This is a genomic window from Bradyrhizobium sp. 195 (assembly GCF_023101665.1).
GTDB lineage: Bacteria > Pseudomonadota > Alphaproteobacteria > Rhizobiales > Xanthobacteraceae > Bradyrhizobium.
In genome coordinates this window covers 6,820,934-7,049,570 of sequence record NZ_CP082161.1, presented here as the reverse complement: position 1 = coordinate 7,049,570, position 228,637 = coordinate 6,820,934, and the positions used below count along the sequence as shown (strand labels likewise).

Below are 228,637 nucleotides of genomic sequence, written 5' to 3'. Positions count from 1 at the left end.
GGCTTGCAATCCCGCTCGCATTTTGAGCGCATTTGCGACCGCCCTTTAACCATCCGCGCGAGCAGCCGCCTCAGGCGAGCCAGACCCGAAACAGCAGCACCGGCATCAGGCCGAGCATCACCGCCCAGAACCCGAACGACGATACGACGATAATTCCCTGCAGGAGATCGGTCGGCGCGAACTGGCTCGCGGCCGTAGGCCGGGTACGATGCCTCATGGTCATTCCCCCTATGAGAAGGCTTCGGAGCACAACGATAGGCACCAGAGCGTAAACGAGCCGTGGATGTGCCATGCGGCGGTAGCGAAGGGCGTTGGGGTCCGGTTAACCAAGGGCGGCGCTCTTACCCTCCCCTGGAGGGCAGGGCAATCGCATATGGTGTGCAGGATGCGGCGGCATTGGCAGTCGGCTCCCTCTCCCGCTTGCGGGGGAGGGCTGGGGTGGGGGCTGTCTCCGCATTGGGATTGTTGAGAATTGCGGAGGATGTCCCCCGAGTGGTGAGAACCCTCACCCGCCGCGCTCTGCGAGCGCGTCGGCCTCTCCCGCAAGCGGGAGAGGCGGAGCAAGCCCGCGGTCCTCGTGAAATCCATATGCGATAGCCCTGCCCTGGAGGGGGAGGGTCGATCGCGCGCAGCGCTACGCCGCCACCTTCGTCCGTCGCTCGATCTCGCGATCGATCGTGGCCGCGAGCTCGCTGCTGACCTCCACCATCGGCAGGCGCACTTCGGGGCTGTCGATGAGGCCGCATCGCCACAGCCAGTACTTCGCCGGCGCCGGGCTCGGCTCCGTGAACAACAGCCGCGTCAGATCAGCGACGTCGTGCCAGCGCGCCAGCGCCGCGTCGCAATTGCCGCGCCTGTGCTCGGCGTAGACGGCCGCAAACGCCGCGGTCTCGACATGGGCCGACAGCACGATGCCGCCGTCGGCGCCGTCACTGAGCGCCTCGAAATAGTTCGCGTCCTCGCCGGTGAGCACGCGGAATTGCTTCGGCCTGTCGCGCAGCAGCGCGATCGATTGCTCACGGCTCGCGCCGCAATCCTTCAAGCCCACGATGTTCCGATGCTCGGCGAGCCGCAGCATGGTCTGGTTGGTAATGTTCACCGCGGTGCGATAGGGAATGTTGTAGAGCGCGAGCGGCCAGGCGGCGTGATCGGCAAGCGTCTCGAAATGCGCCAGCAGCCCGCGCTGCGAGGGCCGCACATAAGAAGGGCTCGCGATCAGATAACCGTCGATCGGCCAGTCCGCGGTCTCGTCGAGACGTTCCTTCAGTCGCGAAGTGTCGGCGCCGGACAGCCCGAGGCAGACCGGAACGTTGCGGCGGCCCGCCGCCATCTCGTCGCGCACGACGGCGACGAGACGTTCGAGCTCGGCCTCACGCAGCGTCATGCCTTCGCCGGAGGTCGCCCCCAGGATGAAGCCGTCGATGCCTTGCGCGCTGTAGTGCCGCGTCAGCCGCCGCAGCGACCGCTCGTCGAGCGCACCGCCCTGAAACGGCGTCACCAGCGGCAGCCACAGCCCGTGCAGTTGTTCCTGTAGACCAGTCATGTTTCCATCTCCTTCTCGGGAAAAAAACCTGAGACGGAGGGCACATGAAAAAACCCCGTCCAGGCGGCGGGGTTTTCGGGATTTGCAGCGATGACGAAGCTAGCTAGTACGCGCAAAAATCCGAGGCCCCGGGATGGGGGCCTTTTTTCGAGATTGCTGCGCACGACTTCGTGATCATTTGCAAATGATGCGGGGTATGCCTGGAACTGTCAATACACGCGGAAGGCGAAGGCTGATTTGAGCGAAAAAAAGCCGGGCTCGAACGAGCCCGGCTTAAGGTATTGGCCACGTGAGGCCGACACAATCACCTTCCAAGAGGGATTACTGAACTCCCGCGCCACTGGAGGAGGGGGACAAATGCGCAACGCGAAGGCTCAGCGTGCAAACAGTATGAGCTTGACGAGCGTCCTGCAGCAACAGCCGAGGCCGCATGTCAGTCATGCGGAAATCAGGACGGCCAGCGCTGCGCCTTGCTGACCACGAAGTCGCGGAACACCTGCACGCGCGCGACCGTCTTCAACTCCTCGGGATAGACAAAATACGTGTCGAGCTGGATCGAATCCGACTCGCCGAACAGCTGCACGAGTTTGCTCTGTTCCTCGACCAGGTAGTCGGGCAGCGCGGCGATGCCGAGGCCCTGCTGACAGGCGCGCACGAGACCGAGGATGTTGTTCACCCTGAAATAGGCCTCGCGCGGACCCGAGCCGTTGCGCCCGGCTTCGACCAGCCAGTTGCGGTTCTGCAAGTGAGGCGCGAAGTTGCCGTCGGCGAGCGTGATGATGCGGTGGGAGTCGAGCTCCTCCAGCGTGCGCGGCGTGCCGAAGCGCTTGATGTATTCCGGCGAGCAATAGGCGTGGAATCCCATCGCGAACAGCTTGCGCTGGATGAGATCCGGCTGCGTCGGCTTGCGGGTGCGGATCGCGACATCAGCCTCGCGCATCGACAAATCGAGCTCCTCGTCGGTGACGATGAGCGAGATGCGGATCTCCGGATAGAGCGCGGTGAACTCGCCGAGCCGCGGGATCAGCCAGTTGATGCCGACGCCGGGCGTGGTGGTGATCTTGAGGTCGCCGCTCGGCCGCTCGCGGCTGTCGGTGAGTTTCGCGCGCGCCGCCTGGAGCTGCATGAACACGTCATGCGCGGTGCGGAACAACAGGTCGCCCTGCTCGGTGAGGATCAGGCCGCGGGCATGGCGGTGGAACAGCGAGACCGAAAGCTCCTGCTCCAGCGCCGAGACCTGGCGCGATACCGCCGATTGCGACAGGCCGAGCTGCTCGCCCGCATGCGTGAAGCTGCCCGCTTCCGCCGCTGCGTGAAACACCTTCAGCTTGTCCCAGTCCATATCCGTAAATCCGTCGCGTGTTCGAGGCATGATCTTTATTCCGCTGCCGCGCGCTCGCTGGCGCGCAGGGCCAAGAAACGTTCGGCCTCGAGCGCTGCCATGCAGCCGAGGCCTGCGGCCGTCACGGCCTGGCGATAGGTCTCGTCGGCGACGTCGCCGGCGGCGAACAGGCCCGGCACCGAGGTCGCGGTCGAGTTCGGGGCGACCTCGACATAGCCCGAGGGTTTCAGCTTGATCTGGTCTTTGATGAGCTCGGTCGCCGGCGCATGGCCGATGGCGATGAAGATGCCGTCGGTCTTCACGTCCGTGAGCGCGCCGGACTTGACGTTCTTCAGGCGGACATGGGTGACCTTGTTCGGGTTCTCGGTGCCGCAGATCTCGTCGACCGCGGAGTCCCAGATCACCTTGATCTTCGGGTGCTTGAACAGCCGTTCCTGCAGGATGCGCTCGGCGCGGAAGTGATCGCGGCGATGCACGATGGTGACCTGCGAGGCGTGGTTGGTGAGGTACAGGGCTTCCTCGACCGCGGTATTGCCGCCGCCGACCACCATGACCTCCTTGTTGCGGTAAAAGAAGCCGTCGCAGGTGGCGCAGGCCGACACGCCGCCGCCCTGGAATTTGACTTCGGACGGCAGCCCGAGCCAGCGCGCTTGCGCGCCTGTGGCGAGAATCACGGTGTCGGCGAGATAGACGTCGCCGCTGTCGCAGGTGAGGCGGAACGGCCGATGCGCAGTCTCCAGCTTGGTAACGAGGTCGGAGACGATCCTGGTGCCGACATGGACCGCCTGCTTCTCCATCTGCTCCATCAGCCAGGGGCCCTGGATCACGTCGGCGAAGCCCGGATAGTTCTCGACGTCGGTGGTGATGGTGAGCTGGCCGCCGGCCTGGATGCCCTGGATCAGGATCGGCTCCAGCATGGCCCGCGCGGCGTAGATCGCCGCAGTGTAACCGGCCGGACCGGAGCCAATAATGACGACCTTTGCATGAACAGGAGCGGACATTTCGATGGACGCCTTTCACGGGGGATTTGCAGCGCGGGCGCGGAACGTGCCGGGAGGCCTCGCGGAGGCGCTGAAATATCAGAGCTAATCTAAGCCTTCTGGTGAGCTATGCAAGAATTGCATTCCCTCTCGGCGGATTTTTCCAACAGGGAACAAAAGTCGATTGCGCTGCACGCGCAATAAAATTGCGCTGACGCCGTCGACTGGGCTATGAGGATTGCGATAACTCACTCAATACCGCCGCAAAGGCCAGGAGTTCCAATCACGTGTCGCGGAACCTAGACGAGATCGACCTGAAAATTCTCACCGAGATTCAGGCCGACGGTCGAATCACGAATGTCGAGTTGGCCAAGCGCGTCGGCATCTCGCCGCCGCCCTGCCTGCGTCGCGTCCGCTCGCTGGAGGAGGAGGGCTATATCCACGGCTATCGGGGCCTGCTGGACGCCCGCAAGCTCGGCTTCGACGTCACCGTGTTCGCCGCCGTGCACCTGTCCAGCCAGGCCGAGGCGGATTTGCGCGCCTTCGAGGAGTTCGTTCGCGCCGAGCCTCTGGTGCGGGAATGCTGGATGCTGTCGGGCGAGGTCGATTTCATCCTCAAATGCGTCGCGCCTGATATGGCGACCTTCCAGGATTTCGTCACCCACCTGACCGCTGCCCCCCACGTGCGCAACGTGCGGACTTCGCTGGTGCTGCACAATTCGAAATACGAGGCGGCTGTGCCGCTGGATGTGAAGGGGCGGAGGTAGGGTCGCCAAGCGGTGCTCTCAGTCCCGTCATCCTGAGGTGCGAGCGCAGCGAGCCTTGAAGGATGAACGGCCGAGATGCAGCCGGGCCGTCGCCCTTCGAGGCTCGCCGAAGAGGCGAGCACCTCAGGGTGACGGTGATGAATGGATGCTCGCTGCATCAACGCCGTCATTGCGAGCGCAGCGAAGCAATCCAGAATCTTTCCGCAGAGGCAGTCTGGATTGCTTCGCTGCGCTCGCAATGACGCGTGGAGAGAGCGTGCGGCACTCATGCCCCGCAAGGCGCCGAAACAAAAAAGGCCGCGCAGTGCGCGGCCTTTTCGAAATCTTATCACGTGCAGCGGCAAATCCTTACCGCCACTCCACCTTGGTAATCTCATACGCCTTGGCGCCGCCGGGTGCATTGACCTCGACGGTCGAGCCCTTCTTCTTGCCGATCAGCGCGCGGGCGAGCGGTGAAGTGATGGAAATGCGGCCCTTCTTGGCGTCGGCCTCGACCTCGCCGACGATTTGCCACACCGTCTTCTTCTCGGTGTCCTCGTCGACCAAGGTCACGGTGGCGCCGAACTTGATGGTGTCGCCGGACAGTTTCGAGATGTCGATGATATCGGCGCGCGCGAGCTTGTCCTCGAGCTCGGCGATGCGGCCTTCATTGTGGGACTGCTCTTCCTTCGCGGCATGATATTCCGCGTTCTCCGACAGGTCTCCGTGCGAGCGCGCCTCGGCGATATGCTCGATGATCCGCGGACGATCTTCCGACTGGCGCTTCTTCAATTCTTCCCCGAGCGCGACAAAGCCGGCCTGGGTCATCGGAACCTTTTCCATCTCTTCTCTCGTCCTTCAGCTGCGCGCCCCCACAAAGACCGAGGGCGCGGCAACCTTGATTCGTCGGTATTCCCGGGCCTGAACACGCGCCCACCGGGAGTTATGTGGGTCTGGCGCCGGAACAGAACCACCACCTGGCCGGATCAGTTCCTCCGGCCATTGTGGCTTCATTGCCAATCACTTAGCGGAAGCGTCGCTGCCGCTAGCGATCAGGTTTCCGAAAAGTAGCTCTGCAGGGTACGAACCTCAAGGTCCCCGCCCAAATAGGCGCGGATGCCCTGCGCGGCCGCCACGGCCCCGGAAAGAGTGGTGTAATACGGCACTTTATGCAAGAGGGCCGCGCGCCGCAGCGAACGGCTGTCGGCCAGCGCCTGCGGGCCTTCGGTGGTGTTGAAGACGAGCTGGACGTCGCCATTGGTGATGGCGTCGACGATGTGTGGCCGTCCCTCCAGCACCTTGTTCACCTTCTCGGTCGGGATGCCCTGATCGGTCAGGAAGCGCGCCGTGCCCGAGGTCGCCAGCACCTTGAAGCCGAGTGAATGCAATTCGCGAACCGCTTCGGCGATACGCGTCTTGTCGCTCTCACGCACGGAGACGAACACCGTGCCCTTGCGCGGCACCCGCGTGCCGCCGCCGAGCTGGCTCTTGGCGAACGCCACCGCAAACGAGCGGTCGATGCCCATGACCTCGCCGGTCGAGCGCATTTCGGGGCCGAGCACCGTGTCGACGCCGGGGAAGCGCGCGAACGGAAACACCGATTCCTTGACGCCGACATGCTTGAGCTGCGCCTTCTTCAGCTTGAAATCGGCGAGCTTCTCGCCGGCCATGACGCGCGCGGCGATCTTCGCGACCGGCGTGCCGACCACCTTGGCGACGAAGGGCACGGTGCGCGAGGCGCGCGGATTGACCTCGAGCACGTAGATCTCGCCGTCCTTGATGGCGTATTGCACGTTCATCAGGCCGACGACGTCGAGGCCGAGCGCAAGCTCGCGGGTCTGCCGCTCCAGCTCCTCGATCATCTTCCCATCGAGCGAGTGCGGCGGCAGCGAGCAGGCGCTGTCGCCGGAATGGATGCCGGCTTCCTCGATGTGCTCCATGATGCCGACGATGAAGGTGTCCTTGCCGTCGCAGAGGCAGTCGACGTCGATCTCGGTGGCATCAGACAGATAACGGTCGAACAGCAGCGGGTTCTTGCCGAGCACGGTGTTGATCTGCCCGGTCTTGTCGTTCGGATAGCGCGCCTTGACGTCGGCCGGCACCAACTCCGGCAGCGTGCCGAGCAGGTAATCGCTGAGTTGGTTCTCCTCGCGGATGATCTGCATCGCGCGGCCGCCGAGCACGTAGGAGGGGCGCACCACCAGCGGCAGGCCGAGATCGGTTGCGACCAGGCGCGCCTGCTCGACCGAATAGGCGATGCCGTTCTTCGGCTGCTTGAGGCGGAGCTTATCGAGCACCCGCTTGAAGCGGTCACGGTCCTCGGCAAGGTCGATGGCATCAGGCGAGGTGCCGAGGATCGGCACTTCGGCGGCTTCCAGGGCGCGCGCGAGCTTGAGCGGGGTCTGGCCGCCGAACTGCACGATCACGCCGTGCAGCGTGCCCTTGCTGCGTTCCTTGGCGATGATCTCCAGCACGTCCTCGGCGGTGAGCGGCTCGAAATAGAGCCGGTCGGCGGTGTCGTAGTCTGTCGACACCGTCTCCGGATTACAGTTGACCATGATGGATTCGTAGCCGGCGTCGTGCAGCGCGAAGCAGGCGTGACAGCAGCAATAGTCGAACTCGATGCCCTGGCCGATGCGGTTCGGCCCGCCGCCGAGAATGATGACCTTCTTCTTGTCGGACGGGGTGCTCTCGTCCGCGGGCGCGCCCGCAAACGGCGCCTCATAGGTCGAGTACATATAGGCGGTGGGCGAGGCGAACTCGGCCGCACAGGTATCGATGCGCTTATAGACGGGGCGAACGCCGAGCGCGTGGCGCTTTGCGGTCACCTCGGCCTCCGTCGTCTCGGCGAGCACTGCGAGCCGCGCGTCGGAGAAGCCCATGGCCTTGAGCGTGCGCATGCCGAAGGCGTTGCCGGGCAGACCGTTCTTCCGGACCTTCTCCTCCATGTCGACGATGCCGCGCATCTCGCCGAGGAACCACGGGTCGATCTTGCAGGAGTTGAAGATGTCCTCGTTCGACCAGCCGAGCCGCATGGCCTGGGCGACCTGGAGCAGCCGGTTCGGCGTCGGCGTGCCGAGTGCGGCCCGGATCGCGTTCTTGTCGTCATCGCGCCCCAAACCCTCGATCTCGATCTCGTCGAGGCCGGTCAATCCGGTCTCGAGACCACGCAGTGCCTTCTGCAGGCTCTCCTGGAAGGTGCGGCCGATCGCCATGACTTCGCCGACCGACTTCATCGACGTGGTCAGCGTGGTCGAGGCGCCCGGGAATTTCTCGAAGGCGAAGCGCGGCACCTTGGTGACGACGTAGTCGATGGTCGGCTCGAACGAGGCCGGCGTAGCGCCGCCGGTGATGTCGTTGGCGATTTCGTCGAGCGTGTAGCCGACCGCGAGCTTGGCGGCGACCTTGGCGATCGGAAAGCCGGTGGCCTTGGAAGCCAGCGCGGAGGAGCGCGACACGCGCGGATTCATCTCGATCACGACCATGCGGCCGTCCTCGGGATTGACACCGAACTGCACGTTGGAGCCGCCGGTCTCGACGCCGATCTCGCGCAGCACCGCCAGCGAGGCGTCGCGCATGATCTGATATTCCTTGTCGGTCAGCGTCAGCGCCGGCGCCACCGTGATGGAATCGCCGGTGTGCACGCCCATCGGATCGAGGTTCTCGATCGAGCAGACGATGATGCAATTGTCTTTCTTGTCGCGCACCACCTCCATCTCGTACTCTTTCCAGCCGAGTACGGATTCTTCGATCAGCACTTCGTTGGTCGGAGACGCATCGAGGCCACGCTCGATGATGTCGAGGAACTCTTCCTTATTGTAGGCGATGCCGCCGCCGGTGCCGCCCATGGTGAAGGAGGGGCGGATGATCGCGGGCAGGCCGATCTCGGACAGCGCCATCAGCGCCTGGCCGAGCGCGTATTCCTGATAGCGCTTGCGGCGGTCGCTCTCGCCAAGTGTCCACTGCCGATCGTGTTCTTCGAGGGCCGCACCCGAGAGCTTCTCGCGTTCGGCCTGGCGTTTGTCGCGGAAGGACTTCTTCAGGGCGGAGGCGTTGGCGAGCCGCGACTTCGGCGTCTCGAGCCCGATCTTGGTCATGGCCTCGCGGAACAGCTGGCGGTCCTCGGCCTTGTCGATCGCGTCCGCGGTGGCGCCGATCATCTCGACGTCAAACTTGTCGAGCGTGCCTTGCAGGCGCAGCGACAGCGCGCAGTTCAGCGCGGTCTGTCCGCCCATGGTCGGCAGCAGCGCGAAGCCGCCGGGAATGACGTGACGTTCCTTCTCGATGATCTTGGCGACGATCTCGGGCGTGATCGGCTCGATATAGGTCGCATCGGCCAATTCCGGGTCGGTCATGATGGTGGCCGGGTTGGAATTGACGAGGACGATGCGGTAGCCCTCTTCCTTCAGCGTCTTCACCGCCTGGGTGCCCGAATAGTCGAACTCGCAGGCCTGGCCGATCACGATGGGACCGGCGCCGATGATCAGGATGGTGGTGATGTCTGTACGTTTGGGCATCAACTCTCGCCGGACTGGAATTTGGGCACAAAAAAAGGGCGCGCAGCTGCGCGTCCCTGTGGCCGAGAGCGCGGTGGTCTCCCTCGCGCGCGGGTGGATCTTAGACCAGTTTTTGGGGCGGCGAAACCCCGAAAAACGCCCATCAACCGGCAATTTTGACCGGTTAGGGGAGGGGTGGGCTGCTCGGGGGCGGTCCGTCCGTCTTCGCTTGCGCTCCGCTCCAGCGACGCCGGACACGCCCGGCTTCGCCCTTCGGGCTTCGCCGCGGCAGCCTTCGCCACGATACGGCTTGCCGAGCCGAAGCTGGCGGAGCCAGCGAAGGCTGGAGACCCGGCCTGGATTTGAACCAGGATGTAGAGCGTTGCACCGCCCTCGCGTAGACGCTTCCGCCACCGGGCCGCGGCGATCATGACCGATTGCAGTGCGGCAAGCTACAACGGCTAATTGTTATGCTTAACGAACCAGAGGCGGCCGCGCGACGAAGGTCATGCGCCAGCGATTGTGGCCGATATTGGTGTGGGCGCGCTGGACCGCGAACCCGGCCGCCCTCAGCTTGGCGGTGATCTCGTCCTCGCTGTAACGCTGCAGTCCGATGCGCGTGCGCAGGTGACGGTAATCCGACAGCGCGGTGCTGATCAGCCCGATCAGCGCGTCCTTCAGGAAGCCGTGGCGCAGGCCGAAGCCGAGCAGCGCCATGACGTCCCTGAACATGCCGACATTGGGCTGGAGGATGTCTCCCAGCACCAACTTGCCGGAGGGCTTCAGGATGCGGTGGATGTTGAGGAGCGCGGCATCGAGCTCGTCCGGCGCCATGTATTGCGCGACCGAGTTCATCACCACGAGGTCGATCGACTGGTCCTGCATGTTGCGGACGTCGTCGAGCGAGCGGACGCGGATCTTGGTGTTCGGAGCAAACCGCGCGATCAGCCGGCCGCGCACGCCGGGTGCAGGCTCGGCAAGGATCAGCTTGCCGCAACTAGCGGCCACCTGGCTCGCCGATAGCGCCTCGCCGCAGGCATAGTCCAGCACCGTTGCGTCCGGCGAGGAGATGTAGCCGACGATGTCCCGCGCGATGATCTGGAAGTGCAAGTCGCGATGCAGCTTGCTGACATAGATCGTATGCGTGGAGTCGTAATAATCGATCCAATCGTCCATGGTATTCGAGGGTCCCGGCCAAACGGTTCCGCTAAAGGAACCAGCGCTGTCCGCCTTGCGTTAGGGGTGCGACGGAGCGCCGTCAATGTCCGCGTCCTAACAGGAAGGTCTCCCGTGAGCAAAACCAACAACAAGGTCTCCCCCGATCTCGATACCCCCACCGATCTGTCTCCCGACGGGGTCAAGAAGGTCTCGGAGGCGCTCAACGTGCTTCTGGCCGACGCCTTCGCGCTGTATCTGAAGACCAAGAATTTCCACTGGCACATCAGCGGGCGGCACTTCCGGGACTACCATCTGCTGCTCGACGAGCAGTCGGACCAGATCTTCGCCACCACCGACCAGCTTGCCGAGCGCGTCCGCAAGATCGGCGGCACCACGCTGAAGTCGATCGGCCAGGTCGCAAAGCTCCAGACCATCAAGGATAACAACGAGGACTACGTCCCGCCGCGCGAGATGTTGCGCGAGCTGATGCAGGACAACAAGCACGTCGCCGCTGCGATGCGCAAGGCGCACGAGGTCTGTGACGACGCCGGCGATGTCGCCAGCGCCAGCATCCTCGAAGTCTTCATCGACGAGACCGAGCGCCGCACCTGGTTCCTGTTCGAAGCCACCCGCCAGGAAGGCGGCAACGAGGCGTAAGAGGCGCAACTGCGTAGGGTGGTTTAGCGCAGCGTAACCCACCAATTCTGCATCCGCGGAAAACAAAGAGGTGGGTTACGCCTTCGGCTAACCCACCCTACGGCACCGCTCTTGTCTACCGCCAGAGCCTCATCATCGCCCCGTCCTTCCCCGTCACCGGATCGGCGGGCGGCAGCGCCACTTGCGGAATCGTCTTCAGCGCCTTGGCGTGGTTGTCCGGCGTCGCCCTTGTGATCTCCATCTTCGCGCCGGGCGGATAGGCCCCGATCACGCAGAAATCGTCGCTCGCCTGGATGCATTGATGCCCGGTGCCGGCGGGCAGGATCGCGACGTCGCCGGCCTTGATCTGGAGCTCCTGGCCGTGATCGCCGCCGAAGCGAACCCGTGCGCTCCCGCGCGCGACGCCAAGCACCTCATGCACCGTCGCGTGATAGTGCAGATAGTCGAACACGCCGTTGCGCCACGTGCCGCCCCAGCCGTTCGCTTCGAACAGATTTTCGATGGTCGCTTCCGGCTGCTTCGGATCGAGTGTCACTGCGCCCTGGTAGACCAGGAACGGACGGATGTTGTTCGGTACCAGCCCGTCATCCTCGAACACGATGGCGAGCGGCTCGGCATGGTCGCGGACGACGGACATGATGGGGCTCCGGCTGCACAAGGGCATCGGGACAACATCCTATCCGGTGGAGGTGTTCCTCGACAGGTCTCGTGTCCCGGACGCGCTGCAGCGTGCAACGCTGCCGCGCAGAGCCGGGGCCCGGAGAGCCGCAAGCGTAGGCCCGTCAGCAGCGCATCACGCACGCCGCGAAGCGCGCGCGCTGCATCCCGGGCACGAGAGCCCGTGTCTTACGCGCTCTTCTTCTGCCGCATCAGATCGGCGAAGCGCTGGAACAGATAGTGCGAGTCGCGCGGGCCAGGTGAGGCCTCGGGGTGGTACTGCACCGAGAACACCGGCTTGCCGTCGAGCTGGATGCCGCAATTGGAGCCGTCGAACAGCGAGATGTGGGTCTGCGTCGCGCCCTTCGGCAACGTGGTCTCGTCCACCGCAAAGCCGTGATTCATCGAGGTGATCTCGACCTTGCCGGTGGTCTCGTCCTTGACGGGATGATTGGCGCCGTGATGGCCCTGATGCATCTTCTTGGTCCTGGCGCCGACGGCAAGGCCAAGCATCTGGTGGCCGAGACAGATGCCGAAGGTCGGCGTGCCCGACTTGATCACGTCCCGGATCACAGGCACGGCATATTTTCCGGTCGCAGCCGGATCACCCGGACCGTTCGACAGGAACACGCCGTCCGGCTTCATCGCCAAAATGTCTTCGGACGAGGTCGTCGCCGGTACCACCGTCACCTTGCAGCCGACGCCGGCGAGCAGGCGCAAAATGTTGCGCTTGATGCCGTAGTCGATGGCGACGACGTTGAATTCCGGCTTGTCCTGACGGCCAAAGCCCTTGTCCCACAGCCAGGGCGTCTCGTCCCAGGTGAAGCGCTGGCCCGAGGTGACCATCGGCACGAGGTCCATGCCCTCGAGGCCCGGCCATTCGCGCGCTTCTTCCTTCAGGCCGTGAAGGTCGAACTCGCCGGTCTTGGAATGCGCGATCACGGCATTGGGCATGCCCTTGCTGCGGATCAACGCGGTCAGGGCACGGGTGTCGATGCCGGAGAGGCCGATGATGCCGCGCGCCTTCAGCCACTGGTCGAGATGCTTGGTGGCGCGGTAGTTCGAGGGATCGGTGATCGCGGTGCGCAGGATCACGCCGCGCGCACCCGGCGTCGCGGCCATGTTCACCGTCTCGATGTCGTCCTCGTTGGTGCCGACATTGCCGATATGCGGGAAGGTGAAGGTGATGAGCTGGCCGGCATAGGAGGGATCGGTGAGGATCTCCTCATAGCCGGTCATCGCGGTGTTGAAGCAGACCTCGCCGACGGCGTGGCCTTCGGCGCCGAGACCAAAGCCTTCGAGCACCGTGCCGTCGGCAAGCACGAGGAGCGCGGTCGGTTTGTGGTCCGGCCAAGCAGGATCGTTGTCATGTTGTGTCATGAGCGCGTTTCATAGTCTCCGCGAGCGCCGCCGTCAAAGCGGGAGAGGCTCGATTCACATGCGTTTTTGCATATTTGACAGCCCGTCTTCGGCACTTAAGCTCGGCCGCACAATTTCCGGCAATTTCCTGGGCTTGCGAGGCAATAATGGACCAGACCACCCCGCTGCTGCTGGTTCCGGGGCTGGCCTCCTCGGCCCGGATCTATGTCCCTGTGATCCCGGAGCTATGGCGGTTCGCCCCGGTGATGATTGCCAACCATATCCGCGACGACAGCATGGCGGCGATCGCCGCCCGGGTGCTGGCCGAGGCGCCGCCGCGCTTCGCGCTCGCCGGCCATTCCATGGGCGGCTACATCGCGCTCGAGATCATGCGCCAGGCACCCGAGCGGGTGGCCAGGCTCGCGCTGATCAACACCCAGGCCCGGCCCGATACGCCGGAGGCGACCGCGCGCCGCCGCGGCCTGATGGAGCGCGCGAAGCGCGGCAAGCTTCGCGCCGTCCGCGAGGAGAGTTTTCCGGAGCTCGTGCATCCGTCGCGGCGCGATGATGCCGAAATTCTCAAGCTCGTGCATGCGCAGGATGAGGATGTCGGCATCGAGGGCTATCTGCGGCAGCAGACCGCAATCATCGCACGGGTGGATTCTCGGCCGACGCTTTCGGCCATCAGGTGCCCGACATTGGTGCTGACGGGCGATGCCGACAACACCATTCCGAATGCGTTCTCGAAGGAGATGGCCGAGGCCATCGCCGGCGCACGGTTCGTGATCCTCGAGCGCTGCGGCCACCTGCCGCAAGCCGAGCAGCCGGAAGCGACGACACGGGCGCTGTCGGAATGGCTCGGAACCGAGGTTGTCTCGGGGGCGCGAACGGCCTAGATCAGGCGTCGGATATTCGAAGGGATCACGGTCATGCTGCGCGACGACATCAACAATGCGGTCAAGGAGGCCATGAAGGCCAAGGACGAGCGCAAGCTGTCCACGCTGCGCATGGTCAACTCGACCATCAAGAACGCCGACATCGACGCCCGCGGCAACGGCAAGCCGCCGCTGTCGGACGCCGATCTGCTCGGCGTCTTTCAAAAGATGATCAAGCAGCGCCAGGAGTCGGTCGAGCTCTACGAAAAAGGCGGCCGCGCCGAGCTCGCGGCCCAGGAGCGCGAGGAGATCGCGGTGATCTCGGCTTATCTGCCGAAGCAGATGGCCGACGACGAGGTCAAGAAGGCGATCGCGGACGCGATCGGCGAGACCGGCGCGGCCGGCATGAAGGACATGGGCAAGGTGATCGCGGTGCTGCGCGCGAAGTACGCGGGCCAGATGGATTTCGGTAAGGCCAGCGGTCTCGTGAAGGCCGCACTGTCGGGCTAGCGCACTCTTCCCCTCTCCCCCTGTGGGAGAGGGTGCCTCGCGAAGCGAGGCGGGTGAGGGGTCTCTCTCCACGTGCGCCGCTCTCACCATACGAGTTCGCGGAAACAACCCCTCATCCGGCGCTTCGCGCCACCTTCTCCCACAAGGGGAGAAGGTGCACCTTTGTCGCGTCTACGATCCGGTCTACTCTTTCCCGACAGAAACGATCGGGAGCCAACCGATGACCGCCATCAAACCGTTCCGCATCGCCATCAGCGACGACATCCTCGCCGACCTCAAATCGCGCCTGGCGCGCACGCGCTGGCCGGAGGCGGAGCTGGTCGACGACTGGAGCCAGGGCGCGCCGCTCAAGTGGATCCAGGAGATCTGCAGCTACTGGGCCGATGGCTACGACTGGCGTGCGCGCGAAGCAAAACTCAACCGCTTCGAGCAGTTCACCACCGAGATCGACGGGCTCGACATCCACTTCATTCACGCCCGTTCGAAAGAGCCGTCCGCGCTGCCGCTGATCATCACCCATGGCTGGCCCGGCTCGATCGTCGAATTCCAGAAGGTGATCGCGCCGCTGGTCGATCCCGCCGCGCATGGCGGCAATGCCGCGGATGCGTTTCACGTCGTCTGTCCCTCGCTGCCGGGCTTCGGCTTCTCCGCCAAGCCGAAGGCCACCGGCTGGGGCGTCGACCGCATCGCCGCGACCTGGACCAAGCTGATGGACCGGCTCGGCTATATCAGTTACGGCGCGCAAGGCGGCGACTGGGGCTCGGCGGTGACGACCTCGCTCGGCGCGCAGGACCCGGAGCACTGTGTCGGCATCCACATCACGCTCGCCTTCAACGCCGCACCGAAAGTCGAGGGCGAGCCGACGGCGGAAGAGAAGCGCGCGCTGGCCGGCCTCAAGCACTATGTCGATCTCGACTCCGGCTACTCCAAGCAGCAATCGACACGGCCGCAGACGCTCGGCTATGGCCTGACGGATTCGCCGAGCGGGCAGGCGGCCTGGGTCCTGGAAAAATTCTGGGCCTGGACCGATTGCAACGGTCATCCCGAAAATATCTTCACCCGCGACGAGCTGCTCGACAACGTCATGCTCTACTGGGCGACGGAGACGGCGACCTCCTCGGCGCGGCTCTACTGGGAGAGCTTTGGCAAGCGCCGCACCACGCCGGTGGTCAAGGTGCCGACGGGCGTTGCCGCCTTCCCCAAGGAGATCATCACGCCGGTGCGGCGCTGGATGGAGCCGAACTTCCACAACATCACGCATTGGAGCGAGATGGAGAAGGGCGGCCATTTCGCCGCGTTCGAGCAGCCGGAGCTGTTCGTGCGCGATGTCAGGAAGTTCTTTGCGACGGTGCGGTGAGTTTCACGCCGTCATTCCGGGGCGATGCGCAGCATCGAACCCGGAATCTCGAGATTCCGGGTTCGCCCTTTGGGCGCCCCGGAATGACATCCATTGGGTTGTCATGCCCGGGCTTGTCCCGGGCATCCACGAGCTTAAACTGACTGACCAAGCAAGAAGAACGTGGATGGCCGGAACAAGTCCGGCCACGACGTCGAGAGTACGGAAACGATCCAAGCCATGCTCACCGAAGCCGCCACCTACGACGAGCTCTATCGCAATTTCCGCTGGGACATCCCGGCACGCTTCAACATGGCGGAGGCGTGCTGCGACCGCCATGCCGACGGTACCGGCCGGCTCGCGCTGATCTATGTCGACGAGAACGGTGCAACGAGCCGCACCTCCTTCGACGAGATCGCCGAGATGTCGCGCCGCTTCGCCAATGTGCTGACGACGGATGGGCTTTCGCGCGGCGACCGCGTCGCGGTGTTCCTGTCGCAGTCGCTGGAATTGCCGATCGCCCATATGGCCGCGTTCCGCGCAGGCCTGATCTCGATCCCGCTGTTCGCGCTGTTTGGCGAGGACGCGCTGGAATTCCGCCTGTCGAATTCGCAGGCAAGGGCCATCATCACGGACGAGGTGGGCTGGGAGAAGCTCACGAATATCCGCGATCGGCTGCCCTATTTGCAGGACATCTATGTCACGAGCGGCGCCGTCCACGCCGGCGCAAAACCTTTCTGGTCGGCGATCGAAACCGCGTCCGAGGACTTCGCGACCGTCGACACGTCCGCCGACGATCCCGCGCTGATCATCTACACCTCGGGCACGACGGGCAACCCGAAGGGCGCACTTCACGCGCACCGCGTCGTGCTCGGCCATCTCCCGAACGTGGAGATGTGCCACAACTTCCTGCCGCGCCCCGGCGATCTCATGTGGACGCCGGCGGATTGGGCCTGGATCGGCGGCCTCGTCAACGGGCTGCTCGCGTTCTGGTACCACGGCATCCCGCTGGTCGGTCACCGCGCGCGAAAATTCGAGCCGCAGGCGGCGATGCAGATGATGGCCGATCTCGGCGTCCGCAACGTCTTCCTGCCGCCGACGGCGCTGAAGCTGATGCGGCAGGCCAGCGTGAAGCATCCGGGCGTCAAGCTCCGCAGTATCTTTACCGGCGGCGAATCTCTCGGCGGTGAATTGCTGGGCTGGGTGCGCGAGACCTTCGGCATCGACGCGCACGAGGTGTTCGGCCAGACCGAGTGCAATCTCGTGATCGGCAGCAACTCCAACCTGTTTCCGATCCGCCCCGGCGCGATGGGCAAGGCGACGCCCGGTTTCGACGTCCGCGTCGTCAACGACAAGGGCGAAGAGCAGAAGCGCGGGCAACGCGGCATCATCGGCGTACGCCAGCCATGCCCCGTCACCATGCTCGAATATTGGCGCAATCCGGAGGCGACGGCGAAGAAATATGCCGGCGAGTTTCTGCTCACCGGGGATCTCGGCGTGCAGGACGAGGACGGCTATTTCTGGTATGTCAGCCGCGAGGACGACGTCATCACCACCGCCGGCTATCGCGTCGGCCCGTCCGAGATCGAGCATACGCTGATGAAGCATCCCTCGGTGGCCATGGCCGCGGTGGTCGGCATTCCCGATCCGATCCGCACCGAATCGATCAAGGCCTGGATCGTACTGCGCCCCGGCTTTACCGGCACCGACGCACTGGCGCGCGAGATCCAGGAATTCGTCAAGGTGCAGCTCGCGGCGCACGAATATCCACGCTTCGTCGAGTTCGCCGAAACGCTGCCGATGACGGCGACGGGCAAGGTGCTGCGGCGCGAGCTGCGGGCGAAGGGCTGACGTCCGACGATGGCAAAGACGTCTCAAGCCGCCGGGCTTCATCGCGCCTCGCTCGACAAGCTGCACGATCTGGATGCGGCGCTCGAGCTCATGTATTACGGCTGGCGCGGCATGACGCTGGAGGCCGACGCATATCTTGCCAAGCAGGGTCTGTCGCGTCCGCACCACCGCATCCTCTACGTGGTGGCGCGCCGGCCCGATATCGCGATCGGCTCGCTGCTCGAGGTTCTCGGCATTTCCAAGCAAGCCCTCAGCCGGCCGCTCAACCTGCTGCTGGAGCGCAAGCTGCTGACGTCGAAGCGCTCGCCCGAGCAGCATCGCTCCAAGCTGCTGCGCCTGACGGAAGCCGGGCGACGCATCGAGCAGCGGGCCTCGGATCACGAGCGTAAGGTCCTGCGCGAGGCGTTCGACCGCGCCGGGACGTCGGGGGCGGCGGCGTGGACGGCGGTCATGGAGGCAATCGCCGACCACAATTGACGAAATCTCAAGTCAACGTAGTTGACATGAGGCGCGGGCTTTGCCACTTTCCTCGCCGACGAGCGAGGGGAGGGCAGTGTCATGAGCCACAGACAATGAATCGCGCAGCCGCAGAGCGGTTCGTCGCGGCATGGTGCGCGAGCTGGTGCAAGGTCGATATCGACGCGGTCGTGGCGCATTTTGCCGAGAATGCGCAGATGCGCAGCCCCCTGGCGCTGACGCTGACCGGCTCTCCTGTCGTGGCCGGCATCGAGAATATCCGCGCCTATTGGCGCAAAGCCTATGGCCACATCGAAAGCGCCGACCTGAAGATCCTGAGCTGGAGCTGGGACGAGGCGATCGCGCGCCTGACGGTGTGGTGGCAGCTGGGCGACACGCGGGCCAGCGAGTTCATGGATTTCGACGATGCCGGCCGCGTCGTCCGCAGCGAAGCCTTCTACGGAAAATAATCATGCGCCTTTCGGATATCGTTCTGCTCCTCAACACGCTCTGGTTTGTCGGCGCATTCGTCCAGTTCAGCATTGCCCAGCGCAACACGCTGAAGATATTGCTGCCGCGGGAAGAGCGCGGCAATCCGATCGCGCCGACCCTGGCGGCCAGCGTTGCGTTTCTGGGCGGAATCAATCTGCCCATCGGGCTGTTGTCGTTCTATCTTCTTGCCGTGCGTCCGTCTTTCTTCCAGCCGGTCGAGGCGCAGCTCGCGCTGTTCCTGTTCTTCTCCGCCTGCCATTTCAGCCAATTCATCTACAACGTACCCGTGCTCATGCGTGGCGGACGGGTCGGGGTCGCCTACTGGCCGGTGCTGAAAGGTCCGATGCTCCGGATCTTCGTCATCGACGCGGGACTGTTCGCGGCCAATCTCGCAGTGGCGCTCCAGCTCGCGATCTAGCGCGACGGCTCCGACAGGGCGGAGCGCAGCATCGCGGCAAGATCCTTTCGCCGGAACGGCTTGGTCAGAATGCGGGCCTCGCCGATCCCGTCGGGTGTCTTGACGGGATTTTGGCTGTAGCCGGAGGTGAAGAGCACCTTGAGCCCGGGCCGCAGCTCGCTTGCCTGCCTCGCAAGCTCCGGCCCGAACATGCCGCCGGGCATCACGACGTCGGTGAACAGCAAATGGATGTCGCCGGGCTGGCGCAGCACATTCAGCGCTGCGGGTCCGTTCGACGTCGCGATGACCCGGTAGCCGAGCGTCCTGAGCTCGTTCTCGACATAGGCTCGCACCATGTCGTCGTCTTCGACGAGAAGAATGGTCTCGTGTCCGGCTTGTGTGGCGGTCTGCTCCGCAGGTGGCGGATCCTCGCTCGGCGGTGTTGCGAGACGCGGAAAAAAGAGCCTGACGACACTGCCCTGTCCCGGTTCGGACTGCATCTGCACAAGCCCGCCGGACTGTTGTGCAAATCCGTAGACCATGCTCAGGCCGAGGCCGGTCCCCTTGCCGACCTCCTTGGTCGTGAAGAACGGCTCGAAGGCGCGGCTCGCCACTTCGGAGCTCATGCCGCTGCCGGTATCCGTGACGGCGACCATGACGTAGTCGCCGGGCCGCGGCTCGCCGTTGACGTCGAGGTCGGATTCACCGAGCGAGCTGTTACGGACCTCGACCGTCAGCTTGCCGCCTTCCGGCATCGCGTCGCGCGCGTTGAGCACGAGGTTGAGCACGGCCGTCGTCAATTGGCCGGGATCGACGCTGGCCGGCCACAGATCCGGTTCGAACGCGAAGCGGCACTCGATGTGCTCGCCCAAGGTCCGGCGCAAGAGCTGCTCCATGCCGAGAACTTTCTCGGCGATGTCGATCTCGCGCGGCCTGAGCGGCTGCTTGCGCGCAAAGGCGAGCAGGCTCTTGGTCAGGTCGGAACCGCGCTCGGCGGCGGTCGCGATGTCGCCGGCGATCCGGTGCAATTCCTTGTTTCCCGCCAGCCTGTCGGCAAGATGCTCCGAGTTGCCGAGAATGACGGTCAACAGATTGTTGAAATCATGCGCCACGCCGCCGGTGAGCTGGCCCATGGCTTCCATCTTCTGGGATTGGCTGAGCTTGTGGCTGAGATCCGCGATCGCGTTGCGCTGCTGCTCGAGCGATTCGGCAGTGATATTGAGCAGCGTCATCAATCCGCCGAGCTCGCCGCCCGGATGGGGCTCTGGAATGCGCGCGCTGAGATCGCCGCGTCCGAGTCTCTTTGCCATGGCGGCGAGCCGCTTGACCTGACGCCCGATGCTCACGGTCGCGAGGCTCAATAAGCCGGCCAGAAGCAGCAGCAAGGCCACAACGAGAATTGCCATGTCCTCGTAGAGCCGGCGGTTGGCCGCCGCGACCAGTCCGTCCTTGGATCGTCCGACCAGGATGGTGAGGCCGGCCTTGCGGATCGAGGGCGAGCGGGCGACGCCCCAGATCTGGGTGCGGCCCCCGCTGTCGGTGATTTCCCGGAATGGCTCGCCATCGGGCGCTGCCGCAAAGCGGAACAGATCGGAGCCCGCAATGGATCCGCCGACGGGCTCACTCCAGCCGCCGCTGTTGGGGGCGACCAGGACCGTACCCTTGGCGTCGAGGAGCAGGATGTCCTTCTCGGCGAGCAGCCGCTTGTCGTGAAATTCCGCGAATTTGTTCAGGTTGAATGACGCGAGCAGCACGAATTTCAGCGCGCCCGCCTCCGATCGCACGGGATAGGCGATCTGCAGCACTGACAGCCCGGTCAGGCGGCCGAATACCGGCTCCACCGCGACGACGCCTCGAAGATTCTTGACCTCTTTGAAATAGGCGCGGTCGTTCAGGTCGAGCGTGCGGTTGGTCCGCAGCGAGTCGCAGAACAGTCTGCCGTCAGGATCGATGGTCAGGATACCCGTGAACTGCGGGTGTTCTTCGCGCACCTCCGACAGAAACGCCGAGCACGCCGCCTTGTCGCGCGTGTCGAGGTCGCGGGCACGGGCGAGACCATAGTGAAGCTGGGCGGTGCCCTGGATCTTCTCGTCCAGATCGCTCGCGATGTCGTCGGCGCTCGCCGCCAAATTGGCCAAGGCCGCGTTGATTTCGCTGGACCTGTTCTGCGCGAAGCGCAGCCCGACGAGGCTCGCCGGCACCAGCATGGCCGCGATGACGAGGATCAGTAACCGGGTACGCAGGCTCATCGGTGGGGCGGTCCGCTCTGGTCATCGCGGGTGTTTGTTCGAAGGTAAAACTTGCGGATTATCGTCTGCGCAGTCCATAGGAATTGCTCGAAAATCGCACAGAAGATTAAAGAATTCGAGCCGCCTCGCGATTCCGAAGGGCGGGCGTCGTCGCTCCCTTCCCATCATCCGGCATCAAGTTGCGCCTGCGCGCGGCAGCGCTAAGATCGTGGCCGACCCGTGCGCGACGAAAAGATCGCGCCGATGTGTGGAGGATGCTGATGTCCATCTCGGGCAAGGTCGATCCGGTGGTGCGTCCCGTCGCGGCGACCGACATCGCCGAAGCGCTGGTCGAGGGCCTGCGTGATTTCCAGGCCCTGCCGCTCTACGGTCTCGGCTTCGGCGCGCTCTACGCCGCCGGCGGAATCGTCATCATGCTGTGTCTCACCGCCTACGGCATGGTCTATCTGGTCTATCCCCTGGCGGCGGGCTTCGCCCTGATCGGACCGTTCGTGGCGATCGGCCTCTACGAGGTCAGCCGCCGCCGTGAGCGCGGCGAGCCGGTCTCCTTCGGCGCGATCTGGTCCGCCGTGCGCTCGCGCAGCGAGATCGGCTGGATGGCGTTCGTCACGCTGTTCGTGTTCGTGGTCTGGATGTACCAGGTGCGGCTCCTGATCGCGCTGCTGCTCGGCCTCAACGCCTCTTTCTCCAGCCTTCAGGAATTCATGACCGTGGTTCTGACCACGAATGAAGGCCTGCTGTTCCTCGGCATCGGCAACGCCGTCGGTGCCGTGCTGTCGCTGCTCCTGTTCTCGCTGACCGTGGTGTCGTTTCCGCTGCTGCTCGACCGTGAGGTCGATTTCGTCACGGCGATGGTGACGAGCGTGCGCGCGGTGGTGGCGAGCCCGCTGCCGATGATCTCGTGGGCCGCCGTGATCGTGATGCTGCTGATCGTCTCGGCGCTGCCGTATTTTCTGGGGCTGATCGTGACGCTGCCGGTGCTCGGGCATGCGACCTGGCATCTTTATCGGCGGCTCGTGGTGCCGGTTTAGCGCGTCCCCTTCGCCCCTTGGGCAGTGCCGTAGGGTGGGCAAAGCGAAGCGTGCCCACGGTTCTGTTGCGATGTTGGGTTGGTCGTGGGCACGGCGCAAGTGCGCCCTTGCCCATCCTACGAGACCGAACTCGCGGCGCCCCTACGGCGTCTTGATCCCCATCGCCTTCAGCGCGTCCAGCATCCGCTGCGGCGGGCCCAGCTTCACGACCAGCGGCTTGCCGGTCTCGAGCACGCTCTTGAGGCTGGACAGGATCGCTGGCCAGCCAGAGCGGCCACCGGCGAGGATGTCGTCGCTGAGCGGGCGATCGTGGCCCTCGCTCATCGTCAGCCGTACCGCATCGCCGACCTGTTCGATCTCGTAAGTCACGAGCGTTGGGCCGAGCTTCTCGATCAGCTCCGGCCAGTTGACGTTGAACGTGACCGCGAGCTTTCGCGGCGGATCGTAGGCGAGAACCTCGCCGCTGATGTGCAGCGCGCCGTCGGGCGTGCGCACGATGAACGCGCCGCCAAGGCGCGGCTCGACCTCCACTTTATTGCCGAAGAAGTACAGTTTGCTGAACTCCGCCGAGGTCAGCGCTTCCCACACCTTCTCCGGCGTGGAGGCGATGTAGATGGTGTAGACCGTCAGCGGCTTGAATTGATCGAGGTTCATTTTGCGTCGAATCCCTTGTTGAGGGCTGTGCGCGGGATGCCGAGCAGCTTGCCGGTCTCGAGCAGGCTCTTGAGCTGGGACAGGATCGCCGGCCAGCCGTTGGAGACGGCGCCGAGATATTTGCCGCCCTCGACGAAGCCGTCATGCAGCACGGTCAAACGCACGAGCGAGCCGAACGGTTCGATGGTGAAGACGACGCGCGAGATCGGCTCGCCCCGGAGCTCTTCGAACTTGTGGTGCTTGAAGCTGTAGGACAGGCGCCGCGGCGGATCGGCTTCCAGGATCTCGCCGGCATCCGTGACCTCGCCGTCCAGCAGGAGCGCGAAGGGCGAGCCGACCTTCCAGTCCGACCTGACCTCGGCGCCGAACCAATATTGCCTGGTGAACTCGCTCGACGTCAGCGCCTCCCACAGTTTTTCCGGAGTGGTCTCGATATAGCTCACATAGACGAATTGCGGCTTACTCATCGCGCTTCTCCAACTGACGTTTCAACTCGCCGAGCGCGGCGAGCTTGCCGCGCTCGAACTTCTTGATCCAGCGTTCTCCGATCTGATGGATCGGCACCGGATTGAGGTAGTGCAGCTTCTCGCGGCCATGCCTGATGGCGGTGACCAGATTGGCCTCCTCCAGAATCGCAAGGTGCTTGGTCACGGCCTGTCGCGTCATCGCAAGGCCCTCGCAGAGCTCGTTCAGCGTCTGGCCGTTCCTGGCGTGAAGCCGGTCCAACAGCGAGCGTCGTGACGCATCGGCGAGCGCCTTGAACACCTCATCCATGGCAATGATAATAGGCAACCAAATGGTTGCATGTCAAGATGGTGTCTTTGGCGCGCGCAATCGACCGTGCTAGCTTTTCATCTCAGCCAACGCAGATTGGTTCCGGGAGGACTTTCATGTTCCGTCGCGTTTTTCTTGCTGCCGCCCTTGTTCTCTTCGTTTGCAGCACCGCGGCTGACGCGCAGAAGCAAACCGCCGGCGCGCCGCCCGAAGCGTCCAACATGAAGCTCGTCGGCATGAGCGACCTCCAGGCCCGCAGCGCCTATCAGCCAACCATCCATCACCAGGGTAACCGCTGGATCGCCTATATCGGCCATCACGGCGGCACGGACGATGTGCCTGCACCCGTCAACCCGATGACGGGCAAGGCCGAGCCGAACGGAACGTCGATCGTCGACGTCACCGATCCCGCGCGCCCGAAATATCTGCGGCACCTGCCGGGGCAGGAGGGCAATTACGAATCCGGCGGCGCGCAGATGGTGCGGGTATGCGACGGCAAGGCGTTGCCGAAGGGGGATCCCAACGCGGTCTACATGCTCAGGACCTTCGGCAGCGAGGCGCATGAGATCTGGAACGTCACCGACCCCGCCAGTCCGGTGCTCATCACGCGCATCGGCGGCCTGAAGGACACGCACAAGAGCTGGTGGGAATGCGACACCGGCATTGCCTATCTCGTCTCGGGCGCGCCGGACTGGCGCACGCGGCGCATGACGCAGATCTATGATCTCTCCGATCCCGCGCATCCGCAGAAGATCCGCGACTTTGGCCTGCCGGGTCAGGAGCCCGGTTCGACCGGGGCGGTGCCGACCGAGTTGCACGGGCCGATCTCGACCGGACCCGATGGCAACCGCGTCTATTTCGGCTATGGCACCAACAAAGGCGGCATTTTGCAGATCGTCGATCGCGACAAGCTCTTGAACGGGCCGAAGGAGCCGACGCCGGACAATCTGCGCTATCCCGAGATTTCGCGCCTGCCGATGTCCGCCTTCAACGGCGCTCATACCACGTTCCCGATGCTCGACATGCCCATCGCCGAGTTCGCCGAGGACAAGGACGGCAAGACCCGCGACATCGTCATGATCGTGAATGAAGCCATCCTCAACGAATGCGGCGAGGCGCGGCAGATGGTGTGGTTCGCCGACGTCACCACTGAGACGCGGCCGATGATGATCTCGAGCTACACCGTGCCGGAAGCGAGCGGGCAGTTCTGCCAGCGCGGCGGCCGCTTCGGCGCGCATTCCTCGAGCGAGAGCATGGCGCCGGTCTATTACAAGAAGATGGCCTTCATCGCCTTCTTCAATGCCGGGGTGCGCGCGCTCGACATCCGCGATCCCTATCATCCCAGGGAGGTCGGCTACTTCATTCCGTCGATCACTGCTGCCACCGACAAGCGCTGCATCCCGATCGAGGGCGGCGAGCGCTGCAAGGTTGCGATCCAGACCAACAATGTCGAGACCGACGATCGCGGCTACATCTATATCGTCGACCGCGCCAATACCGGCCTGCATATCCTCGAGCTGTCGGGACCGGCGCGCACTGTGGCCGGCCTGCCGAAGAACTGACGATGTGGCGCGCGGCGATGAGGTGCGGGGCCCACGATCTCCCCCATTCTCCGCTGTCATCACCCGCGAAAGCGGGTGATCCAGTACTCCGCGGCGGTTGTGAAATACGGAAGGGCCGCGGCGTACTGGATACCCCGCCTGCGCGGGGTATGACACCGGTGGTGGGGCGTAGACCTTGCGCTCATCCGCCTTCCGTTCCCGCCCGTCCCATGCATTAATACCTCCGAACCGCTTTCAGCCGAGTCTCCCATCATGTCCATGCAAGCCTACCTTGCCTTCCTCGCCGCCTGCATCGCGCTGGCGCTGCTGCCGGGGCCGATCGTCACCCTCGTCATCGCCAACGGCCTGCGCCACGGCACGCGTGCCGCGCTCACCAACGTTGCCGGTGCGCAAGCCGGGCTTGCCATCGTCATTGGCATCGTCGCGGTCGGCCTGACCTCGCTGATGGCGACCATGGGCTACTGGTTCGACTGGGTGCGCTTTGCCGGCGCCGCTTATCTGGTCTGGCTCGGCATCAAGCTGATCTGGGCGCCGGTCGAGGGCGTCGATGTCGACGCACCGCCTCCGCCGCCGCGCGGCGGCTTCTTCCTGCAGGGGTTTTTGGTGCTGCTGTCGAACCCGAAAGTGCTGGTGTTCTTCGGCGCCTTCATCCCGCAATTCATGGACATGAACCAGCCGCACTTTCCGCAAGTCGCGCTGCTGGGCGCGACCTTCATGGTCACCGCAGTGATGACGGACGCGCTCTACGCCATCGCCGCCGGGCGCGCGCGGAAATTCTTCTCGGCGCGCCGCACGCGCCTGATGTCGCGCATCTCCGGCGGCTTCATGATCGGCGGCGGCGTCTGGCTGGCGCTGACGCGGGCGAAATAACCTTGCTCCCAGCCGGCCTGGCTTGAACCCTTCGCTGCGGCAAAGCGTCCAATCGGGCATTGCCGCTGACGAAGGATTTTGGCCGTGCCCGATCTGCCCTGGTTCGTCTATGCGATGCTGCTCGCGCCGCTCGGGCTGCTATTGGTCGCCGCAATCGTCAAGACTTGGCAGGTGCGCGAGGCGCGCAACTGGCCGCAAGCGCCGGGCAAGGTCGTCACCTCGGTTGCAGAGGTGCGCGAGGTCAGGGTCTCCGACAGCGACCGCGAGGACGGCTATCGCCTCGAGAAACGCAATTTTGCGAACGTGACTTACGAATATGCGGTCGGCGGCCGCAAGCTGCGCTCTAACCGCATCTCGATCGGCGAGGATCTCGGCAATTTCGAGGTCGCCGAGAAGCTCGCAAAGTATCCCGCCGGCAGCATCGTCACCGTCTATTACAATCCGCGCCATCCCGATCAGGCCGTGCTGGAGCGCGATCTGCCCAAGGGACTGTGGGGCTGCCTCGGCATCGGCACGGCGATCGTGCTTGGCATCGTGTTCGGCTCGGCGTTCGGTCTCAACCAGACTTATGCATACCTCGCGCACCACATCGCCCGGCCCGATCTCGCGGGCCTCGTCGTCGGACTCGGCGCGTTCGGCCTCGTCATCGCGCTGCTGGGGTACGGGGTGCGACGTCAGGCGTCGATGGCGGCACGCTGGCCGGTGGTGCGGGGCACGATCAAGCTGTCGGCACTCGAGCATTACTACGAGGCCAGCGAGCCGGGCGAGCGCCGCGGTACCGAGATGTTCGGCAAGCGCGTGACCTACACCTATCGCTATCAGAACGTCAGCTACACCAATGAATGCGCGCGCGTCGCGGCCGGGACGCCGTCGGGGTCCGAGAAGATGTTGAAGAAGCTCATGGCGCGCTACCAGGACGGCGCGACCGTCGAGGTCCGCGTCAATCCCGACAACCCGGCCGAGGCAACGCTCGATGCAAACGGCGCGGGCCGCATCGCCTGGCTGCTGTGGGGCATCGCCGCGATCTTCGCCGCACTGGCGCTGTTCGTCGCGACGCGGGGCTAATCGACCAACAGCTCGGCCCTCAGTTCCGTCTCGATCTCCGCAAAAATCCTTGCCAGTCGCTCGGCCCATTGCTGCTGGCCGGACTGGTCGGCGATGAGATCCTGCCGGATCTCGATGCCGGTGTTGACGAGGCCGCGCGCCTCGCCGTGCACGGGAATGGTGTAGTCGGTGAGGTCATTCACCGCATAGGGCTCGTTGTCGCCGACGACGAGATCGCTCTCGATGCGAAGATGCTTCAACAGCAGCTGCGGCAGCACGGTGTCCCGGTTATACAGCGCGCCGATGTGCCAGGGGCGCGCGACGCCGGCATAAACAGGCGTGAAGCTGTGCAGCGACACCAGCACCGTCGGCTGCCCGGCGTGCAGGCGGCGGCTGATCGCGGCTTCGATGCGATCATGATAGGGCTCGAAGATCTCGCGCCGCCGCGCCTCGCGTTCCCATTCCGAAATCCCTTCGTTGCCCGGGATCGCGGTGGCTTCGGAGATGACCGGGATCGAGCTTACTGCTTCGGGCGGGCGGTTGCAGTCGATCACCAGCCGCGAATAGCGCTGCGCGATCAGATGCGCATCCAGCAGCTTGGCGAGCCGCTCGGCGACACCGGCGATGCCGATGTCCCAGGCGATGTGCCGCGTCATCTCGCTTGCCGTGACGCCGAGGTCGCCGAGCGCGCGCGGCAGCACCCGCCCGTAATGATCCGCGGTGAGCAGGAAGGGCGATGTCGCTTGCGCATTCATCTCATGCACGGGCGGAATGTCGCCCGCGCCGAGCAGTTGATCGGTCGTCTCGGCGGTGTGCTGGTCCATCCTGATTGCCTATGAAACGATAATTTGTGTAAGGGAGTAACGATATTGCACCGACGTCGCAACGTTAGAACAGCATGACCTCCGATCGCCTCTTCGTCTACGGCACCCTGATGCGCGGCTTCGACCATCCGATGGCGCGGCTGCTGGCGGGGCATGCTGATTTTCTGGGCGAGGCGACCTGCCGCGGCCGGCTCGTTCTGGTGAAGCATTATCCGGGATTGCTGCTGTCGGAGGCGGCCTCCGACATCGTCCATGGCGAACTCTTTCAGATGCGCGTGCCTGACGAGCTCCTGGGCGAGCTCGACATGTACGAGGCCTGCGGCGAAGGCTTTCCCGAGCCGACCGAATATCTGCGCCGGCTGATCGACGTGACGCGCGCCGACGGCGCCGTCGAGAAGGCTTGGACCTATATCTATAACTGGCCCGTCACCGACCTGCCGCACATCGAGTCCGGGCGCTTCCTGGAGCACTAAGCCGACAGCACTTCCTTCACCACGCGCACGTCGACTTCGTGCTCGACGTAACTCCACTCCTCGGTCTGCCTGAGCATCGCGACCAGCTCCTCGAACAGCGAGGCGTCCGCGGGGGCGAATTCGAACCAGGTCAGGAAGTCGAAGGGGCCGCCGAGGTCGCGGCAATGATAGAGCTGGCGCGCGATCGCGGGCAGGAAACGAAGACTGCTCGCGATGTGGTGCGACTTGTCCTCGAAAATCTTGCGCCGCTCTTCCTGCGTCAGCTCCCACCAGGCCTGCGACTTGCGGATCGGGATCAGCGCCGCGCTGGTGGCCTCGATCCGGCCGAGCCCGGCCTGCACGGCCACGAGCTGCTGCTTCTCAGCCCGTTCGGTGTAGCGCAGGCTGCTGGCGACGCCGACCAGCCGCCACGCATTGCGCGAGGGCACCAGCGGCAACGAGACGGCCTCGCTGTCGGTGACCGACAGCGCCGGCACGAAGGGCAGGGGCTCGCCCGTCACCGCTGTAATCGAAGTGACGCGCCAACCCCCGCTATGGCCGCCTCGAAAGGTCCTGAACATGACGCTATGGAAGCGTGGAACCGGGCGCGGTTCAAGAGTTTCGTCATTCCGGGGCGCGCGAAGCGCGAACCCGGAATCCATTTCTCCCAGCATTCCGGCGGCCCAATGGATTCCGGGCTCGCCCCTTCGGGGCGCCCCGGAATGACGGGACCCAAGCCCTGTGCATAGGTCGAATAACCCGGATAACCCGGACAAACCTGACTTCTGGTGAGGCCGCACCTATATCCCTGATCCCCAGCCCGACTCACCCCGGTTCGCGCTACATAGGCCCCATGCGCTTCACGCCCCAATTCCTCGACGAGCTTCGTGCCCGGCTTTCGGTTTCCGAAGTCGTGGGCAAGCGCGTCAAATTGAAGAAGGCGGGGCGGGAGTGGAAGGGGCTGTCGCCGTTCCAGCAGGAAAAGACGCCGTCCTTCTACGTCAACGACCAGAAGGGTTTTTACCACGACTTCTCCTCCGGCAAGCACGGTGACATCATCAGCTTTGTGATGGAGACCGACGGCCTGCCGTTCGCCGAGGCCGTCGAGCGGCTCGCCAGCATGGCCGGCCTGGCACTGCCGGCGGTGACGCCCGATGCGGCGCGCCAGGAGCAGCGGCGCCGCACGCTGCATGACGTCATGGATCTCGCCGCGACCTATTTCGCGGAGACGCTGGCCTCGCGCGTCGGCGCGAAAGCGCGCGGCTATCTCGCCGACCGCGCCATCTCGCCGGCGACGCAATTGCAGTTCCGCCTCGGCTATGCCTCGCCCGATCGCTTCGCGCTGAAGGAGCATCTCGGCAAGCTAGGAATCTCCGTCGAGGACATGGTCGAGACCGGGCTCTTGGTGGCCGGCGACGACATTCCCGTTCCCTACGATCGCTTCCGCGATCGCGTGATGTTTCCGATCACGGATCTGCGCGGCCGCGTCATCGCCTTCGGCGGCCGCGCGCTGGAGAAGGACGTTCCGGCCAAATATTTGAACTCGCCGGAGACGCCGCTCTTCCACAAGGGCGACAATCTCTACAACCACCAGACCGCGCGCAAAGCCACCCATGACGGCAGCGCGCTGGTCGTGGTCGAGGGCTATGTCGATGTCATCGCCATGGTGACCGCGGGTTTTGCCGGCAGCGTCGCGCCGCTCGGCACCGCGCTCACCGAAAGCCAGCTCGCGCTGCTCTGGAAGATGGCGGACGAGCCGATCCTCTGCTTCGACGGTGACCGCGCCGGCCAGAAGGCGGCCTATCGCGCCGCCGATCTCGCGCTGCCCTTCCTCGCACCCGGCAAGAGCCTGCGCTTTGCGCTGCTGCCGGAAGGGCAGGACCCCGACGATCTCGTCCGCTCCGGTGGCCGCGGCGCGATCGAGGAGGTGATCGGAGGCGCCCGTCCGCTCGCCGACATGATCTGGTCGCGCGAGCTCGAAGGCGGCAATTTCGCCACCCCCGAACGCCGCGCCGCACTGGAGGCGCGCATCAAGGAGCTCACCAACGGCATCCGCGACGAGGTGGTGCGGCGCTATTACCGCGACGAATTCGTCGAGCGGCTGCAGCGCGCCTTCGCCCCGGAAGGCGGGCGCGGCGGCTTCGGCGGCCGGGGCAATTTCCGCCAGGGTGGCGGCGGCCGCCAATTCCAGCCCCGGGGCGGGGCAGGCGCGAATCGATTCGGCGGCCAGGGCTTCGGTGGCCAAGGATTCGGAGGCCAAGCATTCGGAGGGCGCCGCGGTGCGCCCGGCCCCACCCTGTTACCTTCAGGCCCCTACCAAGCGGCGAGCCCCCAGCTGGCGGCCAGCCCGATCATGAAGGGCCAGCGCAGCGCCATCTCGCGTCGGGAGGCCCTGATCCTGCAAAGCCTGATCAACCACCCCTGGCTGCTGCACGACCATCTCGAGGAGGTCGCGGCCCTGGAGCTGGCCCACCCCGAGGCCCATAAGCTCAGGGCCGGCATCATCGCCGCCTTTGCCAACGACCATCATCATTCTCCGGACCCCGGCGAGCTCGCCGAGAAGATGCGCAGCGATCTCGACAAGGGTGGATTTTCGCAAGTTCTTCAAAGGGTTGAGAGCGGTATCACGACCGCGGCGGTGTGGGGCGCCCGCGAGGGCGCGGCCAGGGACGACGTTCTCGCCACTTGGCATCAGCTGGTTGCCTTGCATCGGCAATGGCATTCACTACTTAGAGAGCTGAAAGACGCCGAGCTGGCCTTGGGGGAGGACCCCAGCGAGGCCAATTTGGCGTGGCTGCGTGACGTCAAGGCCCGGATGGCCGAGGTCGACGGCACCGAAGCCCTGATCGAGGGTTTTGGCGAGCTGTCGGGCCGGTTCCAGAAGAGCGTGTGATGAAAGAATCATGCGGACGGCCGGGGCCGGAACCGCTAAAAGACTCGCCAAATCTTGGGTTTGGCGGCAAAAACAGGGTTAATCGAGGCTTAACGGTCTTGTAGCACTTTGGCCCAGAGGCGGCCGCAGGCAGAACAGACGCGTCAGGAATGAATCCGCGCAATCGCTGTTGGCACTACACCTGCATCCGCTGCGACAAAGAAGCTGACGAAGCGTTAGGCAATTCCGGCGAGAGAGAGTTGGGGGTGGCGAGAGACATGCGCGCCGCCCTTTCCGTGTCGAGAGCTGCCGAAGCGAGAGCGTCGGGCAACAGGTTCATGTGAATTCACGCGGACGCGGCGCAGCGTCTCGCATGAAGCGCGTTTAGGAGCAATGGATGGCCACCAAGGCAAAGACGCTGCAGGCGAAGGACAAGGAAAAGGACGACAAGGCAGCGGATGCGCCGGAGAAGGACTCCCAGGACGCGCCCTCGCCGTTGCTCGATCTGTCCGACGCGGCCGTGAAGAAGATGATCAAGCAGGCCAAGAAGCGCGGCTTCGTGACCTTCGATCAGCTCAACGAAGTCCTGCCGTCCGATCAGACTTCGCCCGAACAGATCGAGGACATCATGTCGATGCTCTCGGACATGGGCATCAACGTCACCGAAGCCGACGACAGCGAAGGCGAGGAGGAGAAGGACGAGGGCGGCGAGGACGAGACCGACAACGAGCTCGTCGAAGTCACCCAGAAGGCCGTCACCGAGGTCAAGAAGAGCGAGCCGGGCGAGCGCACCGACGATCCCGTGCGCATGTATCTGCGCGAGATGGGCACGGTCGAGCTGCTCTCCCGCGAAGGCGAAATCGCGATCGCCAAGCGCATCGAGGCCGGCCGCGAGGCGATGATCGCAGGCCTGTGCGAAAGCCCGCTGACCTTCCAGGCCATCATCATCTGGCGCGACGAGCTCAACGAAGGCAAGATCTTCCTTCGCGACATCATCGATCTCGAAGCCACCTATGCCGGTCCCGACGCCAAGGCCGGCATGAACAATGCGATGATCGCCGGTCCCACCGGCGAGAACGGTGAAGCGCCCGCCGAGGGTGGCCAGGCCGCAGCGGCCGGCGCCCCCGCGCATGTCGCCCCGCCCGCCGCTCCGCCGTCGCCGACCCCGTTCCGCGCCGCGCAGCCTGCCGCTGGCGGGCAAGGCGGAGAAGAGAAGGATCCGGGCGAATCCGCCGCCGAAGCCGACATGGACGAGGACGACGAGTTCGAGAACCAGATGTCGCTGGCGGCGATCGAGGCCGAGCTCAAGCCGAAGGTCGTCGAGATCTTCGACAAGATCGCCGAGAGCTACAAGAAGCTGCGCAAGCTGCAAGAGCAGGACATCCAGAACCAGCTCGAGAGCACCTCGCATGGTCCCTCGCTGTCGCCGCACCAGGAGCGCAAGTACCGCAAGCTCAAGGACGAGATCATCGTCGAGGTGAAGTCGCTGCGCCTCAACCAGGCGCGTATCGACTCACTCGTCGAGCAGCTCTACGACATCAACAAGCGCCTCGTCTCGCATGAGGGCCGCCTGATGCGCCTCGCCGACAGCCACGGCGTCGCGCGCGAAGACTTTTTGCGCAACTACACGGGGTCTGAACTGGACCCGCGCTGGCTCAACCGGGTGTCGAAACTCTCGGCCAAGGGCTGGAAGAACTTCGTCCATCACGAGAAGGACCGCATCAAGGACCTGCGCCACGAGGTGCATCAGCTCGCCGCGCTGACCGGTCTTGAGATCGTCGAGTTCCGCAAGATCGTGCACTCCGTGCAGAAGGGCGAGCGCGAAGCGCGCCAGGCCAAGAAGGAGATGGTGGAAGCCAACCTCCGTCTCGTGATCTCGATTGCGAAAAAGTACACCAATCGCGGCCTGCAGTTCCTCGACCTGATCCAGGAAGGCAACATCGGCCTGATGAAGGCGGTCGACAAGTTCGAGTATCGCCGCGGCTACAAGTTCTCGACCTACGCCACGTGGTGGATCCGGCAGGCGATCACCCGCTCGATCGCGGACCAGGCCCGCACCATCCGTATCCCCGTGCACATGATCGAGACGATCAACAAGATCGTGCGCACGAGCCGCCAGATGCTCAACGAGATCGGCCGCGAGCCGACCCCGGAAGAGCTCGCCGAAAAGCTCGGCATGCCGCTCGAGAAGGTCCGCAAGGTCCTCAAGATCGCCAAGGAGCCGCTCTCGCTGGAAACCCCGGTCGGTGACGAAGAGGATTCGCACCTCGGCGATTTCATCGAGGACAAGAACGCGATCCTGCCGATCGACGCCGCGATCCAGTCCAACCTGCGCGAGACCACCACGCGCGTGCTGGCGTCACTGACGCCGCGCGAAGAACGCGTCCTGCGCATGCGCTTCGGCATCGGCATGAACACCGACCACACGCTGGAAGAAGTGGGACAGCAGTTCAGCGTGACGAGAGAGCGTATCCGCCAGATCGAGGCGAAGGCGCTAAGGAAGCTGAAGCATCCGTCGCGGTCGCGGAAGCTGCGGTCATTCCTGGATAACTAATTCGGATCGTCATGCCCGGGCCTGACCCGGGCATTCATCCAAACGAAAACGGCGGGCCATGAGGTCCGCCGTTTTTTTGTGCCTACCGGCGCGATTCATTTTCAACGAGAAAAGGTGCGCTAATCTTCTCGAAATCCAGGTCGATGGCTCCAGCCTCGACGTCGCGGGGATCGACATCTATGCTTCGATGATGCCGGTTCACCTCACCGTCTGGTACAACACCCGCTGCCCCGTCTGCGATGCCGGCATCGACTGGCAGCGCAACAAGCTGCTGGCGCTGGTGCGTGAGGGCACCGTTGAGTTCAAGGACATCAACGAACAGCCTGATGCGCTGGCGCACTTTGGCGCTTCGCTCGACGACATCAGGCATCGCCTGCATGCGACCGATGAGGCTGGACGGCTTATCGTCGGCGCGGATGTCGCGATTGCGCTGTGGCGGCTAACGCCCGGGGAGGGGTGGCTTGCGCCGCTGTTCGGCAATCGCATGGCGCTGCCGTTCACGCGGTTCTTTTACGACCGTTTTGCCGATCTGCTATTTGCCTGGAACAGATGGTGCGGGCGCTGGTGAGCGCCTGCCTTTGTCGGGCTACTTCTTCTTCACCCCGACCCGCTCGATCCGCTTGATCTCCAGCGCCGGTCGGCCGCTCTTCTCCGCGATCTCGCGATCCTGCTCCATGATGAAGGCGCGGGCGGGTTCATCGCCATCGAGGCCGCCGAGCAGTTCTGAGGGCACGCGGCGGTTGGAGCGTTGGGAATCGTCTTCATAAAAGACATTAAAGAAGGCGAATTCGCCTTTGGGATTGGTTCCGGGTTTTTTGGCCATGGCGGCTTGTCGTCGATAAGTACGCCGCAGTCAAATGACTTTAGGGCCCGCCATAGGACGGCTCGGCTCCTCGGGAAGAGGCGCTAGGGTTTGCTTACCGTCAGCGGATTGAACCCGGCGCGACGTGCTTGACCTGAGGTTGATCTTGGAGGAGCATGAAGCTTTCAATTGCTCCGCTGTATTTGGGGGCGCACGCCTCCGCGACGCCGATCGCGCCAATTGCCCTGACACCGTGTGTTCAACGAAAGCATTTTGGGGGGACGACGATGACCATCTTGGAATCCGTTGCGGATAGTCAGGCCAAATGGTCGACCACTGCGAACGCGATGAAGTCGACGATCGACCGCGCGCGGTGGTGCGTCTTTGCACTATCTTCGCTGGGCGCGGTGTTGGCGGCAGTGGCGAGCCAGCTGCCGGAAGGAAATGCCAACCCCCGCACCTTTGTCGCGATCACGGCGGCGATATGCCTCGCATTCGCGACCTTCTTCACGCACCGCTTGCTCGGTCCCGAGCGCATCGCCGCCTGGGTTCGCGCCCGCGCCATCTCGGAACGCTTGAAACGTGAGGCCTATCGATACGCGACGAAAGCTGCGCCCTATGACGGTCCGGCCAGGGCGGACGCCGTTCTCGGTGCTGAGCTTCTGAAGATCGATGAAGACGCCAGGGAATTGCTCGAGCAGCAAATCCCGGCCAAGGACCAGGGATCATCGCCGCGCGTTTCTCTTGGGATCGATGAGTATCTGGCGAAGCGGGCTGGCAAGCAGATCGCATATTATGAGGCCCGGGCCAGGGAGTACCAGTCGAGGGCTCGGCGGCTCAGGTCCCTGGAGCTGGTTTTGGCGGCAGCCGCGACGCTACTCACGGCTCTTGCCAGCGTGGTTGCCAAGCCCATCATTCTGGGCATCCACTTTGATCTCGCCGCGTTGACGGCCGTGCTTACGACCCTCGGCGGCGCCGTCATCGCCCATATCGAGGCGGAGCGTTATAGCTTTCTCGTGGTGACGTATCGGGCAACTGCATTGCAGCTGCAGCGACGCGTGGACGGCGCGAAACAACCGTTGTCGGACCTCGTCAACGACTGCGAAAACATTTTGGCGGCGGAGAACGCATCCTGGATCGCGAAACAGACCAAGTGAGTTCGATGTCCAAGTGAGTTCGATGCCCAGCTGCGCAACTCGCGCGGGCCCTCAATAAACGGCGGGCCGAAGCCCGCCGTTTATTTTTGGTCTTCAGCGTCACCCGGGGCTGGCGGGGTGACAACCTAGAATAGAAGACTATAGAAGACGCCCTGCGATGGCAAGGCTAATCGGGGCGGTGTTGATGTCGCAGCGAGCGCATCTGATTGCGTCGGTTGCGATGTGCGATGTGGAACCACATCAAAGCAATTGTTTGGATCGTCAAACCACTTCGTTCATCTTCGCGGCCTCGCAACGCAGCGTGCGTGGTGCGCGCTGTGTCTGAAGCTGCGCGAGCCTGCACGTCTTCCCGCCTGCGTGCAGGTGCTGTGATCCGATGCGCGCCAAGCGGGTTCCATCGTCGCCGCGCGTATCTCAATGCGCGCGCGTACGCTGCGCCACCTCCTGCGCGGCAAGCCGTGATCGGTGTCCGCCGCCTTTGCCGCTGTCCTCCTTGCGTCCCTGCGCCATGATCGCGCTGCCCATCGCGGCCGAGCCGAAGGTGATGAGGAAGGAGGCAAGTAATAAGACGAGGGCAATGCCGGGTGCGCGGTCGACGAAGATCAGCTCGCGCAGATGTCCGGGGTTGAGCCAGAGCAGTCCTCCGACGAGCAGCGTCGCGGCACAGGCGCCGATCGCAAGGTTGATGGCAAGCGGGCGGAACAGGGGAATGCGGAGCAGGGCGGGGCGGCTAGGCTTGTTCTCATGGTCGGGCACGGCCGGTTGCCTCGGACATTGTCGCGCCGGGAACGACGAGGGAAAGGATGTCTGCGACCATCCCATCTCACGCCGATCGTGCCGCGATATTGACCCGCATCAAACTCCGGTGCGACGTTTCACGGCGCCACCAGCTCCACCCGCCGGTTGAGCGCGCGGCCGGCATCCGTCGCGTTCGGGCCGACCGGTGCCAGCAGGCCGACGCCGGCGGTGCGCAGGCGTGTCGGCACGATCCGAAAGCTCTTGACCAGCTCGGCGGCGACTGCCTCCGCGCGTCGCTTCGACAGATCGAGATTGTATTCATAGGCGCCCTGGCTGTCAGTGTGGCCGACGATGAAGACGCTCAACTGCGGCTGGCTCGCGAGCAGCTTTGCGATCTGCTCCAGCGTCGGACGGCTTTCCGGTTTCAGCACGGCCTTGTCGGTGTCGAAATAGATGCCGTAGAGCGCGATGTGGCCGGTCTCGCCAAATCCCTTCGCCATCGCGGCGGCGTCGACCATCTTGTTCGCGATGGCCCCGACCTCGGCGATGGTGAGCTGCGCGGTGATATCCTGGTTGTTCTGGCTGACGATGACGCTGGCATAGATCTCGCGTCCGCTCTCCGCCTTGCGGCCGGCAAAATAGCGGTAGTTGAAGCCGTCGATCCACATCTGTGGCACCGGCAGCGTGTCGATGCTCTCGGTGAAGGGGATGGCGCCGCAGGCGTCCGTGTCGCAGGCCAGCAAGGTCTCGAAGCCGGCCTTGGCAAGCTGCGTCTCGAAATTGCGCGACACCTCCAGGATCGAGGGACCGGGATTGGTGCGATAGGCGATGCGGACGATGCGGCCTTCGAGCTGCCGGGCATCGGTCGGCTGGCCGTCCCTGAAGCTTGCTGCCTGCATCCGCGCCGCGTCAAAATCCTTCGCCACATAGCCGGTGATGACGCTGCCGGCGAACCGGCCGATGCCGGGATAGTCGCGCGCGCCCGCGACGTCGCGTGTCTGCGCGAAGGCGGCATTGTTGCTGAAGGAGAGCAAGGCGAGGACAGCGAGCATCCGGGGCGGAAGGAGCATGGTCACCTCGATCGGCTGGGACGGGGCTAGCAGTTCATTTGTCGCGCCCAAGCTGCGATTGGTTCTGGCGGGGATTTGCCGCTTTGACGCGAATCCGGTTCCCGGGCATGATCGCGCGCTTTCCGCGCTCATTCCTCAGAGGAAATTCCCGCATGTTGAGACACGCCCTGGCCACGGCCTTCATCCTCTGTTGGGCCGGTGGATCGGCGCAGGCCGCGCGCTGCGGCGGCGACTTCAACAGCTTCGTCGCCACCATGGCGCAGGAAGCGCAAGCGGCCGGCGTCTCGGCGAGCGTGACCAACGCGGCGCTCAGCGGCGTCACTCCCGACGGCGCGGTGCTCGCCTTCGACCGGCGCCAGCGCCACACCTTCAACAAGAGCTTCGAGCAATACGTCTCGACCCGCGTCGGCCCGGGCCGCATCAATGGTGGCCGCGCGCTCTTGCAGCGCCACGGCGCGCTGCTCTCGCGCATCGAGCAGCAGTTCGGCGTGCCCCGTTATATCCTGGTCGCGATCTGGGGGCTGGAGAGCGATTTCGGCAAGGGCGACATCGGCAAGATGCCGGTGGTCCGCACGCTGGCAACGCTCGCGCATGATTGCCGCCGCACCGACCTTTTCCAGGGCGAGTTGCTTGCCGCCCTCAAGATCGTGCAGCGCGGCGACCTGCCGCTGCGCGACCTCATCGGCGCCTTTGCCGGCGAGATCGGCCAGACCCAATTCCTGCCGTCGTCCTACATCAAATACGGCGTCGATTTCGACGGCGATGGTCATGTCGATCTCCGCCACAGCGTCCCCGACGTGCTCGCCTCGACCGCGAACCTGTTGCACACCAGCGGGTTCAAGATGGGCCAGCCCTACGGCGAAGGCACGCCGAATTTCGAGGCGATGCGCGAGTGGAACAGGGCGGTGATCTACCGCAAGACAATCGGCTATTTCGCGGACCGGCTGGCGGGGCAGTGACTACATAGTCGGTGTCATCGCCCGGCTTTCTGTTTAGCCCGGACAGATCACTGACGGGTGTTCGGAGACATAGCTGACACATCAACATTGGCTGGATTGGTCCGATTCGGGAGGCCGTCCATGCCCTGGAGTGAGGTGTCAGCAATGGATCAGCGTCACGAGTTCGTGCGGCTGGCTTTGCAGGAGGGCGCCAATCGGCGCGAGTTGTGCCGACGGTTCAACATCAGCCCTGACGTGGGCTACAAATGGCTGCGGCGCTGGCAGGCTGGCGATCGAGAGCTGGCCGACCGCTGCCGTTGCCCGCATGCGATGCCCAAGCGCAGTGAGGCTGCGGTCGAGGCACAGGTTCTGGCCGTGCGGGACAAGCATCCGGCTTGGGGAGCGCGGAAGATCGCTCACTGCCTGAAGCGGCGCGGGCAGACGGTGCCCGTGCCGTCAACGGTGCACCAGATCCTGTGTCGGCACGGTCGGGTCAAGCCAAGCGAGAATGCACCGCCCAATCCGGGGCATCGCTTCGAGAAGGAAGCTCCTAACCTGCTGTGGCAGATGGACTTCAAGGGACACCTGCCGCTCGCCAACGGGACGCGATGTCATCCGCTGACAATTGTCGACGATCACTCGCGCTATGTCCTGTGCCTGAAGGCCTGCGCCGACGAGCAGCGTCTTACCGTGCAGGATCATCTGACGACGACGTTCCGCTGCTACGGCCTGCCGGAGGCTTTCTACACCGACAACGGCTCACCGTGGGGCGATACGTCAGGTGTTCGTTGGACCGGGCTGAAGGTGTGGCTGCTCAAGCTCGGTGTCAGGGTGGTGCATGCCAGGCCCTGTCACCCGCAGGCGCGCGGCAAGAACGAACGCTTCCATCGCACCCTGAAGGCCGAGGTTCTTGCCATGCGTCGCTTCCGCACTCTGCCGGAGGTCCAGCGCGCCTTCGACGCCTGGCGGCCAGTCTACAATCTGGAACGTCCCCACCAGGGCCTCGATATGCACGTCCCCGCCGATCGCTTCCGGCCGAGCACCCGTGCCATGCCGGCTCGCGTTCCGATCGTCGAATACGACAGCGGTGAGATCGTGCGCAGAGTCTCATCGACAAGACCCTACATCTCCTTCAAGGGGCGCTTCTGGAAGGTTCCCCAGGCCTTCGCCCGCGAGCGCCTCGCCATCCGGCCGCTGGACCGCGATGGCCATTACGGCATCTTCTTCGCCAGCTGGCAGGTCGCATCGATCGACTTGACCAATGGCCAACCTGTCAGTGATGTGTCCGAACAGGTGTCAGCCATGTCTCCGGACTAAACACTTGTCCGGGCGATCCAGTATTCCAGAGACAGTAGTGATTGAACCGAGAGGCAGCGGCGTACTGGATTCCCCGCCTACGCGGGGAATGACAGAACTCGTAGGGTGGGCAAAGGCGCGAAGCGCCGTGCCCACCATCTCTCTCGATCGCGAAAAATGCGTGGGCACGCTTCGCTTTGCCCACCCTACGACAGCGGCAGCTTGTAGGATGGGTAGAGCGAAGCGAAACCCATCGCGCCCCCTTCTCGCGGCAACATGATGGGTTTCGCTGCGCTCTACCCATCCTACGAATTCACTTCCCCTTCGCCATCCGCTCCAGCTTCCTTTGCAGCGGCGCCCAATAACTCCCTGGGCGGAAGCGCTGGAGCAGGTCCATGAAGCGGGCGTCGTTGCCGATCAGGATGCGCGGCTCGTTCTTCTCGATACCCCTGATGATGCGCAGCGCGGCATCCTTCGGCGTGGTCTTCGCCGCGTTCTCGAACCGCTCGATCGACTGCGCGCGGCGGGCATTGTCGGTGACGCCAGCGCCGGTGCGGGAGTTGCGCGCGATCGCGGTGGCGACGCCGCCGGGATGCACGACCGACAGTCTGATGGGGCTGCCCGCCACCGCGAGCTCGTGCCGCACGCTCTCGGAAAAGCCGCGCACCGCGAATTTCGCCGCCGCATAGGCCGATTGGCCCGGCGGCGCGATGATGCCGAAGATCGAGGAGAGATTGACAATGTGCGCCTCCGGTCTCGTCTTCAGATGCGGCAGGAAGGCGCGCGTGCCGTGCACCACGCCCCAGAAATTGATGTCGAACAGCCAGTCCATCTGCGCCTGGTCGATCTCCTCGAACGAGCCCATCAGCGCCACGCCGGCATTGTTGACGACGATGCCGAGCGCGGGATGCGCCGCTATCGCCTCGGCCGCGAACTGCGCGATGTCGTCCGCCTCGCCGACGTCGACGCGGTGCAGGCTAATCTTGCGTGTTGCTCCGATCTCCGCAGCGAGCGTCTTCAGCCCGGCTTCGTCGCGATCGGCCAGCGCGAGATCGCAGCCGCGCTGCGCAAGCTCGATGGCCAGCGCGCGGCCGATGCCGCTGGCCGCCCCCGTGATGGCGGCGGCGCCGCGAATCGCAGTCATGATGTCCCCCGTCAAGCCCTCGTCGATGGAACTATGATTTACATTTTTTCAGAATGGAACCGAACCGAGAGCGAATTGGCTCCTTAACATACGTTACGCAAGCAAGCATTGGGAGACGCTGATGGGACAAGCACAGCCATTTCGTGCGACAGCGCTGATCGTTGAGGATGACGTCATGCAGCGGGAGATGCTGAGTCTTCTGCTGGAAGAGAGCGGTTACCAGGTCATCCAGTGCGAGAGCGCCGAGGCCGCCGAGCGCGTCCTCGACAAGAGCGCCGGCGCGCTCTGCCTGATGCTGACCGACGTCCAGCTCGCCGGCCGCATGAACGGCGTCGAGCTCGCTCACGTCGCCAAGGACCGCAATCCCAGGCTCGACATCGTCGTCACTTCCGGCCGCCCCCTGATGCAGGCCTTGCCCGCAGGCGCCAAGTTCTGGGCCAAACCCTGGGCGCCGCTCGACGTTCTGCGCGAGGCCGAGATCGCGCAGCTGTCCTGAGGGGAGCCCTTCAGTTTGCAACCACGCAATTCCGATCTCCGCCCGTCATCCTGAGGTGCGAGTGATGGGGCGCGTAGCGCCCCATCGGGAGCCTCGAAGGATGAGCGTCCGGGATGCGGCTACAGCCGGGCCGTCGCCCTTCGAGGCTCGCCGAAGAGGCGAGCACCTCAGGGTGACGGATAACCGCCGCTTTGCGGTGGTAGGCGGTTCTTCCCCGTCATCCCGTGGACCCGGCCCGGCTTCCTCGTCGCGAGGAGGGCTGATAAGGTCCGCCGATGTCCTGGTCCTTCCTGCTCACCTCGCTCATCGTCGTCGCTTCGCCCGGCACCGGCGTGCTCTACACGCTGGCCGCGGCGCTCACCCGTGGCTCGCGCGCCAGCGTCGCCGCGGCGTTCGGCTGCACGCTCGGGATCGTGCCGCACATGTGTGCTGCGATGCTCGGCCTTGCCGCGGTGCTCCACACCAGCGCACTCGCCTTCGCCGCGTTGAAATGGTGCGGTGTCGCCTATCTGCTCTACATGTCCTGGCAGGCGCTGCGCGAGACTGGGACGCTGGCGGTTGGCGGCGAGATCAAGGAGCGGTCGGCCCACCGCGTCATCGTCACCGGCTTCCTCATCAACATCCTCAATCCAAAGCTGTCGATCTTCTTTCTCGCCTTCCTGCCGCAGTTCATCGCCGCGGACGAGGCCCATGTGCTGGCGCGCATGCTGGAATTGAGCGGCGCCTTCATGGCGATGACGTTTGCGGTGTTCGTCGTCTACGGCCTCTGCGCCGCCTCCGTGCGCGAGCGCGTCATCTCCCGTCCCGGCGTCATGGCCTGGCTGCGCCGCAGCTTCGCCGCCGGCTTTGCGGCGCTCGGCGCCAAGCTGGCGTTCGCGGAAAGGTAATTTCCCTTCACCTCTCGAAATCGTCATGCCCGGGTCAAGCCCGGTCATGACGCTGCAAGAGTGTCCACGTCTTCAACGCCACCCAATAAAAAAGCGGGCCTTGCGCCCGCCGTCTTCAAACTCGTTCGATCCTTCCCGACGCCCGGGCGGAGCGAGGCTCCACCCGGGCAAAGAAAAAGAAGCCTCGTTACTTCTTCTTCGCCTTCTTGGCCTTCTTCGCCTTCTTCTTCGCCGCCTTCTTCGCTTTCTTAGCCATAGGATCCTCTTAAGGGTTAATGGTGGAACGCGACACGAGGGATGCTCGGCGGAGGGCCAGCCTCGCAACATCCTCGACGACAAACTCAGCAGATTCGCAGGTCTCTGCCCCGCGCTGTCACATCGGTGTCATCGCGTTATCCACAGCTCAGATGCATTTTCGGGTGATTTTGGTGCGCGAATCCGCATCGCGGCATCGAAGCGCCGTCGCCGCCGACATCCCTAACGATCCGACAATCGCCCTTCGCCGTTCATGAATCCAAAACCAAAGGCGCGTTTTGGCAGATCGCGGTGAGACTCCGTTAAGCGCACCGGCGGCATCTTCTCCGCAAGAAAACGGGGATGGGTCATGGACGGACGGCTGGCAGGGACGGGGAGCGCAACGCTGCGCGTGCCGCACGCGCCATGCTGAACGTACCGACATTGTGGACCGTCTTCGTCGTCAACTTCCTGGCGCTCGGCGTGATTTGGGCCTACGTGACGCGGTCCTATCCGAAATTCGCCGCCGCGCGCTTCTGGATGGCGTCGTCGTTTGTCGGCGCGATCGGGGCGATGACGGCGCTGGTCCGCCTGTTCGTCGCGTCTCCCTTGCCGCTTCTGCTCGGCGCAGCCGGTGTGATCGCCGCGAGCTGCCTCGCCGCCATGGGCATTCAGCGCTTCTATGACCGGCCGGTCTCATGGCGCCTGATGACGGCGACGGGAGGCTTGAGCCTTGCCGGCGTCGTGGTCTTCATGGTCGGCTTCGATCACATGCAGATGCGCATGCTCAGCTACACGCTCGGTCAGGCCTTGCCGCTGGCGCTGGCGCTGCATCTGCTGCTGTCGCCGCCGGAGGGCCGCGTCAGCCCGGGCGCACGACTGTCCAGCATCGTCATTCTCACCATCCTCGCGATCCTTGTTGCCCGCACGGTGGGCAATCTGCTCGGCCACGATCTCTCGGCACGGGCCGGCGGCCAGGCCCATGCCGTCATGGTGCTGGGGCTGCTGTTTCTGTCGATGACGCTCAATTTCGGCTTTCTGCTGATGGCGATGGACCGCCTGCGGGGCGAGGTTGCCGACCTCGCTCTGCTCGACGATCTCACCGGCGTCGCCAACCGGCGGCATCTGCTGCAGCGCCTGACCGAGGAATGCGCCCGCTCCGAGCGCAATGGTGCGCCGTTCTCGCTGCTGGTGATCGATCTCGACGGCTTCAAGACCATCAACGACACCCACGGCCATGCCGCCGGCGATACCTGCCTGAAGCACTTCACCCTGATGGCGCAGACGCGCCTGCGGCCCGGCGACATGCTCGCCCGCACCGGCGGCGACGAGTTCTGCGTCGTGCTGCCGTCCTCGTCCTTGCGCGAGGCCGCCGCGATCGCCCGCCGTGTGCTCGAGGTCTGCCGTCAGGATGCCGAGGCCTGCACCGGCGACGAGATCCCGATCGCGATCTCGATCGGCGTCGCGCAATGGGATCGCGGCATTGGCTCATTCCCGGACCGCCTGATGGCCAACGCCGACCACGCGCTCTACGCCGCCAAGAAGAACGGCAAGAACGACTTTGCCGTCTACGATCCGGCGCCGCCGCTCTCGCCCGAGCCGGTCGATTCTCACGAGGGCGCGCGCAAAATTCGCCTAGAGCCGTGCTAGACCAGCGTCCGTGATCGGATCCGGATGATGATATCTCGCCTGCTCGTAGCCGTTCTCGCCGCTCTCTGTCTGATCGTCCCCGCCATTGCCGAGGATGCCGAACTGGCAAAGCTCGCGCGCGCCACCGGCACGCCCGACATCCCCGGCCTGAAGATGGTCTGGTTGGCGCCATGGGGCGACGTCCGCGACGCAAAACCCTGGCGCAACATCATCGTGCACCAGACCGAAGGGCCGGCGGGCTCGGCGCGCGGCGGCGCGCAAGCGCAAGCGAAGGCCCCGACGCGGCGCGGCGTCACGGTGTGGGTCGAGACCGACGGCACGGTCTATTGGGCGGTCGCGGAAAACCTGGTGCCGACCCATGGCGACGGCGCCAACCGCAACGACAACAAGTACATCGACAACAGCTCGACCTACCGCCAGGTCGTGCGCGACAACTCGATCGGCGTCGAGTTCGCAGGCAACTATCCCGATGTCGCGGCAGGCCCCACGGAGGCGCAGGTCGCGACGTGGAAGATCCTCGTCAAGCTGCTGCGCGCGCGCTACGGCATCCCGCTCGAGCGCGTCTATGCCCACAATTGGATCGACTACAAGGACGCGCGCTACTGCGAAGGCTGCTGGCTCGCGACCCTGGCGCGGGTGTGGGGGGAATAGAGTTAGCGGTGACGGTGCACTTCCTTTTCCCCTTGCGGAAGAAGGTGGCATAGGCGGCCTTCGGCCGCCGTTATTGAGAACGCCGAAGCGAAGCTTCGGCTATGGCGCCGGATGAGGGGTATCCTTCGGGGGTAACGCAAGCCGTAGAGTGGGCAAAGCGAAGCGTGCCCACCATTTGCATGTAACTGGAGAGAATTCGTGGGCACGGCGCCAGCGCGCCTTTGCCCACCCTACGAATTCGGACACGCGGAGAGAACCGTCACCCGTCTCCCACAACGGGCGAGGGGAAGATCACACCGCCTGCGCCATCCAGCCGAACAGCTGCCGGATCAATCCCGGCCGGCGCGGCAGCTCGGGCGGTTCGTCCACGGCCAGCACGCGTTTGAAGAAGTAATCCAGGAACACCATGTCGTTCGGCTCGGTGACGGTGAATTGCTCATCGCCGAAGAACACGCTGTAGCTATAGAAGAAGGGACCCATCAGCGGGATCGTCGCCGTGCCCGCATAGTCCTTGGAGATCACGAACTCCGACGGCTCCAGTCCGTGCTCGCGCATCGCCTGCTCGACCAGCGGCAGCTTGCGCATGAACTGGGCTTCGAAGCCGCCGACGGTGGATTGCAGGATGATCGACACGGTGGGTGTCCTATCGATGCTGTCGGCCTGATCATGTTGGGTCGGGTGACCGGACGCGGGGGTTCAAGGCGAGCTTGGTTCTATGTCGGCCGGGACGAGGAGAGTGTGATTCTCGCACGACAACCACAACCACTGCTGTCATCGCCCGGTTCAACCGGGCGATCCAGTATTCCAGAGGCGCGCATTGGAGATCCCGCGGCGACCACAACCGCTGCGGCGTACTGGATGCCCCGTTCGAGCCGGGGCATGACACCGCGTGTGGAGCGGCGCTTCTCATCAGCCAACAAAAAAGCCGGCGTTGCCGCCGGCTTTCTGTCTTTTTCGATCCGCCAATCTCTTGCCGCGGAAACGCTCCGCTTAATGCGCGGCTTCCAGCGCGGCCTGTTCGGCCCTTGCGATCGTGCCCTTGACCGCGGACTGCACCTTCTCGAAGGCGCGGACCTCGATCTGGCGGACGCGCTCGCGCGACACGCCGAACTCGGCGGCGAGGTCTTCCAGCGTCATCGGCTCATCGGCGAGGCGGCGGGCCTCGAAGATGCGGCGTTCGCGCGGGTTGAGCACGCCCATGGCGCCGTTCAGCGCGTCACGGCGTTCGTCATATTCCTCGTGCTCGGCCAGCATGGCTTCCTGGTTGGGCGTATTGTCGACCAGCCAGTCCTGCCATTCGCCGGCTTCGCCGTCGTCGCGGATCGGCGCGTTCAGCGAGGCATCGCCGCCGAGGCGGCGGTTCATGTCGATCACGTCCTGATCGGTGACGCCGAGGCGCTTGGCAATGATCTTCACCTGGTCGGGGCGCAGATCGCCTTCGTCCAGCGCGTTGATCTTGCTCTTCGCCTTGCGCAGGTTGAAGAACAGCTTCTTCTGGTTCGCGGTGGTGCCCATCTTCACGAGCGACCAGGAACGCAGGATGTACTCTTGAATCGACGCCTTGATCCACCACATCGCGTAGGTGGCGAGACGAAAGCCCTTCTCGGGCTCGAAGCGCTTGACCGCCTGCATCAGGCCGACATTGCCTTCCGAGACGACCTCGGAAATCGGCAAGCCGTAGCCGCGATAGCCCATGGCGATCTTGGCCACGAGCCGGAGATGGCTGGTGACGAGTTGGTGCGCCGCGTCGCGATCGTCATGTTCGCGCCAACGCTTGGCGAGCATGTATTCCTGCTGAGGTTCCAGCATCGGGAACTTGCGGATCTCGGCGAGGTAACGGGAAAGGCCGGATTCTCCATTGAGGACCGGCAAAGCAGCGGTACGGGCCATACTGAAGCCCTCCAAAGGTTCAGGCCCCCGATAGCGGCGGGCCAGGCAGACGACCGCTGTGTTAAAGCCGGCCGTAGCTGCGATGTTCCGCGTTGGTCATTTCCAACGCAGGCGCAATATACCCCATGGGGGGTCAAAAAGGGAAGGATTGCTGACGTCACGTCCCCGTGTGGCAGCTATAATCTTTTGTAATGTAACGCTTTTCTTAAAGCTCCTGCGTCATTGCGCCGCTTTCAGCGCGCCCTGAAGGAGAAGCAAATCCTCCGGCAAAGGCGCCTCCCAGTGGAGTAATTCTCCGGTCCTCGGGTGCTCCAATACCAGCAAATACGAATGCAGGGCCTGCCGCCCCAGCGCTGCCAAAGCAGCTTGCGATTCCGGGCCAAGCTGGTTCGCCTTGGTCTTGAAATGCGGGCCATAGACCGCATCGCCCATTAGGGGATGGCCGATATGGGCGAGGTGGACGCGGATCTGGTGGGTGCGCCCGGTCTCGAGCTCGCAGGCGAGCAGCGTCGCAATCGGCTTGCCGTCGCGCCCGGCAAAGCTCTCCACGACGTCCCAATGCGTCACCGCCTCGCGGCCGCCCTGGCGCACCGCCATCTTCTCGCGCGCATGCGGATGGCGGTCGATCGGCGCATCGACGGTGCCGCGATGCCGGCCCGGCAGGCCCCAGGCGAAGGCCATGTAGCCGCGGCGCATCTCGCCGGTGCGGCCGTGGTCGGCGAATTGCGCGGTCAGCGAGGCGTGGGCGAGGTCGTTCTTGGCGACCACCATCAGCCCGGTCGTGTCCTTGTCGAGCCGGTGCACGATGCCGGGCCGGCGCACCCCGCCGATGCCCGAGAGTGAGGTGCCGCAATGGGCGATCAGCGCATTTACCAGCGTGCCGGTCTCGTGGCCGGCGGCGGGATGCACCACCAGCCCCTTCGGCTTGTTGAGAACGACGATGTCGTCGTCCTCGAACACGATATCGAGGGCGATATCCTCCCCCTTCGGCTCCGGCGGAGCCGCCTCCGGCACGTCGATTATGATCGTATCGCCGGATGCGACGTGATAAGCGGGGTCGCGGACCGCGGAGGCCTTCAGGTGTACCGCGCCCGCCAGGATCAGGGCTTTCAGCCTCGATCGCGACAGCTCCGGCAGACGCGCCGCCAGCACGCGGTCGAGCCGGACCGAACCCTCGTCGCCGGCAACGACAACCTCCAACCTTTGCGCAGAGCCTGAGCTTTCCATGACGACGTCTGATACCGCTGTTCCCGAACCGACCCCCGAGCAGGCCGCGCTGTTCGCGCGGGTGCGGCGGATGATGCTGATCGCGGGGTTGACCACGGCGCTGGGGATCTGCGCCGTGCTGATCGCGGTGGGCTACCGCCTTTTCAAGTCGGAGGGAAGGGCGACTGAGGCGGCCAGCGACGTCACCGCCACGCTGCCCAAGGGCGCCAAAATCGTCGCGACCGGGGTCGCCGGCGACCGCCTCGTGGTCACGCTGGATCTCGGCGGGGTCGTCGAGATCCGCACCTTCGACGCCCATACCCTGAAGCCGGCCGGAAGGCTGAAATTCGCCAATGAGCCCTAAAAGGCCCGTCGGGGTCCTTGCGGCGGACAAATTTCGAGGCTATTGGCTAGCCCTCACGCTCCCTTCGTCTAGCGGTTAGGACGCGGCCCTCTCAAGGCTGAAACAGGGGTTCGATTCCCCTAGGGAGCGCCATCTGAATTTTTAGACGTTGATTTTGCTCCATTTATTGGGATTTTTGTCCCACCTCCCATTTCGGTGGGACAGCGATAGTTTCTGGTTTGGACCAAGCCACTTGATGGGGCATCTTGTTGTCAATGCATCCTTAGCGTTGATTTCGGTGGTAGCGATGGGTTGCGTGGAGCAGGGCTACGTCCAATTTTCCGGAGCCGGCGGAACGCTGGCTATCTTCGTTCCTACTCGCGGCGGCTTGGTGATCGCTGCGGACATGCGCCAATCGCCCGGCGGCATCTTCTGTGACGGGATAAACAAAATCCTGCTACCCCGCAGGCCGCGTACGGCTGTTGTCGTGACGGGCAATATCACCCTCCAAAACACTTCAAACATCCCCAAAACCGATCTGTGCGACTACCTCGCGAAAAATCGAGCGCCGATCGATTTCGGCCGATCGGCACTCGAATTCCTGGACAGCACCAGCGCTCCGTTTGCGGAGTTGGATTGGGCGGCGCTAACCGACCACATCTACGAATCTATTGTGCCGTACATTAAAGCTGGAAATCTCAACCCCTTTTTCGGCACTGAGATTGCGCAGATCATATTTGCAGAGTTCGAGCCCGACACTCAAACCAGCAAACTTCTAAGCCTCGCGGTCAAGCTAGACCCTGTTGGCAACTTCGGCTTGCAACCTTTGCCCGTAACGGCCGCAACAACGATCCGGGGAGATAGCTTTCACCTTCATAGTGATCGCCAGATATTGCCGTTCGGCGAAGTCCCCTATTATCAGCAACATGTTATTGCGGGCGTAGGACAGCAGTTTCTCACCCAGGACTATTTTGATCTCGTCGGGAAATCGAAGGTAGCCGACGTTGACCCCGGCTTGGCTTCAGCGGCGGCTTTGAATCTGATAAGCGCCGCTTCAAAGGCAACTGACATCGTGGCAGCGCCATCGGGAATCGGCGGAGGCGAAAGCGCAGTTTTGCTCGCTACCGAAACGCGAAGATTATGATGATCTAGCCGCGTTGAAGCTTCTGCATGGCGGTGTCAGCTGTTTTCTTTCGACTCACAGCCTTGGTGTAGCGCTCGACCTCCTCAAGGGAACGATGTCCGCCAACCGCCATGATCTCGTGCGGCGTTGCCCCCGCCTCGGCAAGCGCCGTCAACGTCGCCTTTCGGATACCGTGCGCCGAACAATGCGGGAGACCAGCTTGGCGGCACCAATCCTTGAATTTATTCCCGAACCCGTTGGCCGTGAACGGTTTGCCAAACTCGGTGATTAGGAACGTCATGTTGCTCACAGCCTTCGCCGCCGCGATGCTCTCGGCGAGCGCGGGATGCAACGGGATGTCGATGTCCACCGGATTGCGATGCTCATTCTTGGCTTGGCGGAAGCGCACACGACCATCCCGCGTGTGTTGCCGCCCGAGGCGAGGCGCATCCTCGCGGCGGCCGGTCGTAAACCGCAACAAGTCGAGCGCAAGCCGCGCCTGCGACCCGAGCGGGTGCCGCTCGTAATACTTCTGAATCTCGTCATTGGTCCAAGTGTGATGTCCATCCGACCGATACTTGAGTTTCTTAACGCCGAGTGTCGGATTGACCGTTGTTTCTTCGGCCTCAGTCGCCCACGAAAACAATGCGCGCAGCGCTTTCAGGCGCTGGTTCGCTGCCGCCGGCGTCTCTGCCTTTGCGTCGCGAAGCCTGCGCACGTGACGCGCCTGCATTGTTGCGACCTGCTTAGACCCGTGGTCTTGCGCAATCTCGTCGAGCGCGCGGCGCTGCCAGTTGCGGGTACTGATATCCAGCGCTTTGTAAGTCGCGCTCGAATAATAGCGAATACAGAGATAGCGGAACGATCCGCGCTTCGCCTCGGCGGCCTGCCGCAGCGGCGCCTCAGCAGCCGTCGCAATCGCAGCCTGATATTCTTCCATGAACTCGGGGGTGCCGGGCAGTGCGCGGATGCGCACCTTGCGCTTGCCGGGGGCGCGAACGTAGCAGCGGACGTTGCCATGTCGGTCAACATCCTCGCAGATGTACTTAAGCGCCACGCGCATGCTCAGCGAAGGTCCCTGTCCCATTCGTTTTCCCCGTCATCGTCGAGTGCCGTGAAAGCGCAGTCAAGTTGTTTCAGGTCCCAAATCACGCGTCCCCCGATCCTTTTAGGGCGAGGCATTTGTCGGTCGGCGACCATTTTGTCGAACGTTGAGGGGCTAACCCCCACCCATTCTGCGGCTTGAACGCGCGATAAGCCTCGCGGCGGCAACGATGGCGGCAATGTGCTGCCACGGCGCGCTGATTTCTCGTCGAGCATGATACAGCCTGAAAAAAATGAAGTGCGGCCACAACGATCCTTGGCCCGCTAGACTCTGTGCGCGTGAGCCGGGAGGATCGCTTTCGGCGAGGACGTGACCGCTCGCCCTATGGGAAATTGCCCACGCGCAATATCTAAGGGCCGCCCCCATAGGGTGCGGCCCAGAAGTTTTTTAGTTGCCGGGGTTCAGATACGTCCCGCGGAAATCATTCACGCCACAACCGAAGTCGAGCACCGCGCGCACTTCAACGCCGAGTACATCCCAGCCGAGGCGAGTCTCAACGATCGGGCCGTCGGCACCGTTCAGATACGCGACCAGGATCGTTGCCACCTCGGTTGGATCGGCGAACAGCCGCCACGCGTTTCCGGAAAGCCGGGGATCGACGCTCAGCGTGAGCTTCCCGGCAAACGGGTTCACGCCGCTCGGCTGGTTCGGGTAGAGCGTTGTCGCAAGAAACTGCTCGGCCTCGGTTTCCTTCGCAGGTCCGACCACAAGGTGCTTCGGAGTGACATTGATCGCGGTTTTCCCGTCGATGTCCTTCATCCCGCGCAGCGCCTGCCGCGCCGCATCCAAGGTCGAGGCGGAAATTGCTCCGCCAGCCGCCGCCTTGTTTCCGCGAGATGCACCGGTGCCGTAAAGTGGGCTGCCGTCATCGAGATTGACGCCGTTGCCAGAATTGGCAGTCAGTAAGCTAACAAGGACATCTGCCTCCGTCTGAGCTGCCGCACGGCCAAAGGCCGCATTGGAGTCGGCGAACGCGCCCAGGTCGTCGTTGATGATCGCTTGTCGGCTGAGCGCGAAGATTTTGGCGTAGGTTTTCAGCTTGAAACTCTCTTTTGCTTCCGAGCGGGCGCCATGAGTCACCTCGCCGCCTTCTTTCACCTCCGAGAGACGCGGCGCCTCGCTCAGCTTGATTGTCGTGAGCGCACGGAAATCAACCGCTTCGCGACGCTTGGCGATGTTGATAAGGGGCGTCTGCGCCACCCGATACGCGTCATTGAGAACACGATTGCCCGCCGAGGTCAGCAAGATTGGGAGATCACTCGTCGATTGCATCCCGCCCGAGCGCTGCATCACCTGCGTCAACAGCCGATCCCGATTGTTCCAGATGGGCCGCTCGCCACGAGCCTGCACGAGCATCGCCCCCATGTCGAGCACGGTGCGGCCCATCAATTCCATCGCCGCGCCCTCGGGACGCTTGCCGCTCATACGAGCGACGATGGCATCCTCGATCGAGCGCGCAAGGAAGTCGGGGTTGTCGAGAGTCGCGCTAGCTCCGTCGCCGCTGCGGCTCGAAATGTTTGCACGAGACCCCGCTGCCGCCATCTCATCGAGAATGGCAAGCCGGAATGCCTTCATTGTTGAGCCCGCCCCGATGTGCTTGCGGGCGAATTCTGCCGGAAGGCCCCGCTGTGCCGCCATCTCATAGAACTCGAGGGCGCGGCGATCGCCCTGATGATTGTTCTCATCAGAGCGCGACGCCACAACAGCGTCGTCGTCATTCTGGTTTGCTTCGTGAATGTCCATTGAAGTGCTTCCTTTCATGTTGCGCACTGTGTGTTGAGTCGCCCGGCTGATAACCACCGGGAAGGTCTCCTCCGCGCCGCGCACTTGTGCTCCGGCGTCAGCGGGGATGGTGACGAAGGACACCTCAAAAGGAGTCCAACGCGTAATGATGCGTTTCTCGACCTCGCCTTTCTTCTGCGGTTCGACGACGCGCACCTCGTCGATTGCATAGCCGACGGACACGTTGCGGATGATGCCGTCTGACACCAGTGCGAACATGCGATCAGCGTTTGCGTCCAAGCCTTCCCGGGGAAAGCGGATCAAGGCGCGACCTTCGCCACCCTCGATCCAAGCCCGCTCGACGACGCCAACTTGCGCCGACGTGGAATAGGCCGAATGGCTGTCGAGGGCCGGCGCGCCGGCATTGAGCCGATCGAGGTTGATCGCCGAGCGCGAGACCTCAAGAATTTCCTCAAAGGGAACAGCCGTGTCCCATCCGGCCCAGCGACGGCGCTTGACGGCCGCGCCGGTTGTGAAGACCACTTTAACGGTGCGTTTTTGAGTGTCGACCGAACCGACCGGAAGCTCTCGCGTCTGCATCGGTAATGCCGGGGGATCCTTTTGAATGTCACGGACGTGCAAGTCCGTTCGTGCCGGCGAGCGCCGGCCCGTTAAGTCGGTCATGATATTCCTCTAGCTTGTGCGGCCTAGTGGAGTGGCCGAGGGAGTGAAAGGTCGACCGTGGCCAGCAAGCCGCGTAGCGCGGCATATCCTGCATGGGCGCTGTCGAAAAATTCGTAGGGAAGGCCGGCAGATCGGTTATTCGATCGTCGTCGGTTCGCCCGCCCTTGTTGCATCGGCTTTCGAAATCGTGCGGCGAGTAGAAAGGGGGCATCTGACGTAGGCGGCGACCCACGCAGCCGCGACTAGGATGCCGACGCGTCAGCGTCCCACTTGTCGAAAGCATCGAGCCGTTCGAGTGAAGATCGGATAAGCTTTGATACGTTCACCTGCAACACGCCAATCGGTGCGATTGTGAACTCGATGTTTGCGATCGGCGCGCCGGTGATCGCCGCCGGAAAGGTCGCATCAAGATCGATGGTGAATGTCAAAAATTGATCGGCCGAGCCGGGTGAAGTCCGTTCGTGGGCAACGATGGCGTCGATCAATTTGCCTCGTTGTCCAACGATCTCGAAAGCCGCTCGAAGACTCGCACCGTTTCGCGCGATGAACGCAGCAACTGCGACGCGAGCGACATCTGACAATGTGTATCGATGGCCCTTGCCTTTCCTTTCGCCGACACCGTTGAAAAAGCCAAGGCGACGCCAGTCGCGCAATGTGTCGGGTTTGCAGCGCGCCGCGTGAGCAGCCGCGTTCGGTGAATAGTCCTTCAGCATGTTTACTTTCTCCATCTCTCATGTGTGATTGATCCGCGCGCGCGGCCAAAAAAAAGCCCCGACGCAACGGTGTTGCGCGGAGCGATTCGAAGGATTGATCAAGGTTTCCGCGCTAGTGCGCGGGCCCCCGTTGTCTCGACCTCTTAGTGCGTCCGGAGTTATGTCAATACTTCCCCATGAAATCAAATCACCCGGACATGGGTCCGCTGCAAACTCCGTAAATCGCAGCGGATTTCGACGTTTTTTCGCGGATGATCTCCCGGGTGCCGAAAGGGTAAGATGCGCGGTCCCAGAAGTGCGAAGCCCGCCGAGCGGGTGCGGGCGGGCCTTTCTCTTTCACCTTTTGGTGCGTCCGGGGTTATGTCAAGAGTTACGTTCCGCGTCAAAGCACCCGGACACGAGATTGCGCCAAACCGCTTAAATAACAGCGTTTCGACGCTTTTTCCGGGTGCGGGGGGACCGCAGGTATGATTGCGGATTGTCCTAGATAGCGAACCCCCGCCGCGCGGGAGCGGGCGGGCTTTATCCTGCGGCCACGGGCACTCGATTCAGGCAACGCCAGTGGCTTGCGCCTTTTCCTTCCGGGACTTGTTCTTCCTAGCTGATTTCTTCGGCCCAGGACCTTTCTGCTCCGATGTTTGCTTTTTCTCTTTCGCGGCGCCTAGCGGCAAGAGTGTCCTTTCGTAAAGCTGGAACAAGTATTCAACGCGCTCTCGTTCGTACGCAAATGGTGACTTTCGGTATAGCTTATCGACTGCTCCATCCAGAGCTTCATGCGCCCGCCGCAGTGCAGGAGGCATGCTGTCGGCGCCATAAAGATCGTCAAGTGAGCTATCCGAAAACCTCTCGCGAGCAGAGATAATTGCTTTCGTTAGAGTTTCGATTCTTTGCTTGTCTGTGTCCGTCAATTCCGGCCAAGGAAATGAATTGTAGACGGCGGGCGCGTAGCTGTAATCGCTCTTCAAGCGACCAGCCACTGTTCTCATCCAGGCCATATGCATCGCTGAAGTAAGTATCCCGAGATAATAGAGCGGTGCGCCGGGAATGATCTGCAGCTTGTTTGACGCGATGACATTGGGCTTGAGCATTGCCATTGGTATGTATTCCCGGGTTTCGGAGGAGACCTCGGGTATGGCGAGATAAGGAACGCTCGGCTGTCGGTCTTGTGTGAACAGTGTTGGATACTTTGCGTAGTCCCTAACACTCTTCGTCGGACTTTGGAGCCGTCCCAAGCGGACGCGCTCTAGCCGCTCCGCCAACGGCTTGCACGCTTTAATTTCTGATGGCTTCGCATCTTTCAGCCAAAGACACCACCGCCATTTTCCGGAGATCAACTCGTCACCTCCGACAAAAGGCCGTAGCCAAGATTTCGCTGCTGGAGCAGATTTCAGGAAGGCCTTTTTATCGTCGTCATCCAGAATCAAATTGCTCGTAGTGATGTACCCGCCGCCGGGTTTTTTTAGACGTGCGCCATCCGTGGGCTGGCTGCCCTTATGCATTCGCAAATATCCCGGAGGTGGTGACGTTCGAGCTGGCACTCCGTATTGCGGGCCATCGATCAGATATCCGTTTATTGACTTCACATTGGCAACGTGGGGGTCTCCTCGCAGATGCGCGTAATCGAAGATTTGGCGCTGTTTGGATGAATCTCGCGTCAAGCCGATCACGACACAGTGCACCGCTGCGGCGCCACGAGCCTCACTATTCCATTGAAATGTCCGGTGTGCGAAATAGATGGCTACCCCACTGCCGAAAAGGCGGGGCCACAAAATACCGGATTGCTCACCTTGAGTGATGGAATTGGTCGAAACAAATCCAATTAGGATGTGTTTATTCGGTGCAGAATAGTCGACTGCCTTTCGAAACCAGCACGTTACGTAATCGAGCCGATTGAGCTGACCGGCATTGCCCCAGACGCGTGCCATATCTGCCTGTTGCTCCGGAGTCCGCCATTGATGTCCGCGGAATGGAGGATTCCCGACGATATAAGAGCATTTCGACGGAGCTAGGACTTCAGCCCAATCCAAGTCTAGAGCATTAGCCTTAGTTATATGCGCTGCCTTCTTTAGCGGGATGCGCAGGTAGGGCTGACCGAAGGCCACACTGAGGCGATTGTTCATAATGTGATCCATCATCCACATCGCAGTTTCTGCGATGCGAACAGGAAACTCATCGATTTCGATACCGTAAAACTGGTCGACATCGACGGTCGATAGGGTGCCCGGGTCAAACAGCTGACCACCGCCGGCCGTCTCCCTTCTGATTTCGATCAACGTTTCAGTTTCTAACTGTCGCAATTCTCGATACGCGATGATGAGAAAATTTCCGCAGCCGCATGCGGGATCGAAAACGGTTATCTTGCTCAATCGGGTGTGAAATTGCTTCAGCGCCTCGGTACGACGCGTGTCTCGGCGAGCCTTCAGCCCGTCAAACTCTCTATGCAGATCGTCCAAGAAGAGGGACGACAAGACCTTCATGATGTTCTTTTCGGTGGTATAGTGCGCGCCGAGTTGGCGCCGCTCCTCCTTTTTCATTACAGACTGAAAGAGCGAACCAAAAATCGCCGGGGACACATTCTCCCATTTGAATTCTGACGCGTTGATAAGTTCCTGGCGTATCGCTGAGTTGAACGACGGGATTCTCAGCGCCTCCGTAAAGAGTTCGCCATTCACATAGGGAAAATCGGCGAGGTCATCGTCCAGGGTCTTGGGGCGTTTCTCGATTGGTGTGTCGAGAACCTGGAACAGCTCTATCAGTTGCGCCCCTAAGGTTGAGCCATCCTCTGCCGTGCGCTCGTGTAGCCAGGTCTGAAATATTCCTCGCGGTTCGAAAATGCCGGTGCTGTCAGCAAAAAGGCAAAACAGAAGGCGAACTAGAAAACGCTCCAGGTCGTGACCAACGTAGCCCGACTCCTCCAATGCGTCGTGCACGGCTCCCATTAGCTCGGCAGCCTCAATATTTACGGCCGGCTGGTCTGAATATACGCGGATTTCGCGACCCAGGATGAAGCCGAAAAGCTCAACGTTTTGGCTTAGCTCGGAAAGTGCGAACGAAGATTCTTTTCGATCCTGCAAGTCGTAAAATTCAAAATGTTGAAAGTCGCTAACCAGAATATAGCGTGGATGCTCGTTCGGTTTGAGAGAGGAACAATAATCAAGCGCTTGCTGATTTGCCTTTTTGAGGTCCTTCCCCGCGCTCTTTTGTTCTACAACCAGCTGCCCCGGCCAAAAGAGATCGATAAATCCGCTTGAATTGTCGAGCTTTCGTACCTGCTTCTCGAAGACCGCGACTCTCTTTCGATCGACGCCGAAGATCTGAAAGAATTCGTTGTAAAAAGTTTGTGCTTCGCCCTTCTCGTAATGGGCGTTCTTCCATTCATTGGCAAAACTCGAAGCTCTCGTCCGTACCTCATTCCAACTGATTGGCATTGTTCCCCAGCCCTTTTCGTGCAGCCTATCCGTCAAGCGAGAACGGCTAGTCTCTGTTATATCTGTGCTCATCGAGCCGCAACTGAGCAGAAAGTCGTCCTTTGCTTCATGTCGGCGGACTAGTCTAAGTTGAGAAGCTGTCAATCTGTCAACTCAGAAAAACGCTGCACTGACTGGCAGATTCGGGGGCGCTCATGGGCCAGCTGGGGTGAGATCATGGGAAAGGGCCCCGCCCCATCCCTGATAGGCCCTCCCTCGCCTGACGTTCAGCAATGCTTTTGCAAAGACGTGCGATACGCCAGGCAAGCCAAGTGCCAGAATGGCTCATGGCGCTCAACCGGGCGGTGCTCAATAAGGTCGACTTCTGGGTCACACCGCACTTGTTCGCGCTCATAAATCATCCCTCCAGAGAGATGGACCGCGCCGACAAAACACGACTTGTTTGATAGTCATTGCCGTCGCCAAGCCGGTTTGGTCTCGCTGTTTGGTCGCTCTTTGGGTGAGTCCAAGCACTCCCCATCGGTGAGCGCGACCTCGAAGAAGTGGCTGGAATCTTGGTTTCCAAGGAATCCGCCTCATGTTCGACGTGTTCGGTTTGTTCGGACACGATTCAGAAACTGCGTCTGGGGATATTTCGGGGCGCGCTTGGGCCGTAGGGGGCGGGGTGCCGGGAGGGACCCATCCCCCTAGACGGCTCCCGTCGCCTGCCGTTCCGCAATCCGTTTTCCAAACTCGGTAACTCCCCACGACGGGAGGCCACCACCTGGGCACACGTGATGGCACTGGACGAGCCGATGCTTGAACAGCTCATACAATTCCGGGTCGGCCCGCTCGCTCGCGCTCATGAACCATCCGTTCGGATAGATCGCGAGTGCTCGCAGAACGTGCCGCTGCTTGATGGTCATCGACTTGGAGAATTCGATTTGGTCTTTGGTCAACTTGCTCATTTGATGCTCTGTAGACATGTCCAAGCAGTCCAAGCACTGGTGATGTGCTTGGACTGCGAGAAACGGCTGTAATTCTAGGGTTGGTCTAGGGTGTCCAAGGAGTCCAAGGACTCCAAGGGGGTTGAGGTAAAACAAAAGCCGGCCTCAACATTGAGACCGGCTTGCTTCGCCTACGCGCGCGCGACCTGGACACCCTGGACACCTTGGACGCACGCCGTATATTGTAGGTTAGATTGAGATTTGAGGCGCTTAGACGCCCTTGGACACCTTGGACGCGCTGCTAGGCCGGAATGGCTTCATCCGGCCCGGATGACCGCTGCGCTCGCTCGCCCTCTCCCGGGGGCAGCGCCGGCCAAGGTACTGGCTGACCGACCAGATCATCAAATGCCGCACGGCACTCGTCAAGAGACGGCAACTCATAACACCATACTCGTTTCATTGTACCTGGCTCATCGGCTTCCATTGCGGGCCGTACCTTGCGGATGGACGCAAGCTTCAAGAGCCGCTTGCCAAATTCGGCGGGACCGCGTTTACGGCCTACGCCGGGAGCCTTGAAATACTCGGTGTAAAGATCGTCGCACCGAGTCCGCTCTGGCCAATCGCCGCCCTCGTGAAGGCGATTGAACCACCAGTCGTCGATCGTATCGAGCGACCGAATCTTCTGCTCAAGAAGGGCCGGCGTCTGCGGGAGATGCCTTAGATTTACCTGAGATAGGTCGAACGTCTGCAAGTCGTGAAGCAGCCGCTCACGCCCGCCATTGTTCAGTTCCTCATCCATCTCGGCAAAGTAGCTGTGATTCTGAGCGCACCGTGGGTTCACGTCGAGAACAACAAATCGGCGCTCGTCCATGCCGGCGGGTACGACCCAACTCTCGTTCGATGTCATGATTACCCGAACGAAGTTGCGCATGCGGATCGCGTTGACGCCTTTTGATTCGATCATCTGCATTTCGCTGGTGATCAAACCCTTAAGTCGGCCTTCAGCCGCTTTGTCACCCGCCCAGATCGCTTCCTCAGCCTGCAACAGCAAGCAACTAGCCATATGCTCGTTAAACTGGCCGGTGATGTAACGAGCATCGTCTACTTGATAGTAGTGCGCCGGGAATAACGATCCCAACACTTCGCCCACCTTGCTTTTACCCGTGCCGCGCCGCCCGATCAGAACAAGGGCCGTGCCGGGCCGCTCTCGCGGCCGCTGAACGATGTGCGCCATCCATGCGAAAACGTACTTGAATAGCTCGGGATCGCCGTCGCACACATTATTGAGCAGGTGGTCGCGAAAGACGTCGTACTTTCCGGCCGGTGAGGGCTTTACGTCAAAACCCCGCCAGAAATTGAGATAGTTGGGGGTGCCCTTGGCGCCGTCGGGATTGGGGAAGAATTCAATCCCCTCATACTGCCGCCGGTCGGGGTGCCTCTGCCACGCCTGCGCCCAGGTGACGGGCCGAACCTTTCCGTCCGACCCCTTGATTTCGGTGTACCGGTTCGCGAACCAGGCGTTTTGAGACTCGAACGACATCACCCGCACGCGGTCATTGACCGGGCCGGCAGCCTGTTCGTTCACCACCACCGTTTTGCCGCCCCAAATGGCTACAGCGTAGCTACGGTTGATTTCCTCAACATCGAAGCCCCAGGAACGGGGGGACGCGTCTGGCGCATCTACGCCGCTCCTATCGCCTCGCTCCCCCTCGGGGGTAGGGCCGGAACCGCCATCGTCGGATTCGATCCAGTCGGCAATCCGCTCGTGCGGAGGGATGCCGTCAACGGGTTTTGCGGCGGCCTCGGGGAGGCCACCGTGCACAATCTCGGTCATATCGAATTTCACCTCTCGCGGCTGCCCGATGGGCTCCGCTGGTGAGACAGTCGCGCTATAAACGATAACGATTCCGTAGAACCGTTTTCTGTCCCACCATCCCGTAAGTGTTTGTTTTTCCTAGGTGCCTAAAGTCCCCTAGGGAGCGCCAATCCGCGATATTCCCCGTCCGGCCGCGCGACGTCGCTCGTTCACAGGTTGCGCGCCGCAGCGTCGCCGCCGATGAAGTGATTGAGTGAGCCCGCCTTGCATCTACTCCGGCGCAAAATAGGCCACTTCGCGCCGGCGCTTCCGCGCCGCGCGACAATTGGATGAGGAGCGCATGCCTCGGGCTCTCCTCAACGCCTGTTCGAGCGGCGATCGCGAGAGGAGTCCTGGCCGCAAGTCCTGACCGCAAGTCCTGGCCGCAAGTTCAGTGATGCGCCGAAATGCTCCTGACGGTCTCGGTGAGCATATCACCGGACGCGGTATGGCCGACGTCGCCGAGGCTAATGATGCCGACCATCCGCTTGCTCTTGTTGATCACCGGCAGCCTGCGGACCTGCAGCTTCTCCATGTGATGCATCGCCTTGGCGAGGTCGTCGTCCTCGCGGCAACAATGGATGCCCTCGGTCATCACGTCGCGCGCCGTCGCGCGGTCGGCATCGAAGCTGTGGCTCGCGAGCCCTTTGCAGACGATATCGCGGTCGGTCACCATTCCAACCAGCTTGTCATCCTCGCCAATCGGAATGCAGCCGATGTCATGCGCCCGCATCAGTTTGGCAAGCTCGGTGATTGGGGTGTTGGGGCTGACCCAGTCGACACCCTTGTGCATCACGTCTTTGACTTTCATGGCGAGCCTCCGTTCGTGGGTTTCAAGTGTTGATGCAATGCGGCCCCAATCTTCCGATCTCCGACCAGACAAGCGCAGACACTCTCGCCGCCACCCTGCGAACAGTATGACGGCGACCTCGCGGCCAGAGTTCACGCCCAAGATTGCAACGGCAATGGGCGGTCTACAAAACCCTCAGTCATGCGCGCTGAAGCGCCCGTGCGGTGTGTTGGCCGTCAGGCGCGCAAACTGCGCGTGACCCATATGGAGCAGTGTTTCATGATCGCCGGCTTCCATATAGACGTCTGGCTGTGCCTCGATGCTGTCGTCGACGATCATTTCCAACCCGTAGCATTTGCCGACGGCGGGAACCGCACCGTGTGCACAGTCGCTGAACAGCCGATTGACCTCGGTTTCATTGGCCATGTGGACATTGTCGCCGAGGCTTGCTCTCAGGTCCGACAGGCGGAGGTGATGCGATGCGGGCAAGATGGCCAGCATGTATCCGCCGTCGCGTCGCAACACGATGCCCTTGGCGAGGCGGTCGCCCGAGATATGGCATGCCTCGGCCGTTCGAGCGGACGTCATGCTGAGTTCGTGCGGGATCACCTCGTACTGGATGTTCTCAGCGGCGAGGTATTTCTGGAGCGTGGGAGCAACGGCCATGGCATTACCTCCGATGCGGAATGCAAACCATCCACCGCGAGGTCGACCCCTGCAGACTCTCGCCATACGATGGGCGGCTGCCTGACTAGAGACCCAACATAGGTCTTCCATCCGCAAGCTGCAATTCAGCGTTCGCGACTTTATTCTGCGCGGAGGCGCCATTTCGGTCGAGAGTGGCAGTCAAAGCCGGCCGTTTTGCCCTCGGAGCCGTAGCGAGCGTGCGCAGGAGCAAGCTTCGCGCATGGCTCGGCGCGACCGCTCTCTCACGCGATCGTCCCGTCGATGGAGCGGCGGATCACCCGCTGCACTTCCGCATTCGACAGAAACAGATCGTGGTTGATGATGCCCCAGCCTTCCTGGGAGGCGTCGACCACGCGGACGCCGAGCTGCGCGATAACGGCCTTCTCGGCGGCGCCGACCCTGGTCATTCCACCCGCGATTTGTCCGGACAGCGCGAGTGCGCGATCGTTGGTCGCGGCGATCACGGTGATCTTGCCGGCAAGTGGACCGATGCGGTGGATCGCGGACGTAAACACGTCCATGTCGATGTCGGGCGCGGCAAACACGACGCTGCCGATCTTGCTCGTCACGGTGTCGCCGTAGCGCGCATAGAGCTGACGCAGGCTCTCTAACGTCAGCATGGTTCCCATGCTGTGCGCCACGATGTGCACGCGCCCGCCACTTGGCGCCGACACCAGCGCGGAGAGCACGCGTTCGAAATCGTCGCGCGACCACATCGCGCTGTCGCGGTCATAGGCATAGTCGAACAGTCCTGCCTTGGAAGGCCAGGAGAAGGCCATGGTCCGGCCGCGGAACTTGATCCCGTCGGAGAGATGGGCGGCATCCAGCACCGCCGTCTCGAATGTCTGCTTGAAGCCGTGCACATAGATCAGCACGTCTCCCCCGCCGGCCTGCGCAGCGAGATCGCCTCCGTCGGCCGACACCGGCTCGACCCGATCGAGGCGCCAATCGCCAAGCCCAACCGAGGCGAGAGACAGACGGCTCTCGTCCGGCGCCGCCAGCTTCGCCCGCGCGACCGTCATGCTGGTCGCGCGCTCCGGCCCGAACCAGGGCTTGGTGCGGGCGCCGTTCACGGGCTTGCGCGTGGTGACGACGAGCAATGTGGGGTCGACCGAGAGCGACGAGGCGTCGAAGCGCGCGCCGGTCGCACCCAGGCCGGCGCATCCGCCGAGCGCGAGGGCACTGCCTGCCGACGCAAGTCCGCCGAGGAAAGCGCGGCGCGAAACAGAATGACGGGAAGCACGTGGTGGAAGATGTCGGACGATCACACGGAACCCCAGGGAACTTGCCCACCGTAACGCCGCCCCGCCTATCCTCTGAATGACAATGGGGGCGAGAAGACGGCGGAGCTGCGTCACCGTTGGTCCAAGTCACGGCGTCCGAACGCGCGCCTGATCAATCGATGATTTCGATCGCATGGAGCGTGCACCAATCGCGCAAGGCCCGCTTTCTCGCCTCATTCTCGTAAGCATGCCAGCGATCGATCGCTCCTCGTCGGGCGAGCAGGGACTTGAATTTCGGATATGCGCCCCGCTTGCTGAAGAAATAGCGGACGTCGTCAAGATCGTCCCGCAGGAACTCGCGGACAAAAGCGAGCACCAGCGGCTTGCCGAGGTCGAGTTCGCGCTTGTCGGGAAGCGGGATATATTTGTCTTCGTCCTCGATGTCGTCAGGCAGTTCGTCGTTGAACTCTGCTGCGTCGATAAAATCGGTCTGATAGTAGATCTTTCCGGTCTGCTTGCAGACGAAGGCGCGAAATTCCCCCATGTCGCCATTGGTGTTGGCGAACTCGAACGCTGTGGCGATGTCTTGGAATTTCACGGGCATCGAGGTTGGCGCCATATCAGCACACTCAAACCGCTTCGTAAGACGCGATCTTCTCGATCTGAGGTGCGAGCACGTCTTCCGCCGTTTCGAGGTCGAAGCGGGTCTGAATGTTCATCCAGAACGCCGCGCCTGTCTTGAAGAATCTTCCGAGCCGCAGCGCGGTGTCGGCCGTGACGGGCTTTTCTTCGCGCGCAATGCGCTCGATCCGCGTGCGCGGCACCTTCAGGGCGGCCGCGACCGCGTAGGGCGTTAGCTTGAGCGGAATGAGAAATTCTTCGCGCAGGATTTCGCCGGGATGAATCGGCGGGAGTTTTCTTGCCATCTGCGAACTCCTTTCGGTTGGCCACACTCGGCCTGTCGGACTAATGATAGTCCATGATCTCGACGTCTTCCGGGCCCGCGTTCGTCATGGTTATACGTCCTCATTGAGATACGTAGTTCAAAGCCTTCGTATCTCGCCGAGATACCAGCGCCGGTCATCGCGTGGGCCGATCGAAGGCACTCGTCGGCCAAAACACCCAATTCGCTGTCAATCCCTTCCATCAAAAATATTCTACTTTACCGAAGTTCGGATTTATCGTATGTGTCGGCCATCCCAACCCACCAAAGGGGCGGTCGTACGTCGTTTCGAGCGCGGGCTGGGAGTTGCGGTGGACGCGGGCGGCGTTAAGGCGGAGCTTGCGCGTGCAGGGCGAGATGAACCTCGTGAGCATGCGTGACCCGCGAAGACGAACGGCGCCCCTGCGTACGGCGAAACCGTGTGGTCCTGGCCGTCGTTGCTACGGTCAAGCCTTTCGCGGAGATGCAAGCGAGTCCAGCCGGGCAGACTGCATCATCCAATTCGCGGGGCGAGGGAGGCCAGAGGAAAGTTCGGCTCCCGGGAGAGCGCGGCATAGGCCGTCAAACCATCGCGCAGGGAAGGCCGGGTTTCGGCTGCCCTGTGTCTCCCCTGTGCATTGGTGTGCACCTGTTCAGCACGGGGGTCTTTACGGGTGCCAGCCGGCGCCCGGCCTTCCCTGCGCCCTTTCTTTCCGAGAGGGCGAGGAAAAAGCAAAACTCGGGCAAACGATGCCGCGAGGCCGCGAACGCGTGTCGATCTGCCCGCAAGAATTTCGGAGAACATCATATCTGCTCACAGCGTCTCGAGCACCTGGCGCGACGGGGTCATCGGCAGCCAGAACGGGATGCGCCGCTTGGCGAGCCAGTAGGGGCGCCACAGCGACATCCAGCTTCCGCGGTTGAGCGGCGCCGTACCCCAGTCAAATTGCCCGATGTCGATCTGCGACAGATCGTGCTTGTGCAGCCATTGGCGAGCGACCCACCACAATTCGCGCGAGACCTCGACGTTGTCGGGACCTTTGAGCTCGACGAGGTTCGGCAGCGGATCGCGATAGCGGCGGGCTATCCGCAACGTCGCGAGTCGCTCGCCGTCTTTCCGGATGCTCCAGAGCCGGGCCTGATTGTGTGCGAGGCTGTTGCCAAAGGTTCTGAGGCAATTCCGCATCGCTTTCGCCTCTTCGATGATGGCAGCAATCGAATCCAGCGGCATGAACTCGTAGCCCGCCATCCGGCCCGGCCGCAGCCACATGTCGGCGATCGCTTTGCGGCCGAGATTGGCATGCAAGGCGACAATCGTCAGCCAATCGCTTGCGGCCGCACGTGCGGCATCGATGCGCATGTCCGGTGTCCACGGCCTTTCGATCAGGTCATGCCCCAGCGTCGCGGGCTGAGAGGAAAACCAGGCCCAGAGGCAGATCGAACGCAGCCGCGCAGTCTTCACCCGCTCCGGCTCGCGGATGAACTCGCGTGCGATCCATACGGCCACCGGCTCATGCGCGAGTTCGGCGGCGTCGGCCACGAGCTGAAGCCATGTCGGCGTCAGCTTGGGAGAGCGAGGAAGGTGGTTCGCGATCTGCCGGCGAAACAGTTCACCATCGGGCAATCGGGGGATCGGACCTGCAAAGGCTTCCGGCGGCAGCTTGCGCAGCCACAGTGGAACGCCGGCGGCAGCCGCCGCCTCCGCGAGCGGGCGGCCATCGATCACGCCGGCAATCGCGCGCGCGGGATCGAGCCGCGCGCGCGGAAAGGCCAGCGCGAAGAGCAGCGCGGGAAAGCTTGCGGCAAGGTCCGCAAGGCGCGAGTGCCGCAAGGCCAAGGCGCGCACCGCGCCCTGGAAGCGCGGATGATAGCGCCGAAGCCTGCGTTCGAGCAGGTCGGAACGCCCGGCCACCTGACGGGGGGCCAGCAGAAGATTGGATGTCATGACAATAGAGTCTCGATCGCGGGCCAACGGGCCGCGGCAGATTCGATTTGATATGGGTCTTGAGATTTCACCCGGGAATCGATCCCGGGGGGACGCATCAAATATCGTGCGTCGAACCCGGGAAGCGTGCTGTCGTAGACATGGTCGCCTCCAAAACGAATTGCGCACATCCAATAACTCGGCATCGGCCGGATTGCAACCCGAGACTGCATTGCTTTGCGGCGGCCTCGCACCAGCGGCGCAGCAATATGCATGATGCGTCGGCATCGGTGGAGGTGGTCGTTGCTGCCGGAATCTGCCTCAATGCGAATTCAGCGCGGAGGAGTTTTGGCATGAGCGGCTTGGTGATCTCTGGCGGCCGGGTGGTGGATCCCGCGAGCGGGATGGACGCTATCGGCGACGTCGCGGTGGTGGATGGCAGGATCGCCGCGGTCGGCGCCTCGCTCGGCGGTGCCGAGCGGGTGATCGACGCGACCGGGCTCGTGGTCGCGCCCGGCTTCATCGATCTGCACGCACACGGCCAGTCGCTTCCAGCCGACCGCATGCAGGCCTTCGACGGCGTGACGACGACGCTCGATCTCGAGGCCGGCGTGCTGCCGGTCGGCTCCTGGTATGAACGCCAGGCCAGGCGAGGCCGCGTGCTGAACTACGGCGCCGCCACCAACTGGGCCTTTGCGCGCATCGGCGCGATGACGGGCTCGAATGCCGAGAGCTCGCTGGAGGCGTTCGGCAATGCCATGCGCGACCGCCGCTGGATGGACAACGTCGCGACCGATGCGGAAGTCGCGGGCATTCTGGAGCGGCTTTCGCGCGGCCTCGACGAAGGCGGCATCGGCATCGGCATTTTGAACGCCTACGCGCCGGGCGCCGGCGTGCAGGAGCTGACCGCGGTCTGCCAGCTCGCCGCGGTCAAGGACGTGCCGACCTTCACCCACGTCGCCTTCATGTCGCGCATCGACCCCGAAAGCGCGGTGGAAGCCTATATCCGCCTGATCGGCTATGCCGGCGCCACCGGCGCGCACATGCACATCTGCCATTTCAACTCGTCGAGCAAGACCGACGTCGAGCGTTGCCGCGTGCTGATCGCGAAGGCGCAGGCGCAGGGCCTGCCGATTACCGTCGAGGCCTATCCTTACGGCACCGGCTCCACCGTGCTCGCCGCCGCCTTCTTCAGCGATCCCGAATTCGTCGAGCGCAACGGCACTGCTTACGATTCCGTGCAGCGCGTGACCGACGGCTATCGCTTCCACGACCGCGAGGAGCTGTTGAAGGCACAGGCCGAAGAGCCGTCCTCGCTGGTGCTCTGGCACATCCTCGACACCGAGAACAATGCGCATCACCGCGACCTGCTCGACATGTCGGTGCTCTATCCCGGCGGCGCCATCGCCTCCGACGCGATGCCGTGGACGACGTCGGACGGCAAGACCTACACCGGCGATGCCTGGCCGCTGCCTGACGATGCGACCTCGCATCCGCGCTCGGCTGGTTGCTTCACGAAATTCATCCGCGAATGGGTGCGCGAGCGCAAGGCGGTGTCGCTGCTGGAAGGCGTGCGCAAATGCGCGCTGATCCCGGCGGAAATCCTGTCGCAGAGCACGCCCGCGATGCGCGCCAAGGGCAGGCTCACCAAGGACGCCGATGCCGATATCGTCGTGTTCGACTACGAAAAACTCTCGGACCGCGCCACCTTCACCGCGATGAACCGTCCGTCGGAAGGCGTGCGGCACCTCGTTGTCAGCGGCCAGGTGCTGATCAGCGACGGCATTCTCGATGTCGCGGCGCGCCCGGGCAAGCCGGTGCGCCGTCCCGTCGTCGAGAGCTGATCCATGCCGGTCCCCATCCTCCTGGTCACGGGCTTTCTGGGGGCGGGCAAGACCACGGTCGTCAACCATCTGCTGGCGCATGCGGAGGGACGGCGCATTGCTGCCGTCGTCAACGATTTCGGCGCCATCAACATCGATGCGGAGCTGATTGCGGGCGCGAGCGACGGCGTTGTCAGCCTTGCCAATGGCTGCATCTGCTGCTCGCTGGAAGGCGATCTGCTCCGCACGCTCTCGAGCCTGCTGCGGCGCGATCCGAAGCCGGAATACATCGTCATCGAGACCAGCGGCGTCGCCGACCCCGCCGACATCGTTCGCAATCTGATGGACCCGGTGATCCTGCGCGAGGCGCCGCTGGAGACGGTGCTCTGCGTGATGGACGTTGGCACGCCGCCGTCCGCGCTCGATGACGCGCTCCAGCGCTCGCAGCTCCGCGTTGCCGACATCGTGGCGCTGAGCAAGCTGGATCTGGCGGACGAAAGCGCGGGAGATCGAATGCGCGCGGCCATTCGCGCCCAGTGCGTTCCCGCCGTGGTGGTCGATGCGCCATACGGCGAGATTCCGTCAGCGCTGCTGTTTCCCGCGCATGTCGATCGCAACCCCGCGCCGCGCACCCCAAGCCCGAAACGGCCGGCAGAGGATCGTTTCGAGACGCTGAGCTGGACCTCCGATCATCCGCTCTCGCTGCCGCGCCTGCAGCAGGCGATCGGTAAGCTGGCGCCGAAGCTGGCTCGCGCGAAAGGCCTGTTCGAGACCGTCGAGCAGCCCGGGCGCCAAATGGTGTTTCAGTTCGCCGCCGGCCGCGCCACGCTCGCCCCTGGCGATGATGCGCCGGCGGCAGGCGTGCCGCGATCGCGGATCGTCTTCATCGCCGAGCTCGGTGTGCTCTCGAAGGCCGAGCTCGATAGCATCCTGGAGGCGTGCGTTGCGGATTGAAGCTGCAGCCGCCTCACGCAAACTGCGCGATGCCGTTTCCGACCGACCAGTTCTCCTTGGGCGCATCGAGCACGTTCACGAACACGTCCTCGGGCCGGATGCCCGGATTTTCGCCGAGACGATCCGCGATCCGGCGATACAGCGCCTTCTTCTGCTCGGTGGTGCGCGAGGCGAATACGGTAATCTGGATCATCACCGCGTCGTCGCTGCGCGCGACGCCGTAACCGGTGCCGCAGCGGAAGTTCGCCGGCTCATGCTCGGTGATGGACATGAACGCGTCGTCATCGGGCACATTGAGCGCCTCGCGCATGGCGTCGTAAAGGCCGTCGAGAATCGCCTGCCGGTAGGCTTCGGACTTGCCGGCGCGCATCGCGATGTGGATGAGAGGCATGAACTGGTCCTTTGCAAGCGGGCTCGATCCGACAGCGCGTGTTGCGGCGTCGGCTCGCCCCATTGACGGAACGACTATCAATCCCATCTGGTTTTTGACACAATGTCGATAATGCATGTTTTTGACAGCGTGTCAAATATCGAGGAGCAAAGTTTTGAGGCCGCGCGAATTCGATCACGACGAGGTGCTGCGCATCGCGTTCGACCAGTTCTGGCGCAACGGCGTGCGCGGCACGTCGCTGTCCGACATCGCGCGCGACGCCGGGGTCCAGCGCGGCAGCCTCTACAACGCCTTCGGCAGCAAGGAGGCGCTGTTTCTCCAGGCCTATGAACGCTATGCGGGGGATTATCTCGCAGCGCTGCAGAAAGCACTCGGGACCGGCTCCTTGCGCAAGCGCCTCACCGCGTTCTTCGATCTCACAATCACCAATTTCCGCGCCGGTTCGCCGCCGCGCGGCTGTCCGACGACACGTGGGCTGATGGAGCTTGGCGCCGCCGAAGGCGAGGGGCTGGATGACGACGCGCGCGAGGCCTTTGCAAGCCTCATCGCGCGCATCACCGCACTGGTTCAGGAGACGTTGTCGGCAGGCGCGGAGCGGGGCGAATTCAACGGCAATCCCGCGGCCGCGGCGTTGCACGTCGTTACGGTCACGCGCGGCCTCGCCGTGCTCGAACGTGCCTTTGGCGACGAGCCGCAGTTGCGAAAGATCGCCGCGCACACCATCGATCTCGTGCTCGGCAAGAAGGGCGGCTAGGTGTCAGCACAGCGCGAGCGCGTTGACCGCCCGCGTTGCCGCAGCTTCCTTGCCGGCGCCGACGAGCTGGCAGACGATGGATTCGATCTCGCCCGGCTGCTTGCGGCGCGCGACCGCCAGCACTCGCATCAATTCCGCCTCGTCATTCGACAGGCGGCGGCAGGATGGCGGCATGAAGCACAGCTCGCATGGCCGGCCGCTGCGCAGGATTCTGACGAGCGCGGCCGCCCGTGCCACCAGCAACGGACTGTCGGAAATCCCCGGCGCCTCGTCGGCATAGCGATAGGCCGCTTCCCAGCAATCGGACGCGCCGGTCGTATAGGCCGCGCCGATAAACCGGAACAGCGACAGCGCGACGCGGCAGAAATCATCGTAGCTGTCGACGCAGGGGCGCCGCAAGCGCGGCCTGCAGCGGACAGTGCCGCATCTGGCCGGCGTCGGGCATCGCCGCAGAAGCGCAATTATCCGGGTTCATGAACGATCTCGTCAATGCAATGTCGGGCTTCCGACCAGCCAGCTCTTCATCGCCATGGTCCGGTCGTGGTCCAAAGTGCGCACGTGCCGGTCGGGCAGGATGAGACCTGCCATGCGGAAGATCGTCGCCAGGCCCCGCACGGGCGCGAGCGCCCAATCGGCGCCGACCGGCGGCAGCCAGCTCTCGAATTGTTCGCGCGCGACGTCGACGCGATCCTGCTGTGCCGCGGCAATGGCGTGCAAGATTCCGTGCTCGCTGTCCGACATGCGCGGACAAGTCGGGCAGTGCACCTCGATGGCCGTATGGGCCGTGCAGGCGAAGATCTCGATGATGGATTCCAGCGAGAGCACGGCGTCGCCCACGCGAAAATGGTCGTACACCTCTTGGATGTCGGCGGCGGTCGGAACGGCGCCGCTGCTGCGCGCCTTGGCCCTGAAACCCCAAATGAAGAGCCGTTCCGCCGCGCTGAGTGCGGGAAGGTCGAGAGACCCCGATGATGTCGATGAATGCATGAAGCCTCTGGCCCTTGGCTGCGCTCACGCCACAGCTGGCGCTGATTGTCTGCATCGATCGTTCTGCCAGAGCCCTCTTCAAGTCAACGCGCGGAAGGGCGATATCGAGGTGTTCTAGATTTGAAGAGCTTTACATTCGCAGGGCGCAGCCGTGTCGTCGGAATACGAAAGCGGTGCGCGGCCGCAGGCCTTCGGCGGGCGCGTTGCGGAACCCGAATGCTTAAGGCTTTGCTAAGAGGATCGGGATAATCTGGCATATCTGTACCGCCAATTTTGCGAGCCCCGATGATTTTCTCCCGCATCAGTTTCAAGCTGGTTCTGATTGTCGGCATCAGCCTCCTCGGCATGATCGCGCTGGCGCCGATCGCGCTGTCGACCCTGCGCGCGCAGATGGTGGCCGATCGCCAGGCCAAGACGCAGCACATGGTCGATGTCGGTTACGGCATCCTCGCGCACTATCAGAAGCTCGAGAGCGAGGGGAAACTCCCGCGCGAGCAGGCCCAGGCCGCCGCAATGGCTGAAATCAAGAGCCTGCGCTACGACAAGGTCGAGTATTTCTGGATCAACGACATGACCCCCAAGATGGTCATGCACCCGATCAAGCCCGAGCTCGACGGCAAGGATCTCTCCGGCATGAAGGACCCCGCCGGCAACGCGCTGTTCGTGGGCTTCGTTGACGTCGTCAAGAAGCAGGGTGCGGGCTTCTACGGCTACCTCTGGCCGAAGCCCGGCTTCGACCAGCCGGTCGGGAAGATCTCCTATGTGAAGGGCTTTGCGCCCTGGGGCTGGATCATCGGCACCGGCATCTATCTCGACGACGTCGACGCCGTCTTCCGCCAGGCCGCGACGACGTTCGGCTACGTCTGCCTGGCCGTGCTGGTCCTGGTCCTCGGCGCCTCCTTCATGATCGGTCGCAGCGTGACCCGGCCGCTTGCAAAAATCACCGCGCTGACCGAGCGACTTGCCGCCGGCGACAGTGCCTTCGAGGTGCCCTACACCGACCGCAGCAACGAGGTCGGCGGGCTCGCCAAGGCGCTGGCCGTGTTCAAGGACAACGCGTCGGCGGTCGGCAGGATGCATACCGAGCAGCAGGAACTGAAGCAGCGGGCCGACGAGGAGAAGCGCAAGGCCATGGCCGATCTCGCCGGCAAGTTCGAGGCGAGTGTCCAGGCCGTCGTTCGCGACGTCTTCAACGAGGCGCGCGCGATGCAGCAGGCCGCGCAAGGCATGTCGGAGACCGCGAACCGGGCGAGCGACCGCGCCAGCTTCGTCGCATCCGCCTGCCAGCAGGCTTCGGACAACGTGCAGACGGTGGCCTCCGCCGCCAGCGAATTGTCGTCCTCGATATCGGAGATAAGCCAGCGCGTCGCGCAGGCCGCGACCGTGGCCGACAAGGCCGCCGCCGACGGTCAGCGCACCAACGACACCGTGCAGGGGCTGGCTGCGGCCGCCCACAAGATCGGCGAGGTCATCGACCTCATCAACCAGATCGCCTCGCAGACCAATCTGCTCGCGCTCAACGCCACCATCGAGGCGGCGCGGGCCGGCGAAGCCGGCAAGGGTTTTGCCGTGGTCGCGAGCGAAGTGAAGTCGCTGGCGAGCCAGACCGCAAAGGCGACCGACGAGATCGGCGCGCAGATCACCGCGATCCAGGCCGAGACCAATCAGGTCGTCGGCAACATCGAGAGCATCCGTGCCACCATCATGGAGGTCAACGAGATCTCCTCCTCGATCGCCGCCGCCGTCGAGGAGCAAGGCGCCGCCACGCAGGCGATCGCCCACAGCGTGCAGGAGGCGGCCTCCGGCACGGACCAGGTCTCGCAAAACATCTCCGGCGTGACCGATGCGACCGCGGAGACCGGCCAGGCCGCCGGCCTCGTGCTGCAGTCGAGCGGCCGGCTGACGCAGAAGCTGCAATCGCTCGAAAACGAAGTCAGCACCTTCGTCGCGGGCGTGCGGGCTGCGTAACTGAAAAGCGCTGCGAGACGACTGCTTTTTCCGCGTCGCGGCATCGGTCGTGACGCGGACGCTGTTTTTCTTGACATGACCTCTGGCGTGCTCGACGTGTAGCGATGTCGATCGACGGCACGTGCGTGCCTCATGACAAGAAAAGCAACACGGGAGGACGTCATGAGCGCGCCCCTCAACGAGACCGATTATCTCGCCACCCTGCACGGCCTGTGGGACAAGGCTTGGCCGAAGAGCATGCCGCGTTCGCCGAACTATCTGCACGGCGAAGTTCCCTTGACGGAATATCTGCGCGCGTGGGCGAGGCGCAGTCCGGAACGACCCGCGGTGATCTTCTACGGTCACGTCACGACCTACGCGGATCTCGACCGGCAGAGCGACCGCTTTGCCGCGCTGTTGCAGGCCAAGGGCGTCGGCAAGGGCGACCGCGTCGCCGTGTTCCTGCCGAACTGCCCGCAATTCCACATCGTGTTCTTCGGCATTTTGAAGCTCGGCGCGGTCCACGTCCCCGTCAGCCCATTGTCGCGCGCGTTCGAGCTGGCCTACGAGCTCAACGACACCCAGGCCGAGGTGATCGTCGCGCTCGATCAACTCACCCCCGTCGTCGACCAGGTGAGGGGCGAGGTGCGCCTGCGCGAGATCATCGTCACCAGCTTCGCCGACGTCGTGCCGGCAACGCCCACGTTCCCCGCGCCGGACTCGATCCGTGCGCCGCGCGTCGCGGTTGCGGGCGCGACCGATCTGTTGCCCGCACTCGCCGCGATGCCCGCACCATCGCCGCTGCCGGCGCCCGGGCTCGATGATGTCGCGGCACTCAACTACACCGGCGGCACCACCGGCATGCCAAAGGGCTGCGTCCATACCCACCGCGACATGGTCTACACGGCAGCGGCCAATTACGGCATCTCGGTGCTGTCGGACGAGAGCAGCGTGTTCCTGTCGTTCTTTCCGGAGTTCTGGATTGCAGGCGAGAATTTCGGCCTGATCTTCCCGCTGTTCTCCGGCGCCACGCTGGTGCTGCTCGCGCGCTGGGACGCCGTCGGTGCGATGGCGGCGATCGACAAATACAAGGTCACGATCACCGCGATGCCGGTCGACGGCGCGGTCGAATTGATGGACCATCCGCGCTGGAGCGAGTTCGATCTGTCCTCGCTGAGCCAGGTGCGCGTCGTCTCCTTCGTCAAGAAGCTCAATGCCGACTACCGAAAGCGCTGGAAGGATCTCACCGGGACGGTGCTGATGGAAGCGGCCTGGGGCATGACGGAGACCCACACTTCCAACACCTTCACGGCGGGTTTCCAGCACGACGATTTGGACCTCAACAATCAGCCGATCTTCGTCGGCCTGCCGGTCCCCGGCGCCGAGTTCAAGATCACCGATTTCGAAACCGGCGCGCTGTTGCCGCTCGGTGCGGAAGGCGAGATCCGCGTGCGCACGCCGTCGCTGCTCAAGAGCTATTGGAACAAGCCGGAGGCGACCGCCGAGTCGCTCGTCGACGGCTGGCTGCGCACCGGCGACATCGGCAACATCGACAAGGACGGCTTCCTGCACTTCCTCGGCCGCCGCAAGGAGATGCTGAAGGTCAAGGGCATGAGCGTGTTTCCGCCGGAGATCGAGGCGCTGCTGGGGCAGCATCCGAAGGTGCTAGGCTCGGGCGTGGTCGGGCGCGACGACCCTGACAAGGGCCAGGTGCCGGTGGCTTACATCCAGCTCAAGCCGGAGGCGGTCGGCACCATCTCTGCGGAAGACCTGCGCGCATGGTGCGCCGAGCGCATGGCCGTCTACAAGGTCCCGGAGATACGCATCATTGAAGCCCTGCCGCTGACGGCAACAGGCAAGGTAAAGAAGCAGGACCTCGATCCCAATCGTCCTGCTGCCGTCTGAGTGAGAGATACGATGTCGTTCAAGAAACTCCTGATTGCCAATCGCGGCGAGATCGCCATTCGCATCGCGCGTGCGGCGGCCGATGCCGGCATCGCGACCGTTGCGATCCATCCGGCCGACGATGCGCTGTCGCTGCACGTGCGTGTTGCCGACGAAGCGGTCGAAATTCCCGGCCGCGGCGCCCGGGCCTATCTCGACATCGATGCGGTGGTGAAAGCGGCGAAGAGCGTCGGCTGCGATGCCGTGCATCCAGGTTACGGTTTTCTCAGCGAGAACGCGGCGTTTGCCAGGGCCTGCGGCGATGCGGGCATCGTTTTCGTCGGGCCGAAGGCTGCGGCGCTCGAGCTGTTCGGCGACAAGGTTGCGGCACGGCAACTGGCAAAACGCTGCGGCGTGCCGATCATTGCCGGGACCAGCGGGCCGTCCTCGCTCGACGAGATCTCGGCGTTCTTCACGTCGCTCGGTGGCAATGCGGCGATCGTGATCAAGGCGATGGCCGGCGGTGGCGGCCGCGGCATGCGCGTGGTGGAGAACGCGTCCGATCTCGCGGAAGCCTATGCGCGCTGCCAGTCGGAGGCCAAGGCCGCGTTCGGCTTCGACGGCGTCTATGCCGAGCGGCTGATCCGGCAGGCGCGCCATATCGAGGTGCAGATCATCGGCGACCATCACGGCGCGATCTCTCATCTCTGGGAGCGCGAATGCACCATCCAGCGCCGCCACCAGAAGCTGATCGAGGTGGCGCCGAGCCCCTCGCTGAGCGATCCCTTGCGCGGCCGCATCATCGAGGCGGCGAGGCAGCTCGCGACGGCAGCGGCATACGACAATCTCGGCACCTTCGAGTTCCTGGTCGACGGCACCGCCGAGGACAGCTTTGCTTTCATCGAGGCCAATCCGCGGCTTCAGGTCGAACATACCGTCACCGAAGAGGTGCTCGGGCTCGACCTCGTCCGCGCCCAGCTCGCGGTTGCTGCGGGCAGCACGCTGGCCTCGCTCGACCTTGCGCAAGGCTCGATCCCGAAGCCGCGCGGCCATGCCATGCAGCTTCGCGTCAACATGGAAACGCTGGACGAGACGGGCGCGACGCATCCGACCGGCGGCGTGCTCGCATTGTTCGAGCCGCCATCGGGGCCCGGTGTCCGCGTCGATAGTTTTGGTTACGCCGGCTACAAGACCAGCGCGGCCTTCGATTCGCTGCTGGCGAAGGTCATCGTGCATACGCCGGGCGAAGCCTGGCATGACGTCGTCGCCAAGGCCTCGCGCGCCTTGCGGGAGTTCCGGATCGACGGCGTCGTCACCAACATCGCCTTTCTTCAGGCCGTGCTCGCACACCCCGATTTCAGGACCAACCGCATTGCGACCGATTTCATCGATCGCAATATCGCCAAGCTCGTGGACGCGGCCGACGGCGCGGCCAGGCCGCTCTACTTCGCCGCGACCGAGCGAGGCGGCGGCCACAGCGCGGAGGCGCAAACTGCGCAAATCGTGCCGGAAGGCACGGTGATGGTCGCGGCGCCCTTGCAGGGAACCATCGTCACCATCCAGGTGAAGGAAGGCGAGATCGTGCGCCCCGGCCAGCAGCTTGCCGTGATCGAGTCCATGAAGATGGAGCATCTCGTGATGGCCGAGCAGGGCGGCCGGGTCATGAAGCTCGCCGCCGGCGACGGCGCCACGCTGCTGCATGGCGAGGCCATCATGTATCTCGAGCCGCTCGACGTTGCGGCCGATAGCACGGCCGCGGAAGCCGATATCGATCTCGATCACATCCGTCCCGATCTCGCCGAGCTGATCGCGCGTCAGGCCAACACGCTGGATGCGAACCGCCCGTCATCGGTCGAGCGCCGCCGCAACACCAACCAGCGCACCGCGCGCGAGAACGTTGCCCAGCTCGTCGACGACGGCTCTTTCATGGAGTACGGCAGCCTTGCGATCGCGGCACAGCGGCGCCGGCGCAAGCTCGACGATCTCATCAGGAACACGCCCGCGGACGGCCTCGTCATGGGCGTTGCCACGGTGAACGGCGAGAAGTTCGGACCCGAAGGGGCGCGCTGCATCGTCGTGGCCTACGACTACACCGTGCTCGCGGGCACGCAGGGCCACATGAACCACAAGAAGATCGACCGCATGCTGACGCTTGCGGAAGACTGGCGCGTGCCGCTGGTGTTTTACGCCGAAGGCGGCGGCGGCCGGCCCGGCGATACCGACCGACTCGGCATGACCGGGCTCGACGGCCCGTCCTTCGTGCAGTTCGCAAGGCTCTCCGGCCTCGTCCCGGTCGTGGGCGTCGTTTCCGGTTATTGCTTTGCCGGCAACGCCGCGATGCTCGGCTGCTGCGACGTCATCATCGCGACCAAGAACGCCTCGATCGGCATGGGCGGTCCCGCCATGATCGAGGGCGGCGGCCTCGGCGTCTATCATCCGGCCGAGGTCGGCCCTGTTGCGTTCCAGTCGCCGAACGGCGTCATCGACATCCTCGTCGAGGACGAGGAGGAGGCAACCCGCGTCGCGCAGAAATACCTCTCCTACTTCCAGGGCGCGGTGACGGAGTGGCAGGCCGCCGACCAGCGCCTGCTCCGCCGCGCCATTCCGGAGAACCGCCTGCGCGTCTACGACATTCGCAGCGTGATCGATCTCGTCGCCGACGAGGATTCCGTGCTGGAGCTGCGCCGCGACTACGGCGTCGGCATGATCACCGCACTGATCCGCATCGAGGGCAAGCCGTTCGGCCTGATCGCCAACAACCCGCGCCATCTCGGCGGCGCCATTGATGCCGATGCCGGCGACAAGGCCGCGCGCTTCCTGCAGCTCTGCGATGCCTTCGATCTTCCGATCATCTCGCTCTGCGACACGCCCGGCTTCATGGTCGGCCCCGAAGCCGAGAAGACCGCGATCGTGCGCCACGTCTCGCGGATGTTCGTGACAGGTGCGAGCCTCACCGTGCCGCTGTTCGGCATCGTGCTGCGCAAGGGCTATGGGTTAGGTGCGCAGTCGATGATCGGCGGCGGCTTCCATGCCTCCTTCTTCACCGCGGCCTGGCCGACCGGCGAGTTCGGCGGCATGGGCCTGGAGGGCTATGTCCGCCTCGGCTTCCGCAAGGAGATGGAGGCGATCGCCGACCCCGAGGAGCGCGAGACCTATTACCGCAACAAGGTCGCCGAGCTCTATGCCAACGGCAAGGCGGTCTCGATCGCCTCGGTGTTCGAGATCGACAACGTCATCGACCCCGCCGAGACGCGGCGCTGGATCATGGCCGGCTTGCGGTCGGCGCCGAAGCCGCCCGCCAGAACGGGAAAGAAGCGGCCGTGTATCGATACGTGGTGAGGGCAGTGCAGCAATTTTGATGATGCCGCGGCTGTTACTTCAGCTGTCATTCCGGGGCGGCTCGAAGAGCCGAATCCGGAATCTCGAGATCCCGGGTTCGATGCTTCGCATCGCCCCGGGATGACGAGGAGGCAGTGTCCCTTCCATCCAGTTCCCGGTTCCCGATTGACATCCCCGCCCGTGCTGCCAGACTTTGCACAATAATACAGGGTGGAGACGTCCGCGATGGCCAGCCTGTCGGCCTCGAACCATGTCGCCCGGGTCTTGTCCGTCGCCAATCATGTGGCCGACGTCGATGCCTCTGCGCGCATTGCCGATTCCTGGCGGCGCTCCCTAATCAGCCACAAGCTCGATCCCGCCCGTCGGGGACCGCCGCAGACGCTGACCGCAGCCGAGATCCGCCACGTCGCCCAGCCCATGGAGGAGACGATCCGGCTCGCCACGTCCGAGCTCGAGGATCTCGCCCGCGTGCTGCGGGAGGCCGGCTATTGCGTCAACCTCGCTGATGCCAACGCGACCATGCTGTTCAGCCGCCTGCCGGGCGAGGCCGACACCGAGATTTTCCTGCGCTGGAAGGTCTATACCGGCTCGAATTTCTCGGAGGCCCATGAAGGCACCAACGGGCTCGGCACCTGCCTTGCGGAGCAAAAGCCGATCCTGGTTCATCGCGACGAGCATTTTCGCGAGCAATGGGGCATCTTCTCCTGTGCGGTGACGCCGCTGTTCGACCAGGCCGGCCGTATCGCAGGCGCCGTCAACATCACGTCCTGTCGTGATGACCTCAGCCGCGCCGCGCACCAGCTTGCGCTCGCGGTCACGATGCAGGCGACGCGCCGCATCGAGGGCGCGATCTTCCGCGACCATTTCCGTAACGCCTGGATCGCGACCGTGCCCGGCGATGACGGCAGCGGCCTGCTCGCCTATGACGACGATCGCCGCGTCGTCGGCGCCTGCCGGTCCGCGCGCGCACTGCTGGGCCTTACCGACGGCTTGATCGCTTCCGGCATCGACCTGTCGCGCTACATCAAGTTCGATCATCACGCTGCGCGCGACGAGGGCGACATCGTCCAGCTGCGCCGCGCCGATGGCAGTCCGTTGGGGCAGGGTCAGATCGCGCCGCCGCAGCGCGCGCGGCCGCTCACCAAGCGCCGCGATCCGCCCGTCGATCGCTTCGATGCGCTGCACCGGCTTGCCGGCGGCGATCCCGGCCTGGTCAGAAGCGTGAAACGGCTGAAGCGCATCGGCGACCACAATCTGCCGGTGCTGCTGCAGGGCGAGACCGGCGTCGGCAAGGACGTGTTCGCGCGCGCCATTCACGCGGCGAGCAACCGGGCGCGCAACAATTATGTCGCGCTGAATTGCGCCGCGATGCCCGAGAGCCTGATCGACGCCGAACTGTTCGGCTACGAGGCCGGCGCCTTTACCGGTGCGCGCCGCGACGGCTCAAAGGGCCTGATCGTGCAGGCCGATGGCGGCACGCTGTTTCTCGACGAGATCGGCGACATGCCGATCGCGCTGCAGACGCGCCTGTTGCGCGTGCTGGAAAACCGCGAAGTCTGGCCGCTCGGCGCGCTCAAGCCTGTCGCAGTCGACATCCGCCTGATCAGCGCCACGCATCGGGACCTGGGCCGCATGGCGGAGGAGGGCGCCTTCCGCGCCGATCTCTATTTCCGTCTGCGCGGCCTTGCGGTGCGGCTGCCGGCCCTGCGCGAACGCGCCGACCGGGACGATATCATCCGTCAGATTGCGCGCGAGGAAGCACCAAGCTGCAGGCTTTCGGACCAAGCTTGGTCGCAGCTTGCGGCCTATCCGTATCCCGGCAACATGCGCCAGCTCCGCCACGTGCTGCGGCTCGCCGGCTGCACCGCGGAGAACGGCGTCATCACCGATGCCGATCTCGATCTGCCGCCGTTTGGCGGGCGGGTTGAGCCCGACCTCGAAGCAGCCGAGCGCGCCACGATCATCGAGGCGCTCCTTAAGCACGGCGGTCGCGTGACGGAGGCAGCACGCGCATTGAAGCTGAGCCGCGCGACGCTTTATCGGAAGATCAAGGCGATGAAGATCGAGACTGCCCAGTAGCGTTCTTCCTTCCCCTCTCCCCTTGTGGGAGAGGTGGCTCGCCGCACAGCGGCGAGACGGGTGAGGGGTATCTCTCCGCGAATCCAATTCCCGCTCGAACTCGCCGAGAGATACCCTCATCCGGCGCTTCGCGCCACCTTCTCCCGCAAGGGGAGAAGGAAAGGGCAGCGAGCCTGGAGCGCAAGGCCTACGAAAAATCCGTCCAGCTCAAATGCCGTGAATCGAGGTCGCCGACCGTCACCGTCTCGCGCATTTCATGCGGTGTGTGGAAACTGCTGCGCAGGTACACCAGCGGCCTCGCTCCATCCGCATGCGACACCCCCCGCACCTCGCCGACGAAGATCGAATGCGTCCTGGTCTCGAACTCCTGCGCCAGAACGCAATCGAATGCGGCGACCGCATCCGTCAGCACCGGGGCACCGGTCGCGCCGCGCGTCCACTGCCCGAAGGCAAAACGGTCGTCGCCGTTGACGCCCTTCTGGCCGCTGAAGGTGAGCGCGAGCAGCGCGTGATCCTCGTGCAGGAAATTGATCGCGAACGCGCCTTCCTCGCGGATGCGCCCATGCGCGCTGGCGTTGCGGTTGACGCAGACGATCAGCGAGGGCGGTGAGTCCGACAGCGAGCATGCCGACGTCACCGTCAACCCGGTGCGCTTGCCATGCTCTGCGCCGACCGTGACCAGCGCGACGGCACCGGCGCATTGGCGCATCGCCTGCTTGAAATCCTTGGCGTCGAGAGGTTTGGCGTCCACGGAAATCTCCGAAAATCGCTGCGGGTGCGGCACGATCGCGCCGCACCCGCGTCGGGTCAAGCCGCCTTCTTCGCGGAGCCGAGATGCGCAACGCGCGGCATCACCTCGTTCTTCAGCAGCGAGAGCGAGTGATGCCAGGCTTCGGCCTTGTGCTTGTAGTCGAAGCCGAACACCAGCAGCACGCCGAAGCCGCCGACCTCGTCGTAGATCTTCTCGATCTTCTCGGCGACGGTCGCGGGCGAGCCGACGATCCAGTTCCGCTTGGCGCAATATTCGACGGTGACGTCGCTGTCGGGCACGTCGGGCGCGTGCTTCAGATAATCCTTGAAGCCGAAATGGCCGAGCAGCGGCAGGAAGTACTCGCTCATCATCCGGCCCATCATGTCGCCGGTCGAGAGCTTCCAGGCCTCTTCATCCGTGTCGGCAACGAACACCTCGCGCACCAGACGCCAGTCCGCGCGGTTCGGCTTGCGTCCGGTCTTGGCGGCGCCGATCTCGACGGAGTCCCAATGGCTGGAGACATAGGCGGGGTTGAGGTTGAGGCTCATCGGGATGAAGCCGCGCTCGCCCGCGAGCTTCAGCGTGTCCGAGTTCTTCGACAGACCAGCGACGCCGATCGGCGGATGCGGCGCCTGCAACGGCTTGATGTGCGGCTTGAGGAAGTCGAACATCGTGTCCGGCTTGGTCACCGTCCAGAACTTGCCTTTGTGGGTGAACGGCGCAGGCTCGGTCCAGAGTTTCAAGATGATCTCGAGCGCCTCGCGGGTCATGTCGCGGTTCTGTCCGCTCATGCCGTCAACGTTGAACATCGCCCAGTCGCTCGGCAGGCCCGACGCTGCGACGCCGAAATTGAGCCGGCCCTCGGAGAGATGGTCGAGCATCGCGACACGGTTGGCGAGCTCGGCCGGGTGGTGATAGGGCAGGAGGAAGCCGCCCGGCCCGATGCGAAGCTTCTTGGTCTGCATCAGCGCCTGTGCGATCAACAGGTCCGGCGTGGGGTTGGGTTCCCAGGGCGCGGTGTGGTGCTCGCCGACCCAGGCCTCCTGATAGCCGAGCTCGTCGAGCCAGCGCATGACCTGCAGGTCCCAGTCGTTCCCTTCCTTCAGGCCGCACTCCGGCGGATGCGAAGGCATCGTGAAATAGCCGATCTCCATGGGTTTCCTCATCTGGTGTTGACGCGTCTTGTCGCGCGTTGACGGATGTGAGTGCGTAGCCATGAGCAAGCGGTGTGCCAGCGCGGCAACGTCTCGGGCCCCGCGAGAAAAGGCTGGTTTGCGGCGGCAATAGCCGATATCCCGGGGCGGATTTGCTAAGCGTCGTCTCATTGTCGCGAGACGGTGTCTTGGCGTTGAGACGAGGATACGCGTTGAGATGACCGAACCCGCTTATGTCGCGGTGGACTGGGGCACCAGCAGTTTTCGCCTGTGGCTGGTCGATCGTGCCGGCGAGGTGCTGGCCGAGCGCCGCAGCGACGAGGGTATGCTGGCGGCGGCGAAGACCGGCTTTCCCGCCGTGCTGCAAGCGCATCTTGCGGCGGCCGAAGCGCCGGATCATCTGCCGGTTCTCGTCTGCGGCATGGCCGGCGCCAAGACCGGCTGGGTCGAAGCCGGCTATGTCGATACGCCGGCGCCGCTCTCGGCCGTGCTGAAACAGGCCGTGCGCGTTCCCGGCCAGGCGCGCGACATCCGGATCCTGCCCGGCATTGCACAGCGCGACGCAGCCGCGCCGGACGTCATGCGCGGCGAGGAGACGCAGCTGCTCGGCGCGCTCGGCCTCGATGCCGCCGGCGAGGCGCTGGTCTGCATGCCCGGCACGCATTCGAAATGGGTGCGCGTCAAAGGGGGCATCGTCGAACGTTTCTCCACCTTCATGACCGGCGAGCTCTTCAGCGTGGTCTCGCGCGAGACGATCCTGTCGTTCGCGGTCGCGGGCGCTGATGAAGCCGAGGATGTCGCGAGCTTCAAGGCGGCGGTCAAGGCCGCGTACGCGGCGCCGGCCTTCGCCGCCAACCTGTTGTTCGGTGCGCGGTCGCGCCAGCTTCTGTTCGGCGGCACGCCGGCCGCGGCGCGCGAGACGCTGTCGGGCACGTTGATCGGCATCGAGCTGGCGGCCGGGCTCTCCGGCACCGTGCCGCGAGCGGGTGTCGCGTTGATTGCCTCGGGGCGGCTTGCGATGCTGTATCGCCACGCCTTCGACGCCTTGTCAGTGACCGCCGGGCCGGTCGATGCGGATGAAGCCGTTCGCCGCGGCCTGTCGATGGCGGCTGCCGCGATCTGGAGGAAGTAGAAGGAACTTGAGATGACCGTTGCCTTTCCGCCGATGAAGCGGCCGCTGGTCGCGATCCTGCGCGGCGTCAAGCCCGAGGAGACCGAGGCCATCGTCAGCGTGCTGATCGAAGCCGGCATGACCGCGATCGAGATCCCCCTGAACTCGCCTGATCCATTCCGCTCCATCGCAACGGCGGTGAAGCAGGCGCCGTCAGGCGTGCTGATCGGCGCCGGCACGGTGCTGACCACCGCGGATGTCGATCGCCTCAACGACGTCGGCGGCAAGCTGATGGTCTCGCCGAACGTCGACACGCAGGTGCTCGTGCGTGCACATCAGTACGCCATGGTGACGCTGCCCGGCGTGTTTTCTCCGACCGAGGCGCTGCTTGCCGCACGCTCCGGCGCATCGGGATTGAAATTCTTTCCGGCAAGCGTGCTAGGCGCCGCCGGCATTGCCGCGATCAAGGCGGTGCTGCCATCAGGCGTGATGATCGCCGCCGTCGGCGGCGTCTCCGACCAGAACTTTGCCGAATATATCAAGGGCGGCGTGACCGCCTTCGGGCTCGGCTCGAGCCTCTACAAGCCCGGCATGAGCGCAACGGATGTGGCCGCTCGCGCAAAGGTGACGATCGCGGCTTACGATCGGGCGATTGCGAAAGACTGAGCCGCCAATAAACAAGCCGTGATGCCGTCACCGTCGCGCGTTATCCTATCTTGCGTGATCAGCGAGATCAGGAGACCGACATGGCGATCAACAACGTGGCCGATCTGTTCGTGGCAACGCTCGAACAGGCCGGCGTCAAGCGCATCTACGGCATTGTCGGCGACAGCCTGAACGCCCTGACCGAGGCGCTGCGCCGCCGCGGCCACGAGGAGGTCGCAGCGTTCGCCGCCGCCGGCGAAGCGGAGATGACCGGGAGCCTTGCGGTCTGCGCGGGCTCCTGCGGTCCCGGCAATCTGCATCTGATCAATGGGCTGTTCGATGCGCATCGCAGCCGCGTTCCCGTGCTGGCGATCGCCGCGCAGATCCCGACGGCCGAGATCGGCGGCGGCTATTTCCAGGAGACGCATCCGCAAAACCTGTTCCGCGAATGCAGCCATTATTGCGAGCTGGTCTCCGACCCGAGCCAGCTTCCCTTCGTGCTGGAGAACGCCATCCGCGCGGCGGTGGGCCTGCGCGGCGTCGCGGTCGTCGCCATGCCCGGCGACGTCGCGTTCCGCAGCCCGCCCAAGCGCGCGCTGTCGACGGCGCGCGGCCTCAACGTGCCGGCGCCGAAGGTGATGCCGCAGGCGGACGAGCTGCAGGCGCTGGCCGACCTCCTCAACGGCGCCGAGCGCATCACCTTGTTCTGTGGCCGCGGCTGCGCCGGCGCGCATGCGCCCTTGATGCAGCTTGCGGAGGCGCTGAAGAGCCCGATCGTGCATGCGCTCGGCGGCAAGGAGCATGTCGAATACGACAACCCCTACGACGTCGGCATGACCGGTTTCATCGGCTTCTCCTCGGGCTACGCGGCCATGCACGCCTGCGACGCGCTGGTGATGCTCGGCACCGATTTTCCCTACAAGCAGTTCTTCCCGACCGATGCGAAGGTCGCGCAGATCGACATCCGCCCGGAAAATCTGGGACGGCGGTGCAGGATCGATCTCGGCCTCGTCGGCGACGTCAAGCTCACCATCGCGGCGCTGCTGCCGCTGCTCAAAGCCAAGACCCCGCGCAAGCATCTCGACGATGCCATTGCGCATTACAAGAAGGCGCGCGAAGGGCTCGATTCGCTCGCCAAGGGCACGCCGGGCAGCAAGCCGATCCACCCGCAATATCTCGCAAAGATCATCAGCGACCACGCCTCAAATGACGCCATCTTCACCGCCGATGTCGGGACGCCGACGGTGTGGGCCGCGCGCTATCTCGACATGAACGGCCGCCGCCGGCTGATCGGCTCCTTCGTGCACGGCTCGATGGCCAACGCGATGCCGCAGGCGATCGGCGCGCAGGCTTCGCAACCCGGCCGACAAGTGATCTCGCTCTCCGGCGACGGCGGCTTCACCATGCTGATGGGCGATCTGATCACGCTGACGCAAGAGAAGCTGCCGGTGAAGGTCGTGATATTCAATAACGGCGTGCTCGGCTTCGTCGCGCTGGAGATGAAGGCGGCCGGCTTCGTCGACACTAATGTCGACCTGGAGAACCCTGACTTCGCGGCGATGGCGCGCGCGATGGGCATCTTTGCCAAACGCGTCGAGGATCCCGGCGAGCTCCCCGGTGCGGTGAAGGAGATGCTCGCCCATAACGGGCCGGCGTTGCTCGACGTCGTCACCGCCAAGCAGGAATTGTCGATGCCGCCGACCATCACCACCGAGCAGATCAAGGGCTTCAGCCTCTGGGTGCTGCGCGCGGTGATGAACGGCCGCGGCGACGAGGTGTTGGATCTCGCGAAGACGAACTTGCTGCCACGCTAGCGCGTGATGGCTACAGCGGCGGTGCGCGCCCTCTCCCGCTTGCGGGAGAGGGTTGGGGAGAAGTGGACGAGCCCTTCATGCGCGGCTAACCCCGCTTCACCGAAGGTGCCGGCAGCCGCTGCTCACGGCGCTGGAGGCGTTGCCAATGCAGCGCGGTGCCGATCAGCAGGGCTGGGAGGAAGCCGAGCACGATCAGGAAATGCGGCAGCTGCGTCGGTGAGACGAAGGCGATGGCGATGTCCGAGATCAGCCAGAGCGCTGCGAAGATCACCGCAAAGTCGGTTCGCGGGCAGCGGAGGTAGTAGAACACGGCGGTGATGAGAACCGCGGGACCGATCGCAACGCCGATCATGATTGCGGTCAGCTCCTTCGGCGTCAGCGCGTCGAGCATCATCGAGGCCAGCAGCCAGAGTGCGGCGAACATGGCGACGATGTCGAGCGGATGCCGCAATCCAATACCTCTCGCAGTGACGCGCTATCGTTGTGGCCGGAACTGCGGCCGTCAAGTCAAAAGGCGCTTATTCCTCGTCACTTCCCGGCGTCGGGCGCAGCATGAAATGACCAAAAGCGGTGGCGATCGGCTTTTCCGCATCGTCCTGCCAGGCGCGCGCCTCGAAGGCGACGATGCGCCGTCCCTGCTTCACGATCGAAACATCGGCGAACGTGTCGAGGGCGCGGCCGGAACGCAAATAGTTGACGGTAAGGCCGATCGGCTTGGGCAGCGCGGCGGTGCCGAGCTCGCGCGCCACGCCGACGATCGCGGTGGTCTCGAGGAAGGCGCCTGTCATGCCGCCATGGATCGCAGGCAGGATCGGATTGCCGATGATCACAGGCGAAAACGGCATCGTCAGCGTGCTGTCGCCGTTGACGCGGATGCCGAGGCAGCGCGCAAACGGGCTGTGCGCGAACGGACCGTCAGGGTCCGCCGGTGCCTCCAGCGTCGGGATGCTCCGTGCGTCCATCCTGCGGTCCGCGAGCATGTTGGTGCGGTTGGCGCCGATCATGAAGCAGGCGGTCGCGGTCGCCACCGGATCGTCCTCGGATTCCTGATAGGCGGTGGAGCGCACGAAAGCGATCGAGCGTGTGGTGCGGTAGCAGACCGAATGCGCCTTGATGTCGAGGCCGGGTGTCGCCGGCTTCTGGTAGTCGATGCGCAGATCGAGCGTGGCAATCGCGCGCGTGCCGTCGAGCGCAAGCTGCACCGCCATGCCGCAGCTCTCGTCCAGCATTGCGGTGACGACGCCGCCGTGCAGCACACCGGTCTCGATGTCGCCGACGAAGACGGGCCGGTAGGGCAGGCTGGACCAGGCCTCAGCCGGCGCGAAACGGTCGAGCTGGAGCCCGCTGATATGGCCGTAATCGGAACGGCGGCCCTTGATCGCCTCGGCAAGTTCCTCGAACGGGAGCGTGGTCGGTATGGTGCTCATGGTGACGTTCTAGACCAGTGTCGGGCGCCGCGCAAAACCCCTGAAGGGCCTCGACAGAGCGGGCCAAAGCACCGATGGTGGGCGCTTCGTTCGTCGTTTAGCTGCAAGGAGCGCCCATGGCCGACCCCGAAACGCCTGCCGCCAATCAGGGGCCCGTCACTATCTCGACCTCCAGCTCGGAGCGGGCGCCGATCATCTATTTCGACGGCGCGTCCTGCTTCGGCCATCACAACGGCGCGATCCAGATCGAGCTCGCCGCGAACCTCTTGATGCCGATCGGCGCCGCCGTCAGGGTCGACGTGGTCCAGACCGCGCACTTACGTTGCAGCGTGGCCGCCGCGCTGGCGCTGCGCGAAGCGCTCGAAAAGGCGCTGGCGATGTACCAGCAGGGCCAGAAGCAACCGGTGGCGGAGGAGATCCCGGCGGTGAAGAACTGAGGCTGCTTGTGCGATCGCATGACACTGCGATCGCAGCTTCTCAGCCCACATGCACCTTCGGCTTCCTGCCGCCGTTCCACTTGCCGTCGAGCGCGCGCTCGATCTGGGCGGCGAGCTGCAGCAGGAGGCCGTCATTGGCCTGCTTGGCGATGGCCTGGATGCCGAGCGGCAGGCCGTGCTCCTGGCTCGCCATCGGCATCGAGATCGCCGGCATGCCGCAGAGATTGGCGAGCGGCGTGAAGGCGAAGAAGCGCCAGAGATTGCCGAACCAGTCCAGCACATCGCGATTGTCGGAGATGGTGAGATATTCCCTGGTACCGACCTTCGGCGTCGGCAGCGCCGTGATCGGCGTCAGGATCACGTCCCACTGCTCGAAGAAGGCGCCGAAGCCGCGCGATGTCGTGTTGAATACGCCCTGCATCTTCGCCCGCTCGGCAAAGGTGGTATGGCGGCCGGCTTCCCAGATCCGGATGTTCATGGGCTCGATCAGGTCTTCCGGCGGCTTGTCCAGCCCGCGCGCGGCGAGCATGTTGGAGATCACCACCGCAAAGTTCGAGATGTAGCAGGTGGTCTGCGCGGCGAAGGCGGCTCGGAAATCGAGCTCGGGCAGCGCGTAGTCGACGTGATGGCCGAGGCCTTCGAGGAAGCGGCCGGTCTTCTCCAACTCGGCTGCGATCTCAGGCGTAGCCTTGTAGTCGCCCCATGTGTGCGACAGCGCGATGCGCAGCTTTGAGGGATCGCGCTTGATCATCTCGGAATAGGGCTGCGCCGTGGTCCAGAACGGCATGAACTCGCCAGGCGCAGGTCCCCTCGCATGATCGACGAAGGCGGCGGTGTCGCGCACCGAGCGCGACTGGCAGCCCTGGATCGAGACGAGGCCGGTGAGGTCGGACATGTGCGGTGCGAGCGAAAACACGCCGCGCGAAACCTTCAGCCCGATATTGCCGTTGACGCCGGCGGGAATGCGGATCGAGCCGCCGCCGTCGGTTGCATGCGCGATCGGCACCACGCCGGCTGCGACCATCGCGGCGCTGCCCGCGGACGAGCCGCAGGTGGTGTAGTCAGTATTCCAGGGATTGCGGGTGACGTAGACGGCGGGATTGTCGGCCGAAGAGCACACGCCGAATTCCGGCGTGGTGGTGCGTCCGATCAGGTTGAGCCCAGCCTGGCGGAATTTTCCGGTGAGGAACGTGTCGGCCGCGGCGCGATTGCCGCGCATCAACAGCGAGCCCATTTCCTGCAGCCGGCCCTTCATGGTCGGCCCGAGGTCCTTCATCAGGAACGGCAGGCCGGCGAACGGACCTGCGAGATTGGCGCCGTCCTTGGCGGGATCGGCGATCACGTCCTCGAACAGCTCGACTACGCCCGACAGCGCCGGATTGACCTTGGCGATCCCCGCGGCAGCCTGGCGCGCCAGCTCCTTCGCCGTCAGCTCGCCCTTGCGGACGCGCCCCGCCAGCGCGACGCCGTCGTGCTGCGCCCATTCAGTCCAGCTCATCGGCAAGGTCATGACGTCCAAATCCCCTTGAATAGTGGGGCCACCTTTTTCGCAAGGGGCCGCCTGAATCAACTGAGCCGGCGCGAGGGGCAGGGTTGCGTGGGGCGGAGAGGTGACGGGCCGTCTCGATCCGACAGTCGTGCGGTCGCTGCAACCCGGGCTACGCGATCGTCCCTGTGTCGGCCTATGTCAATCCACACGTGCAAAAATATTCCGCTTTACCGAAATTCGGTTTCGGCGTATGTGTCGGCCATCCTGATCCGGCGAAAGGGGCGGTCGTACGTCGTTTCGAACCGCGGATCGGGGAGCGGTGGACGCGGCAGCGTCGTGCACGAGAGGCGGGAACAGGGCGGGAGAACCCCGTGAGGTCCCGGCGGCGTGCGGACGAGCGGCGCTGATGCGTACGGCCAAATCGCGTGGTCCTGGCTGTCGTTGCTACAGCCAAGCCTTGCGGAGGTGCGGGCCGCCCGACCGGGCGAAGCGCACCGCCAATTCGCGAGGAGACGGAGGCAAGCAGGAACTCGTCTCCGGGGAGAGCGCGCCATACGCCGTCAAACATCGCGCAGGGAAGGCCGGACGTTTCCGGCTTCACCTGTTATCCGTTGTGCATTGCGTGTGCATTCTCATCGCACGACGGACAAGCGGGTGCCAGCCGGCGCCCGGCCTTCCCTGCGCCCTCTCGCTATGAGGGCGTGAAGAGGACAGCAAAACTCGGGCGGAACAAGCCGCGAGGAGGTGAAGGCATATCTGCGCCTACACACTCGCTGTCATCGCCCGGCTTGACCGGGCGATCCAGTACGCCGAGACGGCGGTTGTTGAATCGAGAAGCCGCGGCGTACTGGATTCCCCGCATTCGCGGGGAATGACAGCGGAAGTTGGAGAAGCAAGCTGCCACGCCACACTCCGTCATTGCGAGCGCAGCGAAGCAATCCAGAATACCTCCGCGGAAAGACTCTGGATTGCTTCGTCGCAAGGGCTCCTCGCAATGACGGGGAGAGAGCGGGCCGCCATACTCTCCGCTCATGCCCCGGACGCAGCGCAGCGCCGCCGGCGACGCGAAGCATCGTCGGGGGTGGTGCGCTGCAGAGCCGGGGCCATCTCGCCGCGCGCCGTGCCGTTCCTGGGTCCCGGCTCTGCGCCGCATCGCTTGCGCGCTGCAGCGCCGTCCGGGACGCGCAAAGGTGCTGTGTGCGGCATCCCCACGAATGTGGCGAGATCGCATCGGTTCAACAAAAAAATCCCCTGTCGACGGTCGCCCGCGGTACCTTGATGAATCAACCCCGGTTGGTCCATAAGCGGCGTCCCGTGGTCGGTGGTTCGCCCCCGTATTGCGTGCTTGGATAGAGGAATTCTCGCGTGGCAAATATCAACCAGAAAATTGCGCAAGAGCTTGGGGTTCGGGCCGAGCAGGTCGAAGCGACGGTGACGCTGCTCGACGGCGGCGCCACGGTTCCCTTCATCGCCCGCTACCGCAAGGAAGCGACCGGTGCGCTCGACGACGCGCAATTGCGTACTCTGGAAGAGCGCCTGGGTTACCTGCGCGAGCTTGAAGACCGCCGCAAGGCCATCCTCGAATCAGTTCGGGAGCAGGGCAAGCTCGATGCCGCGCTCGAGGCCTCCATTCTCGCCGCCGACAGCAAGGCCCGCCTCGAAGACATCTACCTGCCGTTCAAGCCGAAGCGCCGCACCAAGGCGGAGATTGCCAAGGAAGCCGGCCTCGAGCCGCTCGCCAATCAGCTGATGGCGGAACCCACCAACGATCCGAAGGTCGTCGCGGAAAGCTTCGTCAACGCCGAGAAGGGCGTTGCGGATGCCACAGCTGCGCTGGACGGCGCCCGCGCCATCCTGGTCGAGCGGTTCGACGAGGACGCCGATTTGATCGGCGCGCTTCGCGAGGAGATGTGGACCAACGCGCGCATGGCGTCCAAGGTGCGCGACGGCAAGAAGACCGAGGGCGAAAAATTCGCCGACTATTTCGAGTTCTCCGAGCCGCTGACCAAATTGCCGTCGCACCGCATCCTCGCGATGTTCCGCGGCGAGAAGGAAGAGATCCTCGACCTGCAAATCCAGGCCGAGGCCGAGGCGCCGCCGCCGGGCGTGCCGAGCGCCTATGAATTGAAGATCATGAAGCGGTTCGGCATCGCCGACCTCAAACGCGCCGGTGATCGCTGGCTGATCGACACCGTGCGCTGGGCCTGGCGCACCAAGATCCAGGTGCATCTCAACATCGACTTGCGCATGCGGCTGTGGAACGCCGCCGAGACCGAGGCCGTGCGCGTGTTCGCGTCCAATCTGCGCGATCTCCTGCTGGCCGCGCCTGCCGGCACCCGCGTCACCATGGGTCTCGATCCCGGCTACCGCACCGGCGTCAAGGTCGCCGTCACCGATGCGACCGGCAAGGTGGTCGATACCGCGGTGATCTATCCGCACGAGCCGCAGCGGCAATGGAACGAGTCGCTCGCGATCCTCGGCAAGCTCGCGTTGAAGCATCGCGTCGAGCTGATCGCGATCGGCAACGGCACCGCCTCGCGCGAGACCGACAAGCTCGCGGGCGATCTCGTCAAGGGTCTGGCCGAGCTGAAGATGACCAAGATCGTGGTGTCGGAGGCCGGTGCGTCGGTCTATTCGGCTTCGGCTTTCGCCTCTGAGGAACTGCCGGGCCTCGACGTCACCCTGCGCGGCGCCGTCTCGATCGCGCGCCGTCTGCAGGATCCGCTCGCCGAGCTGGTCAAGATCGAGCCCAAGGCGATCGGCGTCGGCCAGTATCAGCACGATCTCGGCCAGGCCAAGCTCGCCAAATCGCTCGACGCCGTGGTCGAGGATTGTGTGAACGCGGTCGGCGTCGACGTCAACACCGCCTCGGCGCCGCTGCTCGCCCGCGTGTCCGGCGTCGGCTCAGGCCTGGCGCAGAGCATCGTGGCCCACCGCGACGCCAACGGCCCGTTCAAGTCGCGCAAGGCGCTCAAGGACGTGCCGCGGCTCGGGCCGAAGGCGTTCGAGCAGTGCGCCGGCTTCCTGCGCATTCTCGGTGGCGAGGACCCGCTCGATGCGTCCGGTGTTCATCCGGAAGCCTATCCGGTGGTGCGCCGGATTCTCAGCGCCACCAAGAGCGACATCAAGGCGCTGATCGGCAGCAGCGAGATCGTGCGCACGCTGAAGCCGAAGGACTTCGTCGACGAGACCTTCGGTCTGCCGACCGTCACCGACATCCTGCGTGAATTGGAAAAGCCCGGCCGCGACCCGCGTCCGGCGTTCAAGGCCGCGGTGTTCATGGAGGGCGTCGAGGAGATCAAGCATCTCAAGAAGGGCATGATCCTCGAGGGCACCGTGACCAACGTCGCCGCGTTCGGCGCCTTCGTCGACATCGGCGTTCACCAGGACGGTCTCGTGCACATCTCGGCGATGTCCAAGACCTACATCAAGGATCCGCGCGAGGTGGTAAAGCCCGGCGACATCGTCAAGGTGAAGGTGCTGGACTTCGAGGTCGCGCGCAAGCGCATCTCGCTGACGCTGCGCCTCGACGACGAGGTCGGCTCCAAGAAGGACGCCCCCGGAATGCAGCGCGACAACAGCTCGCGCAACCCGTCGCGCATGACCTCCTCCGCACCCCGCAAGCAGGAATCCTCCGGCGGCGGTGGGGCGCTCGCCGAAGCACTGCGCCGCGCTGCGGAGAAGAACAACGGCAAGCGGGCGTAGCAGCTGAGCAGCCTGAATAGGGCAAGCTCCATCCACGCCGTCATTGCGAGCGCAGCGAAGCAATCCAGGGTCCCGCCGCGGAAACAGTCTGGATTGCTTCGTCGCATCAGCGCAAAATTGCTGCGCAATTTTGTCGCGAGCTCCTCGCAATGACGGGGAGAGAGCGCCCGCTCCCTAACACCCGCGTCAGAATCTGGCGTCTTTGTAAGTTGAAGCTGCCTGTTCCTTGCTTTCATCTGATCGTCCTCGTGCGGCGCAGAGACCGCCGCACTGCAAGGAGGACCTTTCGATGAACAGCAGGCTTCTCAAAGGCCTCACCGCGGCGACGCTCGCCGCGATGATGGCGGTCGCCTCACCCGTGCTCGCGCGTGGCGGAGGTCACGGCGGCTTTGGCGGTGGCGGCCATTTCGGCGGCGGCGGGCATTTCGGTGGCGGCATGCACGCAGGCGGTTTTGGCGGCATGCGTGCCGGCGGGATGGGCGGCGCGCGCTTCGCCCATGTCGGCGGTCCCGGCTTCGGCGGGGCACGCTTCGCGCACGCGGCGATCGGGCCGCGCTTCGCCGGCGCCGGCTGGCACGGCCGCCACGCCTTCCATCATCATCACTTCCGCCGTTTCGCCGTCTTCGGCGCGCCCTTTGTCTACGCCGGCTATAGTGGTGGCTGCTGGCGCAGGAGCTGGACGCCCTATGGATGGCAATGGGTCAATGTGTGCGGAGACTATTGGTAGTCACATCGCCGTACCGCACCATTGTCGCGGTCGCCACCGGGCGGTTCCGTCCAGCCCCGGAACGGGATAGTCTGGTGGCGATCGTCGCGCGGAGTTTTGCATGACCGGAGGTCATCGTCGCATCCTGGTCGTCGAGGACGATCCGGAAACCGCAGGCCAGCTCGTCGAGGAATTGACGATCTCGGGATACGAGGTCGATCTCGCTGCGAGCGGCCGCGAAGCGCTGAGCCACGGCGCCGCGCGCGACTATGCCGTGATCACGATCGACCGGATGCTGCCTGATGTCGACGGCATCAGCGTGATGCGGCAATTGCGCGACGACGGCGTTGCCGCGCCGTTCCTGATCATTTCCGCGCTCGGCGAGGTCGATGACCGCGTGCGCGGCTTGCGCGCCGGTGGCGACGATTATCTGGTCAAGCCGTTCTCGTTCACCGAATTGCTGGCGCGGCTCGAGGCCCTCGGCCGCCGCAGCGAGACCATCGCCAAGGAGACGCTGCTGCGGGTCGGCGATCTCGCCATCGACCTGATCGCGCGCAACGCCAGCCGCCGCGGCCGCAAGATCCCGCTGCTGCCGCGCGAGTTTCAACTGCTCGAATATCTCGTCCGCAACGAGGGCCGCGTCGTCTCCCGCGCGATGCTGCTCCAGCATGTCTGGGACCTGCATTTCGATCCCTCCACCAACATCATCGACGTCTATGTCGGGCGCGTCCGCCGCAAGGTCGATGACGCCCAGGCCTATCCGCTGATCCACACCATCCGCGGCATCGGATATTGCCTCCGTGCTCCTGGCTAAGACGCTCCGCTCCTCGACCTTCCGTCTGGCGCTGATCGCGATCGCCGCGTTCGGACTGATCGTCGCGGCGATCATGGCCTATGTCTATTTCGGCACGCTGGCCTATGTGGAGAGCCGGCTCGGCCACGCCGTCGACCATGACGGCTTCACCGGCATGATCGAGCTCGCGATGGCTGCGGTTGCCGTGCTGCTGCTGGTGCTCGCCGGCCTCGCCGCCGTGCTGGTGACGCGGCGCACGGTGGGGCGGATCGAACAGATCAATGCCACCAGCCGCGCCATCATGCTCGCAGGCCTCGATCAGCGCATCCCCTTGCGCGGCAGCAACGACGAATGGGACCGCGTCGCCGAAAGCCTCAATCAGATGCTCGACCGCATCGAGACGCTGATGGGCGAGGTCAAGCAGGTCAGCGACAACGTCGCCCACGATCTGCGCACGCCGCTGACGCGGATGCGCGGCCGGCTGGAAAAGGCCTATCATCACGAGCGCAACGGCGAGGCGGACGCGGCGCTGATCGGCGACACCATCGCCGATCTCGACGCCGTGCTTGGCATGTTCGCCTCCATCACCCGGATCTCGGAGATCGAGACCCGCGCCCGCACCGGCGCCTTCCGCGCGCTTGACCTTGCCGAGATCGCCGGGGAGGTCGTCGAGCTCTACGATGCCGCCGCCGAGCAGGTTGCTACAAAGCTCAGCCTTGCCGGAGACCGCCAGGTGCCGATCACGGGCGATCGCGACCTGCTGTTCGATGCCATCGCCAATCTCGTCGACAACGCGATCAAGCACGGCCGGCCAGGCGGGCAGGTGACGGTAACCTGCCGCAGCGCCGACGGTGGCGCGGTGATCGCCGTTGCGGACGATGGTCCGGGCATTCCCACTGAGGAGCGCGATCACGTCTTCAAGCGCTTCTATCGGCTCGAACAGAGCCGCTACACGCCGGGCAATGGGCTTGGCCTCAGTCTGGTGGCAGCCGTCGCGCGCCTTCACGGCGCCGAGATCGCGCTGCGTGACAAGGCGCCGGGGCTGATGGTGCAGCTCAGCTTCCCCGCGACATCGGCGAAGTGAGACCCGGTGGCATCACAATTCGATCACACCGCGGCGCGCCGCATGCGCCACCGCGTCGGTGCGGCCGGTCGCGTCCAGCTTGTCGAGCAGCGAGCCGACATGGAATTTGACGGTGTGCACGGAGATGCCGAGCCGGCGCGCGATCATCTTGTTGGAGGCGCCCTCGGCCATCAGCGCCAGCACGTCGAGCTCGCGCTGGGTCAGCGCGATGTCCTCGGGCATGACGCGCGCATCGCGGGCGACGATCGCCGCGGCGGCCTGCTCGCCGGGCCCGGCAAGACGAAGCCCGGCGACGTTGCCGAGCAAGGCCGCCAGGCGATCGGCGAGCGCGGGGTCGTCGATCTCCAGAGCGAGCACGATCTCCGGCGTCTTGTCCTCGCTCACGCCTCTGGCCTCTCGCCGACCGTGACCTTGAAGCTGACCGGCTCGCCGCCGCGGCGCGCCGCAAGATCGACCACCGCGCCGACGCTCGCAGGACCCAGCGTTCGCGACAGAGCGCGCACGCCCGACAGCTTCTGGTCGTTGACCGCCACGATCACGTCGCCCTGGCGGATGCCGGCCGCGGCCGAAGGTCCGGCCTTGTCGACATTCATCACCATCGCGCCGATGCCGTCCTCGAGCCGCACCGGCTGCAGCCCGAGGCCGAGGTATCCGCGCGCGATGCGGCCACGGGTCTCGAGTTGCGGCGCGACGCGCTCGATCGTCGCCGTCGGGATCACCAGCACGCGCCGCGGGCCGAGCACGGCCATGCCGAACGCGCCGCCCGATGCATCGAGCGCAAGGCCGCCCTGCTGGGCGGGACGCAGGCGGACGTCGAGCTCGATCCGGGCATCGATGTCGCCGCCGCGCAATGAGCGCCAGCTGTTGCCGGACGCCGATACCATCCCGAGCGCCGCGCTCGGCGTATCGCGATGGGTCGCGACCACCACCGACAAGGCCCCCAGCGGCGGGACGGTCGCGACGAGCTTGACCGGGGCCGCCGCAATGTCGGCGCGGAGCAGCGCGATATCGGTCGTGTGGTCGCGGCCGGCGATCGTGGCGGCCACGCGGCTGCCGTCGGGGAGGCCGATCTCGACCTCACCCTCGTCGGCCAGCGCCTCGTCGGCGGTGACGATCAGGCCTGCTTTCCAGACGAAGCCGGTGGCACGGGAGCGATGCGAGTGCACGGAGACGATCGAGGGCGCGGTGCGCGCCACGACGTCCGCGAGGGCGGATGACAGTGAGGACAGGGCGGTCAGGTCGGTCATGGTAAGCTCCTGTAAGTTGTCCTCAATTTGGGATGTCGCGAGCGATTGCGAAACTGGCCGGGTGGCCAGGACCGGGGCGGCTCTCCGTAGGACCACGGCCGACGAATATGTGATTGGGAGCGCCTCACGGGAACGTGTAGCAATCCGAAAATTGCGCCATTTCGCCTCAAGCATTTCAGCGAGTCCTGACCAATGACCATCGACCTCACCCGCCGTACCCTGCTGCAACTCGCCGGCGCGACCTCGCTTGCGATGGCGGCCGCGGCCGCGGCCCGCGCCGAGGGCGCTCCGCAGGGCGGCGGGCCGACCTATGCCAGCCGCACGCCGATGCGGGTCGGCATGGTGACGCTCCGGGTGAAGAATCTCGACAAGGTTGCGGATTACTACCGCGACGTGATCGGGCTCACCGTGATGGAGCGCTCGGCAGCCGCCGCCAGGCTCGGCACATCAGGCATCACGCTGCTGGTGCTGGAAGCCCGTCCCGATGCGGCAATCGAGCCGCGCAACGCCGCCGGCCTCTATCATACCGCCTTCCTGATGCCGACCCGCAAGGACCTGGCGCGCTGGCTGGTTCACGCCGCCTCGCACCGCGTGAAGCTGTCGGGCTTTGCCGACCATCTCGTCAGCGAGTCCGTTTATCTCGACGACCCCGAGGGCAACGGCATCGAGGTCTATGCCGACCGCGATCCCTCGCAATGGCAGTGGAGCGAGGGCAGCGTGAAGATGGCGAGCGACGAGCTCAACATCCCCGATTTGCTGTCGCTGACCAATACGCGCGTGCCGGATTATGCCAAGGCGCCGGATGGAGTGCGCATCGGCCACATGCATCTGCGTGTCGGCGATCTTGCGCAGGCCGGAAACTTCTATCATGGCAACATCGGCCTCGATCCGACCCGCAGCCGCAGCGGCGCAGCGTTCCTGTCGTCGGGCCGCTATCATCATCACCTCGGCATGAACGTCTGGCAGAGCCAGGGCGCGGGCCAGCGCGACGATCAGATGACCGGCCTTGCCTGGTTCTCGCTGGTGACGGAGAAGCCGGACATTCTCGCCGCGCAGGAGGAGCGCCTGCGCAAGGGCGGCGTGCGGCTGACAACGCTCGCAAGCGGCGTGGAGGCCGCCGATCCCTGGGGCACGCGCGTGCGGCTGCTCAGGGTTTGATCGCGAGCGCAGGCGTTGGTAAGACCCATCAGTCGCAAACCAGCGCTCCGGGGTCATCACCGACATGTCCGAATTCCACGGCGTCTTTCCCTATCTCGTCTCGCCCCTCGATACCGACGGCATCGTGCGCACCGAAGTCCTCGGCAAACTCTGTGACGATCTGATCGGCGCCGGCGTGCACGGCTTGACGCCGCTCGGCTCGACCGGTGAATTCGCCTATCTCAATGCCGCGCAACGCAGCTCCGTCGTGCAGACCACCATCGAGGCCGCGAAGGGCCGGGTGCCTGTTATCGCGGGTGTCGCCTCGACTTCGACCGCGGATGCGGTGGCGCAGGCGAAGGCGTACCAGAAGCTCGGCGCCGACGGCATCCTGGCAATCCTGGAAGCCTATTTCCCGCTCACTGACGCCCAGGTCGAATCCTATTTCCGCGCCATTGCGGATGCGGTGGACATCCCCGTCGTCATCTACACCAATCCGCAATTCCAACGCTCCGATCTCACCCTCGACATCATCGCGCGTCTCGCCGAGCATCCGCGCATCGGCTACATCAAGGACGCCTCGACCAATACGGGCCGGCTGCTCTCGATCATGAACCGCTGCGGCGATTCCTTGCGCGTGTTCTCGGCCTCCGCCCATATTCCGGCTGCGGTGATGCTGATCGGCGGCCTCGGCTGGATGGCGGGCCCGGCCTGTATCATCCCGCGCCAGAGCGTCGCGCTCTACGACCTCTGCAAGGCCGGCCGCTGGGACGAGGCCATGGCGCTGCAGCGCCGGCTGTGGCGCATCAACGAGGCCTTCGCCGGCTTCAACCTCGCCGCCTGCATCAAGGCGGGGCTCGCGATCCAGGGCTATGAGGTCGGCGATCCCGTCCCGCCGCAGGCTCCATTGACGGCCGAGGCGTGCAAGGCCGTAGAAGCGGCGTTGCGCGAGGTCGCGTAGCCGAGTGTCACGCGGCAATATGTCCCTGAACGCCCTGCGGAAAGCCAAACGGAACCCTATCTGTCTCGATCAGGAAACTTCCAGGGGTCTGCGACGTTGCTGCGTGAGCGAGGTCCGACATCTCATGCATGTGCATTCAGAACTCTGCTTTCAGCACGCATCGCGGTGATCACCGATGAATCGTCGCTACGTCATCGGCGCGGCAGCCTTTGCGGCCCTGCTGCTCGCCGTCACTGCCGCGAAGATTCTGCATGTCCCGATCCTGCATGTCCCATGGGCGGCATCCTCCGCACGTGCGGTCGAGCAGCGCGGGCCGCTGTCCGATGGCGAAAAGGCGACCATCGACATCTTCGAACGCGTGTCGCCTTCGGTTGTCCAGGTGGCGGTGAAATCGACGGCCAGTCCTCTCATGGGCGAGGAGGGGCAGGGCGGCGCGTCCGGCACGGGATTCGTCTGGGACCGCGACGGGCACCTCGTGACGAACAATCACGTCGTGGCCAATGGCGGCGAGATCGCCGTGCGCTTTGCATCGGGCGAGGTGGCTGAGGTCGACCTTGTCGGCACCGCCCCCAATTACGATCTCGCAGTGCTGCGGATCCGCAGCGTGCGCGAGCTTCCGCCGCCGGTGGCTCTCGGCAGTTCGAACGACCTGAAGGTCGGGCAGTCTGCGTTTGCGATCGGCAATCCCTTCGGGCTGGATCAATCGATGACGAGCGGCATCATCAGCGCGCTCAAGCGCAGGCTTCCGACCCATGGCGGCCGGGAGATTGCCAACGTCATCCAGACGGATGCCGCGATCAACCCGGGCAATTCGGGCGGACCGTTGCTGGATTCCGCCGGCCGGCTGATCGGCGTCACGACGGCGATCATATCGCCGTCGGGTTCGAACGCCGGCATCGGTTTTGCGGTGCCGGTCGATGTCGTGAACCGGATTGTCCCCGAACTCATCCGCAACGGCCGGGTGCCGACACCCGGCATCGGCATCGTGGCCGCCGGCGAGGATGTCTCGACGCGGCTTGGTGTCGAAGGGGTGATCGTCGTGCGGACGGGTCCCGGCAGCCCTGCCGAGCGGGCCGGGATTCGCGGTGTCAACATGACGACCGGCGCGGTCGGAGACATCATCACTGGGGTCGAAGGCAAGCCGGTGCGGCGCCTCTCCGACCTGACCGATGCCCTGGAGCAGGCCGGTGCAGGGAAGACCGTTCGGCTCACGGTCAAGCGCGGCTCGGACAGCCGCGACGTGAACGTGGCCATCATCGACATCGAGCGTTCCTGACCCCGGTAATCTGCCCGGCCAAGAGGCATGGCACGCAATGCAGATGTGCCGCGGCTCGGTTGTCTGGCCCGTAAAATCGGCTAAAACCCCCGCGGTCGTTTTCCGGATTTCAAGGATAGAGCGGAATGAACATTCTTCCCGGCAATTTGCGTTTCGGAGCGGGGCAGCCCGTCAAGCGTTTGGAAGACCAGCGGCTGCTCACCGGGAAGGGACAGTTCATCGACGACAAGCCGCAGGACGGCGCGCTGTGGTTGCACGTGCTGCGTTCGCCGCACGCCCACGCGAAGATCTCCTCGATCGACACCAGCGCGGCCGCCGCGATGCCCGGTGTTGCCGCGATCTACACCGGCGCCGACCTCGTCAAGGACGACATTGGCAGCATCCCGACGCTGAGCATCTTCAAGCGCCCCGACGGCAAGCCGATGACCGTGCCGCCGCGCCGGCTGCTGGCCCACGAGATCGTGCGCTATGCCGGTGAAGCCGTGGCTGCCGTGGTGGCGTCATCGCGCGTGGAGGCGCAGAGCGCGGCCGAGGCGATCGTGATCGAATACGACGTGCAGCCCGCGGTGGTCGACCCGGTCGAGGCCGTCAAGCCCGGTGCGCCGGTGGTATGGCCCGAGGCGCCCGACAACATCGTCGGCGCCATGGCTTACGGCGATGCCGCCAAGGTGGACGAGGCTTTTGCCAAGGCGGCGCACACCGTCGAGCTCGATCTCGTCAGCCAGCGCCTCGTACCGTCCGCGATGGAGCCGCGCTCGACCATTGCCGAGATCGACAAGAAGAGCGGACGTCTCCTGTTGCATGTGCAATCGCAGACCCCGGCTTCGACCCGCGACGTGCTCGCCGAGGCCGTGCTGAAGCGTCCCACGGACAGCATCCGCGTGCTGGTCGGCGACATCGGCGGCGGCTTCGGCCAGAAGACCAATCTCTACCCGGAAGACGGCATTGTCGCTTACGCGGCAATCAAGCTGAACAAGAAAATCCGCTGGCGCGGCGACCGCACCGACGAGTTCGTTGGCGGCACCCATGGCCGCGATCTCACCTCGACGGCGTCCTTCGCGCTGGATGAAAAGGGCAAGGTGCTGGCCTATCGCGTCAGGTCGATCGGCTGCACCGGCGCCTATTCCTCGGGTGCGGCGAACATCATCCCGCTGGTGCTCGGGCCGTTCGTGCAGACCGGCGTCTACGACCTGCCGCTGGTGCATTTCGAAGTAAAGTCGGTGATGACCCACACCGCGCCTGTCGGCGCCTATCGCGGCGCGGGCCGTCCCGAAGCCCTCTTCATCGTCGAACGCCTGTTCGACGCTGCTGCGCGAAAGATCGGCATGGACCCGCGCGCGATCCGCAAGGCCAATTACATCAAGCCGGCGCAGCTGCCCTACACCAACGCGGCCGGGCAGGTTTACGATTCCGGCGCGTTCACGCATATGCTCGACCGCGCCGTGAAGCTCGCCGACTGGGACGGCTTTGCCGCGCGCAAGAAGGCGGCGAAAAAGAAGGGCCTGCTCTACGGCCGCGGTCTCACCTCCTACATCGAATGGACCGGCGGCCGCGCCCACACCGAGAAGGTCACGCTGCAGGCGACCTCGCAAGGCCGCGTCGTGCTGCATTCCGGCACCATGGCGATGGGCCAAGGCCTGCAGACCACCTACACGCAGATGATCGCCGACACGCTCGGCATTGCCATGGACAAGATCGACGTGGTCCAGGGTGACACTGATTTGGCTATGGGCTTTGGCAGCGTCGGCTCGCGCTCGCTGTTCGTCGGCGGCACGGCCGTGGCCGTCTCTTCCAACGATCTGATCCAGAAGGCGCGCGAGAAGGCGGCGCACGTGCTGGAGACTTCGGTCGAGGACATCGAATACCAGGGCGGCATGCTCACCGTGGTCGGCACCGACCGCCGCATCAGCCTGTTCGACATCGCCGAGAAGGAAAGCGGCGCCAGGCTCAGCGTCGATTCGGAAGGTGAGGTCGACGGTCCGAGCTGGCCCAACGGCACGCATATCTGCGAGGTCGAGATCGATCCCGAGACCGGCGTCTCCAAGGTCGTGCGCTACACCACGGTCGACGACGTCGGCGTCGCCGTGAACCCGATGCTGGTGACGGGCCAGATTCATGGCGGCGTCGCGCAGGGCATCGGCCAGGCGTTGTATGAGGGCGTCTCCTACGATGCCGACGGCCAGCTCCTCACCGCGAGCTACCAGGATTATTGCATCCCGCGCGCCGACGACGTTCCGCCGATCGTGGTGACGCTGGATGATTCCGCGCCCTGCCGCACCAACCCGCTCGGTGCCAAAGGTTGCGGCGAATCCGGCGCCATCGGCGGCCCGCCTTGCGTCACCAACGGCGTGATGGACGCGCTCGCCGATCTCGGCATCACCCAGCTGAATACGCCGCTGACGCCGCAGAAGGTGTGGCAGGCGATCCGGGATGCGACGGCGGCGGGGTAATCCTTCACGGGCACCGTCATTGCGAGCGCAGCGAAGCAATCCAGAAATCCCTCCGCGGAAAGATCCTGGATTGCTTCGTCGCAAGAGCTCCTCGCAATGACGGAAGAGAGAGCCCTAGCCTTCAAATCCCCAGCATCATCTTCGCAATGATATCGCGCTGGATCTCCGAGGTGCCGCCGAAGATCGTGTAGGCGCGGCCGTTGAGATATTCCGGCACCATTGTCAGCATCTCCTCCGGCGTCGCCGGCTCGTGGTTGAGCTTGTAGAGCGGGCGCATCGGCTCGACGGCGAGGGCGTCATGGCCGATCACGTCGGCGCCCAGCCGCGTCACCGCCTGGCGGATCTCGCTGTTGCGCAGCTTCAGGATCGACGACACCGCGCCGGGGTTCTGCCCGGTCTGTAGCGCCGAGAGCACGCGCAGCTCTGTCATCTCCAGCGCGTCGATGTCGACCTCGACCTCGGAGATGCGCGTCGCGATATCGGGGCTGTCGATGGCCCGTCCGGTCAGGTCGGACTCGGCGAGATCCGCGATCGCCTTCAGCCCTTCGCGCAGCTTGGCCGACGCAATGCCCGAGCCGCGCTCGAACTCGAGCAGATATTTGCCGTAGGTCCAGCCCTTGCCTTCCTCGCCGACCCGGTTGGCGACGGGCACGCGCACGTCGTCAAAGAACACCTGGTTGACCTCGTGGTCACCGCCGATGGTGAGAATGGGACGCGTGGTGATGCCCGGCGTCTTCATGTCGATCAGGATGAAGCTGATGCCGTCCTGCTGCCGCGGCCCGTCGCTGGTGCGCACCAGTGCGAACATGCGATTGGCGTGGTGGGCATGGGTGGTCCAGATCTTGGTGCCGTTGATGATGTAACCGTCGCCGTCGCGCACCGCGCGCGTCTTCAGCGAGGAGAGGTCGGAGCCGGAGCCCGGTTCGGAATAGCCCTGGCACCAGTAATCCTCGCCGGAGAGAATCCGCGGCAGGTAGAAGTTCTTCTGCTCCGGTGAGCCGAAGCCGATGATGACGGGCCCGACCATCTTCACGCCCATCACGTTCACGTTGGGCACGCCGGCCCGCGCGGACTCTGTCTCGAAGATCCAGCGCTGCGCCGGCGTCCAGTCCGGCCCGCCGTGCTCGACCGGCCAGCCCGGCGCGCCCCAGCCCTGCCGGTGTAGCGCACGCTGCCAGGCCATGCCGATGTCAGGATCGGAAAACACCGACGGCGTCAGCGCGGTCGCGCGCTTCATCTCCTCGGTGAGATTTTTCGCGATGAAAGCGCGCACCTCGCTCTGGAAGGCGCGCTCGTCGGCATTGAACGTGAGGTCCATGAGGCTCTCCCAGTGTCAGGCCCTGCGGCCAAGCTCGGCGTGGCGCGCGTAGTGGTGCGCACTGCCGCCAAACAAAGTGTCGAAGGCGACGAGCCGCTTGAAATAGGCGCCGACCTCGAGCTCCTCGGTGACGCCCATGCCGCCGTGGAGCTGGATCGATTGCTCGCCGACGAAGCGGGCGCATTTGCCGATCTTCGCCTTTGCGCCGGATGCGGCCCGCGCGCGCTCGACCGGCGCGCTGTCCGCCTTCAGCGCGGCGCGTAGCGCCATCGAGCGGGATTCATCGACCTGCATCGCCATGTCGGCGAGGCGGTGGCGGATGACCTGGTTGGCCGACAGCGGCCGGCCGAACTGCTTTCGGATCTTGGTATATTCCAGCGTGGTGTCGAGCAGCGTCTGCATGATGCCGACGGCTTCCGCAGCTAACGCGGCCATGGCGCAATCGACGGCCCATTCGATCGCGGGCAGGGCATCGCTGCCGTCGCCGAGCAGGGCGTCCTCGGGCAGATGCACGTCGGAGAGCTCGATGTTGCAGGCGCGTCCGCCGCCGAGACGCGCGTAGTCGGAGATGGCGAGGCCCTCCGCCGTTGCCGGCATGACGAACAGGCCGATGCGCCCGGAAGGGCCGTGATGGTCATGGATGAGCGCGGAGACGATGATCTCGTCGGCGGCGTGCCCGTCGAGAACGGCGATCTTGCTGCCGGCGAGGCGCCAGCCCTGTGCCGTCTTGTTGGCGCTGGTGGCGACCTTGGCAAGATCGAATCGTGCCGCGCGCTCGGAATGCGCCAATGCAAGCTTCAGTGATCCGTCCGCCACCTTGGGCAGGCTGGTTTGCTTCTGCTCATTGGTGCCGCATCTGGCGATCAGCGCGGCTCCCAGCACCACGGTCGCGACATAGGGCTCCGACACCAGCCCGCGCCCGAAGGCTTCCATCAGGATGCCGATCTCGACCGCGCCGCCGCCGAGCCCGCCGAACTCTTCGGGCAGCGGCAGCGCCAGCCAGCCGAGCTCGGCGAATTGTTTCCACACCGCAGGGCTGAAGCCCAGCGGATCGTTCGCCATCTTGCGGCGGTGATCGGCGTCGTAGCTTCCGGCCACGAAGCGCTCCGCGCTCTCGCCCAGCAGCCTTTGCTCGTCACTGAGATTGAGATCCATGTTGTCTACTCCGCCGCCGCCGGCGGCTTGCGCACGGAGGGATGCAGGCCTGAGGGATCGACGATCATGCCGAATTCTTGAAGATTGTGCGCGTGGCAGAGCTGATGCAGCGCAAAGGCCTGGTCGATCGCGGCGGGCTGGCCCATCACGTCGATCGAGCGGTTCACGGCTTCCTTGGTCATCTTCAGCGCGAAGGACGGCTTTGCCGCGATCCGCCTCGCCAGCTCCAGCACGCGCGCCGACAGTTCCGCGCGCGGCACGATTTGATTGACCATGCCGAGCTGGTGCGCTTCCTGCGCGCTCCAATTGTCGGCGGTGAACAGGAACTCCTTGGCCTTGCGCGGGCCGAGCTCCCAGGGATGCACGAACCATTCGACCCCGCAGACGCCCATGGTGACGACGGGATCGCAGAACTGCGCGTCGTCGCTGGCGATGATGAGGTCGCAGGCCCAGGCCAGCATCAGCCCGCCGGCGATGCACCTGCCGTGGACCTCGGCAATCGTGGGCTTGGCGAGATTGCGCCAGCGCCGCGTGATCTGGAGATAAATCTCCTGTTCGCGCGCGAAGCGGCCATGGGCATTTGGCTCGGCAAAACCGCCCCAATTTCCGATCGGTGGAAAATCGACGCCGGCGGCGTTCTTGCCGCCGGGGCGCAGGTCGTGGCCGGAGGAGAAATGCGGACCGTTACCGGCGAGGATGATCACCTTGACCGAATCGTCCTGCACCGCCGCATCGAAGGCGGCGTTGAGGTCGTAGGTCATTTGCAGGTTCTGCGCGTTGCGCGCCTCCGGCCGGTTCATCACGATCCGGGTGATCGCCGGATCCGGCCGCTCCACGAGGATGGTCTCGAACGAGGTCATCGCGTTCCCTTGCCGTCTTCGGCGTTTCCATTGTTGTTTTGCCTGAGTTGACTATGTCGGCCCGTGCGAGGCAAGAGGCTTGCGTCAGTCGGCTGGCGTGTGGACACGCACATGCTTGTTGCCGTCATTCCGGGGCGCGAAGCGAACTATGGTGCGCAATTGCGCACCTGAGAATCTCGAGATTCCGGGCTCGATGCTTCGCATCGCCCCGGAATGACGGAACAAATCTCGACATTCCGCGTGTCCGATCTGGTAGTTTGTGACAGATTCCACCGGGAGAAATTCAATGCGCAAGATCCTGACCGTGCTGGCGGCGCTGGCCTCGCTGAGCCTCACCAATTGCGGCTACAACGCGATCCAGAGCGAGGACGAGCAGATCAAGGGCAATTGGTCCGAGGTCGTGAACCAGTATCAGCGCCGCGCCGATCTTGTGCCCAATCTCGTCAACTCGGTGAAGGGCTTTGCGCAGCAGGAGAAGGACGTGCTGCTCGGCGTCACCAATGCGCGCGCCAAGGTCGGCAGCATCCAGGCGACGCCCGAAGTGTTGAACGATCCGGCCGCCTTCCAGAAGTTCCAGGCCGCCCAGGGCGAGCTCTCCAGCGCGCTGTCACGGCTGCTGGTCGTCACCGAGAACTACCCGCAGCTCAAGTCGGATGCGCTGTTCAAGGACCTGATGTCGCAGCTCGAGGGCACCGAGAACCGCATCACGGTGGCGCGCAACCGCTACATCAAGGCGGTGCAGGATTATAACGTCACCATCCGTTCCTTCCCGAGCAACCTCACCGCGATGATGTTCGGCTACAAGGAGAAGCCGAACTTCTCGGTCGCAAACGAGAAGGAGATCTCGACCGCGCCGAAGGTGGACTTCAACCCGGCGCCTGCGCCGTCGAAGTAAGCGCACGTCGTTTTGCGAATGCGCCAAGCCCCACCCGCCACTGTCATTCCCCGGGAAAGCGGGGAATCCCGTACGCCGCGGCTTCACGGTTCAAGCACTGCGGCCTCTGGAATACTGGATCGCCCGCCTTCGCGGGCGATGACACTCAGGGTGTGGTGCGCAGCCATCCTTGCAACACTCCTCTTCACCTTCTCGCTCCCCGCCTCAGCCGACGTCGCCGTCCCCCAGCTCACCGGCCGCGTGGTCGATCAGACCGGGACGCTCTCCAGCACCGACGTCGCCTCGCTGTCGCAAAAGCTCCGCGACTTCGAGAGCCGCAAGGGCAGCCAGGTCGCCGTCCTGATCGTGCCGACCACGCAGCCGGAGACGATCGAGCAGTTCTCGATCCGCGTCGCGGAGGCCTGGAAGGTCGGACGCACGAAGGTCGACGACGGCGCGATCCTCGTCGTCGCCAAGAACGACCGGCATCTGCGTATCGAGGTCGGCTACGGGCTCGAGGGCGCGCTCACCGACGTCACCTCGCGGCGCATCATCGACGAGATCATCACGCCGAAATTCCGCACGGGCGATTTCGGCGGCGGCATCTCGGATGGTGTCGATCGCATGATCCGCGTCATCGACGGCGAGCCGCTGCCGGTTCCGTCTCCCACCGTGAACTTCGGCAATCTGGACGATCTCGCCCCGATCTTCATCGTGACGCTGTTTGCCTCGATCGGGGTCGGCGGGGTCTTCCGGGCCGTGCTGGGGCGGCTGCTCGGATCCTTGGTGACCGGCGGCATCATCGCAGGGCTGACCTGGCTCATTCTCGGCTCTTTCGCGCTCGCTATGGCTGTCGGTGTGCTTGGCTTCATCATCGGATTTGTCGCCGATCTGTTTTCGGCGATCACGCCGGGCACCGGCCGCTCGCGCGGCGGCTCGTGGTCGAGCGGCAGCTCGGGAGGTGGCTGGAGCAGCGGATCGTCTTCCAGTGACAGCGGCAGCTTCAGCGGCGGCGGGGGCAGTTTCGGCGGCGGCGGCGCCTCGGGGAGCTGGTAGCGGTCATGACCATCAAGCGCATTGCCAGGCATCTCGTGCAGCATCATTGGCGGGCGAAGCAGATTTTTCCGCAAGTCGTGCTCGACCGCATCGAGCAGGCCATCAAGCGGGGCGAAGCCACCCATTCGGGCCAGGTCCGCTTCGTGGTTGAAGGCGCACTCGACGGCCGTCCCCTGTTCCGCAACCAGCCGGCCCGCGAGCGCGCGCTCGACGTGTTCTCGCACCTGCGCATCTGGGACACCGCGCACAACAACGGTGTCCTGATCTATCTCCTGCTCGCCGACCGCGACGTCGAGATCGTCGCCGATCGCGGCATCCACGCCAAGGTCGGCGCCGAAGGCTGGGAAAGCATCTGCCGCGCCATGGAGGCCGAGTTCGGCACGGGCCAGTTCGAGCGCGGCGTGATCGCCGGGATCGAGGCGGTATCTCGCGAGCTGGCGCGACATTTCCCGCCGCAGGGCCCAAGTCGCAACGAGCTGCCGGATGCGCCGGTGGTGATGTGAGTGCAGGCCGATAGTCCACACCCCGTCATTGCGAGCGTAGCGAAGCAATCCAGAGTCTTTCCGCGGAGAAGCTCTGGATTGCTTCGTCGCTTCGCTCCTCGCAATGACGTGGGTGAGAGCCCGACCGTCCGGCCATTCCTCCGCCGTTCATCTTGCCCCGATTACAATTTGTTTCACGCTCGCCACACCGGTTCCATCTTCCCGGCCAAATTCGGCCCCGGATGACTTCCTAAAATTTCGGTAAGCGGGTCCGCAGGTAAGGAATTCGCAAGCAATGAAAGTTACCAAAAGGTCAACCCAGACTGGAGTATTTGAGCCGTGAGCGAACCAATGCCCGATCAGGCTGTCCAAAGGACTGGCGAACAGACCGGCGTCGTCGAAGCTGCTGCGACCGCGCCGCACGCCGTCGAAGCCGCTGGGATCGAGGCCCCTTCGATTGCCCCGGACCACGAGGCGCCGCCCAAAGCTGATCCGGTCAAGGTCGAGCCGCCAAAAATCGAGCCGCCTCGGATCGAGGTGCCGAAGTTCGAAGCCAAAGCCGAGACCAAGCCTGAGCCGAAGCCCGGCAAGCTCATCGTCATGGCGCCCTCGGAACGGTCCTGGGACCGCGAGGACTTTGCTCCGCATGTAAAGGCGGACGAGCCGCGCGAGGCCGGCGGCAAGCGGCGCTTGTCGGCGATGGCCGCGGTGGTGGCGATCGCCGCCAGCGTCGGCGCGATCAGCGGCGCGCTTGCGACCGCCGGCATGATGCATTTCGCAAGCCCGGCCCAGGCGCCGGCGCAGGTCGCCGACACCAGCGCGCTGGATGCTTCGGTCGCGCGGATCGATGCCGACCTCGTCGCGCTGAAGGCCAATGTCGAGCACAGCTCGAAGACCGGCGTCAGCCAGTTCAATCGCGCCAACGACCGCCTCGACAAGCTCGAGAAGGCGCAGGCCGAGCCGATGGCCAAGATCGCAAAGCTGTCCGAGACCGTCGACAAGCTCCGCGCCACGCCGCCCGCCGCCCCGGCGCAGGCCGCAGCGGCGCCCGCCAAGGAAACCACCGGCTCGATCGCGCCGACCCAGGTTGCGACCGCAGCCGCCGCACCGGCCCCGGTGCCCGCCGCGCCCAAGACCGAGGTCGGCCGCCTGCCGACGATCGAAGGCTGGAGGCTGCGCAACGCCGCCAATGGCGGCGCGCTGATCGAGGGCCGCGACGGCCTCTACGAGGTCTATCCCGGCGATCCCATCCCCGGCGTCGGCCGCGTCGATGCGATCCGCCGCCAGGACGGCCGCTGGGTGGTCGTCACCAGCAAGGGCCTGATCGTCGCGCGCTGAGCGTTCGATATCCGACTTTCAAAGAGGCGCTTCACCACTGTGTGAGGCGCCTTTTTGCTTGAATAGGCATCCCGGCGCGGTGTTACCTAAGGCATGAGCCGCGCGTTGCGAATTCTCGTTGCTGCCGCCTTGCTGTTTGGTGGTGCGGCCTCGCTGTCGGCAGCGGAGACCGCGCCGATGACGCGCGGCACGGCCATCACCGATCCCGAGCTGCTGCGAAGGCTCGACGAGGGCGACGCGCTCACGATCCCGCGCCTGTTGTCGCCGGAGCGGAATGCCGACCGTCCGCTGACGACGGACCTGCTGTTTTCGGAGCTGCCGCAGCTCAAGGACATTCCGCCGGCGATCGACGCGGAGCTCGACCGCTACATCGCCCAGCGCAAGGCGGAATATCCGACCGAGACCATCGGCGTCGGCGAAGGTTTTGATGTGCAGCTGTTCGACCGGACTGTGCTGAAATCTCCCAACACGCGTTTCGTGCTCGCCGGAATCGTCAACCGCATGGACCGCGCCTATGTCTCGGAAGAGTCCTGCGGCGAAATCCGCTTGATCTACCGGCTCGCGCGTTTCGACGGCGGCAAGACCGCGACGCGCCTGCCGATGACGTTCAATCTGGTGATGAAGGCGAGGGATGCGCGCCAGACCGATGCGGACGGAAAACCAATCACCTGCGCCGAGGTCGCGCGGCGCTGGCTCGACAATGGCGACTGGCAAGGGTTGATCGGCAGTCGCTTCCACCCCACTGATGCCATGCTCGATCGCGTCGAGACCAACATCCAGCTCTCCGTCGCGCCGAAATCGGCGCTGCACGATTTCCGCTCCGACTATCTACTCAAGGTGTTCAAATACGACGCAGCGACGCAACAGTTCGTAGAAGCGGTGCTGGAGAACCAGATCGACCGCGACCGCATCCTCACCGACGATGCGCTTCGGCGCGACTTCAAGGCCTGGCTGCTCGCACCCGAGAATTTGCGCGAGTTCGATCGCGGCACGGTGCTGATCCCGGAAAGATTTCTTGCTAGGGCCGCGGTGGTGCCCACACCCGCAGGCCTCGATGCCTCGACGCTGCAGCCGGAGTTCGGCATGGTGCAAGGAGAAAGCAAAGGCGAGGGTCGCGACGACCCGGTCTTCACCGACAACGACGTGGTCGGCGCGTTGAAGCAGGCGGCCGCGCGCGGGGATATGCAGAACATCCGTTCGGTCGCAGGGTTCCAGCGCCGCCTCAACGACGTCACCTGCTCAGGCTGCCACCAGACCCGCGGCGTCGGCGGCTTCCATTTCCCCGGCGTCGATTGGCTCGCGGACAGGCCGTCCAACGCTTCTATCGTGCCGGCCTCGCCGCATTTTGTCGGTGACCAGCTCCGCCGGCGCGACATCCTGACTGCGTTTGCCGCGGGCAAACGCCCTGATTTCTCACGCGGGTTTGCCAGCCGGCCGCAGACCCGCGGCAGCCGGGAGCTCGCCGGCACCGAATACTGGGATGGCTGGGGCGCGCATTGTTCCCTGCAAGATGCGGGATCGGGAACGCTCGATAAGAGTTTTACGTCATGGAGCTGTGCTAACGGTCTCAGCTGTCAGGCTGCCGCGGCCTCACGCCGCATCGGCATGTGCTTCATCAAGACGCGTTAAGCCAACAAGCGATTTGGATGATTCATGACGGATACGGGCAACGCCAACAAAGCGCGCAATCGCGAGATCGCGCGCAATGAAGAAGCCAAGCAGGTCACCGGCAGCGCCCGCGTGAGCATCTGGGCGATCGCGATGGCCGTCATCGTCGGCGGCATATTGTTCACGCTCGGCTGGCTGTCGTTGCGGTAGCTTTCACTTCGCGTAATTCGTCATGCGCTTGCCCGGCAGCAGCTCATAGGCCGGTTTCCAGCCGGGCAGCGTGGCCATGCGTCCGAGCCAGGCGTGGATGGCAGGATGGCTTTCCGCGAATTCAAAGCCGTGCTCGTCGCTGGGATAGTGCAGATAGGCCATCATCGAGATGTCCGCGACCGTCGGCCTCGTGCCGATCGCGAATTCATTGTGCTGGAGATGCCCGTCGAGAATGCCGAGGAAGTCCTCGAGGCGGCGGCGGAAATGCTTCAGCACCTGGGGATCGTTCTTTTCGGTGAAGGCCCGCATGAAGCGATAGGTCGCCATGTAGCCGGTGAGCTTGTGGTTGTCCCAGAACAGCCAGCGCAGCAGCTCGAACTTTTCGTCCTCCGTCTCGCCGCCGAAGCGGCCGTATTGCTCGGCGAGCTTGAGCAGAAGCGGCGCAGTCTGCGTCATTTTCACGCCGTCGATTTCGAGCACGGGAATCTCACCCATCGGATTCACGGCCTTGCGCCATTCCGCCGTGCGTGTGACGCCGCCGCCAAAGTCGGTCCAGACAGGCTCGAACGTCTCGCCGCAAAGCGTCAGCATCAGCGCCAGCTTGTAGCTGTTGCCGGATTCGGGGAAGTAGTGCAGGCGGTAGCTGGGCATGGGACCTCGCGGCGTTGGCGTGTTGCCGATTGTTATATCGGATAGTCCCACATCGTCATTGCGAGCGTAGCGAAGCAATCCAGCAATGCAGCCGCGGTGGGATTCTGGATTGCTTCGCTGCGCTCGCAATGACGGTGGCGCGCCGCCTTACCCCACCGCCCCCGAACTCCGCAGCTGCTTGATCGCCGCCTCGTCGTATCCCGCGCCGCGCAAAATCTCGTCACTGTGCTCGCCCACGGCGGGCGGCTTGCGCGGCTGAACCTTCTTGGCGCCATCGATCCAGATCGGGCTGTTGATGGTGAGCATCGTGTCGTTCTCGAACGGCACCAGCACCTCGTTGTCGAGCATCTGCTTGTCGTTCGGGATGTCGTCGAGAATGGCGACGACGCCGAACACCAGGCCGCTGCCGTCGAGGATCTTGCGCCACTCGGCGAGATCTTTGGTGGCGAAGGTGTCGTCCAGGATCTTGATCAGCTCGACCGAGCGGGCATGGCGGTCCGCCTTGGTGGCGAAGCGGGGATCATTGACCAGGTCCTCGCGTCCGAGGCACTTGGCCAGCGTTGGAAACTGCTTCTCCTCGCTCAGCAGCGACAGGATCAGCCAGCGGCCGTCCTTGCACTGATAATGGTTGGCGACCGCGTTGAGCGCGCGCTCGCGCGGACGCCGCTCGCCGAACTTGGCGCCGCAGAGCTTTGCCTGCGCCAGCACGCTCGCCGCCCACACCCCGTTCGCCATCAGATTGGAGGCGACATGCGAGCCTTTGCCGGTCTTCTCGCGCTGATAGAGCGCGGTGACGATGGCGCCGTAGAACGCCATGGCGCAGGGATGGTCGCCCATGCCGGCGACCGAACGGGCCGGGGTCGTGTCGGTGTCGGCACGGACCAGGTCCATCAGGCCCGAGCGCGCCCAATAGGCGTTGCTGTCGAAGCCGGGCTTGTTGGCCTCCTCGCCCTTCTCGCCATAGCCGGTGAAGGAGGCGTAGATCAGCCGGTCGTTGAGATGGGCGAGGTGATCGTAGGTGATGCCGAGCTTGGCGCGCACCGGCGGCGGCATGTTGGTGATGAAGACGTCGGCCTCTTCGACCAGCTTATAGAGCACGGCCTGCGCTTCCGGCCTGGAGAGGTCGAGCGCGATGCTCTTCTTGTTGCGGGCTTCCAGCAGCCAGGCGAAATTGTGCTCGCCTGAGGGATAGCCAGGCAGGTTCGGCAGATTGCGGTAGGGATCGCCAGCGCCGGGCGGCTCGATCTTGATGACATCGGCGCCGAAATCCGACAGCACGGTCGCGGCCGCGGGCGCTGCGATGAAGCTTGCGCAGTCCAGAACTTTCAGGCCTGAAAAGATGCCTTTTTCCATCGCGCGTCGCTCCCTCGCTCTTGTCGTTTCCCGCGCGCTGGAATTGGCGCGGGGCAGATGGTGGGAGCCATTAGACCGATGTTTTGCAGGGATGCAACGGCGCCTGGCGCAGGGCCCATTGCGGTGATCCGTCACCCGAGGTGGCCGCGAAGCGGCCCTCGAAGGGCGACGGCCGGGCTGCATCTGGGCCGTCCATCCTTCGAGGCTCCTGGCGCGGTGCTTCGCATCGCGCCACTCGCACCTCAGGATGACGGAACTGGTAATGCGCATGTGGCGACGGCGCGAAGGCAGCCTTACTCCTCCCCCGCTAGCAACGCCGCATTGCCCCCCGCCGCAGCCGTGTTGATCGTCACCGTCTGCTCGGTCGCAAAGCGCGTGAGGTAGTGCGGGCCGCCGGCCTTGGGGCCGGTTCCGGACAGGCCGTTGCCGCCGAACGGCTGCACGCCGACCACCGCGCCGATCATGTTGCGGTTGACGTAGATGTTGCCGACCTGGACGCGGTCGATGATGGCTTCGATGGTGTCGTCGATGCGGGAATGGACGCCGAGGGTGAGCCCGTAACCGCTGCGCTCGATTGCCTGCAGCACGCGTTCGAGGTTCTCCGCACGATAGCGCACCACATGCAGGATTGGGCCGAACACCTCCTCGGTGAGCTGGCCGGCGTCCTTGAGCTCGAAGATGTGCGGCGCGACGAAGCAGCCTTGCGGCGCGGTGCCGGCAAAGTGCAGACGTGCCTCGCGCGTCATCCGGGCGATGTGCGCGTCGAGGCGTTGCTTGGCCTCAGCATCGATCACGGGGCCGACATGGGTTGCGACGTCACAGGGATCGCCAATCTTCAACTCGCGTGCTGCGCCCGCGATCATCTCGATCATGCGGTCGCCGACGTCCTCCTGCACGAACAGCAGCCGCAGCGCCGAGCAGCGTTGGCCGGCAGAGCGGAACGCGGAGGTGACGACATCATCGGCAACCTGCTCGGGCAGCGCGGTGGCATCCGCGATCATGGCATTGATGCCGCCGGTCTCCGCGATCAGCGGCACGATCGGCCCGTCCTTGGCGGCGAGCGTCCGGTTGATCAAGCGCGCGACCTCGGTCGAGCCGGTGAAGACGACGCCGGCAATATCGGGATGCGCCGTCAGCGTCGCACCGATCTTGCCATCGCCGGTGACGAGATGCAGCGCGCTTTTGGGGATGCCGGCCTCGTGCAGCAGGGCCACGGCCTCGCGCGCGATGCGCGGCGTCTGCTCGGCGGGTTTTGCCACCACGCTGTTGCCGGCCATCAACGCCGCCGTGACCTGGCCCAGGAAGATCGCCAGCGGAAAATTCCACGGCGATATCGCAACGAAGACGCCCCGGCCGCGCATCGCGAGCGCATTGCTCTCGCCGGTCGGGCCCGGCATGACGGTGTCGTTTCCGAACAGCTTGCGGCCCTGCGCGGCATAATAGCGGCAGAAGTCGGCGGCCTCGCGCAGCTCCGAGAGCGCATCGTCGAGCGTCTTGCCGCCCTCAGTTTGCAGCAGAGTGATGAAACGGGCGCCGCGGCTCTCCAGGAGATGCGCGGCCTGCTCCAGCACAGCCGCGCGCGTGCCGGCGGGTGTGCGGCTCCAGGCCGCAAAGCCCGCGCGCGCGGCTGTCACTGCCGCGTTGGCCTGGTCGGGCGTGGCATCGGCGATCGGCTTGAGGGCAGCCGTCTCGGCTTTCACGTCATTCAGCAACAGGTCGAGCGCAGCGCGCGCGCCGAATTCAACGCCGCGCGAATTGCGCCGCTCCGGCGCAAAGAGATCGCCGGGCAGCGGGATCTTGGGATGGGCCGCCTGCTGCGGCTGAATGATGGCATCCGCCGGGCGCCGCAACAGCGCCGTAACAGGCACGCGATAATCGGCGGCCTGCGCCACGAAGGAGGAATTGGCGCCATTCTCCAGCAGGCGCCGCACCAGATAGGCCAGCAGGTCGCGATGGCTGCCGACCGGCGCATAGGTGCGGTAGGCGATCTCAGGATGATCCTTGGCAAGCTGCTCGTACAGCGCTTCGCCCATGCCGTGCAGGCGCTGGAATTCGAAGCCGCCGCTATTTCCGGCAAGCTCCAGCACGGTCGCGACCGTCAGCGCGTTGTGGGTGGCGAATTGCGGGAAGATGCGCGGCCGCAAGGCCAGCAGCTTTGTCGCGCAGGCGACGAAGTTGAGATCCGTCATCGCCTTGCGCGTGAACACGGGATAGCCGTCGAGCCCGCGCTCCTGCGCGCGCTTGATCTCGGTGTCCCAATAGGCGCCCTTGACCAGCCGCACCATCAGCTTGCGGTCGTGCGCGCGGGCGAGTTCGTCGACATAGTCGATCACCGCGCTGGCGCGCTTCTGATAGGCCTGGACCGCGAGGCCAAATCCGTCCCAACCGGCTAGCGAGGGATCGGCGAGCGTTGCCGCGATCACATCGAGCGACAGCTCCAGCCGGTCGGCTTCCTCGGCATCGACGGTGAAGTTGAGGTCATGGGCCTTGGCGCGCTGCGCGAGGTCCAGCAGCAGCGGCACCAGCTCGGCCATCACCCGCTCGCGGCTGATCGCCTCGAAGCGCGGATGCAGTGCCGAGAGCTTGACCGAAATGCCGGGCCGGTCGGGCAGGGGATGGTTGCCGGCCGCCTTGCCGATGGTTTCGATTGCGCTGGCATAAGCATCGAAATAGCGCTTGGCATCCGCCGCCGTGCGCGCGCCTTCGCCGAGCATGTCGAAGGAATAGCGCGGCTTCTGGCCGGAGCGCGGACGGCCCCGCTCCAGCGCCTGCTCGATGGTCTCGCCGAGCACGAAATGATTGCCCATCAGCCGCATCGCCTGGCGCGTGGCGGTGCGCACCGCCGGCGCGCCGAGCCGCTTCACCAGCCGGCCGATGGTGCCGTCGGGCGTCTCGCCGGGCTGGATCACCCGCGCCGACAGGCCGAGCGCCCAGGCCGAGGCGTTGACCAGGAAGGCGGTGGACTTGGTCTCGTGGTGGATGAAGTCACCCTCGCCGAGCTTGTCCTCGATGAACTGGTCGGCGGTGCGCGAGTCGGGCACGCGGAGCAGCGCCTCGGCCAGCACCATCAGCGCGAGCCCCTCCTTGGTCGACAGTGCGAACTCCCGCAGCATGTCCTCGACCCCACCGAGGCGGTCGTCGCGCTTACGGATCGCCTCGATCAGCCGCGTCGCGGTGCGGTCGATCCGCGCCTCCTGCGGCGGGGCCAGATGCGATGCCGGCAACAGGCGCGCGGCGATCTCGACGTCATCGGGTGCGTAGGGAGCCGTGAAGGGCGGCGGAATGTTCGGCATGGCGGGTCCTGTGGCTGAAATCCAGGATAATGCCGGGACTACCGTAGTTCGATAGACAATCTAGCTCGTTTGCCTTAAAAAATGAAGATCATCGCCAGAATAGCCGCATAAACCATGGAACTCGATCGAATCGACCGGAAGATCCTCTCGATTTTGCAGGAGGACGGGCGCATCGCCAATGTCGACCTCGCCGAGCGCATCGGGCTGTCGCCGACCTCGATCGGCGAGCGGCTGAAGCGGTTGCAGCGGGAGGGCTTTGTCGAGGGCTATGGCGCGCGGCTCAATCCGCACCGGCTCGGCCTCGGGCTCTTGGTGTTCGTCGAGGTGCTGCTCGACAAGACCACGCCGGATAATTTCGAGCGGTTTGCGCGCGCGGTGAAACTCGCGCCCGAAGTGCTGGAGTGTCACATGGTTGCCGGCGGCTTCGACTATCTTGTGAAGGCGCGACTGGCAGACATGACCGCCTATCGACGCTTCCTCGGCGAGACCCTGCTGTCGATGCCGGGCGTGCGCGAGACGCGGACCTATGCGGTGATGGAAGAGATCAAGCGCGACGCACCGTTGCCGGTGGGCTGACGAAATGCCGTCGCGATTGTCATTGCTGTGGCGTTGAACGAGCGGTCTTCGCGCGAAAAATAGCTCTCCGTGTGCAATCGCAACGCCTGTCGTCGAATGCACTCACCGTCTTCTAAAATTTTTTTGGCCCGGCTCCCGGACAGATCCGGGAGGCAGCAAATGCTGGCGGGCGCTTAGACTTTGAGGTTCTCTGCGGAGGTCTTGCCCCGGTTTGCGATCTCTTCGTATTCCACCGTCTGCCCCTCATTGAGGGAGGACAAACCGGCTTTCTGCACTGCCGAGATATGCACGAACACATCCTTGCCGCCCGACGCAGGCTGGATAAATCCATAACCCTTCGTCGGGTTGAACCACTTGACCGTACCTTTAGCCATCACGACTTCTCCGCGGGTCTTCCTCCGAGATCTCGAACCGCCAGTCCCCGCCAACCGGCCGGTTCGGTCCTAACAGGATACGCGGAATGTGGCGGGCTTGGTAGCTCAAACCACATCAGCATTTCGCCAATTCCGCTCAACTTCGCGGCGCTTTTACCGGTTTTGCCCGTTTCGCGGTCAAATGGCCCGATGCTGCGCGCCATCCGTCAATACGTCGCGGCCAGATAATCGACGATCTTGCCGACGTCGGCATCGTCGATCGGTGCGCCATAGACCTTGATCATCTTGGTCACCTCGGCCTGCCAGAAGCCTTTCCTGTCCTTCATCGGCGGCTGCGTCTTGATGTAGTCGGCCGAGTGGCAGGCGCTGCAATTGCCCTGCACGACGTCGAGATTGGGCCCGGGCTTGAGCGCCGCGACCTCATCGGGGGTCTTGTAATTGACCGGCGCGGCAAGGGCCGCTCCCACCGCGGCGGCAAGGGCAAGGGGAATGGCGAAGAGAACGGTGCGCTGCATGATCATTCTCCTTCAGGCCACGGTCACGCGGACGGTTTCGACGACGTTGCGCAAATAGCCCGCCGGGTTCCAGCGCGGCGTGTCCGGCTGCGTCTCGCCGCCATTGCCGGTGGCGCGCACCTTGAGCTCAACGGTGCCCGCCGCGAGCTTCACCGGCAGCTTCCATTCGCGGAACGAGTATTTACCGAGATCCTTGCCGAGCTTTGCGCTCACCCAGGTCTTGCCGCCGTCGGTGGAGACCTGGACCTCCTTGATGCCCTTGCCGCCGTCGAAGGCGATGCCGCGCAGGGTCACAGCTCCCGCCTTCAGCTTGGCGCCATCAGGCACGCTGGTGATGAAGGAGCGGATGGTGAAGCGGTTGATCGGGATCGTCGCCTTCGGCGCCGTGCCGGGCTCGATTGCGTTGTTTGGCGTATCAGGAATGCGATAGGCCGACTTCATCCAGAAGCCGTCATAGACATTGTCGATGACATTGATCTCGTTGAGGTGCTTAACCCAGTAGGTGCCGTAATAGCCGGGCACGATCAGGCGCAGCGGGAAGCCGTTGAGGAACGGCAGGTCCTCGCCATTCATGCCATAGGCCAGCATCACCTCGCCGTCGCTGGCGTGATCGATATCGAGTGCCTTGACGAAATCAGGCGTCTTGTCGCTGACCGGCCCGTCCATGCCGTTGAACGTGACCTGCTTGGCGCCGCTCTGCACGCCCGCCATCTCCAGCACGGCCTTCAGCGGCACGCCGCGCCAGCGCGCGTTGCCCATGGCGCCGTTCGCGAGCTGGCCGCCGGCGACGCGCGGCTCGACGAAGCCGCGGCTGTTGCCGGAGCACTGATTGACGGCGACGATCTCGGTCGCCTTCATCTTCCTGATGTCCTTGAGGGACAGCTTGAGCGGCTTGTCGACCTTGCCCTTGACCTCCAGCGTGAACTTGTCGGGATCGAGATTGTAGGGCAGGTCGGAGAGGTGATAGCGCACGAAGAACGCGTTGTTGGGCGTGATCGGGCCGTCGTTGAAGATCGCAAACGGCGTCTCGAGCTGCGGCGGCCGGCTGGTCAGGCCGATCATCGGCCGCTTCTGCGGATATTTCACCAGCGGCCGTTCGCCATTGGCGAACGGGAGCGTGACGGTATCGAGTGCCAGCGCTTTGGTGGAATTCAATGTGGCCGCAATGGCGGTCAAGCCCGCTCCTTTGAGCAGGTCGCGTCGATCGAACATCTGGTCCCCTCCCGGAGCTTTTCGTTGGACCAGCGGTCATCACCGCGGGCCCGCGCTCATCTGTCGCAACGATCTCGACGAAGTCAATTCGTGCTTTCGCAGCAGGCCCATGCCGCTGCGTTGCAGCAGGCCGGTGTTACGTGGTGATGGAGTCGAGTCGTAACCGCGACGGTGGAGCACCTCTCCCGCTTGCGGGAGAGGTCGCGCCCCGGGCGATGCGAAGCATCGTCCCGCGCGCGGGTGAGGGCTTTCTCCTCTAGGGGATTGTCCCTTTGCGGGGACACCCTCTCCCCAACCCTCCCCCGCAAGCGGGGGAGGGAGCGCACTGCTCGTGTCGCTTGGTACTCTACGCCGCAGCGCGTGCGCTACCGTCGACCAGCGCCGTCAGCTGCCGCGCATCCGCCACCACGCGCACGGCAAGCGGCTCGTCGCGGCCGCGGATCGCGACCTCCTGCTGCGGCAGGGCGTCGTCGACAAGGCCGGCGGTGCGGCGGACTTCTTCCGAGACGATGGCTTCACAGGCCAGCGTCTTGGTCATGTCCTGGAGCCGGGCTGCGACATTCACGGCATCGCCGAGCGCGGTGAAGACGATGTGATCGCGATAGCCGATGTCGCCGATGATGACCTCGCCGCCATGAATACCGACGCCGAAGCGGATCGGCTGGCGCAGATCGTGGCTCAGGAGCTCGTTGAGCTCGTCGATATGCGTGGCGATGCCGGCGGCCGCCTTGAGCGCCTGCCGGCAGGCGGTTTGCGGATCGGCAGTCAATCCGAACAGCGCCAGCATGCCGTCGCCGACGAACTGGTTCGGCTGGCCGCCGTTCTCGATCACCGCCTGCGACACCGCGCCGAGGAAGCGGTTGACGATGAAGACGGTGTCGAACGGCAGCCGCTTTTCCGCGAGCTGGGTCGAGCCGCGCATGTCCACGAACAGGCTGACGAGATAGCGCTCCTGGCCGATTCTGGCTGGTGTCGAGGCCTGCCCGTCCGTCGCATGCGTGTGCGGCGTGAACAGCTGGAAGAAGGAGAGATCGGACGTCGGCCGCAGCTGGCAGGCCAGCCGGATCGACGGATCGGCGGTACCGACGCGGGTGAGCACGAAGGCCTCGCGCTGCGACGGTGTGGGCAGCGCGTCATGGTCGCCGATGATGCGGATGCGGCAAGTCGAGCAGCGGGCGCGGCCACCGCAGACGCTTGCATGCGGCACATTGTGGCGGAGGCTTGCTTCCAGCACGGAGAGGCCCTTCGGCACCCGCACCGTCTTGCCGTTGCCGTAGGACAGCGCGATCATGCCGCCGCGCCGCTCGCGCAAGGCGCGCACGCCGCGAGCCGCCAGCGCCAGGGCGAGCAGACCGAAATAGCCGACGGTGAGGATGCCGGTGATGCGGTCGAGCGTGTTGCCTTCCGCGACCGTGCCGACCTGACGGCGGGAGAGATTTTGCGCACGCCAGTCTCGATCGTCGCTCTCGATCACGACGCTGCGGCCGCCCTGGTAAATACCGAGCAGCGACAGCGTCGGGACCAGCACGGCTGCGGCGAGCAGATAGGGTGCGGCGCGCGCGAAGAACGGTTTGAGGCGAAGCCAGAAATAGATGCCGATGCAGCCGTGCACCCAGGCGATCAGCAGCAGGATCGTCATCTGCCAGAGCCGGCCGGGCGCGGCGACGAAGAACAGGTAGAGCTCCTGCGGATAGAGCTTCTGATGATCGTAAAGTGTGTAGCCGAGCCGCACACCGATCACGTGCCCCATGACCAGAGCCGGAATGCTCAAGCCCAGCACGAGCTGAAGCGGCTCGATCGTCCGCCAGCGGAACTGCCGGCGCTGATACAGCGCATAGATGCCGAGCCCCATATGCGTGAGCGCCGCCGTGTAGAAGACGATCGCGACGGGGAGGAACTGCCAGAAGACGGTGTGATAGTAGACCCCGGTCTCCATGGCCTCGACCGAGATATTGCCGAGCGCATGGTTGAGGAAATGGCTGATCACATAGGAGAACAGGATCACGCCGCAGATGAGCCGCACCTGCCGCACGCTGGTGGCGCGAACGAGTTCGAACATGTGTGCAGCAGCGATGGCCATGATTCGGTTGTATCAGCTCACGAAGGAGAACAGCCAGCGTAACGTTTAATTCCGGGTGTGGACAGCTGGCGGGATCACATGCCCGACAAGCTTACGAAATCGTAGGGTGGGCAAAGGAGCGCCCTTGCGCGCCGTGCCCACCATTTCTCGACCATATCCTGATGGTGGGCACGCTTCGCTTTGCCCACCCTACGGCTGGGCCACCCCCGCATTGACTCCCCCTTCCAGGTTGGCGAAAAGCGCGGCCGTGACGACAGCTTCTGACATCACCATGCCCTCCGGCGGCGCCACGCGCCGTCCCCTCGTCATGGCCATCGCGATCATCGCCGCGATGACGCTGCTCCGCATCGTCTACGCCTCCGCGATCGAGCTGCGCACCGACGAGGCCTATTACTGGACCTGGTCGAAGGAGGGCGCTCTGAGCTTCCTCGATCACCCCCCGGGCATCGCCTGGCTGATCCGCTTCGGTACCGCGATCTTCGGCGACACCACGCTTGGTGTCCGCTTCGGCGGCATCGTCGCGATGCTGGTGACGCAGCTGCTGCTCGCCGACATCGTCCGCCGCCTCACGCATGATGTGCACGCCGTGGTGCTCGCTGTGCTGTTGCCGGAAGCCGCGCTCTATTACGGCCTGCTGATGGCCAAGGTCGCGCCTGACGTCGCCATGATCCCGTTCGCGGTGGCGATGATGTGGTCGCTGGTGCGGCTCGCGCAGAGCGGCGACGGTCGCTGGTGGCTTGCGGCCGGCCTGTTCGCCGGGCTCTCGATGCTGTCGAAGTTCACCGCGATCATGTTCGCGCCCGCGGTCGCCGCCTTTCTGCTGGTGCCGGATTGGCGCTGGCGCTGGCTGCGCAGTCCCTATCCCTATCTCGCCGTGCTGGTCGCGATCGTAGTGTTCTCGCCGGTGCTGATCTGGAACGCGCAGCACGATTGGGCTTCGTTTCGTTTCCAGGGCGTGCGCGCTACCGCAAATTACGGCATCTCGTTGCGGACGATCGGCGATTACATCGGCCTGCAGTTCGGTCTGGTCGGCTTCGTCATGCTGCCGGTGGTGCTGACAGGTCTGGTGCTGACGGCATGGCGCGGCTATCGCACGCGCGAGCCGGTTGCGATCCTGCTGTCGACCGCGGTGCTGGTGCCGTTCCTCTATTTCCTTTTCAAGTCGACGACGCTGCGGGTCGGCGACACCTGGCCGATGTTCATGTGGCCGGTGGGCTTTGCCGCCGCCGCCGTGAACCTGGCGACGATGATGAAGGAGAATTGGTCGGCGCGCATGCTGAGATCGTCGGTGTTCTGGGCCAGGACAGCGATCGTCTCGGGCATCGCCTTCGTCGTCATCGTGTTCCTCTATTACGTCGCCGCGCCGTGGAATCTCCTCGGCAAGATCGATCCGATCGGCGCCGAGGCCGGCTATGAGCAGGTCGCCGCGCGCGCACAGGCTGCGCTCGATGAAACCGGCGCGACCTGGATCGCCACCACGGACTACCGCACCTACGCCATGATGCGCTGGATGTTCAGGGGCCGCATGCCTGTCATCGAGATCAACGAACGCGGCCGCTTCCAGGATTTCAGCGATCCCGGCATGGACCGGATCAAGGGCCACGACGGCATCTATGTCGGCCGCGAGCCGGACGATCGTTCGTCGCTGTGGGAGAGCATCCCCGCCAACCGCGAGCCGCTCGCCCGGGTCGAACGCCGCTGGCGCGGCGTTCTGACGGATACCTATGTGATTGAGAAGCTGAGCGGCTGGACCCCGGAGCTGTCGCCGCCGAAGGACTCGCCGCTGTTTCAGTGGAAGGTGCTGGCTGGGGAATTCGAAAGGCGAGTGCTCGCCTAGCGCGGCAGGCTGCTCTTCCTTGCCCCCTTGCGCGCATGCCTGTCGCATTGTTGAGCCTCCTGGCGAGGGGTTAAGCGTTATCACCTTCGCGATTGCGGGCAGGCACCACCCGTAAATTTCCCAAGTGTTGGCAGCCCGACTTACTGGTTAGGTGGGTGGTATGAGCGCCGCACCATGAAAACACCGAAGCCAAAGCAATGGGCCGAGCATGAGGTCCGACGATTGGTCAAGCTGGCTCGGCAGGGAGTTGGCGCATCGAGGATAGCCGCCGAACTGGGCCGCTACGCTGGCTCGGTGAGGCGAATGGCGCGAGCGATTGGAATATTGTTGAAGAAGTAGCCGCGGGGCAGCGCGCCTGATCTTACCGGATAGGGTGGGCAAAGCGAAGCGTGCCCACCACTTCTGTCGAAGTCCCGGATTAATGGTGGGCACGGCGCAAGTGCGCCTTTGCCCACCCTACGGTTCTTGGCGGGGCGCTTACCCTCCAGGGGAGGGTAAGGAAGCGCCGCTAATCCTCCCCGTCCTTCTTCCGCAGCAGATCCGTAGCGAGGTCCGACAGCTTCGGTGGCGGCAGCGCTGCGAACGGCAGCGGGCGCGTGACGTCGATCGCCGCCAATCCCAGCCGAGCCGTCAGCAGGCCGTTCAGCACGCCTTCGCCGAGCCGCTGCGACAGCTTCGCCGCGATGCCGTGGCCGAGCATCTGCTGCACCAGGCTGTCGCTCGCGGCCATGCCGCCGGTGATGGCGAGATGGGCGATGACGTGGCGGAGCAGGCGGATCATGCCGAGCGCGCCGGGGCGGCCGCCGTAGAGCCGCGCCAGCTGACGGATCAGGCGCAGTGCGGCGACGAACACGAACAGCACGTCGATCGCGGCGCGTGGGCTCACCGCGGTCACGATCGAAACCTTTTGCGCGGCTGACGACACCAGTCGCCGCGCCTCGGCATCCAGCGGCGACATCAGTTCGCGCTCGGCGAGCCGGATCATGTCGGCGCCGTCGATGATCTCACCGGCATGGCTCTCTAGCGCGGCGCGGGCGCGCGCGAGCTGCGGGTTCTGGTGCGCGATCTTGAGCAGGTCCTGCACGATGACGCGGCTCTCCTTGCGATCGTCGCTGGCGAGAACTGCGGCGGCGCGCTGGTGCAATTTCTCGATCGCGGCGAGGCGCGCGAGACCGAACGCCTCGCGGCCGATCACCACCGCGAGCGCAAGCGCGGTCACGAGCGCAAACGCGAGGCCGACATAGCCGAAGCTTTCGCTGCGCGCGAACAAATCCTCGATCAGATGGACGACGCCGAGCCCGGTGCCGAGCAACGTCAACCCGGCAACGCCCGACCAGAACAGCGCACCCCAGGGAAAACCGCGGCGCGCGGGAAGCGCGGTTTGAATCGGCACCGGCAGCGCCTGCGGATCGTGCTCCGGCGTGATCTGGATCGTGGCGCGACTCAGTCGGCTGGTTTCGTCGGCTTCGGTGACGACGACGCCGGGATCGTCGAGCCGAAACGTCGCCGGCCGCCGTGGCTTCGATCGGTCGTTCATGCGAGCTTGTCTCCGATCAGGAACTGCAAGGCACGGTCGAGGCGGATGTGTGGCAGTGTCGGCGGCTCGCTGCCTTCGCGGTCGAGTGTGGGCGGGCGGAAGCGCAGGAAGCGGAAGTCGCTTGTCTCGGCAGCCTCGGTCGCGAGGCCGCGGAACGCATCGGTGCCGTTGAAGAGCGGCTCGGGATCCAAGGGCAAATCGCCCGGGAAGGTCGCGACCTCGGTGTTGCCGTCGAAGAACTCGCCGCCGGCGCTTTCGCCCGCGGCCGGCGTTCCCAGGATCGACGGTAATTTGTCGCGGCCCTGCGCGACTTGAGCTTCTCTCGTGGCGCGCACCGCGGCGAGCGCCACCACGTCGATCGCCGCGCCGGTATTTTCCGCGCGCGCAACGGCGCCGGAGACGGCGCGGCGCAGCACGGCCTCGAGCCGGTCGTGGCTGGAATGATGCAGATGGTCCGCCTTGGTCGCCGCGAACAGGATGCGGTCGATGCGCGGCCGGAACAGGCTGGAGAGGATCGTGCTGCGGCCGATATTGAAGCAGTCGAGAATGCCGGCGAGCGCCGCTTCGAGGTCATGCAGCGCCTCGGGACCGGAGTTGAACGCGGCAAGCGCATCGGCCAGCACGATCTGGCGATCGAGCCGGGCGAAATGATCGCGGAAGAACGGGCGCACCACCACATCCTTGTAGGCCTCGAAGCGGCGCACCATCATCGCCCACAGCGAACCCTCCGGCGCCTGCCCGCCGGCGGGCACCTCGAGCGGCGCAAAGGTCAGCGCCGGCGAGCCTGCGAGATTGCCGGGCATCAGGAAGCGACCGGGCGGCAGCAGGCTCATCGCAAAGCGCTCGTCGCGGCAGGCGCGCAAATAATCGGTGAAGAGCTTTGCGGCGGTGAGCGTCGCCTGCTCGTCCTCGCGCGCCCCGGGCTTGAGTGTTGCGAGATGCGCGTGCCATTCGCTCGCAAGATGCGCACGCGGCGCCTCGCGCGACAGCGCAAGGCTCTCCGCCGACCATTGCTCGAAACTCTTCTGGAGCAGCGGCAGGTCGAGCAGCCATTCGCCGGGATAGTCGACGATGTCCAGTGTCAGCGTGCGATCGGCGCCGTTGTTGCGCTGATAGTCGATGACGAGGCGGAGCTCGCTGATGTCGACCGTCGAATTCGGCCAGCGTCGTTCCTCGACCAACGCGCGCAGATGGTTTTCATAGGCAAAGCGCGGCACGGCATCGTCGGGCTGCGGCGCCAGATGCGCCCGCGCGATCCGGCCCGAGGCATAGGCCTCGAACACCGGAAACCGGCCACCGCGGGTGAGGCCGTGGATCAACGCGGTGATGAACACGGTCTTGCCGGCCCGCGACAGGCCGGTAACGCCTAACCGCACCGTCGGGTTGAAGAAGTGCTCCCCATAGTCGATCAGCGCCTGGGCCGACAAGCGCGCTTCTTCGACCATATCCTGGAAACTGAATGCCATATGAACGTTAAGGGATCTCGGGCGGGGATACGCAAAATGGATTAGTCACAAAAGTGGCAACTGCCTGAGGAAAATCAAGCTTTCATACTTCCACCGCCTTTGTCGGCAAATCAGCCGTTTGAACGACGCGCCGATCCCGAAACACCCATAGAAGAGGCCATTACCTCACTTTGCGGATTGCCATGACCGTCTTCCAACTGAAACACCTTGCATCCACCTCTGTCCACGCCGCGGCCGACGTGATCGGCTGGAACTATGACCGCGCCGAGCTCATCGCCGACGGCGTAGTCCACGCGATCGGTGTCCTCTCCGGCGTCATCGCGGCGACCGTGCTGATGGTGCTGACGGCGGTCTATGCCGACGCCACAGACATCGTCGGCGTCTCGATCTATGTCGCCGGCCTGCTCTCGATGCTGGTGCTGTCGGCGACCTATAATCTCTGGCCGATCTCGCCGGCCAAATGGCTGCTGCGGCGGCTCGACCATTCCGCGATCTATCTCCTGATCGCGGCGACCTACACGCCGTTCATCCTGGAGGTGAAGGACAGCGGGTTCGCGCTGGTGCTGCTTGCCGGAGTCTGGTGCGTTGCGATCCTCGGTATCGTGCTCAAGCTTTGCTGCCCCGGCCGCTTCGACCGCGTCTCGGTCGGGATCTATCTCGCCATGGGCTGGAGCGGCGTGATGCTCTACGACGCCGTGGTCAGGGCGCTGCCCGCGCTGGTGCTGAGCTTCATCCTTGCCGGCGGCCTGCTCTACAGCTTCGGCGTGATCTTCCACGCCTGGCGGCGGCTGCGCTTCCAGAATGCGATCTGGCACGGCTTTGTCTTGGCCGGTGCGGCGTGCCATTATACCGCGGTGCTCGACCTCGTGTTGAGCTGAGCAAGCTTCAAGAAGCGGTATAAGACAAGAGGAGACGTCGCATGCAGGTGACCGGCAAGGTCGTGGTCGTCACGGGCGGCGCAAACGGCATCGGCAAGGCGCTGTGCGAGACCTTTCACAACGCAGGCGCAGCCAAGGTCGTCGTCGCGGATATGGATGCTGCCAACGCAAGGGCCGTCGCCGCCCTGGTGGATGGCGCGGCCTTCAAATGCGACGTCGCGCAGGAGAAGGACATTTCGCACGTCATCGAGGAGACCGAGCGGCAGTTCGGCCCCATCGCGCTGTTCTGCTCCAATGCCGGCATCGGCGGCGGCTTCGATCCGATGTCGGTCAATGCCGGCGGCGCCTCCGATGAGCCGTGGCAGCGCAGCTGGGCGATCCACGTCATGGCCCATGTCTATGCGGCGCGGCATCTCGTCCCCCGCATGAAGGCGCGCGGCGGCGGCTATTTCCTCAACACGATCTCGGCTGCGGGCCTGCTGTCGCAGGTCGGCAGCCCGGCTTATTCGACGACCAAGCATGCTGCGGTCGGCTTTGCCGAGAATCTCGCGATCTCGCACAAGGCTGACAACATCAAGGTCTCGATCCTCTGCCCGCAGGGCGTCGACACCAACATGCTGCGCTCGATCCCGAAGGGCCCGCAATCCGGCGACGGCGATCTCACGCCCGAGCAGGTCGCCAAGGACGTGCTCGCCGGCCTCGAGCAGGAGACGTTCCTGATCCTGCCGCACCCCCAGGTGCTCGGCTACATGCGCAAGAAGACCGAAAATTACGACCGCTGGATCGGCGGCATGGCCAAGATCCAGGCCAGGATGCGGGAAGAGTTCGGTAAGTAGCCGACGCTGGTGCCGCGGTTGACCCTGTCATGCTCCGCGAAAGCGGGGCATCCAGTACTCCGCGGCGGTCATTGGTTTGCACAACTGGCGCCGCGGAGTACTGGATCGCCCGGTCGAGTGTTTAGCCCGGACAGATCACTGACGGGTGTTCGGAGACATAGCTGACACATCAACATTGGCTGGATTGGTCCGATTCGGGAGGCCGTCCATGCCCTGGAGTGAGGTGTCAGCAATGGATCAGCGTCACGAGTTCGTGCGGCTGGCTTTGCAGGAGGGCGCCAATCGGCGCGAGTTGTGCCGACGGTTCAACATCAGCCCTGACGTGGGCTACAAATGGCTGCGGCGCTGGCAGGCTGGCGATCGAGAGCTGGCCGACCGCTGCCGTTGCCCGCATGCGATGCCCAAGCGCAGTGAGGCTGCGGTCGAGGCACAGGTTCTGGCCGTGCGGGACAAGCATCCGGCTTGGGGAGCGCGGAAGATCGCTCACTGCCTGAAGCGGCGCGGGCAGACGGTGCCCGTGCCGTCAACGGTGCACCAGATCCTGTGTCGGCACGGTCGGGTCAAGCCAAGCGAGAATGCACCGCCCAATCCGGGCATCGCTTCGAGAAGGAAGCTCCTAACCTGCTGTGGCAGATGGACTTCAAGGGACACCTGCCGCTCGCCAACGGGACGCGATGTCATCCGCTGACAATTGTCGACGATCACTCGCGCTATGTCCTGTGCCTGAAGGCCTGCGCCGACGAGCAGCGTCTTACCGTGCAGGATCATCTGACGACGACGTTCCGCTGCTACGGCCTGCCGGAGGCTTTCTACACCGACAACGGCTCACCGTGGGGCGATACGTCAGGTGTTCGTTGGACCGGGCTGAAGGTGTGGCTGCTCAAGCTCGGTGTCAGGGTGGTGCATGCCAGGCCCTGTCACCCGCAGGCGCGCGGCAAGAACGAACGCTTCCATTGCACCCTGAAGGCCGAGGTTCTTGCCATGCGTCGCTTCCGCACTCTCCCGGAGGTCCAGCGCGCCTTCGACGCCTGGCGGCCAGTCTACAATCTGGAACGTCCCCACCAGGGCCTCGATATGCACGTCCCCGCCGATCGCTTCCGGCCGAGCACCCGTGCCATGCCGGCTCGCGTTCCGATCGTCGAATACGACAGCGGTGAGATCGTGCGCAGAGTCTCATCGACAAGACCCTACATCTCCTTCAAGGGGCGCTTCTGGAAGGTTCCCCAGGCCTTCGCCCGCGAGCGCCTCGCCATCCGGCCGCTGGACCGCGATGGCCATTACGGCATCTTCTTCGCCAGCTGGCAGGTCGCATCGATCGACTTGACCAATGGCCAACCTGTCAGTGATGTGTCCGAACAGGTGTCAGCCATGTCTCCGGACTAAACATCGAGCCGGGCGATGACACCGAGAGTGTGGTCACGCCGCTCGCTCCGCCTCATCCTCCACCCGGCTCTGCCTGAGCGCCCGCGCATAGAGCATCATGCCCTCGCGCACCTTGCGCTGTTCTGCCGTCGTCAGCGCCTCCAGCGCGCCGCGCACCTGCTGGCGGCCGAACGCATGCAATGCCTCGAGCGTTCGCCGTCCCTTCGCGGTCAGCGACAGCCATTTGCTGCGGGCATCAAGCTCGTCCGGCGTCTCCCCGAGCTCGCCGCAATCGATCAGCTTGCGCACCAGGCGGCTGACGCTGGATTTCTCCAGACGCAGGAAATCGCCAAGCTCGCCTGAGGACATGGGACCGCGGATGCCGATCTCCAGGATGGTGTGCACCGCCGAGGGCGGATAGTCCGAGGCCGCCACCGTCGCATCCATGAAGCCGAGCTCGCGCACCATCAGGCGCGACGCGGCGCGGATGTCGTCGATCAGAGCAAGTTCGGCCATCTTGACTCCTGGCATATAGTTGTACCATACAACTATATGCGCAGAGCGGCGCATGCAAGCGTTTTGGAGTGGACCATGAGCGAAACTTTGCCGGCAGGTCAGCGGATGGCGGGCAAGGTCTGCCTCGTCACGGGCGGCGGCAGCGGCATCGGCCGCGCCACGGCGATGCGGATGGCATCCGAGGGCGCTGAGGCGATCGTCGTCGCCGGCCGGCGCGAAGCCGAGATCGACGCCACCGCCGCTTCGTGCCGCGAGCTCGGCGCGGAGGCGGTGGCGCTCAAAACCGACATCACGCGCGAGGACGATGTCGAACGGCTGATGCGTACGGCCGTTGAGCGTTGCGGCCGGCTCGACGTTGCCTTCAACAATGCCGGCTTCCAGGAGCGCCGCGCGCCGCTGGAAGAGCAGGGCACAGAGATCTACGACAGCGTGTTCGACACCAATGTCCGGGCGCTGTTCCTGTGCCTGCGCCATCAATTGCCTGTCATGCCGCAGGGGCGCGGCAGTATCGTCGTCAACGCCTCTGTCAGCGGCGTGCGCAATCCCAATCCCGGCTTCTCGCTCTATTCGGCCTCCAAGGCCGCCGCGATCTCGCTGACGCGCTCGGCGGCGCTGGAGAACGCCCCGCGCGGCATCCGCATCAACGCCATCGCCCCCGGCCGTGTCGTCACCGACATGATGCTGCGCGCCGGTGTCGGCGATGTCGCGACGGTCAGCGCGGGATTGCCGCTGCGGCGGATGGGAAGCCCGGAGGAGGTGGCGGAGGCCGTGGTGTGGCTGGCGTCCGATGCGTCATCATATGTGGTCGGGCACGTGCTGGCGGCGGACGGGGGATTTCTGGCGTCGTAGCCTCGTAGCCCGGATGAGCGAAGCGACATCCGGGACCTTTGTTGCAGCACCCCGGATATCGCTACGCTCATCCGTGCTACGGCAGCGTCAATGCTTCTGTCCGTACAGCACAGGCACCGCCGAATCCACGACGACCTCGACCAGGCTCGTCCCTTCATGCGCCATGCCGCGCTTCAACGCGTCGCCAAGCTCCGCGGCCTTGGTCACCCGCACCGCATGGCAACCCATGCCTTCGGCGAGCCGGACGAAATCGATGCCCGGCAGCTCCAGCCCCGGCACGTTCCTCACCTGCATCACCTGGCTGAACGAGCGCATCGCGCCGTAGCCGGAGTTGTTGAGGACGACGACGGTCAGCGGCAGCTTGCGTTGCGCCGCGGTCCATAGCGCCTGGATCGAATACATGGCCGAGCCGTCGCCGATCAGGCAGACCGTGCGCTGCTTCGGCTTGCCGAGCGCCATGCCGACCGCGGCGGGCAACGAGTAGCCGAGGCCGCCGCTCGCCATGGTGTAAAAGCTGTCCTGGCCGGGCATCGGCATGAACTTCTGCATCGCCGGCCGGTGCGAGGGAACCTCCTCGACAACCGACGCACCATCCGGCATCGCCAGCGACAGCGAATGCAGCAGGAATTCGACCGGCAGTGGATCGGCGGCTTGCGGTGCCGGCGGCAGCGTGCGGCCTTCTGGCGAGGCGCGCTTGCTCTCCGGCAGGAGGTCGAGCAGCAGGCCCAGCGCCGGCTTCATCGTGGCGATGATGCTGGTGCCAACGGGTGTGACAGCCGCCGCATCCGGATCATCGGTGATCTGGAAGATCGTCGCGCCGCCGTCGAAGATCGCGGCATGGCCTTCGACGTGGAAGGTGAACACCGGCGCGCCGATGACGACGACGAGGTCGTGCGCGCGCAGCGCGTCGGAGAGTTGCGCCGGCGAGGCGTGCAGGAAGCCCGCGAACTGCGGATGGCGCTCCGGGAACGAGCAGCGCGCCGAGAACGGGCTGACCCAGACGCTGGCCTTGGCCTTCTCGGCGACGCGCACCATCAGTTCCACCGCGCCGGCGCGGTCGACGCCGGGGCCGACGACGAGGGCAGGGTGTTTTGCCGAACCGAGCGCGGCGACCAGCGCCTTCATTGAGTCAAGCTCAGGGCCGATCTCGCGGCTGACCTTGCGCGCTTCCACCGGCGCCGTCGCATGGGCCCAGTCGTCGATCGGGATCGACACGAAGGTCGGCCCGCACGGCGGTTGCATGGCGGTGTAGTAGGCCCGTGCGATCGCGGCCGGCACGTCCTCGGGCCGCGCCGGCTCGACGCTGTATTTAACGTAAGGGCGCGGAAACTCGGAGGCGCGTTCGGCATAGAGGAACGCCTGCAGCGGCAGGATCGAGCGCGCCTGCTGGCCCGCGGTGATCACCAGCGGGGTCTGGTTGCGATGCGCGGTGTAGATGTTGCCGAGCGCGTTGCCGACGCCGGCCGCCGAATGCAGATTGACGAAGCCGGCATTGCGCGTCGCCTGCGCATAGCCGTCAGCCATGCCGACCGCGCTGGCCTCCTGCAGCGCCAGCACGTAATCGATGTCGTCGGGCCAGTCGCTCAGGAACGGCAGCTCGGTCGAGCCGGGATTGCCGAACACTTTTGTGATGCCGAAGGCGCGCAGCAGGTCGAGGGTCGCCTGCTTGACGGTGACGGATCTGCTGCCGGTCTTGCCGTTCTTGGCCATGGTTTCCGTCCCCTGTTGTTTATTGAAAGGTGGCGGCCCCATCCCGTCATTGCGAGGAGCCCTTGCGACGAAGCAATCCAGACTGTCTCTGCGGAAAGATTCTGGATTGCTTCGCTACGCTCGCAATGACGGAGAGGGCGGTGGCTCACCACACCGCCGTGCCCTTCATCGTCGGCTGGCCCTCCGCGTTCGCGGTCCACAGCTCCATGCCGGCCTCGGTCTCGTTGGCGTTGATGGAGAACTCCGTGCCCTCGAACAGCGGCTGCAGCCCGCGATAGGTGAACTTCTTCGGCGCCTTGCCGCCATGGAGCTTCGCTGCCATCTCGATGATGAATGCCGCCTGCAACGGGCCGTGGAAGATCAGGCCCGGATAGCCCTCGACCTTGGTGACGTAGTCGCGATCGTAGTGGATGCGGTGGCCGTTGAAGGTCAGCGCGGAATAACGAAACAGCAGCACGGGATCCGAGACATGGGTCTCGCGGTGCTGCGCGGTCGGTGGCGGAGGCGGGGCCTTGGCGCCGGCGGGCGCGCTGCTCGTCATCTCGCGATAGACGATGTCCTGCCGCTCGCGGATGGCGATGCCGCGCGGAGAGGAGATGCTGTGCTCGACCGAGACGAAGCACAGCGTGCCGGTCGATCCTGATTTCACCTGCACATCGGCGATGCGCGAGGTTCGCGTCGATTCATCGCCAACCTGCAGCGGCTGCAGGAACTCGATCTCGCCGCCCGCCCACATCCGGCGCGGCAGCGGCACCGGCGGCAGGAAGCCGCCGCGGGTCGGATGACCGTCGGGCCCCAACATCGACATCGGAAACACCGGCTGCGCCAGGCACCAATGCACCGTGAACGGCGCGGCGTCGCCCTTTTTGGGCTCGCCGACCTCCTGGAACAGCGTCGCGCGCAGGCCCATCACGAGCTGCGCGGTGACGATGTCGGTAGCCTCCGTGCTGCGGCCGATCCACTGCCTGAGATGATCGATGTCGAGCTTTTCGGTCATGACGCCTCGCTCTTGTTATGTCCTGGATGGACGTTCGCCGATGGCGGGCACGGCGCCATAGCTGCGGGTTTCGCCGACGATGATCGGCGCCGGCGCGGGATAGCTGACGCGTCCCTGCGGCGTGTCGACCTCGATGCGGCGCAGATGCGGATGGTTGGTGAGGTCGGCCATGGTGTTGACCTCAGCGAACGCAATGTCGGCGTCCGACAGCCGCTTCAGCAGCTCACCACGCGTCATCCTGCCGAAGATGTCCGCAACGGTCTTGTCGGTGAAATCGCGGTTGCGCACGCGCTCGACCATGTTGGCGACGCGGGGATCGGCGGGCAGGTCGGGCTGATCAAGCACCTTCGCGCACAGCGTCTTCCACTCGCGCTCGCTCTGGATCGAGATCAAAATGTCCTTGCCGTCCTTCGAGGTGAACACGCCATAGGGCGCGATCGAGGGATGGCGCAGGCCCATGCGCTTGGGCGGATTGCCGGCTTCGGAGTTGAGCAGCGGCACGGTGCACCAGTCCGCCATCACGTCGAACATGGAGATGCGGATGTCGGCGCCCTTGCCGGTGCGCCCGCGCCCGATCAGCGCTTCCAGGATCGCCGCATGCGCGGTGGCACCGGTCGCGACGTCGACGATCGACATGCCGACGCGCGAGGCGCCGTCAGGATTGCCTGTGATCGAGGCAAGGCCGCTCTCGGCCTGGATCAGCAAATCATAGGCCTTGCGGTGCGCGTAGGGGCCCTCGTCGCCGTAGCCGGTGATGGTGCAGGAGATCAGCTTCGGATAGTCCTTCAGCAGCCGCTCGCGCGAAAAGCCGAGCTTGTCCATCGAGCCCGGCTTGAGGTTCTGGATCAATACGTCGGCGCTCGCGATCAGCTTCTCCAGCTCGGCGCAGCCTTCTTTCGTTGCGAGATCGACCACCGCCGATTGCTTGCCGCGGTTGAGCCAGACAAAGTAGCTGCTCTGGCCCTTGGCCGCCGCGTCATAGCCGCGGGCGAAATCGCCCTCGGGCCGTTCGATCTTGATCACTTCCGCGCCGGCATCCGCCAGCCGCGAGGAGCAGAACGGCGCCGCCACCGCCTGCTCGACCGCAATCACCCTGATCCCGTCCAATGCTCCCATGGTGCGACCTCAGTAAGAGCGGGGCATGCCGAGCACATGCTCGGCGACGAAGGACAGCACGAGGTTGGTCGAGATCGGCGCCACCTGGTAGAGCCGCGTCTCGCGGAACTTGCGCTCGACGTCGTATTCCTCGGCAAAGCCGAAGCCGCCATGGGTCTGGATGCAGGCATTGGCCGCTTCCCAGGACGCATCGGCCGCCAGCATCTTGGCCATGTTGGCCTCGGCGCCGCAGTCGAGCCCGGCCTCGTATTTGCGCGTGGCTTCCTTCACCATCAGCTCAGCCGCGCGCATCGACGCATAGGCCTTGGCGATCGGGAACTGGATGCCTTGATTCTGGCCGATCGGCCGGCCGAAGACGCTGCGTTCCTTGGCGTAGTTCGTCGCTTTCGCGATGAACCATTTGGCGTCGCCGACGCATTCGGCCGCAATCAATATGCGCTCGGCATTCATGCCGGAGAGGATGTAACGAAAGCCCTTGCCTTCCTCGCCGATCAAATTCTCCGCCGGCACCTTCATGTCGGTGAAGAACACCTCGGTGGTGGCGTGGTTCATCATGGTGCGGATCGGGCGGATCTCGAGGCCGTTGTTCTTGGCCTCGCGCATGTCGACGATGAACACGGAGAGGCCATCGGTGCGCTTCTTGGCCTGCTCCTTCGGCGTGGTGCGCGCCAGCAGCACCATCAGGTCGGAATGCTCGGCGCGGCTGGTCCAGATCTTCTGGCCGTTGACGATGTAGCTGTCATTGCCGTCCTTGCGCGCAAATGTCTTCAGCGACGAGGTGTCGGTGCCGCTGGTCGGCTCGGTGACGCCGAAGGCCTGCAGGCGCAACTCGCCGCTGGCGATCTTCGGCAGGTACTTTGCCTTCTGCTCGGCGTTGCCGTGCCGCAGCACCGTGCCCATCGTGTACATCTGGGCGTGGCAGCCGCCGCCGTTGCAGCCCGCGCGCTGGATCTCTTCCAGGATCGCCGCGGCCGCCGACAGCTTCAGCCCCGCGCCGCCATATTCCTCGGGAATCAGCACCGAGAGGTAGCCCGCCTCAGTCAGCGCATCGACGAAGGCCTTGGGGTAGGCCATCTCGCGATCGAGCTTGCGCCAATATTCGCCGGGAAACTGCGCGCACAGCTTGGCGACGGCTTCGCGGATGTCGGCGTGATCTTCGGTGTGGTGTTCTTCACTCATGGCGTTTCCAATCAATAGCGGCAGTTAAGATAACGCCGGCCAACCCTCTGGCGTTGTGAAAACAATGCCAGCCCCCTATGCTCATTTGTTATAGCGTATGAAGTAGCCTTCCAGGATTGGCAAGCATGGATTTCCGGCAGCTCAGGACCTTCAGTTGCGTGGCGGAGCTCGGCAGCCTCTCCAAGGCGTCCGACACGTTGCGCGTGGCGCAGCCGGCGCTGAGCCGCCAGATCAAGCTCTTGGAACACGAGCTGCGCACCGAACTCTTCACCCGCAACGGCCGCGGCATGGTGCTGACCGAAGCCGGCCGGCTGCTGCTGGCGCGCACCTCCGGCATCGTGCGGCAGATCGACCAGATCCGCGACGACATCCAGTCGGCCAAGGGGCCGCCGTCCGGGCAAGTCGTGCTCGGCCTTGTTCCAACCGTGAGCTGCGTGCTGTCGGCGCGTTTTGCACGGCGCTGCGTCGAAAAGTTTCCCGGCATCTCGCTGCGCATCGTCGAGAGCTACAGCGGCCACCTGGTCGAATGGTTGCATCGCGGCGAGATGGATCTCGCCATCCTCTACGGCCGCTCGGCCGATCTGCATCTCAACGTAGCGAGCCTGGGACGCGACAACATCGTCGCGGTCGGCCCGCGCGGCTGCGGTCTTGCACGCAAGAAGAGCGTCGACATCGGCTGGCTGCTGCGGCAGCGGCTGGTACTGCCCTCTCACTCGCACGGCCTCCGCGCGCTGATCGAGCACGCGGCCGCCCAGCGCAAGATCAAGCTCGACGTCCAGCTCGAGGCGGATTCGTTTCGCGTGCTGACGAGCCTCGTCGAGGAAGGCCTCGGCTTCGCGCTGCTGCCGCCCTCCTCGGTCCACGGCGAGGTCGCTGACGGACGGCTGGAAACCGCGCCCGTCTCGAAACCGATGACGCGCGAGCTCATTTTCGCCTCTCCGATCGACCGCCCGGTCTCGACGGCCTCGCTCGCCGTCACCGCGCTGCTGCGCGAGGAGGTCGCCGCCTGCCGCAAGGAAGGCGTGTGGGACATCAAGTTGAGTTAGATGCAGTGTCGTAGAACAGTCGCGCGACGCCGTGCCTTCGCATCTGGTGCGAGCTGTCATGCCGAAATTTTATAGCTGGCCAGTGCTTCGCGTCATTCTCCGCTGTCATTGCCCGCGAAGGCGGGCAATCCAGTATTCCAGAGACGGCGCGGCTAGAATCGAGAAGCTGCGGCGTACTGGATGCCCCGGTCAAGCCGGGGCATGACAGTGCCTACCCCGGAATCCGCACCGGCAGCGTCTCATATCCCTTGATGAAGCTGGAATAGATCCGCTTCGGCTCGCCGACCACCTCGATGCGGTCGAAGCGCTTCAGCATCTCCTCCCAGACGATCTTGAGCTGCAGCTCGGCGAGGCGCATGCCGACGCAGCGGTGGATGCCGAAGCCGAACGAAAGGTGGGTGCGCGGCCGCGGGCGGTCGATGATGAACTCATTCGGCCGCTCGAACATCTCCTCGTCGCGGTTGCCGGAGACGTACCACATCACGACGCGGTCGCCCTTCTTGATCTGCTTGCCGCCGATCTCGGTATCGGCAAGCGCCGTGCGCCGCATATGCGCCAGCGGCGTCTGCCAGCGGATCACCTCGGGCACCATGGAATCGATCAGCGCCGGATTTTTCCGCAGCATCTCGTGCTGGTCCGGGTTCTCGTTCAGCGCCAGCACCGAGCCGGTCATGGTGTTGCGCGTGGTGTCGTTGCCGCCGACGATGAGCAGGATGATGTTGCCCATGAGGTTGTCGGGGTCCATGTGGCGCGTGGCGTCGTTATGGGCCATCAGCGACAGCAGATCGTTGCGCGGCGCGGAGTTGACGCGCTCGTTCCACAGCTTGGACATGTAGGCGTAGCACTCGTCCATCTCGCGGCGGCGCTCTTCGGCGGAGGCGACGATGCCGCTCTTGGGCAGCGCGGTCGAGACGTCGGACCAGCGCGTCAGCTTGCGCCGCTCCTCCCAGGGGAAGTCGAACAGGGTCGCCAGCATCTGCGTCGTCAGCTCGATCGAGACACGCTCGACGAAATTGAAGGTCTCGTTGCGCGGCAGATTGTCGAGCACCGTTTGCGAGCGCTGCCGGATCAGCTTTGCCAGCTCGTCCAGATGCGTCGGGGTGAACATCGGCGAGACGGTCTTGCGCTGCGACGAATGCTTGGGCTGGTCCATCGCGATGAAGCTCGGATAGTCGTAGCCCTCCGGCACGTCGCGGATCGAGATGCCGCCGAGCGTCGAGTCCGAGGAGAAGATGCCGTGATTGGTGTCGACATGCATGATGTCGTTGTATTTCACCACCGACCAATAGGGCTCGATCGGCGCGTTGGTGCAGTAATGCACCGGCTCTTCCTTGCGCAGCCGCTCGAACCACGGCCACATCGTGTCATCCTGGAACAGCCTGGGCGCGCCGGGGTGGAATTGCGACAACGGCGTCGCATAGGCCTCCTCGCGGGCCCTGCGCATGCGTTCGGCCTTGTCCGCTTTAACCGGCGCTTGGATGTTCATCGTCGTGGCTCCAGCTGGCTCTTCCTCGCCTCTCCCCGCAACAACGGGGAGACGGCGTTAACTCATACCGCAATCTTGACCGGCAGCTCTTCCAGGCCCTTCACAAAACTCGAATAAACCCGCTTCGGTTCGCCGACCACCTCGATATGGTCGAACCGCCTCAGGATCTCTTCCCAGATAATCTTGAGCTGGAGTTCGGCAAGCCTGAGGCCCACGCAGCGGTGGATGCCGAAGCCGAAGGACAGATGCGTGCGCGGGCGGGCGCGGTCGATGATGAAATCGTAGGGCTTGTCGATCGCCTCCTCGTCGCGGTTGCCCGAGACGTACCACATCACGACCTTGTCACCTTTCTTGATCTGCTTGCCGCGGAACTCGAAATCGGAGAGCGCGGTGCGGCGCATATGCGCCAGCGGCGTCTGCCAGCGGATCACCTCGGGCACGAAGCTGTCGAGCAAAGCGGGGTTTTCGCGCAGCTTGCGATATTGCTCCGGATGCTGGCTCAGCGCGTGCAACGAGCCCGACATGGTGTTGCGCGTGGTGTCGTTGCCGCCGACGATCAAAAGCACGAGATTGCCGAGGAAGTTCTTTGCGTCCATGTCGCGCGTCGCGGCCCCATGCGCCATCATCGAGAGCAGGTCGCTCTTCGGCGGCTGCGCGATGCGTTCTTTCCAGAGGCGCGCGAAATAGCCGGCGCATTCGGTCAGCTCGGCCTGACGCTCGTCCTCGGTGGCGACGAGACCGTCGGGCCCGGGGATCGTGGTGGCGATGTCGGACCAGCGCGTCAGCTTGCGGCGATCATCCCAGGGGAAGTCGAACAGCACCGCCAGCATTTGCGTGGTCAGCTCGATCGAGACGCGGTCGACCCAGTCGAACACCTCGCCGCGCGGCAGGTTGTCAAGGCACTCGGCCGAGCGCTTGCGGATGTTGAGCGCGAGATTGTCCAGATGCGTCGGCGTGAACATCGGCGCCACGGTCTTGCGCTGCGCCGCGTGGCGCGGCGGGTCCATCGAGATGAAGCTCTCGCGGCGCAGGTCCGGGTCGATGTCGCGGATGGTGATGCCGCCGAGCGAGGAGGCCGAGGAGAACACCGAATGGTTGGTCTCGATCTCCATGATGTCGTTGTAGCGCGTCACCGACCAGTACGGGCCGAACATCGAGTCCTTGCAATAGTGCACGGGATCTTCCCGGCGCAGGCGATCGAAATAGGGCCAGAACGTATCGGTCCTGAACAATTCCGGATCGCCCGGATCGAATTGCTCCAGCGGCAATGACGACGCGCGCTCGCGCAGTGCGTCGAGCTTCGACGCGCTCTCGATGGTCCCATGCATGACCGTTCTCCCTGGCATGAACCGCGCGTTCTCGTTGAATTCTGCGCTGCGGTATTTGATTTGCAATTACAGCCGGTTGTCTGCGCCGGAGCAAGGGAGAGTTTTGTCGCGTCCAACCTTTGCGGGATGGGGTGGGTAGATGCGTAGCCCGGATGGAGCGCAAGCGTAATCCGGGGCCGGCGTCGCTTGGGGCACCATCCCGGATTGCGCTCCGCTCCATCCGGGCTACCGACCTCACAACGTGATCCCGCGCACACCGTTTGTCGTGAAATCATGCCAGAAACCAACCGGAATCGAGGTAAATCGAACCCGGCCATGTTGGGGATCGACCAATCTCTGACCTATAGTTTGATTGCAATAGACCATCACCCCGAGGTTGCCGCCGTGAACGACATGCAATGGACCCCCATCGGCTCACAGCCCATTCCACCGCCGCTGCCGCCCACGGGGGTCGACTTCACCGGAAACCGCTCCGAGTTCCGAAAATTGGTCACCAAGGGTGCCATGCTGGAGCTGGTCACTTTCGGCTTCTACCGGTTCTGGCTCGTCACCGACATTCGCCGTCATCTGTGGGCGAACACCGCGGTGGACGGCGATGCCGCCGAATATACCGGCCGGGCCAAGGAGCTGCTGGTCGGCTTTCTGTTCGCGCTCGCAATCCTGGTGCCGATCTATCTCGCCTACTTCCTGATCGGCATTGAGTTCGAGCGCTGGCAGGGCTTTGCCTCGGTGCCGCTGTTCATCGGCTTCTACGCCTTCGGCCAGTTCGCGATTTTTCGCGCGCGGCGCTATCGGCTGACGCGTACGGTCTGGCGCGGCGTGCGGTTCTGGATGGACGGCTCCGGCTGGGCCTATTCGCTCCGCGCCATGCTGTGGGGCCTGCTCGTGTTCCTGACGCTCGGCCTGGCGCTGCCGTGGCGCGAGGCCGCGCTCGAACGTTACAAGATGCAGCACACCCATTACGGCGATCTCCGCGGTGATTTCGAAGGCGACGGCTGGACCTTCTTCAAGCGCGCCTGGTGGCTGTGGCTGCTCAGCCCGATCGCGCTATTGATCTTCCCGCTCGCGCCGTTCTTCTACGCCGAATTCAAAGCGCGCGAGTGGCGCTGGTGGCTCGACGGCATCCGCATTGGCGACGTCAGGCTGTCCTCGAACCTGCCTCATGATGCCTTCTATGGGCTGTACTGGAAGGTGATCGGCTGGTGGACGTTGCTGTCGATGGCTTTCTCCGCCTATCTCGGCGGCGGCGCCTTGCTTGTCGTCACGCTGAGCGGCGTTCCGGCCGATCAGTTGTTCGGCTCCGACGATGCGGCCAAGAGCATCCCGATGGTGGTGATGATGGTGATCGGGTATTTCGCCCTGGCGCTCGCGATCAACATCGTCATGCGGGTCTATCTTCAGCGCGATCTCTGGTCCAAGGTGCTGGAGACCGTCGGGGTGCACAACATCGCGGCCGCCGCGGATGTGCGCGGCAGCGGCCAGCTCGCCAGCGCGCTCGGCGAAGGTTTTGCCGACGGACTCGATGTCGCGGGATTTTGAGCTGTGAGTGAGTTGTCCACCGAGGCCCCGGCGCAGGCTGTCAAGCCGACGATCTTCTTCGACGGCGTGTCGAGCCGCAGGCGTCAGGTGATGCTGACGCTCGGTGATGCCCTCGAGATCGTCGAGGAGGGCGGAACGCCCGTGCGCTGGGCCTATGCCGATATCCGTCGCGCGGACAGCCCGAGTGGCGTCCTGCGGCTCGCCTGCACAAGTGCGCCGTCCCTGGCGCGGCTCGAAATCCGCGACGCTGCGCTCGCAGCAGACGTGATTGCTCGCTGCATGCGTCTCGACGAGCACCAGACCTCGCGGCGCGGCGTCGCCAAAATCGTCGGCTGGTCGGTGGCCGCCGCAACCTCCATCGTCTGCGTCGTATTGTTCGGCGTGCCACTCGTCGCCGATCGCCTCGCGCCGCTGGTGCCGAAGCCAGTCGAGCGGCGCATCGGCGATGCCGCCGAAGTGCAGATGAAAACCATCTTCGGCCGCAGCGTCTGCGAAGATCCCGCAGGCAAGGCCGCCTTCACGAAGCTCGTCAACCGCCTGCGCGATGCCGCAGGTCTCGACGACGATTCCATGACGGCGGGCGTGCTGCCGACGGCGGTGCCGAATGCCTTTGCATTGCCGGGCGGCAAGGTGTTCGTGTTGAAGGGACTGCTCGACAAGGCCGAAAGCCCCGACGAGCTCGCCGGCATCCTCGCCCACGAGCTCGGCCATCTCAAGCATCACGACAATATGCGCGGGCTGATCTACAACGGCGGCACCTCGTTCCTGATCGGCCTGTTGTTCGGCGACGTCACCGGCTCGAGCGCGGTGATCTTCGCCTCGCGCAGCCTGGTCGAAGCCTCCTACTCGCGCGAGGCCGAGACCGCCGCCGACACGTTCGCGATCGAGGTCATGCACAAGCTCGGCCGCTCGCCAAAGCCCGCTTTTGAGCTGATGTTCCGCGTCACCGGCAAGGAAGGCGGCTCCGCGCTCACCACGATCCTCGCCAGTCACCCCCTGACCGAAGACCGCCTCGCCCGCATGACCCGGGAAGACCGCCCCGTCAGCGGCCCGCCGCTGTTGACGGACAAGGAGTGGCAGGCGCTGAAGAGCGTTTGCGGCAGCGGGAAGATTTAGGGCGGGATGAGATCAGGCATCGATTGATGCAGCGACGGAGGTGCGCCCCCTCTCCTGCTTGCGGGGGTGGGCTGGGGTGGGGTGCTTCCGCAATGGGACACTCCCCCAGAGGAAAGAACCCTCACCCGGCGCTGTGCGCCGACCTCTCCCGCAAGCGGGAGAGGTGACCGAGCCCGCGGTTACTTGATTCAACCTGAAGCGATTTCGCTTTAGAGCGTGCCTACCGCGTCCCGTAGGCGCGGTCGCCGGCGTCGCCGAGGCCCGGCAGGATGAAGCCGTTCTCGTCGAGGCCCTCGTCCACTGCCGCGGTCCAGATCGGAACATCCGGATGCAAGCCGCGCAGCCGCTCGAGTCCTTCCGGAGCGGCGATCAGGCAGGCGAGGCGGATGTCCCTGGCGCCGCGCTCCTTCAGGCGGTCGATGGCGGCGACCGCCGTGTTGGCGGTGGCGACCACCGGTGTCACCACGATCGCGAGGCGCTCGCTGAGATCGGACGGCGATTTGAAGAAATATTCGACCGCCGCAAAGCTGTGCGGCTCGCGATAGAGCCCGATATGGGCGACGCGCGCGGTCGGCACCAGGTCCATCATGCCGTCGACGAAGGTGGTACCGGCGCGCAGCATCGGCACGAACACCAGCTTCTTGCCGGCGATCTTGGCCGAGTGCATCGTCGCCAGCGGCGTCTCGATCACGGTGTCCGCGAGCGGCAAATCGCGCGTCACCTCGTAGCACAGGAGCATGCCGATCTCCTTGATCAGCTCCCTGAACGATTTTGTCGAGATGGATTTGTCCCGCACCAGCGTCAGCTTGTGCTGCACCAGCGGATGATCGACGATCGTGACGCCTTGCATGATGAGATGCCTTTCTTCCTTCTCCCCTTGTGGGAGAAGGTGGCGCGAAGCGCCGGATGAGGGGTTCTCTCCGCGAAGTTCATTGAGAGAAGTGCCCGCGGAGACAGACCCCTCACCCGGCTTCGCTTTCGCGAAGCCACCCTCTCCCACAAGGGGAGAGGGTTAAAACACCGTGCCGTCGCTGATCACCTTGAGCGGCGGCGAACCGTCGGGACGGCGTGAAAAGGCAATGCTGCGGCCGGCGGCCCAGGTACCGCCTTCGAGGATGCTGGCGAGCGGCAATGTCTCGCGCGTGCGCCCGAGTTTTGCGCGAACGAGTTCAGCTAACCGATCGAGCAGCGCCACAGTCAGCGCGCGCCATTCCACGACGAGCAGCGAATCCACCGCATGCGCGCGCGCGGCATCGGTGGGATCGCGCAGCCGCAGCACCTCGTGATCAACGAACAGGCCGCCATTGCGGTATTCGGCAAGCCCCGTCAGCCCGTCGATATCGATGACATTGAACCCGGCGCGCTGCAGCGGTTCGATCAGCGAATAGCTCAGCCATTGCGACAGCTTGTGCAGGGGCACGAGGCCTGCGGTCGCATCATTGGCCTTGATGGCGGGGTGGCGCCAGCAATCGCCGAGCGGAACGCCAGCGACCTCCAGCCGCGACGGCCAGATCGGCCCAAGCTGGTTCAGCACCCCCGACAGAATGGCGGGCGCAGCGACAGTGCCGCCGACGGCTTGCGCGGCGATGTGATCGAACAGGCCGCCCGGCCGTGGCGTGTCATGCAGGCCGAACACGTCCGCGCGCTCCGCCACCAGCCTGCCCAGGCGCTGCAGCAGATCGGTTCGCCCTTCGAGCCCGAGCAGCGGATTGGCCGCGCTCACCTGAAACGCCGCCGTAAGCCCGGCGAGCGGCAGTTGAGCGAGCACATCTGCATCGGCCCTCAAGGGCGAGCCGGCATCGCGCGAAAAAAGACCGTTCGCGAACATGTCGAGGCTGGCGATCGCGAGCCCCTCGGACCGGCCGATGCTTTTGCCGCTGATCGCGTCGCGATATCGCCACGCCGCACCCGCGCCGGCATCGAGCAGCACGCTGACGATGGCGAGATCGAACTCGGCCCGCGCCCGCGCCGCGCGATCCGGCCACGAGGCCACATTCGCAAGGTCCGCCCAGCGGTCGACGCCCTCAATCACAAAATGCCGCCACCGCGCGTGGAACGGCACGTCCAGCGCCGGATAGGCCTTTCGCGTGACCGCGAGCACCGCCTCCGCGACACCATCCATGCGGTCGAGATCAACAGTGAAGTGGCTCAAACCGCCGGCAAGGCCGATATCGAGCATCTCGCCGGCGCGCGCGCGAACTGCTGCTGCACTGAGCAGCGCGCGCGCCTGTCGTTCCAAAGCCTCCGCCATCGCGCGATCAGTATTTTTCCAGCGAACGGCCGACCACGCCGTCCACGTCCTTCTCGGGCGCGATGTCGGACGAGTAATAGCCGGCCGCCTTCTTCGCAGCGATCTCGACATAGGCGTCGGCCGGGATCAGCTCCGGCGGGATCGGCACGCGTTCGACGATGTCGATACCCTGCGAGGTCAGCGCGTCGTATTTCATGTCGCTCATCGACAGGAAGCGGTCGATGCGCTTCAAGCCGAGCCAGTGGATCGTATCCGGCATCAATTGCTGGAAGCGCGCGTCCTGCACGCCGGCGACGCATTCCGTCCGTTCGAAATAGGCCGCGGCCGCATCGCCGTCCTCCTGGCGCTTGCGCGCGTTGTAGACCAGGAATTTGGTGACCTCGCCGAGCGCGCGGCCTTCCTTGCGATTATAGACGACGAGCCCGAGCCCGCCCTCCTGCGCGCCGCGCGCGGATTCCTCGATGCCGTGGATCAGGTAGGGCCGGCAGGTGCAGATGTCGGAGCCGAACACGTCGGAGCCGTTGCATTCGTCATGCACGCGGCAGGTGATTTTTGTGCGATGGTCCGGCAGTTTTGTCACGTCGCCGAACATGTAGACCGTGGTGCCGCCGATCGGCGGCAGGAACACCTTCATGTCCGGCCGCGTCACGAGCTCGGGGAACATGCCGGCGGTCTGCTCGAACAGCGTGCGCCGCAGCTCGGTCTCGGCGGTGCCGAAGCGCGCCGCAAGGCCGGGCAGGTACCAGACCGGATCGATCGCGATCTTCACGACGGAGACGCTGCCATTGGCGTGCACGACCTCGCCGTCGGCGCGCAGCCGCTTTGCAGCGAGTGCCTCGCGGATCTCCGGCAGGTCGAGCCGCGCCCGCGTCACCGCGATGCTCGGCCGGATGTCGACGCCCTCCGCAATGTCCTTGCCGAAATTCTCGGCGACGAGATGTCCCCACGGATCGAGTGCGACGATCTTTGCCGGATCTTGCCACTGCTCGAACGGGCCGATGGTCGCGGCCGGAAACGTGTTGGTGAGGTCGGGCCGCCGGATCGGATCGAGCGCGCCGGCGGAGACCGCGAGCGCGCGGTACATCGCATAGGACCCGCCATGGCTGCCGATCACGTTGCGATCGCCTGCGCGTGACACCGTGCCGATGATCGGCCCCCGTGCGCGCGCATCCGTAGCGCCCCAGTGAATCGGGAAGGCGGCCTTGCCGCCCGGCTCCGGATGCGAGGTCAGGCGGATGTGGTCGGTACGGTTCGCGCGGCTCATGACCAAACTCCCAAAAAGCCAACGGCCCGCCGCTCGGACGGGCCTGGCTCGGTCGCGTTGCCGACGCGGAACACCGGCGACGCAAGCTCAATCCAACATATTGTAGCGGCAACGCACGACAGACAAGTTAATCGTACGGGGCGGTCCAAAGGCCTGTTTCAGCCGCCGCCCCGATCGGCGGACGACGCCAAAACACTCTCTATATCTATGTAATTGTTCGAATTTTTGAAGGGGCGGGCGGCGCCTTCCCCGTCCGAACAGGTGACTGGATAAAACCTGATTATTCGGACATATCGACCGGATCGGCTCTACCCCGGAGACTCCCATGCCCGCCAGCTACATCGATCCCCGCAACGGACAGCTCTATTCCCTTGACCAGCCGCGCTGGTGCTCGGACGAGCGCACGCCGCTGCTGGTGACACCGGGAGGAGGGATTTCGCGCGAGGACATCGAGCTCCGTACGCGCTCGCTCTGGCGTTACCGGGCGGCGCTGCCGGTCGAGATCAAAAATCCGATCACGCTCGGCGAAGGCTGCACGCCGCTGGTTCAGCAGGGCTGGGGCGAGCTGCGGCCGTTGTTCAAGCTCGAATGGTTCAACCCGACCGGCAGCTTCAAGGACCGCGGTTCGGCGGTGATGCTGTCCTTCCTGCGGCAGATCGGCATCTCAGCCATTCTGGAAGACTCGTCGGGCAATGGCGGCTCGTCGATGGCGGGGCTGGGGGCTGCCGGCGGCATGCGCGTGAAGATTCTCGCGCCGGCCTCGACTTCGCCGGCCAAGATCGCGCAGGTGCGGGCCTATGGCGCCGCGGTGCAGCTTGTCGAGGGGCCGCGCGAGGAGTCGGAGGCCGAGGCCATCCGTCAGTCGAGCGAGACCTTTTATGCCAGCCACAATTGGCAGCCGTTCTTCCTCGAAGGCACCAAGTCGCTCGCCTATGAGATCTGGGAGGACCTCGGCTTTCGCGCGCCCGACAACGTCATCGTTCCCGTCGGCGCGGGCAGCAGTCTCTTGGGCTGCGCCTTCGGCTTCCGCGATCTGTTGAAGGCCGGTCAGATCGCAAAGCTGCCGCGCCTGTTCGCGGCGCAGCCACTCAATTGCTCGCCAATCGATGCGAGCTTTCAGAGCGGCGTCGATACGCCCGTCGCGCGCGAGGTCAGCAAGACCATCGCCGAAGGCACCGCGATCAAGAATCCCCTGCGCCTGCGCGAGATCATCGGCGCCTTGCGCGAGAGCGGCGGCGGCACCGTCGCGCTCGGTGAAGATGAGATCGTCGCTGCGCTGCGGCGTCTTGCACGACAAGGCCTGTTCGCCGAGCCGACCAGCGCCAGCGCGGCGGCGGCGCTCGACAAACTCTCCGCCACCGGCGCCATCAAGGCGAACGAGATCACGGTCGCGGTGCTCACCGGCACGGGTCTGAAGGCGGCCACGACCGTGGCTGATTTAGTGCAGTAGGTGCAGTAGGATGGGTAGAGCGCAGCGAAACCCATCAGCTTCGCGGCTGTCGCAGCAGCTGCTTGATGGGTTTCGCTGCGCTCTACCCATCCTACGACGTCAGCGTTTGGAGGATCGCCTCACTCCTTCAAATCATTCACCTGCTTCACCCACGCGCGCACGTCGGCGAGTACGGCGGGCAGCACCGCCTTCGCCTCGGCCACGGTCATGCCCGCCTTGATGCGGGGATCGTACAGCAGATTGAGGATGTACTGATCGTAGACGTCGAAATAGCCCATCGAGACATTGTCGTTGAACATGGTCCAGGGCACGCTCGCGGTGTCGTTGATGGGCCCAAGCGATTGCAGCAATTCTTCGTAGGCGCAGTCGAGGAATGTGAAGTCGCCGTTGTCGACGGTGAGGATGACGTCGGAATGCTCGATCTCGAAATTGTCGTTCTTGCGGAAGCCGGACAGGCATTGCGGGTCGAGCGAGGTGCGGATCTCGCGCGCCTTCTCCGCGCCGTAGAAGCTCGAGATGGTGCGGAAGAGATCGCGGTCGCGCACCAGCTTCACGCGCACATTCGCCGCTTCGTTGGTATCGATCATGGCGATGTCGAGATGCTGCACGCGACGGCCGATGTCGGCCACGACCTTTGCGAGCTGCGCCTTGCGGTCAGTGCGGTCGCTCTCGGCGAACACGCGCACCGGTCCGTCGAATTTGCGAATGCGGTCGACGCGTCCGGCGAGATGATATTCGGCGCCGAACGCCGTCTTCAGGAAGCCGTCGACGATCTCGCCGTCGGTAAAGCTCTTCTTCTCGGTGCGCTGACGCGAGGAGATCGCGGGCAATTCGCCCGCGGCGGCCATGGTAGCGGTGTCAGGCACCAATGTGAGCGCGGCGAGCGCCAGAAGGGCGATGCGAAGGCCAGGCGCGGGCGAGGGGAGTGCGCTCATCGTCGCTCGACGCTGCCGCATTCGCGTCGCGCACACAAGTCCGCAAATTCACGCGTCCAGCGGTTCCCGCGTAGGGTTGGCAAAGGTGCGAAGCGCCGTGCCCACCATCTCTCGACAACAGCCACCGATCGGTGGGCACGCTTCGCTTTGCCTACCCTATGGACGCTCGCGTGCGTCTAGTTGTTCAGCACCACCACCGTGGTACCGACTGCGACGCGACTATAGAGGTCCGTCACGTCGTCATTGGTCATGCGGAAGCAGCCCGAGGAGACCGCCTGGCCGATCGTTTCCGGCTCGTTGGAGCCGTGGATGCGGTAGAGGGTCGAGCCCAGATACATCGCGCGCGCGCCCAGCGGATTGTCGACGCCGCCCTTCATGTGGCGCGGCAGGTCGGGCCGGCGGGCCAGCATTTGCGACGGCGGCGTCCAGTCCGGCCATTCCTTCTTGGCGGTGATCCTGTGGACCCCGCCCCAGCGGAAGCCGTCACGGCCGACGCCGATGCCGTAGCGCAGGGCCTGGCCGTTCTGGAGCACCAGATACAGCCGCCGTTCGCTGGTGTTCACCACGATCGTGCCGGGCGCGTAACTGCCGTTATACATGACGGTGGTGCGGGGAACGGGATTGGCGCCGGAACGGAAGAAGTTCGGGCCGCCACCCATGATGTCGCGCGAGTCGAACTCTTCGGCGACCGCGCCACCCGCCGTGGCCGACAGCAGTGCGATGGCGGCAATCGGCGCGGCAAAAAACCGGATCATTGTATCCCCCAGCAAAAAATCGATTCAACAAAGGCCACAGGCCATATTTGCGGGCTTTTCGCAAGCCACGGCCCCGTGAGGCAGGTCCTTCCCTGGCACACAGGCCATCTTCACGATTGGCGTTACCAAATCGGCAACCACAATTTGCCGAAAAACATTAGCCAAACCGGCGCATCGTCGCGCGGGGCAGGGCCGCGATGCCGCCTCTTGCTTTGACGGAACGCGCGAACAATGATTGATCGAACGGATATTTGGACATGGCCGGTTGCGGGAGCCTCTGATGAACGGTGCGGAAAGCCTGGTGCGGACGATGGTCAAGGGTGGGGTGGATGTCTGCTTCACCAATCCAGGCACCTCCGAGATGCATTTTGTCGCAGCGCTCGACCGCGTCCCCGGCATGCGCTGCGTGCTCGGCCTGTTCGAAGGCGTGGTGACGGGCGCTGCCGACGGCTATTACCGCATGAAGGGTACGCCGGCCTCGACCCTGCTGCATCTCGGCCCGGGTCTCGCCAACGGCCTTGCCAACCTGCACAACGCCAAGAAGGCGAATTCCGGCATCGTCAACATCGTCGGCCAGCACGCCGTCTACCACATCGACTACAACGCGCCGCTGACCTCCGACATCGAGGGCCTGGCCCGGCCGATGTCGTCCTGGGTCCGGACCTCGCCGAACTCCAAATCAGTTGCCGCTGACGGCGCCGCGGCGATCGCCGCCGCCAAGAGCGCACCGGGGCAGATCGCGACGCTGATCCTGCCCGCCGACACCGCCTGGAACGAGGCCGACGGCATCGCTGAGGTGCCTGCCGAGCAACAGCGCGCCAGCTACTCGCCGCAGGCGGTCGAGCAGGCCGCAAAAATCCTGCATGGCGACGGCGAGGGCACGCTGCTGCTGATGACCGGCAGCGCATTGAGCGAGCAGGGCCTGGCGCTGGCCGAGCGCATCGCCGCCAAGTCCGGGTGCACCGTGATGGGCCCGACCTTCCGTCCCAAGATGGCGCGCGGCCGCGGCCGCTACTCGATCGATCGCATCCATTACGTGATCGAGAACGCGCTGCCGATGCTGGCGAAGTTTCGTCACATCGTGCTGATCGAGTCCGACGATCCCGTCGCGTTCTTCGCCTATCCGAACAAGCCGAGCATGCTCAAGCCCGAGGGCTGCGAGGTCCATCGCATGACTTCCTGGGGCGAGAACTCGGTTGCGGCGCTCGAAGCACTTGCCGGCGCGGTGAAGGCCAGCGCCAAGGACGTCAAGCCGCAGGCGTTGGCTGAACTGGTCAAGCCGACCGGCGCGCTCACCTTCGCCTCGATCGCGCAGGCGATCGCCTGTGCTATCCCTGAGAACGCGATCATGGTCGACGAATCCCTGACCACTGGCCGCGGCTTCTTCCCGCCGACGGCGGCGGCCGCCCCGCACGACTGGCTCCAGAACATGGGTGGCTCGATCGGCTTCTCGACGCCGCTGTCGATCGGCGCCGCGATCGCCTGTCCGGATCGCAAGGTGATCACCATGGTCGGCGACGGCAGCGCGATGTACACGATCCAGTCGCTGTGGACCCAGGCGCGCGAGAACCTCAACATCGTCACCATCGTGTTCGCCAACCGCATCTACCAGATCCTGCGCGGCGAGTTCGACAATGTCGGCGCCGGCGAGCCCGGCCAGCGCGCCAACGACATGCTGAGGCTCGACCGTCCGACGCTGGATTTCGTCGCGCTGGCCAAGGGCATGGGCGTGCCCGGCCGCGCCGTCACCAATGCCGACGAGTTCAACAAGGCGCTGGCCGAAGCCGTCGCCGAGCCCGGCCCGCGGCTGATCGAAGTCCAGATGTAAGTCTGACTGGTCGCGCCTCATGTAGCCAGGATGGAGCGCAGTGTAATCCGGGACGCGTGCGTTTTGCGAGAACCCGGATTGCGCTACGCTTCATCCGGGCTACTCAAGATTGCGCCCGGAGGCAAAATGCAGACCGAGCTGAACAAGGTGATCGCGGCGCTCCGGGACTTCTACGCCCACGAAGGCTTCCTGTTCGAAAAGGACATCGGCGAGCGCGCGGTCACGCACCGCTTCGCCGTGCATCTGGAGAAGCAGTTCTCCGGCTGGTCGGTCGACTGCAACTACGATCGGCTCGGCGAGCGCACGCTGCATCTGCCGCACGGCACCATCATCTCGACCGACGACCATCTGGGAAAGTCGATCTATCCTGACGTCGCCGTGCATCAGCGCGAGATCCCGAACAATCTGCTCACGGTCGAGATCCGCAAGGCCAGCAATCACACGCCGCTCGAGCACGACCAGCACAAGCTGCGGGCGCTGACCGACGTGCATGTCTGGTTTCCGTACTGGATCGGCGTGCTGCTGGTGCTGGACAAGAACCAGGTGACGATGTCGGAGGTCTATGTCAGCGGGCTCGTCGATGAGGCGCAGTCGCGCTGGTTCGCGACGCGGCTGGCGGAGATCGGGCTCGGCCCCGCGCAGTAGCGCGTGTCCTCATGCGGGTCAGATTTCGAGGACAAAGCGGAAGTCCCTCCACCCGGACAGCCTCGACCGCTCGTGAGAGCAGAAGCTCAGTTACGAGAGCGCCCTCCGCCGCATTCGCGCGGAGCTTTTTCAATCAAGTCCGCATGTTCCTTGTTGCAGCTGTCCGGTTGCGCAAGGGAGCCATCTACCAATGTGCGAAAGCGAACAGAGCTCATTGCCGAATTTTCCTAGACTGTGGGCGCTTGGCCTTCCCCAAGGTCCAAGCACCTCCAGCGGCCCCGGCCCTCCACACCCTCAGAAGCCCCCACGGCCGGGGCCGTCATTGGCGATCATCGAAGTTCGGCCTGACCTCACCGCCGTGGTGCCGCAATCGGTGCAGACGAAGCGTCGCCTCGATATCAGACAGCCGCCACCTCAATGCCTCCCGCGATATCGTTCATCTACGCGCCTGCGACAGTTCAGTAAGGAACTGCAGCCTCGCTACCGCATTTTCGGCTTGCACAGTTTACCCGGTTATAGGGCGGGGTCCTCTTGCGTGTCGTAGGGCCTACAATGGATGCTGATGATCGCACGGCTGTTCTGAAACAGCGTTTCGACTGGCTTCTTTCCGAGTTCTCAGAGTTAGAAGACTTGCGAACTCGCGTGAGCGCAGCCGAGCGTATTGCAAGACAGTCGGAACCTCGAGCGGGAACCGGACGAAGCAATTCGCCAAACGACTAAAGCAATAATTATCGGCAAGCTCGAATCCACGCTGGCGCGGCCACCATGGAAATGACGGTTGGAACCTGATGCGTAAGGCTGCGGCTGTGCGACGAGATGTCACCAGCGGCATTGAACCTCAGAGCCGCGCTGACAACGCCTTCCTGCACGTATGAAATCAGCGCTCCCTCGTCGTCTCGATCTTGGCTGTGCGGTCGCGTCCAGCCAATCGACCGCCGCGGCCATCGGGTCAAAGGAGCTCATCGTCCTGCCTACTTGCCAACACAAGCGGGCTGATAGGACAGGTTCAATGAACGATCGCGAAATGTGGATCAGACCCGACTGAGACATCGGGCCGCGCCCTTCCGGCCTTGGGCCAAGCCCAATCTCTTCCTTATATCAGCTCGCTTAGCAGAGCCGATATTGTGCTTCGTCCGTGCTTAGGGGCGAGAGATGCGACGGCGAGAGATCATAGCAGCGATTGCCACTATGGTAGCAGCCTGGCCGCTCCCGGTGCGGGCTCAGCGAGGTGTGCGAAAGCCCTGGCGCGTCGGACACTTGATCGGAGGGACGCCGGCCGGATCGTCGCGGGTCAGTGTCGGGCTCATCGAGGGGCTGCGCGATTTGGGCTATATTGAGGGGCGCGACTACGTCGTCGAATACCGCTATGCCGAAGGACGTTACGACAGATTTCCCGAACTTGCCGCCGAGCTGGTTCGCTTGAATGTCGATGTTGTCGTCTTAGGCACGCCTGCGGCCATTTCCGCGATGCGGAACGCAACGAGCACTATACCGATCATCATGAGTAACGTGAGCGATCCGGTTGGTAGTGGCTTCGTCTCCAGCCTTGCGAGGCCAGGTGGCAATGTCACCGGCCTTGCGACCTCACACGAGAGCACGATTTCCAAGCAGATTGAATTTTTATCGGAGATCCTGCCCAAGCTCGCGCGTATCGGCGTTCTTGCCAACCCGGATAGCCCGACGACCGTACCGGGGCTGGCAACGGCTCAGGCGGCGGCTCAACGAACCGTTATTGAGATATGGCGAGCGGATGCGCGCAACGCAGACGAGATCGATAATGCCTTCGTTCATTTTGCCCAACAGCGTGTCGAGGCCGTTGTCGTCATCACTGATGCCGTCTTCGCCCTGCATCGCAGACGTATTGCGGAGCTCGCGATGAAGGCCAACCTGCCAACGACGTTTGGCCACCGCGAATATGTGGTCGACGGAGGGACTCTCAGTTATGGATACGACATCAAGGATTTCCTCCGCCGCTCGGCGGCGCTCGTCGACAAGATCTTCAAGGGAGCCAATCCTGCTGATTTGCCGATCGAGCAGCCCACACGGTTCTTTCTGACAGTCAACCTCAAAACGGCGAAAGCGATCGGACTGAAGCTTCCTGAATCGTTCCTGATGCGCGCCGACGAGGTGATTGAATAAGACCGGGTACGCTGGGATTACTCACAGCAGCAATTAGCCCTTGCTGCTTTCCTGTTTCTACGCTTTCAAAGCGAGAACGGACATCGCTGATCTAGCTTCGTTCGTCCGCCTGTGATCCCAAGTCGACAAATGGAGCGGGTTACAGTCATTCAAGCACCTCATCGGCGCGCATAAGAACACTATCTGAAATGCTAACACCCAGCGACTTGGCCGCCCTGAGGTTGATAATCAGGTCAAACTTCACGGGTTGCTGAATAGGCATGTCTGCTGGCGTTGCTCCGCGCAAGATCTTGTCCGTATACTCTGCAGCCCGACTGAAAAGGTCGCTGAAGTTCGGTCCGTACGAGAGCAAGCCCCCAGCGTCGACGAATTCTCTGAATGCGAAGATGGTCGGGATTTTGGCGGAGGCGGTCGCCGCAATTATTTGGCTTTTGTTGGCGTTGGTAAGAGGCTCGCTGTAAACATATAGCGCATCGGTGTGGCCGGACAATTTGGCCATCGCAGGCTCAATGTCGTTAGCTGTCGCTATCTCGATCACATTGAGCTCTATGTTCATTCTTGCGGATGCGACCCGCATACCGGCGAGCTCTTGCTTGAGGCCTGCATAATTGATGTTGACCAATGCAGCGAGACGCCGAACGCTCGGAATAGCCTCCCTTAGTAGTTCGAGACGTTTGCTGCTCAGCTCACCTGGCTGGACGGAAAGTCCTGTCACGTTGCCGCCGGGTCGAGAGAGGCTTGCGGCAAAGCCGTTGGCTACGGCATCCCCGTAGGCTGCAAATACAATCGGGATGGTAGACGTTGCCTGTTTGGCGGCCACTACACCGTATGCCGACGTGACGATTACATCGACCTTCTGCCGCACGAAATCGCCTGCAAACTCCTCAGTCTTCTGTACATCCCCAGCCGCCCACTTGTACTCGATCCTGACATTGCGCCCGTCTGCCCATCCGAGTTCTGACAGCCGTTGCGCGAAGGTCGTCACCCATGCTCCGTGCGAGGCCTGCGAGCCTGCCACTAGGAAGCCAAGTACCGGTCGCTTGACTGATTGTTGCGCGAAACTTCGGATCGGCCTGGCAGTTGCCGCACCTACGAGAAGAGTCAGGAGCTGCCTGCGTTTCATCCGATGCTCCAGTGCCCGCATTCTAGCTTGTCACATCGCCGACCAATTGGGTAACGCAATTCTCGCTTCGCTCAGGCCTGTTTTGCTGTGGCTGTGGCGGCGCGCGCGTCGTGCGCGCACGCCGCCGCTTCATCAGTAAGAGTAGGGCTGCGAATACGCGTACCGCGGATTGATGCCGCAATAGGCCGATGTGCCGGAGGCGCTCGCCGCGCATTGCTGGTAGCTGGCGAACTGGCAGTTGCCGGGATAGCCCCAGCTGCGGCCTTGCAGGCAGTATCGGTCGCTGGCGGCCTGGGCCGGAGCCGCCGACAACGAGGCGGCGATCAAGGTTGCGAATGATGCAAGCGTGAGAATGGTGCGACGCATTTCAGTCTCCGTCGATTGGGGGGTGGAACGCCGGGCCTTGGCGTTCCCGTGGCCTGTCTGACGCACGGTCATGCTGTGTTGGTCGCCGCGACGCCGGATGCGTTCGAGGCGAGGTACATCGTGACGCAGCCGGTGGAGAGCAATGTGATCTCGGCCACAGTTCTCATGCAGGATCAGACCTAATGTTGACAGACTTGCACGCGTCGATGCCGCAGGCCTAGGTTTGGCCTGGTTCGGGTCAGGCAAATTTGGAGGTTCTGATGCAAAAGTCATACTTGCTGGCCGCGACAGCGGCACTGGCGCTCATCATGCAAACACCGCTCGCGTCGGCTCAGACTGCGCCCGCAGCCGGCGGAACCGCGGCGCCTGCGGCGACTAGCACTGCGCCGGCAGCGACGACGGCACCGGCTGCGACCACCGACAGCTCCAGCCAGCCGACCGACACCAAGAAGAACGCATCGAAGAAGCCGGCGAAGAAAAAGATGACGCGGCAGCAGGAGATCGATCACTCAGTCGACAGCGGCACCGTGCCCGCGCGCTATCGCAGCTCGGTGCCCAAGCAGTACCAGCAATATATTCCGTTCGATAAGCAATAGCCGATCGCATGGCGGCGCGACTTCGTTGCGCCGCCGGCACCTTCGAGCGCACGCCATCGAAGGACGGCCCGGACCGGGCGGCTTCCGACCTCACATCCCCGGTGGCGGTCTGCGAGAGCAGTGCTAGAGTGGGCCGAACCCCGGGGGGAATGATGAGCGACGACGTGAAGGATGCGGGCCTTGTGGCCATGATCAGCAGCATCCTTGGAGGCAACAAGCGCGCAGAAAGTGTTGCACCGCCGCCGCTCGCCGAGGGGCCGCCGACAGTGCCTTTGAACGGGGCGGAAGCGGTTGCGGCGCCCATCGCCGAGGTGGTGTCGACCGGGCAGGAGGATGTGCCCAACGCTGCGCCGGCGGCCGTAGAGCCGGTCGAGCAGCCCGCGAAAATTATCACGACGCGGGATGGCAGGCAGCTGCTGCCTGCGGAAGCGATCGCCGATCTCGTGCTGGGTGAGCTGCGCAAGCTGGAGAATTTTCCGGCAACCGGCGCCTCCGTCACGGTCTATGGCTACCGGCATTGGAACGCGATGATCACCTTCGCGCCGTTTTCGACCAATTTCCAGAATGCAACACGGTTCCGCCAGGCCATGCCTGATATCGTCTTCAAGCTCCGTCGTTTCGTCGAACTTGAGATATAGTCTGGCTCGATCACCGGCGGCGGAACACGCCCGCGCTGGCAGCCAAGACAGTTCGACAGGATTCCAAATTGAGCGTCGCCTTTACCAAGGAAGAAAGCGCCGAGACCGCGTCCGAGACGCTGTTGCCCGATCGCCCGATCTCGCCGCATCCGAACCTCGTGACGGAAAAAGGCCTGCAGGCGTTGCAGACGCAGCTTGCGGAAGCCCGCGCGGCCTATGAAGCCGCGCAAGCCATCGAGGACGTCAACGAAAAGCGCCGGCAATCGGCCGTGCCCTTGCGCGACGCCCGCTATCTGACGGAACGCCTGCGCACCGCGCAGCTCGTCCCTGATCCGACGTCGACGGATATCGTTGCCTTCGGCAGCACCGTGACCTTCAGCCGCGCTGACGGCCGCGTGCAGACCTATCGCATCGTTGGTGAGGACGAAGCCGATCCTAAGGCGGGGACGATCTCGTTCGTCGCGCCGGTGGCGACGTCGCTGATGGGCAAGGCGGTCGGCGATGTCGCGGGCTCAGGCGCGCAGGAGATCGAGATTCTGGCAATCGCGTAGCGCGTGCGCAGGGCCGGACCGAGGATTGCGCGGCAAAGGGCGCTATCGACAGGAGCAATCCCATTCGCCTAAAGCATGATCCGGAACAGCGCGAGGCCGTCGTCTCCGCCAAACAAAGTTTGATGGTTGGATGAGACGGTTTCTGTCGGGAGCGTTGCCGTTCTACGCGCTGGCTGGACTGGCCATGTGCATGTACCTCGTCCTGTACAGGACGAACCTGTTCGACTTGAACGCCCTCGTCCAGGGTGCGGCCGGGTCATGGTGGTTTCCGGCCTTCATGTTCGCCTGCGTGCTGCTGGAGTCGGTCTTCCCGTATTTCGGCTATTTCCCCGGAACGGCGCTGATCCTGATGTCCGCGGCGCTCAATCCGAAGTCCGCGGATGGCTCCGTCTTTGCCGTGGCGTGGCTCGCCATCATCGTGGGCGCCGTTCTCAGCTACGGACAGGCTCGCTTCTTCAGACCGTTCCTGCAGCGGGTGGCTTCGAAAGCGGCACTGAGCCGCTGTGAGTCGCTGTTCGACGCCTACGGCCGTTACGCGCGCATTGCCTTGTTCGTTCATCCCAACGCCTGCGCGATGTATTTCACGGCGCTCGGACTTCTCGGCCGCAATCTGACGCGCGAGCTCGCCTATCTCTGTGTGGGTGCCGCGGCCGCTGTGGGCATTCTGTTCGTCATCGTCACCAGGCTCGTGTCGTCCGTCGGTCCCACCGACGACGGCGAATTGCAGGTGCTGCTCGCCGCTGCGCTGGTCGCGATGGGGACACTGGTCGGTCTCTACACGGCGTGGCGGCCACAGCGGGCGGTGTGAAGCCCGCTCCGTGATTGTGCGCTACACCTCCGGCAGCTCAACGCCCGTCAGCTTGCTTAATTGACCGATGAGCGCGTCCTGAAATGTCGGGTCGGTCGCCTCGCTGGCCGGCTGCTGCTGTTCGAGATGATGCCAATAGCGCCCCGTCACCAAGGCGGCGGGCTCCTGGCTCACCGCGAGCCAGGTTTGCGTCCGCTGTCCGGTGTCGATATCGACCGGCGCGCCCGCGCCGCCCATCTTCGTGCGCACCCAGCCGGGATCAACGGCGTTGCTCAGCACCTTGGGCCAGCGCCGCGCCAGCGCGAAGGCGAGCGCGACCACGTGGAGCTTGCTCTCGGCATAGGCCTTGGCCGAATCCCAGGGTCGCTTGCTCCAGTCGAGGTCGCCAAGCGAACCCTCTCCACCCCTGTGCAATCCGCTGCTGAGATACACCAATCGGCCGGGGCGCTCGATCAGCGCCGTCAGCATGTATGGCGCAAGCGTGTTGATGGCGAGCGTTTCGGCGTGGCCTTCCGGCGTCGCGCCGCGGCTGGGCCGCATGTAGACGCCGGCGTTGTGGATGATCGCATCCATGCGCCCGATCGCATTGACCTGATCGGCGATAGCCTTCGTCTCGGCCGCACTCTTGAGATCGCCGACCACGATGCCCTGGACACGCGACCTCAGCTCGCCGAGCGCGTCGGCACGATCGGCCGTGCGCGCGTGCAGCACCACGCGATGTCCTTGATCAAGCAGCGATTGCGCCGCCGCCCGGCCGAGGCCATCGGTGCTGCCGGTGATGAAGATGGTCGCCATGCGCTACTTCCGGAATTGGGTGGCAAAACGGGTTTGCCGCAGCAAAGTGGCCTCAAGGTGTTGCACGTGGATCACATCCAAACCCTGGAAAATGGATAAGATCAGGCCATTGCATTTCGTATGAGATTCGTGGGGGACGCCGATGAAGAAGTTCCTGTTGTCCGTTGCAGCATTCGGGATGGCCTGCACCAGCGCGAACGCCGCCGATCTGGCGGCGCGTCCCTATACCAAGGCGCCACCGATGGTCGCTGCCGTTTACGATTGGAGCGGCTTCTACATCGGCGTCAACGGCGGCGGCGGATCGAGCCGCAAGTGCTGGGATCTGATTTCGCCCGGCCTTGGCGTCATCGTTCCCGAAGGGTGCCACGATGCCACGGGCGGCACGGCCGGCGGGCAGGCCGGTTTCCGTTGGCAGTCTGCCAACTGGGTGTTCGGCGTCGAAGGCCAGGGCAACTGGGCGGACTTCACGGGTGACAATATCACCACCGTGCTTTTCCCGCCGACCGGTCTTCGCAATCGTTCTCAAGTCGAAGGGTTCGGCCTGATCACCGGGCAAGTTGGCTATGCCTGGAACAATGTCCTCTTGTACGTGAAGGGCGGCGGCGCGGTGGTGGCCGACAAATATCGGACCAACGACGTCGTCACCGGCGTCGAGTTCGACCGGGCCAGCGAAACGCGTTGGGGCGGTGTCATCGGCGCCGGCCTCGAATTCGGCTTGGCTCCGAACTGGTCGCTGGGCGTGGAGTACGACCACATCTTCCTCGGCCATCGCGATGTCACGTTCGCCGCGACCGGGGCTTTTGGCGGCGTGGCTGCCGGCGCCTTCACCCGCAGGGAGCGCATCGGCCAGGACGTCGACATTGGCCTCGTGCGGTTGAACTACCGCTTTGGCGGTCCCATCATCGCCAGATACTAGGGCGGGTGACGCTGCCGTGCGGAGCTTCTAGCCCGCCGGCTGCTTTCTGCCGAGATGCCATCGCGCCGGTGTTTTGCCCGACCGCGCAAACTCGCGGATTCGGTGAAGCCGTAACCCATTGATCCGACTGACGTCGGCTACTGTGCATGGGGTTGTTTTCGACATTTTGACGGAGCGGAAGCAAGATGACCCAGTCCGTCTACGCTCTTCGAGCTACGCCGGACACGCTTCGCCATCATTGGGCGTGGCTGCGCCACGCGAAGCCTTTTGGCGAAGCGTGGTGGGCGCACAAGGGATCGAACCTTGGACCTCTCCCGTGTGAAGGGAACGCTCTCCCGCTGAGCTATGCGCCCGGGACCATCATGCAGACGGCCGGACCTTGTCGGCCGGCCGGTGCATTGGAGCCCGCGATTTAGAAGTGCGGGCTTGAGGTGTCAAGTTTCCAGGCGCCGCGGGGCCGGAAAACCTTGGCCCCCTCACGCAATTGGCGACGGAAGCCGGATTTTTGGCCGCTTACGCGCCCTGCTGGCGGGCGCGGGAGGCGTGGGCCTGCAGCGCCCGGATGCGTTCGGCCAGCGTTCCGCCGCCCTCGGGCAGGCTGGCGGCTGCGCCATTGGTTGCGGCGTCGTTGGCCGGGCGCGGCGCCGGCTTCGACGGCTGGCCGGCCTCGGCCGCGAGCAGCGCCTCGATCGGCGAGTTGGGCCCTTCGAGCTGCATCGCGAGTTTTGCCACCTCGGCGGCGATGTCGTTGATGCGCTCGCGCAGCAGGGCGTTCTCCATGCGCTCGGTCGCCCAGGAGCTCTCGGCCTGCTGCTGGATCGCGTTGATGTCGCGCTGGAGCTTTGTGCGCTCGTCGCGGGCGGTGCGGAGCTGCTCCTCCAACCCGGTCTTTTCGGCGCGCAGCGCTTCCATGGCCGCCGACGATTTGCCGCCGCTCAAGCCCGCGATCTCGACGCGCAGCTCCTTGACGGTGCGCTCGTTGGCCTCGTTGGCCTGGCGCAGCTGGTTGTTCTCATAGTCGCGCTCGGCGAGCAGCTTGCCTTGCGTGGCGAGGCGGCCTTCGAGGTCGGCGACGCGGCCGGACAGCATCTCGGCTTCCTTCACCTGTCCGATCAGCTGGCGATCGAGCTCGGTGACGCGCTGGCTCAGATTCTCGACGCGGCCGCGGGCATCGCCGAGCTCGCGTGAGGCGGTCTCCGATTCCAGCCGCTCCTGTGCAAGCCGCGCCTGCGTTGCCGCGAACTCCTTCTCGGCATCGCCGACGCGGTTCTTCAATTCCTCGATCTGCGTGCGCACGGCGACCAGCTCGACCTGGCGGCTCTCCGCCATCATCGAGCGGTCGGACAGTTCGGAATTGATCTTGGCCAGTTCGCCCTGCTTGTCGGTCAGTGCATTCTCGGCGGCGCGCAGGGCTTCGGTCTTGGTGTTGAATTCCTCCTCGGTGGCGCGGAGCTGCTCCTTCACCGCCTTCTCGCGCGCCTCGAGCGCGAAGATCGTGGCGTTCTTCTCGCCGAGCTCGATCTTCATGCGGTTGATGGCGTCGCTCTTCTTGCCGAGCTCGGCGAGCTGGCTCGTGGTCTTGTTCTTGAGCTGCTCGACGCTCATCTCGAGCCGCCGCGCCGACATGGCGAATTCGGCGCGGAGCTGGTCCTTGTCGGCCTGGATCTCCGCCATCGACAGCGGCGTTGCGGCCTCGAGCCGGCGCGTGGTCAGGCGCACGGCGCGGTTATGCACCAGCGGCACGATCGCGAGCCCGAACAACATCGAGAGCAGGAAACCGATCGCCAGGTACATGATCGGTTCGACCATGGGGCAGAACTCCCAAGCTTAAGGAAAAATTCACCAACGACCATGCCATGGCGGGCCCGCAAAAAGCCAGCCCCGGCCTGTCGTTAACCTTGATCCGTAAGCAGGCGGGAGAAGGAAAGCGCTAGAACGGGTTCCAGGTCGCACGCGGCGTGTATTTGAGATAGCCGATATTGGCGCCCAGCCGCAGGCCGAGCCCGGAGCGGATCGGCACCAGCACGATGTTGTTGGCGGTGAGCGCGGTCATGCCGAAGCCGCCGATGATGTAGGCCGAGCCGTCGAGGCCGGCGAAGCGCTGGTAGATCGCGTTGGTGGCGGGCAGATTGTAGACCAGCGTCATGGTGCGCGCGCCGTCGCCGCCCCAGTCGAAGCCGAGCGAGGGGCCCTGCCAGTAGACCCGCAGATCCCCGGCGTTCTTGGTGTAGAGCGTACCTTCGCCGTAGCGCAGGCCGGCGACGAAGGCGCCGGAACCTTCCTCGCCCAGGATATAGCCGTTGGGCAGACCCCATTGGCTGATCGCCTTCTCGATGATCGAGGCGAGCCCGCGCGAGACGTTGCCGAAGAAACGGTGGCCGGCGCCGACGAGCTCGTCCGGCCCGTAGGTGCTGGGCGTCGGGGTCCGCTGCGGCGGCGGCAAATTGGGCGGCGGCGCCTGCTGGGCGGAGGCCGGCACGATCCAGCCCACCATCGCGACGAGCGCGAGCGCAGCAAGGCGTGATGCGAAAGTCATAAAAGAACCCCTGGTACCGAAACCGGTCGCTTCCTTAACCTGACGCCAACAGGCGCGGCTCTAGGTTGCGCCGGATGTCCCCTCGACTCGGATGTTATCCGCAGCAACTATGACGGCACAACGGCAGGAAGATAGCCCTTTGCGCCCCGGAATTGCCTTGATCGGCCTCCTCGTCTGCCTGCTCTCGGGCATATTGATCGCCGGCTCGGGGTTGCCGGCCGAGGCGGCCACCACCGAGCGGGTCGTCGTCAATCGCTTCACCGGCGTTGCCATCGAGGGCTTCGATCCCGTCGCTTATTTCGTGGACGAGAGAGCGGTGCAGGGGACGGCCGAGTTCGAGGCGAACCTCTGGGGCGCGGTCTGGCGCTTCCGCAACGAGGGCAACCGCGCCTCCTTCCTGGCCCATCCCGAAATCTATGGCCCGCAATTCGGCGGCTACGATCCCGCCGATATCGCCCGCGGCGTCACCGTCGCCGGCAATCCCCGTTTCTTCGCGATCGTGGCGCAGCGGCTGTACCTGTTCAGCCGGGAAACCAATCGTGACGCCTTCGCCGCCGACCCCGAGCGGTACCTCTATGAGGTGGGCAAGCGCTGGCCGGCGCTCTGGGAACAGCTCAGTCAGTAGTAGCCTACCGCCTCAGGGTTCTGCCTGTGGGTCGCCCCAGGCGATGAACTCCGGGATGATGAAGCCGGTGTCGCTGCGCTGGCCGAATTTGAGCTCGCCGCCTTTGCCGTCGGTCACCCTGCCGCCGGCCGCCGTCACCACCGCCGAGCCGGCACCGACGTCCCATTCACAGGTGGGCCCGAAGCGGGGGTAGATATCGGCGCTGCCTTCAGCGATCCGGCCGAATTTCACGGCCGAGCCGACCGTCCGTCTGACCGCATTGGGCCTGTTGTCGATGAACGCCTCGCTCCTGGGATCGCCGTGCGAGCGGCTCACCGCCGCGATCCAGGGCTGTCCCCGTGCCGGCAGCTTGCGGGTGTGGATCGGCTCGGCCGTTCCCACGGTCATGCCGTCAAATCCCATGCGCTCGGCGCCGCGGCCGACGATGCCGCGCCACAGCACGCCGAGCGCAGGCGCGCTGACGATGCCCAGCAGCGGGACGCCCGATGTCACGAGGGCGAGGTTGACGGTGAACTCGTCCCGACCGGCGACGAACTCCTTGGTGCCGTCGAGCGGATCGATCAGGAAGAAGCTGCCCTCGAATGGCGGGGAGGCGAGGTGGGTCCGCTCTTCCGAGAGCGTCGGGACGTCGCCTGCGAGCTGGGCCAGGCCCTCCGCGATGATGCGGTCGGCGGCAAGGTCCGCCTCGGTCACCGGCGAGCCGTCCTGCTTGCCGTCGACCCGCATCGCCGCGCGGTTGACCCTGAGGATCGCCTCGCCCGCCTTCACCACCAGCGCCGTCAGCGGCTCCATCAGGCCGAATGCGGCCGCGCCGTCGATGATCCGCTTCACCTGGATGCCTCAATCATCGGCAATTCGTTCCTCTCGACTGATTCGCCCGTGCTTATGACCGCCTCGCCGTGATCGCAAGCTAGCTGCCGCGGGCTGGCGAATGTTAGAACCCGCAGCATCCGTCAAGCATGCGTGATTCGCGGCGTCCAGCGCCGTGCAATTCCAGGAACCCTCCAGGACCCCTTTATATGTCTGACGCCTCGTCACCCGCGACCGCTACTGCTCCCGATATGCTCGAACTCGCTGCGCTCTTGTGCTCGCGGGTCTGCCACGATCTCATCAGCCCCGTCGGTGCCATCGTCAACGGGCTCGAGGTGCTCGATGACGATCCCAAGCCCGAAGACCGCGAGTTCGCGCTCGACCTGATTCGCAAGAGCGCCAAGACCGCCTCGGCCCGGCTCCAGTTCTGCCGTCTCGCCTTCGGTGCGGCCGGCTCCTCCGGCGCACAGATCGATCTCGGCGATGCCCAGACCATGGCGAAGGGCCACATCGAGGACGGCAAGTGCTCGATCACCTGGAATCTGCCACGGCTCCTGATGCCGAAGAACCGCGTGAAGCTGCTGCTCAACATGCTGGTCGTCGCCCAGCACACGATCCCGCGCGGCGGCATGCTGACGATCGACCCGATCGGCGAGGGCGAGACGATGAGCTTTCGCATCACCGCGACCGGCCATAACGCGCGCCTGCCGCAGAACATCTCCGAACTCCTGAGCGGCGAGCGCGGCCCTGCCGCGGATGCTCACGCGATCCAGCCTTATTACACGCGGCTGTTGGCACAGGCCTGCGGGCTTACCGTCAAGCTTGCGCCGGAAGGCGAAGCCATCACCGTTACCGCTTCGTAAACGGCGCGTCGCGCTCAGCCTCTTAAGCGAATCTTTACGAGGCGCTTCGGCTTGTCCGGAGCGCCTTATCTCTTTGTTGGTTCCGTTCTTTTGCACATACTCAACCAATATTAAACGCTTTGCGGTGAAGCTGGCCCCATTCCGAAATGGCGCATCACACCTCGTGCGCGCCCTTCCTGTATGAAGGCCTGTTTTCATGGATGATCTGTTGCGGGAGTTTTTGACGGAGACCAGCGAGAGCCTGGACACCGTGGACAACCAGCTGGTGAAGTTCGAACAGGAGCCGAACAACGCCAAGATCTTGGATAACATCTTCCGCCTGGTCCACACCATCAAGGGCACCTGCGGCTTCCTCGGCCTGCCGCGGCTCGAAGCGCTGGCACATGCCGGCGAGACGCTGATGGGCAAATTCCGTGACGGCATGCCGGTGACCGGGCAGGCGGTGACGGTGATCCTGTCCTCGATCGACCGCATCAAGGAGATTTTGGCCGGCCTCGAAGCGACGGAAGCCGAGCCTGAGGGTAACGACCGCGACCTCATCGACAAGCTGGAGGCGATGGTCGAGCAGGGCATGGCGGCAATGTCAGGCTCGGCGCAGCCGATGCCGGCGGGTGCGGCTGCTGCTCCCGTGACCGAAGCCCCGCCGCTGGTGCCGGAAGCACCTGTAGCTGCCGCGCCTGCGCCGGCAAACATGACAACCGGCTCGCTGATCGACCAGACCCTGGAGCGTCCGCTGCGTCCGGGCGAAGTCTCGCTCGACGAGCTCGAGCGCGCCTTCCGCGAGACCGCGATCGAAGCGCCGGTGCCTGCGCCTGTTGCTAAAGCCGAGCCCGCGGCGGCGGCTGAAGCCCCGGCACCTGCTGCCAAGGAAGCCGCAAAACCCGCCAAGGAGAAGCCCGCGGTCAAGAAGTCGATGGCCGACGAGGCTGTCGGCGAAGGCGACCGCATCGCCAACCAGTCGATCCGCGTCAACGTGGATACGCTGGAGCATTTGATGACCATGGTCTCCGAGCTGGTGCTGACCCGCAACCAGCTCCTGGAGATCTCCCGCCGCAACGAGGACACCGAGTTCAAGGTGCCGTTGCAGCGCCTGTCCAACGTCACCGCCGAGCTGCAGGAAGGCGTCATGAAGACGCGCATGCAGCCGATCGGCAATGCCTGGCAGAAGCTGCCCCGCATCGTCCGCGATCTCTCCAGCGAACTCGGCAAGCAGATCGAATTGGAGATGCACGGCGCCGACACCGAGCTCGACCGGCAGGTGCTCGATCTGATCAAGGACCCGCTCACCCACATGGTGCGCAACTCCGCCGATCATGGCCTGGAGACCCCCGCCGAGCGTCTTGCCAGCGGCAAGGGCGAGCAGGGCACCATTCGCCTCTCCGCCTATCACGAGGGCGGCCACATCATCATCTGCATCGCCGACAACGGCCGTGGCCTCAACACCGAGAAGATCAAGGCCAAGGCGATCTCCTCAGGTCTCGTCACCGAGGCCGAGCTCGAGAAGATGAGCGAAGCCCAGATCCACAAGTTCATCTTCGCGCCGGGCTTCTCGACCGCGGCCGCCATCACCTCGGTCTCCGGCCGCGGCGTCGGCATGGACGTGGTCCGCACCAATATCGACCAGATCGGCGGCACAATCGACATCAAGAGCGTGGCCGGCGAAGGATCTTCGGTCACCATCAAGATCCCGCTGACCCTGGCCATCGTCTCCGCGCTGATCGTGGAAGCCGCCGGTGACCGCTTCGCGATCCCGCAGCTCTCGGTGGTCGAGCTGGTGCGTGCCCGCGCCAACTCCGAGCACCGCATCGAGCGCATCAAGGACACCGCGGTGCTCAGGTTGCGCAACAAGCTGCTGCCGCTGATCCACCTCAAGAAGCTGCTCAAGATCGACGACGGCGCGGCCTCCGATCCCGAGAACGGTTTTATCGTGGTCACGCAAGTCGGCAGCCAGACCTTCGGCATCGTCGTCGACGGCGTGTTCCACACCGAAGAAATCGTGGTCAAGCCGATGTCGACCAAGCTCCGTCACATCGACATGTTCTCCGGCAACACCATCCTGGGCGATGGCGCGGTCATCATGATCATCGACCCCAACGGCATTGCGAAAGCGCTCGGCGCCGCCGGCTCCTCGGCCCATGACATGGGCGACGAGAACGGCGCCCATCACATCGGCTCGGGCGAGCAGACCACCTCGCTGCTCGTGTTCCGCGCCGGCTCGTCGCAGCCCAAGGCGGTCCCGCTCGGGCTGGTCACGCGCCTCGAAGAGCTGCCCGCCGACAAGATCGAGTTCTCGAACGGCCGCTACATGGTGCAGTACCGCGAGCAGCTGATGCCGCTCGTCGCCATGGAAGGCGTCACCATCGCCAGCCAGGGCGCCCAGCCGATCCTGGTGTTCGCCGATGACGGCCGCTCCATGGGCCTCGTCGTCGACGAGATCATCGACATCGTCGAGGAACGGCTCAATATCGAGGTCGGCGGCTCCAGCCAGGGCATTCTGGGCTCGGCCGTGATCAAGGGCCAGGCCACCGAGGTGATCGACGTCGGCCACTTCCTGCCGATGGCGTTCGCCGACTGGTTCACCCGCAAGGAGATGAAGCCGTCGATGCATTCGCAGTCGGTGCTGCTGGTCGACGACAGCGCGTTCTTCCGCAACATGCTGGCCCCGGTGCTCAAGGCGGCCGGCTACCGCGTCCGCACCGCGCCGACCGCGCAGGAGGGCCTCGCTGCCTTGCGCGCCCAGAGCTTCGACGTGGTCCTGACCGACATCGAGATGCCCGACATGAACGGGTTCGAGTTCGCCGAGGTGATCCGCTCCGACAACAATCTGGGCTCGATGCCGATCATCGGGCTGTCCGCCCTGGTGTCGCCGGCGGCGATCGAGCGCGGCCGTCAGGCCGGCTTCCACGACTACGTCGCCAAGTTCGACCGTCCCGGTCTGATCGCGGCGCTGAAGGAACAGACCGCGGGCGCCGCCGGCGCCTCCGAGCTGAGCCGGGCAGCGGCCTAAGAGCAGGACAGGGATCAGGAGATACCTATGACCAGCAAGAAGACCCAGTCCAGCGAAGGCGCCATGGTCGAATACGTCACCGCGATGATCGGCGGCCAGCTGTTCGGCCTGCCGATCTCCCGCGTCCAGGACGTGTTCATGCCTGAGCGCGTCACCCGCGTGCCGCTGTCCTCGCGCGAGATCGCCGGCGTGTTGAACCTGCGCGGCCGCATCGTCACCGTGGTCGACATGCGCGCTCGGCTCGGCCTGCCGCAGCCTGAGGACGGCAAGGTGCCGATGGCGGTCGGCGTCGACCTGCGCGGCGAATCCTATGGCCTGCTGATCGACCAGATCGGCGAGGTACTGCGCCTGCCCGAAGCCGGCATGGAAGAGAACCCCGTCAACCTCGACCCCCGCATGGCCAAGCTCGCCGGCGGCGTCCACCGCCTCGAAGGACAGCTCATGGTCGTCCTCGACGTCGATCGCGTCCTCGAGCTCGCGCCCGAAATGGCGGCCTGATACGGCGGCCTTGCCGCCGACGTGCCAGCAATTGGAAGTGCCCCCCGCAAAGGGGGAGGAAGCAGAGGTTCAGATGCGAACTTGTCTCGTCGTTGATGATTCCAGCGTCATCCGCAAGGTTGCGCGCCGGATCCTGGAGGGCCTCGACTTCCAGATCCTCGAAGCCGAGGACGGTGAGAAGGCGCTGGAAGCCTGCAAGCGCGGCTTGCCCGATGCGGTGCTGCTCGACTGGAACATGCCGGTGATGGACGGCTACGAGTTCCTCGGCCATCTCAGGCGCATGCCCGGCGGCGACCAGCCCAAGGTCGTGTTCTGCACCACCGAGAACGACGTCGCGCACATCGCGCGCGCGCTGCATGCCGGCGCCAACGAGTACATCATGAAGCCGTTCGACAAGGACATCGTGACGGCGAAATTCCAGGAAGTCGGCCTTATCTAAGCGACCGGCCGGAGGCCGAACGGATCCTTCGGCGCCTGTTTTCAACTGTATCCTTTCAGTCTGAGTTGGTGAGTAATGAGTGTTGCGTTCGCAGGTAATTCGGCCACGACCGGCTCGCGCGAAGTGGGGCCGCTGCGGGTGATGGTCGTCGACGACTCCGTCGTCATCCGCGGTCTGATCTCGCGCTGGATCGGCGCCGAGCACGACATGGAAGTCGCGGCTTCGCTACGCACCGGGCTCGAAGCGGTCAACCAGATCGAACGCATCAATCCTGACGTTGCCGTGCTCGACATCGAAATGCCCGAGCTCGACGGCATCTCGGCGCTGCCGCAGCTCCTGGCGAAGAAGCGCGACCTGGTCATCATCATGGCCTCGACGCTGACCCGCCGCAACGCGGAGATCAGCTTCAAGGCGCTGTCGCTCGGCGCGGCCGACTATATTCCAAAGCCGGAATCGACGCGCGAGGCGTCGGCTGCGGATATCTTTCATCACGATTTGATCCAGAAGATCCGCCATCTCGGCGCGCGGCTGCGCCGAAAGCACGCGGTTGCAAGTCCCCCTCTGGCGCCTGCGAGCCCGGCTCCGGCCCCGCGCGGCCCGATTGCGCGGCCCGCCGCGCCCGCTCCGGCTCCCGCCCTGCACGCACCGTCGTCGGGAGCGCTCGTTACGCGCCCGTTCTCGACGCAGGCACCCAAGGTGCTGCTGATCGGCTCCTCGACCGGCGGGCCGCAGGCGCTGATGGCGCTCGTCACTGAGCTCGGCCCGGTGATCGACCGCGTCCCGGTGCTGATCACCCAGCACATGCCGCCGACCTTCACCACCATTCTCGCCGAGCACCTCGCGCGTTCGAGCCGCAAGCCCGCGGCCGAGGCGGTCGACGGCGAGCCGGTGAAGCCGGGACGGATTTATCTCGCGCCGGGCGGCAAGCACATGCGCGTCGCACGCAGCGGCGCTGACACCGTGATCGCGCTCGACGACGGCCCCGCCGTCAATTTCTGCAAGCCCGCGGTCGATCCGCTCTTCACCTCCGCCATCGACATCTGGCATGGCAGCATCCTCTCCGTGATCCTGACGGGCATGGGCTCGGACGGCATGCGCGGCGGCAAGGACATCGTTGCCGCCGGCGGCAGCGTCATCGCGCAGGACGAAGCCTCCAGCGTGGTCTGGGGCATGCCGGGCGCGGCGGCCAATGCCGGCATCTGCGCGGCGATCCTGCCGCTCAACCAGATCGGCGCCAAGGTCAACCGCCTGTTTGCGGGAGACCGCTCGTGACGCCCACCGACTACGACTATCTGCGCAAGTTCCTGAAAGAGCGCTCCGGCCTCGATCTGTCCCCCGAGAAGCAATATCTGGTCGAAAGCCGACTGCTGCCGCTCGCCCGCAAGGCGAGTCTATCAGGCATTCCCGATCTCGTGCTGAAGATCCGGAACGGCGACGGCCGGCTTGCGACCGACGTGGTCGAAGCGATGACCACCAACGAGACCTTCTTCTACCGCGACAAGATCCCGTTCGATCATTTGCGCGACACCATCCTGCCGGGGCTGATCAAGGCGCGCGCGGCGCGCAAGAGCTTGCGCATCTGGTCGGCGGCGTCCTCGACCGGGCAGGAGCCCTATTCGATCGCGATGTGCGTGAAGGAGATGGGCGCGGCCCTCGCCGGTTGGCGCATCGAGATCGTCGCCACCGATCTGTCGCAAGAGGTGCTGGAGAAGTCGAAGGCGGGAATCTACAGCCAGTTCGAGGTGCAGCGCGGCCTGCCGATCCAGCACCTGATGAAGTATTTCTCGCAGGTCGGCGAAGTCTGGCAGCTCAATGCCGACATTCGCGCGATGGTGCAGTTCCGCCAGCTCAATCTGTTGCAGGACTTCTCCCATCTCGGCACCTTCGACGTGATCTTCTGCCGCAACGTGCTGATCTATTTCGACCAGGACACCAAGGCGGTGATCTTCGAGCGGATGGCCAAGGGCCTGGAGGCCGACGGCACGCTGCTGCTTGGTGCTGCCGAATCCGTCGTCGGCATCACCGATGCGTTCCGCCCCATCGCGGATCGCCGCGGTCTCTACCAGCTCAACCCCGCGCGCTCCGGGCGGGCGATGGGCGGATTGATGCCGCCGTCGTTGAAGATCGCAGCGGCGCGGTGAGTTCTTGCCGTCATTCCGGGGCGGCGCGTGAGCGCCGAGCCCGGAATCCATAACCACAGGCCATCGTAACAGGCAAGTTGAGAGAGCCGGTCCCTTTCGTCGGCCTGTGGTTATGGATTCCGGGCTCGCGACTTTGTCGCGCTCCGGAATGACAACTACAAAATCGCATGCGGCAGAAACCGCGAGCGGTTGCCCGTGATCGGGCTTTCGTCCTCGCGGATCGACAATCCGCACGGTTCGTGGTTTACCAACCAGCTTCCGATCACCGGATAGAAGCCGGAAAAATTCGGCAGCGGTGCTAGAGCCTGCCGCACAAAGCCTTCGGCGCCGTAAGGGCCTGCTTGCTCGTCGAGCGCCATGCCGCCGGACACGATCGTGACATTGGCGCCTTCGCGCGACAGCAGCGGCTTGCGGACATAGGACGTTCGAAGCTCCGCGGCGCGCGGATCGTCCTCGAAGAAGGCCGGCAGCAGATGGGGATGGTTCGGAAACATCTCCCAGAGCAGCGGCAAAATGCCTTTGTTGGACAGCACCGCCTTCCACGGCGGCTCGATCCAGCGCGTCGGCGCGTCCTTCAGCTTGGCACCGAAGGCGTCGTGGAACATCCATTCCCAGGGATAGAGCTTGAAGGCCAGCGTGATATCGCCATCGTCGAGATCGACGAAGCAGCCAGGCTCATCGCGCCAGCCGACCTGTTCGATGTCGAGCAGCCTGGTCGAGAGCCCGGCCTGGCGTGCGGTGTCTTCGAGATAAGCGAGCGTGCCGGCGTCTTCCTGATTGCCGGTGCTGCCAGTGAGATGGAGGTGGCGACCGCCAGCGATCTCCTTCCATGCCGCGATCAGCCGCTCGTGGATGGAGTTGAACTGATCGGCACGCGAGGGGATGACGCGGCGTTCGATCGCCTGTTCGAGCCAGGTCCATTGGAAGACGGCAGCCTCGAACAGCGAGGTCGGCGTATCCGCGTTGTATTCGAGCAGCTTGGCCGGACCCTTGCCGTCGTAACTGAGATCGAGCCGGCCATAGAGGCTGCGGTCGTCGCGCTTCCAGCTCTCGGCGATCAGGCTCCAGAACGCTTCCGGAATCTGCAAGCGGCGCAGGTGCCGCTCGTCGCCGATGACGCGGCCGGCAAGCTCCAGGCACATCGCCTCGATCTCGCCGGTCGGCGTCTCGATACCGCGCTCGATCTCGTCGAGCGTGAAGCCGTAATAGGCGCGCTCGTCCCAATAGCGTTCGCCGTCGATGGTGTGGAAGACAAAGCCGCATTGCGCCGCGGTCTCTCGCCAGTCGTCGCGCTCCAGGCAGGTAATGCGCTGCATGTTAATTCCTGCGCATGATCTCCGCGCAAACGCGTTCCGCGTTTGTCGCGAGGGAAAACCGGTGGCCACTTTTCCGGATCATGCGCTAGCCGCCGCCCGAAAAACCATGGCCGAACGAGCCGAAGCCGCCGCGGCTGACGCTGCTGTGGCCGGAATCGGACGACGTTCCCGATGAGGAATGGCTCGAGGAATCGCTGCTGAAGAAGCTCGAACGCGACGACCAGCGCGAGCTGCCGCTGCTGGAGGAACTGCTCTTGCTGCCGCACGCGGTGCTCGACAGGGCCGAGGCTTCGGTTCCGGGCGGAGGCGGCTCGCAACTCCCCGGCATCATCGTGTAGGCGGTGGTGCCGACCGCGAGCGTGCCCATCACCAGCAGCGCGACATGGCCGGAGCGCTTGACTGGCTCCTTCGCCGGTAGCGGCAGTGGCTGTGGCAGACGTAGCCGGCGCTTGCCGAAATCCTTGCTGGGGCGCTCCTCGGTCATGGTCAGTAGATCATGCAGGCGGCGTTGAGCAGGCCCGCGGCGAGCGAGGACAGGCCAAGCCAGATCGCCGGGGCAAGCTCGCCGGCAGAGATCCGCGCCGACAGGTTCGGCACCGGGACCTTCACGAGGAAGAACACGATGATCTGCACGACCAGCGCGATCGTCGCCCAGATCAGGCAGTCCAGCACATTGGCCGAATGTGCGATCGCGCTGACCAGCGGCGCCACGAAGCCGAGCAGGCTCAGCCCGAGCGCGATCGCCGCGGCCGGCTCGTTGTCGCGGATCAGCTGGAACTCGTTATGCGCGGTGATGCGGGTGTAGACGAACAGATACGCCACGATCGCGATCAGCCCGGTGCAGAAATAGACCAGGAAGGCGGGCAGGCCGGCAAGTGATTGCAGGATCATCGTTCCCCCATCGTGCAGCGACCATTCGTCGGCGGGGGAAGGATACCGGTTCAAACGTTAAGAGAGAGGAGGCCGTAGCCGCGATGGTGGTGCACCTCTCCCGCTTGCGGGGGAGGTCGGCGCGAAGCGCCGGGTGGGGGTTCACTCCACACAGGGATTGTCCCGGTGTGGAGAAACCCTCTCCCCGGCCCTCTCCCGCAAGCGGGAGAGGGAGAAGACATCCCAAAAAACAAAACCCCGCCATTTGCGGCGGGGTCCAGGCTGGGAGGAGCAAGCCCGAAGGGGGCTTGCGACGTAAACCCAGGAGATCAGGCGGGAATGCGCTCTTCGTGCTCGTGCGGCTCGCGCAGCACGTAGCCGCGGCCCCACACGGTCTCGATGAAGTTGCGGCCCTCGGAGGCGTTGGCCAGCTTCTTGCGGAGTTTGCAGATGAAGACGTCGATGATCTTCAGCTCGGGCTCGTCCATGCCGCCATAGAGGTGGTTGAGGAACATTTCCTTGGTGAGGGTCGTGCCCTTGCGGAGCGAGAGCAGCTCCAGCATCTGATATTCCTTGCCGGTCAGATGCACGCGCTGGCCGCCGACTTCCACCGTCTTGGTGTCGAGGTTGACGACGAGGTCGCCGGTCTGGATGACCGACTGGGCATGGCCCTTGGAGCGGCGCACGATCGCGTGGATGCGGGCCACCAGCTCGTCCTTGTGGAAGGGCTTGGTCATGTAGTCGTCGGCGCCGACGCCGAGACCCTTGACCTTGTCCTCGATGCCGGCGAGGCCGGAGAGGATCAGGATCGGTGTCTTGATCTTGGAGACCCGAAGCTGCTTGAGCACGTCGTAGCCGGACATGTCGGGCAGGTTGAGGTCGAGAAGGATAATGTCGTAATCGTATAATTTACCGAGATCGACGCCTTCTTCCCCCAAATCGGTCGTGTAGACGTTGAAGCTCTCAGACTTCAACATCAGCTCGATCGACTGCGCGACGGCGCTGTCATCTTCAATCAGCAAAACGCGCATGCCAGTTCCCCATAGTCGCCGCTCCTGGGCGTCAGGTCGGCCGCATTCGCGGCACTCAACAAAACGCCTTTGAACAACTGATTCGGATCCTGACAACAGATGGTTAACAAACTCTGATTCTGGAACGCAAGTCCCCCCCGGTGCAATTTTTGTCGAATCGCCCTAAGGTCTTGCGCGAGAAGCAGCTTTCGTCACCCAGCTCCGTTCAAGTTCCACTTTAAGAGACGGGCCTAACCGACTCCCGCGACTCAGCCTTCTTCTGAAGGGGAGTCACGCTCAGTCACAAAGACAGTGACGCAATGATTAATGATGCGGGTAAACACGAAGTTAAGCTCCGTTCAGAAATATGGCGAAACTTAAGGTTTTCACCGTGAAGTCCCGGATGTCCAAGGCGCGCACCTTAATGAAGGCCCTCCGATGAAGGCTTTGGCCGAACAGATCGGCGACATCGACGGCGTCAATATTTACGGCCGCGTGGTCGGCGTCCGCGGCCTGATGGTCGAGGTGGCAGGACCTATTCACGCGATGTCGGTCGGCGCGCGGCTGGTGATCGAGACCGGCGCGAACCGTTCTATTCCCTGCGAGGTGATCGGCTTCTCCGGCAACAATGCTGTCGTGATGCCGTTCGCCGGCCTCGACGGCGTGCGCCGCGGCTGCAAGGCCGTCATCGCCAATGCCGCCAATCAAGTGCGGCCGTCAGCATCCTGGCTCGGCCGCGTCGTCAATGCGCTGGGCGAGCCGATCGACGGCAAGGGGCCATTGCCGCAAGGGTCCTCGCCGATGCCGTTCCGCAATACGCCGCCGCCGGCGCATTCGCGCAAGCGCGTAGGCAGCCCGCTCGATCTCGGCGTGCGCGCGATGAACACCTTTCTCACCTGCTGCCGCGGCCAGCGCATGGGCATCTTCGCAGGGTCCGGCGTCGGCAAATCGGTGCTGCTGTCGATGCTGGCGCGCAACGTCGATGCCGCGGTCAGCGTCATCGGGCTGATCGGCGAACGCGGCCGCGAGGTGCAGGAATTTTTGCAGGACGACCTCGGCGAGGAGGGCCTGGCGCGTTCGGTCGTGGTGGTCGCGACCTCCGACGAGCCGGCGCTGATGCGCCGCCAGGCGGCGTATCTGACGCTGGCGGTCGCCGAATATTTTCGCGACGAGGACAAGGACGTGCTCTGCCTGATGGACTCGGTGACGCGTTTTGCCATGGCCCAGCGCGAGATCGGCCTGTCCGCCGGCGAGCCGCCGACCGCCAAGGGCTACACGCCGACCGTCTTCACCGAGCTGCCGAAACTGTTGGAGCGGGCCGGCCCGGGTCTCGGGGAGGGCGCCATCACCGCGATCTTCACGGTGCTGGTCGACGGCGACGACCATAACGAACCGATCGCGGATGCGGTCCGCGGCATCCTGGACGGCCACATCGTGATGCAGCGCTCGATCGCCGAGCGCGGCCGCTATCCCGCGATCAACATCCTCAAATCCGTCTCCCGCACCATGCCGAAATCGGCCGATCCGCAATTCTGGCCCGTCATCCAGAAGGCGCGGGCGGTGATGGCGACCTATGCCGACATGGAGGAATTGATCCGTCTCGGCGCCTACCGGGCCGGCTCCAGCCCCGAAGTCGACGAGGCGATCCGGCTGCACGAGCCACTGGAGGCCTTCCTACGCCAGCGCAAGGACGAAAATGCATCACTGGCGGACGGCTACCGCCAGTTGGCGCAAATCCTCGGCAATTTGGAAACGGAACGCTAACTTTGTCCCGTCATCATCCCATCCCACAGAGTAGCAGAGCCGGTCTGGGCCCCCATCGGGCCCGTGGGGTGACCGGTATCGTCCCACGTGCAGCGGGGGGACTTCTGGGGAGTACGAGTCGATGAAGTCACGAGATACCCTCATTCGCCTGAAGAAGTTTCAGGTCGACGAAAAGCGCCGCCGGGTCACCCAGATCGAGACCATGATCGCCGACTTCCAGCGGATGTCGACCGATCTTGAGCGCGAGATCACGACCGAGCAGGAGCGTGCCGGGATCAACGATCCCTCGCACTTTGCCTATCCGACCTATGCCAAGGCTGCCATCCAGCGCCGCGAGAACCTGACTCGCTCGGCCGACGAGCTCAAGGGCCAGCTCGACGAAGCCAAGGCCGCGCTGGCCGAGGCCTTCGAGGAGCTGAAGAAGGTCGAGCTGCTCGACGAGCGCGACCAGGCCCGCGAACGCGCCGAAGAGAATGCCCGCGAGCAGGCCGACCTCGACAGCATCGGCCTGATGCGCGCCCGCATCGGCGCGGTCGCCTGAGCCGCTAGCAGCCAGATCGCGTTGGAATTTGCCAGGCCCGGACCGCAAGGTCCGGGTTTTTCGTATGTGCTGTCCACAGTGTGGCACCGCACCCCTTGGTGGTCGGCTTTGCCGCGCGCTATGGTGGTGCGGTGCCAGGGCTTGCGCGGAACGCGAGGGCCTGTTTGGGGGGGCGGAATGCTGACGCCAGCAGAGCTGGTCGGGTTGATTGAGGCGGTGGCAAAGGGCGATCAGGGCGCGTTCGAGCGCCTCTACGCCGCCACGCGCGCGAAACTCTATGGCGTCGTGCTCCGTATCTTGCGCCGACAGGATCTCGCAGAGGAGGTCATTCAGGAGACCTACGTCAAGATCTGGAACAGCGCCGGCCGGTTTGATCCGGGGCTGTCGTCGCCGATCACGTGGATGGCCTCGATCGCGCGCAACCGTGCGATCGACATTGTGCGCAAGAAGTCGGAAGTCTCCATCGAGGAAGAGCCTCAGGCGATGGAGGTGGCGGCCGACAGCCCCGACCCGCTGGCGCGCCGGGAGATGACCGAAGAGTTGAAGCGGCTGTTGGAATGCGTCGGCCGGCTCGAGCCGGACCGTCAGCGGCTCGTGCTTCTCGCCTATTACAACGGCTGGAGCCGTGAGCAATTGGCGGAGAAATTCGCCGCTCCCGTCAACACCGTGAAGACGTGGCTCCGGCGCAGCATGTTGGATATCCGGGAATGCCTGGGATTGTGATGGCTTGATGATGAGGATGGTTCTGGACTGCAATTGATGGCTTACACGGAGGACCATATCGCGCTCGCCGCGGAATATGCGCTCGGCACCCTCGATGCCGATGAGCGCGCGCAGGTCGAGACCATGATGGCGGTGGACGAGGCGTTCGCCGCTGTCGTGCAGGCCTGGGCCTTCCGGCTCGGCGCGCTCAACCAGATGGTCGGTTCGGTCGAGCCGCGTCCGATCGTGTGGGAGAACATCAGGTCCGAGATCGCGCGTACGGCGCTTGCGCAGCAGCCGCCTGTTCTGGCCGACATCGCGCCGCCACCCATCCCGCCGATCGAAACTGCGCCGCCGGAAGCGACGTCGGAGCAGCCACCGCAACCGCAGCCGCAGCCTCCCGAAGCAGGGCAGCCCGAGCCGATGCGCTCTGGGGCCGATGCGATTGCTGATATCGCGCCGGTCTTCATGCCGCAGGTCCACGCACCCGATCCCGAGGTCGTCCGGACGTCGCAAGTGCCAATCGTCGACGACGGCAATGTGATTCGTCTCGAGGGCCGCGTGAAACGCTGGCGTTCGATCGCATCCGCCGTCGGCGCGCTTGCGGCCGCGCTGCTCGTCACGCTGTCGCTTCAGCTCTTCCTGCCCGATGCGCTGCCGGGGGCCTTGCGTCCCGCGCCGCGTATCCAGACGGTGGAAGTGAAGACGCCGGCCGCGCCGCTCGCCGCTTCGGCGCAATATGTCGCGCTGTTGCAGGGCCAGGGTGGCGGCCCCGCCTTCATCCTCACCATCGACGGCGCGACGCGGAATTTCACGGTGCGCAAGGTCGGCGCGACGCCGGAGCCCGGCAAGAGTTTCGAGCTCTGGCTGATCTCCGACAAGCTGCCGCGCCCGCGCTCGCTCGGCGTGATCAACGCCGGCGATTTCACCGCGCGGCCGCTGCTGGCCTCCTATGATGCCGAGGTCGTCAACGGCGCGACCTACGCCATCACCGTCGAGCAGGCCGGCGGCTCGCCGAGCGGCCAGCCGACCTCGTCCCCGGTGTTTTCCGGCAAGCTGATCGAGACCGTGCCGCAGTCCCAGCCCCAGGCGCCCGCCAAAAAATAGGTGCCGTAGCCCGGATGGAGCGAAAGCGTAATCCGGGGCCGCCGGCCCCGCATGTCGCTTCGCTCGTGCGGGCTACGATACTGTCGCCACGGTCCGTCCCGCCGTCGCATCCCGACAAGTCTCCCTGAATCCATCCCCGCTTTGAACCTCTGCGCAATTGGCGGCGTCAAATCCCCGGAATTTGCAGTCGGCCCGCCCATCGCGGAGCCGAAAGAGGGGCTAGAGAATCAGATGGATGCAGCGAAAGCGCCGGGCATCTTCGTTCACCAATACACCGGACTGCCGCATGGCCCGGCGTTCGAGCAATGGCGCGAGCGGGCCTTCGGCTCCTGCGGCCTCGATATCGGGCCGAGCCATGGCGACGGCATCGATTGCCGGCTCCAGATCAGTGTGGTCGACAACATCGCGCTCGCCATTCCGGAAGGGGCCTCCGCGCAATATTCCCGCACCCAGAGCCACCTCGCCGACGGCAGCGACGACCTCGTCCTGATCGCCGCACATGCCGGCCTCGTGCGCGTCGGGCAGAACGGCCACACCGTCGAGCTTGCGCCCGCCCAAATGGTGCTCGTCGACATGAGTATCACGGGCACCGTCGGTCACACCGACGAAGACCGCTTCACCAGCATCCGCATGCCGCGCCGGGCGTTGCTCGACATCAATCCGCGTGCCGAGGACAAGCTGTCGCGCGTGCTCATCGACGGCGCGGTCGCCGAGACCGTCTTCCGCTACCATGCGCTTGCCGCCAACCACGCGCCGCATCTCGACGCGGTGGGTCAGCGCCTGACCGCGCAGCATATGGTCGATCTCGTCGGCCTCATGCTCGGCACCGATGCCGAGCATGCAAGTCTGGCACGCGGACGCGGACATGCGGCGGCGCGCCTCGACCTCATGCGCGCCGACGTGATGGCCGCGCTCGGCCGCAACGATCTCTGCCTGTCCGAGGTCGCGACGCGCTCGGGGTTAAGCCCGCGCCAGGCGCAGCGCCTGTTCGAGCAGGCCGGCACGACCTTCACCGAATTCGTGCTGGAGCAGCGCCTGCTGCAGGCCCGCAAGCTGCTCGGCGATCCCCGCGCCAGGACGCGCAAGATCAGCGATATCGCGCATTCCTCGGGCTTTGCCGATTTGTCTTATTTCAACCGCGCCTTCCGCAAGCGCTTCGGCGCGACGCCGTCGGAACTGCGCGAGGCCTAAGCTCGCGACTTCGTGCTAGCGGCGCGGCGCTGGCGCAGTTGGTCGATGTGGGCTGTTGAGCTATATTGCCCGCGCGGGCAGACCGCAGGATTGCTTTGGAAAGTGTAGTAGGCGGACATGGCCCGTATCGTCGTGCTCGGCGCCGGCTTTGCAGGCCTGTGGGCGGCCATCGGCGCTGCGCGCAAGCGCGAGGAGATCGGCGCGAACGACGACATCGAGATCCGTCTCGTCGACCGCAATCCCTATCACAACATCCGCGTGCGCAATTACGAAGCCGACCTCGACGAGGTCGCGCTGCCGCTGCCGCAACTGCTCGATCCGATCGGTGTCAGCCACGGTATCGGCGAGGTGCAGGCCATCGACCCGGCCCGGCGCGAAATCTCGCTGGTCACGAGCGGCGGCGCGGAGACGCTGGATTATGACCGCCTCGTGCTGGCGCTCGGCAGCGAGGTGATGCGTCCCGCCATTCCCGGACTTGCCGAGCATGCCTTCGACGTCGACACCTATACTGCGGCGCTCCGCCTCGAAGATCATCTCGTCTCGCTTGGGCGCAGCGCACCGTCGCCGGGGCGTTCGACGGTGGTGGTGGTCGGCGCCGGCTTCACGGGCATCGAGGTCGCGGCCGAGATGCCGGCCAGGTTGGCGCGGGCGGGCATCAGCGGCAGCCGCCGCATCATCCTGGTCGATCCCAATCCAGCGGTCGGCGCCACCATCGGCCCGCAGGCGCGACCCGTCATCGAGACGGCCTTGGCCGCGCTGGAGGTCGAGACGCGGCTTGGCGTGCGCGTCGTATCAGTCGAGGCGGCAGGCATGCGGCTGAGCTCGGGCGAGTTCATTCCGGCGCAAACCGTGATCTGGTGCGCCGGGATGCGCGCCAGTCCCTTGGCGGCGAGTTTTCCGGACGCGCGCGATCGCCTCGGACGCCTGCTGGTCGATCCGTTCATGCGGGTTGCGGACGTGCCTGGCGTGTTCGCGGCCGGCGATGTCGCCTCGAGCGTGGTCGACGGGCTGCATCCGACCGTGATGTCCTGCCAGTTCGCGCGGCCCATGGGCCGCTTCGCAGGCCACAACGTGGTCGCCGATCTCGCCGGCCAGCCGATGCTGCCGCTGCGGATCGACTGGTACGTGACCGTGCTCGATCTCGGCGGCTGGGGCGCGCTCTACACGGAGGGCTGGGACCGCGAGGTGCGGACGACCGGTCAGGCTGCCAAGGCGACCAAGCAGACCATCAACCGCAAGCGCATCTATCCGCCGCTGACCGGGAGCAGGGAAGAGCTGTTTGCGGCGGCTGCTCCGACAGTGCAGGCACCGCCGCCGGCGTATGGGGCGCGGTAGCGATCCGGATGATGGTTGGGGTACGACAATGCTGCGCCTCGCTCCGTCATTGCGAGCGCAGCGAAGCAATGCAGAGTCTTTCCCCGGCGGCAGTCTGGATTGCTTCGCTGCGCTCGCAATGACGAGTCCACAAGCCCTTGCGTTGCCCGACGGGCAAAACACGCGACCAGTAGGTCAACGCGCGCCGGCGAAATATTCCGCTTTACCGAAATTCGGAATTGACGTATGTGTCGCGGCAACCCGGCCCAACGAAGAGGGGCGTATCGCGATCGTCACGAAACGCGGGCCGGGCCGCAGTGGGCGCCGATGACATCGGCGCGAAGGGTTTTGCAGGGCGGAGAGCCGTGAGCAAGACCATCGCGCGCACGACCGGCGTGATCGGCGTACGGCAAAATCGTGTGGTCCTGGCGCCCGGGGTCTGTGCGCCAAGCGTTGCGGTGATGTGGACTGCCCGACCGGGCACGCGCATCGATCATCCGCAAGGCGACGGGGGCAATAGTGCAACGCTCCCCGGGGAGAGCACGACATAAGCCGTCAAACCACTGCGCAGGGAAGGCCGGGATGTCTCCGGTTGCCCTGTTCTCCGCTATGCAGCAGCACACGCAGTCTGCCCTTGGCATGGCGGTTCACGGGAGCCAACCGGCTCCCGGCCTTCCTTGCGCCCTCTTTCATGAGAGGGTGAGACGACGAAGCAAAGCTCGGGCGGGATGAGCCGCGAGGACGCGAAGGTGTGTCTGCAAACTGTAGGATGGGTAGAGCGCAGCGAAACCCATCACCTTCATGTGCGGAGAAGCATGATGGGTTTCGCTTCGCTCTACCCATCCTACGGCCACTGCAATGACGATGCGAACTGAAACAGCAACGCCGCTCCCCCGCACTCCGTCATTGCGAGGAGCCCTTGCGACGAAGCAATCCAGACTGCCTCTGCGGAGGAATTCTGGATTGCCTCCGCCTTCGCCGAGGCTTCGGCGGACAAGTCGCTGCGCTCGCAATGACGATGTGGAAACAGCTTCGGCGGACAACTTGCTGCGCTCGCGACGAGGAGGTCAGACGTGAGAAAGCGCCCGTGGGGGGCGGGCGCTTTCTGTAGTCGACTTGGGGTTGGGGTCGTCTACATATCCACGTGGCGACTTTGGGGGGCTGGTAAAGAGCCGCGTGAATTCGAAAAACTCGTCAGATCTCCTTAGCGAACGAGGGACGCGTTCGAGCTGGTGATAACGACCGGCTTGTCGGCCTTGATGACGCGGGCCGTCTGGGTCAGACCTTCGTCCGAACCCGTGCGTGCCGTGATGCCGAAGCCAGCCACCGCGATCCCTGCGACGAGGGCCACGACCACGACTTTCAAATGGGTCGAGCGATCTGCGCTGTAGATCGAGTGGTTCATGGAAGCCTCCTGCCGCCACCTACCCGAAGTAGTCGCCGGCCGTTTCAGGCAGGTTCATGCTTCCGGTGCCCAACAACCTAGTATTGGGGGGATTCGTTCCCAAGAGGCCATCACAAGAGCGTGACAGGACGTGAAAGGTCGCGATCAGAAACGACCCCTAATCGTGCATTTTGGCAATTATTTCAAAGCTGTAATGTGCGCGTCAGGCGCCTTTTCGGCAGTTGGTCCACAAGGCGCCAGGAACTCAAAAACCATTTGCCTGTGGCTGAAAAACACACGGCTTCTTAAGGCAAATCAGATGCTTCCGACCGTTTTGAGCCTCGCCCTGGGGTGGATTTCGGCCTGCGACAGCACGGTCGTCTGGGCCCGGAACCGCTCGACCAGGGACCGCACGAAGGGCCGAATTGCCGCGGAGGTGACCAGCACCGGCGCCTCGCCTTCGCGCGCGGCGCGCTCGAACGCCTCGCGCACGCCGGTCATGAACTCCGACAGTTTCGAGGGCTGCATCGCGAGGCTGCGCTCCTCGCCCTGGCCGATGATGGATTCGGCAAAAGCCTGCTCCCATTTCGCCGACAGCGCGATCAGCGGCAGATAGCCGGCGTAGGAGGTGTTCTGCGCGCAGATCTGGCGGGCGAGGCGGGCGCGGACGTGCTCGACCATGGTCGCGGGGTTGCGCGAGAAGGCCAGCGAATCCGCGATGCCTTCGAGGATGGTGGAGAGGTCGCGGATCGAGATGCGCTCGGCGAGCAGCAGCTGCAGCACGCGCTGGATGCCGGAGACCGTGACCTGTCCGGGGACGATGTCCTTGACCAGCTCGCTCTGCTCCTTCGGCAGCTCCTTGAGCAGCTTCTGCACCTCGCCATAGGAGAGCAGGTCCGACATGTTGGCCTTGAGCAGCTCGGTGAGGTGGGTGGAGAGCACGGTCGCGGCATCGACCACGGTGTAGCCCTTGAGCGAGGCCTCCTCCTTGAGGCTGGCATCGACCCAGGTCGCGGGCAGGCCGAAGGTCGGCTCGGTGGTGTGGATGCCGGGCACCTGCACCTGGCTGCCGCCGGGGTCCATGACCATAAACTGGTTCGGCCAGATCTTGCCGGTACCGGCGTCGACCTCCTTGATCTTGATGATGTAGGTGTTGGCCTCGAGCTGGACGTTGTCGAGGATGCGCACCGCCGGCATGACAAAGCCCATCTCGATCGCGAGCGAGCGGCGCAGCGCCTTGATCTGCTCGGTGAGGCGGTCGGTGCCGTCGGGGCCGTTGACGAGCGGCAGCAGCGCATAGCCGAGCTCGATCTTGAGATCGTCGATCTTGAGCGCGGCCGAGATCGGCTCTTCCGCCGCGGCAGCGCCGGGCGCACCCGGGCTACCGGCAGCGGGCGCGGCCTTGGCGGCTTCCTCGGCCCTGGCGTTGACGCGGTTGCGGTTGCGGGCGTTCCAGGCGAGCGCGCCGGCGCCGGCGCCGAGCGCGAGGAACGGGATGGTCGGAATGCCCGGCAGCGCCGCCAGCACCAGCATCACTGCCGCGGACATCGCGAGCGCCTGCGGATAGCCGGAGAACTGCTTCATCAGCGCCTTGTCGGCAGCGCCGGAGACGCCGGCCTTGGAGACGAGCAGGCCGGCCGCGGTCGAGACGATCAGCGCCGGCACCTGGGTGACGAGGCCGTCACCGACAGTCAGCAGCGTGTAGCTGCGGCCGGCATCGGCGAAGGACATGCCCTGCTGCGCCACTCCGATGATCATGCCGCCAACGACGTTGATGAAGACGATCAGGAGGCCGGCGATGGCATCGCCGCGGACGAATTTGGAAGCACCGTCCATCGCGCCGAAGAAGCCGCTCTCATCCTCCAGCTCCTTGCGCCGCTCCTTGGCGACCTTCTCGTCGATCAGGCCGGCGCCGAGGTCGGCGTCGATCGCCATCTGCTTGCCGGGCATGGCGTCGAGGTGGAAGCGGGCGGCGACTTCCGCGATGCGGCCCGAACCCTTGGTGATGACGACGAAATTGACGATGATCAGGATGGCGAAGACGATGATGCCGATGACGAAATTGCCGCCCATCACGAAGCTGCCGAAGGCTTCGATGACGTGACCGGCGGCGGCCGTGCCTTCGTGCCCGTGGGACAGGATCAGGCGGGTCGAGGCCATGTTGAGCGACAGGCGCAGCATGGTCGAGATCAAGAGGACGGTCGGGAAGGCCGAGAATTCCAAAGGCGTCTGGATGAACAGCGACGTCATCAGAATCAGGATCGAGAGCGTGATCGAGATCGCCAGGAACAGGTCCAGCACGATCGCGGGCAGGGGCAGGATCAGCACCACCAGGATGGTGAGCACGCCCAGCGCCAGCGCGATGTCGCCGCGCTTGAGGATGGTGACGATGTCGTTGAGGGAGGGGATGCCGGGCCTTGCGGTGCCTACGCCCTGTCCCGCGGTGACGTCGACCATGGTAGCTGCCTCCCCGCGCGACTGCCGTCCGCGCGCCCCAAACGTCTGCGCGGCGGCCGATGGGCCGCCGTTCCGAAAGTGAGGCACCGCACTGGCGTCCACAGGGGATCCCCCGTTCTACGCGGCTGACGACACTCGACTTCACCCGGCAATTCTTGCCGGGTGTATGGTTAGCAAAGGGTTAACGGAGGGTGGGCGGAGGGCGGATTGGGGTGTTTCGGTCCCGAAAGGTGTCATTCCGGGGCGCGCGCAGCGCGAACCCGGAATCCATCGTGCCGCAAGCATCGTGGAGGGATGGATTCCGGGTTCGCACCAAGTGGTGCGCCCCGGAATGACGGCGGAAGCTACCTCGCCTTGTCCATCTTCGTCACCGTGTACCCCGAAGCCGCCTCCTCGGCCTCGAAGGTCACCTTGTCGCCGACCTTCACCTGCTTCAGCATCGCGGGATCCTTGACGCGATAGACCATGGTCATGGGCTCCTCCATGCCGAGGCTCTTCGCCGGTCCGTGCTTGAGCGTGATCTTGCCCGCGCCCTCATCGATCTTCTTGACCTCGCCGCTGATCGAGGCAGCCGCGGCCGCCAAGGCTCCAGTGGTAACGCTCAACGTCAGTGCCAGCGCAGTGCTGATACGGATGATGCGGTTCATGGGAGACTCCTTCGTTACTTGACGGTGACGTGGCCGACCATGCCGTTGTCGCGGTGGTCGGGGATGAGGCACGAATATTCGAACGTGCCGGGCTTGCTGAATTTCCAGAGGATCTCGGCCGTCTTGCTCGGGGCGAGGCGCACGCCGTTGGGATCGTCATGCTCCATGTGCGGATGCTTCTTCATCTCCACCGCATGCGCGAGATTTTCTTTGGTGGTGGCGAGCAGGAATTCGTGGTCCTCCTTGCCGACATTGCGCAGCACGAAGCGGACCTGCTCGCCGCGTTTGACTTCGACCCTGGCGGGTGTGTAGTCCATCTCGTTCAGCAAGATCTCGATCGTGCGCGCGGGCTTCTTGGGATCGCCGGGCTCGCCGGCGGAAAAGTTGCCGTGCCCATGCTGGTCGTGGGCAAAGGCCGGCGCAGTCGACAGCGCAGCCAGCGCGAGGCCGAGCTTGATCATGGTCTTCATCGTGGTCTCCAGTTGGTGGTTCATCGAAACGCTCACATCTTGTGCTTCATCGGCGGGCTGCCCGGTTTCTGCCGGGCCGGCTCTGCGGCCGGCGCCGCGACCTCGTAGGCGACGGTGCCTTGCGGGAATTTGTACGGGCCGGGGTCGCGGTAATCGTCGCGCGCGAGGTCTTCGCGGATTTTCATCACGGTGAACATGCCGCCCATCTCGATCGGCCCGAACTGGCCGGTGCCGGTCATCATCGGCAGCGTGTTGTCGGGCGTCGGCATCTCCATGTTGCCCATCGCCATGCCGGTCGAGCCCATCGCCATGCCGTCAGGCGCGAGCTTGCCGACGGCCTTGGCGAGATCCTTGCGCGACACGCCGATCAGGTTGCGGACATCGTGGCCCATCGCGTTCATGGTGTGGTGCGACTTGTGGCAATGAAACGCCCAGTCGCCGGGATTGTCGGCGAGCACGTCGAACACCCTGACCGCGCCGACCGGCACGTCCGTCGTCGTCTCCGGGTATTGCGCGCTCTCCGGAATCCAGCCGCCGTCGGTGCAGGTCACCGCAAAGCTGTGGCCGTGCAGATGGATCGGATGATTGGTCATGCTGAGATTGCCGATGCGCACGCGCACCTTGTCGCCGAGCCTGACCGGCAGCGGATCGATGCCCGGAAACACCCGCGCATTCCAGGTCCACATGTTGAAATCGGTCATCTCGTTGACGTGCGGCAGATAGGTGCCGGGGTCGACGCGATAGGTGCTCATCACGAAGACGAAGTCGCGGTCGACGCGACGGAAGTTTGGATCGCGCGGATGCACGACGACCATGCCCATCATGCCCATCGCCATCTGCACCATCTCGTCGGAATGCGGGTGGTACATGAAGGTCCCGCTCTTCTTCATCTCGAACTCGTAGACGAAGGTCTTTCCGGGTTGGATGTGCGGCTGGGTCAGTCCGCCGACGCCGTCCATGCCGCTCGGAATGATCATGCCGTGCCAGTGTACGGTGGTGTATTCGGGCAGTCTGTTGGTGACGAAGATGCGGACCTTGTCGCCTTCGACCGCCTCGATCGTCGGGCCCGGCGACTGGCCGTTGTAGCCCCACAGATTCACCTTCATGCCCTCGGCGAATTCGCGCACCACGGGCTCGGCGACGAGATGGAATTCCTTCCAGTCGCCGTTCATGCGGAACGGCAGCGACCAGCCGTTCAGGGTGACCACGGGACGATAATCGGGGCCGGCAATGGGATGCAGCGGCGGCTGCATCACCACCTTGTCCATATGCGGAGCTTCCGGAATCGACGCGGCCTGAACGCGGCCGCTAATGGCTGAGGCGCTGGCAAGGGCGGCGGTCCCTAAAAATCCTCGGCGGGAAAACATCTTGGTCTCCATCTCAGTGGCCGCCAGCATCGGCAGGTGCTGCCGCGGCGATGGTGGTTGAATTGTCGCCGCCGGCGGCAGGCGTGCCGCCGCCATTGACGGCGGTCTGCAAGTCGGACTGGGCGAGGAAGAACCTTTGCCTGGCCTCGATCGCGCCGCGCAGCGACGCCAGCCGCTGCCGAGCCTCGGTGAGCAGAGCGAAAATATCGACCTGCATGCTGGAGAAGCGCAGCTGCATCTCCTCGGTGATGATCTTGCGCAAGGGGATGATCTCGCGCTGATAGTGGCTGGCGATATCGTAGGTCGAGCGATAGACGCGATAAGCATCGCGCGCCTCGGAGCGCACGTTGACGGCGCGCTCGGTGAGGCGGTTGAAGGCGAGATTGTAGGTCTCCGCCGCCTGCCGCACCCGCACCTGGCCGCCATCGAAGATCGGGATCTGGAACTGGACGTCGAAGCCGCGCTCGCGGAACGGGGCGCCTTCCGGATCCTGGGTGCGACGGGAGATGCCGGCGAGGTCGAGCAGGGTGACGAAGCGCGTCGCTTCGGTCAGATTCAGCGCCTTCGCCAGCGCATTCAGCTCCAGCCGTGCGATCTGCAGATCGATGCGATGGGCCACGGCGTCGGCTTCGATCGAGGGCAGTGCCTGCGGCCGGCGCGGCAGCGGCGGCAGTTGATTGGGCAGACGGAAGTCGAGGCCGCCGTCCCACAGTCCCATCAGACGCGCGAGCCTTTCGCGTGCGCTCGCTGTCGTCTGCCGTGCGGTGGCAAGGTCGGCGGTGGTTTCGGCGTAAAATACCTGCTCGCGGGCCTGGTCGAGCTTGTTGATCGAGCCGGTCTCGCCGAGCTTGACCGCAAGCTGCGCGGTGGATTCCGCCGTGGCTTTCGCGTCCGTCAGCAGCGCCACCATCTCATTGCCGGCAACAGCGCGCACATAGGCGCGGCGGACGTCGGCGGCGAGCCGCAACGTCGCCAGCGCGGCGCGCAACTGGGCCTGGCGGAAGCGTTCGCGGGCGAGGTCGGAGCGGAACGGCAGGGTGGCGAGCGCGAGGATGTCGCCGACCACCTGACGCTCGATCTCGCTGGCGCCGTTGCCCGTGATCCGCGAGATCGAGAACACCGGATTGGGCGGCAGGCTCTGCTCGACCAGATCGGTCTCGGCCAGCGCCAGCTCGTTATAAGCGGCCTGCAGTCCCTTGTTGTTGAGCAGCGCGATCTGCACGGCGCTGTCGGCGCTCAATGGGCGCGCCAGCAATTGATGAACGCGCGCCTCCACCGCGCCGGCGCCGTCGGCCGTTCGCACGAAGGCAACGTCCTTGTTGATGGTCCGGCTCGTCAGCTCGGAGACTGCGCTCATGCCGCTGTCGGGTGAGAACGCGGCACAGCCGGAGACGCTGAGCGCAATGAGCACGAGCAGGCCTCGCGCAAAATGGCGTGTCATGGCGCGCTCCTACCGGTCTTGCTTGGGCTGCGGCGTCACCGCGTCGTTGCGGCCGCGCCATGGTGCCGGCGTCGCCGGCCGCAGGCTGGTATAGGGCGCAATGGTCGAGTGATAGCCGACGGGCGCCACCTTCGCCGCGGGATCGGCAGGATCGGCGCTCGCGATCTGGGTCGTTGCCGGCATGCAGCCGGACAGCGCCAGCGCAGCCAGGGCCAGCAGCGGCCAATTGAATAGAAAGTGTCGTCCACCCACCGCAAATGCGGCGGCGGACTTCGCTCCGGAAAGCGTAAGCATGATTTATCCCTGATCTGGAGACCACAGGTCCGCGCGCGCGGAAAAAGCGCGCTCGTCCCGAAATCGTCGTGTCAGATCAGGCGATGGGGGGGCGGTAGCGCTGGGCCGGTGCCGCGCTGTGCAGGCTGGCCACGAGCTCGATCGCGCAGGTCGACGTCGGCTGGACCGGTGTCGCGACGACCGGCAGATCGGCCGGCAACGCGCTGACGCACATCATCGCACAGCAGGGGCCGACTGTTCCCTTGCCGCCATGATGATCCGATGCCGGTGCGTCCTGCGCGGCCTTCTGGTGATGCGCGTGCGGGCCGGCGTGATCATGCGAGGCGGCGCCATGGACGTGGCCGGCCTGCATCTGGTGATGCGCCGGCACGAGATCGGCGAGGATCGCGTCGTCGAGGCATGGCGCGGGACCGCTGCCCCACGCGAGGCTTGCCGCCGGCGCGATCACGCAGAACAGATAGGCGAGGGCGATGATCCGCCCCACCCTGATCCGCATCGATCGTGTCAATCGCAGCAACATTCCGCCGACATGTGTTCCGCGCGGCAATGTTGCACACGCTGATTGCAAACTAATGGCAAAACGTGTGTTCGCCAAGAACTTATTACCGCAGTGCACCGCGCATGCCCAATATCGCGCCACGATGCTTGACCGCGAGGCGATCCGCGAACATGTTCCGCGCGTGCACGCACCCAATCATCCAGAACAAAGCCCTGATTCATTCAGCCCTGATTCCCGTCAGGCCTGGATGCGGCTGCTCATTGCGCTTGTGATCGGCTCGATCGGCGCCGTCGGCATGTGGGCGGTCGTGGTCGTGATCCCAGTGGTGCAGGCCGAATTCGGTGCCACGCGCGGCGCGGTGTCGCTGGCCTTCACGCTGATGATGTTCGGTTTCGGGCTCGGCGGCGTGATTGCAGGCAAGATCACCGACCGGTTCGGCATCGTGCCGGCGATGGCGATCAGCATCGCCTTCCTCGGTGTTGCCAACGTGCTCGCGGGGCTGTCGACCCAGCTCTGGCAGTTCGTGGCGGCGTATTTCCTGATCGGGCTCGGCACGTCCGCGACCTTCGCGCCGCTGATGGCGGAAGCTTCGCACTGGTTCGAGCGCTATCGCGGATTGGCCGTGACGATCGTCGCGAGCGGCAATTACGTTGCCGGCACGATGTGGCCGCCGATCGTGAGCTGGGGCACGCAGGAGATCGGCTGGCGCTACACCCATATCGGCATCGGCATCGTCTGCGCCAGCACGATGGCGCTTCTGGTCCTCGTCCTGCGCGCGCAGATGGGTGACGACAAGGTCCGCAATCACGCCAATGCACCGCCGCCGCGGGTCGATCTCAAGCTCTCGACCAACGCGCTGACGGTGCTGCTCTCGATCGCCAGCATCTCCTGCTGCGTCGCCATGGCGATGCCGCAGGTGCATATCGTCGCTTATTGCGGCGACCTCGGCTACGGCGTGGCGCGCGGCGCGGAGATGCTGTCGCTGATGATGGGCTGCGGCATCATCAGCCGCATCGGCTCGGGTTATCTCGCCGACAAGATCGGCGGCATCCGCACGCTGCTGGTGGGATCGCTGGCGCAGGGCTTTGCGCTCGTGTTCTATCTGTTCTTCGACAGCCTCGCCTCGCTTTATTTCATCTCCGCGATGTTCGGCCTGTTCCAGGGCGGCATCGTGCCGAGCTACGCCATCATCGTGCGCGAGGCGATGCCGGCGAGCGAGGCCGCGACCCGCGTCGGCATCGTGATCTTCGCCTCGGTGTTCGGCATGTCCTTCGGCGGCTGGGTGTCGGGCGTCATCTTCGATGCCACCGGCTCGTATGCCGCGGCGTTCGCCAACGGCGTTGCCTGGAACGCGCTGAATATCGCCATCGTCGTGACCCTGCTGATCCGCTCGCGAATGGGCTCGGTCAAGACCGGGCCGGGCTTCGCGACCTAAACCGACTGTCCCGCCTTCAGCAGCGAGCAGCCGGTGATTTTATAGCTGCCGTCCGCCTGCTGCTCGAGCGTGTACAGGGCTTCCCACGCCTCGCCATTGGCGTCGATGATATGAACGCGCTGGGAAATCCAGCTCCCCTCGATCTTGCTCTCGCCAAATTCAAAACTCTTGTGGCGATAGATCGGCGCGTAGCCGTTCTGCACCATGGACATGAAGATGTCCGGCGCGGGGAAAATCTCCTTGATCGCCGGCGCGGCGTGGGAATAGGCGGCGCGCGCATCGTCGCGGACGAAGGCCTGCTCCTGGGCGCGGATGACGCCCCGCGCATTGGCAACATCGTCGGCGAGGGCCGCGGTGGAGCTGAAGACAAGGCTGATAGCGACGAGCACGGCGGCAATGCGCATGACAGGCTCCGCGTTGAACTCCCGGCGATGCTGATCCTAGCATGACCTCAGGGAAATACGGGCCCGCTATCGCTTGCGTTTCACTGCGGGCTTCGCTGGCTTGGCGGCACCTGCCTTGGCCTTGGCGGCGGGCTGCACGCGCAAGCCATCCACGAACACGTCGAGCATGCGCAGCACCGAGGATTGCCAGCCGGGCTGGTCGTGCATGTAGCACATGCCGATCAGGGCCCTGAGCAGGTCCTCCGGGCTGATATCGGCCCGCATCTGACCGGCCTCCACCGCGCGCGCGAGCAGCGAGCCGATCGCCTTGGTCAACCGGTCCATCGAGAAGGCGGCGAGCTCGGACGAACTCTGATAGGTCAGTGCCAGCGCCGCCAACATGCCCTTTTTCGTGGCAACGAATTCGACCGCGGAGCGCAGCCAGCGGCGCAGCGCGTCGACCGGATCCTTCGCGCTTCGCAGATGCTCGGCGAGCTCGCTGAGCTGCTCGACTTCGCGCCGGTACACCGCCTCGAACAGATCCTCGCGCGTCGGGAAGTGCCGATAGAGCGTGCCGATGCCGACGCCGGCACGCTTGGCGACGGCCTCCAGGCTCGCCTCGGGGCCGCCGGCGTTGAAAACGGCCTTCGCCGCTTCAAGCACGCGCTCGCGATTGCGCACGGCGTCGGCGCGGGGCTTTCGGGTCTGATCGCTGTGGTCGTCCATAGCAGGCAATGTAGATCACGAATTGGTTAGATTGAACCCTCGTTGAACCCTCGCGGGGCTGCATCGCGTTGGTGGCGCGGGGGCTTTTGACGAATTCCAAATATTTTCCGGCGGCCCTTGTTAAGCGGAGGGTGCCTCCGTATCTTCGCCGGGTGCTAGCCGGGATTGTGTGTCCGGCCGGCGCAAGATCGACGGCGGCCACGGCGGTGGCGCGCTGCGCGATCACTCATGTCCATATCTGATCGGAGCCTTGTATGAACCACTCCATCAGCCTCACCGTGAACGGTGCGCGGCGCGACTTCGTCCTCGACGATCCGCGTGTCACGCTGCTCGATCTCCTGCGTGAGCGCCTCCATCTCACCGGAACCAAGAAGGGATGTGACCGCGGCCAGTGCGGCGCCTGCACCATTCTGGTCGACGGCAAGCGCATCAATTCCTGCCTCGCGCTCGCCATCAGCCATGACGGCGCCGACATCCTCACCATCGAGGGCGTGGCGCGCGGCGACCAGCTTCATCCCGTGCAGGCCGCCTTCATTGCCCGTGACGGCTTCCAGTGCGGCTTCTGCACGCCCGGCCAGATCATGAGCGCCATCGGCATGATGAGCGAGGCGCAAGCCGGCAATGATCCGGAACGCATCCGCGAATGCATGAGCGGCAATCTGTGCCGCTGCGGCGCCTATGCCGGCATCGTCGATGCTGTGCTCGACGCGCAAGGACAGATGGACGAGACCAATCAGAGGCGCTCCGCATGAAGCCGTTCGAATACGTCAGGCCCGCCACGGTCACCGAGGCCGTTGCTGCCGCAGCCCAGCCGGGCGCCGTCTATCTCGCCGCCGGCACCAATCTGCTCGATCTGATGAAGGGCAATATCAGCCGTCCGGATCGTCTCGTCGACGTCACCCATCTCGAAGGGCTCGACGGCATCGAGCGTATGGCCGACGGGTCGCTTCGCATTGGCGCGCTCGTCAGCAACGCGGATCTCGCGCACGATGCCGACTTCGCGAAGTCCTATCCGGCCGTCGCCGAAGCCCTTCTCTCCGGCGCCTCCGCGCAGTTGCGCAATGCCGCGACCGTCGGCGGCAATCTCCTGCAACGGACGCGCTGTGCGTATTTCTACGACACCGCCAGCCGCTGCAACAAGCGAGAGGCCGGCAGCGGCTGCGACGCCCGCGACGGCGAGAACCGCGGTCACGCCGTGCTCGGCTGGAGCGAGAACTGCATCGCCACGCATCCGTCCGATTTCTGCGTGCCGCTGGTCGCGCTCGATGCCGTCGTCGAGATCGAAGGCAGGAACGGCCGGCGCGAGATCGCGCTCGAGGCGTTGCATCGTCTGCCGGGCGATGTGCCCGAGCAGGAGTCGGCGCTCGAGCCCGGCGATCTCATCGTCGCGGTGCGCCTGCCGGCGGTGGCAACCGGTTTCGCCGCGCATGCGCGCTACCTCAAGGTCCGTGAGCGTACCTCCTACGCCTTCGCCGTGGTATCCGCCGCCGCTGCGTTGCGGATCGAGAACGGAAAGATTGCGGAGACACGGCTTGCGCTTGGCGGCGTTGCCGCAAAGCCCTGGCGCGCCCGTGCCGCAGAGGACGTGCTCAAAGGCGTCGCGCCAACCGCCGATGCGTTTCAAGAAGCCGCCTGGCGCGCGCTCACCGACGCAAAGCCATCCGGCGACAACGCCTTCAAGATCGAACTCGCCCGCCGCATCGTCGTGCGCGCGCTGACCCTCGCCGCCGCCGGCATGCCCGCGCGCCTGCCGGCGCTGCCGGCCTCTCCCTTTGCCTCGATGTCCGGAGCTATCCATGCCTGAGCTCAATCTCACCAGCGCACCCGCCCATCTGCGTCACGGCTCGAACATCGGTCAGCCGCTAACCCGCCGTGACGGCGTCCTCAAGGTCACGGGGCAGGCGACCTATGCCGCCGACAATCATCCGCCTGGGATGCTGTTCGCGGTGATCGCCGTTTCCAGCATCGCGCGTGGCCGCGTGACTTCGCTCGATGTCGCCGCCGCCAAGCGGCATCCCGGCGTCGTGGACGTGATGACGCCGGATCACAAGCCGCAGCTCGCGATCGATCCGGAGATCAAGACCAATCCGTTCGTGTTCCGGATGGAGGCGTTGCAGAGCAGCGAAGTCCGCTATGCCAACCAGCCCATCGCGGTCGTGATCGCGGAAACGCTGGAGGCGGCGACGGAAGGAGCGGTGCTGCTGGCACCGCGCTACGAAACGCTGCCTCCGCTGGTCGGGCTCGACGCCGGCGAAAGCTTCGTGCCGGCCGTTGTCGGCGTCGGCAACCCTACCGAAAATCATCACGGCGATGTCGAGGCGGGCCTTGCTTCGGCCGAGAAGCGGATCGACGCGATCTACGAGACGCCGCCGCAATATCACAACGCGATGGAGCCGCATGCGATCGTGGTTCACTGGGATGGCGACAGGCTGTCTGTGGACATGCCGACCCAAGGTCTGATGCTGTCGCTCGCGCGCATTGCCGAACTGTTCGGCATCGCGCACGACAAGATCCACATCCGCAGCCCGTTCCTCGGTGGCGGCTTCGGCTCGAAGGGGCTGATGGGCGGTCCGCCAGTCCTCGGCATCATGGCCGCGAAGCTGGTCGGCAGGCCGGTCAAGCTGGTGCTGCGCCGTGAGCAGATGTATGGGCCGGTCGGTCACCGTGCCCCGACCCGCCAGCGCCTGCGCATCGGCGCGGACGGCGAGGGGCGTCTGACCGCGCTCGATCACCATGCGCGGACCGTGTCGAGCACGTTCGACGATTTCTACGAGCCCGCGGCCGATGCCTCGCACACGCTCTATGCGGCGCCTGCGATCCGCACCTCGCATGACGCCGTACGCGTCAACACCGGCACGCCGCTGTTCATGCGCGCGCCTGGCGAGGCGACCGGTTCGATTGCGCTGGAGAGCGCGATCGACGAGATGGCCTGGGCCTGCGGCATGGATCCGCTCGCCTTCCGCCTGAAGAACTACGCCGAGCGCGAGCCGATCAGCGGCAAGCCCTTCTCTTCAAAGGCGCTGCGCGCCTGTTACGAGCAGGGCGCGACGCGCTTCGGCTGGGTCAAGCGTTCGCTGCAGCCGCGGCACATGCGCGACGATGCCGGCCTTCTGGTCGGCTGGGGCATGGGCACGGCGACCTTCCCGGCGCTGATGTTCCAGGCGGAAGCGCGCGCGGCGATCCGGCGCGACGGTTCGGGTGTGATGGAGATCGGTGCGCACGACATGGGGCAGGGCGCCTGGACCGCGCTCGCGCAGATCGCGGCCGATGCCGTCGGTCTTGACATCGCGCGCGTCGAATTCAAGGCAGGGACATCGGACTTGCCCGATGCCGGCATCGCCGGCGGCTCCGCGCACACGGCGACGGCGGGGGCTGCAATCCACAGCGCCGGCGCGGCTGTGATCGCAAAGCTCGCTGATCTCGCCACCAATGACGAGCGCTCGCCGCTGTTCGGCGCCGGCAATGCCGGCGTGATCGCGCGCGCGGGCAGGTTGATCCGGCGTGACGACGAGAGCCGCAGCGAGAGTTACGCCGAGATCCTCGCGCGGGCCGGCGTCACTGAAGTTGAGGCGCGCGGCGCCGGTGCGCCGAATCCCGCGGCCATGGAGGAATATGCCATGCATGCCCATGGCGCGGTGTTCGCGGAGGTGAAGGTCGATCCCGAGCTCGGCCAGGTCCGCGTCAGCCGCATGGTCGGCGCCTTCGCGGCCGGGCGCATCGTCAACCCGCGCATGGTGCAAAGCCAGCTGTTCGGCGGCATGATCTGGGGCCTGTCCTTCGCGCTGCATGAGGAGGCGGTCACAGACCGCCGCACCGGCCGGATCATGAATGCCAATCTCGGCGAGTACCACGTCCCCGTGAATGCCGATGTGCCGCCGCTCGACGTGATCACGGTCGAGGAGCACGACCCACACGTCAATGCGCTCGGCATCAAGGGTGTCGGCGAGATCGGCATCACCGGCAGCGCCGGCGCGGTCGCCAACGCGGTCTGGCACGCGACCGGCGTGCGGGTTCGCCGCTTTCCGATTCGAATCGAGGAGTTGTTGATGCAGCCTTGAGGGCAGCGGGCGGGGCGAGATCTTCTCGCTCCGCTGCTTTAGAACGTCGGCGGCGTGCAGGCCGATATCACCTCGCACGGCTTGCCGCCGACGCAGCGGAAGCGGTGCGGGCGGCGGCTCTCGAAATAATAGGCATCGCCCGGATTGAGGATGCGGCGCTCGTCCTCGACGGTGACTTCGAGCTTGCCCGAGATCACGATGCCGCCTTCCTCGCCGTCATGGACGAGGTGGACGCGCCCGGTGTCGCTGCCGGGCTCGTAACGCTCCTTCAAAATCTGGAGGCTGCGGCCGAACAGATTGTCGCCGACCTGGCGATACGAGATCGGTTTCTTGCCGACCTCGGTCAGCTCCTCGGCGCGGTAGAAGATTTTGCGCCTCGACTCCGGCTCCAGCGCAAAGAACTCGGCGAGCCCCATCGGGATGCCGTCCAGAATGCGCTTGAGCGCTCCGACCGACGGGTTCATCTGGTTGGATTCGATCAGCGAGATCGTCGAATTGGTGACCCCGGCGCGCTTGGCAAGTTCGCGCTGCGACAGCTTGTGGCGCGCCCGGATGAATCGCAGCCGTCCACCGATGTCGACGCTCATGTTCCGGTCCTTGCGCTGGTCCTGTGTTGCAGGTGTTGCGGATCGCGCAAATATGGACCAGTCGCCCCAGTGAAATCAATGGGTTGCGGCGCAGCAGAAAAGGACTTGTTGCGCTTTCCAAGCCGTGGCTCTGCTGGCGGGTCAGCAAAGGAGCGCGGCCGTGACCCTTCATCAGATTCCGAACACTATCAAGACCGACTCGTTCTGGATGCCGTTCACGGCCAACCGGCAGTTCAAGAAGGCCCCGCGCCTGTTCTCCTCGGCGGAGGGCATGCACTACACCACCGTCGACGGCCGCAAGGTGATCGACGGCTCTGCCGGCCTCTGGTGCGTCAATGCAGGTCACGGCCGCAAGCAAATCGCCGCTGCGGTCGAGCGCCAGCTGATGACGCTGGACTTCGCGCCGTCGTTCCAGATGGGCCATCCGCTCGCATTCGACTTCGCCGAGCGGCTCGCCGAGATCGCGCCGAAGGGCCTCGACCGCATCTTCTTCACCAATTCCGGCTCGGAGTCGGTCGACACCGCACTGAAGATCGCGCTCGCCTATCATCGCGCCAACGGACAGGCTAGCCGCACCCGGCTGATCGGCCGTGAGCGCGGCTATCACGGTGTTGGTTTCGGCGGCACCTCGGTCGGCGGCATGGTCGCCAACCGCCGCGCCTTCGCCACCCTGCTGCCGGGCGTCGACCACATCCGCCACACCCACGATCTCACCCGCAACGCCTTCGCCAAGGACCAGCCCGAGCACGGCGCCGAGCTCGCCGAGGATCTCGAGCGTCTGGTCGCCCTGCATGGTGCCGAGACCATCGCCGCCGTCATCGTCGAGCCGGTGCCGGGTTCGACCGCGGTGCTGCCGCCGCCGAAGGGCTATCTGCAGCGCCTGCGCGAGATCTGCGACAAGCACGGCATTCTCTTGATCTTCGACGAGGTCATCACCGGCTTCGGCCGCCTCGGCACGCCGTTCGCGGCCAACTTCTTCGGCGTCACGCCTGACATGATGACGACGGCCAAGGGCATCACCAACGGCACCATTCCCTGCGGTGCGGTGTTCGCGCATCGCAAGGTGCACGACGCCATGATGATCGGCCCGGAAAACGTCATGGAGCTGTTTCACGGCTACACTTATTCCGCGCATCCGACCGCCTGCGCCGCCGGCATCGCCACGCTCGACATCTACAAGGACGAAGGCCTGCTGACGCGCGGTGCGTCGATTGCCGAATATTGGCGCGATGCGCTGCATTCGCTCAAGGGCCTGCCGAACGTCATCGACATCCGCAATTGCGGCCTGATGGGCGCGGTGGAGCTGTCGTCGCGTGACGGTGCGGTCGGTGCGCGCGGCTACGACGTCATGGTCGACTGCTTCAATCGCGGGCTGTACTTCCGCATGAGCGGCGATTCCTTCGCGCTGTCGCCGCCGCTGATCGTCGAGAAGAGCCATATCGACGATATCGTCTCGATTCTTGGCGACGCCATCAAGCGGGTGGCCTGATAATTGCTCTCGCCGTTGCGAGTTGTTTCCTTGCAGCGGCGAGCGTGATGCCGCGGGAGTTTGACCTAGCGTGAAAGTCTTGATCCTCGGCAGCGGTGTCATCGGTGTCACCTCTGCCTACTACCTCGCACGTGCCGGCCATGAGGTGACGGTCGTCGACCGTCAGCCGGAGCCGGCGCTTGAGACCTCCTTCGCCAATGCCGGCGAGGTGTCGCCCGGCTATTCCTCGCCATGGGCCGGCCCCGGCGTGCCGGTGAAGGCGGTGAAGTGGCTGTTGATGAAGCACGGCCCGCTGGTGGTCCGGCCGAAGCTCGACCCTGTCATGTGGGTCTGGCTGCTCAAGATGCTGCGCAACTGCACCAGCGCGCGCTACGCGGTCAACAAGAGCCGGATGATCCCGATTGCGGAATACAGCCGCGATTCCTTGCGCGATCTGCGCCGCGACATCGGCATTCAGTACGACGAGCGCTCGCAGGGCACGCTGCAGCTGTTCCGCTACCAGGCGCAGCTCGACGGCACGGCCGAAGACATTGCCGTGCTCAAGCAGTACGGCGTTCCTTTCGAGGTGCTGAGCCGCGAGGGCTGCATTGCGGTTGAGCCGGCGCTATCAGGCGTGAAGGAGAAATTCGTCGGCGGGCTTCGCCTGCCGCAGGACGAGACCGGCGACTGCCACATGTTCACGCAGGCGCTGGCCAAGCATGCCAAGGCGCTCGGCGTGCGCTTCATGTTCAACACCTCGATCGACCGCATCGTCACCGACGGTGCGCGTGTCAGCGGTGTCGTGACGGGTGCCGGCACGTTGCAGGCCGACGCTTACGTCCTCGCGCTCGGAAGCTGGTCGTCGCGCCTGGCCGCGCCGCTCGGCATTTCGCTGCCGGTCTATCCGGTGAAGGGCTATTCGATCACGGTGCCGATCAAGGACGCTTCCGGCGCGCCGGAATCCACCGTGATGGACGAGAGCTACAAGGTCGCGATCACACGCCTCGGCAATCGCATCCGTGTCGGCGGCACCGCCGAAATCTCCGGCTATTCGGACAAGCTCTACGATGCGCGCCGTGCCACGCTCGATCATTCGCTGACCGACCTGTTCCCGCGCGGCGGCGATCTCGCCAAGGCGACATTCTGGAGCGGCCTGCGCCCGATGACGCCGGACGGCCCGCCCGTCATCGGCCCGACGCAATACGCCAACCTCCACCTCAACACCGGCCACGGCACGCTCGGCTGGACCATGTCCTGCGGCTCGGGACGCGTGCTCGCGGATATGCTGTCGGGCAAGAAGCCGGACATCGACGTCAGTGCGCTGACGGTGGAGCGGTACAAGTATCGGTTTGGCTAAACCTCTATCCGCTCGTCATTGCGAGCGCAGCGAAGCAATCCAGAGTCTTTCCGCGGAGACAGTCTGGATTGCTTCGTCGCAAGGGCTCCTCGTAATGACGATGTGGAGGCGGCGCGCGTCTGAATCCATCACCGTCACCCTGAGGTGGCCGCTTCTTCAGCGGCCCTCGAAGGGCGACGGCCCGGCTCTATCGGGGCCGTGCATCCTTCAAGGCTCGCTGCGCGAACACCTCAGGATGACGGGGTTGGAATTGCGCTCGCCGCGTGCGACGAAACTACCCCGCCCCCGTCACGCAATTCACCCACAGCACCACCGCCTTCGCATCCTGCGCCGGATTCGAAAACCGGTGCGGCCGTCGGCTCGCGAAGCGAAAACTGTCGCCGGTCTTCAGCGACCACGTCTCGCTGTCCACCGTCAGCATCATCTCGCCTTCGAGCACGAGGCCGGCTTCCTCGCCGTCATGGGTGTAGAGCTCGTCGCCGGTGGAGCCGCCGGGCTCCAGGTGCACGAGGAACAGGTTGAGCTTGTTGTCGGCGCTCGCCGGGCTCAGCAATTGCTTCGACACGCCGGTGCGCCAGAGTTTCAGTTCGGGCCGCTGAAGCCCGCGCGTCACCACCTGGTCGGATCCGCCGTCCGCGCTCGGGCTCGCGCCGAACAATGCGGCGATGCCGACGCCGAGCACGTCGGCGAGCGTTGCCAGCACGCGCAGCGACGGTGACGAGAGGCCGCGTTCGATCTGGCTGAGGAAGCCGATCGAAAGCTCCGTGCGCGCCGCGACCGTCTCCAGCGAGAATTGCCTGACACGCCGGAGATCCCGGATGCGGCGGCCGACCGCGATGTCCATCGCGGGCTCCGCCGGTTCGGTGACGGCCTTGGGTTTCGCCCGCTTCGCCGGCTTTGCGGCGGCCGGTTTGCGCATTCTTTTGCCACCGCTCACGTCAAACCGCTTCCTTCATGTGCATGAAAACCGCTTGCATCGTCCGCGAAAGTGTGACCAAATTTTCATATTGGTGAAAATAGGCCGAAACGGCTTGACCCGCAACGTCTGATCACGACATGCGCGCGCCGGCCACCGGCCAGGTCCAAAGGGGGATTGCGATGAAGCGTTTTGGTCTGGCCGCGATCGCGGCGCTTGCGCTGGCCGTGGCGCCGGCTTCTGCACAACAGGTGCTGAAGGTCGGCTCGACGCCGACGGGCATTCCCTTCACCTTCCTCGACACCAAGACCAACACCATCCAGGGCATCATGGTCGACCTCGTCACCGAGATCGGCAAGGACGCCGGCTTCAACGTCCAGATTGAGCCCATGCAGTTCTCGGCGCTGATCCCGTCGCTGACCTCGAGCAAGATCGACATCATCGCCGCTGCGATGTTCATCACGCCGCCGCGCAAAGAGGTCGTCGACTTCTCCGACCCGATCTACACTTACGGCGAAGGCTTGGTGGTGCCGAGGAGCGATACCAAGGCCTATGCCACGCAGGACGACTTGAAGGGTCAGACGGTCGGCGCCCAGGTCGGTACCGCCTTCGTCGATGCGCTGAAGAAGTCCGGCCTGTTCGCCGACGTCAAGGCCTACGACACCATTCCCGACATCCTGCGCGACGTGAACACCGGCCGTCTCAAGGCCGGCTACGCCGATTATCCGATCCTCGCCTACAATCTGAAGCAGGGCGGCTTCCCCGAGGTGCGGCTCGTCGACGGCTACAAGCCCGTCACCGTCGGCTCGGTCGGCATCGGCGTGCGCAAGGGCGAGACCGCTCTGCTCGGCAAGATCAACGCCTCGCTCGCCAAGCTGAAGGCCAATGGCACGATCGACAAGATCCTCGATAAATGGGGCCTGAAGGCGCAGGGTTGATCGATAGCGTCTGATTACTGAAGGCTTGCCGATGAAAGGCTTCTGGCACGACGCCGCCGAGTTCTTCCCGATTCTGATGAACGGCGTCGTCTTGACGATCGTCGTCACCATCGGCTCGCTGCTGCTCTCGACGGTGCTGGGCCTCGTCTGGGCGATGATGCGGGTCTCCGGCATCAAGGCGCTGTCGATGCTCAGCGCCAGCCTGATCAATGTGATCCGCGGCATCCCGATCATCGTGCTGTTGTTCTATCTCTACTTCGTGATGCCCGATCTCGGCGTCACGCTGTCGGCCCTGCAGGCCGCGATCCTCGGGCTCGGTATCGCCTATTCGGCCTACCAGGCCGAGAATTTCCGCGCCGGTATCGAGGCGATCGACAAGGGCCAGATCGAGGCGGCGCAGTCCATCGGCATGGGCTGGTGGCTCACCATGCGCCGCGTGGTGCTGCCGCAGGCCGTGCGCATCGTGCTGCCGCCTTACGGCAACGTCATGATCATGATGCTGAAGGATTCCTCGCAGGCCTCCACCATCACGGTCGCCGAGCTCGCGCTGCAAGGCAAGCTGATCGCGTCCTCGACCTTCAAGAACACCAGCGTGTTCACGCTCGTTGCGCTGATGTATCTCACCATGAGCATTCCCTTGATCCTGCTGGTCCGTCACTTCGAGAAGCGGGCCGGCAAACGATGATCGAGCTGAAGGACATCCACAAGAGTTTTGGCAAAGTCGAGGTGCTCAAGGGCATCACGGCCTCGGTCGAGAAGGGCGAGGTGGTCTGCATCGTCGGTCCCTCTGGCTCGGGCAAGTCCACCATCCTGCGCTGCATCAACGGGCTGGAGAGCTACGACCGCGGCGAGATCAACGTCGAGGGTCTGAAGGTCGACCGCGATGCGCCGTCGATCGTGAACATCCGCACCCAGGTCTCGATGGTGTTTCAGCGCTTCAATCTGTTCCCGCATCGCACCGCGCTGGAGAACGTGATCGAGGGGCCGCTTTTCGTGAAGAGGGAGCCGCGCGCCCAGGCGCTGGAGCGCGGCCGCGCGCTGCTTGCGCAGGTCGGACTTGCGGAAAAGGCCGATGCGCATCCGCCGCAGCTTTCCGGCGGCCAGCAGCAGCGCGTCGCGATCGCGCGGGCGCTGGCCATGCAGCCCAAGGCCATCCTGTTCGACGAGCCGACCTCGGCGCTCGATCCCGAGCTGGTCGGCGACGTTCTCGGCGTGATGCGCAAGCTCGCCGACGACGGCATGACCATGGTCGTCGTCACCCACGAGATGGGCTTTGCCCGCGACGTCGCCGACCGCGTGCTGTTCATCGACGGCGGTGTCATCGTCGAGCAGGGGCCGGCCAAGGCGCTGCTCAACCAACCCCAGCATCCGCGCACGCAAGACTTCTTGCGCCGCGTGCTGCATCCGCTCTGACCGGTCTCCCCCATGACGCGCCTGCCTCTGCCGCCCTCGCTCTATGCCGACACCGCCGTCGCTCCGGTTGCCACGCCGCCGCTCGACGTCGACACATCCGTCTCCGTCGCGATCGTCGGTGGCGGCTACACCGGCTTGTCCACCGCGTTGCATCTGGCGGAGCAGGGTGTCGATGCCCTGGTGCTGGAGGCGCAGGAGCCGGGCTGGGGTGCGTCGGGCAACAATGGCGGTCACACCAATCCCGGGCTGAAGCACGACCCCGACCAGATCGAGGCCGACTTCGGCGCTGAGCTCGGCCGCCGCATGATCGAGTTCTCGTACGGCACCACCAACTTCACCCACGAATTGATCCGCCGCTACCAGATTCCGTGCGAGGCGCGGCAGAACGGCACGCTGCGGGCGGCCTACAACGAGGCCAGCGCCGCCGCGATCGAGAAGACCGCGCAGCAATGCATCCGCCGCGGCATGCCGGTGACATATCTGAACCGCGAGCAGCTGCGCGAGATGACCGGCACCGACCGCTACATCGGCGCCATGCTCGACACGCGCGGCGGCGATCTGCATCCCCTCAGCTATGCCCGCGGCCTCGCGCGGGCTGCGATCTCCGCCGGCGCCAAGGTTTTTGGCGAGACGCCGGCATTGTCACTGCGCCGCGACGGCGCGCGCTGGCGCATCGAGACGCCGCGCGCAGTGGTTCATGCCGACAAGGTCCTGCTCGCCACCAACGGTTTCACCGACGATCTCTGGCCGGCGCTCCGCCGCACCATCGTGCCGGTGTTTTCCTCGATCGCCGCCACCGCGCCTCTGTCCGAGGCGGTCGCCCGTTCGATCATGCCGACGCGTCCCGTGCTCTATGAGAGCGGCCACATCACGGTCTATTACCGCATCGACCAGCACAACCGCCTCTTGATGGGCGGCCGTGGGCCGATGCGCTGGATCAAGTCGCCGAACGACGTCGCCTATCTCATGCGCTATGCCGAGCGGCTCTGGCCGCAGCTGAAAGGCGTTTCCTGGACTCATGGCTGGAACAGCCGGCTCGCCATTACCGGGGATCATTATCCCCACGTGCACGAGCCCGCGGAGAACATCCTGATCTCGCTCGGCTGCAACGGCCGCGGCGTCGCGCTGTCGACCGCGATGGGCGCGCAGCTCGCGCGCCGGCTGATCGGCGGCCCCAAGGCCGAAATCGACATGCCGGTTACCGGCATCAAGCCAATCCCGATGCACGCATTCTGGCCGGTCGGGGTGACGACCGCGGTGATCGCGGGCCGCGTGCGCGACCGGCTCGGCATTTGAAAAGGCGCCGCCCCGTTTCAGGCGACGCCTTGCATCTTCAGCAGATATAGAGCGTCAGCAGCGGCCCTGCTTCCACAGGCCGGGCGGGCACCCGTGGCCGCGCCAGCCGACCTTGCGCCCGTGGTGCCATCCCGGCGGCGTGCCATGGTGATGATGGCCCATCGAATGACCATGTCCATGGCCATGACCGTGACCATGTCCACCCTTGGCCAGTGCAGGGCTGCTGAGTGTGAAGCCGGCCGCAATGATCAGCGACGCGGCGAGCGCAAATTTCTTCATATGTCCTCCACTGGGGGCGAGCGCACTTGTCCGTTCAATCAATGAACGGCGTCAAGGTAAGTTCCCTGCGAATGTGGAGGAGTCGTGACGCTCGCGCAGATGCGTAATCGCGCGAGCGCTCAACGCGCGCTGGCACGATCCAGCATCGATCGATGCGCTCAGCCTTCCGCGACGGCGTCGGCCCAGGGCTGAAAGATCTCGACCGCGCCGGAATTGACGTCGCCTTCGCGCATCACCACGCTCGGGCAGGCGAATTTCTGCGGCAACGTCTGCACCTGGGTCTCTTCATAGTCGAAGCGCGCGGCCAGTGTCTTGCGCACGTCCTCCGGCAGTCGGGCGTCTGCGATCACGATCGCGCCTTCGCTGGCGTCGATGCGCGGCTGGTGGATGGCGGCATCGAGATCCATGCCGAAATCCATCGCAAAGGAGACGAGCTGCATCACCGAGGGCAGAATACGGCGGCCGCCGGAGGCGCCGACGGCGAGGCGTTTGCCATCCTTCGTCTCGGCGATGACGGGCGTGTAGTTGCAAAGGCAGCGCTTGCCGGGGGCGAGCGAGTTGGTGGTTCCCGGTGTCGGGTCGAACCACATGATGCCGTTGTTCATGGTGATGCCGGTGTGCGGCGTCACATAGCGCGAGCCGAAGGACGACAGCAGTGTCTGCGTCACGGCCGCGATGTTGCCGTGACGATCGACCACCGAGAAATGCGTGGTGCAGGCCGGCGCCAGATATTCGGCGCCGAGCGAGCGCTTGCCGTCGGCATCGCCCATGTCCTTGAGCCGCTCGCGGAAGGCTGCTTGCAAGGCGAGTGCATATTCGACATAGGCGGTCGCGTCCGGCGCGCTCGCCGGCTTCAGGCTCTGCTGCAACAGGCGCAGCGCATGCGCCATCGTCGGCCCCGCGGTGAGCTCCGGTGTCGCGAACACCTTGCCCTCGCGATAGGGGATCGCCAGCGGCTCGCGCAGATGAGCGCGGAATGCGGCAAGATCCTCCACCGACAGCGATCCGCCATCGGCCTTGATGTCGGATGCGATGCTCCTGGCGAGATCACCCTGGTAGAAATCGCGCGGTCCGGCCTCGGCGAGATGCGACAGCGTCGCTTTCAGCGCGTCCTGCGGCAGCCGCGTTTCGGCCTTGATGCCCCATGGCGCGCTCGGCGGCAGACCGTCTTTCAAATATGCGGCCGCGCTCGCGGGATAGCGTCTGAGATCGGCGGCCGAGCCCGAGATCGTACCCGTGGTCCACCAATCGACCAGCAGGCCCTCGCCGGCGAGCCTGGCTGCCGGTGCGACCAGATCCTTCCAAGGCATCTTTGCGTAGCGGCGATGCGCCTCTTCCATTCCGGCAACGACGCCGGGGACGGCAATCGAGCCGGGGCCATGGATGTTGCGATCATCCTTCACCCGCGGCCAGGGGAAGAGATCGGAAGCAGCGCCTTCGCCGCTGAGCGGATAGTCGGCAGCGCGCAGGCTCTGCGGCGCGCACATACCGTAATCAATCACCTCGGTGCGATTTTCCTTGGCGCGGTAGAGCACCATCGCACCGCCGCCGCCGATGCCGCTGTTCCAGGGCTCCAGCACGTTCAGCGCCATGGTGGTTGCCACGATCGCATCCACGCAGTCGCCGCCCGCCGCCAACACCTGCGCCCCCACTTCGGCCGCCCGCCGCGATTGCGAGGCGACGATGCCGCCCTTGGACGTGACGGCGGGCTTGCGGATGGTTTGGTTGAGGCTGAACTGATGAGGCATGATGTCGTCTTGTGTGCTGCGTTGACGGCGAGGCCCCGCATTGGCGGAGCGCGCGGACAATGGCACATTGCCGACAACGAGAACATCGATAGCAAAGACCGACATGGCTGGTGTGAGACAGACGCGGGATGGCGCGAGGTGGCTGCCGCCTGCCCAACTCGCCGGGCCGGCAGGGCTATCGCATATGACTTGTGGCGACAGCCTGCGCGCACGCCTCGTCCTTCGAGACGGCGCTTACGCGCCTCCTCAGGATGAGAGCTAAGCGGCACCGGTATTCGTTGCAACTGCTGCCGCGCACTCCGTCCTCATCCTGAGGCGGGCGTCTCGAAGGATGGCCGCAGGGATAAGCTCTCAAATGCGATAGCCGTAGATGGCCGGGACAAGCCCGGCCATGACGAAGGAGATCGCTGGAAAGCGCCGAGGCCGCCGCGCTCAGAGCCCGCGGTTCAGCCGGCTGGCCTGATACTTGGCGCGCCATTTTGGGCCAGGCCCGCGCATATAGTGAAGCTCGGGACGGTAGGGGTTGCCCGCAACCCTGACCAGGGTCTGCCATTTGGCGGCGACGAAGTTCAGGGGCTGGCGGAACAGGCTCAGTGAAGCGATCGACATGGCATCACCTCAATGCGGCTTGCCGAGCATGGCGGTGAAGGGCAGATCGAAAATCTCTTCGCCGTCGTCGTCGCTGACATGGATCACCCAGTCGCGCCAGTCTTCGTTGCTCGGCGTCAGGATCATCGACCGCATGATCTGAGAGGCACGGTCGCGCGCCTCGGTGAGATTGGACACGGCGGCGCCGTAGCGGTCGATCAGGGTGCCCTCGGTGTTGGAGCAGTGAAAATAGACCTGGACCATATCCGCCTCCTGATGGGAGCAACTGGGATGGCAAATCGATACCACCCGGAGCCTTCGCGAAACATTCGGGTCGAACCCGGTAAGGGAATTTACGGATATTGGTCGGCCCAAAGGTCGTTACAGGTTTAATCACAGGCGGGTGATGTTGAGCTGGACGGCATTTTCCCGGCATGGAACACCTTTTCGCGGGAAGTCCGGGGGGCCGCCGTGAGCTATTTCACATCCGAGCGCGAACGCCGAAGGCTGCGCGCATGTGCGGGGGCCTTGGCGTGGGTTTTGGCGGCCCTGCCTGGGCTCATCTCGGTGGCGTCATCGGAGCCGCTCCGCCGCAGCGGCTATGCGATCGGCGCGGAAACCTGCGGCAACGGTGATCTCGCTTTTCCCAGGATCCAGATCGACATGAAGGCTGGATTTTGCGCCGGGCTCGTCGCCAGCGAAGCGGATGGCCTCAAGTTTCCACGCGCGATCGTCCAGGTGCCGGGCCGCGACCTGTTTGTGGTGGCCGACATGGGCGGCTGGGGCCACACCGACGGAAGGCTGCTGCTGCTCGATCCGCGCGCGCCCCAGGGCGGGCGGTTCAAGGAGCTTCTCGCGGGGATCGAATATCCGTTCGGCCTCGCGATCGGTCCGGACAGGAGGCTCTACGCCTCGACCGCCGAGACGATCTTCCGGTTCGATCCGCTCGCCGACAATCCGCGCGCCACCGTCGAGACCATCATCCGTCACATGCCCGGGCGCCGGATCGCGCTGCCCGACGGCACCCGGATCGAGGAGAGCGCGCATCCGCTCAAGCCGTTCGTCTTCGACAGAAACGGGCGGCTGTTCGTCAACATCGGCTCGCACAGCGACGACTGCATCACACCGGCGCCGATCACAAAACCCTGCGCGGCGGCCGAAGGCGCTTCCGCCTTGGCATCGATCTGGCTGTTCGTGCCGCCTGCGGGCAGCGTCTTCCCGGCGCTGAAGCCTGGCGACACCGATCCGCCGCACACCGTCTATGCGCGCGGCTTGCGCAACTCGATGGCGCTGGCGCTGCATCCGAATTTCCCCGATGCCGGCTACGCCTTCCTGCAGGGCGAGAACAGCCGTGACTTGCCTGATATCTTCAAGCCGAATGAGGAGATCAACGCAATCGAGCAGGGCAGGCATTACGGCTGGCCCTATTGCTACGACGTGTCGACGCCGAGCCCCGAATTCAGAAACGTGCTGCAGGGCGGGGTCTACAAGTCGCTCTGCACGGCAGGTGCGCTCTACAAGCCCCCGCTCTCGCTGCTGCCGCCACACGGTGCGCCGCTCGCGATGCTGTATTATCGCGGCACGAAATTCCCGGAGCTGGAGGGCAAGCTGCTGGTCGGCCTGCACGGCTATCGTCCGACCGGAAGCCGCCTGCTGGTCTACGACGTCGATGACCACGGCTTCCCCAGGCCTGTCACGGCGCCGGTGCGCTACCACGTCAGCTGCGCGGCCGAGCCGACGCGCAGCTTTCAGACCGACGCCGGCGAGGTGGCTGCCGCGCCGTTCGATGAGCTGATCGCGGGCTGGTATCGCGTCAACGGCGCCCGGCCCCAAGGCGCGCCGGTCGGCATGGCGGTCGCGGAGGACGGCGCCATCTGGCTGGTCGAGGACAAGAACCAGACCGTGATCCGCATCGATCGCGCCACGGGTGATCCTCAACCGTCGCTGCCCTGCGACATGCGCAGCCAGGCGATGATCGACCAGCTCGTGGCCTTCGTTGCCAGGGATGTGCAGAACAGCGTCCGGCTGACGACGTTACGCAAAGGGCTCGTCGAGAAGCATTGCGCCGGCTGCCATTCCGATTTCGGTTTGAGGGAAGGCCAATCGGAGATTGAGAGGGACGTGGCGGTGCTCCGCTTCATGCTCTCCCAGGACGGCTGGATCTATCCGGGCGATCCCTATGCCGGCAAGCTGCGCATGCGCCTGCGCGGCCTCGGCGCGGAGAAGCTGATGCCGCCGGGCGGCGAGAGCCTGCCGAAGACCGACCCTGGTTACTCGCGCCTGCTCGACACAATGGATTTGTTCGTCGCGAAAATGGTCCCGGGTACACGGATGCGGATCAAGCCCGGCCCGCCGCAGCGCAGGTTCTTTGGCAAAACGAACAAGGAATGCGGCGAAATACCGGCTGCGAAGGTCGTTGTCGTGACACAAAGGAGCGCTGTAGACAGACCCGGCTTCAGCCGATTCTTCCGGCCGGCCGATCCCTACCTGAATGGCGAGTGTAGCGACGGCGATGGCTATTACATCCGGCAGGAATTTCTGGTGCCTGTGCAGTAGCGTCCTCCTCGTCGTTGCGACGGCGTCCGCCCAGGCGGAAACGAAGTTGTACGAAAGCGTGCAGGTGACGCCTGCCGGCGAATATACCTTCGGCATCGAGGGCCCGGCTTCGGACCTCGACGGCAATCTGTTCGTGGTCAATCTCGGCAAGCCCGGCACCATCGGCAGGCTGCCTGCGGGCGGTGCGGCGTCGGAGCCATTCACGGCGCTGCCCGAGGGCAGTGTCGGCAACGCCATCCGCTTCGATGGCGGCGGCACCATGTTCATCGCCGACTACAAGAAGCACAACATCTTCGCGATTCCAAAGGGGGCAACCGAGCCGGGCATCTGGTTTCACTCCGACGAGATGAACCAGCCCAACGACATCACGATCGCCCGCGACGGCACGATCTATGCGAGCGATCCGAACTGGAAGGGCAGGGAAGGTCACGTCTGGCGGATTGCGAAAGCCGCCGACGGCACCGTGCGGGGACAAGTGATGTCGGCGCCGCGCGCGATGGGCACCACCAACGGTATCGATCTCAGCCCCGACGGCAAGACGCTCTATGTCGGGGAATCCAGCAACGGCCAGATCTGGTCCTATGCGATCAACGGCGATGAGCTGACGGCTGCAAAGCTGGTCAAGGCGTTTCAGCCCGACACCGTCGACGGGCTGCGCACCGATATTGCCGGCCGTCTCTATGTCGCGCGCATTCTCAAAGGGACCATTGCGCTGATGAAGCCCAATGGCGCGGTCGAGCGGGAGATCGCGCTGAAGGGGAAGGAGCCGACCAACCTCGCCTTCGGCGGCGGCGACGGCAAGACCGTCTTCGTCACCCAGCGTCAGGGCGGCTTCATCGAGTCCTTCCGCACCGATCAGCAGGGCCGCGAGCACTGTCTCCAGCGCGGGCGCTGCTGAGCAATGGCTTTAGGTTGAAACGATTGCCGCGGGTGGTTCACCTCTCCCGCTTGCGGGAGAGGTCGTGCCCCGGGCGATGCGAAGCATCGTCCCGCGCGCGGGTGAGGGCTCTCTCCTCTTGGGGATTGTCCCATTGCGGAAACACCCTCTCCCCAACCCTCTCCCCAAGCGGGAGAGGGAGTGCACCTCGCTCGTTGCAGCGATCAAGCCTCACGCGACAGGTGCGGCATTCTTCTTGCTTGCATCCGACCGCCGCAGCGATCAAGACTCTGTGGCACCGTCGAAGCGATCACGGAGTGTTTGAGTGAAAGCCGTCCATACCGAACTGCACCGCAGCCATGATCCGCAATTCTTCCTGGTCCGCGGCGTCGTCAAGCGTACCACCGAGCAGCCCGAGCGCGCCGACCGCCTGCTCAAGGGCTTGAAGGACGGCAGGCACCAGCTGGTCGAGCCGACCACGTTCGGGCAAGGGCCGCGCGCACGGATTCACAGTCCGGAATATCTGTCGTTCCTGAGCGAAGCCTGGGACGCCTGGACCGCGCTCGGCGATTCCGGTCCGGAGATGATCGGCAACATTCATCCCGTGCGTCATGCTGCCACCTATCCAACCCACATCGTCGGCAAGCTCGGCTGGCACACCGCCGACACTGCAGCGCCGATCGGTCCGGGCACCTGGGCTGCGGCCTGTGCCGCGACGGACGTTGCGGTCACCGCCGCGCAAATGGTGATGGACGGCGAGGATGCCGTCTATGCGCTCTGCCGTCCGCCCGGTCATCACGCCTATCGCGACATGGCCGGCGGCTTCTGCTTCCTCAACAACAGCGCGATTGCCGCGGCGCATCTGCGGCAGAAGCACGAGCGCGTCGTGATCCTCGACGTCGACGTCCATCACGGCAACGGCACGCAAGGCATTTTCTACGCCCGGCCCGACGTCTACACGATATCGATCCATGCCGATCCGATCGCTTATTATCCATACGTGTGGGGCTATGCCCATGAGCGCGGCGAAGGACCCGGCCTCGGCACCAATCTCAACATCCCCCTGGCGATCGGCACCGGTGACGATGGCTACATGCAGGCGATGGAGGTCGCGCGCAAGGCGATCGAGTCGTTCGCGTCCGGCGCGCTCGTCATCGCGCTTGGCCTCGACGCGTCCGAGCATGACCCCCTCAAGGGACTGGCCGTCACCACGCCCGGCTTCCGCCGCATCGGCCAGGCCATCGCGAAGATGGGCTTGCCGACCGTGTTCGTGCAGGAGGGCGGCTATCTCTCGGATATTCTCGGCGCGAACCTGACCTCGGTGCTGGCGGGATTCGAAGAGGCGCGGTGATTTTTGCCGAATGGAACGTCATCCTTCGTCATTGCGAGCGAAGCGAGGCAATCCAGAATCTTTCCCCGGAATCAGCCTGGATTGCTTCGTCGCAAGAGCTCCTCGCAATGACGATGTGGATGCAGTGTGACCCGTAGCTAAAACATCCCGCTCGCCGCGAGCGCCTTGCGGACGTGCTGCATCTCGGACTCGTCGGCGACCATGTCGAGCATGATCGTGGTCAGGCCTTTCGCCGCGAACGTCTTCAGCTTCGCGCCGAATCTCCTCGTAGCTGCCGACGAGATAGGGGCAATCGGCCTGGAAGGTCAGGAACGGCAGCAGCCAGTAGCCGTTGTCCGCGAGCTCGGCGTTCTGTCCGGCATAGAGATGCCGCTTCCACACGGAGTCGCTGTTCTCCACGGTGAGCGCGAGCAGTTCGCGATCATCGGGGTTGTCGCGAAAGCGTAGCTTCGCGGCCTGCCGCGCCTCCTCGCGTCCTTCGCGGGCGAAGATGCCGAAATTCATGCCGGGCGAGTGGAGGCCGCGATCGAGATCGGGCGGCAGCATCTGCATCTTGATGCAGCCCGTCTCCTTCGCCACCCGCTGGGCTGCCTCGGACTGGCCTGCGATCAGGAATTCCGGAATCAGCTCCGGCGGCAGGTGTGGGCGAAGTTGCAGATGGAGGGCGCGGTAGAAGCGCCCCTCGAAATTCACCGGCCGCGGGCTTGCGAGCAACTGGCGCATCAGCTCCACGAATTCGCCGAGCCGGATATAGCGGTCGGCATGGGACTGATCGTCACCGAGGCCCTGCAAGTCGCTGACCGCCGTCCCCGTGATCATGTTGAGATAGACCTTGCGGCCGTGGAGTTGCGCAAAGGACGAGACGAATTTCGCCGCCGTGAACGGGTGCATGTAGACCGGATTGACGGCGATCAGCGGCGAAGATCGTCTCGTCGCCGCCATGATGTGTTGGGCCATCGCCCAGGGCTCGACGAACACGTCATTGCCTTCGAACAGCAGGATGCCTTCGAAGGCGTTGCGGTCGGCGAATTGCGCCACCCGCATCAGCTCGCCGACATATTTGCTGGGGTCGCGGTTGCGCGAAATCGCTGGAAAGACGCGCAGCCGCGGCCGCGTCATTCAGCCGCTTCCTGGAGTGGCCAGGCATTGCGGCTGATGGGAAGGCCACCGTTGGCACGGGAGCCGTCGGCGATTGCGAGGCGATGCGAGGGCGATGGCGAGCACAGCGAGAAGCGCCAGCCATCGGGATCGTCGGCGATATCGGGCTTGAAGCTGATCTCGATGGCCTCGCGTGACACCTGCATCGCGAAGGCGTCGAGCGGCAGATTGAGCCCAAAGCCCCTGGCCTTCAGATAGGCCTCCTTGAGCGTCCAGTAGTCGAAGAAGCGCTCGATCGCGGCCGGCTCCGGCAGTCCGCGCAGCGTTTCGACCTCCTCCGGCGCAAAGAAGCGAAGCGCGGTGGACAGCGGCGCCACCCGCCGCGACACTGTTTCGACGTCGACGCCGACGGTCTCATGCTTCGACACGACGCAAGCGACGCAGCCGTCGGCGTGAGACAGGCTGAAATGCAGCGCGGTCGAGGTGGCGGGGGCTGCGACAAACGGCCGCCCGTAGCGGCCGGCGCCAAACGACCAATCGGACGGCGCGACGTTGGGGGCGACTTTCGACAGCGCCAGGCGCAGCATGGCGTGCGCGAAAATATACTGCCGCCGATGCCGCTCGAACATGAAGCGATCGGCCCGGACCCGTTCGTCGACCGAGAGCAGCCGCCGGCACGTCTCGACCGCGCCCGGCGCGTCAATGGACTCGATCAGTCCGACAAAGAGTTCAATTCTGTCGTTCGCCATCAATTGGGCCTATTGCGTCAGGCGGAGGGAATTTCCCCGGTCCCGACGGAAGAAACAACTGAGCAAGAATCATCCAAGCAGATCGCTTCTAGCGATCCACCCGGGCGATTTCTTGTCGATTTGCAGGCCGGTTTACCGGCGCAAGCTTGTGCGAGACCCCGGCTCGACACGCGAGCGGCCCATGTCCGTAAAGTGAAGTCTGAAGATTCGTACGGCGTCCCGGCCGACGAATCTTACTTCTTCTTCTTGGCTTTCTTCCCGCCGCCCAGCACCGAAAGGCTGGCGTCGACGTCCTTCAATGCGGACTGGAGCTTCTTCTTCTCGGCACCCAGCAGCTTCAGGAGGGCCTTGCGGTCCTTGTCGCTCAACGAGGTACCCTTGGTAAATTTGATGAAACCCATAACACTCCCCCGGTTGAAAATAATCGTCCAAATCAAAACGCAGGAATAATCTTGCGCGGTGGCGCCAAATAATCAAGATGCAACTTGATCATTCACAGCTTTGGCGAGTGAACCGGTATTGGCACGGCATGTCACGCCGCCCTGCGCGCGAGCAATCGGGCGAGCGGCAAGTTGGGTTGGGCGACGGCAGCCATCAATAGCGCGACAAGATCCTTCATCCACGCGCCGACCATAGGGCCGTCCAGCAATTCGCGCTTGTAATTGCATGAGCCTGTGATGCCGGTCGGACGCTCCTTCAGCATCAGCGACAGCCAGGTCTGGTCGATCGGCAGCACCGGCTGGCCTTCGCGCGCGATGTTGCCGATCGATTCCGTCGCAAGATCCGGCAGATCGAGCGGCTGGCGCAGCGGATTTTGCAGCGTGAAATAGACCTGGAGCAGCGAGGCCGGATCAATCCCTTCCCGCTCCAGATGGTCGGCCAGGAGGTTGAACGGCAGCTCTTGCCGCGCATGGGCGTCAAGCACACTCTGGCGGACCCTCGTCAAGGCTTGCACGAACGACAGTTCGGGCGTGATTGTGGTGCGGACGATCACCGTGTTCTCGAACGGGCCGACGATGCGGTCGGTGTCCGGCTGAGCGCGATTCGCCATCGCGGTGGCGACCATGATGTCGCTGCGGCCCGTCCGGGCCAGCAGCAGGGCCTTCAGGCCGGTGAGCAGGCACATGAAGAGCGTGCTGTTGTGCTGGCCGGCGAACGTCTTGAGCCGGTCGATCAGCGCGCGCTCGAGACTAACCGGATGGTGCCCGCTGGACGCGCCCGGGGTTGATTCGCCGTCGAAGACGGGGGCCGCGCCGCGCAAATTCTCGGTCCAGTCGGCAGCCTGGCGGCGGGCGGCGTCGGTGCCGCACCACCAGCGCTGCCAGCGTGCGACGTCCGAAAAAGCCGGTGGCGGCTTCGGTAGCGGCACCGACGGATATCCGGCCAGCGCCGCATAGCGGCTCGACACTTCCTCGAACAGCACCCCGATCGACCAGCCGTCGACAACGGCGTGATGCAGCGTCAGCAGCAGGACATGATCGTCGTCGTGGAGCCGCAACAGCCGGGCGCGCAGCAGTGGTGCGCGTGTGGGATCGATCGGAACATAGGTCTCCTGTTCGATCAGGAGATCGACCTTCCTGTGCTCCAAGGCTTTGCGCCGCTTGTTGTTGTGGGGGTGACCGTCGCCGATCGTCTCGATGGTCAGGACCCGGCCAAGGGTGCCGGGTGCGGCGACGTGACCGACCGGCTCCTCGCCGTTCCAGCCGAACGCAGTCCGCAGCGATTCGTGCCGGCCCACGACATCATCGATCGCCTGCGCCAGTGCGGTCGCATCGAGCGGGCCCTGGAGACGGAAGGCGAAGGGCAGGTTGAACAGCGGCAATTCCGGGAGGTTCTGCTCGATCCGCAGCATCTGGTCCTGCGCAATCGAGAGCGTGGGCCCGCCGCTGTCGGCCGGCCTCGCATCGGTCAGGCCCGACACGCTTGCGGCAGGCTTGCGCGGCGTCTCCGCCATGGCCTGGTCGACTCGCCGGGCAAGTCTTTCGATCGTCGGTGCCTCGAAGATGGTCTTGATCGGCAGCGACACGCCGAGCGCCCGGGCGATGCGCGCCATGGCCTGGCCTGCCAGCAGCGAATGGCCGCCGAGGTCGAAGAAATTGTCGGTGACGCCGAGGCTTTCCACCTTGAGCAGGTCGATCCAGATGTCGGAGAGCACCTTTTCCGTGAAGCGCCGCGCCGGTACGGCTGCATCCGGTCCGGGCGCTTCCTGCTGCGCCGGCGCCAGCAGCGCGGTCCGATCGATCTTGCCGTGGGCATTGAGCGGAACGTGATCCAGGAACAGGAATGCGGACGGGATGGCGTGGCCAGGCAGCCGGCCCTTCAGGAATTCGCGCAGCTCGCTGGCGCTGCTCCGGCTGTCGGGCCTTGCGACGATATGGGCGATCAGCCTGACTTCGCCGCTCGCCTCGCGGCGCGGCTCGACGATGCCGGCCCGCACGCTGGGATGATCGTCAAGCGCGGTCTCGATCTCCTTGAGCTCGATACGGTAGCCGCGGACCTTGACCTGATGGTCGGCGCGGCCGAGGCATTCGATCGTGCCGTCTGCGCGGCGGCGGGCGAGGTCGCCGGTGCGGTACAGCCGGCTGCCTGCCTGGCGCGAGAACGGATCGGGCAGGAAGCGCTGCCGGCTCTGCGCGGGATCGTTGATATAGCCGCGGCCGACGCCGGCGCCGCCGATGCAGAGCTCGCCGGTCACGCCGACCGGCTGCGGCTGGAGGTTGGCATCGAGCACGTAGAGCTGGGTGTTCGGCAGCGGTGCGCCGACCGGAACGATACCGGTCGTGATCGCCGGCGCCTTGGTCAGGCGATTCAGGGAGACGTCGTCGGAACATTCCGAGGCGCCATAGGCATTGATCAGCGGCACTTTCGGGCATTGGGCGAACCAGGCCCTGCAGAGGTCGACGGGTAGCGGCTCGCCGGTCGAGATCAGCACTCGCAATCCGGCGAAGGCGCGCCGGACCTGTGCCTCGTTCATCCGTTCGACGATGACGCGCAAAAGCGATGGGACGATCTCGAGCACCGTGATGCCTTCGCGCTCGATCTCCCGCGCCAGCAGGATCGGGTCCTGCACGTTCGCGTTGTCGCAGACATGCACGCGCGCGCCGACCATGGGCCCCGCCAGGAACTGCCAGACCGAGATGACAAAGCTCTGCGGCGCGGTCTGCGCGATCACGTCCCTGGCGGAGAGACCGAGGTCGGAGACGAGCGAGGCCAGATGGTTCGACAGGCCGCGCTGCTCGATCATGACGCCCTTCGGCGCGCCGGAGGAGCCCGACGTATAGATGAGATAGGCGAGGCTGGAAGCCGCGCGCCGCGCGGCGCGGGCCGGCTTGGTCGATCCCGACGCGATCGCGTCTTCGAGTTCAGCCACCGGGATGCGCTCGACCAGCGGATCGAGCAGCGTCTCGACCATGGCGGACTGGGTCCGTCCGGTCAGCAGCATGCGGGCGCAGCTCGATCCCAGAATGGTCGTGAGGCGGGCCGGCGGCTGATCGGGATCGAGATTGAGGAAGGCCGCGCCCGCGCGCTGCACGCCGATCATCGCGGCGAGCAGATCGGGCCCGCGATCCGCAAGCAAGGCCACCACGCTCTCGGCGCCGATGCCTTCGCGCGCCAGCCAGCGCGCGATTGCCTGGCTGCGGCGGGCCAGTTCGCGATAGCTCAGGGATGCGCGCCCGTCCGACACCGCAATCGCGTTCGGCGTCTTCTTGGCCTGGCGATCAAAGCGTCCGCTCAAATTGCCGCTTGTGGTGAAATTGGCCGGCACGCCCCGGCCTGTCGCCAGCAATTGCCGGCGTTCGGTCTCCGTCAGGAGCGGCAGGCGCGAGATGCGCTGCTCCGGATTGGCGATGACGGCCTTCAGCAGGGACTTGAACTGAGCCGCCATGGCCTCGATCGTCGCGGCGTCGAACAGATCGGTGGCGTATTCGAAGAAGCCGGTGAAGCGGCCGTCGGCCTCGACCAGCTCAAGCGTGATGTCGAAGCGCGCCACCTTGGGATCGACTTCCAGCCGCCGCGTCGACAGGCCCGGGAAGCGTGCGGCCTCGATCGACGCGTTCTGGAGGATGAACATGATCCGGAACAGCGGATTGCCATCGCTCCGCCGGGCGATCTGCAGCGCGCGCAACACCTCCTCGATCGCAAGGTCCTGGTTGCGGTAGGCATCGAGCGTGACCTGCCGGACCCGCCGCAACATCTCGCCGAAGCTCGGGTCGCCGCCAAAATCGTTGCGCAGGATCAGCGTGTTGGCGAACAGCCCAATCAGGTGCTCGCTCTCGATCTGGTTGCGGTTGGCAATCAGCGATCCCGTTGCGACGTCCTCATGCGAGGAGTGGCGGAACAACAGGCATTGGAAGGCGGCGAGCAGCGTCATGAAAGGCGTGACGCCCTGGTTCTGGCTCAACGCGCGCAGCTCGGCCGACAGTGTCCTGGAGAATTCGAAATAGTGCCGGGCGCCGTGACCGCTCCAGACCTCAGGCCTTGGCCGGTCGGTCCGCAGCGGCAGCGTGGTGACGCCCTCGAGCTGGGCTCGCCAGTAGTCGAGTTGGTCCTTCGCCGCCGGCGTCTGCGCCCAGCTCTGCTGCCAGAGCGCAAAGTCGCGATATTGGAAAGCCGGCAGAGGCTGTGCCGGCACCTGCTTCCCGTGTGCGGCGGCGTAGTGGGCGGCAAGCTCCTCCCAGAACAGGCGCTGCGACCAGCCGTCGGTGACGAGGTGATGAACGTTGACCACCAGCGCATGGCTCGTCTTATCGAATGACAGCAGCGTGACCTTCAGCGGCGGCTCGCGCGCCAGGTCGAACGGATATTGCGCAAGCTTGAGCGCCTCGCGCCTGATCACTGCGGCCCGCTTGTCCGCAGCACAGGGTTTGAGCTTGACGCGCTCGAACCGCGGCGGCGATTGCAGCACGAGCTGCACCGGCTCGCCCTGACGTTCGACGACGACCGAGCGGAGCGCCTCGTGGCGCGTGCAGATCGCGGCAAGACTGGCCTGAAGCGCAGCGACGTCGATCAGGCCTTTGAGCATAGCGACTTCGACGACATTGTAATTGTAGCGCGTCGGATCGAGCCGCGAGAGCACGTACATGCGCTGCTGCTGTAACGAGAGCGGCGCCTCTGCGTCCGTCGCTCGCCGCCAGGCCGGCAGTGCCGCCTCGCGACGGCTCGCGGCGGTCTCGAGCCGGGCCGCAAGCGCGGCCACGGTGGCGCAATCGAAAATGTCCTCGAACGAGAAGTCGACGTTGAAGCGTTCGCGCAGGCGCGAGCGCATCTGCGTCACCGCGAGCGAATCCGCGCCCAGCGCGAACACGTCCTGATCGACGCCGACCTGCGGCAGCTCCAGGAGACCGGCCCAGATCGCGGCGAGCTGGCTCTCCAGCGCATTGCGCGGCAGCCGCGCCTCGTCGCCGTCTTCCGTCTTGGCGAGCAGCTCGGCCAGCGCGTTGCGCTTGACCTTGCCGCTGCCGCCCTTCGGCAGGGCTGCCACGCTGCGGATCAGGCTCGGCACCTTGTAGGCTGCGAGCCGCTTTCGTGCGAACTGGCGCAACTGGTCCGAGGTTGCCTCGGCATGCGGCCGCAGCACCACGACGGCAGCAACGTTCTCGCCGAGTTTCTCGTGCGGGACAGCGAACACGCCGGCCTCCAGCACCGCCGGATGGCTGAGCAGGACCTCTTCCACTTCGAGAGGTGAGATCTTCTGCCCGCCGCGGTTGATGACGTCCTTGATGCGCCCGACGATGAAAAGATAACCGTCGCTATCGAGATAGCCGAGGTCGCCGGTCCGAAACCAGCCGTCGCGGAACGCGGCCCCTGTCGCCGCCTCGTCATTATAATAGCCGCGGGTCATGTTCGGTCCGCGCAGCATGATCTCGCCGTGCGCGCCGCTCGCAAGCGCGCGGCCGGTCTCGTCCATGATCGCGATCTCGGGGCCGGCGGCGCGGCCGACCGATCCGACCTTGCGCAGCTCGAACGGATTGGCCGCGATCTGCGAGGCCGCTTCGGTCATGCCGTAGGTCTCGAGCACGGGAACGCCGAACGTCGCCTCCAGCCCTTGGAGGATCGTGGGCGCGAGCGAGGCCGAGGCCGAGCGGATCACGCGCAGCGACGACGACCGGGCGCGGTCCGGGTCGGATTCCGCCGCCGTCAGCAGCGCCCGATGGATGGTGGGCACGGCGGTGTACCAGGTCGGCCGCAGCTCTCGCATCCAGCCGAAGAACGACGGCGCGTCGAAGCCGTCGGTGCAGATCACGCTGGAGCCCGCGGCCAGCGCCGTCAGCAGGCCGGAGATCAAGCCATGGGCGTGAAACAGCGGCAGCACGTTGAGCAGACGATCGTGGGATGTGAGCGACAGCACGCGGCCGGCATTGGTGGCGGACAGGCACACATTGCGATGTGTCAGCGGCACCATTTTCGGACGTGCCGCCGTGCCTGATGTCAACAGGATGAACGCATCGTCGTCGCCGCGCGAGGCGCCGCCGGTCGCCGCCGGCCCGATCGTCGGCCCAACGAATGCGCAGCCGCCGAGATTGTCTTGCGGCCCCGGCACGAAATCGATCACCGCGATATCGAGTGCCGTGGCGGCCTCGCGGCTCGCCGGGGTCATGTCGGCCCGGGTCACCAGCGCCGTCAGCTTCAAGTCGCTGAAATAGCGTTGCAGCTCGTCAGCCGTCAGATCGGGATTGACGGGGACGCAGGCGCAGCTCGATGCGACCGCGATCAGCGCCAGCGCGCTGTCGGCGCCGCGCGGCAGCGCGACCGCGATCCGGTCGGCAGGGGTCACGCCGAGCCGGCGCAGCGTACGGACGAGATCCCGCGTCACCTCGCCAAGCGCGCCGTAGTTGAGGACCGGCCGGCCCGGGGCGAGCAGGGCGGGCGCCGTCGGCGACTTGCGGGCGTAGAAATAGAGAAGGCCGCCGATATCGGCGAATATCTTTGCTTCGGCTGCCGTGCCGCCTGATTCCTCCGGAGCCGGGAGTGTGACGTCCGACAATTCCGTTCCCTTTTGATGCGATTGAGCTATTCTTCCAAGAAGTTGGGGAACGCGTCCAGTCTGAGGTGAAGTTTTGGGCCCAAAATCTGTGGTTGAGGCGCCCTAAAGCCCTTCGACGGAATTAGGGTCGGGCAGAATCACCATGCTGGAGAATGAGCCGGACACGGGAGCAGAAGGCGGGCTGAAGCGCTGGCTCGAAGGCATCGGCCTTGGCCATTACTCCGATCTCTTCGCACAGCACCGTCTCGATCTCGACGTCATGGGCGACCTGACCGAATCCGATCTGGCCGAGCTCGGTTTGCCGCTCGGCGATCGCAAGCGGCTCCAACGGGCGATGGCGGCGCTGTTCCAGGCGGAAACGGCGCAGGCGCCCGCGACGACGGTGCGGCCGCAAGCCCGCACGGAGGTCGGCGCCGAACGGCGTCAGCTCACCACCATGTTCTGTGACATGGTGGATTCCACCTCGCTCTCCGTGCAGTTCGATCCGGAAGACGTCCGCGACATGATCGCGAGCTTCCGCGAAACCTGCGTCCGCGTGGTCAAGCATTACGAGGGGTTTGCCGCCCGTTTCGTCGGCGACGGTATCCTTGTCTATTTCGGCTACCCGACCGCACATGAGGACGATGCGGAGCGCGCGGTGCGCGCGGGGCTCGAGATCGTGCGGGTGCTGTCGACCGCACGTGCGATCGAGCCACGTGGCGCGCTCAGCCACTCCCCCGCCGTACGCATCGGGATCGCAACCGGCCTCGTCGTGGTCGGCGACCTCGTCGGGCAGGGCACCGAAGAGCGCGACTCTGCGGTCGGCGAGACCGTCAACCTCGCCGCGCGCCTGCAAGGCCTGGCGCCGCCCAACGGCGTCGTGATCTCAGCCTCGACCCAGTCGTTGCTGAAGGGGAAGTTCGAGTTCCGCAATCTCGGCGTCCATGATCTGAAGGGCATCTCCGAGAAGGCGCAGGCCTGGCACGTGATGCGCGCCTCGCGGGTGGAGACCCGCTTCGCCGCCGCCATGGGCACGCGGCTGACGCCGCTCGTCAACCGCGAGGAGGAGATCGCGCTGCTGATGGGCCGCTGGCACCAGGTCAAGGACGGCGACGGCCAGGTCGTGGTCAAGTTCGGCGAGCCCGGTATCGGCAAATCGCGCATCATCCAGGAAATCTTCGAGCGGATCTCGGGCGACCGCCATGGACAGGTCTCGTTCCAGTGCTCGCCCTATCACACGTCCACGGCGCTCTATCCGTTCGCCGAGCAGCTCAGATTCTCTCTCGGCCTCGACCGCGATGATCCGTCCGCACTGTCGCTGACGAGCCTCGAGACCGCGATCGCCGCCGCTCATGGTGACATCGAGCAGGTTACGCCGCTGTTTGCCGCGCTGCTGTCGATACCGACCGCAGACCGCTATCCGCCGCTCGAGCTGTCGCCGCAGCAGCAGAAGGATGCGACCGTCGCGGCGCTGGTCAATCACTTCCTGGGCCTTGCGCGCGAGATGCCGCTCGTGATCGCATTCGAGGATCTGCACTGGATCGATCCGACCTCCCGTGAGGTGATCGACCTCCTGGTCGATCGGGTGCAGAACCGGCCGATCCTGGTCATCGTCACCGCGCGTTCCGAATTCCAGCCGAGCTGGAACGCGCATTCGCACATCACGACGCTGGTGCTCAACCGCCTGAGCCGGCAGTTGCGCACCACGCTGGTGGAGCGCGTCGCGGGACGCGAGTTGCCCAAGGAGGTCGTCGAGGAGATCATCGTCAAGACCGACGGCGTGCCGCTGTTCCTGGAAGAGCTCACGAAAACCGTCCTCGAATCCAACCTCTTGACCGAGCGGCACGGGCGCTACGTCCTGTCGGGCCCGTGGCGGCAGCTTGCGATCCCGGCAACCCTGACCGACTCGCTGATGGCGCGGCTGGACCGCATGGGCCCGTTCAAGCGGATCGCCCAGATCGGCGCCACCATCGGCCGCGAGTTCTCCTACGAAACGCTGCATGCCGTCGCCAACACGCCGGCCGAGCAGATCGAGGCCGCGCTCAATCATCTGGAGCAGGCGGGGCTGATCATGCGCCGCGGCCACCCGCCGGATGCGCTCTATTCCTTCAAGCACGTGATGATCCAGAACGCCGCGCATGCGAGCCTCTTGCACAGCGAGCGGCGCAAGCTGCACTCGCGGATCGCCCAGGTGCTCGCCGAGATGTATCCGGAGAAGACCGAGCGCGAACCGGAGTTGCTCGCCCATCACCTGACCGAGTCCGGCCAGAGCGAGGGCGCCGCCAGCTTCTGGCTCAAGGCCGGCAAGCAGGCGGCCAGGAGCGGCGCCAATCTGGAGGCAATCGGTCACCTGCGCCGTGGCCTCAGCGTCGTGCAGGCCAATGCGCGCATGCAGGGCGCAGACGAGATGGAGCTCGATCTGCGCATCGCGCTCGGCAATGCGCTGATCTCCGCCAAGGGCTATGCGGTACAGGAGGTCGAGGAGAACTACATCCGCGCGCTCGAGCTCGGTCAGCAGCTCGACGACGACGAAAAGGCTTTTGCCGCCACCCGCGGCCTGTGGGTCTGCCATTTCATCCGCGCCGATCTCACCCGCGCGCACGATCTCAGCGTCGAGCTGCTGAAATTCGCCAAGCGCGAGCGGCTGAACGAACGGGCGCAGCCGGCGCAGCAGACCGGCTATCTGATGGAGGCGCACCGTTCGATCGCGATGACCATGCTCTATCGCGGGCGGTTTGCTGCGTCCCAACATCATTTGCACCGCTGCATCAATCTCTACAGCCCCGATTTGCACTCCGATCTGATGGAGCGGCACGGCACCGATCCCGGCGTCGTCTCGCTGTCCTATCTCGGCTACCTCTTGTGGTTCCTCGGCCGGCCGGACGCGGCGCGCCAGCACAGCGAGCAGGCGATCGCGAATGCCGAGAAGATCCGCCATCCCTTCACGCTCGCCTTCGCGCTCGTGTTCGGCGCCTATCTCTGCCAGCATCTGCGTGATGTCGAGGGCACGCGCGACCACGCCAACCGCGCCATGATCATCGCCACCGAACACAATTTCCTGCATTGGAAGCAGCAGGCTGCGATCCTGCGCGGCTGGGCGCTGGCCCAACTCGGCGAGGCGGATGAAGGCCTCAGCCAGATGCGCCTCGGCCTCGACGAGTACGAGGCGATGGATTCCTGGCTCGCCGGCTGCTGGTTCCGCTGCCTGCTGGCGGAGGCCTATGCCAAGGTCGGGATGCGCGAGGCGGCCTTGCGCGCGCTTGACGGTGCGCTCGCGACCGCCAGACGCACGGGCGATCATTCCTATCTCGCCGAAGTCTATCGCCTGCAAGGCGAGATCACGATGTCGGACGGCGACCCGGGCTCGGTGCAGGAGGCTGCGGATCTGTTCGCCCTGTCGCTGGAGGTCGCGCGCAAGCAGGGCGCGCTGTCCTGGGAGCTTCGCACTGCCGTCAGTCTGGCGCGGCTGTCGCTCGACGCCGGCAAGCGCGAGCATGCGCGTCTCCTGCTCGTGCCCGTTCTCGCCAAGTTCAGCGAGGGTTTTAATACGCCGGACCTGAAGCAGGCGATGCAGCTCGTCAACGAGCTCGGCGCGGACGCACCGGTCCACGAACGGGCCGCTCCGTGATATGAGCGATCTTGCCGCTGCGCGCGCGCGTTACGTCGCGTTGATTGCGAGGCGCGAGGGCATTACCTCGCCACGCCTGCTCGAAGCGCTCGCCGCTGTTCCGCGCGAGGCATTTCTGGGAAAAGGGCCCTGGCGCATCAAGGGCGAGGCGGCGCGCAGCTACCGGCTGACGCCCAGTGCCGATCCCGTCCATCTCTACGACAATGTGCTGGTCGCGATCGACGCGCGCCGCAGGCTCGACACCGGATTGCCGAGCCTGTGGGCGCATTTCATCGATTTGCTCGATATCCGGGAAAGGGACCGCGTGGTCCAGATCGGCTGCGGGCTCGGCTATTTCTCGGCGGTGTTGGCTGGGATGGTCGGCCCCAAGGGCAGGGTGATCGCCATCGAATGCGATGAGCGGCTCGCGGTTCGTGCCTCGCGCTATCTCATACCCTACGACAACGTCGCGGTCGTGCGCGCCGACGGATGCGAGGATTTCGGCGAGGTCGCCGACGTGATCATCGTGCATGCCGGCTTCTCGCAGCCGCATCCGCTCTGGCTCCGGTCGCTCAGTCCGCGCGGCCGCCTGCTGGTGCCGCTGACCCAGCGCGACCGCGAGGGCGCAGTCATCAAGATCACGCGCAAGGGCAGGGGTTTTCAGGCCGAAGCGGTGCAGCAGATCCGGATCTTCCCCGGCCACGGCCGCGGCACCACCGCGCTCGACGACCGCGTCGCCGACTGGTGGCAGCGCGCATCTGCGCTGGCGCCGCTGCGCTTTCGCAGGCTCGCGCAGGGGCTGCCGTCGGATGGCTAATTCTTCGTTTCATTTTACCTTGATTGCGAATGCAAGTATCCAACGCCGCCCGAGACGGCTATGAGTGCGGCCTGATCGCCATTTGAGCGCGCGCCATGCATTCCGTCGCCCTGCTGACTGCCAGCTACGCCAAGGATATCGAACGCTTTTCGCTGCTCAGCGAGAGTATCGACACCTGGCTCACGGGATATACGCGGCATTATGTTCTCGTTAACGATGAGGATATGCCGCTGTTCGAGCGCTTCGCGTCCGACAGGCGCGTCATCGTTCCGGCGTCGCGCTATTTGCCGAAATGGCTTTTCGCGCTGCCGCCGGCACTTCAGTTCATCAGCAAGCGGCGCGTCTGGCTGTCGCTGCTGTCGTCACCCGTCCACGGCTGGCACATCCAGCAGATCCTGAAGATTGCGGGCGTGCTCAACGCGCCCGAGCAGCGCGTCTGCATCCTGGATTCGGACAATCTGTTCTTCCGCGAATTCGACGTCGGCAAATATGCCGGGGCTGAGAAGGCGCCGCTGTTCGTCACGCCGAAGGACATCGGCGCAGACCACCCGTTGCATGGGCTGTGGCTGCGCACGGTCGATCAGCTGCTCGGCATCAAGGACCGCTCCTTCCCCGCCGACGATTATGTCGGCAACGCCCTGGTCTGGGACAGGGATACTGCGCGCGCGATGACCGCTGCCATCAAGTCGGCAACGGGATTGAACTGGGTTCTGGCGTTGTGCCGGAAGAAGAAGTTCTCGGAATATCTGATGTACGGCCATTTCGTCGCGAACTCACCCGCGCATCTGGCGTCCCATCGGGTCACGGAAGACAGCATCGCAGTCTCGCATTGGGACGATACGCCGCTCGACCGCCCGTCGATCGAAGCGCTGATCCGCACAGCCTCCCCCGAACAGGTCGCGCTCTGCATCCAGTCCTATTCGTCGACCTCGATCGACGACATCCGCGACGTGTTCCAGCTCAGTTCGCGCGACCGTCGCGCGCCGAGCCTGTCGCCCGATCACATCGACGATGCAGCCGAGCTCGAGGTGCCAACGCGCAGCTGAGCTCGCGTCAGGTGTCCTTTGTGAACTTGCCGATGACGTCCATGAACGGCTTCGGCTTGAACTCTCCGTCGAGCGGCAGCGGGCGGTTCGGCTGCTTGTCCGCGCGGGCGAAGGTGCCGTTGATCCAGCTGTAGCGATCCGAGAGACCCCAGGTCAGAATCGAGCGCACCGGTCCGCTGGTCGAGATCGCCGTGAGGAGATCGTCGACGCGCTTGGCGACGATGGCGTCGCGCTGCGCCGGATTGCCCGTCAGCTTCTGGTCGTCGACGTCGAGCTCGGTGACGAGCACGTCGAGGCCCCAGGAGCGCAGCTCGGTGACGAATTCGGCGAGCCCGTGGGTGTCAATCTCGAGCTCGGCATGCAGATGCGATTGCAGCCCGACGGCGTGGAGCGGAACACCTTGGTCGAGCAGGTCCATGATCAGATTGCGATAAGCTGCGCGCTTGGCAATGAACGAGTCCTTGGCCGACTCGATGTCATATTCGTTGATCGCGAGCTTGACGAAAGGATCGGCCGCGGCCGCGGTGCGGAAGGCCAGCGGAATCCAGCTTTGACCCAGATGCTGCGTCCAGAACGTGTCGCGCCGGTCCTTTGGACTGCGGGGATTGTCCGGGATCGGCTCGTTGACGACGTCCCACGACGTCAGCTTGTCCTTGTAGTAGGAGACGACGGTGCCGATGTGGTCGAGATAGGCGCGCTCGACGCCGCGGGTCGCCTTGATCTGCTTGGTCCAGTCCGGAATGTCGTGATACCAGGCGAGCGCGTGGCCGCGCATCGTCAGATCGTTCTCCCGCGCAAAATCCAGGATGGCGTCGGCGCGCTCGAAGTTGAACGTGTGTGCGTTCGGCCGCAGCATCGGCCATTTCAGCTCGAGCACCGGCACCACCTGCGTGCAATAGGTGCTGATGGCTTCGCCGAGCCTGGGATCGGCTTGCAGGTCCCAGAGCGTGGCGGCCGCGCCAAAACCCTGATGACGTTGCGCGAGCTTGGATGCCGGCACGGCCGACGCCGATGCGCCCGCCGCGAGCGCTGCGCCCGCCGCGAGCGCTGCGGCGCCGCCAAGAAGAAATTCGCGTCTGTCGAGCCTGGTCACGGCAGTCCTTTTCGAACCAACGCACCATCGTACCAAGCGGAGCCTTGCGACGCCGGGGTTTTGCCTTGTTGGGTTAACCTCTGACGTCTGCAAGTCCTGGTTCCTTCCATGATCGCGCCTTGCTGCTCAAGGCTTGCCGATCCAAGAAGGGCAAATTTAACGCTAACACGCGAAAGCGGATTCAAAGCGTCATTCGCCACCCGATCTGCAGACTTATGTGACACTCTTGAGCGATGTTGCGGCGCAGTTCGTCCGCCCCGCCATGGTCCCATTGATGAACGGCCGCCACACTCGCAAGACCCTTGCCGGTCCCGTGCTCGCATGCTGAACCGCCATTTCTCGATTTATCTCGTCGCCTACATCCTGCCTGCGGCGGTAGGCTTCTTCGCGGTCACTGCCTATACGCGGCTGCTGAGCCCGGCGGAGTACGGCGTCTATGTCGTGGGTATCAGCCTCGCCGGCATTCTGGGCGCGATCTTCTTTGCCTGGATCAAGCTGTCGGTGTCCCGCTATCAGGCGATGTCGGCGGAGGTGGATTTTCGCGGCACGGCGATGGTTGCCTTTGGGCTCACCGTTGCTGTGCTCTGCGCGACGACCCCGCTGGTCTTCCTGTTCCGCAGCGACGTCAGTGTCGAGCTGCTGCTTGCCAGCATGTTCGTCGCGATCATGGCTAATGCCGTCGATGTCGGTCAGGAGTTCGAACGCGCCAAATTGCGTCCCTACCGGTTTGCCGCGATCTCGATCGTGCGCAGCGTGTCGAGCGTCGGATTTGGCCTCTTCGGCATCTGGCTCGGCTGGGGCGGATTGGGGCTGCTTGCCGCGTTCGGCCTGGGGTCGCTCACCGGGATCATCCTGAACCTTGTCGGCGATCGCACCAAGGTCGCGCGCTTCCAGCGCAGCCAGTTCATGCAGCTGGCGCGCTACGGCCTGCCGCTGACGCTGGCCGGATTGTCTGTTGCGGTCTATTCGGCTTGCGACCGGCTCATCGTCGCTTACTTGCTCGGCAAGGATGCCGCCGGCATCTTCGGCGTCGCCGCCGATCTGCCGCGCCAGTTCATGGTGATGATCGCGTCGAGCGTCGCCGCGGCGACCGTGCCGCTGGTGTTCCGGTCGTTGTCCGAGAATAGTAAGGAGACGACGCGGGAGCGGCTGACCGAGAGCCTCGAGCTGCTGCTCATCGTCGTCACACCCGTTGCGGTCTGGCTCGCGCTTGCCGCGGATCAGGTCGCCGGCACGCTCGTCGGCGTCGATTTCCGCGCCGGCGTGTCGGCGCTGCTGCCGACCCTGGTGCTTGCCCGCTTCTTCGGTATTGCCAATCAGTTCTACGTCCAGATCAGCTTCCAGCTCGCCGAGCGGCCCTTCATGCTGGCGGCGCAATCCTTTCTCACGCTGGTGGTCAGCGTGGTCCTGATGGTCGCGCTGGTCGCCGGTTACGGCATCTACGGCGCGGCGCTGGCGACGCTGGCGACCGAGGCGATCGGCTTCCTCGTTGCCGTCGCCCTGATGCATCGCGCCCATCCGGTCCCGTTCGACCTCGGCCGTCTCGCCGGCGTCGCGGTCTCGGCTGCGGCGATGGCGGCTGCGATCCTGCTCGCGCGATCGCAAGCGGGCGGCACCGGCCTCGTGGCGCTCGTCATCGTCAGCCTCGCCGGCGGCCTTGCTTATGTCGCGACCGCCTGGCTCCTCAACGTCGCCAATGTCCGGACGCTGTCGCTGCGTTTCCTGCGGACCTTCAACCGTAAGGCCGTGGGCGTCTAACGCGCCCCGGTTGGGCGTGGGCCTCTTCGCCCGGCAGAGGCGGACATTCTGCCGCAGCGATAGGCCACCAGCCTCGGACCAGCCGGCTGTTAACCGCCTTCCGCCTGCCCAAGCGGTCGTATATGAGAGAATTGTCGCCGGAACGAGCCGAATATTGCCACAGACGGAACGTATGGCGGCTGCGATTTCTTAATCCCGTGATCGCAATCTGACGTGTGACCGGCCCAAGCGGACTGGCATTTCGACCGAGGATGGCATGAAAAACCGACTGACGACGGCGCAATCCACCTTGGCGATGCGGCGTTGGGGCCCTCCCGGACTTGTGACGCTGGCGGCAATGATCGCGTTTTCCGCCCTGACCCCAGCCGGGGCGGCCAAGCAGGCGCGCCAGCCGGCTGAGGCGGTGGCGCAGCGGCAGGCCGGCGAGCCGATCATGGCGATCGTGTCGATCAAGGGTCAACAAGTCACTTTCTACGATGCCGAGGGCTGGATCCTGCGCGCGCCGGTGTCGACCGGGACCACGGGACGCGAGACGCCGGCCGGCGTGTTCGCCATCGTCGAGAAGGACAAGGATCACCGCTCGACCATGTATGACGATGCCTGGATGCCGAACATGCAGCGCATCACCTGGAACGGCATCGCGCTGCATGGCGGACCGCTGCCCGGCTATGCCGCGTCGCACGGCTGCGTGCGCATGCCGTTCGGCTTTGCCGAGAATCTGTTCGACAAGACGAACATCGGGATGCGGGTGATCATCTCGCCCGAGGACGCGGCCCCGATCGATATCGCTCATCCCCTGCTGTTCACGCCGAAGCGCGAAGCCATCGCGGCGGCGCCGAGCCGTGTCGACAAGGTCTCCGTCGAAGCCGACGAGGCGATTCGGGTCGCCGACGAGGCCAAGAAGGCCGCATCAGCGGCCGCGAAGGAAGCCGCCTCGCTCCCCGCATCGCTGCGCAAGCTCGAACAGCAGAAGGCCCGCGCAGACGCCGAGCTCGCCTTCGCTGACAAGACGCTCGCGAACGCAAAAACCGACCAGGCCCGCGCCAAGGCGGAGGAGTTGAAGCAGAAGGCCGCGACCAGGGCCGCCGACGCGGCAACGCAGCTCGATGCCGCCAAGGCCGTCGCGCAGCCGAAGCGCGATGCCGTCGCCGCCACGAAGGAGGCCGCGAAGGCCGCCGCGGCCAGGAAGGCCGAGGCCGTGAAGGCTGCGACCGACGCCAAGCTCGCGCTCGAGCCGGTCTCGGTCTACATCAGTCGCGCGACACAGAAGCTCTACGTCCGGCGGAACACGCACAAGCCGGCGCCCGATGGTGGCGGCGAGGTGTTCGATACCAGCATCGAGGTTCCCGTTAGGATCCACAATCCCGACCAGCCGATCGGCACGCACATCTTCACCGCGATGGCAAAGACCGATACGGGCCTGCGCTGGAGCGCGGTCACGATCGAGAACGGCGACGAGGCCAGGAATGCGCTCGACCGGATCACCATCCCGCAGGAGGTGTGGGATCGCATCGGGCCGACCGCGCTGCCGCGCTCCTCGATCATCATCTCGGACGAGCCGCTGAGCAGCGAGACCAATTACCGTACCGAATTCGTCGCGGTGCTCAGCAACCAGCCGCAAGGCGGCTTCATCACGCGCAAGCCGACCGCGCCTGCCATGATCGCCAGTGATGACGGCTGGGACAACGGCGGCAACGGCTTCGGCTTCTTCTACCAGCGTGATCCCTACGTAC

General features: G+C 64.7%; 196 protein-coding genes, 3 tRNA genes and 3 pseudogenes (1 of these 202 only partly in view). 101 read left to right on the top strand and 101 right to left on the bottom strand.

Annotated elements, in window-relative coordinates; genetic code table 11:
* Positions 1-70 precede the first annotated feature (70 nt).
* The 4 genes from IVB26_RS32820 to trxB form a co-directional block, all read right to left on the bottom strand.
* Entirely contained in the window at positions 71-217 is a 147-nt protein-coding gene (locus IVB26_RS32820; RefSeq protein ID WP_247969136.1) for a hypothetical protein, read from the bottom strand.
* Positions 218-634: 417 nt separating this feature from the next.
* The gene (locus tag IVB26_RS32815; protein ID WP_247969135.1) at positions 635-1,543 is read right to left on the bottom strand and encodes a 4-hydroxy-tetrahydrodipicolinate synthase family protein; all 909 of its coding nucleotides are present in this window, start codon (positions 1,541-1,543) and stop codon (positions 635-637) included.
* Between the two features lie 448 nt (positions 1,544-1,991).
* Positions 1,992-2,915, bottom strand: a complete 924-nt coding sequence (locus IVB26_RS32810) for a LysR family transcriptional regulator (RefSeq protein ID WP_063197141.1) — start codon at positions 2,913-2,915, stop codon at positions 1,992-1,994.
* Between the two features lie 5 nt (positions 2,916-2,920).
* Entirely contained in the window at positions 2,921-3,886 is a 966-nt protein-coding gene (gene trxB, locus IVB26_RS32805; RefSeq protein WP_247969134.1) for a thioredoxin-disulfide reductase, read from the bottom strand.
* Positions 3,887-4,152: 266 nt separating this feature from the next.
* On the opposite strand from trxB, the gene IVB26_RS32800 reads away from it, so the two are divergent.
* Positions 4,153-4,632: an Lrp/AsnC family transcriptional regulator gene (locus tag IVB26_RS32800; protein ID WP_247969133.1), complete on the top strand. Its 480-nt coding sequence runs from the start codon at positions 4,153-4,155 to the stop codon at positions 4,630-4,632.
* A 348-nt stretch (positions 4,633-4,980) separates the two neighbouring features.
* Here the strand turns inward: IVB26_RS32800 and greA (IVB26_RS32795) are convergent, their stop codons facing one another.
* From greA (IVB26_RS32795) to IVB26_RS32780, 4 genes are all read right to left on the bottom strand, one after another.
* The gene (greA, locus tag IVB26_RS32795; RefSeq protein ID WP_018643807.1) at positions 4,981-5,454 is read right to left on the bottom strand and encodes a transcription elongation factor GreA; all 474 of its coding nucleotides are present in this window, start codon (positions 5,452-5,454) and stop codon (positions 4,981-4,983) included.
* A gap of 209 nt (positions 5,455-5,663) precedes the next feature.
* Positions 5,664-9,128, bottom strand: a complete 3,465-nt coding sequence (gene carB, locus IVB26_RS32790; RefSeq protein ID WP_247969132.1) for a carbamoyl-phosphate synthase large subunit — start codon at positions 9,126-9,128, stop codon at positions 5,664-5,666.
* 323 nt (positions 9,129-9,451) lie between these two features.
* Positions 9,452-9,527 (bottom strand) — tRNA-OTHER (locus IVB26_RS32785).
* Between the two features lie 54 nt (positions 9,528-9,581).
* A complete protein-coding gene (locus tag IVB26_RS32780; protein WP_247969131.1) occupies positions 9,582-10,283 on the bottom strand; it encodes a class I SAM-dependent methyltransferase in 702 nt (233 codons plus the stop codon).
* A gap of 114 nt (positions 10,284-10,397) precedes the next feature.
* Here IVB26_RS32780 and IVB26_RS32775 point away from each other — a divergent pair, with 114 nt between their 5' ends.
* On the top strand, positions 10,398-10,922 hold the full coding sequence (locus tag IVB26_RS32775) for a Dps family protein (protein ID WP_018318252.1): 525 nt from the start codon (positions 10,398-10,400) through the stop codon (positions 10,920-10,922).
* A 115-nt stretch (positions 10,923-11,037) separates the two neighbouring features.
* Here the strand turns inward: IVB26_RS32775 and IVB26_RS32770 are convergent, their stop codons facing one another.
* Positions 11,038-11,559, bottom strand: coding sequence for a cupin domain-containing protein (locus tag IVB26_RS32770; RefSeq protein ID WP_247969130.1), 522 nt, complete (start codon positions 11,557-11,559; stop codon positions 11,038-11,040).
* Positions 11,560-11,768: 209 nt separating this feature from the next.
* Positions 11,769-12,959, bottom strand: coding sequence for a glutamine-hydrolyzing carbamoyl-phosphate synthase small subunit (carA, locus tag IVB26_RS32765; protein WP_247969129.1), 1,191 nt, complete (start codon positions 12,957-12,959; stop codon positions 11,769-11,771).
* A 146-nt stretch (positions 12,960-13,105) separates the two neighbouring features.
* Between carA and IVB26_RS32760 the strand changes: the two genes are divergently transcribed.
* The 7 genes from IVB26_RS32760 to IVB26_RS32730 all read left to right on the top strand — a co-directional run bounded on the left by IVB26_RS32760 (position 13,106) and on the right by IVB26_RS32730 (position 18,876).
* On the top strand, positions 13,106-13,834 hold the full coding sequence (locus IVB26_RS32760; protein ID WP_247969128.1) for an alpha/beta fold hydrolase: 729 nt from the start codon (positions 13,106-13,108) through the stop codon (positions 13,832-13,834).
* 33 nt (positions 13,835-13,867) lie between these two features.
* Entirely contained in the window at positions 13,868-14,323 is a 456-nt protein-coding gene (locus tag IVB26_RS32755; protein ID WP_247313481.1) for a GatB/YqeY domain-containing protein, read from the top strand.
* 220 nt (positions 14,324-14,543) lie between these two features.
* Positions 14,544-15,680 (top strand): epoxide hydrolase family protein, encoded by a 1,137-nt coding sequence (locus tag IVB26_RS32750; protein WP_247969127.1) that lies wholly within the window; start codon positions 14,544-14,546, stop codon positions 15,678-15,680.
* Positions 15,681-15,899: 219 nt separating this feature from the next.
* On the top strand, positions 15,900-17,510 hold the full coding sequence (locus IVB26_RS32745) for an acyl-CoA synthetase (protein WP_247969126.1): 1,611 nt from the start codon (positions 15,900-15,902) through the stop codon (positions 17,508-17,510).
* 9 nt (positions 17,511-17,519) lie between these two features.
* Positions 17,520-17,987: a MarR family transcriptional regulator gene (locus IVB26_RS32740; RefSeq protein ID WP_247969125.1), complete on the top strand. Its 468-nt coding sequence runs from the start codon at positions 17,520-17,522 to the stop codon at positions 17,985-17,987.
* Between the two features lie 95 nt (positions 17,988-18,082).
* Positions 18,083-18,436, top strand: a complete 354-nt coding sequence (locus IVB26_RS32735; protein WP_247969124.1) for a nuclear transport factor 2 family protein — start codon at positions 18,083-18,085, stop codon at positions 18,434-18,436.
* A gap of 2 nt (positions 18,437-18,438) precedes the next feature.
* On the top strand, positions 18,439-18,876 hold the full coding sequence (locus IVB26_RS32730; RefSeq protein WP_247969123.1) for a hypothetical protein: 438 nt from the start codon (positions 18,439-18,441) through the stop codon (positions 18,874-18,876).
* On the opposite strand, the gene IVB26_RS32725 is transcribed toward IVB26_RS32730, so the two are convergent.
* Positions 18,873-21,104, bottom strand: coding sequence for an ATP-binding protein (locus IVB26_RS32725; RefSeq protein ID WP_247969122.1), 2,232 nt, complete (start codon positions 21,102-21,104; stop codon positions 18,873-18,875). The genes IVB26_RS32730 and IVB26_RS32725 overlap by 4 nt on opposite strands.
* A gap of 260 nt (positions 21,105-21,364) precedes the next feature.
* Here IVB26_RS32725 and IVB26_RS32720 point away from each other — a divergent pair, with 260 nt between their 5' ends.
* Positions 21,365-22,135, top strand: coding sequence for a DUF2189 domain-containing protein (locus IVB26_RS32720; protein ID WP_247969121.1), 771 nt, complete (start codon positions 21,365-21,367; stop codon positions 22,133-22,135).
* 141 nt (positions 22,136-22,276) lie between these two features.
* On the opposite strand, the gene IVB26_RS32715 is transcribed toward IVB26_RS32720, so the two are convergent.
* The 3 genes from IVB26_RS32715 to IVB26_RS32705 are packed head-to-tail and all read right to left on the bottom strand — an operon-like array spanning position 22,277 to position 23,563.
* Positions 22,277-22,789 carry an SRPBCC family protein gene (locus IVB26_RS32715; RefSeq protein WP_247969120.1) on the bottom strand — a complete coding sequence of 171 codons (513 nt, stop codon included), beginning with the start codon at positions 22,787-22,789 and terminating at the stop codon, positions 22,277-22,279.
* On the bottom strand, positions 22,786-23,256 hold the full coding sequence (locus tag IVB26_RS32710; protein WP_247969119.1) for an SRPBCC family protein: 471 nt from the start codon (positions 23,254-23,256) through the stop codon (positions 22,786-22,788). The genes IVB26_RS32715 and IVB26_RS32710 overlap by 4 nt, the downstream gene beginning before the upstream one ends.
* Positions 23,249-23,563, bottom strand: a complete 315-nt coding sequence (locus IVB26_RS32705; protein WP_247973331.1) for an ArsR/SmtB family transcription factor — start codon at positions 23,561-23,563, stop codon at positions 23,249-23,251. The genes IVB26_RS32710 and IVB26_RS32705 overlap by 8 nt, the downstream gene beginning before the upstream one ends.
* A 116-nt stretch (positions 23,564-23,679) precedes the next feature.
* On the opposite strand from IVB26_RS32705, the gene IVB26_RS32700 reads away from it, so the two are divergent.
* From IVB26_RS32700 to IVB26_RS32690, 3 genes are all read left to right on the top strand, one after another.
* On the top strand, positions 23,680-25,125 hold the full coding sequence (locus tag IVB26_RS32700; RefSeq protein ID WP_247969118.1) for an LVIVD repeat-containing protein: 1,446 nt from the start codon (positions 23,680-23,682) through the stop codon (positions 25,123-25,125).
* Between the two features lie 252 nt (positions 25,126-25,377).
* Positions 25,378-25,995, top strand: coding sequence for a LysE family translocator (locus IVB26_RS32695; RefSeq protein WP_246918791.1), 618 nt, complete (start codon positions 25,378-25,380; stop codon positions 25,993-25,995).
* Between the two features lie 84 nt (positions 25,996-26,079).
* Complete coding sequence (locus IVB26_RS32690; protein ID WP_247969117.1) at positions 26,080-27,060, top strand: DUF3592 domain-containing protein; 981 nt, start codon at positions 26,080-26,082, stop codon at positions 27,058-27,060.
* On the opposite strand, the gene IVB26_RS32685 is transcribed toward IVB26_RS32690, so the two are convergent.
* Positions 27,057-27,863: an N-formylglutamate amidohydrolase gene (locus tag IVB26_RS32685; RefSeq protein ID WP_247969116.1), complete on the bottom strand. Its 807-nt coding sequence runs from the start codon at positions 27,861-27,863 to the stop codon at positions 27,057-27,059. The two genes, IVB26_RS32690 and IVB26_RS32685, sit on opposite strands and share 4 nt — an antisense overlap.
* A gap of 74 nt (positions 27,864-27,937) precedes the next feature.
* On the opposite strand from IVB26_RS32685, the gene IVB26_RS32680 reads away from it, so the two are divergent.
* Complete coding sequence (locus IVB26_RS32680; RefSeq protein WP_247969115.1) at positions 27,938-28,336, top strand: gamma-glutamylcyclotransferase family protein; 399 nt, start codon at positions 27,938-27,940, stop codon at positions 28,334-28,336.
* On the opposite strand, the gene IVB26_RS32675 is transcribed toward IVB26_RS32680, so the two are convergent.
* A complete protein-coding gene (locus tag IVB26_RS32675; protein ID WP_247969114.1) occupies positions 28,333-28,896 on the bottom strand; it encodes a chlorite dismutase family protein in 564 nt (187 codons plus the stop codon). The genes IVB26_RS32680 and IVB26_RS32675 overlap by 4 nt on opposite strands.
* A gap of 272 nt (positions 28,897-29,168) precedes the next feature.
* Between IVB26_RS32675 and dnaG the strand changes: the two genes are divergently transcribed.
* The 3 genes from dnaG (at position 29,169) to IVB26_RS32660 (ending at position 34,309) form a co-directional block, all read left to right on the top strand.
* Entirely contained in the window at positions 29,169-31,208 is a 2,040-nt protein-coding gene (dnaG, locus tag IVB26_RS32670; protein WP_247969113.1) for a DNA primase, read from the top strand.
* A gap of 376 nt (positions 31,209-31,584) precedes the next feature.
* Positions 31,585-33,741, top strand: a complete 2,157-nt coding sequence (rpoD, locus tag IVB26_RS32665; RefSeq protein ID WP_247969112.1) for an RNA polymerase sigma factor RpoD — start codon at positions 31,585-31,587, stop codon at positions 33,739-33,741.
* Positions 33,742-33,931: 190 nt separating this feature from the next.
* Entirely contained in the window at positions 33,932-34,309 is a 378-nt protein-coding gene (locus tag IVB26_RS32660; protein WP_247973330.1) for a thiol-disulfide oxidoreductase DCC family protein, read from the top strand.
* Positions 34,310-34,327: 18 nt separating this feature from the next.
* Here IVB26_RS32660 and IVB26_RS32655 read toward each other — a convergent pair whose 3' ends face one another.
* A complete protein-coding gene (locus tag IVB26_RS32655; protein WP_018318231.1) occupies positions 34,328-34,564 on the bottom strand; it encodes a hypothetical protein in 237 nt (78 codons plus the stop codon).
* A 326-nt stretch (positions 34,565-34,890) separates the two neighbouring features.
* Here IVB26_RS32655 and IVB26_RS32650 point away from each other — a divergent pair, with 326 nt between their 5' ends.
* Entirely contained in the window at positions 34,891-35,700 is an 810-nt protein-coding gene (locus IVB26_RS32650) for a DUF4231 domain-containing protein (protein WP_247969111.1), read from the top strand.
* Positions 35,701-36,114: 414 nt separating this feature from the next.
* Here IVB26_RS32650 and IVB26_RS32645 read toward each other — a convergent pair whose 3' ends face one another.
* Complete coding sequence (locus tag IVB26_RS32645; protein WP_247969110.1) at positions 36,115-36,456, bottom strand: hypothetical protein; 342 nt, start codon at positions 36,454-36,456, stop codon at positions 36,115-36,117.
* Between the two features lie 119 nt (positions 36,457-36,575).
* Positions 36,576-37,508, bottom strand: coding sequence for an OmpA family protein (locus IVB26_RS32640; protein WP_247969109.1), 933 nt, complete (start codon positions 37,506-37,508; stop codon positions 36,576-36,578).
* A 152-nt stretch (positions 37,509-37,660) separates the two neighbouring features.
* Between IVB26_RS32640 and IVB26_RS32635 the strand changes: the two genes are divergently transcribed.
* Complete coding sequence (locus tag IVB26_RS32635; protein WP_247969108.1) at positions 37,661-38,467, top strand: lytic murein transglycosylase; 807 nt, start codon at positions 37,661-37,663, stop codon at positions 38,465-38,467.
* Between the two features lie 120 nt (positions 38,468-38,587).
* Positions 38,588-39,763: an IS481 family transposase gene (locus IVB26_RS32630; RefSeq protein WP_247968820.1), complete on the top strand. Its 1,176-nt coding sequence runs from the start codon at positions 38,588-38,590 to the stop codon at positions 39,761-39,763.
* Between the two features lie 292 nt (positions 39,764-40,055).
* Here IVB26_RS32630 and IVB26_RS32625 read toward each other — a convergent pair whose 3' ends face one another.
* Positions 40,056-40,886 (bottom strand): SDR family NAD(P)-dependent oxidoreductase, encoded by an 831-nt coding sequence (locus tag IVB26_RS32625; RefSeq protein WP_247969107.1) that lies wholly within the window; start codon positions 40,884-40,886, stop codon positions 40,056-40,058.
* 121 nt (positions 40,887-41,007) lie between these two features.
* On the opposite strand from IVB26_RS32625, the gene IVB26_RS32620 reads away from it, so the two are divergent.
* From IVB26_RS32620 to IVB26_RS32605, 4 genes are all read left to right on the top strand, one after another.
* Entirely contained in the window at positions 41,008-41,382 is a 375-nt protein-coding gene (locus IVB26_RS32620) for a response regulator (RefSeq protein WP_247969106.1), read from the top strand.
* Between the two features lie 275 nt (positions 41,383-41,657).
* Entirely contained in the window at positions 41,658-42,269 is a 612-nt protein-coding gene (locus tag IVB26_RS32615; protein ID WP_247969105.1) for a LysE family translocator, read from the top strand.
* 660 nt (positions 42,270-42,929) lie between these two features.
* Positions 42,930-44,153 carry a GGDEF domain-containing protein gene (locus tag IVB26_RS32610; RefSeq protein WP_247973329.1) on the top strand — a complete coding sequence of 408 codons (1,224 nt, stop codon included), beginning with the start codon at positions 42,930-42,932 and terminating at the stop codon, positions 44,151-44,153.
* Positions 44,154-44,177: 24 nt separating this feature from the next.
* Positions 44,178-44,804 (top strand): peptidoglycan recognition protein family protein, encoded by a 627-nt coding sequence (locus tag IVB26_RS32605; protein ID WP_247969104.1) that lies wholly within the window; start codon positions 44,178-44,180, stop codon positions 44,802-44,804.
* Between the two features lie 291 nt (positions 44,805-45,095).
* On the opposite strand, the gene IVB26_RS32600 is transcribed toward IVB26_RS32605, so the two are convergent.
* From IVB26_RS32600 to IVB26_RS32590, 3 genes are all read right to left on the bottom strand, one after another.
* Positions 45,096-45,437, bottom strand: coding sequence for a hypothetical protein (locus IVB26_RS32600; protein ID WP_247969103.1), 342 nt, complete (start codon positions 45,435-45,437; stop codon positions 45,096-45,098).
* Positions 45,438-45,794: 357 nt separating this feature from the next.
* Positions 45,795-46,694, bottom strand: coding sequence for an RNA polymerase sigma factor RpoH (rpoH, locus tag IVB26_RS32595; RefSeq protein ID WP_018318222.1), 900 nt, complete (start codon positions 46,692-46,694; stop codon positions 45,795-45,797).
* Between the two features lie 219 nt (positions 46,695-46,913).
* Positions 46,914-47,921, bottom strand: coding sequence for an RluA family pseudouridine synthase (locus tag IVB26_RS32590; RefSeq protein ID WP_247969102.1), 1,008 nt, complete (start codon positions 47,919-47,921; stop codon positions 46,914-46,916).
* Between IVB26_RS32590 and IVB26_RS32585 the strand changes: the two genes are divergently transcribed.
* The 3 genes from IVB26_RS32585 (at position 47,920) to IVB26_RS32575 (ending at position 49,387) form a co-directional block, all read left to right on the top strand.
* Entirely contained in the window at positions 47,920-48,264 is a 345-nt protein-coding gene (locus IVB26_RS32585; RefSeq protein WP_247969101.1) for a hypothetical protein, read from the top strand. The genes IVB26_RS32590 and IVB26_RS32585 overlap by 2 nt on opposite strands.
* Before the next feature lie 57 nt (positions 48,265-48,321).
* Positions 48,322-48,396 (top strand) — tRNA-Glu (locus tag IVB26_RS32580).
* 100 nt (positions 48,397-48,496) lie between these two features.
* Entirely contained in the window at positions 48,497-49,387 is an 891-nt protein-coding gene (locus IVB26_RS32575; protein ID WP_247969100.1) for a hypothetical protein, read from the top strand.
* Between the two features lie 4 nt (positions 49,388-49,391).
* On the opposite strand, the gene IVB26_RS32570 is transcribed toward IVB26_RS32575, so the two are convergent.
* The 12 genes from IVB26_RS32570 to IVB26_RS32510 all read right to left on the bottom strand — a co-directional run bounded on the left by IVB26_RS32570 (position 49,392) and on the right by IVB26_RS32510 (position 65,366).
* The gene (locus IVB26_RS32570; RefSeq protein WP_247969099.1) at positions 49,392-50,429 is read right to left on the bottom strand and encodes a tyrosine-type recombinase/integrase; all 1,038 of its coding nucleotides are present in this window, start codon (positions 50,427-50,429) and stop codon (positions 49,392-49,394) included.
* 429 nt (positions 50,430-50,858) lie between these two features.
* Positions 50,859-52,877, bottom strand: coding sequence for a prohead protease/major capsid protein fusion protein (locus tag IVB26_RS32560; protein ID WP_247969097.1), 2,019 nt, complete (start codon positions 52,875-52,877; stop codon positions 50,859-50,861).
* A gap of 242 nt (positions 52,878-53,119) precedes the next feature.
* Positions 53,120-53,590, bottom strand: a complete 471-nt coding sequence (locus IVB26_RS32555) for a helix-turn-helix domain-containing protein (RefSeq protein WP_247969096.1) — start codon at positions 53,588-53,590, stop codon at positions 53,120-53,122.
* Between the two features lie 548 nt (positions 53,591-54,138).
* Positions 54,139-57,054, bottom strand: coding sequence for a DNA methyltransferase (locus IVB26_RS32550; RefSeq protein WP_247969095.1), 2,916 nt, complete (start codon positions 57,052-57,054; stop codon positions 54,139-54,141).
* A 650-nt stretch (positions 57,055-57,704) separates the two neighbouring features.
* The gene (locus tag IVB26_RS32545) at positions 57,705-57,965 is read right to left on the bottom strand and encodes a hypothetical protein (RefSeq protein ID WP_247969094.1); all 261 of its coding nucleotides are present in this window, start codon (positions 57,963-57,965) and stop codon (positions 57,705-57,707) included.
* Positions 57,966-58,245: 280 nt separating this feature from the next.
* On the bottom strand, positions 58,246-59,778 hold the full coding sequence (locus IVB26_RS32540) for a primase-helicase family protein (RefSeq protein ID WP_247969093.1): 1,533 nt from the start codon (positions 59,776-59,778) through the stop codon (positions 58,246-58,248).
* Positions 59,779-60,190: 412 nt separating this feature from the next.
* Entirely contained in the window at positions 60,191-60,610 is a 420-nt protein-coding gene (locus tag IVB26_RS32535; RefSeq protein ID WP_247969092.1) for a CBS domain-containing protein, read from the bottom strand.
* Between the two features lie 174 nt (positions 60,611-60,784).
* Complete coding sequence (locus IVB26_RS32530) at positions 60,785-61,255, bottom strand: aminoacyl-tRNA deacylase (protein WP_247969091.1); 471 nt, start codon at positions 61,253-61,255, stop codon at positions 60,785-60,787.
* 263 nt (positions 61,256-61,518) lie between these two features.
* Positions 61,519-62,544 carry an alpha/beta hydrolase gene (locus tag IVB26_RS32525; RefSeq protein ID WP_247969090.1) on the bottom strand — a complete coding sequence of 342 codons (1,026 nt, stop codon included), beginning with the start codon at positions 62,542-62,544 and terminating at the stop codon, positions 61,519-61,521.
* A 127-nt stretch (positions 62,545-62,671) separates the two neighbouring features.
* Positions 62,672-63,103: a hypothetical protein gene (locus tag IVB26_RS32520; RefSeq protein WP_247969089.1), complete on the bottom strand. Its 432-nt coding sequence runs from the start codon at positions 63,101-63,103 to the stop codon at positions 62,672-62,674.
* Between the two features lie 25 nt (positions 63,104-63,128).
* Positions 63,129-63,425, bottom strand: coding sequence for a HigA family addiction module antitoxin (locus IVB26_RS32515; protein ID WP_247969088.1), 297 nt, complete (start codon positions 63,423-63,425; stop codon positions 63,129-63,131).
* A gap of 810 nt (positions 63,426-64,235) precedes the next feature.
* Positions 64,236-65,366: a hypothetical protein gene (locus IVB26_RS32510; RefSeq protein WP_247969087.1), complete on the bottom strand. Its 1,131-nt coding sequence runs from the start codon at positions 65,364-65,366 to the stop codon at positions 64,236-64,238.
* Positions 65,367-65,698: 332 nt separating this feature from the next.
* Here IVB26_RS32510 and IVB26_RS32505 point away from each other — a divergent pair, with 332 nt between their 5' ends.
* Both IVB26_RS32505 and IVB26_RS32500 read left to right on the top strand, forming a co-directional pair.
* Complete coding sequence (locus tag IVB26_RS32505) at positions 65,699-67,189, top strand: amidohydrolase family protein (RefSeq protein ID WP_247969086.1); 1,491 nt, start codon at positions 65,699-65,701, stop codon at positions 67,187-67,189.
* A 3-nt stretch (positions 67,190-67,192) separates the two neighbouring features.
* Positions 67,193-68,122, top strand: coding sequence for a CobW family GTP-binding protein (locus IVB26_RS32500; protein WP_247969085.1), 930 nt, complete (start codon positions 67,193-67,195; stop codon positions 68,120-68,122).
* Positions 68,123-68,135: 13 nt separating this feature from the next.
* On the opposite strand, the gene IVB26_RS32495 is transcribed toward IVB26_RS32500, so the two are convergent.
* Positions 68,136-68,513: a tautomerase family protein gene (locus IVB26_RS32495; protein WP_247969084.1), complete on the bottom strand. Its 378-nt coding sequence runs from the start codon at positions 68,511-68,513 to the stop codon at positions 68,136-68,138.
* Between the two features lie 154 nt (positions 68,514-68,667).
* On the opposite strand from IVB26_RS32495, the gene IVB26_RS32490 reads away from it, so the two are divergent.
* Positions 68,668-69,267, top strand: coding sequence for a TetR/AcrR family transcriptional regulator (locus IVB26_RS32490; protein WP_247969083.1), 600 nt, complete (start codon positions 68,668-68,670; stop codon positions 69,265-69,267).
* Between the two features lie 3 nt (positions 69,268-69,270).
* On the opposite strand, the pseudogene IVB26_RS32485 reads toward IVB26_RS32490, so the two are convergent.
* Together IVB26_RS32485 and IVB26_RS32480 are read right to left on the bottom strand one after the other, a co-directional pair.
* Positions 69,271-69,742, bottom strand: a pseudogene (locus IVB26_RS32485) (hypothetical protein).
* A gap of 11 nt (positions 69,743-69,753) precedes the next feature.
* The gene (locus tag IVB26_RS32480; protein ID WP_247969082.1) at positions 69,754-70,254 is read right to left on the bottom strand and encodes a hypothetical protein; all 501 of its coding nucleotides are present in this window, start codon (positions 70,252-70,254) and stop codon (positions 69,754-69,756) included.
* A gap of 285 nt (positions 70,255-70,539) precedes the next feature.
* On the opposite strand from IVB26_RS32480, the gene IVB26_RS32475 reads away from it, so the two are divergent.
* From IVB26_RS32475 to IVB26_RS32460, 4 genes are all read left to right on the top strand, one after another.
* Positions 70,540-72,222 carry a methyl-accepting chemotaxis protein gene (locus IVB26_RS32475; protein WP_247969081.1) on the top strand — a complete coding sequence of 561 codons (1,683 nt, stop codon included), beginning with the start codon at positions 70,540-70,542 and terminating at the stop codon, positions 72,220-72,222.
* Positions 72,223-72,384: 162 nt separating this feature from the next.
* Complete coding sequence (locus IVB26_RS32470) at positions 72,385-74,106, top strand: AMP-binding protein (RefSeq protein WP_247969080.1); 1,722 nt, start codon at positions 72,385-72,387, stop codon at positions 74,104-74,106.
* A gap of 12 nt (positions 74,107-74,118) precedes the next feature.
* On the top strand, positions 74,119-77,424 hold the full coding sequence (locus tag IVB26_RS32465) for an acetyl-CoA carboxylase family protein (protein WP_247969079.1): 3,306 nt from the start codon (positions 74,119-74,121) through the stop codon (positions 77,422-77,424).
* A 225-nt stretch (positions 77,425-77,649) separates the two neighbouring features.
* Entirely contained in the window at positions 77,650-79,503 is a 1,854-nt protein-coding gene (locus IVB26_RS32460; protein WP_247969078.1) for a sigma-54-dependent Fis family transcriptional regulator, read from the top strand.
* A gap of 187 nt (positions 79,504-79,690) precedes the next feature.
* Here IVB26_RS32460 and IVB26_RS32455 read toward each other — a convergent pair whose 3' ends face one another.
* Together IVB26_RS32455 and IVB26_RS32450 are read right to left on the bottom strand one after the other, a co-directional pair.
* Complete coding sequence (locus IVB26_RS32455) at positions 79,691-80,260, bottom strand: flavin reductase family protein (RefSeq protein WP_247973328.1); 570 nt, start codon at positions 80,258-80,260, stop codon at positions 79,691-79,693.
* A gap of 50 nt (positions 80,261-80,310) precedes the next feature.
* Positions 80,311-81,408: an LLM class flavin-dependent oxidoreductase gene (locus tag IVB26_RS32450; RefSeq protein ID WP_247969077.1), complete on the bottom strand. Its 1,098-nt coding sequence runs from the start codon at positions 81,406-81,408 to the stop codon at positions 80,311-80,313.
* A gap of 217 nt (positions 81,409-81,625) precedes the next feature.
* Between IVB26_RS32450 and IVB26_RS32445 the strand changes: the two genes are divergently transcribed.
* From IVB26_RS32445 to poxB, 3 genes are all read left to right on the top strand, one after another.
* Positions 81,626-82,540, top strand: coding sequence for a 2-dehydro-3-deoxygalactonokinase (locus IVB26_RS32445; protein WP_247969076.1), 915 nt, complete (start codon positions 81,626-81,628; stop codon positions 82,538-82,540).
* A gap of 12 nt (positions 82,541-82,552) precedes the next feature.
* Complete coding sequence (locus IVB26_RS32440) at positions 82,553-83,185, top strand: 2-dehydro-3-deoxy-6-phosphogalactonate aldolase (protein ID WP_247969075.1); 633 nt, start codon at positions 82,553-82,555, stop codon at positions 83,183-83,185.
* Between the two features lie 80 nt (positions 83,186-83,265).
* Entirely contained in the window at positions 83,266-84,978 is a 1,713-nt protein-coding gene (gene poxB, locus IVB26_RS32435; protein WP_247969074.1) for a ubiquinone-dependent pyruvate dehydrogenase, read from the top strand.
* Between the two features lie 85 nt (positions 84,979-85,063).
* Here poxB and IVB26_RS32430 read toward each other — a convergent pair whose 3' ends face one another.
* Both IVB26_RS32430 and IVB26_RS32425 read right to left on the bottom strand, forming a co-directional pair.
* Complete coding sequence (locus IVB26_RS32430; RefSeq protein ID WP_247969073.1) at positions 85,064-85,429, bottom strand: hypothetical protein; 366 nt, start codon at positions 85,427-85,429, stop codon at positions 85,064-85,066.
* Positions 85,430-85,496: 67 nt separating this feature from the next.
* Positions 85,497-86,405 carry a PaaI family thioesterase gene (locus tag IVB26_RS32425; RefSeq protein ID WP_247969072.1) on the bottom strand — a complete coding sequence of 303 codons (909 nt, stop codon included), beginning with the start codon at positions 86,403-86,405 and terminating at the stop codon, positions 85,497-85,499.
* Positions 86,406-86,521: 116 nt separating this feature from the next.
* Here IVB26_RS32425 and IVB26_RS32420 point away from each other — a divergent pair, with 116 nt between their 5' ends.
* Positions 86,522-86,842, top strand: coding sequence for a hypothetical protein (locus IVB26_RS32420; protein WP_247969071.1), 321 nt, complete (start codon positions 86,522-86,524; stop codon positions 86,840-86,842).
* Between the two features lie 40 nt (positions 86,843-86,882).
* On the opposite strand, the gene IVB26_RS32415 is transcribed toward IVB26_RS32420, so the two are convergent.
* Positions 86,883-88,352, bottom strand: a complete 1,470-nt coding sequence (locus IVB26_RS32415) for an amidase (protein ID WP_247969070.1) — start codon at positions 88,350-88,352, stop codon at positions 86,883-86,885.
* Between the two features lie 1,344 nt (positions 88,353-89,696).
* Here IVB26_RS32415 and IVB26_RS32410 point away from each other — a divergent pair.
* From IVB26_RS32410 to IVB26_RS32395, 4 genes are all read left to right on the top strand, one after another.
* Entirely contained in the window at positions 89,697-92,036 is a 2,340-nt protein-coding gene (locus IVB26_RS32410) for a Tex family protein (protein ID WP_247969069.1), read from the top strand.
* A gap of 289 nt (positions 92,037-92,325) precedes the next feature.
* Positions 92,326-92,763 carry a hypothetical protein gene (locus IVB26_RS32405; protein ID WP_247969068.1) on the top strand — a complete coding sequence of 146 codons (438 nt, stop codon included), beginning with the start codon at positions 92,326-92,328 and terminating at the stop codon, positions 92,761-92,763.
* Positions 92,764-92,863: 100 nt separating this feature from the next.
* On the top strand, positions 92,864-93,556 hold the full coding sequence (locus tag IVB26_RS32400) for a response regulator transcription factor (protein ID WP_247969067.1): 693 nt from the start codon (positions 92,864-92,866) through the stop codon (positions 93,554-93,556).
* Entirely contained in the window at positions 93,543-94,619 is a 1,077-nt protein-coding gene (locus IVB26_RS32395) for a sensor histidine kinase (RefSeq protein WP_247969066.1), read from the top strand. The genes IVB26_RS32400 and IVB26_RS32395 overlap by 14 nt, the downstream gene beginning before the upstream one ends.
* A 12-nt stretch (positions 94,620-94,631) precedes the next feature.
* Here IVB26_RS32395 and IVB26_RS32390 read toward each other — a convergent pair whose 3' ends face one another.
* Positions 94,632-95,003 (bottom strand): response regulator transcription factor, encoded by a 372-nt coding sequence (locus IVB26_RS32390; RefSeq protein ID WP_247969065.1) that lies wholly within the window; start codon positions 95,001-95,003, stop codon positions 94,632-94,634.
* Complete coding sequence (locus tag IVB26_RS32385) at positions 95,000-95,866, bottom strand: S1C family serine protease (protein ID WP_247969064.1); 867 nt, start codon at positions 95,864-95,866, stop codon at positions 95,000-95,002. The genes IVB26_RS32390 and IVB26_RS32385 overlap by 4 nt, the downstream gene beginning before the upstream one ends.
* 192 nt (positions 95,867-96,058) lie before the next feature.
* Between IVB26_RS32385 and IVB26_RS32380 the strand changes: the two genes are divergently transcribed.
* The 4 genes from IVB26_RS32380 (at position 96,059) to IVB26_RS32365 (ending at position 101,690) form a co-directional block, all read left to right on the top strand.
* The gene (locus tag IVB26_RS32380; protein WP_247969063.1) at positions 96,059-97,024 is read left to right on the top strand and encodes a VOC family protein; all 966 of its coding nucleotides are present in this window, start codon (positions 96,059-96,061) and stop codon (positions 97,022-97,024) included.
* 64 nt (positions 97,025-97,088) lie between these two features.
* Positions 97,089-97,964: a dihydrodipicolinate synthase family protein gene (locus IVB26_RS32375; protein WP_247969062.1), complete on the top strand. Its 876-nt coding sequence runs from the start codon at positions 97,089-97,091 to the stop codon at positions 97,962-97,964.
* 175 nt (positions 97,965-98,139) lie between these two features.
* Positions 98,140-99,240: a S1C family serine protease gene (locus IVB26_RS32370; RefSeq protein WP_247969061.1), complete on the top strand. Its 1,101-nt coding sequence runs from the start codon at positions 98,140-98,142 to the stop codon at positions 99,238-99,240.
* Positions 99,241-99,365: 125 nt separating this feature from the next.
* Entirely contained in the window at positions 99,366-101,690 is a 2,325-nt protein-coding gene (locus IVB26_RS32365; protein WP_247969060.1) for a xanthine dehydrogenase family protein molybdopterin-binding subunit, read from the top strand.
* A 121-nt stretch (positions 101,691-101,811) separates the two neighbouring features.
* Here IVB26_RS32365 and IVB26_RS32360 read toward each other — a convergent pair whose 3' ends face one another.
* From IVB26_RS32360 to IVB26_RS32350, 3 genes are read right to left on the bottom strand one after another with little or no spacing between them, the layout of a single operon-like run.
* A complete protein-coding gene (locus tag IVB26_RS32360; protein WP_247969059.1) occupies positions 101,812-103,008 on the bottom strand; it encodes an acyl-CoA dehydrogenase family protein in 1,197 nt (398 codons plus the stop codon).
* Between the two features lie 15 nt (positions 103,009-103,023).
* Positions 103,024-104,163 carry an acyl-CoA dehydrogenase family protein gene (locus tag IVB26_RS32355; protein ID WP_247969058.1) on the bottom strand — a complete coding sequence of 380 codons (1,140 nt, stop codon included), beginning with the start codon at positions 104,161-104,163 and terminating at the stop codon, positions 103,024-103,026.
* A 5-nt stretch (positions 104,164-104,168) separates the two neighbouring features.
* A complete protein-coding gene (locus IVB26_RS32350; protein WP_247969057.1) occupies positions 104,169-105,023 on the bottom strand; it encodes an enoyl-CoA hydratase in 855 nt (284 codons plus the stop codon).
* A gap of 286 nt (positions 105,024-105,309) precedes the next feature.
* Here IVB26_RS32350 and IVB26_RS32345 point away from each other — a divergent pair, with 286 nt between their 5' ends.
* From IVB26_RS32345 to IVB26_RS32320, 6 genes are all read left to right on the top strand, one after another.
* Positions 105,310-105,918, top strand: coding sequence for a LemA family protein (locus tag IVB26_RS32345; protein WP_246928152.1), 609 nt, complete (start codon positions 105,310-105,312; stop codon positions 105,916-105,918).
* A gap of 138 nt (positions 105,919-106,056) precedes the next feature.
* Positions 106,057-106,953, top strand: coding sequence for a TPM domain-containing protein (locus IVB26_RS32340; protein ID WP_247969056.1), 897 nt, complete (start codon positions 106,057-106,059; stop codon positions 106,951-106,953).
* Positions 106,954-106,958: 5 nt separating this feature from the next.
* On the top strand, positions 106,959-107,456 hold the full coding sequence (locus IVB26_RS32335; protein WP_247969055.1) for a TPM domain-containing protein: 498 nt from the start codon (positions 106,959-106,961) through the stop codon (positions 107,454-107,456).
* Between the two features lie 330 nt (positions 107,457-107,786).
* Complete coding sequence (locus IVB26_RS32330) at positions 107,787-108,773, top strand: hypothetical protein (protein WP_247969054.1); 987 nt, start codon at positions 107,787-107,789, stop codon at positions 108,771-108,773.
* Between the two features lie 93 nt (positions 108,774-108,866).
* Positions 108,867-110,402 (top strand): hypothetical protein, encoded by a 1,536-nt coding sequence (locus IVB26_RS32325; protein WP_247969053.1) that lies wholly within the window; start codon positions 108,867-108,869, stop codon positions 110,400-110,402.
* 24 nt (positions 110,403-110,426) lie between these two features.
* On the top strand, positions 110,427-110,591 hold the full coding sequence (locus tag IVB26_RS32320; protein WP_247969052.1) for a hypothetical protein: 165 nt from the start codon (positions 110,427-110,429) through the stop codon (positions 110,589-110,591).
* 3 nt (positions 110,592-110,594) lie between these two features.
* Here the strand turns inward: IVB26_RS32320 and IVB26_RS32315 are convergent, their stop codons facing one another.
* From IVB26_RS32315 to putA, 3 genes are all read right to left on the bottom strand, one after another.
* A complete protein-coding gene (locus IVB26_RS32315; protein ID WP_247969051.1) occupies positions 110,595-111,242 on the bottom strand; it encodes a glutathione S-transferase family protein in 648 nt (215 codons plus the stop codon).
* Between the two features lie 147 nt (positions 111,243-111,389).
* Positions 111,390-112,595, bottom strand: coding sequence for a CaiB/BaiF CoA transferase family protein (locus IVB26_RS32310; protein ID WP_247969050.1), 1,206 nt, complete (start codon positions 112,593-112,595; stop codon positions 111,390-111,392).
* 293 nt (positions 112,596-112,888) lie between these two features.
* Positions 112,889-115,888 (bottom strand): bifunctional proline dehydrogenase/L-glutamate gamma-semialdehyde dehydrogenase PutA, encoded by a 3,000-nt coding sequence (gene putA / locus IVB26_RS32305; protein WP_247969049.1) that lies wholly within the window; start codon positions 115,886-115,888, stop codon positions 112,889-112,891.
* A 114-nt stretch (positions 115,889-116,002) separates the two neighbouring features.
* Between putA and IVB26_RS32300 the strand changes: the two genes are divergently transcribed.
* Positions 116,003-116,464: an Lrp/AsnC ligand binding domain-containing protein gene (locus IVB26_RS32300; RefSeq protein WP_063196983.1), complete on the top strand. Its 462-nt coding sequence runs from the start codon at positions 116,003-116,005 to the stop codon at positions 116,462-116,464.
* Positions 116,465-116,637: 173 nt separating this feature from the next.
* Here the strand turns inward: IVB26_RS32300 and IVB26_RS32295 are convergent, their stop codons facing one another.
* The 4 genes from IVB26_RS32295 to IVB26_RS32280 all read right to left on the bottom strand — a co-directional run bounded on the left by IVB26_RS32295 (position 116,638) and on the right by IVB26_RS32280 (position 120,645).
* Positions 116,638-116,838 (bottom strand): cold-shock protein, encoded by a 201-nt coding sequence (locus IVB26_RS32295; protein ID WP_008134691.1) that lies wholly within the window; start codon positions 116,836-116,838, stop codon positions 116,638-116,640.
* A gap of 206 nt (positions 116,839-117,044) precedes the next feature.
* Positions 117,045-117,353: a SorB family sulfite dehydrogenase c-type cytochrome subunit gene (gene sorB / locus IVB26_RS32290; RefSeq protein ID WP_247969048.1), complete on the bottom strand. Its 309-nt coding sequence runs from the start codon at positions 117,351-117,353 to the stop codon at positions 117,045-117,047.
* A gap of 12 nt (positions 117,354-117,365) precedes the next feature.
* Positions 117,366-118,565 carry a SorA family sulfite dehydrogenase catalytic subunit gene (gene sorA / locus IVB26_RS32285; protein ID WP_247969047.1) on the bottom strand — a complete coding sequence of 400 codons (1,200 nt, stop codon included), beginning with the start codon at positions 118,563-118,565 and terminating at the stop codon, positions 117,366-117,368.
* Positions 118,566-118,911: 346 nt separating this feature from the next.
* Positions 118,912-120,645, bottom strand: coding sequence for an adenylate/guanylate cyclase domain-containing protein (locus tag IVB26_RS32280; RefSeq protein WP_247969046.1), 1,734 nt, complete (start codon positions 120,643-120,645; stop codon positions 118,912-118,914).
* A 271-nt stretch (positions 120,646-120,916) separates the two neighbouring features.
* On the opposite strand from IVB26_RS32280, the gene IVB26_RS32275 reads away from it, so the two are divergent.
* On the top strand, positions 120,917-122,482 hold the full coding sequence (locus IVB26_RS32275; protein WP_247973327.1) for a glycosyltransferase family 39 protein: 1,566 nt from the start codon (positions 120,917-120,919) through the stop codon (positions 122,480-122,482).
* 508 nt (positions 122,483-122,990) lie between these two features.
* Here IVB26_RS32275 and IVB26_RS32270 read toward each other — a convergent pair.
* Together IVB26_RS32270 and IVB26_RS32265 are read right to left on the bottom strand one after the other, a co-directional pair.
* Positions 122,991-124,019: a YcjF family protein gene (locus tag IVB26_RS32270; RefSeq protein WP_247969045.1), complete on the bottom strand. Its 1,029-nt coding sequence runs from the start codon at positions 124,017-124,019 to the stop codon at positions 122,991-122,993.
* On the bottom strand, positions 124,016-125,485 hold the full coding sequence (locus IVB26_RS32265; protein ID WP_247969044.1) for a YcjX family GTP-binding protein: 1,470 nt from the start codon (positions 125,483-125,485) through the stop codon (positions 124,016-124,018). Before IVB26_RS32265 ends, IVB26_RS32270 begins: the two co-directional genes overlap by 4 nt.
* Positions 125,486-125,667: 182 nt before the next feature.
* On the opposite strand from IVB26_RS32265, the gene trhA reads away from it, so the two are divergent.
* From trhA to IVB26_RS32250, 3 genes and pseudogenes are all read left to right on the top strand, one after another.
* Positions 125,668-126,363 carry a PAQR family membrane homeostasis protein TrhA gene (trhA, locus tag IVB26_RS32260; protein WP_247969043.1) on the top strand — a complete coding sequence of 232 codons (696 nt, stop codon included), beginning with the start codon at positions 125,668-125,670 and terminating at the stop codon, positions 126,361-126,363.
* A 41-nt stretch (positions 126,364-126,404) separates the two neighbouring features.
* Positions 126,405-127,199, top strand: coding sequence for an SDR family oxidoreductase (locus IVB26_RS32255; RefSeq protein WP_247969042.1), 795 nt, complete (start codon positions 126,405-126,407; stop codon positions 127,197-127,199).
* Between the two features lie 208 nt (positions 127,200-127,407).
* Positions 127,408-128,582 (top strand): annotated as a pseudogene (locus IVB26_RS32250) (IS481 family transposase).
* Positions 128,583-128,615: 33 nt separating this feature from the next.
* Here IVB26_RS32250 and IVB26_RS32245 read toward each other — a convergent pair.
* Positions 128,616-129,077, bottom strand: coding sequence for a MarR family winged helix-turn-helix transcriptional regulator (locus tag IVB26_RS32245; protein WP_247969041.1), 462 nt, complete (start codon positions 129,075-129,077; stop codon positions 128,616-128,618).
* Between the two features lie 75 nt (positions 129,078-129,152).
* Here IVB26_RS32245 and IVB26_RS32240 point away from each other — a divergent pair, with 75 nt between their 5' ends.
* Entirely contained in the window at positions 129,153-129,926 is a 774-nt protein-coding gene (locus IVB26_RS32240) for an SDR family NAD(P)-dependent oxidoreductase (protein WP_247969040.1), read from the top strand.
* A gap of 87 nt (positions 129,927-130,013) precedes the next feature.
* On the opposite strand, the gene mdlC is transcribed toward IVB26_RS32240, so the two are convergent.
* The 4 genes from mdlC to IVB26_RS32220 all read right to left on the bottom strand — a co-directional run bounded on the left by mdlC (position 130,014) and on the right by IVB26_RS32220 (position 134,928).
* Positions 130,014-131,636: a benzoylformate decarboxylase gene (gene mdlC, locus IVB26_RS32235; protein WP_247969039.1), complete on the bottom strand. Its 1,623-nt coding sequence runs from the start codon at positions 131,634-131,636 to the stop codon at positions 130,014-130,016.
* 145 nt (positions 131,637-131,781) lie between these two features.
* Entirely contained in the window at positions 131,782-132,633 is an 852-nt protein-coding gene (locus IVB26_RS32230) for an HTD2 family dehydratase (RefSeq protein ID WP_247969038.1), read from the bottom strand.
* A 15-nt stretch (positions 132,634-132,648) separates the two neighbouring features.
* Positions 132,649-133,749, bottom strand: coding sequence for a CaiB/BaiF CoA transferase family protein (locus tag IVB26_RS32225; protein ID WP_247969037.1), 1,101 nt, complete (start codon positions 133,747-133,749; stop codon positions 132,649-132,651).
* Positions 133,750-133,758: 9 nt separating this feature from the next.
* Positions 133,759-134,928 carry an acyl-CoA dehydrogenase family protein gene (locus IVB26_RS32220; protein ID WP_247969036.1) on the bottom strand — a complete coding sequence of 390 codons (1,170 nt, stop codon included), beginning with the start codon at positions 134,926-134,928 and terminating at the stop codon, positions 133,759-133,761.
* A gap of 125 nt (positions 134,929-135,053) precedes the next feature.
* Between IVB26_RS32220 and IVB26_RS32215 the strand changes: the two genes are divergently transcribed.
* The gene (locus IVB26_RS32215) at positions 135,054-135,974 is read left to right on the top strand and encodes a LysR substrate-binding domain-containing protein (protein WP_247969035.1); all 921 of its coding nucleotides are present in this window, start codon (positions 135,054-135,056) and stop codon (positions 135,972-135,974) included.
* A 211-nt stretch (positions 135,975-136,185) separates the two neighbouring features.
* On the opposite strand, the gene IVB26_RS32210 is transcribed toward IVB26_RS32215, so the two are convergent.
* Together IVB26_RS32210 and IVB26_RS32205 are read right to left on the bottom strand one after the other, a co-directional pair.
* A complete protein-coding gene (locus tag IVB26_RS32210) occupies positions 136,186-137,460 on the bottom strand; it encodes a cytochrome P450 (protein ID WP_247969034.1) in 1,275 nt (424 codons plus the stop codon).
* Positions 137,461-137,522: 62 nt separating this feature from the next.
* The gene (locus IVB26_RS32205) at positions 137,523-138,788 is read right to left on the bottom strand and encodes a cytochrome P450 (protein ID WP_247969033.1); all 1,266 of its coding nucleotides are present in this window, start codon (positions 138,786-138,788) and stop codon (positions 137,523-137,525) included.
* A 393-nt stretch (positions 138,789-139,181) separates the two neighbouring features.
* Between IVB26_RS32205 and IVB26_RS32200 the strand changes: the two genes are divergently transcribed.
* Together IVB26_RS32200 and IVB26_RS32195 are read left to right on the top strand one after the other, a co-directional pair.
* Positions 139,182-140,327, top strand: coding sequence for a YjgN family protein (locus IVB26_RS32200; protein WP_247973326.1), 1,146 nt, complete (start codon positions 139,182-139,184; stop codon positions 140,325-140,327).
* Between the two features lie 3 nt (positions 140,328-140,330).
* Positions 140,331-141,443 carry a M48 family metallopeptidase gene (locus tag IVB26_RS32195; RefSeq protein WP_247969032.1) on the top strand — a complete coding sequence of 371 codons (1,113 nt, stop codon included), beginning with the start codon at positions 140,331-140,333 and terminating at the stop codon, positions 141,441-141,443.
* Positions 141,444-141,663: 220 nt separating this feature from the next.
* On the opposite strand, the gene upp is transcribed toward IVB26_RS32195, so the two are convergent.
* The 3 genes from upp to IVB26_RS32180 all read right to left on the bottom strand — a co-directional run bounded on the left by upp (position 141,664) and on the right by IVB26_RS32180 (position 144,958).
* A complete protein-coding gene (gene upp / locus IVB26_RS32190) occupies positions 141,664-142,293 on the bottom strand; it encodes a uracil phosphoribosyltransferase (protein ID WP_239621548.1) in 630 nt (209 codons plus the stop codon).
* 162 nt (positions 142,294-142,455) lie between these two features.
* A complete protein-coding gene (locus IVB26_RS32185; protein ID WP_247969031.1) occupies positions 142,456-143,694 on the bottom strand; it encodes a URC4/urg3 family protein in 1,239 nt (412 codons plus the stop codon).
* A gap of 7 nt (positions 143,695-143,701) precedes the next feature.
* A complete protein-coding gene (locus IVB26_RS32180) occupies positions 143,702-144,958 on the bottom strand; it encodes a GTP cyclohydrolase II (RefSeq protein WP_247969030.1) in 1,257 nt (418 codons plus the stop codon).
* Positions 144,959-145,283: 325 nt separating this feature from the next.
* Here IVB26_RS32180 and IVB26_RS32175 point away from each other — a divergent pair, with 325 nt between their 5' ends.
* Positions 145,284-146,408, top strand: coding sequence for a threonine synthase (locus tag IVB26_RS32175; protein WP_247969029.1), 1,125 nt, complete (start codon positions 145,284-145,286; stop codon positions 146,406-146,408).
* Between the two features lie 119 nt (positions 146,409-146,527).
* Here the strand turns inward: IVB26_RS32175 and IVB26_RS32170 are convergent, their stop codons facing one another.
* A complete protein-coding gene (locus IVB26_RS32170) occupies positions 146,528-147,343 on the bottom strand; it encodes a DUF2927 domain-containing protein (RefSeq protein WP_247969028.1) in 816 nt (271 codons plus the stop codon).
* 176 nt (positions 147,344-147,519) lie between these two features.
* Complete coding sequence (locus tag IVB26_RS32165) at positions 147,520-148,098, bottom strand: L,D-transpeptidase (protein WP_247969027.1); 579 nt, start codon at positions 148,096-148,098, stop codon at positions 147,520-147,522.
* 280 nt (positions 148,099-148,378) lie between these two features.
* Here IVB26_RS32165 and IVB26_RS32160 point away from each other — a divergent pair, with 280 nt between their 5' ends.
* From IVB26_RS32160 to IVB26_RS32150, 3 genes are all read left to right on the top strand, one after another.
* Complete coding sequence (locus IVB26_RS32160) at positions 148,379-149,926, top strand: acetolactate synthase large subunit (protein ID WP_247969026.1); 1,548 nt, start codon at positions 148,379-148,381, stop codon at positions 149,924-149,926.
* 126 nt (positions 149,927-150,052) lie between these two features.
* Positions 150,053-150,571: a hypothetical protein gene (locus IVB26_RS32155; RefSeq protein WP_247969025.1), complete on the top strand. Its 519-nt coding sequence runs from the start codon at positions 150,053-150,055 to the stop codon at positions 150,569-150,571.
* A 1,257-nt stretch (positions 150,572-151,828) separates the two neighbouring features.
* The gene (locus IVB26_RS32150) at positions 151,829-152,710 is read left to right on the top strand and encodes an ABC transporter substrate-binding protein (protein WP_247969024.1); all 882 of its coding nucleotides are present in this window, start codon (positions 151,829-151,831) and stop codon (positions 152,708-152,710) included.
* A 145-nt stretch (positions 152,711-152,855) separates the two neighbouring features.
* On the opposite strand, the gene IVB26_RS32145 is transcribed toward IVB26_RS32150, so the two are convergent.
* Positions 152,856-153,695, bottom strand: a complete 840-nt coding sequence (locus IVB26_RS32145) for an ABC transporter substrate-binding protein (RefSeq protein WP_247969023.1) — start codon at positions 153,693-153,695, stop codon at positions 152,856-152,858.
* A 270-nt stretch (positions 153,696-153,965) separates the two neighbouring features.
* On the bottom strand, positions 153,966-154,199 hold the full coding sequence (locus tag IVB26_RS32140; protein WP_247326189.1) for a DUF3551 domain-containing protein: 234 nt from the start codon (positions 154,197-154,199) through the stop codon (positions 153,966-153,968).
* A gap of 260 nt (positions 154,200-154,459) precedes the next feature.
* Here IVB26_RS32140 and IVB26_RS32135 point away from each other — a divergent pair, with 260 nt between their 5' ends.
* The 4 genes from IVB26_RS32135 (at position 154,460) to IVB26_RS32120 (ending at position 156,792) form a co-directional block, all read left to right on the top strand.
* The gene (locus IVB26_RS32135) at positions 154,460-154,795 is read left to right on the top strand and encodes a hypothetical protein (RefSeq protein WP_247969022.1); all 336 of its coding nucleotides are present in this window, start codon (positions 154,460-154,462) and stop codon (positions 154,793-154,795) included.
* 152 nt (positions 154,796-154,947) lie between these two features.
* Positions 154,948-155,433, top strand: coding sequence for a hypothetical protein (locus tag IVB26_RS32130; protein WP_247969021.1), 486 nt, complete (start codon positions 154,948-154,950; stop codon positions 155,431-155,433).
* A 68-nt stretch (positions 155,434-155,501) separates the two neighbouring features.
* Positions 155,502-155,984 carry a transcription elongation factor GreA gene (gene greA, locus IVB26_RS32125; protein WP_247969020.1) on the top strand — a complete coding sequence of 161 codons (483 nt, stop codon included), beginning with the start codon at positions 155,502-155,504 and terminating at the stop codon, positions 155,982-155,984.
* A 130-nt stretch (positions 155,985-156,114) separates the two neighbouring features.
* Positions 156,115-156,792, top strand: a complete 678-nt coding sequence (locus IVB26_RS32120; protein ID WP_247969019.1) for a hypothetical protein — start codon at positions 156,115-156,117, stop codon at positions 156,790-156,792.
* A gap of 21 nt (positions 156,793-156,813) precedes the next feature.
* Here the strand turns inward: IVB26_RS32120 and IVB26_RS32115 are convergent, their stop codons facing one another.
* Positions 156,814-157,587 (bottom strand): SDR family NAD(P)-dependent oxidoreductase, encoded by a 774-nt coding sequence (locus IVB26_RS32115; protein WP_247969018.1) that lies wholly within the window; start codon positions 157,585-157,587, stop codon positions 156,814-156,816.
* Positions 157,588-157,729: 142 nt separating this feature from the next.
* Here IVB26_RS32115 and IVB26_RS32110 point away from each other — a divergent pair, with 142 nt between their 5' ends.
* Positions 157,730-158,503, top strand: coding sequence for an outer membrane protein (locus IVB26_RS32110; protein WP_247969017.1), 774 nt, complete (start codon positions 157,730-157,732; stop codon positions 158,501-158,503).
* 278 nt (positions 158,504-158,781) lie between these two features.
* On the opposite strand, the gene IVB26_RS32105 is transcribed toward IVB26_RS32110, so the two are convergent.
* The 3 genes from IVB26_RS32105 to IVB26_RS32095 form a co-directional block, all read right to left on the bottom strand.
* Positions 158,782-158,856: transfer RNA gene (locus IVB26_RS32105), tRNA-Val, on the bottom strand.
* Between the two features lie 160 nt (positions 158,857-159,016).
* Positions 159,017-160,312 carry a coiled-coil domain-containing protein gene (locus tag IVB26_RS32100; RefSeq protein WP_247969016.1) on the bottom strand — a complete coding sequence of 432 codons (1,296 nt, stop codon included), beginning with the start codon at positions 160,310-160,312 and terminating at the stop codon, positions 159,017-159,019.
* A 121-nt stretch (positions 160,313-160,433) separates the two neighbouring features.
* Positions 160,434-161,039, bottom strand: coding sequence for a DUF1134 domain-containing protein (locus IVB26_RS32095; RefSeq protein ID WP_212088922.1), 606 nt, complete (start codon positions 161,037-161,039; stop codon positions 160,434-160,436).
* A 139-nt stretch (positions 161,040-161,178) separates the two neighbouring features.
* Between IVB26_RS32095 and IVB26_RS32090 the strand changes: the two genes are divergently transcribed.
* Positions 161,179-161,664, top strand: a complete 486-nt coding sequence (locus IVB26_RS32090; RefSeq protein WP_247969015.1) for a YHS domain-containing (seleno)protein — start codon at positions 161,179-161,181, stop codon at positions 161,662-161,664.
* Positions 161,665-161,676: 12 nt separating this feature from the next.
* Here the strand turns inward: IVB26_RS32090 and cysQ are convergent, their stop codons facing one another.
* On the bottom strand, positions 161,677-162,495 hold the full coding sequence (gene cysQ, locus IVB26_RS32085; RefSeq protein ID WP_247969014.1) for a 3'(2'),5'-bisphosphate nucleotidase CysQ: 819 nt from the start codon (positions 162,493-162,495) through the stop codon (positions 161,677-161,679).
* A gap of 188 nt (positions 162,496-162,683) precedes the next feature.
* Here cysQ and chpT point away from each other — a divergent pair, with 188 nt between their 5' ends.
* From chpT to IVB26_RS32055, 6 genes are all read left to right on the top strand, one after another.
* Positions 162,684-163,337 carry a histidine phosphotransferase ChpT gene (gene chpT / locus IVB26_RS32080; protein ID WP_247969013.1) on the top strand — a complete coding sequence of 218 codons (654 nt, stop codon included), beginning with the start codon at positions 162,684-162,686 and terminating at the stop codon, positions 163,335-163,337.
* A 196-nt stretch (positions 163,338-163,533) separates the two neighbouring features.
* Complete coding sequence (locus tag IVB26_RS32075; protein ID WP_247969012.1) at positions 163,534-166,344, top strand: hybrid sensor histidine kinase/response regulator; 2,811 nt, start codon at positions 163,534-163,536, stop codon at positions 166,342-166,344.
* Between the two features lie 27 nt (positions 166,345-166,371).
* The gene (locus IVB26_RS32070) at positions 166,372-166,842 is read left to right on the top strand and encodes a chemotaxis protein CheW (RefSeq protein WP_247969011.1); all 471 of its coding nucleotides are present in this window, start codon (positions 166,372-166,374) and stop codon (positions 166,840-166,842) included.
* Positions 166,843-166,915: 73 nt separating this feature from the next.
* Positions 166,916-167,281, top strand: coding sequence for a response regulator (locus tag IVB26_RS32065; protein ID WP_007600538.1), 366 nt, complete (start codon positions 166,916-166,918; stop codon positions 167,279-167,281).
* 75 nt (positions 167,282-167,356) lie between these two features.
* Positions 167,357-168,553, top strand: coding sequence for a protein-glutamate methylesterase/protein-glutamine glutaminase (locus tag IVB26_RS32060; RefSeq protein WP_247969010.1), 1,197 nt, complete (start codon positions 167,357-167,359; stop codon positions 168,551-168,553).
* Entirely contained in the window at positions 168,550-169,422 is an 873-nt protein-coding gene (locus tag IVB26_RS32055; protein ID WP_247969009.1) for a CheR family methyltransferase, read from the top strand. Before IVB26_RS32060 ends, IVB26_RS32055 begins: the two co-directional genes overlap by 4 nt.
* Before the next feature lie 155 nt (positions 169,423-169,577).
* Here IVB26_RS32055 and IVB26_RS32050 read toward each other — a convergent pair whose 3' ends face one another.
* The 4 genes from IVB26_RS32050 to ctrA form a co-directional block, all read right to left on the bottom strand.
* A complete protein-coding gene (locus tag IVB26_RS32050) occupies positions 169,578-170,738 on the bottom strand; it encodes a glutathionylspermidine synthase family protein (RefSeq protein WP_247969008.1) in 1,161 nt (386 codons plus the stop codon).
* An 85-nt stretch (positions 170,739-170,823) separates the two neighbouring features.
* Positions 170,824-171,222: a hypothetical protein gene (locus IVB26_RS32045; RefSeq protein ID WP_247969007.1), complete on the bottom strand. Its 399-nt coding sequence runs from the start codon at positions 171,220-171,222 to the stop codon at positions 170,824-170,826.
* A 2-nt stretch (positions 171,223-171,224) separates the two neighbouring features.
* Complete coding sequence (locus IVB26_RS32040; RefSeq protein ID WP_247969006.1) at positions 171,225-171,629, bottom strand: DUF350 domain-containing protein; 405 nt, start codon at positions 171,627-171,629, stop codon at positions 171,225-171,227.
* Positions 171,630-171,937: 308 nt separating this feature from the next.
* Positions 171,938-172,639 carry a response regulator transcription factor CtrA gene (ctrA, locus tag IVB26_RS32035; protein ID WP_008138878.1) on the bottom strand — a complete coding sequence of 234 codons (702 nt, stop codon included), beginning with the start codon at positions 172,637-172,639 and terminating at the stop codon, positions 171,938-171,940.
* Between the two features lie 417 nt (positions 172,640-173,056).
* Between ctrA and fliI the strand changes: the two genes are divergently transcribed.
* The 6 genes from fliI to IVB26_RS32005 all read left to right on the top strand — a co-directional run bounded on the left by fliI (position 173,057) and on the right by IVB26_RS32005 (position 179,258).
* Complete coding sequence (gene fliI, locus IVB26_RS32030) at positions 173,057-174,382, top strand: flagellar protein export ATPase FliI (protein WP_247969005.1); 1,326 nt, start codon at positions 173,057-173,059, stop codon at positions 174,380-174,382.
* Positions 174,383-174,503: 121 nt separating this feature from the next.
* Entirely contained in the window at positions 174,504-174,923 is a 420-nt protein-coding gene (fliJ, locus tag IVB26_RS32025; protein ID WP_008138882.1) for a flagellar export protein FliJ, read from the top strand.
* A gap of 177 nt (positions 174,924-175,100) precedes the next feature.
* Complete coding sequence (locus tag IVB26_RS32020) at positions 175,101-175,646, top strand: sigma-70 family RNA polymerase sigma factor (RefSeq protein WP_247969004.1); 546 nt, start codon at positions 175,101-175,103, stop codon at positions 175,644-175,646.
* Positions 175,647-175,682: 36 nt separating this feature from the next.
* Positions 175,683-176,732: an anti-sigma factor gene (locus tag IVB26_RS32015; protein WP_247969003.1), complete on the top strand. Its 1,050-nt coding sequence runs from the start codon at positions 175,683-175,685 to the stop codon at positions 176,730-176,732.
* A 231-nt stretch (positions 176,733-176,963) separates the two neighbouring features.
* Positions 176,964-177,923, top strand: coding sequence for a helix-turn-helix transcriptional regulator (locus tag IVB26_RS32010; protein WP_247969002.1), 960 nt, complete (start codon positions 176,964-176,966; stop codon positions 177,921-177,923).
* Positions 177,924-178,040: 117 nt separating this feature from the next.
* Entirely contained in the window at positions 178,041-179,258 is a 1,218-nt protein-coding gene (locus tag IVB26_RS32005) for an NAD(P)/FAD-dependent oxidoreductase (protein WP_247969001.1), read from the top strand.
* A 1,183-nt stretch (positions 179,259-180,441) separates the two neighbouring features.
* Here the strand turns inward: IVB26_RS32005 and IVB26_RS32000 are convergent.
* The 8 genes from IVB26_RS32000 to IVB26_RS31965 all read right to left on the bottom strand — a co-directional run bounded on the left by IVB26_RS32000 (position 180,442) and on the right by IVB26_RS31965 (position 187,793).
* Positions 180,442-180,642: a hypothetical protein gene (locus tag IVB26_RS32000; RefSeq protein ID WP_247324827.1), complete on the bottom strand. Its 201-nt coding sequence runs from the start codon at positions 180,640-180,642 to the stop codon at positions 180,442-180,444.
* 294 nt (positions 180,643-180,936) lie between these two features.
* Complete coding sequence (gene flhA, locus IVB26_RS31995) at positions 180,937-183,078, bottom strand: flagellar biosynthesis protein FlhA (protein ID WP_247969000.1); 2,142 nt, start codon at positions 183,076-183,078, stop codon at positions 180,937-180,939.
* 344 nt (positions 183,079-183,422) lie between these two features.
* Complete coding sequence (locus IVB26_RS31990) at positions 183,423-183,725, bottom strand: copper-binding protein (protein ID WP_247968999.1); 303 nt, start codon at positions 183,723-183,725, stop codon at positions 183,423-183,425.
* A 14-nt stretch (positions 183,726-183,739) separates the two neighbouring features.
* Positions 183,740-184,195 (bottom strand): cupredoxin domain-containing protein, encoded by a 456-nt coding sequence (locus IVB26_RS31985; RefSeq protein WP_247973325.1) that lies wholly within the window; start codon positions 184,193-184,195, stop codon positions 183,740-183,742.
* A 32-nt stretch (positions 184,196-184,227) separates the two neighbouring features.
* Positions 184,228-185,562, bottom strand: a complete 1,335-nt coding sequence (locus IVB26_RS31980; RefSeq protein WP_247968998.1) for a copper oxidase — start codon at positions 185,560-185,562, stop codon at positions 184,228-184,230.
* A gap of 13 nt (positions 185,563-185,575) precedes the next feature.
* Positions 185,576-187,003, bottom strand: coding sequence for a TolC family protein (locus IVB26_RS31975; RefSeq protein ID WP_247968997.1), 1,428 nt, complete (start codon positions 187,001-187,003; stop codon positions 185,576-185,578).
* A gap of 9 nt (positions 187,004-187,012) precedes the next feature.
* Positions 187,013-187,297: a hypothetical protein gene (locus IVB26_RS31970; protein ID WP_247968996.1), complete on the bottom strand. Its 285-nt coding sequence runs from the start codon at positions 187,295-187,297 to the stop codon at positions 187,013-187,015.
* A gap of 76 nt (positions 187,298-187,373) precedes the next feature.
* Positions 187,374-187,793, bottom strand: a complete 420-nt coding sequence (locus IVB26_RS31965; RefSeq protein ID WP_247968995.1) for a hypothetical protein — start codon at positions 187,791-187,793, stop codon at positions 187,374-187,376.
* 250 nt (positions 187,794-188,043) lie between these two features.
* Between IVB26_RS31965 and IVB26_RS31960 the strand changes: the two genes are divergently transcribed.
* Positions 188,044-189,231 carry an MFS transporter gene (locus IVB26_RS31960; protein WP_247973324.1) on the top strand — a complete coding sequence of 396 codons (1,188 nt, stop codon included), beginning with the start codon at positions 188,044-188,046 and terminating at the stop codon, positions 189,229-189,231.
* Here the strand turns inward: IVB26_RS31960 and IVB26_RS31955 are convergent.
* Both IVB26_RS31955 and IVB26_RS31950 read right to left on the bottom strand, forming a co-directional pair.
* Entirely contained in the window at positions 189,228-189,635 is a 408-nt protein-coding gene (locus tag IVB26_RS31955) for a DUF4864 domain-containing protein (RefSeq protein WP_247968994.1), read from the bottom strand. The two genes, IVB26_RS31960 and IVB26_RS31955, sit on opposite strands and share 4 nt — an antisense overlap.
* 66 nt (positions 189,636-189,701) lie before the next feature.
* Positions 189,702-190,340, bottom strand: a complete 639-nt coding sequence (locus IVB26_RS31950; protein WP_247968993.1) for a TetR/AcrR family transcriptional regulator — start codon at positions 190,338-190,340, stop codon at positions 189,702-189,704.
* Between the two features lie 254 nt (positions 190,341-190,594).
* Between IVB26_RS31950 and IVB26_RS31945 the strand changes: the two genes are divergently transcribed.
* Genes IVB26_RS31945 through IVB26_RS31935 form a run of 3 tightly spaced genes read left to right on the top strand, consistent with a single transcriptional unit; the run spans position 190,595 to position 194,398 of the window.
* The gene (locus IVB26_RS31945; RefSeq protein ID WP_247968992.1) at positions 190,595-191,092 is read left to right on the top strand and encodes a (2Fe-2S)-binding protein; all 498 of its coding nucleotides are present in this window, start codon (positions 190,595-190,597) and stop codon (positions 191,090-191,092) included.
* The gene (locus IVB26_RS31940) at positions 191,089-192,144 is read left to right on the top strand and encodes an FAD binding domain-containing protein (RefSeq protein ID WP_247968991.1); all 1,056 of its coding nucleotides are present in this window, start codon (positions 191,089-191,091) and stop codon (positions 192,142-192,144) included. The genes IVB26_RS31945 and IVB26_RS31940 overlap by 4 nt, the downstream gene beginning before the upstream one ends.
* Complete coding sequence (locus tag IVB26_RS31935) at positions 192,137-194,398, top strand: xanthine dehydrogenase family protein molybdopterin-binding subunit (protein WP_247968990.1); 2,262 nt, start codon at positions 192,137-192,139, stop codon at positions 194,396-194,398. Before IVB26_RS31940 ends, IVB26_RS31935 begins: the two co-directional genes overlap by 8 nt.
* A gap of 38 nt (positions 194,399-194,436) precedes the next feature.
* On the opposite strand, the gene IVB26_RS31930 is transcribed toward IVB26_RS31935, so the two are convergent.
* Positions 194,437-194,985, bottom strand: coding sequence for a cupin domain-containing protein (locus tag IVB26_RS31930; protein WP_018646206.1), 549 nt, complete (start codon positions 194,983-194,985; stop codon positions 194,437-194,439).
* 160 nt (positions 194,986-195,145) lie between these two features.
* Here IVB26_RS31930 and IVB26_RS31925 point away from each other — a divergent pair, with 160 nt between their 5' ends.
* Complete coding sequence (locus IVB26_RS31925) at positions 195,146-196,474, top strand: omega-aminotransferase AptA (protein ID WP_247968989.1); 1,329 nt, start codon at positions 195,146-195,148, stop codon at positions 196,472-196,474.
* A 70-nt stretch (positions 196,475-196,544) separates the two neighbouring features.
* The gene (locus IVB26_RS31920) at positions 196,545-197,810 is read left to right on the top strand and encodes a D-amino acid dehydrogenase (RefSeq protein WP_247968988.1); all 1,266 of its coding nucleotides are present in this window, start codon (positions 196,545-196,547) and stop codon (positions 197,808-197,810) included.
* 274 nt (positions 197,811-198,084) lie between these two features.
* On the opposite strand, the gene IVB26_RS31915 is transcribed toward IVB26_RS31920, so the two are convergent.
* Positions 198,085-198,729, bottom strand: a complete 645-nt coding sequence (locus IVB26_RS31915) for a helix-turn-helix domain-containing protein (protein WP_247968987.1) — start codon at positions 198,727-198,729, stop codon at positions 198,085-198,087.
* 179 nt (positions 198,730-198,908) lie between these two features.
* On the opposite strand from IVB26_RS31915, the gene IVB26_RS31910 reads away from it, so the two are divergent.
* The 4 genes from IVB26_RS31910 to IVB26_RS31895 are packed head-to-tail and all read left to right on the top strand — an operon-like array spanning position 198,909 to position 202,373.
* Complete coding sequence (locus tag IVB26_RS31910; RefSeq protein ID WP_247968986.1) at positions 198,909-199,664, top strand: ABC transporter substrate-binding protein; 756 nt, start codon at positions 198,909-198,911, stop codon at positions 199,662-199,664.
* A gap of 31 nt (positions 199,665-199,695) precedes the next feature.
* Positions 199,696-200,349, top strand: coding sequence for an amino acid ABC transporter permease (locus IVB26_RS31905; protein ID WP_247968985.1), 654 nt, complete (start codon positions 199,696-199,698; stop codon positions 200,347-200,349).
* Positions 200,346-201,077: an amino acid ABC transporter ATP-binding protein gene (locus IVB26_RS31900; RefSeq protein WP_247968984.1), complete on the top strand. Its 732-nt coding sequence runs from the start codon at positions 200,346-200,348 to the stop codon at positions 201,075-201,077. Before IVB26_RS31905 ends, IVB26_RS31900 begins: the two co-directional genes overlap by 4 nt.
* Positions 201,078-201,089: 12 nt before the next feature.
* Positions 201,090-202,373, top strand: a complete 1,284-nt coding sequence (locus IVB26_RS31895; protein WP_247968983.1) for an NAD(P)/FAD-dependent oxidoreductase — start codon at positions 201,090-201,092, stop codon at positions 202,371-202,373.
* Positions 202,374-202,427: 54 nt separating this feature from the next.
* Here the strand turns inward: IVB26_RS31895 and IVB26_RS31890 are convergent, their stop codons facing one another.
* From IVB26_RS31890 to IVB26_RS31875, 4 genes are all read right to left on the bottom strand, one after another.
* On the bottom strand, positions 202,428-202,652 hold the full coding sequence (locus IVB26_RS31890) for a hypothetical protein (protein ID WP_247968982.1): 225 nt from the start codon (positions 202,650-202,652) through the stop codon (positions 202,428-202,430).
* A gap of 158 nt (positions 202,653-202,810) precedes the next feature.
* Positions 202,811-204,400 (bottom strand): gamma-glutamyltransferase family protein, encoded by a 1,590-nt coding sequence (locus IVB26_RS31885; RefSeq protein WP_247968981.1) that lies wholly within the window; start codon positions 204,398-204,400, stop codon positions 202,811-202,813.
* A gap of 432 nt (positions 204,401-204,832) precedes the next feature.
* Complete coding sequence (locus IVB26_RS31880) at positions 204,833-205,009, bottom strand: hypothetical protein (protein ID WP_247968980.1); 177 nt, start codon at positions 205,007-205,009, stop codon at positions 204,833-204,835.
* A 9-nt stretch (positions 205,010-205,018) separates the two neighbouring features.
* Positions 205,019-205,252: a DUF6894 family protein gene (locus tag IVB26_RS31875; RefSeq protein WP_094973683.1), complete on the bottom strand. Its 234-nt coding sequence runs from the start codon at positions 205,250-205,252 to the stop codon at positions 205,019-205,021.
* Positions 205,253-205,528: 276 nt separating this feature from the next.
* Here IVB26_RS31875 and IVB26_RS31870 point away from each other — a divergent pair, with 276 nt between their 5' ends.
* The 3 genes from IVB26_RS31870 to IVB26_RS31860 all read left to right on the top strand — a co-directional run bounded on the left by IVB26_RS31870 (position 205,529) and on the right by IVB26_RS31860 (position 209,772).
* The gene (locus IVB26_RS31870; RefSeq protein ID WP_458309297.1) at positions 205,529-207,544 is read left to right on the top strand and encodes a PQQ-dependent sugar dehydrogenase; all 2,016 of its coding nucleotides are present in this window, start codon (positions 205,529-205,531) and stop codon (positions 207,542-207,544) included.
* The gene (locus IVB26_RS31865) at positions 207,501-208,442 is read left to right on the top strand and encodes an SMP-30/gluconolactonase/LRE family protein (RefSeq protein ID WP_247968978.1); all 942 of its coding nucleotides are present in this window, start codon (positions 207,501-207,503) and stop codon (positions 208,440-208,442) included. The genes IVB26_RS31870 and IVB26_RS31865 overlap by 44 nt, the downstream gene beginning before the upstream one ends.
* Positions 208,443-208,746: 304 nt before the next feature.
* Positions 208,747-209,772, top strand: a complete 1,026-nt coding sequence (locus IVB26_RS31860) for a histone deacetylase family protein (RefSeq protein ID WP_247968977.1) — start codon at positions 208,747-208,749, stop codon at positions 209,770-209,772.
* A 137-nt stretch (positions 209,773-209,909) separates the two neighbouring features.
* On the opposite strand, the pseudogene IVB26_RS31855 reads toward IVB26_RS31860, so the two are convergent.
* The 4 genes and pseudogenes from IVB26_RS31855 to IVB26_RS31840 form a co-directional block, all read right to left on the bottom strand.
* Positions 209,910-210,891 (bottom strand): annotated as a pseudogene (locus tag IVB26_RS31855) (LLM class flavin-dependent oxidoreductase).
* Positions 210,888-211,619, bottom strand: coding sequence for a 4'-phosphopantetheinyl transferase family protein (locus IVB26_RS31850; RefSeq protein WP_247968976.1), 732 nt, complete (start codon positions 211,617-211,619; stop codon positions 210,888-210,890). The pseudogene IVB26_RS31855 and the gene IVB26_RS31850 overlap by 4 nt, the downstream one beginning before the upstream one ends.
* Positions 211,620-211,852: 233 nt before the next feature.
* Entirely contained in the window at positions 211,853-212,020 is a 168-nt protein-coding gene (locus tag IVB26_RS31845; RefSeq protein ID WP_247968975.1) for a hypothetical protein, read from the bottom strand.
* Positions 212,021-212,151: 131 nt separating this feature from the next.
* Positions 212,152-218,604 (bottom strand): non-ribosomal peptide synthetase, encoded by a 6,453-nt coding sequence (locus IVB26_RS31840; protein ID WP_247968974.1) that lies wholly within the window; start codon positions 218,602-218,604, stop codon positions 212,152-212,154.
* Positions 218,605-218,746: 142 nt separating this feature from the next.
* Between IVB26_RS31840 and IVB26_RS31835 the strand changes: the two genes are divergently transcribed.
* The 3 genes from IVB26_RS31835 to IVB26_RS31825 all read left to right on the top strand — a co-directional run bounded on the left by IVB26_RS31835 (position 218,747) and on the right by IVB26_RS31825 (position 224,053).
* Entirely contained in the window at positions 218,747-222,211 is a 3,465-nt protein-coding gene (locus tag IVB26_RS31835) for an AAA family ATPase (RefSeq protein ID WP_247968973.1), read from the top strand.
* Between the two features lies 1 nt (position 222,212).
* Positions 222,213-223,007, top strand: coding sequence for a protein-L-isoaspartate O-methyltransferase family protein (locus IVB26_RS31830; RefSeq protein ID WP_247968972.1), 795 nt, complete (start codon positions 222,213-222,215; stop codon positions 223,005-223,007).
* Positions 223,008-223,102: 95 nt separating this feature from the next.
* Complete coding sequence (locus IVB26_RS31825; protein ID WP_247968971.1) at positions 223,103-224,053, top strand: DUF6492 family protein; 951 nt, start codon at positions 223,103-223,105, stop codon at positions 224,051-224,053.
* A 7-nt stretch (positions 224,054-224,060) separates the two neighbouring features.
* On the opposite strand, the gene IVB26_RS31820 is transcribed toward IVB26_RS31825, so the two are convergent.
* Complete coding sequence (locus tag IVB26_RS31820; RefSeq protein WP_247968970.1) at positions 224,061-225,146, bottom strand: endo-1,4-beta-xylanase; 1,086 nt, start codon at positions 225,144-225,146, stop codon at positions 224,061-224,063.
* A gap of 321 nt (positions 225,147-225,467) precedes the next feature.
* On the opposite strand from IVB26_RS31820, the gene IVB26_RS31815 reads away from it, so the two are divergent.
* Together IVB26_RS31815 and IVB26_RS31810 are read left to right on the top strand one after the other, a co-directional pair.
* Entirely contained in the window at positions 225,468-226,904 is a 1,437-nt protein-coding gene (locus IVB26_RS31815) for a lipopolysaccharide biosynthesis protein (RefSeq protein WP_247968969.1), read from the top strand.
* Positions 226,905-227,160: 256 nt separating this feature from the next.
* A protein-coding gene (locus IVB26_RS31810) for a L,D-transpeptidase (RefSeq protein ID WP_247968968.1) crosses the window boundary here: on the top strand, positions 227,161-228,637 show its 5' portion. It continues 80 nt past the right edge of the window; 1,477 of the gene's 1,557 nt are visible here — the first part of the coding sequence; its start codon is at positions 227,161-227,163; its stop codon lies beyond the right edge, outside the window.

Bases quoted from the DNA above. Each gene is read 5' to 3' on its own strand.
- IVB26_RS31905 (WP_247968985.1), top strand. From the start codon at position 199,696: ATGAAAGGCTTCTGGCACGACGCCGCCGAGTTCTTCCCGATTCTGATG.
- IVB26_RS32405 (WP_247969068.1), top strand. From the start codon at position 92,326: ATGAACAGCAGGCTTCTCAAAGGCCTCACCGCGGCGACGCTCGCCGCG.
- IVB26_RS32205 (WP_247969033.1), bottom strand. From the start codon at position 138,788: ATGCATGGGACCATCGAGAGCGCGTCGAAGCTCGACGCACTGCGCGAG.
- IVB26_RS32120 (WP_247969019.1), top strand. From the start codon at position 156,115: ATGAGACGGTTTCTGTCGGGAGCGTTGCCGTTCTACGCGCTGGCTGGA.
- IVB26_RS32655 (WP_018318231.1), bottom strand. From the start codon at position 34,564: ATGGCCAAAAAACCCGGAACCAATCCCAAAGGCGAATTCGCCTTCTTT.
- mdlC (WP_247969039.1), bottom strand. From the start codon at position 131,636: ATGGCCAAGAACGGCAAGACCGGCAGCAGATCCGTCACCGTCAAGCAG.
- IVB26_RS32135 (WP_247969022.1), top strand. From the start codon at position 154,460: ATGCAAAAGTCATACTTGCTGGCCGCGACAGCGGCACTGGCGCTCATC.
- IVB26_RS32215 (WP_247969035.1), top strand. From the start codon at position 135,054: ATGGATTTCCGGCAGCTCAGGACCTTCAGTTGCGTGGCGGAGCTCGGC.
- IVB26_RS32505 (WP_247969086.1), top strand. From the start codon at position 65,699: ATGAGCGGCTTGGTGATCTCTGGCGGCCGGGTGGTGGATCCCGCGAGC.
- IVB26_RS32560 (WP_247969097.1), bottom strand. From the start codon at position 52,877: ATGACCGACTTAACGGGCCGGCGCTCGCCGGCACGAACGGACTTGCAC.
- IVB26_RS32815 (WP_247969135.1), bottom strand. From the start codon at position 1,543: ATGACTGGTCTACAGGAACAACTGCACGGGCTGTGGCTGCCGCTGGTG.
- IVB26_RS32630 (WP_247968820.1), top strand. From the start codon at position 38,588: ATGCCCTGGAGTGAGGTGTCAGCAATGGATCAGCGTCACGAGTTCGTG.
- IVB26_RS32020 (WP_247969004.1), top strand. From the start codon at position 175,101: ATGCTGACGCCAGCAGAGCTGGTCGGGTTGATTGAGGCGGTGGCAAAG.
- fliI (WP_247969005.1), top strand. From the start codon at position 173,057: ATGAAGGCTTTGGCCGAACAGATCGGCGACATCGACGGCGTCAATATT.
- IVB26_RS32370 (WP_247969061.1), top strand. From the start codon at position 98,140: ATGAATCGTCGCTACGTCATCGGCGCGGCAGCCTTTGCGGCCCTGCTG.
- IVB26_RS32210 (WP_247969034.1), bottom strand. From the start codon at position 137,460: ATGAACATCCAAGCGCCGGTTAAAGCGGACAAGGCCGAACGCATGCGC.
- IVB26_RS32615 (WP_247969105.1), top strand. From the start codon at position 41,658: ATGTCCTGGTCCTTCCTGCTCACCTCGCTCATCGTCGTCGCTTCGCCC.
- IVB26_RS32045 (WP_247969007.1), bottom strand. From the start codon at position 171,222: ATGACCGAGGAGCGCCCCAGCAAGGATTTCGGCAAGCGCCGGCTACGT.
- IVB26_RS32590 (WP_247969102.1), bottom strand. From the start codon at position 47,921: ATGGAAAGCTCAGGCTCTGCGCAAAGGTTGGAGGTTGTCGTTGCCGGC.
- IVB26_RS32255 (WP_247969042.1), top strand. From the start codon at position 126,405: ATGCAGGTGACCGGCAAGGTCGTGGTCGTCACGGGCGGCGCAAACGGC.
- carB (WP_247969132.1), bottom strand. From the start codon at position 9,128: ATGCCCAAACGTACAGACATCACCACCATCCTGATCATCGGCGCCGGT.
- IVB26_RS32225 (WP_247969037.1), bottom strand. From the start codon at position 133,749: ATGGGAGCATTGGACGGGATCAGGGTGATTGCGGTCGAGCAGGCGGTG.
- IVB26_RS32050 (WP_247969008.1), bottom strand. From the start codon at position 170,738: ATGCAGCGCATTACCTGCCTGGAGCGCGACGACTGGCGAGAGACCGCG.
- IVB26_RS31980 (WP_247968998.1), bottom strand. From the start codon at position 185,562: ATGTTTTCCCGCCGAGGATTTTTAGGGACCGCCGCCCTTGCCAGCGCC.
- IVB26_RS32230 (WP_247969038.1), bottom strand. From the start codon at position 132,633: ATGACCGAAAAGCTCGACATCGATCATCTCAGGCAGTGGATCGGCCGC.
- IVB26_RS32480 (WP_247969082.1), bottom strand. From the start codon at position 70,254: ATGCATTCATCGACATCATCGGGGTCTCTCGACCTTCCCGCACTCAGC.
- IVB26_RS32755 (WP_247313481.1), top strand. From the start codon at position 13,868: ATGCTGCGCGACGACATCAACAATGCGGTCAAGGAGGCCATGAAGGCC.
- IVB26_RS31990 (WP_247968999.1), bottom strand. From the start codon at position 183,725: ATGAACCGCATCATCCGTATCAGCACTGCGCTGGCACTGACGTTGAGC.
- IVB26_RS31815 (WP_247968969.1), top strand. From the start codon at position 225,468: ATGCTGAACCGCCATTTCTCGATTTATCTCGTCGCCTACATCCTGCCT.
- IVB26_RS32345 (WP_246928152.1), top strand. From the start codon at position 105,310: ATGCGCAAGATCCTGACCGTGCTGGCGGCGCTGGCCTCGCTGAGCCTC.
- IVB26_RS32605 (WP_247969104.1), top strand. From the start codon at position 44,178: ATGATGATATCTCGCCTGCTCGTAGCCGTTCTCGCCGCTCTCTGTCTG.
- IVB26_RS32130 (WP_247969021.1), top strand. From the start codon at position 154,948: ATGAGCGACGACGTGAAGGATGCGGGCCTTGTGGCCATGATCAGCAGC.
- IVB26_RS32400 (WP_247969067.1), top strand. From the start codon at position 92,864: ATGACCGGAGGTCATCGTCGCATCCTGGTCGTCGAGGACGATCCGGAA.
- IVB26_RS32075 (WP_247969012.1), top strand. From the start codon at position 163,534: ATGGATGATCTGTTGCGGGAGTTTTTGACGGAGACCAGCGAGAGCCTG.
- IVB26_RS31900 (WP_247968984.1), top strand. From the start codon at position 200,346: ATGATCGAGCTGAAGGACATCCACAAGAGTTTTGGCAAAGTCGAGGTG.
- IVB26_RS32060 (WP_247969010.1), top strand. From the start codon at position 167,357: ATGAGTGTTGCGTTCGCAGGTAATTCGGCCACGACCGGCTCGCGCGAA.
- IVB26_RS32450 (WP_247969077.1), bottom strand. From the start codon at position 81,408: ATGGAGATCGGCTATTTCACGATGCCTTCGCATCCGCCGGAGTGCGGC.
- IVB26_RS32610 (WP_247973329.1), top strand. From the start codon at position 42,930: ATGCTGAACGTACCGACATTGTGGACCGTCTTCGTCGTCAACTTCCTG.
- IVB26_RS31955 (WP_247968994.1), bottom strand. From the start codon at position 189,635: ATGCGCATTGCCGCCGTGCTCGTCGCTATCAGCCTTGTCTTCAGCTCC.
- IVB26_RS32240 (WP_247969040.1), top strand. From the start codon at position 129,153: ATGAGCGAAACTTTGCCGGCAGGTCAGCGGATGGCGGGCAAGGTCTGC.
- IVB26_RS32110 (WP_247969017.1), top strand. From the start codon at position 157,730: ATGAAGAAGTTCCTGTTGTCCGTTGCAGCATTCGGGATGGCCTGCACC.
- IVB26_RS32310 (WP_247969050.1), bottom strand. From the start codon at position 112,595: ATGGAAAAAGGCATCTTTTCAGGCCTGAAAGTTCTGGACTGCGCAAGC.
- IVB26_RS31960 (WP_247973324.1), top strand. From the start codon at position 188,044: ATGCGGCTGCTCATTGCGCTTGTGATCGGCTCGATCGGCGCCGTCGGC.
- IVB26_RS32365 (WP_247969060.1), top strand. From the start codon at position 99,366: ATGAACATTCTTCCCGGCAATTTGCGTTTCGGAGCGGGGCAGCCCGTC.
- IVB26_RS32140 (WP_247326189.1), bottom strand. From the start codon at position 154,199: ATGCGTCGCACCATTCTCACGCTTGCATCATTCGCAACCTTGATCGCC.
- IVB26_RS32500 (WP_247969085.1), top strand. From the start codon at position 67,193: ATGCCGGTCCCCATCCTCCTGGTCACGGGCTTTCTGGGGGCGGGCAAG.
- sorB (WP_247969048.1), bottom strand. From the start codon at position 117,353: ATGCAGCGCACCGTTCTCTTCGCCATTCCCCTTGCCCTTGCCGCCGCG.
- IVB26_RS31940 (WP_247968991.1), top strand. From the start codon at position 191,089: ATGAAGCCGTTCGAATACGTCAGGCCCGCCACGGTCACCGAGGCCGTT.
- IVB26_RS32010 (WP_247969002.1), top strand. From the start codon at position 176,964: ATGGATGCAGCGAAAGCGCCGGGCATCTTCGTTCACCAATACACCGGA.
- IVB26_RS32705 (WP_247973331.1), bottom strand. From the start codon at position 23,563: ATGGATGAGGTGTTCAAGGCGCTCGCCGATGCGTCACGACGCTCGCTG.
- IVB26_RS32760 (WP_247969128.1), top strand. From the start codon at position 13,106: ATGGACCAGACCACCCCGCTGCTGCTGGTTCCGGGGCTGGCCTCCTCG.
- IVB26_RS31845 (WP_247968975.1), bottom strand. From the start codon at position 212,020: ATGGGTTTCATCAAATTTACCAAGGGTACCTCGTTGAGCGACAAGGAC.
- IVB26_RS32420 (WP_247969071.1), top strand. From the start codon at position 86,522: ATGGCCGACCCCGAAACGCCTGCCGCCAATCAGGGGCCCGTCACTATC.
- IVB26_RS31895 (WP_247968983.1), top strand. From the start codon at position 201,090: ATGACGCGCCTGCCTCTGCCGCCCTCGCTCTATGCCGACACCGCCGTC.
- IVB26_RS31965 (WP_247968995.1), bottom strand. From the start codon at position 187,793: ATGCGGATCAGGGTGGGGCGGATCATCGCCCTCGCCTATCTGTTCTGC.
- IVB26_RS32770 (WP_247969130.1), bottom strand. From the start codon at position 11,559: ATGTCCGTCGTCCGCGACCATGCCGAGCCGCTCGCCATCGTGTTCGAG.
- IVB26_RS31850 (WP_247968976.1), bottom strand. From the start codon at position 211,619: ATGGCGAACGACAGAATTGAACTCTTTGTCGGACTGATCGAGTCCATT.
- IVB26_RS31945 (WP_247968992.1), top strand. From the start codon at position 190,595: ATGAACCACTCCATCAGCCTCACCGTGAACGGTGCGCGGCGCGACTTC.
- IVB26_RS32200 (WP_247973326.1), top strand. From the start codon at position 139,182: ATGCAATGGACCCCCATCGGCTCACAGCCCATTCCACCGCCGCTGCCG.
- trhA (WP_247969043.1), top strand. From the start codon at position 125,668: ATGACCGTCTTCCAACTGAAACACCTTGCATCCACCTCTGTCCACGCC.
- IVB26_RS31910 (WP_247968986.1), top strand. From the start codon at position 198,909: ATGAAGCGTTTTGGTCTGGCCGCGATCGCGGCGCTTGCGCTGGCCGTG.
- IVB26_RS32360 (WP_247969059.1), bottom strand. From the start codon at position 103,008: ATGGACCTCACGTTCAATGCCGACGAGCGCGCCTTCCAGAGCGAGGTG.
- IVB26_RS31975 (WP_247968997.1), bottom strand. From the start codon at position 187,003: ATGACACGCCATTTTGCGCGAGGCCTGCTCGTGCTCATTGCGCTCAGC.
- IVB26_RS32330 (WP_247969054.1), top strand. From the start codon at position 107,787: ATGCCCGATCAGGCTGTCCAAAGGACTGGCGAACAGACCGGCGTCGTC.
- IVB26_RS32725 (WP_247969122.1), bottom strand. From the start codon at position 21,104: ATGAGCCTGCGTACCCGGTTACTGATCCTCGTCATCGCGGCCATGCTG.
- IVB26_RS32295 (WP_008134691.1), bottom strand. From the start codon at position 116,838: ATGGCTAAAGGTACGGTCAAGTGGTTCAACCCGACGAAGGGTTATGGA.
- IVB26_RS32350 (WP_247969057.1), bottom strand. From the start codon at position 105,023: ATGACCTCGTTCGAGACCATCCTCGTGGAGCGGCCGGATCCGGCGATC.
- IVB26_RS31865 (WP_247968978.1), top strand. From the start codon at position 207,501: ATGGCTATTACATCCGGCAGGAATTTCTGGTGCCTGTGCAGTAGCGTC.
- IVB26_RS32735 (WP_247969124.1), top strand. From the start codon at position 18,083: ATGAATCGCGCAGCCGCAGAGCGGTTCGTCGCGGCATGGTGCGCGAGC.
- IVB26_RS32070 (WP_247969011.1), top strand. From the start codon at position 166,372: ATGACCAGCAAGAAGACCCAGTCCAGCGAAGGCGCCATGGTCGAATAC.
- IVB26_RS32570 (WP_247969099.1), bottom strand. From the start codon at position 50,429: ATGCGCGTGGCGCTTAAGTACATCTGCGAGGATGTTGACCGACATGGC.
- IVB26_RS32155 (WP_247969025.1), top strand. From the start codon at position 150,053: ATGCAGACCGAGCTGAACAAGGTGATCGCGGCGCTCCGGGACTTCTAC.
- IVB26_RS32385 (WP_247969064.1), bottom strand. From the start codon at position 95,866: ATGACCGACCTGACCGCCCTGTCCTCACTGTCATCCGCCCTCGCGGAC.
- IVB26_RS32520 (WP_247969089.1), bottom strand. From the start codon at position 63,103: ATGCCCGTGAAATTCCAAGACATCGCCACAGCGTTCGAGTTCGCCAAC.
- IVB26_RS32065 (WP_007600538.1), top strand. From the start codon at position 166,916: ATGCGAACTTGTCTCGTCGTTGATGATTCCAGCGTCATCCGCAAGGTT.
- IVB26_RS32715 (WP_247969120.1), bottom strand. From the start codon at position 22,789: ATGAACCTCGATCAATTCAAGCCGCTGACGGTCTACACCATCTACATC.
- IVB26_RS31915 (WP_247968987.1), bottom strand. From the start codon at position 198,729: ATGCGCAAACCGGCCGCCGCAAAGCCGGCGAAGCGGGCGAAACCCAAG.
- IVB26_RS32720 (WP_247969121.1), top strand. From the start codon at position 21,365: ATGTCCATCTCGGGCAAGGTCGATCCGGTGGTGCGTCCCGTCGCGGCG.
- rpoD (WP_247969112.1), top strand. From the start codon at position 31,585: ATGGCCACCAAGGCAAAGACGCTGCAGGCGAAGGACAAGGAAAAGGAC.
- IVB26_RS32585 (WP_247969101.1), top strand. From the start codon at position 47,920: ATGACGACGTCTGATACCGCTGTTCCCGAACCGACCCCCGAGCAGGCC.
- IVB26_RS32170 (WP_247969028.1), bottom strand. From the start codon at position 147,343: ATGAGCGCACTCCCCTCGCCCGCGCCTGGCCTTCGCATCGCCCTTCTG.
- IVB26_RS32675 (WP_247969114.1), bottom strand. From the start codon at position 28,896: ATGTTCAGGACCTTTCGAGGCGGCCATAGCGGGGGTTGGCGCGTCACT.
- IVB26_RS31880 (WP_247968980.1), bottom strand. From the start codon at position 205,009: ATGTCGATCGCTTCACTGAGCCTGTTCCGCCAGCCCCTGAACTTCGTC.
- IVB26_RS32660 (WP_247973330.1), top strand. From the start codon at position 33,932: ATGCCGGTTCACCTCACCGTCTGGTACAACACCCGCTGCCCCGTCTGC.
- IVB26_RS32100 (WP_247969016.1), bottom strand. From the start codon at position 160,312: ATGGTCGAACCGATCATGTACCTGGCGATCGGTTTCCTGCTCTCGATG.
- IVB26_RS32700 (WP_247969118.1), top strand. From the start codon at position 23,680: ATGTTCCGTCGCGTTTTTCTTGCTGCCGCCCTTGTTCTCTTCGTTTGC.
- IVB26_RS32695 (WP_246918791.1), top strand. From the start codon at position 25,378: ATGTCCATGCAAGCCTACCTTGCCTTCCTCGCCGCCTGCATCGCGCTG.
- IVB26_RS32040 (WP_247969006.1), bottom strand. From the start codon at position 171,629: ATGATCCTGCAATCACTTGCCGGCCTGCCCGCCTTCCTGGTCTATTTC.
- IVB26_RS32620 (WP_247969106.1), top strand. From the start codon at position 41,008: ATGGGACAAGCACAGCCATTTCGTGCGACAGCGCTGATCGTTGAGGAT.
- IVB26_RS31885 (WP_247968981.1), bottom strand. From the start codon at position 204,400: ATGCCTCATCAGTTCAGCCTCAACCAAACCATCCGCAAGCCCGCCGTC.
- IVB26_RS32730 (WP_247969123.1), top strand. From the start codon at position 18,439: ATGCGCCTTTCGGATATCGTTCTGCTCCTCAACACGCTCTGGTTTGTC.
- IVB26_RS31985 (WP_247973325.1), bottom strand. From the start codon at position 184,195: ATGAAGACCATGATCAAGCTCGGCCTCGCGCTGGCTGCGCTGTCGACT.
- IVB26_RS32460 (WP_247969078.1), top strand. From the start codon at position 77,650: ATGGCCAGCCTGTCGGCCTCGAACCATGTCGCCCGGGTCTTGTCCGTC.
- poxB (WP_247969074.1), top strand. From the start codon at position 83,266: ATGGCGATCAACAACGTGGCCGATCTGTTCGTGGCAACGCTCGAACAG.
- IVB26_RS32640 (WP_247969109.1), bottom strand. From the start codon at position 37,508: ATGCTCCTTCCGCCCCGGATGCTCGCTGTCCTCGCCTTGCTCTCCTTC.
- IVB26_RS32650 (WP_247969111.1), top strand. From the start codon at position 34,891: ATGAAGTCGACGATCGACCGCGCGCGGTGGTGCGTCTTTGCACTATCT.
- sorA (WP_247969047.1), bottom strand. From the start codon at position 118,565: ATGTTCGATCGACGCGACCTGCTCAAAGGAGCGGGCTTGACCGCCATT.
- carA (WP_247969129.1), bottom strand. From the start codon at position 12,959: ATGACACAACATGACAACGATCCTGCTTGGCCGGACCACAAACCGACC.
- IVB26_RS31890 (WP_247968982.1), bottom strand. From the start codon at position 202,652: ATGAAGAAATTTGCGCTCGCCGCGTCGCTGATCATTGCGGCCGGCTTC.
- IVB26_RS32415 (WP_247969070.1), bottom strand. From the start codon at position 88,352: ATGACCTTGCCGATGAGCTGGACTGAATGGGCGCAGCACGACGGCGTC.
- IVB26_RS32635 (WP_247969108.1), top strand. From the start codon at position 37,661: ATGTTGAGACACGCCCTGGCCACGGCCTTCATCCTCTGTTGGGCCGGT.
- IVB26_RS32280 (WP_247969046.1), bottom strand. From the start codon at position 120,645: ATGGCCATCGCTGCTGCACACATGTTCGAACTCGTTCGCGCCACCAGC.
- IVB26_RS32475 (WP_247969081.1), top strand. From the start codon at position 70,540: ATGATTTTCTCCCGCATCAGTTTCAAGCTGGTTCTGATTGTCGGCATC.
- IVB26_RS32440 (WP_247969075.1), top strand. From the start codon at position 82,553: ATGACCGTTGCCTTTCCGCCGATGAAGCGGCCGCTGGTCGCGATCCTG.
- IVB26_RS31825 (WP_247968971.1), top strand. From the start codon at position 223,103: ATGCATTCCGTCGCCCTGCTGACTGCCAGCTACGCCAAGGATATCGAA.
- IVB26_RS32180 (WP_247969030.1), bottom strand. From the start codon at position 144,958: ATGAGCCGCGCGAACCGTACCGACCACATCCGCCTGACCTCGCATCCG.
- IVB26_RS32780 (WP_247969131.1), bottom strand. From the start codon at position 10,283: ATGGACGATTGGATCGATTATTACGACTCCACGCATACGATCTATGTC.
- chpT (WP_247969013.1), top strand. From the start codon at position 162,684: ATGTCTGACGCCTCGTCACCCGCGACCGCTACTGCTCCCGATATGCTC.
- IVB26_RS32710 (WP_247969119.1), bottom strand. From the start codon at position 23,256: ATGAGTAAGCCGCAATTCGTCTATGTGAGCTATATCGAGACCACTCCG.
- IVB26_RS32380 (WP_247969063.1), top strand. From the start codon at position 96,059: ATGACCATCGACCTCACCCGCCGTACCCTGCTGCAACTCGCCGGCGCG.
- IVB26_RS32680 (WP_247969115.1), top strand. From the start codon at position 27,938: ATGACCTCCGATCGCCTCTTCGTCTACGGCACCCTGATGCGCGGCTTC.
- rpoH (WP_018318222.1), bottom strand. From the start codon at position 46,694: ATGGCCCGTACCGCTGCTTTGCCGGTCCTCAATGGAGAATCCGGCCTT.
- IVB26_RS32545 (WP_247969094.1), bottom strand. From the start codon at position 57,965: ATGAGCAAGTTGACCAAAGACCAAATCGAATTCTCCAAGTCGATGACC.
- IVB26_RS32265 (WP_247969044.1), bottom strand. From the start codon at position 125,485: ATGGCATTCAGTTTCCAGGATATGGTCGAAGAAGCGCGCTTGTCGGCC.
- IVB26_RS32220 (WP_247969036.1), bottom strand. From the start codon at position 134,928: ATGAGTGAAGAACACCACACCGAAGATCACGCCGACATCCGCGAAGCC.
- IVB26_RS32375 (WP_247969062.1), top strand. From the start codon at position 97,089: ATGTCCGAATTCCACGGCGTCTTTCCCTATCTCGTCTCGCCCCTCGAT.
- dnaG (WP_247969113.1), top strand. From the start codon at position 29,169: ATGCGCTTCACGCCCCAATTCCTCGACGAGCTTCGTGCCCGGCTTTCG.
- IVB26_RS32160 (WP_247969026.1), top strand. From the start codon at position 148,379: ATGAACGGTGCGGAAAGCCTGGTGCGGACGATGGTCAAGGGTGGGGTG.
- IVB26_RS32685 (WP_247969116.1), bottom strand. From the start codon at position 27,863: ATGGACCAGCACACCGCCGAGACGACCGATCAACTGCTCGGCGCGGGC.
- greA (WP_018643807.1), bottom strand. From the start codon at position 5,454: ATGGAAAAGGTTCCGATGACCCAGGCCGGCTTTGTCGCGCTCGGGGAA.
- IVB26_RS31930 (WP_018646206.1), bottom strand. From the start codon at position 194,985: ATGAGCGTCGACATCGGTGGACGGCTGCGATTCATCCGGGCGCGCCAC.
- IVB26_RS31950 (WP_247968993.1), bottom strand. From the start codon at position 190,340: ATGGACGACCACAGCGATCAGACCCGAAAGCCCCGCGCCGACGCCGTG.
- IVB26_RS32530 (WP_247969091.1), bottom strand. From the start codon at position 61,255: ATGGCCGTTGCTCCCACGCTCCAGAAATACCTCGCCGCTGAGAACATC.
- IVB26_RS32425 (WP_247969072.1), bottom strand. From the start codon at position 86,405: ATGAGCACCATACCGACCACGCTCCCGTTCGAGGAACTTGCCGAGGCG.
- flhA (WP_247969000.1), bottom strand. From the start codon at position 183,078: ATGGTCGACGTCACCGCGGGACAGGGCGTAGGCACCGCAAGGCCCGGC.
- upp (WP_239621548.1), bottom strand. From the start codon at position 142,293: ATGCAAGGCGTCACGATCGTCGATCATCCGCTGGTGCAGCACAAGCTG.
- IVB26_RS32325 (WP_247969053.1), top strand. From the start codon at position 108,867: ATGAGCCGCGCGTTGCGAATTCTCGTTGCTGCCGCCTTGCTGTTTGGT.
- IVB26_RS32355 (WP_247969058.1), bottom strand. From the start codon at position 104,163: ATGGATCTCAATCTCAGTGACGAGCAAAGGCTGCTGGGCGAGAGCGCG.
- IVB26_RS32740 (WP_247969125.1), top strand. From the start codon at position 17,520: ATGGCAAAGACGTCTCAAGCCGCCGGGCTTCATCGCGCCTCGCTCGAC.
- IVB26_RS32335 (WP_247969055.1), top strand. From the start codon at position 106,959: ATGACCATCAAGCGCATTGCCAGGCATCTCGTGCAGCATCATTGGCGG.
- IVB26_RS32750 (WP_247969127.1), top strand. From the start codon at position 14,544: ATGACCGCCATCAAACCGTTCCGCATCGCCATCAGCGACGACATCCTC.
- IVB26_RS32300 (WP_063196983.1), top strand. From the start codon at position 116,003: ATGGAACTCGATCGAATCGACCGGAAGATCCTCTCGATTTTGCAGGAG.
- IVB26_RS32000 (WP_247324827.1), bottom strand. From the start codon at position 180,642: ATGAACCACTCGATCTACAGCGCAGATCGCTCGACCCATTTGAAAGTC.
- IVB26_RS32005 (WP_247969001.1), top strand. From the start codon at position 178,041: ATGGCCCGTATCGTCGTGCTCGGCGCCGGCTTTGCAGGCCTGTGGGCG.
- IVB26_RS32270 (WP_247969045.1), bottom strand. From the start codon at position 124,019: ATGAACGACCGATCGAAGCCACGGCGGCCGGCGACGTTTCGGCTCGAC.
- IVB26_RS32540 (WP_247969093.1), bottom strand. From the start codon at position 59,778: ATGACCGAGATTGTGCACGGTGGCCTCCCCGAGGCCGCCGCAAAACCC.
- IVB26_RS32185 (WP_247969031.1), bottom strand. From the start codon at position 143,694: ATGGCGGAGGCTTTGGAACGACAGGCGCGCGCGCTGCTCAGTGCAGCA.
- IVB26_RS31835 (WP_247968973.1), top strand. From the start codon at position 218,747: ATGCTGGAGAATGAGCCGGACACGGGAGCAGAAGGCGGGCTGAAGCGC.
- IVB26_RS32555 (WP_247969096.1), bottom strand. From the start codon at position 53,590: ATGCTGAAGGACTATTCACCGAACGCGGCTGCTCACGCGGCGCGCTGC.
- trxB (WP_247969134.1), bottom strand. From the start codon at position 3,886: ATGTCCGCTCCTGTTCATGCAAAGGTCGTCATTATTGGCTCCGGTCCG.
- IVB26_RS32495 (WP_247969084.1), bottom strand. From the start codon at position 68,513: ATGCCTCTCATCCACATCGCGATGCGCGCCGGCAAGTCCGAAGCCTAC.
- IVB26_RS32165 (WP_247969027.1), bottom strand. From the start codon at position 148,098: ATGATCCGGTTTTTTGCCGCGCCGATTGCCGCCATCGCACTGCTGTCG.
- IVB26_RS32315 (WP_247969051.1), bottom strand. From the start codon at position 111,242: ATGCCCAGCTACCGCCTGCACTACTTCCCCGAATCCGGCAACAGCTAC.
- IVB26_RS31970 (WP_247968996.1), bottom strand. From the start codon at position 187,297: ATGCTTACGCTTTCCGGAGCGAAGTCCGCCGCCGCATTTGCGGTGGGT.
- IVB26_RS31830 (WP_247968972.1), top strand. From the start codon at position 222,213: ATGAGCGATCTTGCCGCTGCGCGCGCGCGTTACGTCGCGTTGATTGCG.
- IVB26_RS31875 (WP_094973683.1), bottom strand. From the start codon at position 205,252: ATGGTCCAGGTCTATTTTCACTGCTCCAACACCGAGGGCACCCTGATC.
- IVB26_RS32625 (WP_247969107.1), bottom strand. From the start codon at position 40,886: ATGACTGCGATTCGCGGCGCCGCCGCCATCACGGGGGCGGCCAGCGGC.
- IVB26_RS32095 (WP_212088922.1), bottom strand. From the start codon at position 161,039: ATGACTTTCGCATCACGCCTTGCTGCGCTCGCGCTCGTCGCGATGGTG.
- IVB26_RS32320 (WP_247969052.1), top strand. From the start codon at position 110,427: ATGACGGATACGGGCAACGCCAACAAAGCGCGCAATCGCGAGATCGCG.
- IVB26_RS32820 (WP_247969136.1), bottom strand. From the start codon at position 217: ATGAGGCATCGTACCCGGCCTACGGCCGCGAGCCAGTTCGCGCCGACC.
- ctrA (WP_008138878.1), bottom strand. From the start codon at position 172,639: ATGCGCGTTTTGCTGATTGAAGATGACAGCGCCGTCGCGCAGTCGATC.
- IVB26_RS32510 (WP_247969087.1), bottom strand. From the start codon at position 65,366: ATGACATCCAATCTTCTGCTGGCCCCCCGTCAGGTGGCCGGGCGTTCC.
- IVB26_RS32340 (WP_247969056.1), top strand. From the start codon at position 106,057: ATGACACTCAGGGTGTGGTGCGCAGCCATCCTTGCAACACTCCTCTTC.
- IVB26_RS32115 (WP_247969018.1), bottom strand. From the start codon at position 157,587: ATGGCGACCATCTTCATCACCGGCAGCACCGATGGCCTCGGCCGGGCG.
- IVB26_RS32245 (WP_247969041.1), bottom strand. From the start codon at position 129,077: ATGGCCGAACTTGCTCTGATCGACGACATCCGCGCCGCGTCGCGCCTG.
- IVB26_RS32810 (WP_063197141.1), bottom strand. From the start codon at position 2,915: ATGCCTCGAACACGCGACGGATTTACGGATATGGACTGGGACAAGCTG.
- fliJ (WP_008138882.1), top strand. From the start codon at position 174,504: ATGAAGTCACGAGATACCCTCATTCGCCTGAAGAAGTTTCAGGTCGAC.
- IVB26_RS32470 (WP_247969080.1), top strand. From the start codon at position 72,385: ATGAGCGCGCCCCTCAACGAGACCGATTATCTCGCCACCCTGCACGGC.
- IVB26_RS32535 (WP_247969092.1), bottom strand. From the start codon at position 60,610: ATGAAAGTCAAAGACGTGATGCACAAGGGTGTCGACTGGGTCAGCCCC.
- putA (WP_247969049.1), bottom strand. From the start codon at position 115,888: ATGCCGAACATTCCGCCGCCCTTCACGGCTCCCTACGCACCCGATGAC.
- IVB26_RS32515 (WP_247969088.1), bottom strand. From the start codon at position 63,425: ATGGCAAGAAAACTCCCGCCGATTCATCCCGGCGAAATCCTGCGCGAA.
- IVB26_RS31935 (WP_247968990.1), top strand. From the start codon at position 192,137: ATGCCTGAGCTCAATCTCACCAGCGCACCCGCCCATCTGCGTCACGGC.
- IVB26_RS32175 (WP_247969029.1), top strand. From the start codon at position 145,284: ATGCCCGCCAGCTACATCGATCCCCGCAACGGACAGCTCTATTCCCTT.
- IVB26_RS32445 (WP_247969076.1), top strand. From the start codon at position 81,626: ATGACCGAACCCGCTTATGTCGCGGTGGACTGGGGCACCAGCAGTTTT.
- IVB26_RS32275 (WP_247973327.1), top strand. From the start codon at position 120,917: ATGCCCTCCGGCGGCGCCACGCGCCGTCCCCTCGTCATGGCCATCGCG.
- IVB26_RS32465 (WP_247969079.1), top strand. From the start codon at position 74,119: ATGTCGTTCAAGAAACTCCTGATTGCCAATCGCGGCGAGATCGCCATT.
- IVB26_RS32745 (WP_247969126.1), top strand. From the start codon at position 15,900: ATGCTCACCGAAGCCGCCACCTACGACGAGCTCTATCGCAATTTCCGC.
- IVB26_RS32015 (WP_247969003.1), top strand. From the start codon at position 175,683: ATGGCTTACACGGAGGACCATATCGCGCTCGCCGCGGAATATGCGCTC.